196 protein-coding genes, 4 tRNA genes and 1 pseudogene (1 of these 201 cut by a window edge) are annotated in these 230,686 nt (G+C 69.7%); 97 read left to right on the forward strand and 104 right to left on the reverse strand.

Translation table 11 applies throughout. The features are described from left to right. Window positions 1-194 precede the first annotated feature (194 nt). A complete protein-coding gene (locus tag ABZ348_RS06115; RefSeq protein ID WP_358930427.1) occupies window positions 195-2,261 on the reverse strand; it encodes a bifunctional glycosyltransferase 87/phosphatase PAP2 family protein in 2,067 nt (688 codons plus the stop codon). A gap of 307 nt (window positions 2,262-2,568) precedes the next feature. Between ABZ348_RS06115 and ABZ348_RS06120 the strand changes: the two genes are divergently transcribed. Then, entirely contained in the window at window positions 2,569-3,294 is a 726-nt protein-coding gene (locus ABZ348_RS06120; RefSeq protein ID WP_358929862.1) for an O-methyltransferase, read from the forward strand. A gap of 74 nt (window positions 3,295-3,368) precedes the next feature. Here the strand turns inward: ABZ348_RS06120 and ABZ348_RS06125 are convergent, their stop codons facing one another. Both ABZ348_RS06125 and ABZ348_RS06130 read right to left on the reverse strand, forming a co-directional pair. Further along, entirely contained in the window at window positions 3,369-4,514 is a 1,146-nt protein-coding gene (locus ABZ348_RS06125; RefSeq protein ID WP_358929864.1) for a serpin family protein, read from the reverse strand. A gap of 44 nt (window positions 4,515-4,558) precedes the next feature. Next, window positions 4,559-4,966, reverse strand: a complete 408-nt coding sequence (locus ABZ348_RS06130; RefSeq protein ID WP_358929866.1) for a DUF3291 domain-containing protein — start codon at window positions 4,964-4,966, stop codon at window positions 4,559-4,561. 116 nt (window positions 4,967-5,082) lie between these two features. Here ABZ348_RS06130 and ABZ348_RS06135 point away from each other — a divergent pair, with 116 nt between their 5' ends. The 3 genes from ABZ348_RS06135 to ABZ348_RS06145 all read left to right on the forward strand — a co-directional run bounded on the left by ABZ348_RS06135 (window position 5,083) and on the right by ABZ348_RS06145 (window position 8,652). Beyond that, window positions 5,083-5,742, forward strand: a complete 660-nt coding sequence (locus ABZ348_RS06135) for a MerR family transcriptional regulator (RefSeq protein ID WP_358929868.1) — start codon at window positions 5,083-5,085, stop codon at window positions 5,740-5,742. Window positions 5,743-5,980: 238 nt separating this feature from the next. Beyond that, the gene (locus ABZ348_RS06140; RefSeq protein WP_358929870.1) at window positions 5,981-6,427 is read left to right on the forward strand and encodes a hypothetical protein; all 447 of its coding nucleotides are present in this window, start codon (window positions 5,981-5,983) and stop codon (window positions 6,425-6,427) included. Then, window positions 6,424-8,652 (forward strand): tetratricopeptide repeat protein, encoded by a 2,229-nt coding sequence (locus ABZ348_RS06145; RefSeq protein ID WP_358929872.1) that lies wholly within the window; start codon window positions 6,424-6,426, stop codon window positions 8,650-8,652. Before ABZ348_RS06140 ends, ABZ348_RS06145 begins: the two co-directional genes overlap by 4 nt. A 313-nt stretch (window positions 8,653-8,965) precedes the next feature. On the opposite strand, the gene ABZ348_RS06150 is transcribed toward ABZ348_RS06145, so the two are convergent. Then, entirely contained in the window at window positions 8,966-10,372 is a 1,407-nt protein-coding gene (locus ABZ348_RS06150) for a VanZ family protein (RefSeq protein WP_358929874.1), read from the reverse strand. A gap of 81 nt (window positions 10,373-10,453) precedes the next feature. Then, window positions 10,454-10,873 carry a hypothetical protein gene (locus ABZ348_RS06155; protein ID WP_358929876.1) on the reverse strand — a complete coding sequence of 140 codons (420 nt, stop codon included), beginning with the start codon at window positions 10,871-10,873 and terminating at the stop codon, window positions 10,454-10,456. Between the two features lie 648 nt (window positions 10,874-11,521). Here ABZ348_RS06155 and ABZ348_RS06160 point away from each other — a divergent pair. Beyond that, the gene (locus ABZ348_RS06160) at window positions 11,522-11,854 is read left to right on the forward strand and encodes an antibiotic biosynthesis monooxygenase (RefSeq protein ID WP_358929877.1); all 333 of its coding nucleotides are present in this window, start codon (window positions 11,522-11,524) and stop codon (window positions 11,852-11,854) included. 663 nt (window positions 11,855-12,517) lie between these two features. Further along, window positions 12,518-12,997, forward strand: coding sequence for a GNAT family N-acetyltransferase (locus ABZ348_RS06165; RefSeq protein WP_358929879.1), 480 nt, complete (start codon window positions 12,518-12,520; stop codon window positions 12,995-12,997). A gap of 12 nt (window positions 12,998-13,009) precedes the next feature. On the opposite strand, the gene ABZ348_RS06170 is transcribed toward ABZ348_RS06165, so the two are convergent. After that, window positions 13,010-15,319: an MFS transporter gene (locus ABZ348_RS06170; RefSeq protein WP_358929881.1), complete on the reverse strand. Its 2,310-nt coding sequence runs from the start codon at window positions 15,317-15,319 to the stop codon at window positions 13,010-13,012. Here ABZ348_RS06170 and ABZ348_RS06175 point away from each other — a divergent pair. Next, complete coding sequence (locus ABZ348_RS06175) at window positions 15,270-15,941, forward strand: HAD-IA family hydrolase (protein ID WP_358929883.1); 672 nt, start codon at window positions 15,270-15,272, stop codon at window positions 15,939-15,941. The two genes, ABZ348_RS06170 and ABZ348_RS06175, sit on opposite strands and share 50 nt — an antisense overlap. Window positions 15,942-16,133: 192 nt before the next feature. Here ABZ348_RS06175 and ABZ348_RS06180 read toward each other — a convergent pair whose 3' ends face one another. Further along, entirely contained in the window at window positions 16,134-18,950 is a 2,817-nt protein-coding gene (locus ABZ348_RS06180) for a hypothetical protein (protein ID WP_358929885.1), read from the reverse strand. Between the two features lie 274 nt (window positions 18,951-19,224). Between ABZ348_RS06180 and ABZ348_RS06185 the strand changes: the two genes are divergently transcribed. Further along, window positions 19,225-20,217, forward strand: a complete 993-nt coding sequence (locus tag ABZ348_RS06185; RefSeq protein WP_358929887.1) for an NAD-dependent epimerase/dehydratase family protein — start codon at window positions 19,225-19,227, stop codon at window positions 20,215-20,217. 167 nt (window positions 20,218-20,384) lie between these two features. Next, a complete protein-coding gene (locus ABZ348_RS06190) occupies window positions 20,385-21,023 on the forward strand; it encodes a flavin reductase family protein (RefSeq protein WP_358929889.1) in 639 nt (212 codons plus the stop codon). Between the two features lie 94 nt (window positions 21,024-21,117). Here ABZ348_RS06190 and ABZ348_RS06195 read toward each other — a convergent pair whose 3' ends face one another. Together ABZ348_RS06195 and ABZ348_RS06200 are read right to left on the reverse strand one after the other, a co-directional pair. Continuing rightward, window positions 21,118-21,702 carry a TMEM165/GDT1 family protein gene (locus ABZ348_RS06195; protein ID WP_358929891.1) on the reverse strand — a complete coding sequence of 195 codons (585 nt, stop codon included), beginning with the start codon at window positions 21,700-21,702 and terminating at the stop codon, window positions 21,118-21,120. A 245-nt stretch (window positions 21,703-21,947) separates the two neighbouring features. Beyond that, on the reverse strand, window positions 21,948-22,691 hold the full coding sequence (locus ABZ348_RS06200; protein WP_358929893.1) for an ABC transporter permease: 744 nt from the start codon (window positions 22,689-22,691) through the stop codon (window positions 21,948-21,950). Window positions 22,692-22,855: 164 nt separating this feature from the next. Here ABZ348_RS06200 and ABZ348_RS06205 point away from each other — a divergent pair, with 164 nt between their 5' ends. From ABZ348_RS06205 to ABZ348_RS06220, 4 genes are all read left to right on the forward strand, one after another. Next, a complete protein-coding gene (locus ABZ348_RS06205) occupies window positions 22,856-23,518 on the forward strand; it encodes an HNH endonuclease family protein (RefSeq protein ID WP_358929895.1) in 663 nt (220 codons plus the stop codon). Window positions 23,519-23,631: 113 nt separating this feature from the next. After that, window positions 23,632-25,389 carry an alkaline phosphatase D family protein gene (locus ABZ348_RS06210; RefSeq protein WP_358929897.1) on the forward strand — a complete coding sequence of 586 codons (1,758 nt, stop codon included), beginning with the start codon at window positions 23,632-23,634 and terminating at the stop codon, window positions 25,387-25,389. Between the two features lie 124 nt (window positions 25,390-25,513). Continuing rightward, window positions 25,514-25,978: a DoxX family protein gene (locus tag ABZ348_RS06215; RefSeq protein ID WP_358930429.1), complete on the forward strand. Its 465-nt coding sequence runs from the start codon at window positions 25,514-25,516 to the stop codon at window positions 25,976-25,978. A gap of 317 nt (window positions 25,979-26,295) precedes the next feature. Continuing rightward, window positions 26,296-26,949 (forward strand): VTT domain-containing protein, encoded by a 654-nt coding sequence (locus ABZ348_RS06220; protein WP_358929898.1) that lies wholly within the window; start codon window positions 26,296-26,298, stop codon window positions 26,947-26,949. On the opposite strand, the gene ABZ348_RS06225 is transcribed toward ABZ348_RS06220, so the two are convergent. Together ABZ348_RS06225 and ABZ348_RS06230 are read right to left on the reverse strand one after the other, a co-directional pair. Further along, window positions 26,906-27,157: a DUF2277 domain-containing protein gene (locus tag ABZ348_RS06225; RefSeq protein WP_358929900.1), complete on the reverse strand. Its 252-nt coding sequence runs from the start codon at window positions 27,155-27,157 to the stop codon at window positions 26,906-26,908. The two genes, ABZ348_RS06220 and ABZ348_RS06225, sit on opposite strands and share 44 nt — an antisense overlap. Window positions 27,158-27,161: 4 nt before the next feature. Then, on the reverse strand, window positions 27,162-27,698 hold the full coding sequence (locus tag ABZ348_RS06230; RefSeq protein ID WP_358929902.1) for a protein phosphatase: 537 nt from the start codon (window positions 27,696-27,698) through the stop codon (window positions 27,162-27,164). Window positions 27,699-28,100: 402 nt separating this feature from the next. On the opposite strand from ABZ348_RS06230, the gene ABZ348_RS06235 reads away from it, so the two are divergent. Further along, window positions 28,101-28,265, forward strand: a complete 165-nt coding sequence (locus ABZ348_RS06235; protein WP_358929904.1) for a hypothetical protein — start codon at window positions 28,101-28,103, stop codon at window positions 28,263-28,265. A 10-nt stretch (window positions 28,266-28,275) separates the two neighbouring features. Here the strand turns inward: ABZ348_RS06235 and ABZ348_RS06240 are convergent, their stop codons facing one another. Both ABZ348_RS06240 and ABZ348_RS06245 read right to left on the reverse strand, forming a co-directional pair. Beyond that, window positions 28,276-28,458, reverse strand: coding sequence for a hypothetical protein (locus ABZ348_RS06240; RefSeq protein ID WP_358929906.1), 183 nt, complete (start codon window positions 28,456-28,458; stop codon window positions 28,276-28,278). 220 nt (window positions 28,459-28,678) lie between these two features. After that, the gene (locus tag ABZ348_RS06245) at window positions 28,679-29,452 is read right to left on the reverse strand and encodes a relaxase domain-containing protein (protein ID WP_358929908.1); all 774 of its coding nucleotides are present in this window, start codon (window positions 29,450-29,452) and stop codon (window positions 28,679-28,681) included. Between the two features lie 162 nt (window positions 29,453-29,614). Between ABZ348_RS06245 and ABZ348_RS06250 the strand changes: the two genes are divergently transcribed. After that, window positions 29,615-29,707: an integrase gene (locus ABZ348_RS06250; RefSeq protein ID WP_358929910.1), complete on the forward strand. Its 93-nt coding sequence runs from the start codon at window positions 29,615-29,617 to the stop codon at window positions 29,705-29,707. 65 nt (window positions 29,708-29,772) lie between these two features. On the opposite strand, the gene ABZ348_RS06255 is transcribed toward ABZ348_RS06250, so the two are convergent. Beyond that, window positions 29,773-29,847 (reverse strand) — tRNA-Val (locus ABZ348_RS06255). Window positions 29,848-30,190: 343 nt separating this feature from the next. Here ABZ348_RS06255 and ABZ348_RS06260 point away from each other — a divergent pair. From ABZ348_RS06260 to ABZ348_RS06280, 5 genes are all read left to right on the forward strand, one after another. After that, entirely contained in the window at window positions 30,191-30,910 is a 720-nt protein-coding gene (locus ABZ348_RS06260; protein ID WP_358929912.1) for a DUF4097 family beta strand repeat-containing protein, read from the forward strand. A gap of 99 nt (window positions 30,911-31,009) precedes the next feature. Further along, entirely contained in the window at window positions 31,010-32,386 is a 1,377-nt protein-coding gene (locus ABZ348_RS06265) for a hypothetical protein (RefSeq protein ID WP_358929914.1), read from the forward strand. Window positions 32,387-32,460: 74 nt separating this feature from the next. Continuing rightward, window positions 32,461-33,069, forward strand: coding sequence for a DUF4383 domain-containing protein (locus ABZ348_RS06270; RefSeq protein ID WP_358929916.1), 609 nt, complete (start codon window positions 32,461-32,463; stop codon window positions 33,067-33,069). Between the two features lie 4 nt (window positions 33,070-33,073). Continuing rightward, window positions 33,074-33,292: a zinc ribbon domain-containing protein gene (locus ABZ348_RS06275; protein WP_358929918.1), complete on the forward strand. Its 219-nt coding sequence runs from the start codon at window positions 33,074-33,076 to the stop codon at window positions 33,290-33,292. Between the two features lie 433 nt (window positions 33,293-33,725). Then, complete coding sequence (locus ABZ348_RS06280) at window positions 33,726-34,373, forward strand: DedA family protein (protein ID WP_358930431.1); 648 nt, start codon at window positions 33,726-33,728, stop codon at window positions 34,371-34,373. A 92-nt stretch (window positions 34,374-34,465) separates the two neighbouring features. Here ABZ348_RS06280 and ABZ348_RS06285 read toward each other — a convergent pair whose 3' ends face one another. The 3 genes from ABZ348_RS06285 to ABZ348_RS06295 form a co-directional block, all read right to left on the reverse strand. Further along, entirely contained in the window at window positions 34,466-35,293 is an 828-nt protein-coding gene (locus tag ABZ348_RS06285) for an HAD family hydrolase (RefSeq protein ID WP_358930433.1), read from the reverse strand. Between the two features lie 74 nt (window positions 35,294-35,367). Further along, window positions 35,368-37,881, reverse strand: coding sequence for a phosphoribosyltransferase (locus ABZ348_RS06290; RefSeq protein ID WP_358929920.1), 2,514 nt, complete (start codon window positions 37,879-37,881; stop codon window positions 35,368-35,370). Window positions 37,882-38,089: 208 nt separating this feature from the next. Then, window positions 38,090-39,253: an HpcH/HpaI aldolase/citrate lyase family protein gene (locus tag ABZ348_RS06295; RefSeq protein ID WP_358929921.1), complete on the reverse strand. Its 1,164-nt coding sequence runs from the start codon at window positions 39,251-39,253 to the stop codon at window positions 38,090-38,092. Between the two features lie 327 nt (window positions 39,254-39,580). Between ABZ348_RS06295 and ABZ348_RS06300 the strand changes: the two genes are divergently transcribed. Beyond that, window positions 39,581-40,318, forward strand: coding sequence for a TerD family protein (locus ABZ348_RS06300; protein ID WP_358929923.1), 738 nt, complete (start codon window positions 39,581-39,583; stop codon window positions 40,316-40,318). A 44-nt stretch (window positions 40,319-40,362) separates the two neighbouring features. Here ABZ348_RS06300 and ABZ348_RS06305 read toward each other — a convergent pair whose 3' ends face one another. The 6 genes from ABZ348_RS06305 to ABZ348_RS06330 form a co-directional block, all read right to left on the reverse strand. Further along, window positions 40,363-41,094, reverse strand: a complete 732-nt coding sequence (locus ABZ348_RS06305) for a Tellurium resistance (RefSeq protein WP_358929925.1) — start codon at window positions 41,092-41,094, stop codon at window positions 40,363-40,365. 168 nt (window positions 41,095-41,262) lie between these two features. After that, window positions 41,263-42,393, reverse strand: a complete 1,131-nt coding sequence (locus tag ABZ348_RS06310; protein ID WP_358929927.1) for a DUF475 domain-containing protein — start codon at window positions 42,391-42,393, stop codon at window positions 41,263-41,265. A gap of 96 nt (window positions 42,394-42,489) precedes the next feature. Further along, the gene (locus ABZ348_RS06315; protein WP_358929929.1) at window positions 42,490-43,065 is read right to left on the reverse strand and encodes a TerD family protein; all 576 of its coding nucleotides are present in this window, start codon (window positions 43,063-43,065) and stop codon (window positions 42,490-42,492) included. Between the two features lie 382 nt (window positions 43,066-43,447). Beyond that, complete coding sequence (locus ABZ348_RS06320) at window positions 43,448-44,023, reverse strand: TerD family protein (protein ID WP_358929931.1); 576 nt, start codon at window positions 44,021-44,023, stop codon at window positions 43,448-43,450. A 367-nt stretch (window positions 44,024-44,390) separates the two neighbouring features. After that, window positions 44,391-44,849 (reverse strand): peroxiredoxin, encoded by a 459-nt coding sequence (locus ABZ348_RS06325; RefSeq protein ID WP_358929933.1) that lies wholly within the window; start codon window positions 44,847-44,849, stop codon window positions 44,391-44,393. Between the two features lie 179 nt (window positions 44,850-45,028). Further along, a complete protein-coding gene (locus tag ABZ348_RS06330; protein ID WP_358929935.1) occupies window positions 45,029-45,457 on the reverse strand; it encodes a DUF3052 domain-containing protein in 429 nt (142 codons plus the stop codon). Window positions 45,458-45,948: 491 nt separating this feature from the next. Between ABZ348_RS06330 and aceE the strand changes: the two genes are divergently transcribed. Continuing rightward, window positions 45,949-48,690 carry a pyruvate dehydrogenase (acetyl-transferring), homodimeric type gene (gene aceE, locus ABZ348_RS06335; RefSeq protein WP_358929937.1) on the forward strand — a complete coding sequence of 914 codons (2,742 nt, stop codon included), beginning with the start codon at window positions 45,949-45,951 and terminating at the stop codon, window positions 48,688-48,690. A 151-nt stretch (window positions 48,691-48,841) separates the two neighbouring features. Here aceE and ABZ348_RS06340 read toward each other — a convergent pair whose 3' ends face one another. Continuing rightward, entirely contained in the window at window positions 48,842-49,219 is a 378-nt protein-coding gene (locus ABZ348_RS06340) for a peptidase inhibitor family I36 protein (RefSeq protein WP_358929939.1), read from the reverse strand. Between the two features lie 244 nt (window positions 49,220-49,463). Next, window positions 49,464-51,083, reverse strand: a complete 1,620-nt coding sequence (locus tag ABZ348_RS06345) for an MFS transporter (RefSeq protein WP_358929941.1) — start codon at window positions 51,081-51,083, stop codon at window positions 49,464-49,466. A gap of 231 nt (window positions 51,084-51,314) precedes the next feature. Here ABZ348_RS06345 and ABZ348_RS06350 point away from each other — a divergent pair, with 231 nt between their 5' ends. From ABZ348_RS06350 to ABZ348_RS06380, 7 genes are all read left to right on the forward strand, one after another. Then, window positions 51,315-51,974 carry a TetR family transcriptional regulator gene (locus ABZ348_RS06350; RefSeq protein WP_358930435.1) on the forward strand — a complete coding sequence of 220 codons (660 nt, stop codon included), beginning with the start codon at window positions 51,315-51,317 and terminating at the stop codon, window positions 51,972-51,974. Between the two features lie 264 nt (window positions 51,975-52,238). Continuing rightward, entirely contained in the window at window positions 52,239-53,450 is a 1,212-nt protein-coding gene (locus tag ABZ348_RS06355; RefSeq protein WP_358929943.1) for an alpha/beta hydrolase, read from the forward strand. A 75-nt stretch (window positions 53,451-53,525) separates the two neighbouring features. Further along, on the forward strand, window positions 53,526-54,398 hold the full coding sequence (locus ABZ348_RS06360; RefSeq protein WP_358929945.1) for a DUF4429 domain-containing protein: 873 nt from the start codon (window positions 53,526-53,528) through the stop codon (window positions 54,396-54,398). 100 nt (window positions 54,399-54,498) lie between these two features. Beyond that, window positions 54,499-55,824 carry a sensor histidine kinase gene (locus ABZ348_RS06365; protein WP_358929947.1) on the forward strand — a complete coding sequence of 442 codons (1,326 nt, stop codon included), beginning with the start codon at window positions 54,499-54,501 and terminating at the stop codon, window positions 55,822-55,824. After that, a complete protein-coding gene (locus tag ABZ348_RS06370) occupies window positions 55,821-56,498 on the forward strand; it encodes a response regulator transcription factor (protein ID WP_358929949.1) in 678 nt (225 codons plus the stop codon). Before ABZ348_RS06365 ends, ABZ348_RS06370 begins: the two co-directional genes overlap by 4 nt. A gap of 201 nt (window positions 56,499-56,699) precedes the next feature. Continuing rightward, window positions 56,700-57,737 carry an alpha/beta hydrolase gene (locus ABZ348_RS06375; protein ID WP_358929951.1) on the forward strand — a complete coding sequence of 346 codons (1,038 nt, stop codon included), beginning with the start codon at window positions 56,700-56,702 and terminating at the stop codon, window positions 57,735-57,737. Then, window positions 57,734-58,942, forward strand: a complete 1,209-nt coding sequence (locus ABZ348_RS06380; RefSeq protein ID WP_358929953.1) for an acyltransferase — start codon at window positions 57,734-57,736, stop codon at window positions 58,940-58,942. Before ABZ348_RS06375 ends, ABZ348_RS06380 begins: the two co-directional genes overlap by 4 nt. A 13-nt stretch (window positions 58,943-58,955) precedes the next feature. Here ABZ348_RS06380 and ABZ348_RS06385 read toward each other — a convergent pair whose 3' ends face one another. Together ABZ348_RS06385 and ABZ348_RS06390 are read right to left on the reverse strand one after the other, a co-directional pair. Beyond that, window positions 58,956-59,975, reverse strand: coding sequence for an aldo/keto reductase (locus ABZ348_RS06385; protein WP_358929955.1), 1,020 nt, complete (start codon window positions 59,973-59,975; stop codon window positions 58,956-58,958). Between the two features lie 76 nt (window positions 59,976-60,051). Beyond that, complete coding sequence (locus ABZ348_RS06390; RefSeq protein WP_358929957.1) at window positions 60,052-60,501, reverse strand: MerR family transcriptional regulator; 450 nt, start codon at window positions 60,499-60,501, stop codon at window positions 60,052-60,054. A gap of 187 nt (window positions 60,502-60,688) precedes the next feature. Between ABZ348_RS06390 and ABZ348_RS06395 the strand changes: the two genes are divergently transcribed. Continuing rightward, on the forward strand, window positions 60,689-61,513 hold the full coding sequence (locus ABZ348_RS06395) for a serine hydrolase domain-containing protein (RefSeq protein ID WP_358929959.1): 825 nt from the start codon (window positions 60,689-60,691) through the stop codon (window positions 61,511-61,513). 17 nt (window positions 61,514-61,530) lie between these two features. On the opposite strand, the gene ABZ348_RS06400 is transcribed toward ABZ348_RS06395, so the two are convergent. After that, a complete protein-coding gene (locus ABZ348_RS06400) occupies window positions 61,531-62,190 on the reverse strand; it encodes a pirin family protein (RefSeq protein WP_358929961.1) in 660 nt (219 codons plus the stop codon). A 263-nt stretch (window positions 62,191-62,453) separates the two neighbouring features. Between ABZ348_RS06400 and ABZ348_RS06405 the strand changes: the two genes are divergently transcribed. From ABZ348_RS06405 to fabF, 5 genes are all read left to right on the forward strand, one after another. After that, complete coding sequence (locus ABZ348_RS06405; RefSeq protein WP_329018247.1) at window positions 62,454-63,638, forward strand: helix-turn-helix domain-containing protein; 1,185 nt, start codon at window positions 62,454-62,456, stop codon at window positions 63,636-63,638. A gap of 89 nt (window positions 63,639-63,727) precedes the next feature. Further along, window positions 63,728-64,675 (forward strand): ACP S-malonyltransferase, encoded by a 948-nt coding sequence (locus tag ABZ348_RS06410; protein ID WP_358930436.1) that lies wholly within the window; start codon window positions 63,728-63,730, stop codon window positions 64,673-64,675. Window positions 64,676-64,712: 37 nt separating this feature from the next. Further along, complete coding sequence (locus ABZ348_RS06415; RefSeq protein WP_358929963.1) at window positions 64,713-65,714, forward strand: ketoacyl-ACP synthase III; 1,002 nt, start codon at window positions 64,713-64,715, stop codon at window positions 65,712-65,714. A 56-nt stretch (window positions 65,715-65,770) separates the two neighbouring features. Continuing rightward, entirely contained in the window at window positions 65,771-66,025 is a 255-nt protein-coding gene (locus ABZ348_RS06420; protein ID WP_358929965.1) for an acyl carrier protein, read from the forward strand. Between the two features lie 115 nt (window positions 66,026-66,140). Further along, window positions 66,141-67,403: a beta-ketoacyl-ACP synthase II gene (fabF, locus tag ABZ348_RS06425; RefSeq protein WP_358929967.1), complete on the forward strand. Its 1,263-nt coding sequence runs from the start codon at window positions 66,141-66,143 to the stop codon at window positions 67,401-67,403. A 328-nt stretch (window positions 67,404-67,731) separates the two neighbouring features. Here the strand turns inward: fabF and ABZ348_RS06430 are convergent, their stop codons facing one another. Next, window positions 67,732-68,226 (reverse strand): DUF3145 domain-containing protein, encoded by a 495-nt coding sequence (locus ABZ348_RS06430; RefSeq protein WP_358929969.1) that lies wholly within the window; start codon window positions 68,224-68,226, stop codon window positions 67,732-67,734. Between the two features lie 301 nt (window positions 68,227-68,527). Between ABZ348_RS06430 and ABZ348_RS06435 the strand changes: the two genes are divergently transcribed. From ABZ348_RS06435 to ABZ348_RS06455, 5 genes are all read left to right on the forward strand, one after another. Next, entirely contained in the window at window positions 68,528-69,451 is a 924-nt protein-coding gene (locus tag ABZ348_RS06435) for an SGNH/GDSL hydrolase family protein (protein WP_358930438.1), read from the forward strand. A gap of 314 nt (window positions 69,452-69,765) precedes the next feature. Continuing rightward, window positions 69,766-70,011 carry a hypothetical protein gene (locus ABZ348_RS06440; protein WP_358929971.1) on the forward strand — a complete coding sequence of 82 codons (246 nt, stop codon included), beginning with the start codon at window positions 69,766-69,768 and terminating at the stop codon, window positions 70,009-70,011. Between the two features lie 292 nt (window positions 70,012-70,303). Beyond that, the gene (locus tag ABZ348_RS06445) at window positions 70,304-71,542 is read left to right on the forward strand and encodes a pyroglutamyl peptidase (protein WP_358929973.1); all 1,239 of its coding nucleotides are present in this window, start codon (window positions 70,304-70,306) and stop codon (window positions 71,540-71,542) included. Between the two features lie 148 nt (window positions 71,543-71,690). Next, complete coding sequence (locus tag ABZ348_RS06450; protein WP_358929974.1) at window positions 71,691-72,467, forward strand: carbon-nitrogen hydrolase family protein; 777 nt, start codon at window positions 71,691-71,693, stop codon at window positions 72,465-72,467. Between the two features lie 37 nt (window positions 72,468-72,504). Then, window positions 72,505-73,422, forward strand: coding sequence for an aminoglycoside phosphotransferase family protein (locus ABZ348_RS06455; RefSeq protein WP_358929976.1), 918 nt, complete (start codon window positions 72,505-72,507; stop codon window positions 73,420-73,422). Between the two features lie 49 nt (window positions 73,423-73,471). On the opposite strand, the gene ABZ348_RS06460 is transcribed toward ABZ348_RS06455, so the two are convergent. Continuing rightward, the gene (locus tag ABZ348_RS06460) at window positions 73,472-74,308 is read right to left on the reverse strand and encodes an EI24 domain-containing protein (protein ID WP_358929978.1); all 837 of its coding nucleotides are present in this window, start codon (window positions 74,306-74,308) and stop codon (window positions 73,472-73,474) included. 179 nt (window positions 74,309-74,487) lie between these two features. Here ABZ348_RS06460 and ABZ348_RS06465 point away from each other — a divergent pair, with 179 nt between their 5' ends. Beyond that, the gene (locus tag ABZ348_RS06465; RefSeq protein WP_358929980.1) at window positions 74,488-77,043 is read left to right on the forward strand and encodes a M14 family zinc carboxypeptidase; all 2,556 of its coding nucleotides are present in this window, start codon (window positions 74,488-74,490) and stop codon (window positions 77,041-77,043) included. A gap of 131 nt (window positions 77,044-77,174) precedes the next feature. On the opposite strand, the gene ABZ348_RS06470 is transcribed toward ABZ348_RS06465, so the two are convergent. After that, on the reverse strand, window positions 77,175-78,194 hold the full coding sequence (locus ABZ348_RS06470; RefSeq protein ID WP_358929982.1) for an NADP-dependent oxidoreductase: 1,020 nt from the start codon (window positions 78,192-78,194) through the stop codon (window positions 77,175-77,177). 91 nt (window positions 78,195-78,285) lie between these two features. Between ABZ348_RS06470 and ABZ348_RS06475 the strand changes: the two genes are divergently transcribed. After that, the gene (locus ABZ348_RS06475; protein ID WP_358929984.1) at window positions 78,286-78,732 is read left to right on the forward strand and encodes a MarR family transcriptional regulator; all 447 of its coding nucleotides are present in this window, start codon (window positions 78,286-78,288) and stop codon (window positions 78,730-78,732) included. After that, a complete protein-coding gene (locus ABZ348_RS06480; RefSeq protein WP_358929986.1) occupies window positions 78,729-79,820 on the forward strand; it encodes a protein kinase family protein in 1,092 nt (363 codons plus the stop codon). Before ABZ348_RS06475 ends, ABZ348_RS06480 begins: the two co-directional genes overlap by 4 nt. Before the next feature lie 50 nt (window positions 79,821-79,870). Here ABZ348_RS06480 and ABZ348_RS06485 read toward each other — a convergent pair whose 3' ends face one another. After that, window positions 79,871-80,602: a hypothetical protein gene (locus ABZ348_RS06485; protein ID WP_358929988.1), complete on the reverse strand. Its 732-nt coding sequence runs from the start codon at window positions 80,600-80,602 to the stop codon at window positions 79,871-79,873. A 146-nt stretch (window positions 80,603-80,748) separates the two neighbouring features. On the opposite strand from ABZ348_RS06485, the gene ABZ348_RS06490 reads away from it, so the two are divergent. The 3 genes from ABZ348_RS06490 (at window position 80,749) to ABZ348_RS06500 (ending at window position 84,196) form a co-directional block, all read left to right on the forward strand. Continuing rightward, window positions 80,749-81,309, forward strand: a complete 561-nt coding sequence (locus ABZ348_RS06490; protein ID WP_358929990.1) for a hypothetical protein — start codon at window positions 80,749-80,751, stop codon at window positions 81,307-81,309. 201 nt (window positions 81,310-81,510) lie between these two features. Continuing rightward, the gene (locus ABZ348_RS06495; protein WP_329018292.1) at window positions 81,511-82,554 is read left to right on the forward strand and encodes a rod shape-determining protein; all 1,044 of its coding nucleotides are present in this window, start codon (window positions 81,511-81,513) and stop codon (window positions 82,552-82,554) included. A 100-nt stretch (window positions 82,555-82,654) separates the two neighbouring features. Further along, entirely contained in the window at window positions 82,655-84,196 is a 1,542-nt protein-coding gene (locus ABZ348_RS06500; protein WP_358930440.1) for a GAF domain-containing protein, read from the forward strand. A gap of 33 nt (window positions 84,197-84,229) precedes the next feature. Here the strand turns inward: ABZ348_RS06500 and ABZ348_RS06505 are convergent, their stop codons facing one another. Beyond that, on the reverse strand, window positions 84,230-84,667 hold the full coding sequence (locus ABZ348_RS06505; protein WP_358929992.1) for an Lrp/AsnC family transcriptional regulator: 438 nt from the start codon (window positions 84,665-84,667) through the stop codon (window positions 84,230-84,232). A 71-nt stretch (window positions 84,668-84,738) separates the two neighbouring features. Here ABZ348_RS06505 and ABZ348_RS06510 point away from each other — a divergent pair, with 71 nt between their 5' ends. Together ABZ348_RS06510 and ABZ348_RS06515 are read left to right on the forward strand one after the other, a co-directional pair. Beyond that, entirely contained in the window at window positions 84,739-85,431 is a 693-nt protein-coding gene (locus ABZ348_RS06510) for a hypothetical protein (RefSeq protein WP_358929994.1), read from the forward strand. A 127-nt stretch (window positions 85,432-85,558) separates the two neighbouring features. Continuing rightward, window positions 85,559-87,043: an acyl-CoA synthetase gene (locus ABZ348_RS06515; protein ID WP_358929996.1), complete on the forward strand. Its 1,485-nt coding sequence runs from the start codon at window positions 85,559-85,561 to the stop codon at window positions 87,041-87,043. 146 nt (window positions 87,044-87,189) lie between these two features. Here the strand turns inward: ABZ348_RS06515 and ABZ348_RS06520 are convergent, their stop codons facing one another. Further along, a complete protein-coding gene (locus ABZ348_RS06520) occupies window positions 87,190-87,957 on the reverse strand; it encodes a beta-glucanase (protein WP_358929998.1) in 768 nt (255 codons plus the stop codon). 276 nt (window positions 87,958-88,233) lie between these two features. On the opposite strand from ABZ348_RS06520, the gene ABZ348_RS06525 reads away from it, so the two are divergent. Further along, window positions 88,234-89,058 (forward strand): VOC family protein, encoded by an 825-nt coding sequence (locus ABZ348_RS06525; RefSeq protein WP_358929999.1) that lies wholly within the window; start codon window positions 88,234-88,236, stop codon window positions 89,056-89,058. A gap of 315 nt (window positions 89,059-89,373) precedes the next feature. Here ABZ348_RS06525 and ABZ348_RS06530 read toward each other — a convergent pair whose 3' ends face one another. The 5 genes from ABZ348_RS06530 to ABZ348_RS06550 all read right to left on the reverse strand — a co-directional run bounded on the left by ABZ348_RS06530 (window position 89,374) and on the right by ABZ348_RS06550 (window position 96,784). Beyond that, window positions 89,374-91,392, reverse strand: coding sequence for an RICIN domain-containing protein (locus ABZ348_RS06530; RefSeq protein ID WP_358930001.1), 2,019 nt, complete (start codon window positions 91,390-91,392; stop codon window positions 89,374-89,376). A gap of 499 nt (window positions 91,393-91,891) precedes the next feature. After that, complete coding sequence (locus ABZ348_RS06535) at window positions 91,892-93,901, reverse strand: ABC transporter permease (protein WP_358930003.1); 2,010 nt, start codon at window positions 93,899-93,901, stop codon at window positions 91,892-91,894. Window positions 93,902-94,029: 128 nt separating this feature from the next. After that, entirely contained in the window at window positions 94,030-94,839 is an 810-nt protein-coding gene (gene modA / locus ABZ348_RS06540) for a molybdate ABC transporter substrate-binding protein (RefSeq protein WP_358930005.1), read from the reverse strand. 84 nt (window positions 94,840-94,923) lie between these two features. After that, the gene (locus tag ABZ348_RS06545; protein WP_358930442.1) at window positions 94,924-95,325 is read right to left on the reverse strand and encodes a helix-turn-helix transcriptional regulator; all 402 of its coding nucleotides are present in this window, start codon (window positions 95,323-95,325) and stop codon (window positions 94,924-94,926) included. Between the two features lie 250 nt (window positions 95,326-95,575). Further along, a complete protein-coding gene (locus ABZ348_RS06550; protein WP_358930006.1) occupies window positions 95,576-96,784 on the reverse strand; it encodes a helix-turn-helix domain-containing protein in 1,209 nt (402 codons plus the stop codon). A gap of 392 nt (window positions 96,785-97,176) precedes the next feature. Here ABZ348_RS06550 and ABZ348_RS06555 point away from each other — a divergent pair, with 392 nt between their 5' ends. Next, entirely contained in the window at window positions 97,177-98,325 is a 1,149-nt protein-coding gene (locus ABZ348_RS06555; protein ID WP_358930008.1) for a M20 family metallopeptidase, read from the forward strand. 314 nt (window positions 98,326-98,639) lie between these two features. Here the strand turns inward: ABZ348_RS06555 and aroC are convergent. From aroC to ABZ348_RS06615, 12 genes and pseudogenes are all read right to left on the reverse strand, one after another. Continuing rightward, window positions 98,640-99,836 (reverse strand): annotated as a pseudogene (aroC, locus tag ABZ348_RS06560) (chorismate synthase); the annotation flags it as partial. Between the two features lie 110 nt (window positions 99,837-99,946). Next, window positions 99,947-100,747, reverse strand: coding sequence for a sulfite exporter TauE/SafE family protein (locus tag ABZ348_RS06565; protein ID WP_358930010.1), 801 nt, complete (start codon window positions 100,745-100,747; stop codon window positions 99,947-99,949). Then, the gene (locus ABZ348_RS06570; protein ID WP_358930012.1) at window positions 100,744-101,985 is read right to left on the reverse strand and encodes a zinc-binding dehydrogenase; all 1,242 of its coding nucleotides are present in this window, start codon (window positions 101,983-101,985) and stop codon (window positions 100,744-100,746) included. Before ABZ348_RS06570 ends, ABZ348_RS06565 begins: the two co-directional genes overlap by 4 nt. Continuing rightward, complete coding sequence (locus ABZ348_RS06575) at window positions 101,982-102,893, reverse strand: ABC transporter permease (protein ID WP_358930014.1); 912 nt, start codon at window positions 102,891-102,893, stop codon at window positions 101,982-101,984. The genes ABZ348_RS06570 and ABZ348_RS06575 overlap by 4 nt, the downstream gene beginning before the upstream one ends. Window positions 102,894-102,902: 9 nt before the next feature. After that, window positions 102,903-104,042, reverse strand: coding sequence for an ABC transporter permease (locus ABZ348_RS06580; RefSeq protein WP_358930016.1), 1,140 nt, complete (start codon window positions 104,040-104,042; stop codon window positions 102,903-102,905). Continuing rightward, a complete protein-coding gene (locus ABZ348_RS06585; RefSeq protein WP_358930018.1) occupies window positions 104,039-105,820 on the reverse strand; it encodes an ABC transporter ATP-binding protein in 1,782 nt (593 codons plus the stop codon). The genes ABZ348_RS06580 and ABZ348_RS06585 overlap by 4 nt, the downstream gene beginning before the upstream one ends. Then, window positions 105,795-106,904 (reverse strand): BMP family ABC transporter substrate-binding protein, encoded by a 1,110-nt coding sequence (locus ABZ348_RS06590; RefSeq protein ID WP_358930020.1) that lies wholly within the window; start codon window positions 106,902-106,904, stop codon window positions 105,795-105,797. The genes ABZ348_RS06585 and ABZ348_RS06590 overlap by 26 nt, the downstream gene beginning before the upstream one ends. 311 nt (window positions 106,905-107,215) lie before the next feature. Continuing rightward, the gene (locus ABZ348_RS06595) at window positions 107,216-107,575 is read right to left on the reverse strand and encodes a hypothetical protein (RefSeq protein WP_358930021.1); all 360 of its coding nucleotides are present in this window, start codon (window positions 107,573-107,575) and stop codon (window positions 107,216-107,218) included. A 210-nt stretch (window positions 107,576-107,785) separates the two neighbouring features. Continuing rightward, a complete protein-coding gene (locus ABZ348_RS06600) occupies window positions 107,786-108,151 on the reverse strand; it encodes a cupin domain-containing protein (protein ID WP_329018352.1) in 366 nt (121 codons plus the stop codon). A 90-nt stretch (window positions 108,152-108,241) separates the two neighbouring features. Next, the gene (locus tag ABZ348_RS06605) at window positions 108,242-108,955 is read right to left on the reverse strand and encodes an FCD domain-containing protein (protein ID WP_358930023.1); all 714 of its coding nucleotides are present in this window, start codon (window positions 108,953-108,955) and stop codon (window positions 108,242-108,244) included. Between the two features lie 5 nt (window positions 108,956-108,960). Next, the gene (locus ABZ348_RS06610) at window positions 108,961-109,446 is read right to left on the reverse strand and encodes a VOC family protein (RefSeq protein ID WP_358930025.1); all 486 of its coding nucleotides are present in this window, start codon (window positions 109,444-109,446) and stop codon (window positions 108,961-108,963) included. Between the two features lie 102 nt (window positions 109,447-109,548). Then, window positions 109,549-111,087 (reverse strand): aldehyde dehydrogenase family protein, encoded by a 1,539-nt coding sequence (locus tag ABZ348_RS06615; protein WP_358930027.1) that lies wholly within the window; start codon window positions 111,085-111,087, stop codon window positions 109,549-109,551. 162 nt (window positions 111,088-111,249) lie between these two features. On the opposite strand from ABZ348_RS06615, the gene ABZ348_RS06620 reads away from it, so the two are divergent. The 5 genes from ABZ348_RS06620 to ABZ348_RS06640 all read left to right on the forward strand — a co-directional run bounded on the left by ABZ348_RS06620 (window position 111,250) and on the right by ABZ348_RS06640 (window position 116,277). Further along, a complete protein-coding gene (locus ABZ348_RS06620) occupies window positions 111,250-112,836 on the forward strand; it encodes an amidohydrolase family protein (RefSeq protein ID WP_358930029.1) in 1,587 nt (528 codons plus the stop codon). 63 nt (window positions 112,837-112,899) lie between these two features. Next, window positions 112,900-113,919, forward strand: coding sequence for a zinc-binding dehydrogenase (locus ABZ348_RS06625; protein ID WP_358930031.1), 1,020 nt, complete (start codon window positions 112,900-112,902; stop codon window positions 113,917-113,919). A 2-nt stretch (window positions 113,920-113,921) separates the two neighbouring features. Further along, window positions 113,922-115,277 carry an FGGY-family carbohydrate kinase gene (locus tag ABZ348_RS06630; protein ID WP_358930033.1) on the forward strand — a complete coding sequence of 452 codons (1,356 nt, stop codon included), beginning with the start codon at window positions 113,922-113,924 and terminating at the stop codon, window positions 115,275-115,277. An 88-nt stretch (window positions 115,278-115,365) separates the two neighbouring features. Next, window positions 115,366-115,758 (forward strand): VOC family protein, encoded by a 393-nt coding sequence (locus ABZ348_RS06635; protein ID WP_358930035.1) that lies wholly within the window; start codon window positions 115,366-115,368, stop codon window positions 115,756-115,758. A 90-nt stretch (window positions 115,759-115,848) separates the two neighbouring features. Continuing rightward, complete coding sequence (locus tag ABZ348_RS06640; protein WP_358930036.1) at window positions 115,849-116,277, forward strand: VOC family protein; 429 nt, start codon at window positions 115,849-115,851, stop codon at window positions 116,275-116,277. A 352-nt stretch (window positions 116,278-116,629) separates the two neighbouring features. Here ABZ348_RS06640 and ABZ348_RS06645 read toward each other — a convergent pair whose 3' ends face one another. After that, the gene (locus ABZ348_RS06645) at window positions 116,630-117,121 is read right to left on the reverse strand and encodes an ATP-binding protein (protein WP_358930038.1); all 492 of its coding nucleotides are present in this window, start codon (window positions 117,119-117,121) and stop codon (window positions 116,630-116,632) included. Between the two features lie 431 nt (window positions 117,122-117,552). Between ABZ348_RS06645 and ABZ348_RS06650 the strand changes: the two genes are divergently transcribed. Next, entirely contained in the window at window positions 117,553-118,566 is a 1,014-nt protein-coding gene (locus ABZ348_RS06650) for a hypothetical protein (protein WP_358930040.1), read from the forward strand. A 146-nt stretch (window positions 118,567-118,712) separates the two neighbouring features. Here the strand turns inward: ABZ348_RS06650 and cutA are convergent, their stop codons facing one another. Then, a complete protein-coding gene (cutA, locus tag ABZ348_RS06655; RefSeq protein ID WP_358930042.1) occupies window positions 118,713-119,039 on the reverse strand; it encodes a divalent-cation tolerance protein CutA in 327 nt (108 codons plus the stop codon). Window positions 119,040-119,302: 263 nt separating this feature from the next. On the opposite strand from cutA, the gene ABZ348_RS06660 reads away from it, so the two are divergent. After that, on the forward strand, window positions 119,303-120,628 hold the full coding sequence (locus tag ABZ348_RS06660; protein WP_358930044.1) for a glycoside hydrolase family 18 protein: 1,326 nt from the start codon (window positions 119,303-119,305) through the stop codon (window positions 120,626-120,628). 130 nt (window positions 120,629-120,758) lie between these two features. On the opposite strand, the gene ABZ348_RS06665 is transcribed toward ABZ348_RS06660, so the two are convergent. Beyond that, entirely contained in the window at window positions 120,759-121,808 is a 1,050-nt protein-coding gene (locus tag ABZ348_RS06665; RefSeq protein ID WP_358930046.1) for an aldo/keto reductase, read from the reverse strand. Between the two features lie 166 nt (window positions 121,809-121,974). On the opposite strand from ABZ348_RS06665, the gene ABZ348_RS06670 reads away from it, so the two are divergent. From ABZ348_RS06670 to ABZ348_RS06720, 11 genes are all read left to right on the forward strand, one after another. After that, window positions 121,975-123,159: an aromatic ring-hydroxylating dioxygenase subunit alpha gene (locus tag ABZ348_RS06670; protein WP_358930047.1), complete on the forward strand. Its 1,185-nt coding sequence runs from the start codon at window positions 121,975-121,977 to the stop codon at window positions 123,157-123,159. 121 nt (window positions 123,160-123,280) lie between these two features. After that, entirely contained in the window at window positions 123,281-123,745 is a 465-nt protein-coding gene (locus ABZ348_RS06675; RefSeq protein WP_358930049.1) for a VOC family protein, read from the forward strand. Further along, window positions 123,742-124,170 (forward strand): nuclear transport factor 2 family protein, encoded by a 429-nt coding sequence (locus ABZ348_RS06680; RefSeq protein WP_358930051.1) that lies wholly within the window; start codon window positions 123,742-123,744, stop codon window positions 124,168-124,170. Before ABZ348_RS06675 ends, ABZ348_RS06680 begins: the two co-directional genes overlap by 4 nt. Before the next feature lie 68 nt (window positions 124,171-124,238). Continuing rightward, window positions 124,239-125,012: a hypothetical protein gene (locus tag ABZ348_RS06685; RefSeq protein WP_358930053.1), complete on the forward strand. Its 774-nt coding sequence runs from the start codon at window positions 124,239-124,241 to the stop codon at window positions 125,010-125,012. Between the two features lie 495 nt (window positions 125,013-125,507). Continuing rightward, window positions 125,508-127,370, forward strand: coding sequence for a 2-oxoacid:acceptor oxidoreductase subunit alpha (locus ABZ348_RS06690; RefSeq protein WP_358930055.1), 1,863 nt, complete (start codon window positions 125,508-125,510; stop codon window positions 127,368-127,370). After that, window positions 127,363-128,457, forward strand: a complete 1,095-nt coding sequence (locus ABZ348_RS06695; protein ID WP_358930057.1) for a 2-oxoacid:ferredoxin oxidoreductase subunit beta — start codon at window positions 127,363-127,365, stop codon at window positions 128,455-128,457. The genes ABZ348_RS06690 and ABZ348_RS06695 overlap by 8 nt, the downstream gene beginning before the upstream one ends. A gap of 43 nt (window positions 128,458-128,500) precedes the next feature. Next, entirely contained in the window at window positions 128,501-128,815 is a 315-nt protein-coding gene (gene fdxA, locus ABZ348_RS06700; protein WP_358930059.1) for a ferredoxin, read from the forward strand. Window positions 128,816-128,966: 151 nt separating this feature from the next. Beyond that, entirely contained in the window at window positions 128,967-131,075 is a 2,109-nt protein-coding gene (locus ABZ348_RS06705; RefSeq protein WP_358930061.1) for a hydantoinase/oxoprolinase family protein, read from the forward strand. After that, window positions 131,072-132,661, forward strand: coding sequence for a hydantoinase B/oxoprolinase family protein (locus ABZ348_RS06710; protein ID WP_358930062.1), 1,590 nt, complete (start codon window positions 131,072-131,074; stop codon window positions 132,659-132,661). Before ABZ348_RS06705 ends, ABZ348_RS06710 begins: the two co-directional genes overlap by 4 nt. A 149-nt stretch (window positions 132,662-132,810) precedes the next feature. After that, entirely contained in the window at window positions 132,811-134,343 is a 1,533-nt protein-coding gene (locus tag ABZ348_RS06715) for an AMP-binding protein (protein WP_358930064.1), read from the forward strand. Continuing rightward, window positions 134,340-135,032, forward strand: coding sequence for an RraA family protein (locus tag ABZ348_RS06720; protein ID WP_358930066.1), 693 nt, complete (start codon window positions 134,340-134,342; stop codon window positions 135,030-135,032). Before ABZ348_RS06715 ends, ABZ348_RS06720 begins: the two co-directional genes overlap by 4 nt. Window positions 135,033-135,069: 37 nt before the next feature. Here the strand turns inward: ABZ348_RS06720 and ABZ348_RS06725 are convergent, their stop codons facing one another. Together ABZ348_RS06725 and ABZ348_RS06730 are read right to left on the reverse strand one after the other, a co-directional pair. Continuing rightward, complete coding sequence (locus ABZ348_RS06725) at window positions 135,070-135,558, reverse strand: hypothetical protein (protein WP_358930068.1); 489 nt, start codon at window positions 135,556-135,558, stop codon at window positions 135,070-135,072. 305 nt (window positions 135,559-135,863) lie between these two features. Continuing rightward, the gene (locus ABZ348_RS06730; RefSeq protein ID WP_358930070.1) at window positions 135,864-136,778 is read right to left on the reverse strand and encodes a peptidoglycan-binding protein; all 915 of its coding nucleotides are present in this window, start codon (window positions 136,776-136,778) and stop codon (window positions 135,864-135,866) included. Between the two features lie 447 nt (window positions 136,779-137,225). Between ABZ348_RS06730 and ABZ348_RS06735 the strand changes: the two genes are divergently transcribed. Next, window positions 137,226-137,615, forward strand: a complete 390-nt coding sequence (locus tag ABZ348_RS06735; protein WP_358930072.1) for a hypothetical protein — start codon at window positions 137,226-137,228, stop codon at window positions 137,613-137,615. 264 nt (window positions 137,616-137,879) lie between these two features. Here ABZ348_RS06735 and ABZ348_RS06740 read toward each other — a convergent pair whose 3' ends face one another. From ABZ348_RS06740 to ABZ348_RS06760, 5 genes are all read right to left on the reverse strand, one after another. Continuing rightward, window positions 137,880-138,539 carry a poly-gamma-glutamate hydrolase family protein gene (locus tag ABZ348_RS06740; protein ID WP_358930074.1) on the reverse strand — a complete coding sequence of 220 codons (660 nt, stop codon included), beginning with the start codon at window positions 138,537-138,539 and terminating at the stop codon, window positions 137,880-137,882. A 421-nt stretch (window positions 138,540-138,960) separates the two neighbouring features. Continuing rightward, window positions 138,961-140,427, reverse strand: coding sequence for an FG-GAP-like repeat-containing protein (locus ABZ348_RS06745; protein ID WP_358930076.1), 1,467 nt, complete (start codon window positions 140,425-140,427; stop codon window positions 138,961-138,963). A gap of 537 nt (window positions 140,428-140,964) precedes the next feature. After that, window positions 140,965-141,038, reverse strand: a tRNA-Ile gene (locus ABZ348_RS06750). Between the two features lie 191 nt (window positions 141,039-141,229). Continuing rightward, window positions 141,230-141,302, reverse strand: a tRNA-Asn gene (locus ABZ348_RS06755). A 5-nt stretch (window positions 141,303-141,307) separates the two neighbouring features. Next, window positions 141,308-141,380 (reverse strand) — tRNA-Asn (locus ABZ348_RS06760). Window positions 141,381-141,560: 180 nt separating this feature from the next. On the opposite strand from ABZ348_RS06760, the gene ABZ348_RS06765 reads away from it, so the two are divergent. The 4 genes from ABZ348_RS06765 to ABZ348_RS06780 all read left to right on the forward strand — a co-directional run bounded on the left by ABZ348_RS06765 (window position 141,561) and on the right by ABZ348_RS06780 (window position 147,394). Further along, window positions 141,561-141,860 carry a YtxH domain-containing protein gene (locus ABZ348_RS06765; protein WP_358930078.1) on the forward strand — a complete coding sequence of 100 codons (300 nt, stop codon included), beginning with the start codon at window positions 141,561-141,563 and terminating at the stop codon, window positions 141,858-141,860. A gap of 35 nt (window positions 141,861-141,895) precedes the next feature. Then, window positions 141,896-143,344 carry an FGGY family carbohydrate kinase gene (locus tag ABZ348_RS06770; protein ID WP_358930080.1) on the forward strand — a complete coding sequence of 483 codons (1,449 nt, stop codon included), beginning with the start codon at window positions 141,896-141,898 and terminating at the stop codon, window positions 143,342-143,344. Window positions 143,345-143,681: 337 nt separating this feature from the next. Next, complete coding sequence (locus ABZ348_RS06775) at window positions 143,682-145,415, forward strand: ABC transporter ATP-binding protein (RefSeq protein WP_358930082.1); 1,734 nt, start codon at window positions 143,682-143,684, stop codon at window positions 145,413-145,415. 50 nt (window positions 145,416-145,465) lie between these two features. Next, window positions 145,466-147,394, forward strand: a complete 1,929-nt coding sequence (locus ABZ348_RS06780) for an ABC transporter ATP-binding protein (RefSeq protein ID WP_358930444.1) — start codon at window positions 145,466-145,468, stop codon at window positions 147,392-147,394. A 47-nt stretch (window positions 147,395-147,441) separates the two neighbouring features. Here ABZ348_RS06780 and ABZ348_RS06785 read toward each other — a convergent pair whose 3' ends face one another. From ABZ348_RS06785 to ABZ348_RS06800, 4 genes are all read right to left on the reverse strand, one after another. Continuing rightward, window positions 147,442-148,905: an RNA polymerase sigma factor gene (locus ABZ348_RS06785; protein ID WP_358930084.1), complete on the reverse strand. Its 1,464-nt coding sequence runs from the start codon at window positions 148,903-148,905 to the stop codon at window positions 147,442-147,444. Window positions 148,906-149,117: 212 nt separating this feature from the next. Then, entirely contained in the window at window positions 149,118-151,019 is a 1,902-nt protein-coding gene (dnaG, locus tag ABZ348_RS06790; RefSeq protein ID WP_358930086.1) for a DNA primase, read from the reverse strand. A gap of 190 nt (window positions 151,020-151,209) precedes the next feature. Beyond that, window positions 151,210-152,472: an FAD-dependent oxidoreductase gene (locus ABZ348_RS06795; protein WP_358930088.1), complete on the reverse strand. Its 1,263-nt coding sequence runs from the start codon at window positions 152,470-152,472 to the stop codon at window positions 151,210-151,212. 186 nt (window positions 152,473-152,658) lie between these two features. Then, on the reverse strand, window positions 152,659-154,092 hold the full coding sequence (locus ABZ348_RS06800) for a deoxyguanosinetriphosphate triphosphohydrolase (protein ID WP_358930090.1): 1,434 nt from the start codon (window positions 154,090-154,092) through the stop codon (window positions 152,659-152,661). A 219-nt stretch (window positions 154,093-154,311) separates the two neighbouring features. On the opposite strand from ABZ348_RS06800, the gene ABZ348_RS06805 reads away from it, so the two are divergent. The 7 genes from ABZ348_RS06805 to ABZ348_RS06835 all read left to right on the forward strand — a co-directional run bounded on the left by ABZ348_RS06805 (window position 154,312) and on the right by ABZ348_RS06835 (window position 169,032). Then, window positions 154,312-155,193 carry a DUF4132 domain-containing protein gene (locus ABZ348_RS06805; RefSeq protein ID WP_358930092.1) on the forward strand — a complete coding sequence of 294 codons (882 nt, stop codon included), beginning with the start codon at window positions 154,312-154,314 and terminating at the stop codon, window positions 155,191-155,193. A gap of 44 nt (window positions 155,194-155,237) precedes the next feature. Continuing rightward, window positions 155,238-160,208, forward strand: coding sequence for a hypothetical protein (locus tag ABZ348_RS06810; RefSeq protein WP_358930094.1), 4,971 nt, complete (start codon window positions 155,238-155,240; stop codon window positions 160,206-160,208). After that, entirely contained in the window at window positions 160,205-161,374 is a 1,170-nt protein-coding gene (locus tag ABZ348_RS06815; protein WP_358930096.1) for an AAA family ATPase, read from the forward strand. The genes ABZ348_RS06810 and ABZ348_RS06815 overlap by 4 nt, the downstream gene beginning before the upstream one ends. Next, the gene (locus ABZ348_RS06820; protein WP_358930098.1) at window positions 161,361-165,119 is read left to right on the forward strand and encodes a DUF5682 family protein; all 3,759 of its coding nucleotides are present in this window, start codon (window positions 161,361-161,363) and stop codon (window positions 165,117-165,119) included. The genes ABZ348_RS06815 and ABZ348_RS06820 overlap by 14 nt, the downstream gene beginning before the upstream one ends. Then, the gene (locus ABZ348_RS06825; protein ID WP_358930100.1) at window positions 165,116-167,248 is read left to right on the forward strand and encodes a hypothetical protein; all 2,133 of its coding nucleotides are present in this window, start codon (window positions 165,116-165,118) and stop codon (window positions 167,246-167,248) included. The genes ABZ348_RS06820 and ABZ348_RS06825 overlap by 4 nt, the downstream gene beginning before the upstream one ends. A gap of 164 nt (window positions 167,249-167,412) precedes the next feature. Next, on the forward strand, window positions 167,413-168,027 hold the full coding sequence (locus ABZ348_RS06830) for an ElyC/SanA/YdcF family protein (RefSeq protein ID WP_358930446.1): 615 nt from the start codon (window positions 167,413-167,415) through the stop codon (window positions 168,025-168,027). Between the two features lie 423 nt (window positions 168,028-168,450). Continuing rightward, window positions 168,451-169,032, forward strand: coding sequence for a TIGR03086 family metal-binding protein (locus tag ABZ348_RS06835; protein WP_358930102.1), 582 nt, complete (start codon window positions 168,451-168,453; stop codon window positions 169,030-169,032). A 74-nt stretch (window positions 169,033-169,106) separates the two neighbouring features. Here ABZ348_RS06835 and ABZ348_RS06840 read toward each other — a convergent pair whose 3' ends face one another. Both ABZ348_RS06840 and ABZ348_RS06845 read right to left on the reverse strand, forming a co-directional pair. Then, complete coding sequence (locus tag ABZ348_RS06840; RefSeq protein ID WP_358930104.1) at window positions 169,107-169,655, reverse strand: gamma-glutamylcyclotransferase family protein; 549 nt, start codon at window positions 169,653-169,655, stop codon at window positions 169,107-169,109. A gap of 88 nt (window positions 169,656-169,743) precedes the next feature. Next, a complete protein-coding gene (locus ABZ348_RS06845; protein ID WP_358930106.1) occupies window positions 169,744-170,367 on the reverse strand; it encodes an NAD(P)H-dependent oxidoreductase in 624 nt (207 codons plus the stop codon). A 351-nt stretch (window positions 170,368-170,718) separates the two neighbouring features. On the opposite strand from ABZ348_RS06845, the gene ABZ348_RS06850 reads away from it, so the two are divergent. Continuing rightward, a complete protein-coding gene (locus ABZ348_RS06850; protein ID WP_358930108.1) occupies window positions 170,719-171,258 on the forward strand; it encodes a hypothetical protein in 540 nt (179 codons plus the stop codon). Window positions 171,259-171,362: 104 nt separating this feature from the next. Then, entirely contained in the window at window positions 171,363-171,986 is a 624-nt protein-coding gene (locus ABZ348_RS06855; RefSeq protein ID WP_358930110.1) for a class F sortase, read from the forward strand. Window positions 171,987-172,036: 50 nt separating this feature from the next. On the opposite strand, the gene ABZ348_RS06860 is transcribed toward ABZ348_RS06855, so the two are convergent. Both ABZ348_RS06860 and ABZ348_RS06865 read right to left on the reverse strand, forming a co-directional pair. After that, window positions 172,037-172,822: a TSUP family transporter gene (locus tag ABZ348_RS06860; protein WP_358930111.1), complete on the reverse strand. Its 786-nt coding sequence runs from the start codon at window positions 172,820-172,822 to the stop codon at window positions 172,037-172,039. Between the two features lie 80 nt (window positions 172,823-172,902). Further along, complete coding sequence (locus tag ABZ348_RS06865) at window positions 172,903-173,706, reverse strand: putative protein N(5)-glutamine methyltransferase (RefSeq protein ID WP_358930113.1); 804 nt, start codon at window positions 173,704-173,706, stop codon at window positions 172,903-172,905. 258 nt (window positions 173,707-173,964) lie between these two features. Between ABZ348_RS06865 and ABZ348_RS06870 the strand changes: the two genes are divergently transcribed. After that, window positions 173,965-174,894 carry an oxidoreductase gene (locus ABZ348_RS06870; protein WP_358930448.1) on the forward strand — a complete coding sequence of 310 codons (930 nt, stop codon included), beginning with the start codon at window positions 173,965-173,967 and terminating at the stop codon, window positions 174,892-174,894. Between the two features lie 191 nt (window positions 174,895-175,085). Continuing rightward, entirely contained in the window at window positions 175,086-176,948 is a 1,863-nt protein-coding gene (locus ABZ348_RS06875) for an APC family permease (protein ID WP_358930450.1), read from the forward strand. A gap of 163 nt (window positions 176,949-177,111) precedes the next feature. On the opposite strand, the gene ABZ348_RS06880 is transcribed toward ABZ348_RS06875, so the two are convergent. The 4 genes from ABZ348_RS06880 to dusB form a co-directional block, all read right to left on the reverse strand. Then, a complete protein-coding gene (locus tag ABZ348_RS06880) occupies window positions 177,112-178,152 on the reverse strand; it encodes a helix-turn-helix domain-containing protein (RefSeq protein ID WP_358930115.1) in 1,041 nt (346 codons plus the stop codon). A gap of 662 nt (window positions 178,153-178,814) precedes the next feature. Then, window positions 178,815-181,634: a pyruvate, phosphate dikinase gene (gene ppdK, locus ABZ348_RS06885; protein ID WP_358930117.1), complete on the reverse strand. Its 2,820-nt coding sequence runs from the start codon at window positions 181,632-181,634 to the stop codon at window positions 178,815-178,817. A 336-nt stretch (window positions 181,635-181,970) separates the two neighbouring features. Beyond that, window positions 181,971-183,212, reverse strand: a complete 1,242-nt coding sequence (locus ABZ348_RS06890) for an MFS transporter (RefSeq protein WP_358930119.1) — start codon at window positions 183,210-183,212, stop codon at window positions 181,971-181,973. 114 nt (window positions 183,213-183,326) lie between these two features. Beyond that, a complete protein-coding gene (gene dusB / locus ABZ348_RS06895) occupies window positions 183,327-184,526 on the reverse strand; it encodes a tRNA dihydrouridine synthase DusB (protein WP_358930121.1) in 1,200 nt (399 codons plus the stop codon). A 64-nt stretch (window positions 184,527-184,590) separates the two neighbouring features. Between dusB and ABZ348_RS06900 the strand changes: the two genes are divergently transcribed. After that, window positions 184,591-186,042, forward strand: a complete 1,452-nt coding sequence (locus ABZ348_RS06900) for an MFS transporter (RefSeq protein ID WP_358930123.1) — start codon at window positions 184,591-184,593, stop codon at window positions 186,040-186,042. A 122-nt stretch (window positions 186,043-186,164) separates the two neighbouring features. Here the strand turns inward: ABZ348_RS06900 and ABZ348_RS06905 are convergent, their stop codons facing one another. Next, complete coding sequence (locus tag ABZ348_RS06905; protein ID WP_358930125.1) at window positions 186,165-186,398, reverse strand: DUF6243 family protein; 234 nt, start codon at window positions 186,396-186,398, stop codon at window positions 186,165-186,167. Between the two features lie 295 nt (window positions 186,399-186,693). Next, a complete protein-coding gene (locus tag ABZ348_RS06910) occupies window positions 186,694-188,076 on the reverse strand; it encodes a glycine--tRNA ligase (RefSeq protein ID WP_329018526.1) in 1,383 nt (460 codons plus the stop codon). Window positions 188,077-188,219: 143 nt separating this feature from the next. On the opposite strand from ABZ348_RS06910, the gene ABZ348_RS06915 reads away from it, so the two are divergent. The 4 genes from ABZ348_RS06915 to ABZ348_RS06930 are packed head-to-tail and all read left to right on the forward strand — an operon-like array spanning window position 188,220 to window position 191,409. Continuing rightward, window positions 188,220-189,233 (forward strand): metal ABC transporter substrate-binding protein, encoded by a 1,014-nt coding sequence (locus ABZ348_RS06915; protein ID WP_358930127.1) that lies wholly within the window; start codon window positions 188,220-188,222, stop codon window positions 189,231-189,233. A gap of 20 nt (window positions 189,234-189,253) precedes the next feature. Continuing rightward, on the forward strand, window positions 189,254-190,024 hold the full coding sequence (locus ABZ348_RS06920) for a metal ABC transporter ATP-binding protein (protein WP_358930129.1): 771 nt from the start codon (window positions 189,254-189,256) through the stop codon (window positions 190,022-190,024). Window positions 190,025-190,026: 2 nt separating this feature from the next. Then, the gene (locus ABZ348_RS06925) at window positions 190,027-190,926 is read left to right on the forward strand and encodes a metal ABC transporter permease (RefSeq protein ID WP_358930131.1); all 900 of its coding nucleotides are present in this window, start codon (window positions 190,027-190,029) and stop codon (window positions 190,924-190,926) included. Between the two features lie 57 nt (window positions 190,927-190,983). After that, a complete protein-coding gene (locus tag ABZ348_RS06930) occupies window positions 190,984-191,409 on the forward strand; it encodes a transcriptional repressor (protein WP_329018538.1) in 426 nt (141 codons plus the stop codon). A 26-nt stretch (window positions 191,410-191,435) separates the two neighbouring features. Here the strand turns inward: ABZ348_RS06930 and ABZ348_RS06935 are convergent, their stop codons facing one another. The 7 genes from ABZ348_RS06935 to leuA form a co-directional block, all read right to left on the reverse strand. Next, the gene (locus tag ABZ348_RS06935; protein WP_358930132.1) at window positions 191,436-192,017 is read right to left on the reverse strand and encodes a YcxB family protein; all 582 of its coding nucleotides are present in this window, start codon (window positions 192,015-192,017) and stop codon (window positions 191,436-191,438) included. Beyond that, the gene (locus ABZ348_RS06940) at window positions 192,010-192,834 is read right to left on the reverse strand and encodes an isoprenyl transferase (protein WP_358930133.1); all 825 of its coding nucleotides are present in this window, start codon (window positions 192,832-192,834) and stop codon (window positions 192,010-192,012) included. The genes ABZ348_RS06935 and ABZ348_RS06940 overlap by 8 nt, the downstream gene beginning before the upstream one ends. 64 nt (window positions 192,835-192,898) lie before the next feature. After that, window positions 192,899-193,663 (reverse strand): DNA repair protein RecO, encoded by a 765-nt coding sequence (gene recO, locus ABZ348_RS06945; protein WP_358930134.1) that lies wholly within the window; start codon window positions 193,661-193,663, stop codon window positions 192,899-192,901. A 239-nt stretch (window positions 193,664-193,902) separates the two neighbouring features. Then, window positions 193,903-194,610, reverse strand: a complete 708-nt coding sequence (locus ABZ348_RS06950; protein WP_358930136.1) for a response regulator transcription factor — start codon at window positions 194,608-194,610, stop codon at window positions 193,903-193,905. Next, on the reverse strand, window positions 194,607-195,803 hold the full coding sequence (locus tag ABZ348_RS06955; RefSeq protein ID WP_358930138.1) for a sensor histidine kinase: 1,197 nt from the start codon (window positions 195,801-195,803) through the stop codon (window positions 194,607-194,609). Before ABZ348_RS06955 ends, ABZ348_RS06950 begins: the two co-directional genes overlap by 4 nt. 387 nt (window positions 195,804-196,190) lie before the next feature. Continuing rightward, window positions 196,191-196,886, reverse strand: coding sequence for a TerB family tellurite resistance protein (locus tag ABZ348_RS06960; protein WP_358930140.1), 696 nt, complete (start codon window positions 196,884-196,886; stop codon window positions 196,191-196,193). A 204-nt stretch (window positions 196,887-197,090) separates the two neighbouring features. Further along, window positions 197,091-198,851 (reverse strand): 2-isopropylmalate synthase, encoded by a 1,761-nt coding sequence (leuA, locus tag ABZ348_RS06965; protein ID WP_358930142.1) that lies wholly within the window; start codon window positions 198,849-198,851, stop codon window positions 197,091-197,093. Between the two features lie 314 nt (window positions 198,852-199,165). Between leuA and ABZ348_RS06970 the strand changes: the two genes are divergently transcribed. Together ABZ348_RS06970 and ABZ348_RS06975 are read left to right on the forward strand one after the other, a co-directional pair. Continuing rightward, complete coding sequence (locus ABZ348_RS06970; protein WP_358930144.1) at window positions 199,166-200,242, forward strand: M4 family metallopeptidase; 1,077 nt, start codon at window positions 199,166-199,168, stop codon at window positions 200,240-200,242. Window positions 200,243-200,349: 107 nt separating this feature from the next. Next, window positions 200,350-200,616 (forward strand): protealysin inhibitor emfourin, encoded by a 267-nt coding sequence (locus ABZ348_RS06975; RefSeq protein WP_358930145.1) that lies wholly within the window; start codon window positions 200,350-200,352, stop codon window positions 200,614-200,616. Window positions 200,617-200,717: 101 nt separating this feature from the next. Here ABZ348_RS06975 and era read toward each other — a convergent pair whose 3' ends face one another. The 12 genes from era to ABZ348_RS07035 all read right to left on the reverse strand — a co-directional run bounded on the left by era (window position 200,718) and on the right by ABZ348_RS07035 (window position 211,419). Beyond that, window positions 200,718-201,662, reverse strand: a complete 945-nt coding sequence (era, locus tag ABZ348_RS06980) for a GTPase Era (protein WP_358930147.1) — start codon at window positions 201,660-201,662, stop codon at window positions 200,718-200,720. 183 nt (window positions 201,663-201,845) lie between these two features. Beyond that, window positions 201,846-202,199 (reverse strand): cytidine deaminase, encoded by a 354-nt coding sequence (locus ABZ348_RS06985; RefSeq protein WP_358930149.1) that lies wholly within the window; start codon window positions 202,197-202,199, stop codon window positions 201,846-201,848. Between the two features lie 101 nt (window positions 202,200-202,300). Next, window positions 202,301-202,978, reverse strand: coding sequence for a hypothetical protein (locus ABZ348_RS06990; RefSeq protein ID WP_358930151.1), 678 nt, complete (start codon window positions 202,976-202,978; stop codon window positions 202,301-202,303). Window positions 202,979-203,092: 114 nt separating this feature from the next. Next, the gene (locus tag ABZ348_RS06995; RefSeq protein WP_358930153.1) at window positions 203,093-203,446 is read right to left on the reverse strand and encodes an MmcQ/YjbR family DNA-binding protein; all 354 of its coding nucleotides are present in this window, start codon (window positions 203,444-203,446) and stop codon (window positions 203,093-203,095) included. 33 nt (window positions 203,447-203,479) lie between these two features. Further along, entirely contained in the window at window positions 203,480-204,799 is a 1,320-nt protein-coding gene (locus tag ABZ348_RS07000) for a hemolysin family protein (protein WP_358930155.1), read from the reverse strand. Further along, window positions 204,796-205,293: an rRNA maturation RNase YbeY gene (gene ybeY, locus ABZ348_RS07005; protein WP_358930157.1), complete on the reverse strand. Its 498-nt coding sequence runs from the start codon at window positions 205,291-205,293 to the stop codon at window positions 204,796-204,798. Before ybeY ends, ABZ348_RS07000 begins: the two co-directional genes overlap by 4 nt. A gap of 13 nt (window positions 205,294-205,306) precedes the next feature. After that, complete coding sequence (locus ABZ348_RS07010; RefSeq protein ID WP_358930159.1) at window positions 205,307-206,389, reverse strand: PhoH family protein; 1,083 nt, start codon at window positions 206,387-206,389, stop codon at window positions 205,307-205,309. A gap of 223 nt (window positions 206,390-206,612) precedes the next feature. Next, window positions 206,613-207,758: a PfkB family carbohydrate kinase gene (locus ABZ348_RS07015; RefSeq protein ID WP_358930161.1), complete on the reverse strand. Its 1,146-nt coding sequence runs from the start codon at window positions 207,756-207,758 to the stop codon at window positions 206,613-206,615. A 243-nt stretch (window positions 207,759-208,001) separates the two neighbouring features. Then, complete coding sequence (locus ABZ348_RS07020; RefSeq protein ID WP_358930162.1) at window positions 208,002-209,027, reverse strand: adenosine deaminase; 1,026 nt, start codon at window positions 209,025-209,027, stop codon at window positions 208,002-208,004. After that, window positions 209,024-209,932 (reverse strand): ribonuclease Z, encoded by a 909-nt coding sequence (locus ABZ348_RS07025; protein ID WP_358930164.1) that lies wholly within the window; start codon window positions 209,930-209,932, stop codon window positions 209,024-209,026. Before ABZ348_RS07025 ends, ABZ348_RS07020 begins: the two co-directional genes overlap by 4 nt. Before the next feature lie 12 nt (window positions 209,933-209,944). Continuing rightward, the gene (locus ABZ348_RS07030) at window positions 209,945-210,304 is read right to left on the reverse strand and encodes a histidine triad nucleotide-binding protein (protein ID WP_358930166.1); all 360 of its coding nucleotides are present in this window, start codon (window positions 210,302-210,304) and stop codon (window positions 209,945-209,947) included. A 197-nt stretch (window positions 210,305-210,501) separates the two neighbouring features. Next, on the reverse strand, window positions 210,502-211,419 hold the full coding sequence (locus tag ABZ348_RS07035; RefSeq protein WP_358930168.1) for a LysR family transcriptional regulator: 918 nt from the start codon (window positions 211,417-211,419) through the stop codon (window positions 210,502-210,504). A gap of 110 nt (window positions 211,420-211,529) precedes the next feature. Here ABZ348_RS07035 and ABZ348_RS07040 point away from each other — a divergent pair, with 110 nt between their 5' ends. From ABZ348_RS07040 to ABZ348_RS07050, 3 genes are read left to right on the forward strand one after another with little or no spacing between them, the layout of a single operon-like run. Beyond that, complete coding sequence (locus ABZ348_RS07040; RefSeq protein ID WP_358930170.1) at window positions 211,530-212,300, forward strand: SDR family oxidoreductase; 771 nt, start codon at window positions 211,530-211,532, stop codon at window positions 212,298-212,300. Beyond that, window positions 212,300-212,770 (forward strand): nuclear transport factor 2 family protein, encoded by a 471-nt coding sequence (locus ABZ348_RS07045; RefSeq protein ID WP_358930172.1) that lies wholly within the window; start codon window positions 212,300-212,302, stop codon window positions 212,768-212,770. Before ABZ348_RS07040 ends, ABZ348_RS07045 begins: the two co-directional genes overlap by 1 nt. Next, window positions 212,770-212,991: a 4-oxalocrotonate tautomerase family protein gene (locus tag ABZ348_RS07050; RefSeq protein WP_358930174.1), complete on the forward strand. Its 222-nt coding sequence runs from the start codon at window positions 212,770-212,772 to the stop codon at window positions 212,989-212,991. The genes ABZ348_RS07045 and ABZ348_RS07050 overlap by 1 nt, the downstream gene beginning before the upstream one ends. 107 nt (window positions 212,992-213,098) lie before the next feature. On the opposite strand, the gene ABZ348_RS07055 is transcribed toward ABZ348_RS07050, so the two are convergent. The 6 genes from ABZ348_RS07055 to hrcA all read right to left on the reverse strand — a co-directional run bounded on the left by ABZ348_RS07055 (window position 213,099) and on the right by hrcA (window position 221,589). Further along, a complete protein-coding gene (locus ABZ348_RS07055; RefSeq protein WP_358930176.1) occupies window positions 213,099-216,344 on the reverse strand; it encodes a S41 family peptidase in 3,246 nt (1,081 codons plus the stop codon). A gap of 230 nt (window positions 216,345-216,574) precedes the next feature. Beyond that, complete coding sequence (locus tag ABZ348_RS07060; protein WP_358930178.1) at window positions 216,575-217,036, reverse strand: hypothetical protein; 462 nt, start codon at window positions 217,034-217,036, stop codon at window positions 216,575-216,577. 294 nt (window positions 217,037-217,330) lie between these two features. After that, a complete protein-coding gene (locus ABZ348_RS07065; RefSeq protein ID WP_358930180.1) occupies window positions 217,331-218,074 on the reverse strand; it encodes a 16S rRNA (uracil(1498)-N(3))-methyltransferase in 744 nt (247 codons plus the stop codon). Then, window positions 218,071-219,144: a nitronate monooxygenase gene (locus ABZ348_RS07070; RefSeq protein WP_358930182.1), complete on the reverse strand. Its 1,074-nt coding sequence runs from the start codon at window positions 219,142-219,144 to the stop codon at window positions 218,071-218,073. Before ABZ348_RS07070 ends, ABZ348_RS07065 begins: the two co-directional genes overlap by 4 nt. A gap of 282 nt (window positions 219,145-219,426) precedes the next feature. Then, a complete protein-coding gene (gene dnaJ / locus ABZ348_RS07075) occupies window positions 219,427-220,563 on the reverse strand; it encodes a molecular chaperone DnaJ (RefSeq protein ID WP_358879063.1) in 1,137 nt (378 codons plus the stop codon). Next, window positions 220,564-221,589, reverse strand: a complete 1,026-nt coding sequence (gene hrcA / locus ABZ348_RS07080; RefSeq protein WP_358930184.1) for a heat-inducible transcriptional repressor HrcA — start codon at window positions 221,587-221,589, stop codon at window positions 220,564-220,566. It abuts the gene before it with no gap. Between the two features lie 176 nt (window positions 221,590-221,765). On the opposite strand from hrcA, the gene ABZ348_RS07085 reads away from it, so the two are divergent. Both ABZ348_RS07085 and ABZ348_RS07090 read left to right on the forward strand, forming a co-directional pair. Further along, window positions 221,766-222,491 (forward strand): MBL fold metallo-hydrolase, encoded by a 726-nt coding sequence (locus ABZ348_RS07085; RefSeq protein WP_358930186.1) that lies wholly within the window; start codon window positions 221,766-221,768, stop codon window positions 222,489-222,491. 10 nt (window positions 222,492-222,501) lie between these two features. Beyond that, window positions 222,502-223,320 carry a DUF3097 domain-containing protein gene (locus ABZ348_RS07090; RefSeq protein ID WP_358930188.1) on the forward strand — a complete coding sequence of 273 codons (819 nt, stop codon included), beginning with the start codon at window positions 222,502-222,504 and terminating at the stop codon, window positions 223,318-223,320. 70 nt (window positions 223,321-223,390) lie between these two features. On the opposite strand, the gene hemW is transcribed toward ABZ348_RS07090, so the two are convergent. The 3 genes from hemW to lepA all read right to left on the reverse strand — a co-directional run bounded on the left by hemW (window position 223,391) and on the right by lepA (window position 228,932). Further along, window positions 223,391-224,632, reverse strand: a complete 1,242-nt coding sequence (gene hemW / locus ABZ348_RS07095; RefSeq protein WP_358930190.1) for a radical SAM family heme chaperone HemW — start codon at window positions 224,630-224,632, stop codon at window positions 223,391-223,393. Between the two features lie 113 nt (window positions 224,633-224,745). Further along, window positions 224,746-226,635 carry an AMP-dependent synthetase/ligase gene (locus ABZ348_RS07100; RefSeq protein WP_358930192.1) on the reverse strand — a complete coding sequence of 630 codons (1,890 nt, stop codon included), beginning with the start codon at window positions 226,633-226,635 and terminating at the stop codon, window positions 224,746-224,748. Window positions 226,636-227,063: 428 nt separating this feature from the next. Continuing rightward, window positions 227,064-228,932, reverse strand: coding sequence for a translation elongation factor 4 (gene lepA / locus ABZ348_RS07105; protein WP_358930194.1), 1,869 nt, complete (start codon window positions 228,930-228,932; stop codon window positions 227,064-227,066). A gap of 238 nt (window positions 228,933-229,170) precedes the next feature. Here lepA and rpsT point away from each other — a divergent pair, with 238 nt between their 5' ends. Beyond that, window positions 229,171-229,437, forward strand: coding sequence for a 30S ribosomal protein S20 (gene rpsT, locus ABZ348_RS07110; protein ID WP_358879056.1), 267 nt, complete (start codon window positions 229,171-229,173; stop codon window positions 229,435-229,437). Window positions 229,438-229,758: 321 nt separating this feature from the next. On the opposite strand, the gene holA is transcribed toward rpsT, so the two are convergent. Continuing rightward, window positions 229,759-230,686 carry the 3' portion of a DNA polymerase III subunit delta gene (gene holA / locus ABZ348_RS07115; RefSeq protein ID WP_358930196.1) on the reverse strand. It continues 59 nt past the right edge of the window, so 928 of the gene's 987 nt are visible here — the last part of the coding sequence; its start codon lies off the right edge, out of view; the stop codon is at window positions 229,759-229,761.

The raw sequence follows: 230,686 nt of genomic DNA on the forward strand, positions 1-230,686 counted from the left end.
GGCCCCCCTGCCTGGGGGGGGGGCCCACGGTCGTTTCTGTGTGGACCGTCGAACCGCGCGTACGCCCCGGATCCCCGACGGCCCGCTTCCCGGTGGCGGGAAACGGGCCGTCGTCGGATGCTGGCGGGAGCGGCGATCCACCCCGGGGGTCATGGGACCTCCCTTGACCCCCGGGGGCCTCGTCAGCTCAGCGACTACTGCGGCACCGCGGGCTCGGGGCGCGCTTCGCCCTCCGGGTCCTCGTGCCCCCCACCGGCCATGGCCGGCTCCTGCGCCGCGTCCCCTCGCCCACGGGCGGCGGGCACGGAAGCCCGCGCGGGTTCCGGTTCGCGCGCACTCGGCAGCACCACCGGCACCGGGGGCGGCAGCAGCTTGCGCCGGCCGGAGAGCACATAGGTGAGCGCGAAGCCGATGCCCACCACCGCCGCGCCGCCGACCGCATCGAGGATCCAGTGGTTCGCGGTACCGACGATCACGCAGAGCGTGATGAACGGATGGATCAGGCCCAGCAGCTTCATCCACAGCTTGGGCGCCAGCATCACGGCGACCACACCGCACCACAGCGACCAGCCGAAGTGGAGCGATGGCATCGCCGCGTACTGGTTGGTGACCGCCGTCATCGCACCGAACTCGGGCTTGCTCAGGTCCGCCGTCTTGTGGACGGTGTCGATGAAGCCCATCCCCGGCATCAGCCGCGGCGGTGAGAGCGGGTAGAGCCAGAAGCCCACGAGCGCCAGCAGGGTCGCGAAGGCGAGCGCGGAACGCGCCCAGCGGTAGTCGCCGGGGCGGCGGATGTAGAGCAGGGCAAGGATGATCAACGGGATGGGGAAGTGGAACGAGGTGTAGTAGAAGTTGAAGAAGGACTCCAACCACTCCACCTTCACCACGGCGTGGTTGAACCAGTGCTCGATGTCGAAGCCGAGCGCCTGCTCGATGGAGTTGATCTGACGGCCGTGCGCCCTGGCCTCGTCCACACTGCCGGTTGCCTCCAGCCTGATCCTGGAGTAGATGGAGTAGCCGGCCCGGATGACCATCAGTTCCAGCAGCAGATTGGGCCGGGTCACCACGCGCCGCCAGAACGGCAGCAGCGGCACCCGGCTCCAGCGCGACGGCGCCGGCTTCACGTACTCGGTGGGTACGGGACGCCGGAAGTGCGGGGAGGTCCTGGGCAGGAAGGGCACCGCACAGGCCGCGGCGAGCGCGGCGATCAGCACGGCGTTGTGGCGGATCGGCTCCAGCACCACCATGTTCGGCAGCAGCATCTTGCTGGGGAGGGTGACCGTCAGCACGATCAGCACGGGCCACAGCATCCGGTCGGACGCCCGCTTGCCGACCCGGCCGACGGCCGCGAGCAGCAGCCACAGCAACTGGTGCTGCCAGGTGGTGGGCGCTATGGCGATCGCCACGCACCCGGTCACGGCCACGGCGAGCAGCAGCTGGCCGTCCTGGGCGTACCGCACCGCCCTGCGCACACCGAACCACGCGACCACGGCGGCCAGGGCGAGGTAGAGCGCTATCTCCAGCGGGCCTTCGAGGCCGAAGCGCAGCAGTGCGCCGTGCAGGGACTGGTTGGCCAGTCCGTCGGGGTGGCTGCCCAGTCCGGCACCGGCGACGTGGTCGAACCAGTAGGTGACGGAGTCGCCCGGCAGGGCGGCCCAGGCCAGGGCCGTGCTGCCGGCGAAGGTGGCGGCGGAGGTGATCGCCGCCCGTCTGCGGCCGGTGAACCACAACAGCGGTACGAAGACGAGCACCGCGGGTTGCAGCGCGGCGGCCACTCCGATCAGCAGCCCCGCCACCCGTTCCTCGCGCACGGCGAGCGCGCCCAGGAGGACCAGCAGCACGGGGATGATGCTGGTCTGCCCGAGGTGGAAGCTGTTGCGCACCGGCAACGAGACCAGCAGCAGACAGACGGCCAGGGGGGCGGCCAGCAGACTGCTGCGCCGGGACACCGGCCCCGGCAGGGAGCGCGCCACCAGCAGTCCTATGCCCACGACCAGCAGGAGCGTGCCGATGGTCCACACGATGCCGAGTGCCTGCTCGGCGGTCCGGGTGAGCGGATTGAACACCAGGCCCGCGAACGGGGTGCCCGTGAACCGGTCGTCCGCGTAGAGCGAGCCGTCCAGGTGGAGGCCGCCGTCCGGGCCGATCCAGGTCTCCAGGTCCAGGAACCGCTCACCGGGCGGTTGCCGCAGGACCACCGTCGTCTGTCGTATGGCGAGGACGGCGGCCACAAGCCACAGGGCGAGCCTGGCCGCGCCCATTCTTGAGTCCGTCGTTGCACTCCCGCGCACGCTGTGCTCCGCGTTCGCCACGTCGCGCCGCGCCTCCCCTACGTTCCGTTACCATCGTGGTCATTTGGCTCACAGAGCCTTGCATTGCCCGTCCCAAGAGACTGCGGCAACCCCCTCTTTGCCTGACAGTCATCCCGTTTTGCTCGGATTTCCATCGGCGGGCGCCAGGTCGGGCGCGAAAGAGGTACGCGGGGGAACATACAAGACGTCGGACGTACGGATTGCCAGGTCGGCTCTGATACGGGCCCGAATTCGGGGTCTCGCCTACGTTTGTGTCATGACGGAAAAGTTGCCTACGGGATCACAGCGAGCGGACCACACCACCGAGGACGCGGCACAGGAGCGTTGGGAGGCGGTGGACCGCTATCTCACCGATCTGCTGGCCCCCGACGACGACGCCTTGACGACCGCGCTCACGGCGAGCGAGGCGGCGGGGTTGCCGTCGATCGCGGTCGCCGGCAACCAGGGCAAGCTGTTGCACCTGCTGGCCGCCTCGATGGGCGCGCGCACCGTCTTGGAGATCGGCACCCTGGGCGGCTACAGCACGATCTGGCTGGCGCGGGCGCTGCCCGACGGGGGCCGGCTGATCTCGCTGGAGTACAGCCCGGAGCATGCCGATGTGGCACGGGGGAACCTGGCCAGGGCGGGGCTCGACCACATCGCGGAGGTGCGCACGGGTGCGGCATTGGAGACGCTGCCGAAGCTGGCCGCCGAACCCGGAGCGGGCCCCTTCGACCTGTTCTTCATCGACGCCGACAAGAAGAACAACCCGCAGTACGTCCAGTGGGCGCTCAAGCTCTCCCGACCCGGCAGCCTGATCGTCGTCGACAACACCGTGCGCGGCGGAGCCGTGGTGGACCGGGACAGCACGGACCCGTCGGTGGTCGGCACCCGGGAGATGTACGCATGGGTGGCCCGGGAGCCGCGGTTGGACGCGACGGCGGTACAGACGGTCGGGGTGAAGGGGTACGACGGTTTCCTGCTGGCCCGGGTCCTCTCCTGACGGACGGATTCCGGGGGTCGCGCCGGCCGCTCCTCACGGGGGCTGGCGCGACTTCAGGGACGGTCCGCCCACGGTCAGGGCGCGTCGGACAGCGGCTCCTCGGGGCCCTTGGGGGCGCCCGACTGCCAGCCGGCGAACAGCGGGACCTCGCCGCTGCCGTCCATGACCGCGATGCCGAAGGGGCGGTCGAAGGCGATCGTGACGGTCGTGCGCGCAGGGGGCCGGGCCGCGCCCCGCGCCATCAGTACGGCGGTGACGGCCGCGGCCCGCACCCCGAGTTCGGCGGCCTCGACGACCGCCTCCTGGACGACCTGGCTGATCATGAGCGGTTCGGGTGACAGTGCGGAGAAGTCCGCGGTCGCCGAGGTCGCCTCGTGCACACCGAGCGCCGCGAGTTCCCCCGTGACGTCGTGGGTGGTGCGCAGCGCGAACCGGGGCAGCGCGACCACCAACTGATCGGCGGCGATCGGGGCGGCCCCGGCCCGTGGGGCCCAGGCCGCGGGGAGCACTTCGGCCGCGGACCGCCCTTCGGCACCGAGGACGAGTCGCACCCGGGCCGGTCGGCCGCCGTGGACCGGGGCACACGCGAGTTCCACGACGTACGACCCTTCGAACATCCATGCCTCGTCGCGCCTCAGCTCCCGGTGCATGGTCGGGACGGTGTGGAGTCCTCCGAGCGCATCACGGAAGGGCCGTGGCAGGGTGCGGGCGGCGTTGAAGGGCGTGGCCCAGCGCGCTTGCAGGACCAGTGCGTTGACCAGGGCCAGCACGATGGACGGATCGAGAGGGACGGGCAGCCGTTCGATGATCCCGTCGGTGGCCTCCCGTACCCAGGCGTTGATCTGCGCGGGGTCGATCGTGGTGGAGAACCCGATGTCGGGCAGGCCGGCGCGGAAGTCCTCATGGAGCGGAACGGTGCTCCACACATGGGTGGCCGTGGCGAGCGAGTCGGTCGCGGCCAGTTCGGCGGCGGCGTCGGTGGCCGCGGTGGCCGCTGGTGCTGCGGCGACGCCGAGAAGTGCGGCGAGTTCGTCGGCGGTCCTGCCCCGGGCGCCCGATGCGACGGCCGCGAGGGCCAGCCAGAGTCCGGTGGGCGAGCAGACGAATCCGCCGTCGTCGGGATTCCGCTCCTGCGCGGAGAGTTCGATCCGTTCGATCCAGCGTTCCGCCAGGTCCCGTATCGCGACGCCGTAGGTCCGCAGTCCCGTGATGTGTGCCATGGGGAGTGATCGTAGGACCCGCCGGCATCGGGGCGGCGGGGTCGTCAGCCGCGGGCGTCGGAGGCCGCCTGCTCGTCGAGGCGCCTTCTGGCGTCCGCCCAGTCGATGGGCAGGTCGGCCACCGGAGCCTCCCAGAAGGTGAACGTCGACGTCCGCATCACCGGACGGATGGCGCTCATCACGCCCCGGTGGGGTTCGGTCTGCGCGAAGGTGTAGAGCGCATCACGGTCCTCCCAGGCGGAGAGGGTGCAGAAGACGCGCTGGAACGGGTGGGCATCCAGGGAGACACCGAGGGCGCCGGGTGCTTTGCGCACTTGCTGCCAGGCGGAGACGGTCTTGAGGAGGAAGCGCGGGACGTCCTTGAGGGACCGCACTTCGAAGCGCGAGGCCATGACATAGGCGCGGGTGCCGGGACGGGCCGGGTGGGGCTTCACCCAGGGGAGAGCGGGCACGGGTATCCTCTTTCCCAGTTGGAGAGTGACACTATCCATAATAGATAGTTCCACTCTCCAGTGCCACAGGAAAGCCATCACCAAACGAAGCCAGCGCCGCAGGAAGGGTGGGGTCGATGAGGATCTCCGAGCTGAGCCGGCGCAGTGCGGTGCCCACCGCGACGATCAAGTTCTATCTGCGCGAGGGGCTCCTACCACCCGGGCGGGCCACTGCCGCGACCCAGGCGGAGTACGACGACTCGCACGTTCGACGACTCCGGCTGATACGTGCGCTGGTCGGAGTGCGCGGGTTGTCCGTCAGCGGCGCCAAGGAGGTGCTCGACGCCCTGTCCGGAGTCGAGACCGACACCCACGGCCTGCTCGGACTCGTCTTCGGTATCTGGCCGACCCCCGCCGGTCGGGCCGAATCCGCACCGCCCGATACGACCGCCGGCGCCGAAGCACCCAGCGAAGCGGCCGACCGTCAGTCCGTGGACGCCCTGATCACCGCAATGGAGTGGCGGGTCACCGAAGGAAACCCCGCCCGCGAAGTCATATCCGAGACGCTGCGGACCCTGCACTCGCTCGGGGTGGAGTACGACTGGCAGGACCTGCTGCCCTATGCGCAACTCGCCTCCCGCACCGCCGCTCTGGACCTCGATCAGCTCCAGGGACACGACGACCCGCTCGACAAAGCGGAGCGGGCCATCCTGCTGACGTTCCTGCTGGAGCCGGCGCTCCTGGCACTGCGGAGGCTCGCCCAGGAGGCGGAGTCGGCCGTGCGCCACACCAACTGACCCCCACTGCCCGACCGGGTTCGCCCCTGCCGAGCGAGACACCGCCGTGGTCCGGCGTCTGACGGAGCTCCTCGACGGCCACGCACATCACCACCCGCGCGGTGGAAGCGTCGAACGCAACTGCCCACGCCCCAAGCCCTCTTGAACGGGCGAGCGCCGCCCTGCACCCCCCGGTGCGTCCTACGCTGGACGCACCGCCGACCCGGTCGGCGATCGCTTTGGCGACGGGGGATGGAACATGTTGGCGGAGGCGCTCACGGCTGACGCAGGTGCCGGAGGTACGGCACGGGCGGGAGCGATGGCCACCGATGTCCGGGGCGAAGCCCGGGACGGAGTCGTCCGCTGGTTCCAACGGGACGCCCCCGACCGGCCGGCGGTGATCGAGGCCCAGTTGGACGGCGACGCCCACACCGTGATGACCCTGGCCGAACACCGCCGGGCCGACCTGGTGCGCGAGAAGTTGACCCTGCTGACCCGGCGGCTGAAACGGCACCCGGACGACGAAGGGGCCCTGCGGGAGCTGGTCGACCGCCTCCACGACGGGCGACCGAACACCATCACGAGCTGGCATCGGACCAACACCGCCCACGACGGCGCCACCCCGTTCGCCGCGCGGGGCGGCAATGTCGTCCACCACCAGAGCGCCCCGCCGCAGTCCACGAACGGTGGCGCGGCCCACCGGTGAACGAAGCCGCCCTGAACACCGGTCCCGGCGTCAGCCCCGGCCTAGCCGGCCGGACCACGGACGACGCTCTGGCCGCGGCGGACGAGGCCATCGCCCGATTCCGCAAGCTGGCCGCTGCCGACCCCGCGTACCGCACCATGCTGGCCGCGGTGCTGCTCCAGAGCGGGGAACTGCTGGCCCGCGTGCCCCGACCCGCCGAGGCGATCGCCCGCTGCGAGGACTCCGTGGCGCGCTACCGCATGCTCATCACCGAAGACCCCGCGCTCCTGCCCCAGTTCGCGGCGGCCCTCGCCGGGCTCGGGGACGTGCTGCACCGCGGCGGCCGACTGCGGGAGGCCCTGGCGGTGACCGAGGAGGCGGAGAACGTCCACGCCTCGCTGCGGGCGGTCGACCTCCTCGCCTTCGTCAAGGCGGCACCACAACACGCGGAACTGACCCATCACCGCGCCCGGCTCCTCGCGGAGGTCGGCAACCACCAGGAAGCTCTGACGGTCGCCGAACACGCCGTGGCCGACCTGCGGCGGCTGGTGCCCTTCGCCCCTCAGGCCCGTACGCCCCGACTGGCCACCGCCCTGCTCACCCTCGGCGGACGGCTGCACCACGTCGGACGCACCGCGGAGGCCATCACGGTGACCGAGGAGGCCGTCGACCTGTACCGGTCCCCGGCCGCCTCCCGGGCCAGACTCGCCACCTCCGTCCACACACTCGGCTCGCTGCTCGCAGCCGCCGAGCGCACCGCGGACGCCGAACCCCTCCTGACCGAGGCGCTGGAACACCACCGACGACTCGCCGAGTCCGACCCCTCGCAGTGGCTGCCCCACGTGGCCAAGGCCCTGCACGACCTCCGGGCCCTCACCGTGCGGGCCCAGGTCGCCTGGAGCACTCGACGCGAGATCGACCGACTGGCACGACAACTGCGCCGGCGACGCGACCGGACGGGCCTGTGGGAACTCACCATCGCCGTGCCCGTCGCGGACGCGGCCCGCATCGCCCGCCGCCTTCCCCGACGGTGGAACCCACCGGACCCGACCGCGGCGCCGCTCTTCGCCAAGCTGCGCGCCGCACGACCGCGTGCGCTGGCCGGAGCAGCACGGTCCACGGGCCGTAGGGCCGTCGTCCGCACCCACGACCCGATCCACAGCGCCCGCCAGCTCTCCTTCGCTCCGACGGGCCCGCTGCTCACCCTGATCACGGCCCCGGACGCGGGAACCGACCGCGTCCACCTGCTCGACACCACCACCGGACAGCGCACCCTGCTCTACTCAGGCCCCGCCGGCCACGGCTCCTTCACCACCCTGCCATCGGGCGAAGTGGTGGCGATCCGCACACCCTGGCTCGGCCGTTCCGCCGCCAGGGCGGTGCAGGCCCCCCGGCACGGACCGTGGGAGCTCGTGCAGTACGCGGCCGGTCGCACCGAGCGCCTCGGCAGCGGGCCGCTCTTCGACGGAGCACGCGCCGTGGCGATCGACGACGGCTATGTGATCGGACTGCGTCCGCGCTCGGCCGCGCTGCTCGGCCATCCCGGCGCGCCCCTGCGCAGGGTCGATCTGGCCTCCTTCGGCCTGGGCCGCGGCGATGTGGTGGCGGCGGACCCGACCGGAACCCGGCTGGCCTTCGCGGACGGCCCGTCGGTGGTGCTCACCGACTCCGCCCTGACCACGGCGCTGGCCCGCGGAACCGCGCCCCCCGACCACGGACATGTGGAGGAGCTGGTGTTCGTCTCCAGCGATGAACTGGTCTCCGTGGGAGATCGCGGCAGCGTCTTCCTGTGGCAGGTGGTGGACGGACGGCTGCTGGTGGTCGCAGCGACGGAGAAGGCGCCAAGGCTGCGCCATCTGTTCGCCGTGCCCTCCTGGCGCACGGTCGGCGGTTGGGCACCGGGCGAGCAGCGCGCCCACTGCTACGAGACCGCAACCCTGACGCCACGGGACCTGCCGCGCCCGAGCCCGCGCCCGCCACTGGCCGTCGCCGCCTCATCCGACGGCCGCCGTCTCGCCTACGCGACCGGAGGCGGCTTCGGGCGCAAGAACAAGGGTGCGGCACTCACCGTGCACGATCTGCTGCACCCGTCCGCCGTCTGGGAACGACCGTTGGCCGCGCTCACCACGGCCGAACTGGAACCGTCCTGGGGCGCGGTGCAGTCGCTGCCGCCCGACCAGCGCGAGCTGCTGCTCCTGACCCGTGCGGCCGTGGAGCACCGGGGCACGGTACGGACCCCGGGGTGAGGGAGCTCACGGCACCGGACCGCGACAACGAACCGGGAGCGCATCCGGAGCCCGCAGAACGAGAACCCGCTCGCAGCGCACCGCCACCTCACGGAACTGCTGGTGCGGGCGGGCCACCATGAAGGGGAGACGGTCGCCATGACCTGCCTTGTCGACGATCTGACCGAAGGGGTGGCCACGGCGCCGCCCGGCCAGGATCGAACGCCCGGATGCTGAAGTCCCGAAGGCTCGCCGACATCGACCGAGCCGCTGGATCGGAGTACTGAACGGCTGGCAGTCAAAGGCCGAGCCGGGTCCGACGCCCAGACACCCCTCAGTCGACTTTCAGCGGCCGATCCGCACCGTCGTACACCTGTCCTGTCACAGCGTCTACGCGCCACAGTTCCGTCATCTCCGACGCCTCCGGATCGGGGTTCGGAACACGCGCGCCGATCGACAGGTTCACCAGCCACTCAGATCGCCACGTGCCCTTCCGTTCGACCCCCTTGAGCGTGAACGCTTTGGCCCGGAGATCGTCCGCGATGCCCTCCGCCCGGGGACCAAGCCGGGAGATCATCGCGGCCCGCGCCGCCTTCTCTGCCTGTCCGGCGCTCACTTTCGCCTTGTCGAGCGTCAACCGCTTGGGGCCGAGCGTCACGTCCACCTGTGAAACGTGCCCGGTCCTGTCGATCTGCACGTCCAGCATCCGCGGCATCAGCACGCCGTCGTGAACCCAGCGCCAACTGGTCATCCACCCCAGCTCCGCCTTCCCGCCCACCGGATACGTCTTGTGCTCAACCGCGTCGGCCCCCCATGGATAGCGCTCACGCATGTACGACAGCGCGATGTTGTACGCCTCTTGCTCGTTGGACGGTGCCTTCGCCCCTGGAACGGGATACCCCATGACGCTGGGACGGTCGCTGTCCTTCAGGAGCACGTTCAGGTGCCTCTTGTCCGGCCAGGACAGGGTGCCACTACTGAACGCCTTCGGGTGCCTCTTGTCCCGGCTGAGCAGGATGAAAACAACGTTCCTGCACGGCGCCCCGACACACGGCTGGTCCTGCACGCGGCCCAGCGCGTACCGATCGCCGAACGCTTCTTCCACCACCTTCTCGACGGCCCGCACTTGGCTGGAGTCCGCAGCCGACAGACCCGTGCCGTCCACGTGCGAGAAGGTCAGCATCGGGCGGGCCACGCCCACCCCCAGCACCAGCAACACCGCGGAGGCGATCAACGACGCCTTCGTACCGGCACGCCAGTCGAGCGGCATGCGCCTGGCCAGGACAGAAGCGGCAACCGCCAGTCCCACTAAGCCGCCGAGGATGTTCATCTGCGCGTCCGAGCTGTCACACACCCGCCCCAGACCGCTCACCTCGGCCTGGGTGAACTCGATGGCCAAGGGCAACGTCACAATGCCTATGAGCGCGGGCAGCGGTCGGCGCGAGGCAAGCAGGGCGAAGATCCCGAGTGGGACCGTCATGGCGAGATTCCATAACCCTTGCGTCGCCTGGAAGGGCTGCGTGAAGTCGTGGTTGATGACGCATTGACCGCTGGCCCTGCCGCTGCCCATAAAGGTGACACCGAGCACACCGGTGAGCGTGGCGACAAGCCCGGCCCACCACCCAGCGCAGGGGTTGCCCAATCGGACGGAGATCCACCATGTGAACCCTCCCAAGGCCAGGGCTATGAGCACGAGGGCGGCTAAGTATCCGTAGTGGTTCTGGAAGATCGCGGTGAACACGGGTGATTTCCTTGCCGGGGTCAGGCCGTGGGGCGGCGAAGGGGCCCCACCCGAAGGACGGGACCCCTAGCGTTACGGACTTCAGCAGTGCGCGGCCGGAGTCTGGTAGGTGCCTCCGCTGTACTGAAGTACTCCGGTGCTGTTGTAGCAGCGGTAGTCCCCGAACTTAGACCAGTTCTTCGTCGTGGTCTGACCGGAACTGATCGTGAAGTAGGAGGAGTAGGTGGTACTACCGCTCATGGTGTAGCCGAGGCGAATGCTGACCGCGGATCCGCCGGACTTGTAGTAGATGGTGCGAATACCGGTGTAGGGATAGTCGTCCCACTTACCGTGGGTCAGGATCCCGTTGGAGAGACTGGTACATCTGTGCGACGGTGAGCCGCCAGCAGTGTAACCGGATGAACTGCAGTAGCTGTTGGCCGATGCGGCAGGCGCGCTGAACATGATGGTGCCTGCGGCGAGGGCGCAGGCGAGCGTTGCGGCACTGGTCTTGGATCGCACTCTTTCGTTCCTCTCACGTTTTGACGTCAGGCACTTCAGCACATGAAATCCGTACTGGAGGTTCAAGGCGCTGACTGAATTTTCCCGATGGACCCAGGGGAGGGCCTCGAGAGGAGATGAACACGCCACGCACCAAAAGGCCACCAATCACGCGACCAATGACTGGAACGGAATACCGGGCCAGACACCTTTGGCCAGAAGTCGTTCCGCGCACCACATAACGGAACAAAATCGTCCGCGTGATAATTGCGTGTGCTGAATCAGAATTCACCTCGCCCAGCGACGCCGGCATTTACCCAGGAACCTGGGCGCGAGAAGAAGGGGCCGATCAAACGGATCCGCTGTGGCACCCCCACCGGTAGCGCCGCCCGAGTCCGACGGGCTCAACTCCCATGCCACGATCGGTCCCTTGAGGACCCATCCGCAGGGCAGAGCATGTCCGTCGACATTCCGGGCATCCCACGAGTTACACATCCGGTGCCTTCAGAGCGTCGTGCCGCTCACCGGACCCACGGATGTCGGCCAGGGCGGTGGCGGTACCCGCGGGCCACCCTCACGGCGCCCTGCCCGACCGATGTAGGAGACTGCACGCATGTGATCAAAGGTCGGGCTCGCTGCTCGGCCGTGCGTCTCCCGAGAGGTGGTCCTGTGGCCAGCGTGGTAAAGATCAATGTTCTGACCGTCCCCACCGAACAGCGCGAGGTGTTGGAGAAGAGGTTCGCCGCACGAGCGGGGGCGGTGGAAAACGCCGATGGTTTCGAGTGGTTCGAACTGCTGCGTCCGCTGGAGGGCACCGACCAGTACCTCGTCTACACCCGTTGGCGCAGCGAAGCGGACTTCGAAGCGTGGATGGCAGGCTCGATGCGCGGAGCCCACGGCCAGGAGGGCGAGGCTCGAAAGCCGGCCGCGACCGGGTCTACGGTGTGGTCTTTCGAGGTGGTCCAGACAGCCGCGCCCCGCTCCACGGACGCTGCGGGCTGATATCGGTGGCGGCGGGCAGACCTCCGATATCGAATGCCCGCCGCCGAAGAGATCCGCACAGAGGCAACACCGGACAGGATCATGACGATGTCCTGAAGGCCGGGTTCGGACCTTGGACAGGAGGTCGCCCCGTGCAGTGCCAGGCACGATGGGCACCAACCGGAAGCAATCTGGATCCTGCCGCACCCCTTGCCGAATCACTCGGTGATAAGAACTGTCGGGTCGAATTCACGATCCCGAGAACGGATCTCTTCACTGCTCACTGTTGAACTGCCGTTGCCGTTGCCGTCGCCCAGAGATGTGGGGTGGGCCATGGCTACGGCAACACAAGCCCAGAATCGCATTCGCGACGTTTAAACCTCGATGCAGGGACGTGTAATCCACGGCAGCGCAATCCGATGCTCTTCGCTTTTCACGCCGCTCCTGCGGAAAGGACGCCGGATTCGATCCATCCGCCATCCTCCTGGCCTGCAAAATTCGGCGAGGGAAAATAGCGAAGGAGCATGATTCCATTGGCGCGCCCCGTTCGCTATATGCCGAACCATGGTGCTTCATCGCCCGCACGGAAGCAAGGGTTCGCCCAGTGATGGGCAAAGGGGCGTTCGCCGCAGGTCCCGATGAAAGTCGCTGGCCCGCAGCACAGGAGAGCAGATACACAGGGGCATGACGTCTTGGTCCTTCACCCCCGAAGCCTTCGACTCCCCCGCGGCCGGCAGCCTGCGCCACGACTACTACACAGAGGTCGCCAGCCGTTACTGGAAGCGGCCCGCGACCGCTGCGGAGATCGCTGAAGGACTCAGGGGCGACGGCGTCGAACTGCTCGCCCCGCCCACCGGGCAGTTCGTGGTGGGACGGTTCGACCGGGCGCCGGCGGCCTGTGGTGGCGTGTTGATGTTGGATGCGGAACGCGCCGAGCTGACCCGGGTGTATCTGCGGCCGGCGCTTCGTGGGCGACAGGGCGGGCGGCTGCTGTTGGCGGCGCTGGAGGAGGAGGCGCGGGGGCTGGGGGCACGGCGCATGGTGCTCAACACCCGGCTCGATCTCGTCGAGGCACGAAGGCTCTACCTCCGGCAGGGCTACCGGGAGATCCCGGCGTACTGCACCGGTCCGTATATGGACGTCTGGTACGGCAAGGAGCTGTGAGTCCGCACCTGCTCAGGGTGCGCGGTGGTCGCGCTTGGGACCGGGGCCCTGGGGGCGTTCCTCGTCCGATCCGCAGAGTTCGGCGTTCAACTGCTCGACCAGTTGCACCAGGTCCGTGGGCCGGTCGGGTCCCCACCAGTCCCCGAGCAGATCGGCCAGGGACTCCTCCCGGGCCTTCGCGAGCCGTACGGCCGTCTCCAGTCCCTTCTCGGTGAGCAGTAGTTGTACGCCTTCGCGGTGGGCGAGTTCCCGCTCCTCCAACTGGCGGGAGGCGTCGGTGATGACGGTCAACGGGACGGGGGTGGTGTCGGCGAGGACGCCCGGTTCGACGGTTCCGTGGCGGCGGATGCGCAGCAGCAGCCAACTGGAGGCGGGCAGGAGATCGTAGCCCGCGCGTTGGGTGATCTTCTCGTACACATGGCGTCTGCCCTCGCGGGAGCCGAGCACCGACAGGGCGCGGGCGACTTCTTCGTGGGAGGAGCGCTGTACGGGGTTGGAGGCGAGGGTCTGGCTGGGTTCGGGGGCGGTGACCGAGCCGCGCAGCCGGTCCTCCTTGAGGAACCAGGCGGTGATGAAGGCGACGAGGACGACGGGCACCGCGTACAGGAAGACGTCCGTGATGGAGGACGCGAAGGCGTGCAGCGCCGATGCGCGCAGTCCGGCGGGGAGTTCGGCGATGGTGCGCGGGTCGGCGGCGAGGTCTCCGGCGCGGGCGCCGGGTGGGACGTCTTGGCCGCGTAGGGCCGCGGTGAGGTTGCGTTCGAGCCGGCTGGTGAAGATCGTGCCGAAGATGGCGACGCCGAAGGACGCACCGATGGAGCGGAAGAAGGTGGCGCCCGAGGTGGCAACCCCCAGGTCTTCGTAGGGGACGGAGTTCTGCACCACGAGGACCAGCACCTGCATGACCAGGCCGAGCCCGGTGCCGAAGACGAAGAAGTACGCGCTCATCTCCCAGGTGGAGCTGAATTCGGTGAGCCGGTGCAGCAGCAGGAGTCCGATCGCGGTGATGCCGGTGCCTGCGATGGGGAAGACCTTCCAGCGGCCGGTGCGGCTGACGATCTGCCCGGAGGCGGTGGAGGCGATCAGCAGTCCCAACACCATCGGCAGCATATGGACGCCGGACATGGTGGGGGTGACGCCCTGGACGATCTGGAGGAACGTCGGCAGATAGGTCATCGCGCCGAACATGGCGAAGCCCACCACGAAGCTGATGACCGCGACCAGTGTGAAGGTGCGGATGTGGAAGAGCTTCAGCGGGAGCACGGGCTCCGCGGCCCTGCGCTCCACCAGGACGAACAGGACCAGGAGGACGGCGCCGAGGACGGCGAGGGAGACGATCTGCGGTGAGCCCCAGCCCCAGGTGGTGCCGCCGAGCGAGGCGACGAGGACCAGGCAGGTGGCCACGGAGGCGATGAGGAAGGTGCCCAGGTAGTCGATGGTGTGCCGGGTGGGGCGGGCGGGGATGTGGAGTACGGCCGCGATGACGCAGAGCGCCACCACGCCGATGGGCAGGTTGATGTAGAAGACCCAGCGCCAGCTGAGGTGCTGGGTGAAGAAGCCGCCGAGGAGCGGGCCGAGCACGCTGGTGGTGCCGAAGACCGCACCGAAGAGTCCCTGGTACTTGCCGCGTTCGCGCGGCGACACGATGTCGCCGACGATCGCCATCGAGAGGACGATCAGTCCGCCGCCGCCCAGCCCCTGGAGCGCGCGGAAGCCGATGAGCTGGGCCATGTTCTGGGCGACTCCGCAGAGCGCGGAGCCGATGAGGAAGATCACGATCGCCGATTGGAAGAGCTTCTTGCGGCCGTACTGGTCGCCGAGCTTGCCCCACAGGGGGGTCGCCGCGGTGGAGGCGAGCATGTAGGCGGTGACCACCCAGGAGAGGTGGTCGAGGCCGCCGAGTTCACTGACGATGGTAGGCAGTGCGGTGGAGACGATGGTCTGGTCGAGTGCAGCCAGCAGCAGACCGAGCAGGAGCGCGCCGATGGCGACCAGCACCTGTCGGCGGTTCTGGCCCTCGCCGGGGGCGGGGCTCGTGGGCGTGGTGCTCACTTCCTGAGCCATGCCGTTCTCCTCAGGGTCCGCGTCCTTCCCATCGTGGTGGGTGCGTGCGCATCTGGCCTGCGGGGTTGGGCCGGGGGTGGCGGGTGCGGGAGCTGTTTTGTACCATGCATAAACAAAATGGTTCGCGGGCCCGCTCCCCGATCGAGGGGGCGACCGAGCCCCGATGCGCCCTTTCCGCACCACCACCACGGAGCACGGAGTACATCGAATGCCGGCACCAACCACCACCCTCACCGCCCGGGCCCTCCTGCTCGACATGGACGGCACCCTCGTGAACTCGGACGCGGTGGTGGAGCGCTACTGGCGCATCTGGGCCCTGGAACACGGTCTGGACCCGGAGCGGGCGCTGAAGGTCGTCCACGGTCGGCAGGGGTACGCCACGATGGCGGAGTTGCTGCCGGACCGGCCGATGGCGGAGAACCACGCCGAGAACGCGGTGATGCTGGAGCGCGAGACCGCCGACATGGACGGGGTCGTGCCGGTGCCGGGTGCCGGAGCGTTCCTCGCGGCGATAGCCGCGGCGCCGCACGCCCTGGTGACCTCGGCCGACCGGCCGCTCGCCGAAGCCAGGATGGCCGCCGCCGGGCTGCCGATGCCGAGCGTTCGGGTGACGGCCGAGGACGTGAGCGCCAGCAAGCCCGACCCCGAGGGCTTTGCGAAAGGTGCCGCGGAGTTGGGATTCACCGCGGCGCAGTGCGTGGTCTTCGAGGACTCCGAGGCCGGGATCCTCGCCGCTCGGGCGGCGGGGATGCGGGTGGTGGGAGTGGGCGAACGAGCCGGGGCGCTGGACCCTGATCTCCACGTCACCGATCTGAGTCAGCTCGAAGTGACGTTCCGGGACGGTGTGATCACCATGGTCGGCGTCCGCGGCACGGACTGAACCCGGCTGAATCTGGCTGAATCTGGATGAACCAGTCTTAATCCGACTGAATCTGGCGGCGTACCCATCGAGCCCATGCCGGGGGCTCGCCCGTACGACCACAGTGCCCCGGGACCGTACGGTCCCGGGGCACTGTCGGCTCGATCCCCGGATCGGCCCCGGGTCATCTGCCACTGGTCACACGTCGGACTGCTAGGACGCGTTCTTCACCGTGCCGGTGTAGTACGCGCCGGGCACCGGGTTCCAGTTCCGGTCGTACTGGAAGAACCTCAGCCGTGTGGTCTCGTCCGCTTCGCTGACCGTGTCCGTGATGGTGGGCACCGTCACCTCGGCGGTCTTCTTCCCCGGGAGGATGATGGCCCCCAACCATGGATCGTCCGCGACCTTGGCCAACGGCCGTTCCGGGGTGGCCGACCCCCCGAACTGCCGGTCGATCCACGCGGGGTCGACGTCGAGGGTGGAGAGGGCCGGTCCGCTGGTCACCGGCTGGATGGAGAATCCGGTGACCACATCGGCGTCGGCGACCGCAGAGGCGGACACGCGCCACTTCAGCACGCCGCCCTCGGTCACCCGAGGCGCGACCGGGGTGACCGTGATCTTGGGCATCGGGTCGTCGTCCAACACCGTCACCCCACCGAAGTAGGAACCGATGGCGGCGCCCCGCACTGCCTTGACCGCCAACATGTTCCAGATGTCGTACCCGTAACGGGTGTTGCCCTTCACCTTGATCGGGACGTTGATCGAGTGGGTGCCCGCGGTGACCGTCACCGTCTTGCTGGTGAGCTTGTCGGTGGCCAGATCCCTGATGAACAGTCGGATCTGTCCGCTGCCCTTGCCGGTGACCTTCGCCGGGATCTGGTAGGTCCGCTCCCCCGAGTTGCCCTCCTTGACGCGGAGCATCCCGATGTCCACCCGGGGCAGTTCGAGCGGCGCCACGGCCGGGGTGCCGGGGCGCCAGCCCCAGGCGTCCACCAGCCACGCCCGCCCGGACGTGGTACGCGGAGTGAGCTCCAGGGTCTTCAACTGCTTCAGGTTGAGCCCGGCCTTCACCGCCGCGGTCAGCGGTACGCGGACCTCGCGCCCCCAGTGAGCGGAGGTGCGGTTCGTCCCCGGCAGTCCGTCGACGGTGGCGCGCCCGAGGGTCGCCTTGCGGCCCGCGGTGTCGGTCACGGTGACGTCCACCTTGGTGCCGGTGGTGTTGGGCGGCACGATCAGACGCAGCGCCAGCGACTCGGCGCCGGCCACGGAGACCGGACGTGCAGGAGTCATCCGTACCGGGGTGCCGGCCTTGGACCAGTTGAGGGCGACGGACTGGCGACCGGGTTCGGGCGAGACCACGAACTCGGCGAAGTGCGGTGACGACCCGGACTCGTTCGGGCTGAGGCAGGCCGTCTTCGCGCGGTGGTCGACCTGGTTGCACAGTCGGCCACCGGTGACGGCGATCGAGGAGTCCGGCACGACGAACGGTGTGCGGTTGCCGCCGACCGCGTGGGTGAGCACCCGTGCGGGATCCGCCGACGGTGCGCGCAGGTTCGAGCCGTCCAGCAGCGGACGCACCCGGTCGTCACCCCCCACGAACAGTCGGGCAGCCGCCGCGATGTAGGTGGAGCCGGACTTCTGCTGCTGCGTCGGCGTCAACCGGTGCGCCGAGGTGCCGAGCGCACACACGGCGTCCGGCTTCTCGCCGGGCTCCGGAGGATAGAAGTCGTCGTCGGCCGGCGCCTCGGCCTGTCCCGGCGTCCACTCGGTGTTGAAGTAGTTGTGGTTGGCGCCGATGACGTACACCGAGCTGTGGAGGGAGGCGCCCCGGCCGGTGCCGCGGGTGCCGTCCGCGTAGATCTGGCCCTGGAGGTCGGACACATCGCCGTCGCAGCCGGGCAGAATCGTCATGGAGGGCACGTCGGGGGCCGGGTTGTGGCCGAAGACGGTGGGGCCGATGAGGACCGTGCCGCGGATGCGCCAGCGCGCCGGACCCCGGTAGCCGTCTTCGGCGGCCGGAGGCTTGTAGCGGCTGTCGAGCGCGGCGCGGTTGACTCCTTCGCCGCCTCGGGAGTGACCGACCAGCAGCACCCGGTTGAGATCGGCGGGCGCACCGGCCCGTACCGCCGCCGGCGCCTTGGCCGGGGCAGCACCCCACTCGGCCCAGCGGGCGAGGTGCAGCCGCACCAGGGACGAGCGGGCCTGCGCACCGGCGTCCTCGACCATCGCGTCCTGCGCGTTGATGCCGTTGGCGGAGATGGACACCGTCACATAGCCCTGGGAGGCGAGGAGCTTCTGGTCGTGGAGGTAGCCCCGGTAGCTCGGCACCGCCTTGAACCCGGTCTCGCACGGCCAGGACATGCTGATCTCGCCCTTGGCGTCGTAACAGGTGAAGTGACGGCCGTGCAGGAAGAGGGCGACCGGCCTGCGACCGGGGGCGTCGGTGGGTGACACCACCGTGGCGCGCATCTCGATCGGGTTGGTGTAGCCGGGCAGCCGCACCGAGTTGAGGGCGTACTCGCCGCTCGTGGTGCGGTACGTGCCGGGGACACCCGGGTCGACGGGGTTCGCCGGGAGGGGCGCGGCCGGCTTCGTCGGCGCGGCGGAGCGGCGGGCGTCGGCACCCTCGGGCGCTGCGGCGGCGTCGAGGCGGCGACCGGCGGCCAGCACCTTGAGCTCCTCGGACGCTCCGATCCGGATGCCCCCCAGGTCGAGCCGGAAGCTGCGCTGGTCCTTCGTCGGAACGGGGCTGCCGAGGAAGCGGTTCCCGGCGTGGAATTCGATACGGGCGTTGCCCACGGGCACCGGTTCGGTCGACGTCCAGACCAACTGCTTCTCGGCGCCCGTGCCGGTTATCTCCCAGCCGTCGGGGAGCGGGTTCCCCGGACTGCCCGGTGGTGCGGACGATATGAGACCGGTGGGTCGTTGCGCTTGTGTCGTCCCCGGTGCGGCGTGCGCCAGCCCCGGTACCCCCACCGCAAGAGTGATCACCGCAATGGCGGCCGTCACCCTGCGCGAAACACGGTTCAAGGTGGTCCTCCTCCTCGTCGGTCGTGCCCGAACACCCCGGGAACGCCCGGGGTCCTCGTTGTCACAGGACGGGGAACGGTGGTGGGCGGTTGCCTCGCGGCGCACACTGTGGCTGTAAGGAAACCTGCACGTCACGGACAGATTGCGGACAGCGCACCGGAATGTGTTCATCCGTTGACGAGGGTTCAGGTCCGGTGGGAGTGGCACCGCATGACGGGTCTGCCGACAGCAGATTCCCGTTCCCGTTCGATGCCGACGCTGTTTCACTGGGGCGATGGAGATCCTCGTACTGGGCGGCACGGCATGGGTGGGGCGGGAGTTGTCCCGACAGGCACTCGTGCGCGGGCATCGGGTGACGTGTCTCGCCCGCGGTGAAAGCGGAGCCGTCGCCGGTGGCGCCACCCTGATCGGCGCCGACCGGCGTGACCCCTCGGCGTACCGGGCCCTGTTGGACCGCACCTGGGATGCGGTCTTCGAGGTGTCGTGGCAGCCGGGGTTCGTCCGCGACGCACTCGACCGTCTCGCGGACCGGGCACGGCACTGGACGTACGTCTCTTCGATCAGCGCCTATGCATCACATGCCGCACCGGGCGCCGATGAGTCCGCGGCGCTGCTCGCACCCACCGATCGCAGCACGGTCGATCGGGACGCGTACGGCGAGGCCAAGGTCGCCTGTGAGCGGGCCTCGGCCGATGCGGTGGGCGACCGGCTGCTGGTGGCACGCGCCGGACTGATCGGGGGTCCCGGCGATCACAGCTGTCGGTCCGGCTACTGGGTGGCCCGTGCCGCCCGGGACCCGCACGGACCGATGCTGGTGCCGGACACCCCCGCCCTGCCGACCCAGGTGGTCGACGTACGGGACCTGGCGGCCTGGCTGCTCGACGCCGCGGAGGCGAGGACGACCGGCACCTTCGACGCGGTGGGCCCGATCGTGCCCTTCGGGGAGTGGATCGCACTGTCCCGTGCGGCGGGTGGACACACCGGCCCGGTGGTCGCCGCCGACTCGGCCTGGCTGCTGGCCCAGGGGGTGGCCGAGTACATGGGGCCCGAGTCCCTGCCGCTCTGGCTGGTCGCACCGGGCTGGGAAGGGTGGTCGGCCCGGAGCGGTTCGGCGGCGGACCGAGCGGGGTTGCGGCATCGCCCCCGGGCGGACGTACTGGCCGACACACTGCGCTGGGAGCGGGAACAGGGTCTGGACCGGCCGCGCCGCGCGGGGCTCAGCGCCCCTCGCGAGCGGGCGCTGCTCGACGCGAGCCAGCTGCATTGACCTGCGGGGTTGTTGACCCGGCGGATGGTTCCGGCCGTTCCGCGGCACCCGAAACGCGATGTCGTTTTCCCGCCAGCACCAGTGGCCTCGCTCGGGAGAGGGTCGACGAAGGCCCGGGCTTCTGATCTCGGGTCCGTCCGTCTCGTTCCCTGCGAAAGGCACAGCACATGCATGTCGTCCCCGGGCTCAAGGTCCTCTACTTCGGAACTCCGGTGGTGCTGATCAGCTCGCTCAACGAGGACGGCACGGCGAACCTGGCGCCGATGTCCTCGGCGTGGTGGCTGGGCCAATCCTGCATGATCGGTCTCGGGAACAACGCCCAGACCACCGCCAACCTCCTCAGGGAGGGCGAGTGCGTGCTCAATCTGCCCTCGTCGGCGATGGTCGATGCCGTCGACCGCATCGCGCTCACCACCGGGAAGCCGGCCGTAGCGGACTACAAGGTGCAGCAGGGCTACCGCTATGAGCCAGACAAGTTCTCGACCGCTCAGCTGACCGAGCAGGCATCGGACCTGGTCCGGGCTCCCAGGGTCATGGAGTGTCCGGTCCAGTTGGAGTGCCGTGTCGTCTCGTCGCACCCCTTCGGCGGTACCGCGTCGCGCGTCACCGCGTTCGAACTCGAAGTCCTTCGTGCGCATGTCGAGGAGGACCTGGTGATCCCGGGGACGCACTATGTGGACCCGCTCGGCTGGGACCCGTTGATCATGAAGTTCTGTGAGTTCTTCGGCGGTGGGGACAACGTTCATCCGTCGAGGCTCGCCGAGGGCTGGAAGATGCCGCACCGACTCCCGACGCCGACCGGCTGAGCCCGCGCCCGGGTGCCATCACCGCGTGATGGCACCCGGGCACCCCACGAAGCTCCGCACGAAGGGAGCGCCGGAGGAAACGCTGAAGGAAGCGTCACCCCATGAGTGCCTCGTAGAGACTGAATCCGGCCAGCGCCAGCATCAGACCGGCCGCCACCTTGGTGATCAACCGCAGCGGCACGTACTTCATCAGCGTCCGCCCGCCCAGGATGCCGATGCCCGCCACCGCCCAGAGCGCCAGCACCGCACCCAGGCCCACCGAGACGGGGTCGTCGTAGCGGGCCGCCAGGTTGGCCGTCATGATCTGGGTGAGGTCGCCGAACTCGGCGACCAGGATCAGCATGAAACCGGCCCCGGACACCTTCCAGAACGACTGGTCGGTGGGAGCCTTGATGGTCTCCTCCTCGTCGTCGCTCTTCTTCAGGAGCAGGATCAGTGCCCCTGCCAGGAACAGGAGGCCGACGACGGCCTGGACCAGTCGTTGCGGAAGCAGGGTGAGCACACTGCCGGCGGCGATGGCCAGCGCCACATGGACGGCGAAGGCTGCGGCGACGCCGACGAAGACATAGGAGGCCCGGTAGCGGGTGCCGAGCATCAGTCCGGCGAGGGCGGTCTTGTCGGGGAGTTCGGCCAGGAAAACGACGCCGAAGGTGATCGCCATGATGGTGAAGCTGATCACGGATGGTTCCTCTATCGGTCGGGCTGCCCGCGCCGAGAGACCAATCTCCGTTCAAGGGGTCGCTTCGGCACGGCAGCGTCAATAGGACACTGCGGCCGAAGGTCTCGCTGGCGGAAACCGGACCGATGGACCGGGAACCGCCTCCGGGCGCCGGCCAGGCACAGGGCCCGGCAGTATGTCGACGTTCCGGCGAAGAGCTACTCCCCTTCTGCTCCCCCCAGGGTACGTCACGCCCCCGCGCGGGCTCATGCCCGTACGTCTCGGTGGACCGCGCCCCGGGCGACCAGTTCCAGCACCACTGCGACGGCGATCGACTGCACCGCCATCAGTCCCACCAGGACGAACAGCTGTACGGCCCCGGCGAGCAGCGGTGATGCGCCACCCAGGAGCATCCCGACGAAGGCGCCGGGGAGTGTGACGAGTCCCACGGTCCGGGTCTGGTCGAGTCCCGGCAGCAGCGCTTCCGCGGCCGGGGTGCGGGCGACTTCCAGCCGGGCGTCACGGTCGAGGAGCCCGAGCGCCATGCCCGCCTCGACCTCGCCGTGTCGCAGGCCGATCTCGTCCAGCGCCCGTCGCCCTGCCAGAACGGTCGCCGTCAGTGCGCCCCCGATCAGGATGCCGGCGACGGGGATGAGCGCGATCCCCTTCAGCGGTACGAGCCCGGTGAGCAGCAGCGCGCCCACCACGGGGAAGACACCCGCCGCGATCGGCAGCCCGGCCCACCACCAGGTGCCGTTGGCGGTGATGCGCCGGCCCGCGGTGCGTGCGGCGACGGCGTACATCAGCGCGACGAAGGACAGCAGCAGGGGCAGCGAGCGCACGACGGCGCCGATGACCAGGGAGACCGCGGCGAGTTGGGCCGCCGCCCGCACTCCGGCGATGACGATGTCGCGGGAGCGTCCGAGATGGGCGAGTGCGGCGACGGTCGCCGCCACGGCGAGCAGGACGGCCAGAACAGCCCCGAACGTGATGTTGACCGGCAGCAGCACGCGGCAACCTTACGCCGGCTCACGACTGATGGCGGGGCATCAGCCCTTGATTTGACGTGGGCATGTCGTCACGCTGAAGTGCGGACGTCCGCCCCCGCACCACCCGGACGCCCCACCTGGGCCGCACCCTCCGGCCGAGGTCCCCCCATGCAGCAGGAGTTCACATGTCCCTTCGCTACGCGCGTCGCTCACGCCGCCCCTCCCGCACCGCGCTGCTCGGCTCGGCCGGAGTGCTCGCCCTCGCGAGCCTGCTGACGACCGCACCCCCCGCCCAGGCCGCCCCGCCCACACCCGTGAACGCCACCACCGCCCGCACCTACCTCGGCCAACTCACCGTGCGCGCCGAAGGCAGCTCCAGCGGCTACAGCCGGGACCGGTTCCCGCACTGGATCACCCAGTCGGGCAGTTGCAACACCCGGGAGGTCGTCCTCAAGCGCGACGGCCGCAACGTGGTGCAGGACGCCGGCTGCGCCGCGGTCAGCGGCACCTGGTACTCGGAGTTCGACGGGGCCACCTGGACGGCGGCCTCCGACGTGGACATCGACCACATCGTGCCGCTCGCCGAGGCCTGGCGGTCCGGCGCCAGCAGTTGGACCACCGCCCGCCGACAGTCGTTCGCCAACGACCTCGGCGGCCCGCAGTTGATCGCGGTCACCGACAACGTCAACCAGGCGAAGGGGGATAAGGACCCGGCCGAATGGCTGCCGCCGCGCACCGCGTACCGCTGTGTCTACGCCCGGATGTGGGTCCAGGTGAAGCACACGTACGGCATGACCGTGGACACGGCGGAGAAGAGCGCACTCCAATCGGTCCTGGGCAGCTGCTGACCCCGATCCCGGACCGTACGTCACCCGGTGGACACCGGGCGCGCCCAGGGCCGAACCCCTGTCCGAATCCCTCCGTCGTTCCGTACCGTACGGGGCGACGGAGGGAGAGAGCCATGGCCGATCCGGCGGGGCTTCGACTGGGACCACTGCTGCGGTACGTCGACTGGGAGACCAAGGACCACGCGACGGTCTGGGTCGAGACGGACCGGGCGTGCACGGCCGAGGTCATCGGCGCGGACGGCTCCCACGGCTCCGGCCCCACCTTCGCGATCGCCGGCCACCACTACGCACTGGTGACGGTCCACGGGCTCACGCCGGGCACGACGACCCCGTACGAAGTCCTGCTCGACGGTGCGCGCGTCTGGCCGCTGACCGACTCGCCCTTCCCCCCGTCGACCATCACCACGCCCCCGGAGTCCTCGACCGGCGTCACCGTCTCGTTCGGCTCCTGCCGTTGGGCCGCGGCGCCCGCGGGCGAGCACGACCCCGTCGGCCCGGACGCGCTCGACACGCTGGCCGCACGGCTCGCCGCCGATCCCAGCGCACCGCGCCCGGACGTCCTGCTCCTCCTCGGCGACCAGGTGTACGCGGACGAGACGTCCCAGGCGACCCGCGCATGGCTAGCCGAGCGCCGCGACCTCGACGAACCGCCGGGCGCCGAGGTGACGAACTACGAGGAGTACACCCGCCTCTACGACGAGTCCTGGCTCGACCCCGAGGTCCGTTGGCTGCTCTCCACCGTCCCGAGCTGCATGATCTTCGACGATCACGATCTGATCGACGATTGGAACACCAGCGCTGCCTGGCTCGCCGAGATGCGGACCCTCCCGTGGTGGCAGGAGCGGGTCGTCAGCGGGCTGATGTCGTACTGGGTCTACCAGCACCTCGGCAACCTCCCCCCGGCCGAGCTGACCGCGGACGAGCTCTTCGTCGCCGTCACATCGGCGGCCGACGGCACCGCCGCCCTCCGCGAGTTCGCGGTACGGGCGGACGACGACCCGCTCTCCGCCCGTTGGAGCTACCGCCGGGACTTCGGCCGGACCCGGCTGCTCATGGTGGACACCCGGGCGGCGCGCGTCCTCGAAGAACAGCAGCGGGCCATGCTCGACCCCAACGAGGCCCGCTGGCTCAGGGACCAGGCGCTGGACGGGATGCCCGGGGCGGCGGGCGCGGCCACGGTCGCGGAGGGGGAGACGGCACCGGGGCCGTACGACCACCTCCTCATCGGCACTTCGCTGCCCTGGCTGCTGCCGCCCCTCATCCACGACACGGAGAGTTGGAACGCCGCGCTGTGCCGGGGCGAACGAGGAGCGCGCTGGGCACGGTTCGGGGAGCGCCTACGGCGAGGGGCCGACCTCGAACACTGGGCGGCCTTCCCCCGCTCCTTCGACGAACTGACCGCCTTGGTGGCCGAAGTCGGTACGGGTGACCATGCGCCTGCGACGATCTGCGTGCTCTCCGGGGACGTGCACCACGCGTACGTGGCGGAGCCGGACTGGCGCGGTGCGGGCGATCCGGACGCACGGGTGTACCAACTGACCTGTTCCCCGGTGCACAACTCCATCCCCCGCATGATCCAGCTGGGTTTCCACTTCGGTTGGAGCCGCTTGGGGCGGCGGCTGGGACACGTACTGGCCCGTCACGGTCGGACCGGGAGACCACCGGTGCACTGGTCCCGGTCGGGTGGGCCATGGTTCGGGAACCAGTTGATGACGCTGATGCTGTACGGGCGCTCCGCACGCCTGCGATTGGAACAGGCCCGGGCGGGGCAGTCGACCGCACGGGACGCGGATGCACGCAGTGACGCTCGTCTACTGACCGTGGATGAGAGGGAGTTGACCACGGTGGTCACTCGGCCCCCACGCGTATGAGAGTTGTATGAGAAACCTCCGAAAATCGAATGTTGAACTTGCAAGTATAATTTAGGACTGCCTTACTTGGGGCGATAGGTTCCTGTCCCCCCACACACGGAGTCCCCCCATGACTCAGAACTCCCTGAGCGCCAAGCTCGATCGGTCCCAGCCGTACGCCCTGGGCCTCTTCCGCATCGTCATAGGACTGCTGTTCGCCTGCCACGGAGCCGCCTCCCTCTTCGGCGTGCTCGGCGGGGCCCACGGCGGCGGCACCATCGAAGCCGGCACCTGGCCCGGCTGGTACGCGGCGGTGATCCAACTCGTCGGCGGCGGACTGGTGCTCATCGGCGCACTGACCCGCAGCGCCGCCTTCATCTGCTCGGGCTCGATGGCCTACGCGTACTTCAAGGTCCACCAGCCCGAGGGGCTGTTCCCGCTCGAGAACTCCGGTGAGGCTTCGGCCTTCTTCTGCTGGGCCTTCCTGCTGCTCGTCTTCACCGGCCCCGGCGCCTTCGCCGTGGACAAGCTGCTCGGCTCGCGCACCGAAGGACGCGCGACCTCACGGGAGCAGGACGGCGAGCACCAGCGGAAAGCGGCCACGGCCTAGAAAGGGAACCACGCCGGCAACTCTCAACGGACTGTCGGCCAGGGCGGTGACCCCCACCTGAATCCGCCCTACACAACCCCTTCGCACCAAAGAAATCAGCAGCGCCTACGGCCTCCTCAAGCGAGGCTTTAGGCGCTGCTGACATCATGCCCACGGGTCTGAATCCGGACAGAAAGTGATGATCACAACAACGTTGGGCCCCGAGTGATCAAAAGGGGGACTTCCCGCGTACGCTGTACAGCTGTTACTGCCGCACGCCTCCGACCACAGTACGTAGCGGCAGGCTCACAAATAAACGGGGAACGGGGAGAGACAAGGTGCTGGAAAGTCTGGGGTTCCTGACCGGCAGCCCTTGGATCTACGCGATCATCGGTGCGTCCGTACTGCTCGATGTATTCCTCCCGGTACTCCCCAGCGGAGTGCTGGTGATCGCAGCGGCCACCGCAGCCGCAGCGGCCGGCTCCACCACTGCGACCAAGGTCGCCGGTGCGGCCGAGAAGGTGCCGCACGAGGTGCCCTCCCTGCTGATCCTGATCCTCTGTGCTGCAACCGCGTCCGTGGTCGGCGACCTGGTCGCCTACCGACTCGCGCGCCGCGGAGGCGACCGCTTCGACCGCGCGATCGCCAAGTCGCGACGGCTCACCAGGGCTCAGGCGAAGCTGGGCACCGCCCTCCACCGCGGCGGCGGCGCCCTGGTCGTGATCGCACGCTTCGCACCCGCGGGACGCTCCGTGGTCTCCCTCGCGGCCGGCACGGCACAGCGCAAGGCGAAGGAGTTCCTGCCCTGGTCAGCGCTGGCGGGCGTGGCCTGGGCCGGCTACAGCGTGGGCCTCGGCTACTTCGGCGGCCAGTGGCTGGGCGCCAGTTGGGTCGGCGCGGCCATCTCCGTACTCGCACTCTTCGGAGCCGGCGCACTCGCGGCGTTCGTCATGCGGCGTCCGACGCAGCGGTCCGCTCCCGAGACGGCTTAGCGCCTCTGATCTCCAAACCGTCCAACAGTCGCTGAGTGGCATCGGCGATCTCGTCGACGGCCCGGTCGAAGACCTCGCGGTTGTGCTCGGCCGGTGCTCGGAAGCCGGACACCTTACGGACGTACTGAAGTGCGGCTGCGCGCACGTCGTCCTCGGTCGCCTCGTCGGGCAGGACCGGTGGGCGGAGGGTCTTGATGCTGCGGCACATGCTTTCAGTCTGCCTCTCCGGGATCCGATGTGCGGCGCAGAACAGAAAATTTCCGTACATATCTACGCTGCCACGGTGTTTCCACGGCGTGCCGGTCATAGCCCGCGCGTACGAAGGCCACGGCCTCCTCGGGAGGGCAGCCGTCGAGCACGGCCACACACGCGAGCGCGGTCCCGGTCCGCCCCCTGCCCCCTTCGCAGGCGACCTCCACCCGCTCGTGTGCCGCGCGCTCCCACAACTCAGCGAACAGCCGCTGCGCCAGGTCACGATCGCGGGGCAGCCGGAAGTCGGGCCAGGGCAGCCAGCGGGACTCCCACTCCACCGCCGGTGGCTGCCGACCCAACAGGTACACGGCGAAGTCGGGAGTGTCTCCCTCGGGCAACGGCCGTCGCAGACCGCGCCCCCGGATGGTCCGCCCGGAGGGCAACCGCAGCACACCGGTCGCATCCGCCGCCCACAGCCCACTCGTACCGCTCACGGGCGCCGTCCCTGCGTCGATGCCGCGCTCTCCCGTCCCGCGGCCATCGTCATCGGATTCCATGCTCGTTCGACACCGTCCTCGTCCACATCGTCAAACCCCACACCGTTCCGCGGCCCGTCTTAGGAAGCCGCCCCTCAGCGCTCCCGGCCCGGAGCCACCGAAACCATACGATCACCGGATCGCGGCCGGGGGCGTTCCTCGCTATCCTCCGGCGCAGAACCCGGCGCCGGCACTCACCCCGAAGACGGCCAGGAGCACCCCCACGGCGGCCAGAGCACCCCACCACCGCGTGATCGTCGACCGCCTCGGCCCCGCGACCAACCGCGACCAACAGACCAGGGACCAGAACGGACGACGGATCCTGCCCAATCCCTGCGCGGGGAGGTCCCGCTTGGGAAACTCCTCCCGAGGGCACTCGTCCAGCACGGGCAGTCAGCACCACCCCACCCCCGGAGGGCCACTGTGACGGCAACGACGAACCGACTCGTCCTGTGCACGCTGGCCAGCCTGATCGCGCTCGCCGCCGCCACGCTCCTGACCGCCACCCCGTTGTGGCTGTGGGTGCTCTGGGCCGCGTTGGCCCTGGTGACGGTGTGGGTGGTCGCCACGGACTCCCGCAGCAACTGACGCAGGCCCCTCACATAATGCGTTGGGCGATCCGGTCCCGCAGCTCTGCTGCCACACCACCCTCGTCGGTACCCGCCTGAGCGAGGAGGCCGAGCAGCACGACGACGGCCCGAGCCTCACCGGCGGTGAGGACGGCCTGGCGGTCGCCGGGTTCTTTGATGAGTTCTTCGAGGACTTCGGAAAGATCGGTCATGCCACGGTGAACGCCGGTATCGAGCCACGGGTCACGCCGACGTGCGGATTCCCCCCGTACGCCCCCTATCCGTGCAGGCTGTGGGGTGTAAGGGTGACCGGAAGGTGCAGCTCCGCCTGCATCACCCTCGTGGGCGGAGCCTGGTCCCGCCCCGCGCGCCAACCGGGCAGGTCCAGTGGCCGGTCCCTCCCGGCTCCCCACGGGAGGGACCGGCCTCCCGTCAGAAGTCGTCGTCGTGACCCCAGGGATGAAAGTCGTTCTCCTGCCCCATGCCGGCGCAGCCCTTGTCCGGGTGTCGCTTCTGCCACAGCTTCTCGGGTACGCCTCGGACTTGGAAGTAGCGTCGGCCGGGACCGGTTTGGGTCTCGATCGGGAATCCCATCGCGTGCAGCGCATTGGCCAGGTCGAGCCGCCCGTAGGAACCGCCCTCACGGGTCAGGGAGTCTTCGTACAGCGCGGTCCGCTCCACGCCGCTGATCCTCCCGTGCTCGTCCAAGAGGCCGACCACGTACGCATGGACGTGCAGCATCGGCGGAGGGGGCTCCGACCAGGGGTGACCGATCGCGTGCAACGCCATGATCGCCGCGAACCCCCTGGCCGGGGTGTGGCCGAGCAACGGCCTTCGCCGGATCAGGTAGTCCACGGTGTTGTAGGCGGCGCCGAGGACGGCCCGCTCCAGATCGGCCCGTAGCTCCTGCCCCGCGGTGGCCCAGAGCCAGGACACCGTGGTCGGGGTGCGGAACAGCAGATCCGCCGGCGCCCCACCGGTGCGAACCACCCCGCCGTGCACCGCGTGCCGCCCCGACACTACTGCTGCGATCGGTTCGGTTCGCTCCTCATTGCCCGGGGCGAGCCCGAGTTGGGCAAGGACACCCGGGTCACCGACCCAGGTCGCACGATCACGCTGGCGGGATGCGACTTCGCCGCGGTCGAACTCCTCCGGCCGCACACACGGCTCCAACAGCCGACGGACTTCACGGTCGGCATCCTCCAATATGCGAACCCTCAGCAACGAGCATCCCCTCTCCCCACGACCGATGGGGAGGAGGGTAGACCAACGGGGCACCGCGGAAGCCCTGTTGCTGGTTCTCCTCCGGAAGCCGCCGTACCCGGAAGCCCCCGTGCGGGAAGGAAGGGGCCGGCGCTCCTTCGGCACATGACCGTCCACACCCGTCTCACCCAGGACACCCAGCGGGACGAGGTCAGCCACCTGGACCGGCTGCTCAGGAGGCGTCCCGTCCGAGACTGATCATGGACGTGGATGTCAGTGGATGTCGAAGGCCCCCAGCCATGATCGGCTGGGGGCCTCTTCCCTGGTGGGCGCGGACGGTTTCGAACCGCCGACATCTGCTTTGTAAGAGCAGCGCTCTACCCCTGAGCTACGCACCCGTGGATGAGGCAACAGCGTACATGGCGAAGGGGCCCGTCCCGCAAACGACGGTCGTGAGGCCGTGCGACTCATTGGGGGGGCGGACCGGGCCCGGTCGGGGCGATGGGGGGCTATCCCCACCTTCGACACGGTAGGCGGCCGGATCGTCGTCGGCCTGCGGTCTGCCTACCGTAAGAGCACATCGGGCGGACCGGACGGACCGTGGGGCCCGACACAACAGGTAGACCAGCAGGGGGAACGATCACCATGGCCGCACGCCCGACGCGTACCACCGCCATTTCCGCACGTCGGCGACCGAGGATCGGACGCGGGCTCGTGGCGCTCGCCGGAGGTGGGGGGCTGTTGTTCGCTCTGGTTGGTTGTGGGAGCGCCGATGTGGATGGGGCTCCGGTGGAGCGCAAGTCGTTCCCGCTCAGCGGGAAGACGCTCACGATCGACAGTGACAACTCCTCCATCGAGGTCGTCGCCGACGACGTCAAGGATGTCGAGGTCACCCGGCAGGTCGACGGGTGGGTCTTCATCGGCAGCGGGCCGGAGCCGACCTGGAAGATGGCGGACGGGCGGCTGAGCCTGCGGCTGGACTGCGATGCCGTGGCCAGTGACTGCCAGGCGCGGCACACGATCAAGGTGCCGCGGGGGGTCGCCGTCACCGTGGACGACGACAACGGCGGTGTCACCGCCAGTGGCTTCACCACTCGGTTGAAGATCAACTCGGACAACGGCGATGTCACCGTGCGGGACTCGTCGGGCGATCTGACGCTCAAGAGCGACAACGGAACCGTGTCTGCCAAGGGCGTCTCCGCGAAGAGGATCAAGGCGGAGTCGGATAACGGCGCGGTCAGGGTCACCCTGGCGGACGGTGTCGTACCGGAACGGCTGGAGGCCGTGTGCAACAACGGGAACATCGACGTCGCGCTGCCGCGCAACGGAGCCCCGTACGCCGTCGAGGCCAAGGCCGACAACGGTTCCACCCGGGTGGACGTGCCCACCGACGCGGGGAGCGCCCGTGTGGTGAAGGCGCGCAGCGACAACGGCTCGGTGAAGATCCGGCTGGCCGGGTGATCGGGTTCGGAGTGCGTTTGCGAACCATCTGACCCGTGTGTTCGTCATTACCTGGTGGGACAATGAACCGGGTACGGCGACGCAGCACGGGAGAGGGATGTGACGGCGACACAGACGCAGCCGCAGGGAACAGCGCGTGCGAGTGCCGTCCGGGGTGTCCTCGATCTCATCGGGTTGGTGTGGTTGCCGCTGCCGCTCGCCGTCGCCGTGCTGCCCGGTGCGTTCACCGGGGGCGGCCAGCGTCGTTGGTTCGGTGGGCGGGCCGAGAGTCAGCGGGCCGAGGCCCAGGCGGCGAAGGACGCGGCGGCAGCCGCCTTCTACGACCTGGACACGGCACAGCGCGATCTTCGGATCTCGATCGAGACGATCACGGCCGTGGACAGCTCTCCCGCGGCCCAGCGGGCGGTGTCGGAGTTCGCTGCGCTCGGGGGGCGGATCGACGAGGCGAGCCATCAGTACATCGGCGCCGTCGACGCCCATGATCTCGACCGGGACGATCTGGAGGCCGCCGTGGCCTCCCGGGCTCGTGGCGGGCTCAATCGGGCCAAGGACGAGCTGGTGAGGGTCAAGGCCGATCTTGATCGGTTCGCTGCGGGGCTCGGGCCGCTGCTCGACAAGGCCGAGACGCAGCTCGCCCAGCTCGCGCCGGCCGTGGAGCGGGCGAGAGCGGCGCTCCTGGCCGCGAGCAATGCTCTCGATGCGGTGCGCGATGCGGGCTTCCGGGCGACGGACCTGGCGGGCCGCCTCGCGAGCCTTGCGCCCGAGCTGACCAAGCTCAATCAGGGCGCGGGGCAGCACGGCGTCGCGGAGACCATCCACCGCGCGGACCGGGTGCAGCGTGATGCCGAAGCGGTGCGGGCGGAGGCCGAGCGGCTCCCCGAGCGGGCTGCGGAGATCGACAAGCGTCTGGTCTCGTTGCGGACGCGGGCCCAGGCCCTGACCACACGGGCGGAGTCGGTCGAGCCGGTGCTGAGCGAGTTGCGGCGGCGGTTTTCGGCGGAGTGTTGGCAGGACCTCCAGCCCGTTCCCGAGCAGGCGGCGCGCAATGTCCATCAGGCGGAGGAGAAGCTCAGCGAGGCCGCGAAGGCCCGCGAGGAGCAGCGCTGGCCGGATGCCACGGCGTTGCTGAGTACGGTCCGTGCGCTGTTGAACACCACCGACGAGGCCGTTTCCGCCGCGGGTGATCGGCTTCAGCGGCTCAATGCGGTCGCCGAGGATCCGCAGCAGGAGATCGACCGGACGCGTTTCGCCGTGCGGGACGCGCAGCGGCTGGCCATGGCCGGTCGCAACACTCCGGACCCGCGTCATGCGCGTCCGCTCGACGACGCCGTGGCCCGGCTCCAGCGGGCCGTCGACTCCCTCTCGGGCCGGCACCCGGACTACTGGCACTTCCTGACCGAGACGGAGGCCGTGCGGCGGGCGGCGGCTCAGGTCGTGGAGCGGATCCGTGAGGACCGCGGCTCGGGGGCGGGGTAGCGCGGTCGCGGTTGTCCGGGGGCGGGCACGGGCGGATGCTGGGGAGTACGGGTACGTACTCAAGGAGGCCGGACATGGCCGCACACGTACTGCATCGCAAGGGTTCCCGTTCGCGCCGGGTCCGGTTCGACGAGCACCTTCCGGTGGATCATCGACTGAGCCGGGTCTACCGTGCCGGCGCCGGGCTGATGGGTCTGTTGCTGTTGGTCTTCGGCATTCTGGGCCTGATCGACAAGATCGGCTTCTTCGACACCCAGGGCGACACCGTCGCCGGGTTGAACACCAACGGTGCGTTGAGCGTGCTGTCCATCTGCGTCGGAGTGCTGTTGTTCGTCGGCATGGTCATCGGCGGGAACTTCGCATCGACGCTCAACATGGTGCTCGGCGTCGCGTTCATCGGCAGCGGTTTCATCAATCTCGCGCTGTTGGACACCAGCTTCAATCCACTGGCGTTCGAGATCCAGAACGTCCTGTTCAGCTTTGTCGTGGGTGTGCTGCTGATGTTCTTCGGCATGTACGGGAGGGTCAGTTCGACGTTGCCGCACGACAATCCCTACTGGCGGGCGAGACATCCCGAGCAGCGCGGGCCCTCTGCGGACACGGCTGCGACGACGCCGGACGCAGCGGATGCGCTGGCCCGTTCGAGAACCGAAGGGGGCCGTGGCAACGACCGCGTAGCCTGAGCCCATGCCTCGATACGATTTCCGCTGCCGCAGTTGTGGTGACACCTTCGAAGTGAACCGGCCGATGGCCCAGTCCTCCGATCCGGCCAGTTGCCCCGCCGGGCACGAGGACACCGTCAAGCTCCTGTCGACCGTCGCCGTCGGAGGGTCATCGTCGGCGCCCGCACCGCAGTCGGGTGGCGGCGGTGGCGGTGGGTGTTGCGGCGGTGGCTGCTGCGGCTGACCAGAGCTTTCCACCCCCGAACGATCGCCGGTGATCATCTCTCGGTGCGGCGCTGGGTGTCGTCAGCCCCTGAGACACCGTGTGCGGTCCGCGCCAAGGCGCGGTGTGTCGTCAGCACCAAGGCCGTCCCGCCCTCACGGTGAGCCATGAGCCGTGAGGGCGGGACGTTGCGTTGACGAGGTCGAGCCGGGCCGGGACGGTCAGACCGGTTCACCCCTCGCCTACGGTTCCGCAACGTACCGTTCTGCACCGATGCATACCGTCCCGCACCGATCACCACCGTTGCGATCGGTTGCCTGCACTGCCGCTCCCATGATCCGACGCGTCTTCCGGTCATGGTGTCCCGCACACTGGGGTAGACGCGCAGCACGGCCTGAAGCCCTCTTCAGACTCTCTTCAGCTGCGGTTTTCTAGCGTGGAGTGCATGGATCACATGATCGTTAGCAGTGCGGCGGGCTTGGAGAGCAGTGCTCCCGGCTGGGTCAACAGCATGATGGAGTCCCTCGGCGCGCCCGGGGCGGGCATCCTGATCGCCCTGGAGAACCTCTTTCCTCCGCTGCCCAGTGAGGTGATCCTCCCGCTGGCCGGTTTTGCCGCGAGCACGGGACACATGGGGTTGATCGCCGCCCTGTTGTGGACGACCGCGGGTTCGGTCGTCGGTGCACTCGCCCTGTACGGGATCGGGGCGCTGCTCGGCCGGGACCGTACGGTTCGCATCGCCGCGAAGCTGCCGCTGCTGAAGGTGTCGGACATCGAGCGGACGGAGGCGTGGTTCGCCCGGCACGGGGCGAAGGCGGTGTTCTTCGGCCGGATGATCCCCGTCTTCCGGTCGTTGATCTCGGTTCCGGCGGGTGTGGAGCGGATGCCGATTCCGCTCTTCCTGACGCTGACGACGCTGGGCAGTGCGATCTGGAATACGGCGTTCGTCCTCGCGGGCTATGCGCTGGGCGAGAACTGGGAAGAGGTCGCGGGTTACGTCTCCACCTACTCCAAGGTGGTGTTGATCGCCGCGGTGGTGGGCGTGCTGGCGTTCGTCGTGGTGCGTCTGATGAAGCCGGGCGCCGGCACGCGGCGCAAGTAGCGACCCGCACGGCCACGGTTATTACGTGCGCGTGGCGAACCGTCCGGTCGGTGCCGTCGGGCCTGGTGCAGGGCCCGACGGCACCGAAGGGCTCAGTCGGCCAGGAACCTCCGGACGATCTCCTCGCCCGCCAGCACTCCCGACTGGGCCAGCGCCTCCACATGGGGGGCGCTCCAGCCGGAGTCCGCGAGTTCACCGTGGCCGGGGCGCCAGCCGCGGTCGGCGGCCAGCAGCAGATCGGCGTCGAGCAGTGAGTCACCTGCCGCGAGCACCCGCTGGGCCCCGGTGCGGCGGGCCACCTCCCGCACTGCGGCGCTCTTGGTGAGCGGTTGCGGTACGGCGTAGATCTTGCGGCCCTGGAGGGAGACGGCCCAGCCCCGGGGCCCGGCCCAGGCGGCGAGTTCCTTCATCCAGTCGGCGGGGAGCAGGTCGCGTTCGACGACGAGGTACGCGAAGAGGTCCTCGGCGATGCGTTCCTTGCGCAGCCAGGCCGGGTCGGAGGTCGCGATCAAGTGGGCGCGCACCTCGGCCAGGGGGATGCACTCATCGGCGAGCCGCGCGGCCACCTGCCGCTGCCAGTCGGGGTCGGAGACCCCGTCGACGAGGATGTGGCCGCCGTTGGCGCAGATCGCGTACCGGGGAGTGGGGATGGGGAGGCGGACGCGTTCGTACTGGGCGCGGGTGCGCGTGGTGGCGGGTACAAGGTCGGTCTCGTCGGCCAACTGCGCCATGAGCCCGGCGGCCGTCTCGGTGAGGTAGGACAGGGGCGAGCCCTGGTACACCTCCACGCACAGCAGTCGGGGGGCCTCGGCGTCGGGCATGGTGAGGTGCAGGGCCCGCGGCGAGTAGATCAGGGTGCGGTCGAGGTCGCTGGCGACCAGTGTCCGCCCGCTGCTCGACCCGCCGGCCGTTGCGCTCATGAGCTCGCTGCCGGGAGCCGGGGTGGTGGTGTGCGCCGTCCCCGGGGTGGTCGCCGGTGTGGGTTCGGATCCGCTCACAGGGAGGTCACCGCCTTGCCGTCGGCCCCGGTCGCACCGCGTGTGTAGCGGGGGTGGATGAGCCCCACACAGCTGTACGGGAGCTCGTCGACCTCCTCCACGGGTACGCCGCGCTGCTCCGCGAGGAGCCGGATGTGGTCGAGGTCGGCACCGACACCGGCCCGGGCGAGGATCTTCCAGGGGACGCGCCGCAGCAGGACGCGGGTGGTTTCGCCGACGCCCGGCTTCACCAGGTTCACATCGTGGATCCCGTACTCCTCGCTGATCCGCTCGACGGCCGCCCAACCCTCCCAGGTGGGTGCCCTTTCCATCGTCAGCAGCTCCTTGACCTCGCCGTCCACGGGGCCCGCCACCTCGTCGAAGCGGGCGGCGACGGTGTCCAGGAAGTGCTGGGACAGATCGGCGTCGGCCAACTCCCGGTAGAACTTGGCGCCGTGGTAGTCGTCGGCGCCGACCAGGTCGGGCCGCAGGACCGTACGGGATATCAGCCCGGAGACGGTCGAGTTCAGACAGGCCGACGGAATGAGGAAGTCCGCGCGGGTGCCGTAGGTGCGGACGCAACCGCCGGGGTCGGCGAGCACGGCGATCTCGGGGTTGAAGCCGTCGAACTGCGCCACCGCATCGGCCAGTTCGCGGGTGATCGCGCCCTTGCCGGTCCAGCCGTCGACGAACACCACCGAGGCCGGGTCGTGACGGTCGGCGAGCCAGCGCAGCGCATTGGCGTCGATGCCCCGGCCGCGGACGATGGAGACGGCGTAGTGCGGCAGGTCGATCCCGTGCCGCCACTGCGCCCAGCGGCGCATCAACACCCCGATCGGCGTGCCGGCCCGCGCCAGGGAGACCAGGACGGGACGGTCCGTCACGGCGGCCCGCTCGGCGAGCACGGTTTCGGTGACGACCCCGACGGCCTGCGCGATGCGGGCCGCCGAGCCCTCCAGTGCTTGGTGGAAGAGCTGCTGGTACTCGGCCGACGGCTGGTACTCGACGGGCAGCGACTCGGCGTAGTGGGCGCCGCCGTGCTGGATCGCCTCCTCGCGCTCCTCGGTGGGCGCTTCGAGCTGTACGTCCGAGAGGTCCTGGAGCAGCCAGCCGACGTCCTCGGGGGCGTACGAGGAGAAGGCGGGGCCGCGCAGGGGCTCGGCCAGGGCCGAGGAGGGAGGCTCGGGCGCCATGGTCGCCCCTTCGGGTCGATGGCTGGGGATGACTGCCAGCAGCACCCGCGGAGTGTGGGCGGCGAGCTGGTCGAGGAGGCCGCCGGGGGCGTGGAGCGCCGGGGTGTCGGCGGCCGAGTCGACCACGGCGACGACGGCGTCGAAGCCGGCGCCCGCCACGTTGTAGGCGTAGCGCTCGCCCGGCCCGTCGGCGGGGTCGTCGTGGGCGGGGAAGACGAGCCGGGTGCGTATGGCGTAGCCGGGGTCGTCGACGGCGAGCACCGGTGACCGGGTGGTGGTGGAGTAGCGCACCTCGGCGGTGACGAGCTGCTCCAGGGCCGTGCCGAGGCGCAGGGGTGCGTACATCAGCTCCTCGAAGCCGAGGACGAGCACCCGTCGGCGTGCGTCCTCGGTCGCGTCGGGGCCGTTGGGTATGGAGCCCGGGGTCGCCCTCTCCAGGTCCAGTGCGGTGGCGATGTCGTCGGCCATCGCGGGCAGGGCGGCCTCCAGGCGGGCGCGGTGCTCGGGTGAGAAGCCATGGCGTCCGCCGTCGGGGAGGCCGTGGGGCCAGCCGAGGTCCACCCGGGTGGTTCGGGAGGCGGTGGTGAGGGCTTCGCCGTCCTCGGGCCGGCCACTGCTCTCACCCGGAACCTGTGTGCCGTGGGTGTGCTCGTCGACCAGGGCCTGCCCCTTGGCCAGGACGTCGGCGGGTAGTCCCACCGTGCCCGCGGCCAGGGTCACCAGGTCGACGCGGGCGTCGAGCTCGGCCGCCAGGGACGCCAACCGTCCCCGGTCGGCCGGCGAGCGCAGATCCACCAGTGCCACCACGACATAGCGGTCCCGGGGATAGCGCTCGTGGAGTGCGCGGATGGTGTTCAGCACGGTGTTGCCGGTGGAGAACTCGTCGTCCACCAGCACCAGCGGACCGCTCCCCGCGAGCAGTGCGGGATCTTCGGGGAGCAGGAGGTGCGAGGTGGCGTGGGAGTGAGACTCCTCGAATCCGCCCGCCCTGGCCACGCCCGCGACCGGGCGCCGGGTGGAGTGCAGATAGGGGGCGAGGGCCAGGCCGTCGGCCACCGAGTGGCCGAGGGCCGTCGCCGTCTCCGCATAGCCGAGGACGACCGCGCGGGCCGCGTCCTCGTCGCCCAGCAGTGCCCGTACGCGTACGCCCAGGTCACGGCCGGCCGCATGGACCACCGCGGGTGACTGGGGCACATGTTTGCCCAGCACGTTCGACACCAGCAGATGGGCCCTCTTGGGGTTGCGGCGCAGGGCCATCCCCAGCAGGGCGGGCAACTGCGGATCGCCTTCGAGCGTCACGCCGAGTCGCTGGGCGACCCATGATCCTGACCACTCCACGTCGACCGTCTCTCTCCCTCTGGTGCTCTCCGTCGCCGTCGTCGCGCTCTGCGCATTCCGAGCGGCGTTCGCGGTGTTTGCAGCCTTCGCTGTCATCCCGGCCTTCGCTGTCGTCACGATCTGTGCGGGCGGTACGGCCCCGAGGAGGCTACGGCCCCGGCGGACCGAATGGCCTTCGCGGACCGCGTGGAGGGTGCGGTGGCCGCCCTCAAGCGGAGTGCCCCGCCGTCAGGAGCTCCACGAAGCCGATGTCCTCCCGGGCCACGCCGAACACCTTCGCCCGCAGGAGGGTCCGCTCGGCCCACGCCCGATGGGGCTTCACTTCGTTCATCTTGTTCGTGTACGCGGAACGCAGCACCCCGCCACCCTCGCGCTCGGGACGCAGGATGTCCTGGGCGTCGCTGAACTCCTCGTGGCTGACCACGGAAAGCGCGTGTACGGGGACCACGTGCGAGGGGTGGATACAGGTCTTGCCCGTCAGACCATTGGCCCGGTCGAGTTCGATCTCGCGCAGAAGTCCATCCAGATCGTGCCGAATAAGAGCGGTACGCAGCTCATCTGCGCGCCCTTCCATAAAGGGGCTGCGTCGGAGTTGCGGTTTGAACATGCGCTCCTGGACCCGGAAGTACTCCCATACCGGGCCGGTCACCGTGTATCCCGTGCCGTCCGCGCGGCCGAGGACATTCACCACGTCCGCGATGACCGAAGCCACGATCTTGACGTCGTACGCCGTCATATCGGGGCTGCGCCGCAGGCCGTAGGCGGAGCAGAAATCGGTGACGCCGAGCCGTAGCGCGAGCACCCGGTCACGGTATTTGTCGACCGTGCGGGAGATGCCGGCGAGCGTCTCTCCCCGTGACTCCAGGTGGAGTAGTTCCGGGGATTCCAGGACGGGCATCGCGAAGAGGCGTCGCCCGGTCGCGGCCTCGGCCGCCGTGAGCGCTTCGAGGAAGGGGACCCCGCGCTCCTCGGTGAATTTGGGCAGCACGAATCCCGATAGGAGCCGGATCGATTCTCCTAGTCGAGTGGCCAGGTCAGGGATCTGTCGGGGATCACGGACCCGGATGAAGAGGAGGGGTAGTTCAGCACCGCGCGCATGGAGGTCGGCGAAGTGGTGGACGAGATTCTCCTCGGCGTCCGCCACCTCGCAGTCGTCAATGGAATCCTCCAGGCAGAGCACCATGGAGACCACTCCGCGCGCCACCTGCTTGGTGATGTCGTCGGCGAGGGTGGGACGGGTGGCCGGGCTGTAGAGCGTGGCGCCCAAGGCCACCGCGAGCGTACGGGCGGAGGAGTCGGCGGTGAAATCGCACGGCTCCTGATGGAACAGACGCTCACGCACTGCGAGCGAAAGCTGCCCGAAATGACGCATGAAACTCCCCCGTACTGCTTGGCGGCTCACCGGACTGGTATGGCCGGTAATAGTACGTACGAAAGTGGCTCAAGAGTTCCCCGGGCCCATGAATTCCAGGTATCCCACATGCACCATGCATCTGTCATTCCGAACGGTCCCGCACGGCTACCCACCGGGCCGTACGGAGCGCCCGAGCAGACCGCTCGGGACATCCCCTTCGGGTGCCCCGCCCGGCGACTTCCACCGGTCGTCGCGAGCCCTCCCCTGCCCGGAACTGCCACTTCCGCACGGACGGCCGTACGCTCGCGTTGTCCGGGCGGCCCCTGAGAAGGCAGGATGACCGGCATGACGCACGCGATGCTGAAGGGCTCGAACGTCCCCCTCGATGCGATGGCCGTACGCGCCGTGCTGCGCTGGACACCGGGTGTCGGCGTACCGGACGTGGATGCCTCGGCCCTGCTGCTCGGCCCTGACGCCCGGGTGCGCTCCGACGAGGACTTCGTCTTCTACAACCAGCCGCGCCACCCTTCCGGTCTGGTGCGGAGGCTGTCGAAGAAGCGCGTCGCCGATCATCTGACGGACACCGTGGAGGCCGATCTCTCCGCGTTGGAGCCCTCCGTGGATCAGGTGGTCCTGGCCGCGTCCTCCGACGGCGACACCTTCCAGCACGTGCGCGACCTGCGGATACTGCTGTACGACGCGGCCCTCACCGATGCCGAGCCGCTGGCCGTCTTCGACGTGCTGCCCGAGACGGGCGCCGAGACCGCCATCATCTGCGGCGAGTTGTACCGCCGCGGCGACGGATGGAAGTTCCGTGCCGTGGGGCAGGGCTACCCGACCGGCCTGGTGGGGCTCGCGACCGATTTCGGCATCTCCGTGGACGACGGCGAAGGCTCCGGAGCCGCTGCGGCTGACGGCGGGGAGACGACGGCCATGACGGGTGCTCCCGCAGCGCCGGCCCGACCCACCGCGGACCCCGCTCCCGGGTACCAGCAGCAGGGGTACGGCTATCCACAGCCGGCCCTGGTGCCGGACCCGGACTTCCGGCTGCCGCCCATGGGCCCGCAGTTCGCCCGCCCCTGAACCACCCGCGCCCGTAGGACCCGACGACACGGCTCCGGTGCGGGTCAGACTCGCGACTTGTATCCGCGGCCCCACTGGAGGCCCCAGCCGTACAGTCGGTCCAGCTCCGCCTGAAAGCCGTAGACGAACTTCACTTCGCGGCGCACCACCAGTTCGCCCTTGGTGTTGTCGACCGAGAACACGGCGCAGGAGCGGGCCTCGGGCGCGCGTTCGTCGAGCTCGATCTCCACGCGGGGTCCACTGCTCGGGTAGAGGGTCACCTGGGCGTGCGTACGGTCGAAGGCGGGCGTCTGGTCGTAGATGTAGACGAAGAACAGCAGTCGTTTGATCTCGGCGTGATGGTCGAGGTTGACGTAGATGGTCTCGCCGGACCCGGAGCCGAACCGGTCGTCACCGCTGAGCTTGACGTAGGGCGCCTCGTTGGTGGAGCCGAAGAAGTTGCCCAGCGGCTGGACCACGCCCTTGCTGCCATCTGCCAACTCGTACAGACATCCGAGGTCGAGGTCTACGTTGACCATGCCCTGGGTGTGGGCCTGGACGACCTCGGGCTTGAAGAGTTTGAACGGGTGCCGCAGCAGGCTGTTCTGCTGTCTGCCCTCGATGTCGGACGTCCGCATCCGCCAGGAGAGGTTGACCCGCAGATGGCCGCTGGCCGCTCCCTGTTTGGTGAGCGACACCGATGGGCGGCGCCGGTTGAGTGAAATGGAGTTCGTCGCGGCATTGCCGGAGTCGAACTGCGTCGACCTGCTCTGCCACAGGTTGTCCCAGAAGGCCATGTCCCCGCCCCTCGTCCTTTCGTTGGACCCGCCCGACATGTCTCCCCGGCGCCGGTCGAGCGACGCTCGACCCCGCTCCCGCGCACGGTACGGGGCGGCTACGAGGCTCGCGCCTCGTAGCCGCCCCGCGAGAAGCGTTCCGCAATTCGTCCCCGGTCACACCCCCGCTCAGGAGTGTGACTCGGCCTTTTCGCCCAGGGCTTCCTGAGCGGCGACGGCTCGATTGCGCCGGAGCGACGACACGAAGGACCAGCCGATCAGGGCGACACCGATGAGACCGGTGATCAGCTCGTGGATCTCGTACTGGATGGTGATCAGGAGGATGATCGCCAGCGCACCGATCGCATAGTGGGCGCCGTGCTCCAAGTACACGTACTCGTCCAGCGTTCCCTGACGCACCAGGTAGACCGTGAGCGAACGGACGTACATGGCGCCGATACCGAGGCCGAGGGCCATCAGCACGATGTCATTGGTGATGGCGAACGCGCCGATGACTCCGTCGAAGGAGAACGACGCGTCCAGGACCTCCAGGTACATGAACATGAAGAACGCGGCCTTGCCGCCAACGGCGACCGCGGTGACCTTCTTGCCGCTCTTGCGGGCCTTCTCCTCCTCCTCGTGTTCACGTTCCTCCTCCTCTTCGAGCTTGTTCTCGAAGAAGCTGGAGAGTCCGGCGACGATCAGATAGGTGATCAGACCGGCGACACCGGAGAGCAGGACCGTCTCGGCCTTGTTCGCATGGCCACCGCCGTGCTGATGGGCGTTGACGGCGAACGTCATGGCACTGATCATCAAAACGATCAAGGCGATGCAGACCGAGAGCGCCTCGACCTTGCCGAGCTTGGCGAGCGGGCGCTCCAGCCAGGTCAGCCACTTGATCTCCCGCTCTTCGAAGATGAAGTTGAGGAAGATCATCAGAAGGAACATGCCACCGAAGGCGGCGATCGACGGGTGGGCGTCGGTCACCAGTTCCTCGTACTTGTCCTTGTCGTTGAGGGCTAGTTCGACCGCCTCGATGGGGCCGAGCTGAGCACTGACAGCGACGATGACGACGGGAAACACCAAGCGCATGCCGAACACGGCGATGAGAATGCCGATCGTGAGGAAGATCTTCTGCCAGAAGGCATTCATCTTCTTCAGGATGCCGGCGTTGACCACCGCGTTGTCGAACGACAGCGAGATCTCAAGGATGGACAGGATCGCCACGATCCCGAACGCGGTCCACCCCCCGTAGAGCACCGCTGCGACCAAGCCGAGCGCGGTGACCGCGAACGACCAGCCGAAGGTTTTCAGAACCACTGGCACCCAATCGTTTAGGTGGGGGTACCCCCGGACAGGGCCCGGGGGAATGGCGCCCACGCACCAAGGACAGTTCTCCGCTCAACGTGCGGAGCTTTACGAAACATTGACCCCGAAGTCTAGAGCGATGCCCCGCAGTCCCGACGCGTACCCCTGGCCGACAGCACGGAACTTCCACTCCACGCCATATCGGTACAGCTCACCGAAGATCATTGCGGTCTCGGTCGAAGCGTCCTCACTCAGGTCGTAACGCGCCAACTCCTGGCCGTCCGCCTGGTTGACCACCCGGATAAAGGCATTGCTGACCTGGCCGAAAGATTGGCCACGGTTGTCCGCGTCATGGATGGAAACCGGAAAGACGATCTTGTCGACCGTCTGCGGCACCTTGGTGAGGTCCACGATCAGGGACTCGTCGTCGCCGTCGCCGACGCCAGTGAGGTTGTCCCCGGTGTGCTCGACGGAGCCTTCGGGGCTCTTGAGGTTGTTGTAGAAGACGAAGTAGTCGTCGCCCAGGACGCGACCGGCCCCGCAGAGCAGTGCGCTCGCGTCGAGGTCGAAGTCCGCTCCGGTGGTGGAGCGCGCGTCCCAGCCCAGTCCCACCAACACGTGCGTGAGATTGGGTGCGGCCTTGGAGAGGGAGACGTTGCCTCCCTTGGCGAGCGTGACGCCCATGATGTGATCCTCCCCAGTCGATCGTTGTGGCTGTCCGGGCACCGTCCGCCCCGGAATCCACCCTCGGCGTGCTTGCACGGGCACGCCACCCCGTTCGTACGGCGTCGGCTGACGCCGTGCGTCCACCCCCCACCCGACGCCTGCGACCCCATTCCGCTCTGCGGTCGTCGAGCCCTCGGGCACCCCGCGTTCACACGGGGGCACAGCACGCGCATCCATCACGGACTCACGGCGGAACGGCTCCGCACCCGTGCGGACCGGCGCCGAGGCGGACCGGACCCACTGGCACAGACATGCCCTGATCACACCGCGCCATGCCCGCGGGAACAGGCACGTCCGGCGCCGCACCGGAGGGTGCGGCGCCGGACGGAGTTCGAGCTGCTCAGACGTTGACGCCGAAGTCCTGCGCGATACCGCGCAGGCCGGAGGCGTAACCCTGGCCGATGGCACGGAACTTCCACTCGGCGCCGTTGCGGTACAGCTCGCCGAAGACCATGGCCGTCTCGGTCGAGGCGTCCTCGCTCAGGTCGTAGCGGGCCAGCTCGTTGTTGTCCGCCTGGTTGACCACGCGGATGAACGCGTTGCGCACCTGGCCGAACGACTGCTGGCGGCTCTCGGCCTCGTAGATCGAGACCGGGAAGACGATCTTGTCGACGTCGGCCGGGACCGATGCCAGATTGATCTTGATCTGCTCGTCGTCGCCCTCGCCCTCACCCGTGAGGTTGTCACCGGTGTGCTCGACGGAGCCGTCGGCGCTCTTGAGGTTGTTGAAGAAGACGAAGTTGCCGTCGCTGGTGACCTTGCCCTCGGCGTTCGTCAGCAGGGCGCTGGCATCCAGGTCGAAGTCCGTGCCGGTGGTGGTACGGATGTCCCAGCCCAGGCCCACCGTGACGGCGGTGAGGCCGGGCGCGGCCTTGGTCAGCGAGACGTTGCCGCCCTTGCTGAGGCTGACTCCCACGAGTCCCTCCATTGGTTTTCAGGGGCAGCGCCCCCGTCGTGCGTTCGTGTCGGATCAACGATCCGATCCTAGTGACCGGTTCCCGCGCAAGACAGGGTTTGGCGCGGGAGGTCGCCCGTTGCATCCCGGTTGCGTACCGGTTGCGCGGACACACCGGACGGCGGTGGCTGTCCTGAATGCATCGGCGATCCCAGCGCCGGCCTGGAGCGCCGCTGGGGCCCGCAGGAGCGTCCGCGGCCCCTCGGGTGGGCACCGGGCGCACCACCGCGTTCATGGGCCGGGAGGGCGGCGGCCCCGGGATCCGGCCGGCCGCGGCGTGGTCACCGCGGCCGGCCGGACAGGGCGACAGGGCGACAGCCAAAGGCCGCTAGAGGGCCGCGAGGGCCTTGGTGTACTCGTTCAGGTCGCGGGCGTCCGGCAGGGCGTTGACGACGCTCCAGCGGACGACGCCCTCCTTGTCGATGACGAAGGTTCCGCGCACGGCGCAGCCCTTCTCCTCGTCGAAGACGCCGTACGCCCGGGACACCTCGCCGTGCGGCCAGAAGTCGGACAGCAGCGGGTACTCCAGGCCCTCCTGGTCGGCGAAGACGCGGAGGGTGTGGATCGAGTCGTTGGAGACGGCCAGCAGCTGGGTGTCGTCGTTGACGAACTTCGGCAGTTCATCGCGGAGCGCGCACAGCTCGCCCGTGCACACACCGGTGAAGGCGAAGGGGTAGAAGAGGAGCACCACGTTCTTCTCGCCGCGGAACTCGGCGAGGTTCACCGTGCGCCCGTGGTTGTCCTTCAGCTCGAATTCGGGTGCCTTGGTGCCGACGTCGATCGCCATGATGGGTGATTCCCTTCGCTGAGCCCGTTCGGGTGACGGGTCCACTCTAGGCGCGCGCCCAGAACCCCCGGGACACCGGTAGGCCCCCTTTGACCTGGGTCAAAGGGGGCCTACCGGTAGTTGGTGCCGATGCGCTCAGGGTGTGCCCGGTGCCTGGCCCGGGCCTGCTTGGGGGCCCCTCAGCGCTTCGCCTTGGGCGCCACCAGCCGGCTGCCGGACCAATCCTTGGCCACACTGATGCTCTTGGTCTGCGAGAGACCGGCAGTCTGCGCGGCATCGCTGATGTCGCTGGGCTCCACGTAGCCCTCCCGGCCCGTCTTCGGCGTCAGGAGCCAGATCAGGCCGCCTTCGTCGAGCAGGCCGATGGAGTCCACCAGCGTGTCCGTCAGGTCGCCGTCCTCATCGCGGAACCAGAGGACGACAGCGTCTGCGACGTCGTCGTACTCCTCGTCCACGAGGTCCTGGCCGATCACGGACTCGATGCCTTCACGGAGATCCTGGTCGGCGTCCTCGTCGTAGCCGATCTCCTGGACCACCTGTCCGGGCTCGAACCCCAGCCTTGCTGCTGGGTTGGTCCGCTCCTCCGCGTGGTCCGCGGTCGCGCTCACGGCTTGCCTCCTGATCATGTTCGGTAGATGCTGCGGCCTCGCGCGTACGCGTGGCGTTGGCCGTAGTCCACACGCGCCGGGCGGATCGCGCAAGTACCCGGCCGTTCAGACCGCCGAAACGGTGACGTTTACGTCCGTCTCGACGCAAGTCCACACACGTCCCACCAGAGTCCATCTGGGTCCGTCGGCCACGCGACACTCTTCGGCCGCGTTTGCCACCTTACGTCCCCCTGACACCCTCCCCGGAACCGAACACCCGAACTGAACGCGATCCCGGGATGGGCGTAAGGTTGCGATTTGACCCTACCTAGCCCACCTGGTGAGCAGTGCCCGGTCAGGGCGGAACGTCAGCGAGATCATGGGTTACCTCTCGGTAGAGATGACGTTTCCCGTCCCGCGGTACACGATGGAGGCGGTACGGCAGCGCTCCACGATCTCTGCAAACTCTGCCAGAAAACTCGGCTCACCACCCCGAACAGTGAAGGATCAGCGTGGCTTCCGGATCAGATCGCAACCCGATCATCATTGGCGGCCTTCCCAGTCAGGTCCCGGACTTCGATCCCGAAGAGACCCAGGAATGGCTGGACTCTCTCGACGCCGCCGTCGACGAGCGAGGCCGGGAACGGGCCCGCTATCTGATGCTCCGCCTCATCGAGCGCGCGCGCGAGAAGCGCGTGGCCGTGCCCGAGATGCGCAGCACGGACTATGTGAACACCATCGCCACCAAGGACGAGCCGTTCTTCCCCGGCCATGAGGAGATCGAGCGCAAGGTCCTGAACGCGACCCGCTGGAACGCCGCGGTGATGGTCTCCCGCGCCCAGCGGCCCGGGATCGGCGTCGGCGGCCACATCGCCACCTTCGCGTCCTCCGCCTCGCTCTACGACGTCGGCTTCAACCACTTCTTCCGGGGCAAGGACGAGGGCGACGGCGGCGACCAGATCTTCTTCCAGGGCCATGCCTCCCCCGGCATCTACGCCCGCGCCTTCCTCCTCGACCGGCTGAGCGAGACGCAGCTCGACGCCTTCCGTCAGGAGAAGTCGAAGTATCCGAACGGGCTCTCCAGCTACCCGCACCCGCGGCTGATGCCGGACTTCTGGGAGTTCCCGACGGTCTCGATGGGCCTCGGCCCCCTCGGCGCGATCTATCAGGCCCGGATGAACCGCTATATGCAGGCGCGGGGCATCGCGGACACCTCTCAGTCGCACGTGTGGGCGTTCCTCGGGGACGGCGAGATGGACGAGCCCGAGTCGCTCGGACAGCTCTCGATCGCCGCCCGTGAGGGCCTGGACAACCTCACCTTCGTCGTCAACTGCAACCTCCAGCGGCTCGACGGCCCCGTCCGCGGCAACGGCAAGATCATCCAGGAGCTGGAGTCGCAGTTCCGCGGCGCCGGCTGGAACGTGATCAAGCTGGTCTGGGACCGCTCCTGGGACCCGCTGCTGGCCCAGGACCGCGACGGCCTGCTGGTCAACAAGTTGAACACCACCCCCGACGGCCAGTTCCAGACGTACGCCACCGAGACCGGCGCATACATCCGAGAGCACTTCTTCGGCGGTGACCAGCGGCTGCGCGCCATGGTCGAGAACATGACCGATGAGCAGATCCTGCACCTCGGTCGCGGTGGCCACGACCACCGCAAGGTGTTCGCGGCGTTCGCGGCGGCCAAGGCCCACAAGGGCCAGCCGACCGTGATCCTGGCGCAGACCGTCAAGGGCTGGACCCTCGGTCCGAACTTCGAGGGCCGCAACGCCACCCACCAGATGAAGAAGCTCACGGTCGACGACCTCAAGGGCTTCCGGGACCGGCTGCACATCCCGATCCCGGACTCCGAGCTGGAAGGCGGCCTGCCGCCGTACTACCACCCGGGTCGCGACTCGGAGGAGATCCAGTACATGCACGACCGCCGCAAGGCGCTGGGCGGCTATGTGCCGACCCGCGTCGTGCGCGCGAAGCCCCTGGCCCTGCCGGAGGACAAGACGTACGCGGCCGTGCGCAAGGGTTCGGGGCAGCAGTCGATCGCCACCACCATGGCCTTCGTCCGCCTGCTGAAGGACCTGATGCGGGACAAGGAGATCGGCAAGCGGTTCGTGCTGATCGCCCCCGACGAGTACCGCACCTTCGGCATGGACTCCTTCTTCCCGAGCGCGAAGATCTACAACCCGCTGGGTCAGCAGTACGAGTCCGTGGACCGTGAGCTGCTGCTCGCCTACAAGGAGTCGCCGACCGGGCAGATGCTGCACGACGGCATCTCCGAGGCGGGCTGCACGGCCTCGCTGATCGCCGCCGGCTCCGCGTACGCCACGCACGGCGAGCCGCTGATCCCGGTGTACGTCTTCTACTCGATGTTCGGTTTCCAGCGCACCGGTGACCAGTTCTGGCAGATGGCCGACCAGTTGGCGCGTGGCTTCGTACTGGGTGCGACCGCCGGCCGCACGACTCTGACCGGCGAGGGGCTCCAGCACGCGGACGGCCATTCGCAGCTGCTGGCGTCCACCAACCCGGGCTGTGTGGCGTACGACCCGGCGTTCGGGTTCGAGATGGCCCACATCGTCAAGGACGGTCTGCGACGGATGTACGGAGGGACGCCCGAGGAGAACGAGGACGTCTTCTACTACCTGACCGTCTACAACGAGCCGATCCAGCACCCGGCCGAGCCCGAGAACGTGGATGTGGACGGCATCCTCAAGGGCGTCTACCGCTACAAGGCCGCCGAGCAGGGGCAGATCCCGGCGCAGATCCTGGCGTCCGGCGTGGCCGTGCCGTGGGCCGTCGAGGCCCAGCAGATCCTGGCCTCCGAGTGGAACGTGCGCGCCGACGTGTGGTCGGCGACGTCCTGGAACGAGCTGCGTCGCGAAGCGGTTTCGGTGGAGGAGTACAACCTCCTGCACCCGGAGGAGGAGCAGCGCGTGCCGTACGTCACACGCAAACTCTCCGCCGTAGAGGGTCCGTTCGTGGCCGTCTCCGACTGGATGCGTTCGGTACCCGACCAGATCTCGCGCTGGGTGCCCGGTACGTACGCCTCGCTGGGTGCGGACGGCTTCGGCTTCGCGGACACCCGCGGTGCGGCCCGTCGCTACTTCCACATCGACGCGCAGTCGATCGTGCTGGGCGTGCTGACCGAGTTGGCGCGCGAGGGCAAGGTGGACCGTTCGGTGCTGAAGCAGGCCGTGGACCGCTACCAGCTGCTGGACGTGGCGGCGGCCGACCCCGGTCCTGCGGGCGGCGACGCCTGACGGTCCGAGTGATGTGAACACGAGGGCGGTGGCCCCCGACGAGTCAGTCGGGGTGCCACCGCCCTCGTCGTTTGGTTCCCGGGGCCGGTGGGTCGAGAAGCGGCTTTCGTCGGAATCGGACCGCGAACCCGGCAGGACCCGGCCGAAGGGGCTAGCTCTCCCAGATCTTGAACGCCCTGACCCGGTAGGGCGACTGGGGCGACCAGGTCCCGGAGCCGGGATAGGTCTCGTACTCGCCCGTCTCCTGGCATTCGGTGGACTGGTACGTGGTGACCGGCCGCCCGGTGCGATTGGCGAGGGACTGCGCACTCACGCCGGCGCGCAGCGGGATGCAGCTCTCGATGTCCGTGTCGGACAGTTCATACAGATGCCGGGCGCCGCTGAAGCCGGCTCGCTCCCAGAGGCAGAGCGCCCCCGTGGGGCACTCCCCCAGCCGGGGTGCGGCCAGTGCCGGCCCGGATGGAGTGAGAGCCATGCTCAGGGCGGACAAGGTCAGCAGGGCCAACAGGGCGGTGGTGTGTCGTCGCATGGCGGTGAACCCCCGTGATCATATGAATCGGTCGACCGCACCCTGACCCACGGTCGAGGGAGGGCGACAGGGGCGGCGAGCGGGATCACCCTGATAGGCGAACAGCCCCACCGGGCTGACCCGGTGGGGCTGTTCGCTGTACGGGGTTGACGTCCGATGCGAAACCGAAGGGCCCGGACGGGCCGGCTGTCGTAGGTCTCGGACAGGGGTTGTCGAACGGCTCGGACGGAGATTGCCCAACGGCTCAGATGTGGGCCGCTCCGGCACCCGCCTCCGCGTTGGCGCCGCGCTTGGTGAGCAGCGCGACACCGATGGCCAGTGCGGAGATGGCGGCGGCGACGAGGCAGGCGAGGCCCATGCCGGACACGAACGTGTCGTGCGCGACCTCGGTGATCTTGGCGACCACCTCGGGCGGGGTGCCCTTGCCGACCGGGGGCACACCGACCTCGACGGCCTTCGCGGCCTGCTCCATCTGCTCGGCGGGCAGCGGCGGAAGCTTCGCGGCGGCCCAGTTGCCGGCGAGGTCACTGTTGACCTTGGCGGCCATGACCGCACCGAGCACCGCGGTGCCGAGGCTGCCGCCGATCTGCATGGCGGCCTGCTGGAGACCACCGGCGACGCCGGACAGCTCCATCGGGGCGTTGCCCACGATGACCTCGGTCGCACCGACCATAACGGGCGCGAGGCCCAGACCGAGCAGGGCGAACCAGATCGACATGGTCAGGCTGCTGGTGTCGGTCTCCAGGGTGGACATGCCGAACAGGGCGATCGTCGTGAAGGTCATGCCGCCCGCCAGCGGAATCCGCGGTCCGACCTTGGTGATCACCGCGCCGGCCAGCGGGGAGCCGACGATCATCATTCCGGTGAGCGGCAGCAGGTGCAGACCGCTGTCGACCGGGCTCATGCCGTGGACGTTCTGGAGGTAGAAGGTGACGAAGAACAGTCCGCCCATGAAGCCGATGGCCATGAGGACCATCAGCACCACACCGGCGGACAGGGGCACCGAGCGGAACAGCTTCAGCGGGATCAGCGGCTCGGCGACCTTGTTCTCCCAGAAGGCGAACAGGGCGAAGGCGACGACCGCGGCCACGATGAAGCCCCAGGTCTTGCCGTCGCCCCAGCCCCACTCGGCGGCCTTGATCAGTGCCCAGACGAGACAGAACATGCCGCCCGAGAGCAGCAGGATGCCGGGGACGTCGAAGGACTTGGGGGCGTTCTTCGCGCGGTGGTCCTTGAGGATCACCAGACCGAGGACGAGGGCGATGACGCCCACGGGGACGTTGATGAAGAACACGGACTGCCAACTGACGTGCTCGACCAGCAGACCGCCGACGATCGGGCCGCCCGCGGTGGACGCGCCGATCACCATGCCCCAGATGCCGATCGCCATGTTGAGCTTCTCGGCGGGGAAGGTCGCCCGCAGCAGACCGAGCGCGGCGGGCATCAGCAGGGCGCCGAACAGGCCCTGCGCCACGCGGAACGTCACGATCGAGACGATGCCTTCGGAGAGTCCGATCGCGGCCGACGAGGCGGCGAAGCCGACGATGCCGATGAGGAAGGTCTGGCGGTGGCCGAAGCGGTCACCCAACTTGCCGGCGGTGATCAGGGTGACGGCCAGGGCCAGGAAGTAGCCGTGGCTGATCCATTGGACGTCGGCCATCGTGGCGTTGAGGTCGGCGGCTATCGCGGGATTGGCGATGGCTACGATGGTGCCGTCCAGTGCGACCATCATCACGCCGATGGCCACTGCGAAGAGCGTCAGCCAAGGGTGGCCGCGAAGCCCTTTGGCCGGAGCCGCTACTGCGTCGCGTGGCCCCAGGGGGTCATCCTGCGGCGTCTTGTCGATGGTGGTCTGACTAGTCATGCGAGCGAGACTAGTGACAGCCTCTGACAGTTGACAAACCATTTCAGTAGTCGGTGACTGTCATCTCTCTCACAGGTACGCTGAAGTGATCGTTGGGGTCAACGGGCCGTGCACAAGCAGGGAAACGTCCGGTGAATTGTCCGGGCGGGTGTCCGGACAAAGCGTCCGGCGGGACTTCGGGGGAACCCCCGGTGGAAGAGACCATGAATTGAGGTCCGAGTGACGGGGCAGATGGCGGTCGAGCCCATGGCCGAGCCGACCGGACTGCGCGAGCGGAAGAAGCAGCTCACCCGTGATGCACTCGTACGTGCGTCGTTGGAGCTGTTCATCTCCCAGGGGTACGAGGAGACCACCGTCGACGAGATCGCGGACGCGGTCGACGTCTCGCAGCGGACCTTCTTCCGGTACTTCGCGAGCAAGGAAGAAGTGGCCTTCGCCCTGGAGGACCTGGTCAGCAACCGCTTCCGTGCGCTGTTGCGGGACCGCCCCGCCCATGAGGTGCCGTTCGAAGCCCTGCGGAACGCGGTCCTGTTGGGCTGGGACCACATCGAGGAGGCGCTCGGCCAGATCGTGCCGGCCGAGACCCACATCCGCGCCTACCTCATGATCGAGTCGACGCCCGCCCTGCTCGCCGCCCATCTGCGCCGCTCCACGGAGATGGAGGAGCAGGTCGCCCGGCTGATCGCCGAGCGCGAGGGGCTCGACGTCGACACCGACCCGCGCCCGCGGACCCTGGTGGCGGCCTTCAGTGCGGTGATGCGGGTGGCCGGACAGCTGTGGAGCCGTGGCGACGATCCGAGCAAGGACGCCTTGCGCGACCTCACCGCCGGATATCTGCTGCAACTGGGGCCCGCACTGGCCGAGGACTGGCACGGCGGTACCGGAGCATGAGGCCGTGCTCGACGGTCGTACGGTGAACTGACGCTCCATCGACGGTCGTGCAGTGATCTGACGCTCCTCGTCGTGGGCCGGCCGGGGCGAGCAACGACGGATGGTTCAGCCCGTTTCCGTCCCACTTGCGCGGGCGTGCGCCAACGATCCACAGTGCGTCGGGTCACGGCCTTTCCCTCCTTCACCCCCGTTATCCCTCTTGGGCACGTGAGTTACCTCACGGTCCCCACGAGGTCCGCCACCTCTCTCCTAGGGTGGTGGGCAGTGACTCCTTTCAGCCCTTCTCCCGCCCTGGCCGGCTGGCGCGGTCTCCTTGCGCTCGTACTCGTGTTCATCATGCTGACCACCACCGGTTGGACCGCCGAGCGCCAGCGCAGCGCTCCGCGCGACTTCTTCGACGCGGAGTCGGTGGCCTGGCGCAAGGCCAGGCTCGACGGGCGCGCGCTGCCAGGCATCGATAGTTCGCCCGCCCGGCTCGCCGCCTTCTTCGCCTCGCTCGACAGCTCCCGGAGCAATCGGCTCGCCCACCGCTTCCCGCTGGTGGTCGGCAATCTCAATGGCGCTCCGATCGCCCTGCGCTACCGGGCCAACCGCACGGCCATCGCGCGCTCGCTGACCTTCGAGGTGGAGCAGTGGAAGACCGCGAAGCTGACCGCCGACGGTCGTCACCACAACATGCGACGCATCCACCGCTTCCAGGCCCTGATGCGCCCGGGCCGACAGATCCTGGCCTTCGATCCATCGGGTTCCGGCAGGGCGGCCGAGGTCTTCGGCAGTCTGGAACGCGCCGAACGGGTCTCGGTGATCGTTCCCGGGGTCGACACCAATCTGCTCACCTTCCAACGCAGTGCCCGTAAGTACAGCGCTCCGGTGGGCATGGCCCAGTCGCTCTACGCGGCCGAGCGCGTCGCCTCCCCCCGTACCCGTACCGCGGTCATCGCCTGGGCCGACTACGTGACTCCCGTCGGGATCGGGATGGACTCGGCCACCGGTCGGCTCGCGGAGAACGGCGCGCTACGACTGGCCCGGCTGGTCGACGCCCTGCCGGGCGCGTCGGAGGTCGCCCTGTTCTGCCACAGCTACGGTTCGGTGGTGTGCGGGGTCGCGGCCCGGGATCTCTCGCCGCGCGTCACGGACATCGCGGTCGCGGGCAGCCCCGGGATGCGCGCCGGGAACGTCGCCGAACTGCGTGCCCGCGCCCGGGTGTGGGCCATGCGGGACCGGGACGACTGGATCGAGGACGTGCCCCATCTCCAGGTCGGCGGACTGGGTCACGGCGCCGATCCGATGGCGCCCGAGTTCGGGGCGCGCGTGATGTCGGCGGACGGCGCGATCGGCCACAGCGGCTATTTCGAGCCGGGTACGGAGAGCATCGCCAACCTGGCGGTGATAGGCGTCGGCTCGTATGCGGAGGTGGTCTGCGCACACGAGGACATCGAGTGCGGCAGCGATATTTTCGGTGAAGCGGCGGCCTGACGCGCGTAGAGCTCCGTGTACTGCACACCTGACGAAGGGGCGACGTGAGAGCGTCAGCAGCCTACGATGATGCGTATGGGTGATGTATTGGCTGGAATTCAAGCCACATGGGAGTTTGAGTCCGACTCCGTGCTCATCCGCTATGAACGGGGACACCGCACGCCGAAGCTGTTCCAGGCGCTCCGCGAACGCCGCATCCCCCACGAGGCGTTGGCGTCGGTGACTCTCTCCCCGGGCAAGCGGGGGACGGTGGTGCTGTACGCGGCGCCCAGACCCGGTGCGGATCCGTTGATGGAGGCCGCGGCCGGGCAGCTCAAGGAAGAGTGCGACCCCTATCGGCTGGTCCTGCCCGCCGACAGCGAGGACCTGGCCGAGTGCCGGGCCCAAGAACTCAGAACCGTGCTGGCCACAGACGCGGACCGGCCCACCGAGCGGTACGCCGTGGCCGCCCCCGACGCGCCGCTGGCCTTCAAGGCGTCCGACGGAAGGGCGTCCTTCGACGGCCGGCACGTCGGCTTCCGCTGGTCCCGCACAGGGGCTTCCTCCGCGAAGTGGAAGGCGGGCGACCAGAGTTTCGCCGTGACCGAACTCAGCGGCGTCGAATGGCGCACACCCGAAGCAGCCGAAGGCTATCTGCGGTTGCTGCGCCGCTCGGACGTCCTCATCGGAGAGAAGGGCGCACCCCCTTCACGGGTCGACCAGGACCCGGCTGCGGTGGTGTTCGGCGTCCGCAGCGGATCGGTGCACGAGTCGCTGCCCTTCGCCGCTGCGGTGTTGGAATCGGTCCAGAAGTCCGGTGCGGCGCCCGCCCTGGCCCTGCACACCGCCCGTCGCGACCCGGCGGACATCGCCGAGCGGATCAGACACCTCGGCGAACTGCACCGGGCGGGCCTGGTGACGGACGACGAGTTCAGCTCCAAGAAGGCGCAGCTCCTGGCGGAACTCTGACGCGGCAGCCGTCGGACGGGTGTCATACCCGGGTATGACACCCGCTCCGGCTCCCGGGTATGACGCTTTGCCCGACCCGTCTGCCTACGCTGACCAGGCCATGTCTGAAAATCCCCGGCCCATGCTCCCCCACCTGCGCAGGCGCGCGCTCCACACCGCGCGCCGCGGCTGGGGCTTCCTCACGGCCGATCTGCGGGAACCGTCTCCCTCGACGGCCCCACTACTCGGCACGGCCCACAAGCGCTGGCTGCGGATGCTCCCGTACGTCGTCGCCTTTGCCGCCGTCGCCGCCCTGCTGCCGGTCACCATCAATGTGCTGACCAACTCCTACGGTCTCCACGGCGCCCTCGCGGGTGCGCTCGCCACGGCCCAGACCGCACCGCTGCTCCTCGCCGTCACCCGTCCGTTGCAGGCGTGGTGGATCGTCTACGGCGCCGATGTGCTGGGCGCGGTGGCCCTGATGGGCGCGGACCGCACCGAAGGGCTCGCCTGGCCCTGGCCGCCCATGGTCGTGGTCGGCTATCTGCTGCTGATGGCCTTCGTGGGCCTGCGGGAGCCGCGGCGGACCCTGGTCGCCGTCTGGCTGGCCACCGGCGCCGCCGGACTCGTCTTCGAACTGCTCTCGCAGACGCTGAGCGACGGCGTTCACGTGCTGCTGTTCGTGCTGACGGGAGTGGTTCTGGTGGTCGCCGGCGCACTGCGCGAGCGCGGCGACGCACAGCGGAGGCTGGTGGCTCAGGAGACGATCAGCGAGTCCGAGCGCTCCCGGCGCACCCTGTTGGAGGAGCGCACCAGGATCGCCCGCGAACTCCATGACGTGGTCGCCCACCATATGTCGGTGATCACCGTCCAGGCGGACTCGGCCCCCTATCGCATCGAGGGTCTGCCACCGGCCGCGCACGAGGAGTTCGCGGCGATCGCGGCGGGCGCCCGGGAATCGCTCAACGAGATGCGCCGGCTGCTGACGGTGCTGCGCAGTGAAGGCACCGAGGGTGAATTGACGCCGCAGCCGGGGCTGTCGCGCGTCCAACAGCTGGTGGAGGCGGCGGTACGGGCCGGGGTGCCGGCGGAGTTGGCCATGAGCCTGCCGGCCGATGCACTGCCGCAGTCGGTCGACCTGTCGGCGTACCGCATCGTCCAGGAGGCGCTGTCGAACGTGGTGCGGCACGCGCCGGGCGCATCGACGAAGGTGTCCATCACCTCGGACGGCACCGCGTTGACGCTCCTCGTCGTCAACGGCCCGGCCGATGGGCCCGCCGCGCCCCTGGAGTCCCACCCCGGTACCGGTCACGGCCTGGTCGGGATGCGTGAACGCGTACGGTTGACCGGCGGAGAGCTGGACACCGGAGCGCTGCCCGACGGCGGTTTCCGCGTGGCCGCCCGGCTTCCCCTGAACCCTCCCGTCGCTCCGAAGGACCCTTCGTGACCATCCGCGTGATCATCGTCGACGACCAGGCCATGGTCCGCGCGGGGTTCGCCGCGCTCCTGGCGGCGCAGTCGGACATCGACGTGGTGGGTGAGGCGGCGGACGGCAGGGCGGGCGTGGAGGTGTCCCGCACCACCCATCCGGACGTGGTGCTGATGGACGTCCGGATGCCGGAGATGGACGGCCTCGCCGCCGCCCGGGCGATCCTGTCGCCGCCACCGGGGGTGGTGCACCTGCCGAAGGTGCTGATGCTGACCACCTTCGACGTGGACGACTACGTGTACGAGGCGCTGCGCGCCGGCGCCTCGGGCTTCCTGCTGAAGGACGCGCCGCCCGCCGATCTGATCGCCGCGGTTCGGATCGTGGCGGCGGGTGAGGCCCTGCTCGCGCCTTCGGTGACCCGACGGCTCATCGCCGACTTCGCCACCCAGCGCCCGGCCCCGCGCAAGGACCCCTCGCTGCGGCTCAAGGGCCTGACGCCGAGGGAGACCGAGGTGCTGGAACTGATCGCGAGGGGCCTGTCCAACCGGGAGATCGCCGATCAGTTGGTACTCGCGGAGCAGACGGTGAAGACCCACATCGGCCGGGTGCTGGCCAAACTCGCACTGCGGGACCGGGCACAGGCGGTGATCTTCGCGTACGAGTCGGGGTTGGTGCGACCCGGGTCGTCGTGAACCGGGTCCGTGCAGCGAGGAACCGTCACCCGGAACCGCCCACCCGCACGGCCCCCGGCTGAGGGGATCACCGAGCCGCCCGTCCCCCACCCCCTACCCCGGTAGCACCCCAGGCTTGGCTCCCCGGGGTGACGCTCCGCGACCCGTCATCTTCCTACCTTCCTCCCGTCACACCCAACGGGAGAAGAAGGGGATGGGTCGATGCGCCGCTACAAGAGGACCCTGCTGGCACTCGCGCTCGCGACCAGCGTCGTCACCGGGACGGCCGGATGGGCCTCGGGGAGTGCGCAGCGCGCGGTCACCGGGCCGCCGCCCGGTAGCGATGCCTGGGTCGAGGACCGTTCCCTCGGGCGGGCGTTGCCGCATCCGGGCACCGCGTCGGCGCGGGAGGTCGCCGGGTTCTTCCGTACGTTGAGCGATGCGCAACAGCGCGTGCTCGTGCGACGGCATCCGCTCGTGGTGGGCAATTTGGACGGCGTGCCCGTCGCCCTGCGCTACCGGGCCAACTCCCTGGCCGTGCGCGGCACCTCCTTCGACCGGCTGGCGGTCGACGGGCGGCAGATCCTGGCGTTCGACCCGCGGGGGCGGGGGCAGGTCGCCGAGGTGTACGGGGACCTGGAGCGGGCCCGTACCGTGTCGGTGGTCGTGCCGGGGGCCGACATCGACGCCGGGACCTTCGATCGGGCGAACGACCCGTACGGCACTCCGGCCGGCATGGCGAAGTCACTGCGTACGGCCGCGGGCGACGGAACGGCCGTGATCGCCTGGGTGGGGTACACGACACCCGTCGGGGTCGGTCTCGACGCCGCCACGGGGGATCTCGCCGAGGCGGGAGCCGTGCGGTTGACCCGCTTCACGCGCGGCCTCACGGCGGTGGGGATCCCGGCTCCGGTGTTGTTCTGCCACAGCTACGGGTCCGTCGTCTGCGGGCTCGGCGCCCGGGGCGGGGACGTGGCGGTCTCCGGCATCGTCGTCATGGGCTCCCCCGGGGTGCGCGCCGGTTCGGCGCGGGAGTTGAAGGCCCCGGTGTGGGCAGCCAAGAGCGCCGGTGACTGGATCTCCAAGGTGCCCCATGTGCGCTTCCTCGGTCTCGGTCATGGAGACGACCCCACCGATCCGGAGTTCGGCGCCCGCCCGGTGCCGGCACGTCAGGTCCACGGGCACAGCGGCTACTTCGCCCCCGGCACCGACTCGCTGGACGCGTTCGCTGCGATCGCCCGGACGGGAGGCGGGCGATGAAGCTCACCGCGACAGTGGCGACGATCGAGGCCCGTACCCCCGCGCACCGCGACCGTGCCGTCGACGGGCTGCGCGCCCTCGCCCTGCTGGCCGTCCCCCTCGGGCACTGGCTCCTCGGCGGTCTCGCCCTCGGTGACGACGGCGCCCTGCGCAACGCCAGCCCGCTCACCTCCTTCGGCTCCTTCGCGCCCATCAGTTGGGTGCTCCAGATGTTGGGGATCTTCTTCCTGGTCGGCGGCTACGCCTCCGTGCTCTCCTACCGCCGGCACACCGGCACCACCGGGCAGTGGCTGCGCCAGCGCACGGCCCGCCTCGGTCGGCCCGTACTCGGTGTCACGGCGGTGTGGGCCGTGCTGCTGCCGGTGCTGTACGCGGTCGGGGTGCCCCTGACGACCCTGCGCACCAGCTCCACCCTGGTCGTCCAGCCGCTGTGGTTCGTCGGTGTCTATCTGGTGGTCACCGCGCTGACGCCGTACTGCATCCGGGCCGCCCGCGGGCTCGGCGCCTGGGCCGCCGCTCCGCTGCTGCTGAGCGTGGCCGTCGTGGACGTGCTGCGCTACGGGCCGTACGCGGATGCCATGCCGTCCTGGCTGGGCGTGCTGAACGTCCTGCCCGGCTGGCTGTTCGCCTATCAGCTCGGTGTGAGCTGGGGCGAGGGGCGGATCACCCGGCGGCACGCCCGCGGGCTGCTGATCGGCGGCGCCGCACTGTTCGGGCTGCTCCTCGCCTTCTTCCACTATCCGGCGTCGATGGTCGGCGTTCCGGGCGAGGCCCGCACCAACTCGCATCCGCCGTCGCTGCTGGTCCTGGCGCTGGCCATGGCCCAGAGCGGTGCCGCAATCCTGTTGCGCGACCGACTGGCGAAGCTCCTGGCGCGGCCCGCGCTCTGGGCCCCCGTCGTGGTCATCAACCTGTCCGCGATGACGATCCTGTGCTGGCACCAGACGGCGATGCTGGCGGCGGCCGTTCCCGCGTCGTTCGCGGGGGCGGTACCCGGGTTGACCACGGCCCCGGACACGCTCGGGTGGGTGCTGGCGCGTATCGCCTTCCTCCCGGTGTTCGCCGTACTGCTCATGGCCATCGGATGGTACGCGCGCACCTTCGAGACGCCGTGGCGGACGGGTGGGGCGGCGGGCGGGGTCCGGCGGGCGACGGCGGGTGTGCTCGCCGCGGGATTCGCCGTCTTCGCACTGGGGTTGGCCTGACCGCCGTGCCCTCTCAGGAGCGTTCGCGCGCGACCGCTGTCGACGACATGTCCGGGTATCGGTCACCGGCGACCTGGCCCGCGATCGGCTCCAACTGCGCCAACTCGTCGTCGGTGAGGGTCAGTCGGGTCGCGGCGGTGTTCTCGCGGAGCCGCTCGGGGCTGCGGGTGCCCGGGATCGGCACCACCGGCAGTCCGTGGACCGCGGCGCGCTGCTGCACCCAGGCCAGCGCGATCTGTGCGGGGGTCGCCCCGTGTGCGGCGGCGATCGTCCGCACGGGCTCCAGCAGGGTGGCGTTCAGACGTGCGTTGTCGCCGGTGAACCGCGGCTGCTGGGACCGGAAGTCACTCGCGGACAGTTCCTGGGCCGCGTCCTTGAAGGCACCGGTCAGAAAGCCGCGGCCCAGGGGCGAGTACGGGACGAAGGCGATGCCGAGGTCGGCCGCCGCCGGTACGGCGCTGTGCTCCACGTCCCGGCTGAAGATCGACCACTCCGACTGGAGCGCCGTGATCGGGTGCACCGCGTGCGCCTCGCGTAGTTCGGCCCCGGTGACCTCGCTCAGCCCGAGGTGTCGGACCTTGCCGGCGGTGACCAGTTCACCCATGGCGCCCACCGAGTCGGCCAGCGGCACCGCCGGATCGCGGCGGTGCATGTAGTACAGGTCGATCACGTCGACGCCGAGCCGCTTCAAACTGGCGTCGACGGACTGCCGGACGTACGCGGGGTCGTTGCGCACACCGCGGAAGTCCTCATCGTCACTGCGGACGATCGCGAACTTGGTGGCGATCGTGACGCGGTCGCGGTTCGCCCGGAAGAAGGGGGCGAGGAACCGTTCGTTGGCGCCGCGGCCATAGGCGTCAGCGGTGTCGAAGAGAGTGACGCCCTCGTCGAGTGCGGCGTCCAGGGTCTCGCGGGCGACGGGTTCGTCCGTCGTCCCGTAGAACTCGCTGATGCCCATGCAACCGAGGCCCTGCACCCCCACCAGCGGTCCTCGGGTGCCGAGCCGTACCGATGCGATCGTGCTGTCGCTCATCAGATTCAGTCCTTGGATTCGTTCGACGTGGTGCGTGCGGGGAGGGGCCCACGCTGCCGGGCCCGGAGACGCTGGGTCAGTCCGTCGGCTGCTGGAGGTCCGCATAGTGTTCGATCTTGTAGTCGAGCACCGCGAGGGTGCCCTGGAGCTCCGCGATCCGGGTGAGCACCTCGCGGCGGGTGCGCGCCAGCAGTTCGCGGCGCTCGTCGACGGTGCGGTCGCCCGCCCGCACCAACTCGGCGTAGCGGACCATGTCGGCCACCGGCATTCCGGTCAGCCGCAACTTTCCGACCAGCGAGAGCCACTCCAGATCGCGGTTGCTGAACCGCCGCTGCCCGGTGTGCGAGCGGTCCACGTGGGGCATCAGCCCGATCCGCTCGTACCAGCGCAGGGTGTGCGCGCTCAGTCCGGTGAAGTCGGCGACCTCGCTGATCGTGTAGCGGTCCTGGCCGTCGGGGCGGGGAAGTGCACCGGCAGAGGCGAGGCAGATGTGCTCCCTGGTGGTGCTGCTCTCGGTCAGCGTCATGTCTTCCACGCTAGAACCTTCGAGTGCACTCCAAGCAAGCGCAATCGGCTGGTGATCGCCGTTCCGCACGTTCGCACCCCCCGGTGACCACTCGCACACTCCGTGCGGCATCAGCCGATCTCCGAGGGTTGGGTCTTCGTCCGGACCCCCGATCCGGTCCGGGGGAGGACCCTCTACGCTCGTGGTCATGCAGAGCCTGGCGATGATCGATGATTGGCCCGTTCCGACTGCGGCGGTAGCCGTCGTACGGGCGGACGGCACCGTGACCGGTACGCGCGGTCCGCTCGACCGGCGGTTCCCGCTGGCCTCCGTCACCAAGCCGCTCGCCGCCTACGCGGTGCTGGTGGCGATCGAGGAGGGCGCGCTCGAACTGGACGAGCCGGCCGGGCCCGAGGGCTCCACGGTCCGCCATCTCCTCGCCCACACCTCGGGGCTCGCCTTCGACGAGCACAAGGTCAGCGCCGAGCCGGGAACGCGCCGGATCTACTCCAACGCGGGGTTCGACGTGCTCGCCGACCACGTCGCCAAGGCGACGGACATCCCCTTCGCCGAGTATCTGCACCAGGCCGTTCTGGAGCCGCTGGGCATGACGGGGACCTCGCTGGAGGGTTCGGCGGCGAAGGACGGCGTCTCCACCGTGAACGACCTGGTCCGTTTCGCGGCTGAGGTGCAGTCACCGCAGCTGCTGGACGCACGTACGGTCCTGGCGGCGATGACGGTGGTGCACCCGGGGCTCGACGGACTGCTGCCCGGGTACGGCAGGCAGCGCCCCAACGACTGGGGTCTCGGCTTCGAGATCAGGGACGGCAAGTCGCCGCACTGGACCGGCGCCACGTCCTCACCCCACACCTTCGGGCACTTCGGCCAGTCGGGAACGTTCCTGTGGATCGACCCCGAGGTCGGCGCGGCCTGTGTGGCGCTGACCGACCGGGCCTTCGGGGCCTGGGCGGTGGAGGCGTGGCCGCCGTTCACGGACGCCGTGCTCGCCGAACTGCGGTCGACCGCTGCCTGAACGGTCAGGAGCGCGGGTCAGCCGGTCATCTCCCAGATCAGCACCTCGACCGGGCCGTCCGTCGCGATCAGTTCCGGTCCTTCGCCGTCCGTGATCCGCGCCGCGTCCCCCGGGCCCAGTGCGTGTCCGTCCAGTCGGAGTGCTCCGCGGACGACGTGGACGTACACCGCCGGGGCCGGGGGGACGGTGATCCGTTCTCCCACGGCCGGACGGCGGATGTGGAGCAGCGCGTACGACGGCGCGAGGGCGTAGGGCTCGGCCTCGTCGACCGCGCGCACCACCTGGTACGACGGTTCGCCTCCGGGAGTGCGTGGTGCCAGCCACATCTGGACGAACACCAGGGGTGTGCTGCCGTCGTTGCGCTCCTCGTGGCGCACGCCGCTCGCCGAGCTCAGCCGTTGGACGTCACCGGGACGTACGACGGTGGCGTGGCCGGCGGAGTCGCGGTGGGTCAACTCGCCCTCCACGACCCAGGTGACGATCTCGGTGTGGTCGTGGGGGTGTTCGTCGAAACCCGCTCCCGGCTCAAGGCGTTCCTCGTTGCAGGCGATGAGCGCGCCGAAGCGGAGGTTGTCCGGGTCGTAGTGGGAACCGAACGAGAAGGCGTGGCGGGTGGTGATGCCCCGGGCGGGGTCGCCACCGCTGTAGCGCTCATCCGAACGCCGTACATCGATCACGGTCCCCACCGTAGCCCCCGAAGGGGACGCGGCCGGGTCCCGTGGAGGTCGGCCAGGGTCTTTCTTTTGGATCAGGCTGGATCAGGGAGCGGGGTCTGGTGCCGTGGATCGCAAGGCGGAGGAATGAATCACTGCGGAGCATTGGTGATTGACGACAACGCGGCGAGGCGCGGTGCCAGGGCACGCGAGCCCAGCAAGATCCGAAAGAAGGGCCCTAGCCCCGGCACTTAGCTACGGCGTCCCGATAAGGCAGTCTTGTCCCCGTGCCCGAACCTGCATCGAACGCCGCCCACCCGCATTCCGCGACCCTGCGCCGCCTGGAGCAGTCATCCGGCCGGCTCGCCGCGAACGCCATCGCACGCATGGACGAGTCGCTGCCCTGGTACCGGGCGATGCCACCGGAGAACCGCTCGTGGATCGGCCTGGTCGCCCAGGCCGGCATCGCGGCGTTCACCGAGTGGTTCCGGCGCCCCGACACCCCCCAGGCCATCTCGACCGATGTCTTCGGCACCGCCCCGCGCGAGCTGACCAGGGCGATCACCCTGCGTCAGACGGTGGAGATGGTGCGTACGACGATCGAGGTGATGGAGTCGGCGATCGAAGAGGTCGCCGCGCCCGGTGATGAGTCGGTGCTCCGGGAAGCGCTCCTGGTGTACGCCCGTGAGATCGCGTTCGCGACCGCACAGGTGTACGCCCAGGCCGCCGAGGCCCGTGGTGCGTGGGACGCCCGGCTGGAGTCCCTGGTGGTGAACGCCGTCCTGTCGGGCGAGGCCGACGAGGGCGCGGTGTCCCGCGCCGCCGCGCTGGGCTGGAACTCGCCCGAGCACGTCTCGGTCATCCTCGGCACCGCCCCGGACGGGGACAGCGAACTGACCGTGGAGGCCATCCGGCGCGCCGCCCGGCACGCCAAGCTCCAAGTGCTGACCGGGGTGCTCGGCGACCGTCTCGTGGTGATCGCCGGCGGCAGCGACAATCCGATCCAGGTCGCCAAGGCGCTGATCGGGCCGTATGCGGCCGGACCAGTGGTCGCGGGGCCCGTGGTGCCCGACCTGCTGGCGGCCACGAAGTCGGCGCAGGCCGCAGCCGCCGGACTGAAGGCGTGTTTGGCCTGGCAGGACGCCCCGCGGCCGGTTCTGGCCGACGATCTCCTGCCGGAACGCGCCATCGCATCCGATCCCGCCGCACGCGAGCAGTTGGTGGAGGAGATCTACAGACCGCTGGAAGAGGCCGGTTCCGCGCTGCTGGAAACGCTCAGTGTCTATCTGGAACAGGCGAGCAGCCTGGAGGGCGCGGCACGAATGTTGTTCGTTCACCCCAACACCGTGCGCTACCGGCTCCGACGTGTGACTGATGTCACCGGTTGGTCACCCTCCGATGTTCGCTCCGCGTTCACTCTGCGAATCGCTCTGATCCTCGGACGCTTGGCCGACGCTGATCCACAGTCCTAGACTTTTGTCAGACACCAACAATTCCCCTGACGGTTCTTCGTCCCTGTCCCCACGGGCGTCCAGGGGCGTACACAAGAGAGAGTGTGAGAGTGCTCGTACTCGTCGCTCCCGGCCAAGGCGCTCAGACGCCCGGTTTCCTGACCCCATGGCTCGACCTCCCCGGGCTCTCCAGCCGTATCGGGGAATGGTCCGAGGCCATCGAACTGGATCTCGTCCACTACGGCACCCAGGCCGACGCGGACGAGATCCGGGACACTGCCGTGGCCCAGCCCCTGCTGGTCGCCGCGGGGCTGCTGTCGGCTGCCGCACTGGGCACCGAGGTCAAGCCCGACGCCGTCGCCGGACACAGCGTCGGTGAGATCACCGCATCCGTGTACGCACGGGTCATCGACGAAATCGACGCGCTGCGCTTCGTCCGGGCGCGCGGCCAGGCCATGGCCGAGGCCGCAGCCGTGACCGAGACCGGGATGGCCGCCATGCTCGGCGGCGACCAGGACAAGGTCGTGGCCCATCTCGAAGGGCTCGGACTGACGGCGGCCAACGTCAACGGCGCCGGCCAGATCGTCGCCGCCGGCACCGCGGAGCAGTTGGCCGCCCTGGCGGAGGACAAGCCGGAGGACGTACGGCGGGTCGTTCCGCTGAAGGTCGCCGGTGCGTTCCACACCCGGCACATGGCACCCGCGGTCGTCGCCCTGGAGGACGCGGCCGGGAAGCTGACCGTCGGCGACCCCGTGCTGCCGTACGTCTCCAACAGGGACGGCGCGGTCGTTCCCACCGGTGTCGACGTGATCGCCCGGCTGGTCGGGCAGGTCGCGAACCCGGTGCGCTGGGACCGGTGCATGGAGACCTTCAAGGCGCTGGGCGTGACCGCGATCGTGGAGGTCTCTCCCGGAGGCACCCTGACCGGCATCGCCAAGCGGGCGCTGCCGGGCGTCGCGACCCTCGCGCTGAAGACCCCCGACGACCTCGAAGCGGCTCGGGCGCTGTTCGCCGAGCACGCCGGTACCGACGCGACCGCCGACCGTTCGGGCGCCTGACCCCGCCCTGCCGAGTCTGACAAGGAGAGCCGTAGAGATGGCGAAGATCAAGCCCAGCAAGGGCTCCCCGTACGCGCGGATCATGGGCGTCGGCGGCTACCGTCCCACCCGGGTGGTGCCCAATGAAGTGATCTTGGAGACGATCGACTCGTCCGACGAGTGGATCCGCTCCCGTTCGGGCATCGCCACGCGGCACTGGGCCTCGCCCGAGGAGACCGTGACGGCGATGTCCGTGGAGGCGGCGGGGAAGGCCATCGCCGATGCGGGGCTCACCCCCCAGGACATCGACGGCGTGGTCGTGGCGACCGTGTCGCACTTCAAGCAGACCCCCGCGGTCGCCACCGAGATCGCGGACAAGCTGGGCACCGGGAAGCCGGCCGCCTTCGACATCTCGGCGGGATGCGCCGGCTTCGGCTACGGCCTCACGCTCGCCAAGGGCATGGTCACCGACGGTTCGGCCACCCACGTCCTGGTCATCGGCGTGGAGCGGCTGAGCGACCTCACCGATCTGGAGGACCGGGCGACGGCCTTCCTCTTCGGTGACGGCGCCGGTGCGGTGATCGTGGGACCCGCGCAGGAGCCCATGATCGGTCCCACCGTGTGGGGCTCCGAAGGCGACAAGTCCAACACCATCACGCAGACCGTGCCGTGGACCGACTACCGCGACGGCTCGGTGGAGCGCTTCCCCGCGATCATGCAGGAGGGCCAGGCGGTCTTCCGCTGGGCCGTGTTCGAGATGGCGAAGGTCGCCCAGCAGGCGCTGGACGCGGCCGGAATCAGCGCGAGCGACCTGGACGTCTTCATTCCGCACCAGGCCAACATGCGGATCATCGACTCGATGGTGAAGACCTTGAAACTGCCGGACCACGTCACGGTCGCCCGCGACGTGGAGACCACCGGCAACACCTCGGCCGCCTCGATCCCGCTCGCGATGGAGCGGCTGTTGGCGACCGGGCAGGCCAAGAGCGGCGACACAGCTCTCGTCATCGGCTTCGGGGCGGGTCTCGTCTACGCAGCCACGGTCGTTACCCTCCCCTAGGCAACCGGACCATCCGGACGCCACACCGCTAGATAAAGAAACCGAAGGAGCGCCACATGGCCGCCACGCAGGAAGAGATCGTTTCCGGTCTCGCGGAGATCGTCAACGAGATCGCCGGCATCCCGGTCGAGGACGTCCAGCTGGACAAGTCCTTCACCGACGACCTGGATGTCGACTCGCTGTCCATGGTCGAGGTCGTCGTCGCCGCCGAAGAGCGCTTCGACGTCAAGATCCCGGACGACGACGTCAAGAACCTGAAGACCGTCGGTGACGCCGCGGACTACATCGCGCAGCACCAGGTCGCCAAGTAACCGGTTCGGCCCCGGGCCCAGGCCATCGGTCCTGAGCCCCAAGGCGCGCTTGTCGCCACCTGATGGTGGCGTCGCATCACATTCAGCACCCCTTACACGTGGAGAATGAATTCCGATGAACTCGACCAATCGCACCGTGGTCGTCACCGGTATCGGCGCAACCACACCGTTGGGTGGCGACAGCGCATCGACCTGGGAGGGTCTGCTCGCCGGCCGCTCCGGAGCGAAGCTCCTCGACGACGAGCGTTTTGCCGAACTCCCGGTCAAGATCGCCGCACTGGCGGCGGTCGACCCGCTGGACGTGCTGCCGCGTCCGCTCGCCCGCAAGCTGGACCGCTCGGCGCAGTTCGCGCTGATCGCGGCCCGGGAGGCGTGGGCGGACGCCGGCTTCACCGCACCGGCCGGCGAGGACGAGCAGGTCGAGCCGACCCGGCTCGGTGCCGTGGTCGCATCGGGCATCGGTGGCGTGACGACGCTGCTGGACCAGTACGACGTGCTCAAGGAGAAGGGCGCGCGGCGGGTCTCCCCGCACACCGTGCCCATGCTCATGCCGAACGGCCCGTCGGCCAACGTCGGCCTGGAGGTGAACGCCCAGGCGGGCGTGCACTCCCTGGTCTCGGCGTGCGCTTCCGGCGCTGAGGCGATCGGCTACGCCTTCGAGATGATCCGCAACGGCCGGGCCGACGTGGTCATCACGGGCGGTACCGAGGCGGCGATCCACCCGCTCCCGGTGGCCGCGTTCGCCAACATGATGGCGATGTCCAAGAACAACGAGGAGCCCGAAAAGGCTTCCCGCCCGTACGACAAGGGCCGCGACGGCTTCGTCCTGGGCGAGGGCGCCGGTGTGATCGTGCTGGAGTCGGCCGAGCACGCCGCCAGGCGCGGTGCCCGCGTGTACTGCGAGGTGCTGGGGCAGGGCCTGTCGGCGGACAGCCACCACATCGCCCAGCCCGAGCCGGAGGGCCGCGGCATCGCGGCTGCCATGCGCAACCTGTTGGAGTCCTCCGACCTCAAGCCGGAGGAGATCGTCCATCTGAACGCGCACGCCACCTCGACGCCGTTGGGTGACGTGGCGGAGGTCAAGGCCCTGCGCCAGGTCCTCGGTGACGACCTCGACCACGTGGCCGTGTCGGCGACGAAGTCGATGACGGGCCATCTGCTGGGCGGCGCGGGCGGCATCGAGACGGTGGCGACCGTGCTGGCGCTGTACCACCGGACGGCTCCGCCCACCATCAACGTGGACGAGTTGGACGAGGCGGTCGAGGCCGACATCGTGCGCGACAAGCCGCGTCCCCTGCCGGAGGGCACCATCGCCGCCATCAACAACTCGTTCGGCTTCGGCGGCCACAACGTGGTGCTGGCCTTCCGGACGGTCTGACCCGCACGCGTCGACGCTCCGGGGCCGCACGGCTCCGGGCACGTACACCAGTCCGACGTCTCGGCCCGCACTCCCGTACACAGGGGGTGCGGGCCTCGTGCGTGGGCTGTGGAAGGGCGTTGGTGTACGGGGCCGGGAGCCGGGCCGGCGTGCCCGCCACGCAGACGCCCGTCCCGGGCCGATGCCCGGAGGGTGGGCCCAACAGCCGAGCCCCCGAGGGGGCGGTGGGCGGTGCGTACGCAATCCATCGGGTCGGTTGGGCCACTCGGGCGATCCCGGGGTGAGCGCCTGCCTGAAGCACGCCGGCGCACCGGAGTCTGAGGGGCGCTCAGACGACCTGGTGCAGCCAGCGGACCGGCGCGCCCTCACCCGCGTAGCGGAAGGGCTCCAACTCGTCGTCCCACGGTTTGCCGAGCAGTTTGTCGATCTCCGCGGCGAGGTCGGTCTCGCCCTGTGCCGAGCGGACCATGGCGGCGCGCAGCCTGTCCTCGGGGATCAGGATGTCGCCGTGTATCCCGGTCACCGCATGGAAGATGCCCAAGTCGGGGGTTGCGCTGTAGCGCTCGCCCTCGGCCGTGGCGCAGGGCTCCGAGGTCACCTCGAAACGCAGCAGGTGCCAGCCCCGCAGGGCCGATGCGAGCTTGGACGCCGTGCCCACCTCGCCCTTCCAGGAGAACTCCGCTCTCCAGGTGCCCGGCGAAGCGGGCTGACGGATCCAGTCGAGCTGGACCCGCAGACCGAGCACGCCCGCCACCGCCCATTCGACGTGCGGGCACAGCGCGCGCGGTGCGGAGTGGACATACAGAACGCCGCGTGTCGTCACCGGGACCTCCAGTGTGGGACGAGGATCGCCTTCCCAACGGCCTCAGTAAACAGCATCACGAGTGAATCTCCGCAAAAGGGACAGTATGTGACGTGATGCAATTTACCGGAACCGCCGGAGCCGATGGGCACGATGCCTCTGGATCGACGGGGGAAAAGCTACCGTGCGCGGGTGACTGCGAGGTGCCGTAATCTCGCTCGAAGGACCGTACGCACCAAGCTTTCACTCGGCAGGACCTCGGGGGCAGCCAGTCGACACGGAGGGGAACGGGATGCGCGGACAGCGCACACCGCAGAACACCATGCAGCCACCACGGAAACGACCGATCCATCAGTCACGACGCATCCGGACGACCGCGGCCCTGACCACGGCCGCGCTCCTCACGGCCGGTGCGCTCACCGGATGTGACTCACCGTCGGATGCGCAGACCAAGGGCGCTCCCGCCAAGAAACGCATCATCGCCACTCCTGTGTGGGACCGCAGTCCCGACTCCATCGCCGCCGTCGGCGACTCCATCACCCGCGCGTTCGACGCCTGTGTGGTTCTCTCCGACTGCCCAGAAGCGTCCTGGGCAACCGGTACGGACGAGAAAGTCCGCAGCCTGGCCACCCGGCTGATCGGCGAGCCCGCCTCGGTCGCACAGCGCGCGTGGAACTACGCCCGAACGGGCGCGGAGGCGGCGGACCTCCCGGCGCAGATGGCCCAGGCGGCGGTCCGCAAGCCCGAGCTGGTGACGGTGATGGTGGGCGCGAACGACGCGTGCGCCGACTCGGTGACGTTGATGACCCCGGTGGAGGACTTCCGGGCCTCCTTCACCGAGGCGTTGAAGGAGTTGCGGCGCACCGCGCCCAAGGCACACGTCTATGTGTCCAGCGTGCCGGACCTCAAGAGGTTGTGGTCCACCGGCAAGGAGAACCCGTTGGGCCGGCAGATCTGGAAGCTGGGGATCTGCGCCACCATGCTCGGCGACGCGGAGGACCTGAGCACCAAGGCGGACCAGCGCCGGGCCCTGGTGCAGGAGCGGGTCGTGGCGTACAACGCGGTGCTGAAGGAGGTCTGCGGCAAGGACCTGCGCTGCCGGTACGACGGCGGTGCGGTGTTCGAGTACCGCTTCGACGGGGACCTGTTGAGCCGTTGGGACTGGTTCCATCCGAGCAAGACAGGGCAGAGCCGGCTGGCCGAGATCGCCTATCGGAACATCACGGCGGCGGAACCTCCCGTCTGAGCCGGTGTCATCTGAGCCGGTGCCGTGTGATCCGGTGCCGTCGACCCGTGGGTGCCGCCGTCGCCGGTGGGGTGCCGTCCAGCCGGTCGGTGTGGTCGGTGTGGTCGGCCGCACGGTCCGCGGCGGACACGTCGACGCCCTGGCCGTGCCCCTCACAGTGATCTGCCCCCGGACGGGCGGCAATCCCAGAATGCTGGGATTGCCGCCTCCGTGCACCTCGTGGAATCAATGGTCCCGGGGCTGCCGACGGCTTGGTGTCGGCAGCGGGCGGGCCGTACGGAGCGGCTCGGGCATCGACATCGGGAGGGGACCACATGCCCAGGGGTTCAGTGAAGACCATCGGCAAGGCAGCGGCGATGTGCGAGACGAGCGGAGACCAGGTGGGCATGGCGCTCGGGGCGGTGGCCGGCGGGGCAGCCGCGGTGCTGCTGGCGGCGAAGGCAGCACCCTTGGCCGTGCTCAATCCGTCCGCCGCGATGCACGCCGCGTACACGGCCTTCGGGGTGGGCGTCAGCCAGGGGGCGAAGCTCGGCGTCAAGGCGTCGCAGTCGCTGCGGTGACCGCGATGGCGCGGTAGGGCCTGGTCAGCTCCGTCGCGTGTGTGAAGCGGGGTCAAGCGGATGCCCCCTCTCCGGGAGTTCGCCTTCCGGGGAGGGGGTATCCGTGCGTCTCTCGGCACCCGTGGGAGGCGGGGAACGGGCCGCGGGGGCGAAGCACTCCGCCCCCGCCACGCGCAGCCGGGCTTTCTCCCCGAGTAGGCCGTCCACACCCACGTTGGCCGAAATGATCTCCCTAGCCATGGCTGCGGCGCCGAGGTGATACTTCCGCCACCCCCCAACGGAAGGATTACCCGTGTCTCCGATACCCGCCCGCGCCACGGTGGTCGGCACCGCTCTCGCCGCCGCGCTCACCCTCTCCGTACCCCTGCCAGCCGCAGCCTCCGCCTCCGTTCCCCCCGCACCGGTGGCCACCGTCGAGGAAGCACGGCTCGCCCACGCCGTGCCGCAGGAGATCCTGCGCCGCAGCGGGTTCGACACCGAGGCGACCCGCTTCGGCAAGGCGCTCGATCGCGCCCGGAGCTTCGGGCAGGCCCGGGAAGCGGTACAGGAACGCGGCTCCGAACTCTGGGAGCGGGCGGTGGACCGGGCACAGGGCAACGGACCCGCGGTGGGCGATCTCAGCCGGGACGACGATCGACCGTTGTACTGGGCGCGGCTGTCGCTGACGCTGGAACTGCGTCAGTGGCAGCCCTCCTTCCGGCTGACGGACGGCCAGCGCGCCCGACTCCTGGACCGGCTGGAGCGCTCGTCACGGGGTCAGGACTCGATCGACCTACCGTCGGGCAAGCGGGTCAAGCGCGTGGTGATGACCGGCTTCGATCCCTTCACGCTCGATCGTGACATCCGGATCAGCAACCCCTCGGGAGCGAGCGCACTGGCCCTGGACGGAACGCTGGTCCAGACGGCGGACGGACCGGCCCGGATCGAAACGGCGATCTTCCCGGTGCGCTGGCAGGACTTCGCGGACGGCACGGTGGAGCGCACGCTCCGCAAGCAGTTGCCGAAGGCGGACCTCTTCACGACGGTCAGCCAGGGGCGAGTGGGCCGGTTCGACATCGAGCGGACCAACGGCGCCTGGAGGGGCGGGTTCCCGGACAACCTGAATGTCTCGCGGACCGAAACGGTGCCCGTGGCGGACCCCTCGACGCAGCCGCAGTGGACGTCGACGACCCTGCCCCACGCCCGGATCGTGGCGAGCCCCACCGGCCGCTTCCCCGTGTACGACAACAGGGCGGTGACCGAGATTCCCGCCGGCTCCACCACCGCCGTCCTCGCACCGAACGGGCCCACGCCCGGCTCCACGGCACGGGCCGGCGGCGGCGGTGACTACCTGTCCAACGAGATCGCCTACCGGGCGACCCTGCTGCGCGATCGGCTGGGGCTGACGAACGCGGGAGGGCATGTGCACACCCCGGTGCTCCAGTTCGGCCCGGGGAACACCACCCAGATCACGGACCCGGTGTTCGTGCAGAACCGGTTGGACATCATCGCCCAGGTGCGTTCGATCATCCAGGTCGCGGCGCAGCCGTAACCACGCGGTACGGACGTGCCCGAGCCGGGGGCGGCGCTTCCCTCCGCATGGCCAGTCGGCCGGCGGCGGGGCGCTGCCCTGGCGGACTCCGCGCGTTCGTACCACGGGCGACTGCGCCCGCGGTACGGAGGGAGGCGATGATGTGGGCATGAAAGTGGCTTCGGCGCAGTTCAGCCCCGTTCCCGGGGATGTTGTTGGCAATGTGCAGACCATCCGTGAGCTGATCGTCCGGGCGGCCGGCGAGGGCGCCCGACTGGTGGTGTTCCCCGAACTGGCGGTGACGGGGTACGTGCTGGAGCTGATCGCCGAGGACCCCGGCAGCTGGCTGTCCGAGGACGATCCACGGCTGGATCCGATCCGGGCGGCATGTCGGCGGACGTCGACCGCCGCCGTCGTGAACGCGGTGGTCCGTACCGCCGGTGGGCGACCGGGCATCACCTCGCTGGTGATCGGACCCGACGGCGACCACCTCGCCCGCTACGACAAACGCCGGCTGCACGGGGTGGAGCGGGATCTCTTCGCGCCGGGCGCAACGGACGGACGGTTCACCCTCGACGGGGTCCGCTTCGCCCTGACGATCTGCTACGACAACCGGTTCCCCGAGGTCGCCGAACGGGCCCGGGCGGACGGCTGTCGGGTGTACCTGGCGAGTTCGGTGCTGGAGGAGGGCAACGACTCGTTCGAGACGGTCTATCCGGTGCGTGCCCGGACGAACGGGTTGTACGTGGTGCTCGCCAATCAGACGGGACCGAGTGACATCGGCGACTGTCCTGGGCTGAGTTCCCTGTGGGGGCCGGACGGCGCACTGCTGGCGACGGCGGGCCGGGCGGAGCGGTCGCTCGCGGTCGCGGAACTGCCCGTCGAGACCTCAGCGCCGCCGGGGCGCGGAAGGCCCCCGGTCGGCAGGGACCGGGGGCACCCGTGACCCCGACCGCTCGCCACCGGAACTACCGTTGGTCCGCATGACATCCACAGAGATCGACATCACCGGGGAACTGATCCGCGATCTGCTGCGCGAGCAGTGCCCCGATCTGGCGGATCGCCCCGTCCGGCTCGGAGCGCGGGGTTGGGACAACCAGGTGTGGCGGCTCGGCGACGACCTCGCCGTCCGGCTGCCCTGGGCGACGCATTCGGCGGACGAGCTGCTGCGCAAGGAGCACGCCTGGCTGCCCGTCCTCGCACCACACCTGCCCCTACCGGTCCCCGTACCGCAGCGCCTCGGAGAACCCTCCGAACGGTTCCCGCGGCCCTGGATCGTCACCACCTGGGTGCCGGGCGAGCCCGCCGACCGCGCCCCCGCAACGCGCGGTGCGGATGCGGCCATCACCCTGGCGGCCTTCCTGACGGCCCTGCACCGACCCGCCCCCGCGGGGGCGCCCACGGGCCGGGACCGCGGGGGCTCGCTGTCCGTGATGGCCGATCACCTCACCGAACAGCTCGCATCGGCCGCCGAACGGGGGCTGGTTCGTGACCCGGAGGCCGTGCGCGCGGTCTGGGACGACGCCGTCGAAGCTGATGACTGGACGGGTCCGGACCTCTGGCTCCACGGCGATCTGCATCCCGCCAACATCCTGACCACGGACGGCACCTTCTCCGGTGTCATCGACTTCGGCGACCTGTTCGCCGGTGACCCAGCCTGTGACCTCGCCGCCGCTTGGATCCTGTTGCCGAACGGAGCCGCCGACCTCTTCCATGAGAGCTACCGGCCGACCCCGGACCGCGCGACCCTACGCCGAGCCCGCGGCTGGGCGGTGCTGCGCGCCCTCGGCGGCATCCACATCGGGGACGCCGGTGTTCACGGCCGCCCGGGGGGCAAGCCCACCTGGGGCCCGCCCGCCCATGCGTCCCTGGACCGTCTCGTCGCATCGGTCCACCGGTGATCGAGGCGCTGACCGAGGGACCGCGGCACCGGCACCATGGACGGGCCGTTCAGAAGGTCGTGTCCGGGCCGGGTGCCGGGGGCTGCGGTCCGGTGCCGGCCAGGGTGTCCGGCGCACCGGCGGACTCGTCCGTACCGTCCGTACCGCCTTCGGAACCCTCGAACCGGCGCACCATGAGCGTCGCTCCCGCGACCGCACCGGGCATCAGGAAGACGGCCACGAACGGCACGATGAACGCCAGTGCCAGAGGGAGGCCGAAGCCGATGGTCATCATCCGGTGGCCGCGCAGCAGTTGCAGACGCTCCTTGAGCTCGACGCCCCGGCGCTGGAGCGCGACCGCGGTGAGCTCCTCGGCGAGGAAGTAGCCCGTCACGCAGAAGCCGATGACCGGGATGACGGTCTGTCCGACGACCGGGATGAAGCCGAGGGCGAAGAGGATGACGCCGTAGAAGGCGACCCGCACCAGGATCCGCAGCGAGTCGCGGGCGGAGATCCACAGTTCGCGCCAGAGCGGCAGGCCGGACTCCGGCACCTCGCCGCCCTCGGTCCGGTCGACCTGTTCGGAGAGCGATTCGTAGAAGGGCTGGCCGACCAGCAGGGTGACCGCGGTGAAGGTGATCACCGACAGGAAGAGGCCGAGGACGAAGAGCAGACCGGTCAGGAATCCGCGGAAGAGGCCCTGCCAGGGTGATGTCCAGTCATCGGCGAAGGGCGTGGCCCAGCCGACCAGGTCGTCGGCTCCGTAGGCGAGCCCGATGAGGGCGCCCACGTACAGCAGAAAGGTCAACAAGCCCGGCAGCAGACCGAGTCCGAACCAGCGGCCATGGGTGCCGACCCATCGCTGGCCCTTCATCAAGTAGCTGAAACCCACCCCGAAATCGCGCATGAGTGCACCCTATCCGGGCCGCTCGTACGGTCGGTCCGAGAGACTCCGCGTACCGAGATACCAGAACAAAGTGGATTACAAGTCTTGATTGTTGCGCCCTACAACCGATAGACCCCTGCCTAACGATCGAAGTGACACGTGTTGCGACGATCGACCCTCTACCCCGGAGGCATCCACGCATGGGCATGTCCAGACCCGTCCTGGTCGCCGCGGCAGCGCTGGCAACCGCAGTCCTGCTCGCGCCCGTTCCCGCCACCGCCGCTCCCGGAGCGCCCAAGGCGTCCGACGACCGAAATCCGCTAAGGGACCGCGGGGGCAGCGATTCCGCCCTCTCCCCGCTCGCGCCCTTCGCCAAGTCCCGGATCTCCCCCGAGGCACTGGGGCAGAAGCACCCCTCCTTCCACCGGGACAACGGCTATCCCCGACGCACCACCTTGAAGGCGCCCGCCACCAACCCGGCGGACAAGTCCATCAAGCTCGGGTTGATTCCGTACCACTCGATCGCGCCGAAGCTGAACGACCTCCAGAGGATCGGCAACCGGGTCAGCGTGGAACTGGCGGGCAAGTCGGCCGCCGGCCATGACCTGTACCTCGTGACCGTCACCGAGCCGGAGAGCTCCCGTGAGGTCCGCGAGCAGGAGCGGATGCGGGAGCAGATAGAGAACTCCCCGGCCTCCGCGGCCCGGGACCGGAAGATCAAGTCCTCGTACAAGACCCCGATCTTCATCAACAACAACATCCACGGCAACGAGTGGGAGGGCACGGACGCCGCCCTCAAGCTGATCGAGGAGCTCGCCAAGGCCAAGGACGCCAAGACGGCCGGGCTGCTGGCGAAGAACCGCATCTACCTCAATGTGACCGCCAACCCCGACGGTCGCATCGCGGGTACGCGCCCCAACTCCAACGGCTTCGACCTCAACCGTGACTTCATCACCGCGTCCCAGCCCGAGACGCGCGCCATCCGGCAGATCGCCATCGACAAGCAGCCCGCGGTCATGCTCGACCTGCACGGCTACGTCAACGGCACCCTGATCGAGCCGACGACGCCGCCGCACGGTGAGAACTACGAGTACGACCTCTTCCTGAAGAACTCCTACGCCAACGCGCTCGGCATGGAGAAGGCCGTCAACGGCCTCGGCTACACCGCCGAGAAGGACGGCGTGCTGCCCGCCGAGATCCCGTTCCGCGACCAGGCCGAGGGCTGGGACGACTGGCCGCCCATCTTCACCCCGCAGTACATGCCGTTCCAGGGCGCGGTCGCCTCGCACACCATCGAGTTCCCGATGCGGGTCAACAACGCCTCGTACGAGTCGCTGCCGGTGGAGGAGTTGCGCCGCCGCTCCGCCATCAACACCAACATCGCAGGTGCCGTGATGCGGGCGACCCTGGACTACACCCAGGCCAACCGCTCCTCGGTGATCGCCGACCAGATCGAGACCTTCCGCCGCGGCGACGCCGGCGAGGCACAGCGTCCGATCTCCGCCGAGACCGTTCCGGGCGTGCCCGGCATCGGCCCGGAGGACGTCTACACGACCACCTTCCCGCGGGCGTACGTCATTCCGACCGGTCGGGACCAGCGCAGTGCGGTCGCCGCCGGCCGGCTGGTGGACCACCTGATCGCCAATGACATCCGGGTCGAGCGGGCGCTGCTGCCGTTCAAGCTGGCGGGCAAGGTGCACCCGGCGGGTTCGTACGTCGTGGACATGCGCCAGCCCAAGCGCGGCATCGCGAACGTGATCCTGGCCGAGGGCCGCGACATCAGCCCCGATGTGTCGGCGATGTACGACATCTCGGGCTGGAGCCTCGGGCTGCTGTGGGGCGCGACCGTCCACAAGGCCACGAGCGGCGATCTGCGGGTCGTCAGCCGTGCGGTCAACTCGGCCGGTCCGACCGGCTATGTTGCCCCGTTCGGTGACCTGAAGCTGCGTCTTGACGACCCGAAGGAGCTCGCGGCGGTCAACGCGCTGCTCGCGCAGGGCGTGGCGGTGCGGCGTACGGCCGACGGTGCGGCGATCGTGCCGTCCTCGGCGCGCAAGGCGGCTTACACCCAGGCGTCGCGCCTCGGGGTGTCCTTCGACGCAACGAGGGACCGCGGAGTCGCTCCGCTGAAGCGGACCAAGGTGGCCGCCTCGGTGACCGCGGGCGAGTTGTTCGCCCTGCGGGAGATGGGCTTCGACGTGGTGCCCGTCTCGACCGCGATCCTCAACGCCGGCTTCGACTGGAAGGGCACGGACGCGCTGATCGTCTCGACCGGTCTGAGCTACGCCACCCTGACCCCCGCCGCGCGTGAGGCGTTCGCGGCGAGCGGTGTCGCGGTCGTGGGCCGCGGCGCGGGCGGTGCCAACTTCAACGCGGCGACCGGACTGATCCCGGTGACCGCGGTGGCGGGCAACGGCGACGCCAACGGCGTGGTGCGGGTGTCCAACGCGGGCGGCGCGATCACCGGTGGCGCTCCGGCGCACTCCTTCGTCTACTCGCCGCTGTGGTTCACCGGGCTCGGCTCGGGCGTCCGCGCCGACCAGACGTACGGCACGGGCAACCCGCTGGTGTCGGGCCACTGGCGGACCAACAGCGGCGGCACGGGCGGCCCGACCGACGCGGCGGGCCATGCGTCGATCGTCAGCGGCACGTCGGCGGCCGGTGCACCGGTGGTGCTGTTCGGTACGGAGCCGATGTTCCGCGACCACCCGAAGGGTGTGTTCGCACAGGTCGGACGGGCGCTGCTGACGCGCTGACCGACTGAGCCACCGGACGCACAGCGTGCGCTGGATTCGGCGAGTTGGGCCGCACCCCCGAGGGTTGGGGGTGCGGCCTTCGTCGTGTCTGTGGGTTGGCGACGGGGCGTTCGACTCGGGCGCTCGCCCCGTCAGTGGTCCAGGGCGACAACCATCTTGCCGGTGTTGTCCCCGCGCAGGACCCCGATGAAGGCGTCGAAGCCGTGCTCGATCCCCTCCACGACGGTCTCGCGGTACTTCAGTTCCCCGGACGCCAGCCACCCGGCCACGTCCTGGACGAACTTCGGCTGGAGCGCGATGTGGTCCCGGACCAACATGCCCTGGAGCCGTAGGCGCTTGCCGATGATCAGTGGGAGGTTGCGCGGCGCGGGCGAGGGCTCGGTGCTGTTGTAGAGGGAGATCATTCCGCAGATCGTCGCCCGGCCGTGGAGGTTGAACGAGGCGATGGCCGCTTCGAGGTGGTCGCCGCCCACGTTGTCGAAGTAGACGTCGATGCCGTCGGGGGCGGCCTTCGCGAGCTGTTCGGCGACCGGCCCGTCCTTGTAGTTGAAGGCCGCGTCGAAGCCGTACTCCTCGGTGAGCAGCCGCACCTTCTCGGCGGAGCCGGCCGAGCCGATCACCCGGGTCGCTCCCTTGATGCGGGCCAGTTGGCCGACCTGGCTGCCGACCGCGCCGGCGGCACCGGAGACGAAGACCGTGTCGCCCTCCGCGAAGGACGCGACCTCGAAGAGGCCCGCGTACGCGGTGAGCCCGGTCATGCCGAGGACGCCGAGGTAGGCGGAGAGCGGTGCGAGGTCGGCACTGACCTTGGTGGCCTGGTCGGCGGGCACCTCGGCGTACTCGCGCCAGCCGAGGCCGTGCAGCACATGGTCGCCGACCGCGATCCCTTCGGCGGCGGAGGCGATGACCTCACCGACTGCGCCGCCCTCCATGGGCCGGTCCAGCGCGTAGGGCGGGACGTAGGACTTCACGTCGTTCATCCGGCCGCGCATGTAGGGGTCCACGCTGAAGTAGCGATTGCGCACGAGGACCCGTCCCTCCCCCGGCGCGGACACGGCCACCTCGCGCAGGGCGACGTCGTCGGTCGTGGGCCAGCCGTGGGGGCGGGCGACGAGGTGCCATTCACGACTGGTCGTGGGAAGTGCGGACATGCTGGGGAGCCTCCGGGATTTGGTTCAGAACATGGACTACTTGTCGACCTGAATATTTCACCATGGCAAGCATCTGGGTACGGTGTCCACCATGGCCTCACCGCGCAGTGACCCCTTGACCCGCGAAGTCGTCGACCTGATCGGCGCCGTCGTGGCGCGCTACCACGCGGAGTACGAACAGGCCGCTGCGGAGCAGGCGCTCACCGCAGCCCAGGCCAAGGTGTTGGGGCTGCTCACGGCGGAGGCGCTGCCCATGCGCCGGATAGCGGAGAAGCTCACGTGCGAGCCGTCGAACGTGACCGGGATCGTGGACCGACTGGAGGCCCGTGGACTGGTCGAACGTCGGGCGGACCCGCAGGACCGCCGGGTCAAGTTGGCGGCACCCACCGAGGAGGGCGCCAGTACGGCGGGGCGGCTGCGGGACTCGCTGGAGTTCGCCCGTGAGCCGCTGGCCCAGCTCTCTCCCGATGAACGTCGGGTGCTGCGGGACCTTCTGAAGCGCATGTTGGGCGACGGCCCCGAGAGGAGCCAGCGGTGAAGGTCCCCGACACATCGCACGGTGCACGTCTCGCCGCCCATGGCGCAGCCTCCACCTCCCTGGCCCTGTGCAGTGATCGCGCACTGGGCGAACTCGTGGACGCGGCGGTGCCGATCGGTTCGGGCATCGGCGGGAAGTCGGCCCTGCTGGAAGTCGGCGGCACGCCGGTCTTCGTCAAGCGGGTGCCCCTCACCGACCTGGAGAGGCGGCCCGAGCACGTCCGGTCCACGGCGAACCTGTTCGAGCTGCCCGACTTCTGCCAATACGGGATCGGTGCGATCGGCGGTCCTGGCTTCGGGGCCTGGAGGGAACTCGCCGTCCACACCATGACGACGAACTGGGTGCTGGCGGGGGAATGCGGGGGCTTCCCCCTGATGTACCACTGGCGGGTGCTGCCCGATTCGACGCCCCTGCCGGACGAGTTGGCCGACGTCGAACGGGCCGTCGCCTACTGGGGCGGCGGATCGCAGGTGCGCCGCCGCATCCGGGCGCTCCAGGACTCCTCGGCGAGCGTCGCACTGTTCCTGGAGTACGTACCGCAGAACCTCCACCAGTGGCTGGGGGCGCAGGTCGCCGCAGGAGAGCACGCGGCCAACCGCGCCCTCGCCATGGTGGCGAGGGAATTGGCCGCCGTCACCTCCTTCATGAACGGCCGTGGACTGCTGCACTTCGACGCACACTTCGAGAACGTCCTCACCGACGGCCGACGCCTCTACTTCGCGGACTACGGCCTCGCGGCCTCCTCCCGGTTCGAACGGACCGAGGAGGAAGCCGACTTCTTCGATCGGCATCGGACGTACGACCGTGTCTACACCGCCACGTATCTGGTGAACTGGCTGGTCACCGCCCTGTTCGGCTATGAGGTGGCGGATCGGGACGGTCGGTACGCGCTGGTACGCGCCTATGCGGAGGGCCGGCGCCCCACCGGGATTCCGGAGGAGGCCGCGGCGATCCTCACCCGGCACGCACCGATCGCCGCGCTGATGTCCGACTTCAACCGCAGGTTCCAGAGCCAGAGCAGACGGACCCCGTACCCGCTGGACGAGATCCGCCGACTGGGCGGGGCTTACGGTTCCGCCCGCTCCTGACGGACCTCGGGCGGCGGCGCTCGACCTGCGGTGACGCCCCGGCCCGAGGTCTAGACGCACCACCACAGGAACCGCTCGCACTCCTCGGACGGTGCCGGCGTGGGCGTCGGCAGCGGTGTGAGGCGGGGGCGCGAGGGCTTCGCCGAGCGTCCCGGGGCGCTGGACACCGGCGTGCCGGATCGTTTCGGTGGCGCCGGTGACGGCTCGGTGGTCGTGGTCGGCGACGGCGTGCGCGTACGGGCGGCACGCGCGTCGGACACGGGCTTCCGGGAGCGCTCGGCCGGGCGGGCGCTGACGGACGGCCCTGCGGTCGGCCCGTCGGGATCGTCGGGTTCGTCGGGTTCGTCGGGGGGTTCGACCGCCGGGGTCGAATCGGGCGCCGGCACCGGCTCCGGTGACGTGGCCTCCTTGACGGTGGTGGCGGCCCCCTCGTCGTCCTGGTTGAGCTCGACCAGGCCCCAGGTGCCGGCCGTGAGCGCGAGACAGACGCCGCCGATCAGCGCATGGCGGCGACGCCCCTTCTTCGCGCGCCGGGACCGTGCCCCGGGTCCGGTGGCGGGTCCGGTGGCGATTCCGGTACGCCCGGACGGGGTGGGCGACCGCCGCGAGGTCCGCTCCAGCGGGTCCGGCAGCTCGACCCCGTGGGCGCTCGGGCCCACGATGGCGTCACCGCGCTCCGGGCCGGCGGCCGGCGGTCCGATCAGTTCGGGTGCCGGCGTTCCACAGCCCGCGCAGGCGAGCGCTCCGTTCAGATGCCGTCGGCACGGGTGGCAGTAGTCCATGAGCCACGAAGGCTATGAGACGGGAGGGGACGGTTGGGACGGATGGTGTGAGGGTGCGGTGAGGACTCTTCGCCCATGTGTGCGACTGCACAGCCGGACCGGACACCCGAACCGGGCGGCGACGGCGCACCGGCAGGATGGTGTCCATGACGGCGACCGCGCCCTTCGGGCCCCTCGACTTCCAACTGGTCCTCCTGCGCCGAATGGCCGATTTCCATCCGGACCTGGTGGAGGAGGCCCGACACGAGCTCGGGGTGTCCACCGCGACCATGCGCGAGGCGAACCGGCGCTGGCAGGCCATGGCGCGGTCCCCGAAGGGACGGGGTGCGCTGAGCCGCTACCGCTCGGTCCTCGGCGAACCCGAGTCGCGCCAGGCCCGACGCATCGGCGACCTGGAGTGCGAGGCACTGCTGTGGCCGGTGCCGCTCTGGCCCGATCTCCGCTTCGAGGTGATGGCCGCCGTCCGGGGTGGAGCCGTGTGGAACGAGTGGCTGGTGCGGGCCCCGGGGGCACCGGGTCCCGATCTGCGTACCGCAACCGATCTGCGGCCCTGGTCGTGCACGGTGGACGAGGCCGCACGAGCCTTCGCCCCGGCGTCCCCGCTGCCGGGCTCCGCCCCCACGCGCTGGGGGCTCGCCCTGACCCTTCCGGGTGGGGAGATCCGTAGGGCGGAGTTCTGCTGGGGGCTGTTCCAACAGCTGTCGTAGCGACCCGGGGCACCGGCCGCCGGAGCACGCGACCTGGCGCAGCACATGCCGGCGGGACGACCCGGTCGCCGCACTCGCACCCGTACGGCTCATGACCGCGGGCGCCCGGGGCCCGCGTACCCCCGAGCGGCCCACCCAGCGCGCGCCCGTGCCCGTACCGCCCGACGATGCCTTCAGGTACCGCACTCGGGAGGATTCGCCGTGACCGTCAGTCTTGAGCAGTTGCGCCGCTGCCATGTCGCCGTCGACCTGGGTGCCGCGCGGACCAGGGTCTTCGTCAAGGGTGCCGGGCTCGTCGTGGACGAGCCGAGCGTCGCCGCGGTGAACACCCGCACCGGCGCACTGATCGCCGTCGGCGCACTCGCCGAGCAGATGACGGGCCGGACCCCCGACTACATCAGGGTCGCCCGCCCGGTCTCCGGCGGCACGGTCGTCGACATCGACATGGCCCAGCGGATGATCCGCCATCTGCTCGGGGAGAAGCTGCGCCGGCAACTGCGCCGTAAGCCGAGGCTGCGCGCAGCGGCCTGCACCCCGCATCTGAGCGATCCGCTCGCCCAGCGCGCCGCCGTGGAGACGCTGGTGGGCCTCGGCGCCCGGCGCGTCGAGCTCGTCGACACCCTCATCGCCGCGGCCGTCGGCTGCGGGCTGCCCGTCGAGCAGCCGACCGCGACCATGATCATGGTGTGTGGTGCGGCCACCACGCAGATCGCGGTGCTCTCGCTCGGTTCGATCGTCACCGCCGAGCGGGTGCCGGTCGGCGGCAACGCCATCGACCACGCGGTCATCCAGCACCTGCGTACCCAGCACGAGCTGATGCTTCCCAGCCAGTCGGTGCGGCCCCTCCAGATCGCGCTGCACGGCAACGGTCTGACCTCCAAGGGCCCGGAGTCCACGGAGATCCACGGCCGGGACGTGGCCACCGGGCTGGCACGCTCGGTGCAGGTGAACACCGCCGCCGTGCGCAATGCCATCCACACCCCCCTCACCTCTGTGCTCGACGGCATCGGAAAGGTCCTGCGGGACTGTCCTCCCGACCTGGTGGCCGACCTCGCGGACCGGGGGATCATGATGGTGGGGGGTAGCGCACTGCTGCCGGGTTTCGACCAGATGCTTCGTGATGCGACCGGTATGCCGGTACAGATCGCGGAACGACCGGACATCTGCGCGATCCTGGGTCTGGGCGCCATGCTGGAGGGCAAGATCCGGCCACTGGTGCTCAACCCACTGGCCGAGGTCGAGTGACAGCGGAGGCGCATCAGGCGTGAACGGTCCGAAGGGTGACGAGCGGGCCCGACAGGACGGCGGTACGCGGCAGAGGACAGCGGCGGAGTCCGGTCTCGCGCTGCTGCTGGAGGCGGTCCTGAGTGTCGGGGTCGATCTGGATCTGCCCACCACGCTCCAACACCTGGTGGACACCGCCACCCAACTGGCCGGGGCGCGGTTCGGCGCGCTCGGGGTGGTGGACCCCGAGTGCAAGCAGATCACCGAGCTGTTCACCTCGGGCATCAGCGACGCCGAGCGGGAGGCGATCGGTCCGATGCCGACCGGGGACGCGGGGCTGGTGGGCGTCCTCATCCGGGATCCGCAGCCCCTGCTGATCAATGATGTGCAAGCCGATCCGCGGGCGGCCGGGGTCCCCGAGGGACATCCCGCGATGCGTTCCTTCCTCGGTGTGCCCATCCGGGTCCACACCGAGGTCTTCGGCAATCTCTACCTCTCCGAGAAGGTCGCCGGCCCCTTCACCCAGGACGATCTGTCGGTGCTCCAGGTCCTCGCCTCCCAGGCGGGCATCGCCATCGGCAATGCCCGGCTGTACGCGAGCGCACGGCAGCGCGCCCGCTGGATCGAGGGCGCGGCGGCGGTGACCACCGCCCTGTTGACCGGGGAGAGCGCCGACGATGCGTTGATGACCGTCGCCGAGCAGGCCCGCATCCTCGCCGACGCCTCGGCCGGGGTGGTGCTCCAGCCGACCGACGACGGCGGGATGGAGATCGTCGCCGCTGCCACCACGGACGGTTCCGAGGGCGACGACATCGTGGGGACGGCCATCGCCCCCGGTTCGCCGGTGCTGGTGCAGTTGCTGGGCGGGGAAGCGGTGTTCATCGAGGATTCGGCGTCGGATCCGCGGATGACCACCCCTGTGCGCTCCCGGTTCGGCCCTTCGATGATGCTTCCGCTCCAGAGCGGCGGCCGGTTGATCGGTACGCTTGCCCTGCCCCGGGGCCGGTACGGGCGCCCGTACACGGCCGGCGACCGACTGCTGGCCGCCCAGTTCGCCTCCCAGGCGGCGCTCGCGCTCGTCCTCGCGGACGCCCAGCACAACCGGGAGCAGTTGGCGGTGTACGAGGACCGCGACCGCATCGCCCGTGATCTCCACGATCTGGTGGTGCAGAGGCTGTTCGCCACGGAGATGATGTTGGAGTCCACCCGGCGCAGGGCCGCCGCGGACGACTCCGACGAACTGCTGTCCCGTGCGGTGGACGAGTTGGACTCCACCATCCAGGAGGTGCGGACGGCGATCTTCGCCCTCCAGCAGCCGCCCGCGGAGGCTCCGGCGAGTCTGCGCAGCCGGGTGTTGCGGGAGACGGCCGCCGTCTCATCGGCCTTGGGTTTCCGGCCGTCCGTGCGCTTCCGGGGCGCGGTGGACACCCTCGTACGGGAACCTGCCGACCGGCAGTTGTTGGCGGCGCTGCGCGAGGCGTTGGCGGCTGCCCACCGACGGCCGGGGGTGACGGCGCTTGAGGTGGACGTGGATGCGACGAGCCGGTTGCCGGACGGCCGGGCGGGGGTGCGGCTGGTGGTCAGTGACGATGGGGAACGCGAGGACGGTGAACACGGGCACGACGGCCCGGGGACCACGGTCAGCTGGCAGGCGCCCCGGTGAGCAGGCGCAGCCGGACAGTCGTCGGGGGCGTGATCATCTGCGGCCGTCGGAGGCGGTCCGCAAGGCGATGCGGGTCTGGGACTGGGCGACGCCCGCTTCCCGCTTGAGGCTCCTCAGTAGGGCGTCGAGCGCCGCGGGGTCGGCGGCCCTGGCCCGTACGAGATAGTCGTGTGCGCCCGTCACATGGACGACTTCGGTGATGCCGGGAAGCCGTAGGGCGACCTGCTCGAACTCCTCGTTGGAGGTGTCGAGGCGCAGGGTGATGTCGATGAAGACCACCAGGCCCGCGCGGTGGTCGGCGGTGGGGTCGACCAGGGTGGTGAAGCCCCGGATCACTCCGCTGCGGACCATCCTGCGGACCCGGTCGGCCGCGGCGTTGGCGCTGAGCCCGACCCGTACGCCCAGGTCGCGGTAGGAGATCCGCGCATCCCCCTGCAAGACGCTGAGGATTTCCCCGTCTATTCGGTCCATTGTGCGATTGTCGCAGTCCTGACCGAAACACGGCCGCGTGAGCGGCGGTCGGAACCCCACAGTGCCGTGCCATGAGCGATCTCGTGACGACGGCGGTGGCAGGTGCGGCGGCGGGCTTCGGAGTGGCCCTGCCGATGGGTGCGGTGGGCGTCCTGCTGGTGCAGGAGGGCCTGCGCGACCGGCGGAGGGCGATGGCCGCGGCAGCCGCCGTGGCTTCGGTGGACCTGCTGTACGCGGGAGCGGCGACGGCCGTGGGTCTGCTGTACGCGGAGGCCGCGACCGCGCTCACCGGGGTGGAGGCATGGGTGCGGCTGGTGTGTGCGGCGGTCTTGGGGGTCATCGCCGTACGGGGTCTGCGGGCGTCGCGGCGGCCAGGGGCCACGGGCATATCGCGGCGTGATGGCCCGAGCGTCCGCAGCGACGCGACCGGGCAGGAGGGCGGCCAGGAGGCACACGGGCGTGGTGGATGCGGGCGGGTCTTCCTCCGGTTCGCAGCCCTGACCCTGATCAACCCGACCACCGCGCTCTACTTCGTGGCGCTCACCACGGCTCAGGGCTCCGACCTCAGTGGCGGCACGGCCGGTGCGGTGTTCGTGGGCGCGGTCTTCCTCGCATCGCTGCTGTGGCAGCAGACCTTGGTCCTGGTCAGTGCCGCGCTCGGGGACCGGCTCCCGGACTCGGCCCGCAGGTGGACCTTCCGCATCGGCTTCGCGCTGGTGGCGGTGTACGCCGTGAAGGTGGCACTTCCGCTTCCGAGCTGGTGAACGGGCGGCACCAAGGCGTCCCACCGCACCCGGCGCGGACGAACACGCCGCTCCTCGCCCGTACGGATGCCCGACGGGACAATGAGGTCACTGTGCGACCCAACCGCCCATCTTGGAGGAACGACGAGTGAGTGACCTCTTCCCCGCGCTGACTGTCGCATCGGACCGGCCCGCACTGCGCTTCGGCGAGCGCAGACTGACGTACGGAGAACTGGCGGGCGCGGCGGGCGCGCTGGCCGTACGGATCGGTGGTGCCTCCCGGCTCGCACTGTGGGCGACACCCACCCTGGAAACCGCGGTGGGCACCGTTGCGGCGCTGCTCGCGGGCGTACCGGTGGTGCCGTTGAACCCCAAGACCGGTGAGCGGGAGTTGGCGCACATCGTCGCCGACAGTGCGCCCGCCGCCGTGCTGGCGGGGCCCGAGGCCGTGCTGCCCGGCCCACTGGAGCGGTTGCAGCGCATCGACATCCCCGTGACCGGAACCGTCGGTCCGCTCCCGGCCGACCCCGATCCGCTCACGCCCGCACTGATCGTCTACACCTCGGGCACCACGGGACCGCCGAAGGGCGCGGTGCTGCCGCGGCGTGCGATCGCCGCCAATCTGGACGCCCTCGCGGACGCTTGGGACTGGAGCGCAGACGACGTCCTGGTGCACGGGCTGCCCCTGTTCCATGTGCACGGGCTGATCCTGGGCATCCTCGGGCCGCTGCGCCACGGGGGCGAGGTACGGCATCTGGGACGGTTCACGGTGGACGGGGTCGCCCGTGAACTGGGCGACGGCGGGACCGTGTTCTTCGGAGTGCCCACGATGTACCACCGGTTGGCCGAGTCCTTGAGCGGGGTCGCCACCTCCCCGGCGGGCACGGGCGCCGAGCCGCCGGCCGCCGTGGCGAAGGCGTTGGCGGGCGCCCGGCTGTTGGTGTCGGGGTCGGCGGCGCTGCCCCTCCATGACCACGAGCGGATCGAGGCGGCGACCGGGCGCAGGGTGGTCGAGCGGTACGGCATGACCGAGACCCTGATCAACACGAGCGTCCGGGCAGACGGCGAGCCCCGACCGGGCTCGGTAGGAGTGCCGCTGCGGGGCGTGGAGCTGCGGCTGGTCGACGACGAGGGTGCGAGCGTCGAAGAGCAGGACGGGGAGAGCATCGGGGAGATCCAGGTGCGGGGGGAGAACCTGTTCACCGAGTACCTCAACCGCCCCGACGCGACGGCGGACGCGTTCGACGGGACGTGGTTCCGCACCGGGGACATGGCGGTGCGCGACCCGGACGGCTCCGTGCGGATCGTGGGACGCCGGGCCACCGACCTGATCAAGAGCGGTGGGTACAAGATCGGCGCGGGCGAGGTCGAGAACGCCCTCCTTGACCATCCCGGGGTGCGGGAGGTGGCGGTGACCGGGGAATCGGACCCCGACCTGGGCGAGCGGGTGGTCGCGTGGATCGTGGCGACCGAGCCGCACTCCCCGCCGGACCAGGAGGAGTTGATGACGCACGTGGCCGTGCAGTTGGCGCCGCACAAGCGCCCCCGTACGGTGCGGTTCCTGCCCGCGCTGCCGCGCAACGACATGGGGAAGATCCTCAAGCGCGCGCTGACGGTGGCGCCGACGGACTGAGTCCGGCGCGGACCCGGGGCCGGACGGAGCCATCTGCCGGTGGGAGCCGTCGGCGCGCGCGAGCGATCTGCTCGTGGGAAGGCCGCGCGCCGACCGCTCCCCCGGTGCTCCTGGCACCGCAGGGTCCATCGGGCTGGTCGGGGGTTTCAGGGGCGGTAGACGTGGAGGTACTCCACCTCGAAGGACATCTCCGAGGTGTCCGGGTCGGGCGCGGGGTGGTAACGCCCCGCGCAGACGGAGAGGTTGACGATCAGATAGGCGCGCCAGCGTCTGCCCACCCCGCGGTGGTCGGCGAAGACCCGTACGCCGTTGACCCACCACACGACCGAGCGGGTGCCGAACTCCACGCGCAGGTCGACCCAACCCCCCGGGCCGATCGAGGGGTCGCGGTAGTAGCGGTGGCTGCCCCTGACCCGGTTGGACAGCTCCAGGAGGTCGGGGTTGTCCGGGTGGTACTCAAAGATGTCGATCTCCTGGTCGCCGTCGAGCCAGGTCCAGATCGCGGGCCACGCCCCGAGCACGTCGGGCAGTCGGACCCGGGCCTCCAGCGCGTCGCCGGCCCGGACCATGAACCCCTCGTTGCTGCCCTCGGTGGTCAACAGTCCGGCGTCCCACAGGCCGTCGGGGCGGCGGGTGGCCCGGAAGGTGCCGGCACGGCTGTAGGCGGGGTCGGGCACCAGGTAGTCGAGTTTGTTGTCCCCCGGATTGGTGGGACCACCGCGGGGATAGGCCCAGGAGCGGCCGGCGACCCATTGGGCGGTGGAGGTGAAGTCCGCGGTGAAGACCGGGGGCTGCGGGTCCGGAACGCGGGCGGCCTCCGGTGGGCCCTCCTGTCCGGCACCGCTCACGGGCGTGGCCGCACCGCCGCCCCGTCTCCCGATCCGTCTGAGCCAGCTGAGAAGGTCAGTGAGCACGGCACTCCTCCCGTTGAGGGAACCCCTGGAGCGGTTCTGCCCCTCGGAGGTCCGCATATGCCGACGCTCTCACTTAAAGTAATTTATGTGTTACACACAGCCACGAACAGGGGTTCGAGGGCGTCCCCCGTCAGGGCAACCACCAGGACGATCGACCGTCGCGGGACCGTTCGGCGTCATTCAAGATCACATCTGTACGAATTTTGTTCGAATGCTTGATTCGGCGCGCGTCCCCGGGCTGGGGCCCCTAGCGTGAAGGGGAGGCACAGTCATCAGATGCAGGAGCTGGACACGAAAGGCGGCACCCCCATGTCCGTACGACCGGACGGCACTCCGTGTTGGGTCGATGCGATGTTCCCCGACATCGAGGCCGCCAAGAACTTCTACGGCGCACTGCTGGGCTGGACCTACGGCGACCCGGTGACGGAGTTCGGCGGGTACACCACCGCGTTCTCGAACGGGAAGTCCGTGGGCGGCGTCATGCCGGCGATGGAGGGCGTGGACGCCCCGACGGCGTGGAACCTCTCCTTCGCCACGTCGGACGCCGAAGCCACCGCCGCGAAGATCAGGGCGAACGGGGGTGCGCTCGTCGCCGAGCCCATGGCCGTCGGCAACCTCGGCACCATGCTCGTGGCGACGGACCCCACCGGCATCGCCTTCAGCGCCTGGCAACCGGCCGAGCACCAGGGCTTCGAGACCGAGAACGGGGAACACGGGGCCTACGCCTGGTCCGACGTCTGCTCCCGGGACGTGGCCAAGACCGACGCCTTCTTCCCCGCCGTCTTCCCCTTCACCGTGCAGCGACTGGACGAAGAGGGCGTCGACTTCCGCCTCTGGAGCGTCGGCGCCGATCCGGCGATCGGCCGGATGAAGATCGAGGACGAGTTCCCGGCCGATCTCCCGCCGTTCATCAACGTCTACTTCTCCGTCCCCGAGGTGGACGCCGCAGTCGCCACGGTGACCAAACTGGGCGGAAAGGTGCTCTGGGGGCCGATGGACAGCCCCTTCGGACGGTTCGCGACGGTCGCCGATCCGCAGGGCGCGGTGTTCTCGGTCTTCGACCTGGAGACGCAGACGGGCGAGGTGCCCGCGTTCGTCTGACCTGACCCACGTGACCCACGCGCCATCGGACGCGTCACGGCCCGCGCCACAGGCCGACCGGGGCCACGGTCATCAGCAGCCGGGGCGCCATCACGTCCTGAGCGAACCGAGCGCATGGTCAGCCCGGGCCGAACGAACCGGAAGACCCGCACGGCGCACGGCGCACGGCCCGAACGGCCCGAACGGCCCGAACGAGGGTGCGGCACGGTGGAGTCCCGATTCCACCGTGCCGCGCCCTGTGCTTTCGACTCTTCCGTGCCTACGAGTCTTCGAGTCTCTGGGGGTTCGAGCCACCGACAGCCGGCGGCTCACCCATCACTCCGTGTGCACCCCATCACCACGGGGCGGCAGTCGGACCGGATGCCCCGCCCCGACTTCGGCTTCGGCTTCGGCTTCGGCTTCGGCTTCGGCCTGAGCAGCGGCCTCGGCCCCGAGTTGGGCCGGCGGCGGTTCGGACGCCGACTGCGCCAGGGGCCGATGGGCCGTACTGCGCTCCCCCGACACCCCCTCGCCACCCATCACAGCGATCGGCCGATCGGCCGCCGCTGCGGCCACGGCCACGGGCCGCTCCTGCGCCCCCAGTTGGCGCGAGGCGCCGCGCTGCGCCCGGATGGCGTCCGGCCCGCCCTGGGGCGTCATCAGCGAGGCGCCCCCTTCGAGCGAGCCGATCGACCGAGTCGGCTGATTCGACCGGGCCGGCTCCGGCGGGTTGTTGACCTCCTGGGTGGACCCGACATTGGCATTGCCGGGTCTGATTCTCGGTGTGATGGCGTTGTTGCGGTCGGTCGCCCACTGCTGTTCGTTCGAACCGTCACGGACCTTCACCACGACCGTGGCACCGGCGCTCGGAGCGGCGGGGGCGACGGCGAGCCCCTCGTTCCAGCGCGGCACCAACTGGCCGTGGACGGTCAGGTCGTACCGGATGTGGGAGGCGTCGTTGGCCGTGGTGACCGGACAGCTCCCCAGCACCGTGACCCCGTCCAAAGCCCTTGAGTTCAGACAGAGTTCGGGTGCCGCGGCACTGCGCAACCGCCCGTCCTGCTCGTAGACCCACCGCTGGGTCACCGAGGACGCACAGGCGGCGAGGACCGCATCCGCCCCGGTTGACGCGCGTTGACCACGAACGTCGAGGCAGAATCCGGATGCGGTGCTGCGCAGCCGGGTGGTGAGCGGGCCCACCGGATGACCCGCCGCGGAGGTCGCGGAAGGGTCGGGCCCGGCGGGGGGTGCTATGGCGCCTGGCACCGGATCGGCGGAGATGGTCCCCTCGGGGATCGCATAGCCGGCCATCCCGCCGCCCGCCCACGGTTCGGTGGCCACAGCCGCCACCACGGCGATGCCGGTGGCGATCCCCAGACCGGCGACCACGGCGGTGCGGCTCCGCGAAGAGAGCCCACGCCGGCGATCGGAGGCCGGGGCGCTCCCGCCGCCGCGGGGGCGCCTGCGCCGGGCATGGCTGGTGGGTCCGCGCCACTCGGTGTCCCGGCTCTGGTGGCCCTCCTCACCGCGGCCCGCTCGGGAGTCCAGATAGGGCTGGGCGGCCCAGCCGAGCATCCCCTCGGCGATCAGCAGGGCCAGTCGGCCGTCCCTGTGGTCCAGTTGCTCTGCCGCGAACTGACAGTGTTGGCAGCGCTCCAGATGCTGGCGGAGGTCCGACAGGACCGCGCCTCCCCTGCGCATGGACACATCGATGAGCCGGTTGTAGTGCCGGCAATCGGTTTCGGGCGCCAGTTCGAGATGGAACCGCAGGATGCCCGCTCGAAACATTTTCCGAGCCTGTTCGAGCTGCGCCGGTGCGCCGCGCACATCCATGGCAAGTAAACCGGCCGGTAGCGATATCTCTTCTGCTTCGACCTCCACATGCCACAGCAGGCATTGCGCGGGACCGGGCAATGCCTGGAATGCCCGAGCAGTCAGCGTGCGGTTCTCCGCGACCGTAAACATATCGACGGGGGGCGTATGTCCGGTCTGTGGATTCTGGAGTTCGGGTAGGGCTGCTATGCGTTCATCGGTCGCCCATCCCTCGGCGATACGACGGGCATGCATCAACAGCATCGGACGGATTGCGGCACTCGAACGCACCTGCCGCAAGTTTTCCAGTGCTTTGCTGAATGCAGCCGTGGCCAGCATGGCTGCGGCTTTCTCCGATGGAGTGCCGATCGAGGCGTAGTCGAAGACCGGTTCCCAGTGCCGTGCGATCAGCACGGCAACGGAACGGGCCTCGTCCCTACCGTCGTTGGCCCGGAGCGCAGCCGCCAGTCCTTCGTCGGACGCGGCCGAGTCCAGACCGGTGCGACCGGGCGGTGCGCTCGTATGAGTTCGCGGATTCTGCATAAGAGGTCATTCCATCCTTGGCATTGCAGTGGGGGGTTGGGCAGTGCCGTCCGGACCTGGTCTACGGAACCGTGCTTTCGGTTATTGAGTTCGTTGTGGTCATTGAGTTCACGACGCGGAAGAAAGGGGGTACGAGCAAGTGGTCTATACCGCCAATCAATCAAACGGTTGCGCTTTAGCGGCCGTGTTCGGACGTGGGGAAGCTCACCTTCGCACAACCGTGTGTTGGGAACAAGAGTCACCAACTCGCCTGCAATCACTGGGCCGCCGAGGGAAATAGCAGGCCCGTCAGGCTTGCTCAGAGTTGACCGATTTACCCGCGGTCACAGCAGGTAAGGCATGACTATTCGAACATAATTTTTCGAACACTAAGGGGTGTTCGACTGGTGTCCGAGAGCGCGGTGAACCGCCGACATTCAGTGCCCACGCAGTCGGTCCGAACCATCCCGACAGGACGGGGAACCGCATCCGCGTGCCCCGTACAACCGATGATTTCGCGTCAGAGCGCGACCAACTCGGCTTCGGTCGCCTTGACACTCACCCAGACGTCCGCACCCTCTGCCAGCCCCAGATCGGCCGCAGCCGCGGGAGTGATTTCCGCAACCAGGTCGGGGGCGTCCCCGGAGCCGATCAGCACCCGCAGACGGCTGCCGGACGCGGTGATCTCCCGGACCGTGCCGCGCCAGACGTTGCGGGGGCTGCCACCGGGTCGCTCCCGGTGTACGGAGACGGCTTCCGGGGCGATGATCGCCAGCGCCTCGCCTCCCGCGGGCAGCGGCTCGGCGACGATCAGCCGACCGCCGCCGGCGAGTTCGAGCCCCTGTTCGGTCGCCGTCCCCGACCAGGCGTTGCGGCCCAACATCCGGGCCACCCAAGGGGACCGCGGATGACGGCTGACCTCCGATGGAGAGGCGTACTGCACCGCTCGTCCCTCGTCCAACACCAGAACCCGATCGGCGAGCGACACCGCCTCCACCGGGTCATGGGTGACGATCAGACACACCCCGCCGAAGCCGGCCAGATGGCCGCGGAGCGTGTGCCGGACCCTGGCCCGGGTCGTCTGGTCCAGGGCGGCCAAGGGCTCGTCGAGCAACAGCAGTCGAGGACGGACGGCCAGCGCCCGGGCGAGGGCAACCCGCTGCGCCTGCCCCCCGGAGAGTTGGGCCGGCCGACGCTCGGCAAGGGCCCCCACACCGAGTCGATCCAGCCACATACGTGCCGAACGCCGTGCCTCGGACCGGGAGGCCCCATGGGCGCGCAGTCCGTACGCCGTGTTCCCCAGGGCGCTGAGATGGGGGAAGAGGGCACCGCTCTGTGGGACCCAGGCGACGCCCCGACGATGGGGCGGCAGGGCGCTGACGTCGACGCCGCCGAGATCGAGCACCGCGTGGGCGCGGTCGGTCAGCCCCAACAGTGCGCGGAGCAAAGTGGTCTTGCCCGCGCCGTTGGGGCCGACGACGGCGATGGTGGTGCCGGAAGGAGCTTCCAAGAGGAACCTGGTGAAGCCGGTGAGTTCGGCGTGGAGCGAGTACGCCTCGGGGGTCCCGGACGGTTCGGACGCCTCGGGGGCGGACTGGGCCACAGGGGTACGGGAGGCGGTCGGCACTTCGGGCTGTTCGCCGTGCTCGTCAGCCGGTTCCTGCCCCACCGACTCCACCGACTGCCCCACCGCCCGCCCCGACAACCCAGGCTGCTCGGACACCTTGCCGTCCGCGGTCGCTCCCTGTGTCCAACGGCCCCGAAGAGCGATCAACACCACCATCGCGATGGCCAGGAGCAGCAGGGAGACCGAGGTGGCGGCGGCCGGCTCGTCCTGGAGGAGGAGGTAGACCTGGAGCGGCAGGGTCTGGGTGGCACCGGGCAGATTGCCGGCGAAGGTGATGGTCGCACCGAACTCACCGAGCGCCCGCGCCCAGGTGAGGGCGGCCCCCGCGATCAGTCCCGGTGCGCACATCGGCAGGGTTACGGTGAAGAAGACCCGCACCGGGGACGCCCCGAGGGAGGCCGCGGTCTCCTCGTAGCTCGGCCGCAACCCCCGCAGCGCCCCTTCGAGGCTGATCACCAGGAACGGCATGGCGACGAAGGTCGCGGCGACGACGGCACCCGAGGTGTGGAAGGGCAGGACGATCCCGAAGCTGTCCTCCAACCAGGGCCCGAGCAGCCCGCGGCGCCCGAAGCCCAGCAGCAGGGCGACACCGCCGACGGTGGGGGGCAGCACCATCGGCAGCATCACCAGGGAACGGACCAGGACCTTGCCCGGAAAGCTGACCCGCGCGAGCAGCCATGCGAGCGGCACTCCGAGCAGCAGCGACAGACCGAGTGCCCAGCAGGAGACGAACAGCGAGAGCCGGAGCGCCTCGGTGACGCCGGGGCTGGTCAGATGCGTCCCCAACTCCGCCCACTCGGTGCGCACCAGGATGCCGAGGAGGGGTAGCAGCAGGAAGAGGACGGCGAGGAGCGCGGGGAGCGCGAGCGCGAGGGGTGCTCGGGCGCGGGGGCGGCGGTTCATCCGGATTCCTGTGTCCCTGGGGCGAGGTGGGGAGGACTGCTGGCGTACGAGGTGTACCCGGTGCGCACCCGCGTGTCCGTCCCCCTCACCGAACGGCCGCGGCTGGACCGGGGCCGGGTGCCCATGGGTTACGGCTGCTGGAAACCGGCTTCCTTGAGGATCTGCTGGGCGGCGGGAGTGCTCAGCCAGGCCACGAACGCGGCGGCTGCCTCGGGGTGCTCGGACGTCTTCAGGGTCGCGGCCGGGTACTCGGCGATGGCGTTCTGGGCGTCGGGGATGGTGATGGCGTCCACCTTGTCCGGGGCGGTGGCTGCGTCGGTCTGGTAGACGAGCCCGGCATCGGCCTCGCCGAGTTCGACCTTGCTGAGGACCGCACGGACGTTGGGCTCCTGGGAGACGGCCTTGACCTTGACCTGCTGGGCGTCGAGAACCTTCTTGCTGTAGCGGCCCACCGGCACCTCGGGCGCCGCGAGGACCACCTTGAGCTTGCTGTCGGCGAGGTCCTTGAGGTCGTCGATCTTGAACGGATTGCCCTCGGTGGTGGCGATGACGAGACGGTTCTTGGCGATGACGGTGGGCGTACCGGTGTCGGAGCCGAGGCCGTCCATGGTCTTGGTGTCGGCGGTGACGAGGGCGTCGGCCGGGGCGCCCTGGCGGACCTGTGCGGCCAGTTCCTGGGAGCCGGCGAAGGAGAAGGTCACCTTGGTACCCGGGTGGTCCTTCTCGTAGGCGGCACCCGCGGTCTTGAAGACGTCGGTCAGGGAGGCTGCGGCGAGCACGGTGAGCTGGGCGGCGGGAGGGGTGCTCGCGGCGCCGGACTTGCGGCTCTCGGTGCCCTCCCCGTCGTCGTCACCGCCGCAGGCCGTGAGCGGTACGAGGAGGGCGGCGGCCAGCACCAGGGAGAGGCGGGCGTTTCGGGCGGCAGGGAAGGCGGGCATCGCTGTGGCTCCTGGTGGGTGCGGATCGACCGGGACGGCTGCGGTCGTACGGTGTGCTGCCGTGCGGTCGACGGGTGGCTGCGGTCAGACCAGGTCGATGTGCACGTTGGTCGACTTCACTCGGGCAGTGGCCTGCATCCCGACTTCGAGCCCCAACTCTTCGACCGCTTCCCTGGTCAGCAGCGAGACCAGCCGGTGCGGTCCGGCCTGGATCTCAACCTGGGCCGCGACATCGCCGAGTTTGACGGCGGTGACGATGCCCGGGAAGGCGTTGCGGGCCGAGGTATAGGGCTCCTCTTCGTCGCCGCCGCTCTGGGCGATCTCGATGGAGAAGGCCGCGAGGTCCCGACCGTCGATCAGCCGCCGGCCGTTCTCATCGCGGTGGGTGGCCACTTTGCCGGCGTCGGCCCAGCGACGGGCGGTGTCGGGGCTGACGCCGAGCAGCCGGGCTGCCTGACCAATGGTGTAGGACTGCATATGCGACACCGTAGGACGATTAGCCATGCATTTACAAGATTGAATGACTTCTGGGATGGCAGATGCGGGTCTCCGTATGCCTCGCGAGACCCAGTGGTCCACCCCGGCCACCGGCGTGTGGACACGTTGGAGCACCGGCCGAGCCGGTGAGGGCAGTGTCTTTTGAGCCCGAGGGCCAGCGCGGGATGCATGACCCGCGGAACACGCGGCCCGGGGACGGCGGCCAGCGGGACGGTCCCGTTGCGTCAGCCGAAGGTGCTCAGCCGGGGTGGAGCCGAGGAGAACCGTTTCCTCTGCGGCAGGTCTTGTCCTCGCCCAGTACGGAGAGCAGTTCCCGCGCCGTCAGGGCGGCCTGGAGGCGCAGGGTCACCTCGGGGTCGAGCGGATTGGCGTCGAGCAGTTCACGGATCTGCCCGACCCGGTAACCGACCGAGTTGCGGTGGAGATGGAGGAGTTCCGCGACGGCCGCCCTGCTGCCCTTGGTCGCCAGCCAGGCGCTCAGGGTGTTCACCCACTCCTCGCGCTCCAGGATCGGGCCGAGGTGCTGCTCGACGAAAGCCTGGAGGCGCTCGGGCGAGACGCCGAAGAGCAGTTGCGCCAGCCCCAGCGAGGAGAACTTCAACTCCACCTCCCCCGGGCGTCGGCGCAGCAGGCCGAGCACGGTTTCGGCGTCCCGGAAGGAGCGGGAGGTCTCGCGTACGTCGGAGACGACAGGGCCGGCGGCGGCCAGCACCATCTCCTCCCCGACCATGCCCTGGAGACGGACCCTGATCCGGGAGATCTCCCGGTCGATGTCACCTTCCAGCACGGCGAGCCCGAACTGTCCGTCCTGGCGCACCGGCATCTCCAACCAGGACAGGGCCGTCGACCAGGTGCGCTGGTTGGGTCCTCCGTAGGCGAAGACCACGGCGGCATGGGGGCGGTCGAGGCGGAGGCCGAACCGAGCCGCGGTCCGCAGGACTTCCGCGTGGTTGCGCAGGGCGCCGAAGCGCAGTTCGTCGATGAGCCGTCCGGCGGTCTCCGTGGAGGCGGCGGCCACCGCGTCCCGGCGGATCGCCTCGATGGCGATGGCGGTCGAGGCCGCGCGCAGGATCAGGTCGTCGTCCTGGTCCGTCCGGCCCTCCGCACCGCCGAGGAGCAGCAGACCGACCCTGCGCTCACCGGCCCGGACCGCACGGGCGGTGCCGCGCCAACCCGGTTCGCAGGTGACCACCGTGGAGCCGTCCTGGGCGAAGACCTGGGCCACGCTCACCGGTGTCATGGCCGTGGTGCCGTCGTCGGTCGCGGCGAGCACTCCGCCGTGGACGCCCACCAGCCGGGCCGGACGGCCGGTCTGCTGGGCGACCGCGCGCAGTACGGACAGCCAGCCGTCACCGGACAGGGCGAGGTTGTTGAGCTTGCGCTCGAACGCCTCCACCGCGGCGGGCGTCAGGCGGGGGCCGGCGGTTCTGACAAGGGGCTGGCTCATGGTGCTCCGCATTGCTCGGTAAACGGTGCGTCCGGCTGGACACGGCGGTGATCACGCCCGTTGGTGATGTCCGTCCGCGCCGGAATCCCCGCATCTGAGTTATCGGTATCGGTATCGGTATCGGTATCGGGAACGTATCCCGTCGCGATCGTCTGCGCTACGCCCTTTACCTCCTGAATTACGCGAAGGGTGGCTGTTGCCGCAGCCTGGGTGGACAGCTCCCCTATCGCAAACTTCTCAAAGTATGAGCAGTAGGGGTATCGCGGACTCCACATCCTTCGTGGCACGATGCCGAAATGTGCGCTGATAAAGCGATATTCAATGATCAGGATGTTCGGGGCCCGTCCCCCACCGCCCGGAAGGTTCCGGCGTCCGATGTCGCGTCGTCGGGGGTGAAGCTCGCCGCACGGGCCGTGGTCGATCGGGCCGCGTCGGAGTTGGTGGCGCTCAGCCATCGGCTGTACGCCCACCCCGAACTCGGCTTCGAGGAGGAGCGCGCCTGCGGCTGGCTCGGTGAGACGCTCGAAGCCCACGGCTTCACCGTGCGCACGGGAGTCTGTGAACTGCCGACCGCCCTGGTCGCCGAGCGGGGCAGCGGCCCGCTGGTCATCGGGATCTGCGCCGAGTACGACGCGCTTCCCGGCATCGGCCACGCCTGCGGACACAACGTCATCGCCTCCGCGGCCGTCACCGCCGCGCTCGCCCTGGGCGCGGTCGCCGATGACCTGGGCATCACCGTGCGGGTCCTGGGTACCCCGGCCGAGGAGAACGGCGGTGGCAAGGTGCTGATGCTGGAGCGCGGCGCGTTCTCCGGCGTCCATGCGGCGATGATGGTGCACCCGTCGCCGCGCGAGCGCCTCGATCCGCTCTGTCTGGCCCGGGCCCAACTCAGCGTCCGCTACGACGGCCGGGCCGCCCATGCGTCCGCCTGCCCCGAGGACGGGCTCAACGCGGCGGACGCGCTGACCGTCGCCCAGGTCGCGCTCGGACTGCTGCGTCAGCACATGACCCCTGACCAGCGCGTCCACGGCATCACCACCACCGGTGGCCAAGTGCCCAATGTGATCCCCGAGCTCACGGAGGCCGCCTACTACGTACGGGCCGCCACCCTGCCCGCGCTGACCGATCTGGAGGCGCGCGTCCGCGAGTGCTTCGAAGCGGGGGCGGTGGCGACCCGCACCAAGCTGACGATCGGCTCCACCTCGCCCGCGTACTCCCACTTCCGGCACGATGCCGATCTGCTGGCCGCCTACGAGCGCAATGCCCTGGCGCTCGGTCGCACCTTTCCGCCCGTGGGGCCGGCCGACGACCGCCAGGCGGGCTCGACCGACATGGCCAACGTCTCGCTCGCCATCCCTTCGATCCAGCCGCTGGTGTCCATCGGATCGGGGACGGCAGGACTGCACCAGGCCGAGTTCGCGCAGTACGCGGCGCGGCCGGAGGCCGATCGCGCACTGTTGGAGGGCGGTTTGGCGATGGCGTGGACGGCGATCGACGTGGCTTTGGACACCCTGGTACGGGAGCGTTTGACGGCCGGCTGACCTGCCGTCGGGCGGGTGGGGCCCCGGACGCATTGCCAGGACCCCACCCCCGGACGGCCGTTCTCCGTGCCGGGTCCCACCCGTGTGCCGCATCCGACGTACGGACGGGTGGGACGCCTTCGATGACGCACACGCCACAGGGGCGACGCGCTGTTCGCGCGCCGCCTTCGTCGACGTCATCGAGTCGGCCACGACGATCAGGAACTCCGCTCCGACGCGTCCGCTCCTTCCCCGCTCGCCTCCGGCCCGTTCTCCGCCGCCGCATCCGCACTCGTGTCCGCTGACGGGTCCGGGACGACCACCCGCGCAGCCGCGAGGTACGCCTCGACGTTGCGGCGCGTCTCCCCCACGCTGTCGCCGCCGAACTTCTCCAGTACGGCGTCCGCGACGACGAGTGCGACCATGGCCTCCGCCACCACACCGGTCGCCGGGACCGCACAGACATCGCTGCGCTGGGCGATCGCCTTCGCCGGGTCGCCGGTGCGCACGTCCACGGTCGACAGGGCGCGCGACAGCGTCGAGATGGGCTTCATCGCCGCCCGTACGCGCAGCACTTCACCCGTGGTCATGCCGCCTTCGATGCCTCCGGTGCGCTCGGTGATCCGCCGCACTTCGAGCCGTCCCGGCACTCCGCCGACGCCCTCGATCTCGTCATGGGCGACCGATCCGCGACGCGCGGCGGTGGTGAACCCATCGCCCACCTCCACGCCCTTGATGGCCTGGATGCCCATCAGCGAGGCCGCGAGCCGTGAGTCGAGGCGGCGGTCCCAGTGGACGTGGCTGCCCAGCCCCGGGGGGAGTCCGTAGACGACGACCTCCACCACACCGCCCAGGGTGTCGGCGTCCGCATGGGCCTCGTCGATCTCCACGTCCATGGCGGCCGAGGTCGCCGGGTCCAGACAGCGCACGGGGTCGGCGTCCACGGCGTCCCGCGAACCGCGCACCGGCACCAGCCCGTCGGGCAGGGACACGGAACCGATCCGCACCACATGGCTGATCACCTCGGCGTCGAGCACCTGGCGCAAGAACGCCTGGGCCACTTCGCCGAGGGCCACCCGCGCCGCGGTCTCCCGGGCGCTGGCCCGTTCCAACACGGGGCGGATGTCCTCGAAGTCGTACTTCTGCATCCCCGCGAGATCCGCGTGCCCGGGTCGGGGGCGGGTCAGTGCGGCGGATCGGCCGCGGTCCGGGAAGCGGCCGGGTTCGTCGTAGGGGCGCCCGTCCTCGTCCTCTGGTTCGGGGGACATCACCTCGGACCACTTGGACCACTCGGTGTTGGCGATCCGCACCGCGACGGGACCGCCCATGGTCCGGCCGTGGCGCACGCCGCCGTTGATCTCCACCTGGTCCCGCTCCAGCAGCATCCGCGCCCCGCGGCCCTTGCCGAGCCGCCGTCTGGCCAGCGCATCGGCCAGGTCCTTGGTCGCGATCTCCACACCGGCGGGCATGCCTTCCAACACCGCGGTCAGCGCGGGTCCATGGGACTCGCCCGCTGTCAGCCAACGCAGCATGTTCCTTGCCTTTCGTCGTCGTACATCCGCACGTACCTCCTCCGGTTGCCGGCGTCTGCGTCCGGTGAGCCGTTGCGATCGCCCCGGCCGGCAGCCGGAACGTCGGTGGCTCAGGTCAGCAGCAGCGCCACCCCCGCCACCGTGCCCACCGTGACCACCACGGCGCGCAGTACGGACGCGGGCACCCGGCGCCCGAGCGCGGCACCGAGCAGACCGCCCGGTATCGAGCCCAGGGCCACCAGCAACACCGGTAGCCAGGCCACGTCCGCTGTGAGTGCGAACAGCACCGCGGCGACCAGGTTGACCAGTGCTTGGAGAAGGTTCTTGAGGCCGTTGAGGAGGCGGAGGTCGTCATCGAGGACGATCGCGAGTTGGGCCAGCAGCAGGACGCCCTGCGCGGCGCCGAAGTAGCCCCCGTACACGCTGACGGCGAAGACGGAGACGGGCAGCAGTCGGCCGACCGTGCGCGGGGCGGCGACCGCCGTGACTCCGGTGGTGGCGGCCAGTTGCACGGCCGCCCGGCTGCGGCGCTCGGCGACCAGTCGGGTCAGCCGGGGCTGGAGGGCCATCAACAGCGCGGCGAGCAGCACCAGGAGCGGCACGACCGCCCGGAAGGAGTCGGCGGGCAGGCTGAGCAGCAGCAAGCCGCCCGCCAGTCCGCCGAGTACGGCGGCGATGGAGAGCGGGAGCAGTCGGTGTTTCTGTGCCAGGAGTTCGCGGCGGCAGCCGAGGGCGCCGCTGATCGACCCCGGGGTCAGCCCGATCGTGTTGGACACGTTGGCGACGACCGGTGGGTAGCCGAGGGCGACGAGGACGGGGAAGGTCAGCAGCGAGCCCGAGCCGACGACGGTGTTGAGCGTGCCGGCGGCGAGGCCGGCAGCCAACACGAGGGCGATCTCCACGGTGGTCACGAGTGCGTCGGGACCTTGGGCGTTGCGGCCGATTCGGGCAGCGGACCGGCGGCGGGGGGCCGTTCGTCGGCTCCCGCGATGCGCCGTCCGACCGAGGCGGCCGACGAGGAGGCGGAGCGCGCGGCGGGGGCGTTCTTCGCCCGTGTGACGGGGTTGGCGCGCTGTCCGGACGCGCGGACGGCCGCGTTCCCCGGCAGCAGGACGATCTTGCCCTTGGTCTCTCCGCTCTCCAGCCTGTGGTGGGCGATGGCTGCCTCGGCCAGGGGCAGCAGGGTGTCCACGACCGGTTCGAGTTCGCCCTCGATGCCGCCGCCGTCCCCGAAACAGAAGTCGATCATGGCGCCGAAGTCGGCGAAGCCGCAGGAGCCGGCGCCCAGGAGGGTGATGCCGCAGTGGAAGGCGTGCGGCAGGTGGAAGGCGGCGGTGGCGCCGGTCGTGTCCCCGCAGAACACCAGTCGGCCGCGGAGCCGGAGGGAGTGCAGCGAGGCTTGGAAGAGGGCGGGGCCGACATGGTCGAGTACGAGGTCGACGCCGGTCCCGTCGGTGAGTTCACGGGCGCGGGCCGCGACGTCCTCGGTGCGGTTGTTGATGGTGGCGTGCGCCCCGACCTGCGCCATGTGGGCGAGTTTGGCGTCGGAGCCCGAGGTGACGATGACCCGGGCGCCGATGCGGCGGGCGATGTGCACGGCCGCCATGCTCACCCCGCTGCCGCCGCCGTGGACCAACACGGTCTCGTCGGCGCGCAGTTCTCCGCGTACGACGAGGGCCTGCCAGGCCATTCCGTAGGCGGTGGGCAGCGAGGCGGCGGCGACATGGCTGGTGCCGGGCGGCAGGACATGGGTGTGCGTGGCGGGTACGGCGACGAGTTCGGCGTACCCGCCCGGCCGGTTGCCCCCGATGATCTGGACGCGCGAGCAGTAGGCGTCCTGTCCGACGGCGCATTCGGCGCAGGTGCCGCACGCGATGCCCGGGTTGACGACGACGCGGTCACCGATGTGCCGGCCTTCGACGCCCGGGCCGAGGGCGACGATGTCGCCGGAGACGTCCATGCCGGGGATGTGCGGAAGGCTGAAGCCCGGCAGCACGCCCGGCCCCTGCCGCTGGAGCAGGTCGAGCCGGTTGACGCCGGCCGCCCGTACGGCGATCAGGACCTCGCCGGGACCGGGCTCGGGGTCGGGCAGTTCGCGGAGCTCAAGGGTGTTGGGTCCGCCGTGGCGGGTGTGCATGACGGCTTTCACGCGGTCCCCCGGACGAATGGGATGCCGAGGGCGCCGGGCGCCCGATGGCTCTTGGCAAGGAACATCATCGCGAGCAGCGCCAGGAGATAGGGCGCTGCGATGAGGAGTTGGGCGTTGAGCTGGAGTCCGAGCGCGGGCAGTGCGAGGCGCATGGCGTCGGCCGCACCGAAGACGAGACAGCCGGTGATGGTGCCGCGCAGGGTCCATCCGCCGAAGATGACGGCGGCGATGACGACGAAGCCGCGTCCGGCGGTCATGTTCTGGTTGAACATGCCCACTTCGCCGACGGCGAGGTAGGCGCCGCCGAGTCCGGAGAGCACACCGCAGATCAACAGTGCCTGCCGGCGGCGCTTGCGAACGTCGATTCCGGTGACGTCGGCGGACTGCGGGTTCTCGCCCGCGGCCCTCAGCTCCAGGCCGAAGCGGCTGCGCTGGACGAGCCACCAGACGAAGGGGATGAGCACGATCAGCAGATAGACGGGCCAGCGGTGGGAGAAGAGGACGGGCCCGAGGAGTGGTATGTCGGAGATGTAGGGGATGTTGACGGCGTTGACCTGGTTGTTGGCGTCCAACTTGACGGAGTCGAGGAGGAAGCTGGTGAGTCCGAGGACCAGGGCGCTCAGGACGAGTCCGACGACATAGGTGTTCACACCGAGTCGATGGCTGAACTGGGCGTGGACGAAGCCGATGATCAGACCCGCCACGATGCCGAAGATCAGGCCGGTGGAGGCCGAGTCGGTGATGGTGGCTCCGAGTACGGCGCTGAAGGCACCGCCGAGCATCATGGCCTCGACGGAGATGTTGATGGTGCCGGCCCGCTCGGCGATGTACTCGCCACAGGCCGCGAAGGCCAGCGGCACGGTGAGCCGCACGGCGCTGGCGAGGATCACGGATGCCTCGTCGATCATGATGCCTCCTCAGGCCGTGGTACGGGCGACTCGGCGCCGCTGGATCTCGGCGAAGGCCGTGGGGAAGACGACGGCGAGGACGAGTAGGGCCGTGACCACGGCGACGATGTAGCGGGGGATGCCGGTGGAGGCGAGGAATCCGCCACCGGCGCGCAGTGCGCCGAAGAACAGTGCGACGGGAATGGCGCGGATCGGGTTGTCCTTCGCGACGAGGGCGACGAGGAGTCCGTCGAAGCCCACGTTGTCGGCGAAGCCGTCCTGGATGCGGTAGCCGCTGCCGGTGAGCATCGCTCCGCCCGCGAGTCCGGCGAAGGCACCGGACGCGAGGAGCGCGCCGCCGCCGACGACCACGGCGCCGACTCCGGCCCGGTGTGCGGTCTTGGCGTTGAGGCCGAGGAGACGGATGCGAAAGCCCCAACGGCTGCGGGTGAGGGCGAAGTAGACGCCGACGGCCAGCAGTGCGGCGACGAAGATTCCGGCGCCGATGTTGAAGCCGGGGTACTCGCCGAAGCGGGGCAGCCAGACCGATTCGCGGAGCATGTCGGACTGGGATGCGGTGGTCTGTCCGGGTACGGCCTGTTCGCGCAGGAGGTAGGGCCGGTTGACGGCGAAGGAGACGACCTGGTTGGCGACGAAGATCAGCAGCAGCGTGGCGATGACCACGTCGACGCCGCGCCAGTAGTAGAGGAGGGCGGCGATGGAGGCCCACAGCGCGCCGCCGATCGCGGCGCAGATGAGGATCATCGGCAGGACGAACCAGCCGGGGCCGGGCATGAAGAGTCCCACCGAGGCGCCGACTGCCGCGCCGATGATCAACTGCCCTTCCTGGCCGATGTTGAAGATGCCGGCCCGGGCGGCGATCACCGACCCGACGGCCACCATCAGCAGGGGCGCGGCCTGGTCGATGCTCTGCCCGATCGACGAACCGCTGCCGAGGCTGCCCTCGTACATGGCGACGGCCGCGTCCACCGGGGACTTGCCGACGACGGCGACGAGGAGCCCTGCGATGCCGAAGGCCAGGGAGAGGGAGAGTGCGTAGAGGGCCGGGGTCCGCAGCCGCTGGGTGATCGGCGGCCGGGGCCGCGGGGCCGCGGGGCCCGGGGGCCCCGCGATGCGGGCGGCATGTGGGGCTTCGAGGAGCTTGGTCATGCGTGCTGGCCTCCCATCATCATGCCGAGGCGCTCGACGTCGACGTCCGAGCGGTCCATCTCGCCGACGATCGTTCCGCGGTGGATGACCGCTATCCGGTGGGAAAGGGTGAGGATCTCGCTGAGTTCGGTGGAGAGCAGCAGTACGGCGATGCCGCTCTTGGCCGCTTCGTGGAGGCGCTCGGTCATGTACTCGATGGCGCCGATGTCGAGGCCGCGCGTGGGTTGGGCCGCGACCAGTACCCGGGGGCGGGCGGAGAGTTCGCGGGCGAGGACGACCTTCTGTTGGTTGCCGCCCGACAGCAGCCGCATGGGGGTGTCGGGCGAGGGGGTGGCGATCTCGAACTCTTTGATGAGGGCGCGGGCCCGCTCATTGAGCCGGCTGCGGCTGAGGAGGCCGCGTCTGCTGATGCCTTGGAGGTCGGCGAGGACGAGGTTCTCGGCGACGCTCATGTCGAGGACGCAGCCGGAGGCATGACGGTCCTCGGGGATCACTCCGATGCCTGCGGCGTGCATGGCACCGGGGCGGCCTGCGGCCACGGCCTCACCGTTGACCTCGACCGTGCCGGAGGTGAGCGGGAGCAGGCTGGAGAACAGGTCGCCGACGGCGGCCTGGCCGTTGCCCTCGACCCCGGCGATGCCCAGGATCTCCCCGGCACGCAGTTCCAGACTCAGTCCGCGCAGCAGGGGGATCTTCTCGGGGCTGTTGGCGTGGGCGTCCGTGATGCGCAGGAGCACGCCGGTGGACCGAGCGCCATGGGCGGCCGGAGCCGTCGCGGAGGGGGTGACCCCCGAGGGGTCCGCCGCCACGGACCCCTCCGGTGTTGAATCCTCCGCCGGCGGTGTCGCCTCGGACGGCGGCTCGGGGGCCGACGGCTCATCGGCAGTCGTCGGCTCCTGGGCCACTTCGAGTTGCGGACCGCTCGTGGGCTCGGTCTGGCCCGGTTCGATCAGTGCGTCCATCACACCGACCGCCGTGGCCGCCGTCCACTTGGACAGTTCGCGGCCCACCATCTCGCGGGCCAGGGCCCGTTCGTCGGTCTCGGCCGTGATCCGGCGTCCCACCACCCGGCCCTGCCGCATGATGGTCACCTTGTCGGTGGCGTGGATGATCTCGTCGAGCTTGTGGCTGATGAGGATCACCGCCTTGCCCTCGTCGGCGACCACCCTGCGCAGCACGGTGAAGAGGTCCCGTGACTCCTCCAGGGTGAGCACGGACGTCGGCTCGTCGAGGACGAGGACGTCCGGGTCCCGGCGCAGACACTTGACGATCTCCACGCGCTGTCGTTCGCCGGTGGACAGGTCCTCCACCTTGGCGTCGGGGTCGACGGCGAGGCCGTAGCGTTCACCGACTTCCCTGACGACGGTGCGGATCTGCTCCCGGTCGACGCGGCCCCGGTCGCCGAGGGCGATGTTCTCCCAGACGGTGAGCCTGCCCACCAGGCTGAAGTGCTGGTGGACCATGGCGATTCCGCGGGCCGCCGCGGTGAGCGGGTCGGCGATCACCTCCGGCTTGCCGCGCAGGAGGATCTGCCCGGCGTCGGGGGTGACCAGTCCGAGGAGGACCTTCATCAGGGTGCTCTTGCCCGCGCCGTTCTCACCGAGCAGGCCGTGGATCTCTCCGGCCGCCACGTCGAGGTCGACGTCACCGCAGGCGCAGACGGGCCCGAAGTGCTTGCTGATGCCGACCATCTGGAGGGCGGGGGCGCCGCTCTCCCCCGCGCCCACCGGTGTGAGGGCCGGTGCGGTGGGGCTACTGCTTGCCGGCGACGGCGTCATCGACGTTCAGCCTTCCGCTGCCGATATCCTCCGTGAGCTTCTTGAGCAGAGCCTCCTGATCGCCCTTCGGCTCACAGAGCTTGACGTAGGGGACGGGGTCCTTGCCCAGGTGCCATTCACGGGCGACGCCCATGCGCAGGGTGCCCGCCTTGAAGTCCTTGAGCGCTCCGGCGAAGTAGGCGCCGGGGCTGAAGACGACGGAGATCGCGTACTGCACTCCGCTGTTGTCGCCACAGCGGTCGGTGCCGGGGGTCAGGGCGGGGACGCCCTTCTTGTTGGCGATCCGGGTGACCGAGTCGGTGGCACCGCCGAGATAGGGGTAGATCACCTTGACGCCCTGGGAGAGTTGGGCGTTGGCGGCCTCGTTGGCCTTGCCGGAGTCGTTGAAGTCGCCGGTGTAGTTCTCGACGAGTTCGGCGTCCGGGACGACGGCCTTGATGCCGGCCTTGAACGCCTTGGCGACGGCCCGGGCGAAGTCCAGGTCGGGGCCGGTGATGAAGCCGGCCTTCTTGCCGCCGTTGTCCTTGAGGACGAGCCCGGCCGCGTATCCGGCGGCGTACAGGCTCTCGTTGATGAAGTCGAGGGACTGGGTGAACTCCGGTGTCTGCTTCACGCCCATGCCACCGCTGATGTACCAGGTGACGCCCTTGCACTGGGGCTCGGTGGAGGCGGAGAGGGCGTCCTTGAGTTCGCTGGCGCCGATGGCGACCATGTCGACACGCTGGCGACAGAGGTTGCGCGCCTGCTGTACGGCGGCGGCGGGGTTGATCTTGTCGACGATGGTGAGCTTCCAGCCGTTCTCGTCGGCGAACTTCTGCGATTCGTCGACGAAGCTCTGGTAGTAGCCCTTGTCCTTGGTGTCGCCGGGGCTCATCACACCGATGACGACCTTGCCGTCACCGTTCACATCGGGTTCGCCCTTGGGCAGGGTGCCGGCCTGTGTGCCGGTCGTTGCCTCGGTGCCCTTCTCGGCGGCCTTGGTGGCCTCCTTCTTGGGCCCGTCGGTCTGGGGGTCTCCACAGGCGGTCAGCATCAGTCCTGGTACGACGACCAGTCCTGCGACGGCTCTCAGCATTCTCTTCATCGCATTGTCTCCAGACGACTCGGCGCGGATCAGGCATCTCGTACGGCGGCCTGTGAACCGGACGCTCCGCCGTCGGCGGCGGAGCGGATGAGGGTGTGGACGGTGCCGGCACCGCGCCGGTGGTCGTCCATCGGTCCTGTGGTCGTACGTGTGTGCTGCGGGAGTTGCAGGAGTGGGGGGAGCCGCCGGGCTCCGTCGAATCCACCGAGTCGACTGGGCTGCGGCCCGAAATCAGGGTGACGCTCTACTGCTGGTGTGCTGCGGTGCCCCCTCGTCGGCGGGCATTCGATGCGGAGTGCGCGGGGTCGACCTCAGTCCTTGTGGGACTCGGGGTTGGCGCCCCACTGGATGATCTGGACGTAGTTGCCGTCGGGGTCGGCGAGGGTGCCGATCAGTCCGAAGGGCATCTGCTCCACCTTGCGGACCCAGGTGACGTCCAGGGTCAGCAGGTGCGCCTCCAGGGCGCGGCAGTCCTCCACGTCGAGGTTGATGATGATCCGCGCGGCGTCCTCGTTGGGGCCCGCGACCTCGCTGTGCTCCTCGATGAAGAGCTGCACTCCGCCGAAGGGGAAGGCGCCGCCGTCGTTCTCGGTGACGGAGAAGGCCGAGCGGTACCAGGACTTCATCGTCTCGACGTTGTCCGAACCGATCAGCAGGCTGCCGATGTTCACGGGATTCCTCCGGTGTGTAAAGGGGTTCGTCGACCCCGGGTGGAAGTGCTGGTGCGAGTGGGATGGATGGAGCGGCCCGACGGGTCGCGGGGCGTGGTCGCGCGGGGTCGTCGGCGGACCGTCGCGCCGGGGGTCCGACGTACGGACCGACCGGCCGGGACGGCTGCGGTGGAGCGGGGTTGGCGGTGGTCGGCTGGCTCGGCGGGCCGATCAGCCGTTGCGGTACTCCTCGCGCGGCGGGGTGAAGATGTCGAGGATCCAGGTCTCGCCGTGCTCGGGGTCGCCGATGAAGAGGCTGTCCCCGTGGTCATGGCCCTTGGGCGCCCAGTAGACGTCTCCGGGGCCGAGCACCTTGCGCTCGTCCGAGCCGATCCGGAAGTCGAGCTTGCCCTTGAGGACGATGCCCCACTGCTCGTTGTCGGGGTGGTTGTCGTACGGGGTCGGGCCGCGGCCCTCCTCGATGCGCCAGAAGGTCAGCATCATGTCGTCCCCGGTGTAGACGCGTCGGCGGAATCCGGGCTTGATCTCGGTGAACTCGGACTCGTCGAACGGCCAGACGTGCTCTGCGTCGCTCACGGTTGAACGTCCTCTCTGTTGGGCCGGTCGCCCGGCCCTCGCGGCCCGCCGTGGTGCCGGTCCCCCGCCCCTCGCGGCGGGGGCGTCCGGTCAGAACATGCGGGCGATCATGTGCTTCTCGACCTCGCCCAGGTGATCGGCCGCGGCCAGGGCGGCGACCTTGGGATCACCGCTGGTCACCGCGTCGGCGATGCGGACATGGGCGATGGACGCCTCCGCGATCACCTCGCGGACCGCTGCCGCGTTGTTCTCGGCGTCCAGCAGCGAGGAGAAGTCCTCGGATGCGAACACCGCGTCCAGCGCCTTGCGGTACAGCTCGTGCAGGGTGGGGTTGCCACAGGCGCGGGCCAGCGCCAGATGGAACCGCCGGTCGAGGTCCCGGAACTCCTCCAGCCGCAACCCGGGACCGAACTCCGCCGCGAGTGCGGCGATCTGGGCGCGTTCGGCGTCGCTGGCGCGCAGGGCCGCGAGTCGCGCGATGGCGACCTCGGTGACCTGGCGGACCTCGAAGAGCTCCGAGATGTTGCGCTTGCGCCGGTCATCCCCTCCTAAGGGGACGTCGGGCAGGTCCTCGGCGACGAAGAAGCGGTTGCCGCGCTTGATGACACAGCCCAGGAAGACGAGTCCCTGGACCGCCTCCCGCACCGAGGTGCGCGCGACGCCGAACTGTTCGCACAGCGTCCGCTCCGCGGGGAACCGGGCGCCCGGCGCGAGCACCCCGTCCCTGATGCTCTCCAGCAGCGAGTCACGGACCTTCTCGGAGACCGTGGTGCGGGAGACGGGAGCGAACTGGATGGGGTCCATGGCCGTCAGGAACCGCTCGCGACGGCGAAGCGCCGCATCTCGGCCTCGATGTCCAGCGGCCGGACGATGGCCTGGTTGGCCTCCTCGCCCCAGTGCTCCGCCGGCACCAGCCACATGACCTCGAACTCCAGCCCATCGGGGTCGAGTGCGTAGAGGCTCTTGTTGGCTCCGTGGTCGCTGGCGCCCTTGAGGGCGTTGGCCTTGAGCAGTCGCTCCCGTACCTCGGCGAGCGCCTCCAGCGAGGGCACCTCCCAGGCGATGTGGTACATCCCCACGGTCTTGGCGCCCGCCTCGGAGGCGGTCGCCTTGTCGCCGATGGTGAAGAAGGCGATGTCGTGGTGGTTCTCGGAGGCGGGTGCGCGCATGAAGACGAAGCTGCCCGGAGGGCCTTCGATGATGGTCTCGAAGCCGAGGACCTCGTGGTAGAAAGCGGCGGTCCTGCGAGCGTCTCGCACGTAGAGGACCGCGTGGTTCATGCCGGTGATCGCCATCGCCAACAACTCCTTCCGGACTTTCGGACTGATGGTCTGACGTTCAGAAGGTAGGGACGCCAGACCATGTGGGTCTTTGTTTCAGGAGCACAAAGCGGGGATTCACCCGCTGTGCACCTGCACGTTCACGGCCTTGATCCGGGTGTAGGCATCGACTCCGGTACGGGAGAATCCGCTCGCCTTGCGCGGCTCACCCCGGCCGCCGTTCATGTCTGGCGCAAAATGGCAGTTGACATTCACCTCGCCGCAGTCCAAGGAGTCGGCGAAGCGGAAGGCCCGTTCCAGGTCGCGGGTGAAGACGGTGCCGTTGAGGCCGTAGCTGGTGCCGTTGGCGAGCTCGATCGCCTCGGCCTCGGAGCTGAACGACATGGCCGCGAGGACGGGCCCGAAGACCTCCTCCTGCTCCAGCTCACAGCCCCTGCGCACACCCCCGAGTACGGTCGGTGCGACGAACGCCGGACCCAGCCCGTCCGGCACCGACGGGGAGCCGATCAGCTTGGCGTCGCCGGACCCGACGGCACGCTCCACATAGCCACGCACCCGATCGGCGTGCCGGGCGTTGATCAGCGGCCCGATGAAGGTCGAGGGGTCGAGCGCATCGCCGATCGGCAGTCCCGCCGCCGCCTCGGCGACCCCGTGGATCACCTCGTCGTAGACGGACCCCTCGATCAGCAGCCGGCTGCCGGCGACACAGACCTCGCCCATATTGACGAAGGCGGCCATCATCGCCCAGCCCACGGCCTGCTCCAGATCGGAGTCGGCGAAGACCACGACCGGTGACTTGCCGCCGAGCTCCAGATGGACCGGGGTCAGATTGCGGGCGGCTGCGGCCATCACATGGCGGCCCGTGTCGGTGCCGCCCGTCAGGCTGATCAGATCGATCCTCGGGTCGGTGATCAACTGTTCGCCGACCTTGCTGCCGGCGCCCAGCACCACGTTGAGTACGCCCGCGGGCAGTCCGGCCGAGGTGAGGATGCGCCCCAGCTCCACCAGGGTGATCACCGCGTCCGCCGGTGGCTTCGCCACGATCGAGCAGCCCGCGGCCAGGGCGGAGGCGATGCGCTGGCTGCCGGTCATCAGCGGACCGTTCCACGGCAGCAGTTCGGCGACCACGCCCGCGGCCTCCGGCTGGCGCACGGTCAGGATCTGCGGCCCGCCGCCGGGCAGCAGTTCGGGCGGGAAGGTGGCACGGCGTGCGTCCCCGTGTGCGGTACGGGCCACGGCCGCGGCGTACGAGAAGGCGTTGGCGGCCTCGTACACGTCGTTGACCAGCGCTCCCGACACCCCCTTGCCGGTGTCCAGGGCCTCCAGCGCGGCCAGTTTGGGGGCGTCGGCGCGGATCGCCGCCGCTGCCGCCTCCAGCACCTCGGCCTTGCGCGGCCCGGGCATCCGCCGCCAGACGCCGCTGTCGAAGCTGGTCCGGGCGGCGGCGATGGCCGCCTCCACCTCCTGTTCGGTGGCGGCGAGGAAGCGGGCCGGCTGCTGGCCGGTGGACGGATCGGTGATCGGCTGCGGCGTGCCGTCAGTGGCCTCCTTGCCGCCGATCAGCTGTGCATAGGGCTCGGTGCTGAGCCAGCCGGGCTGCAATCTGGGCTCGGCTCCGGAGCTGTCGTCGGGGCCCTGTTCGGACGTCGCACGCATCGCGGCTACTCCCTCTCACTACCTGGACACTCTGGACGAATGCGTGTCAGGTTGTCGGCCGCGAGGGACGCCCGCATCGTGTTCCCGGCATGGACCACGGGCCTTTGATTGTGCTCCCGGCCACGATGTTCAGCGGGCCCGGGCGACCTAATGTCCCTGGTCATGGTGAGAGACGCCGACTCAAACGACCGAGGTGTCCGCAGTGCGCCGGGCAGCGTCGGTACTGCCGCACGGCCCGCCGCCGGCAGGGCGACCGATCCGTACGCGCCGACCACAGCACCGACCACCGCAGCCACCACAGCAGCGACCACCGCACCGCGCAGTGCGGCGAGCACCGCGCAGGGCGAAGGCCCCCGCTCCCCCACACCACGCCCGGACCTGCTGGTCACCGGGGGCGATGTGGTGACCATGAACGCCCGCCGTGAGGTCCTCGCGGGCGGAACCGTCGCCATCGCCGGGGACCGCATCCTCGCCGTCGGCGCCACCACCGAGTTGCGGCGACGCTGGCCGGGCACCCCCGAACTGGACGCCAGCGGTTGTGTCGTCACCCCCGGCATGATCAACGCCCATCAGCACCAGACCGGCGACCCGCTGGCCCGCGCCTGGATTCCCGACGACCTGGCGCCCGGCGCTTCCATCGACGCCTGGGCCGTACCGCTGCACGCCGCGCACACGGCCGCTGACGACACCGTCTCCGCCCTGTTGACCTGCGTGGAGAACCTCCGCAACGGGGTGACCACGCTGGTGGAGGCCGGGACCGTCGCCCACCCCCACCCCGTCGCGCACGCCATGCACACGGCCGGCATCCGGGGCACCGTCGGCACCTGGGGCTGGGACGTGCCCGGCGCGCCCTTCGCCGCTTGTGCCCCCGAAGTCCTCGACCGGCTCCGCGAGGTCGTCGAGAGCTATCCGGCCGGCGGGCAGATCGAGGGCTGGGTCACCCTCGTCGGCCACGGTCTGGCCTCCGATGAACTGCTCACCGGGGCCGCGGAGCTGGCCCGCTCCACCGGTGCCCCGATGACCATGCACCTCTCGCCCTCACAGTCCGACCCCGAGCACTATCTGAAGACCACCGGCCGCCGCCCGGTCGACCATCTGGCACATCTGGGAGTGCTGGGCCCGCACCTGTTGCTCGCCCATGCGGTCTGGCTGGCCGACAGCGAGGTCGAAGCCCTGCTCACCAGCCGTACCGCCGTCGCCTACTGCCCCTGGGCGTATCTCCGCCTCGGCCAGGGCGTGACACGGGCCGGACGTCACGGCGAACTCTTCGCACGCGGCGGACGGCTCGCCCTCGGCACCGACTCGGGCAACGCAGGTGACAGCTCCGACATCCTGCGCACGGCAGCGCTGGCCGCGGGGCTCGCCAAAGACATGCCCGTCGATCCGACCGTCGCCCTCGGCGCGGCGGCGGCACTGGAGTTGGCCACCGTACGGGGTGCCGAGGCCATCGGCATGGCCGACCGGATCGGCTCCCTCGAACCGGGCAAGTACGCGGACCTGGTGGTCCACGCCACCGACGGGCCCCAGTGGGCGCCGCGCGGTGACATCGCCCATCAGCTGGTGTGGTCGTCCGACGGCCGCTCGGTACGCGATGTCCTGGTCGGCGGACGCGCCGTGGTCCGCGACCACCGCTGCACCACCGTCGACGAAACCGCCCTCCACACGGAAGCCGCCGTGGCCTCCGCGGACCTGTTGGCCCGCTCCGGGGTCCCGGCCCGCCCCGGCTGGCCGGTCGTCCCCGCGCACTGAGCACCCGACCCCGACCCACCAGACCCACCGTCCTCCTTCCCCCTAGCCTCTGGGAGTGTCCGTATGAAGATCGCCGTCATCACCGCGGCCGAGCAGGTCGAACTGCGCGAGGAGCCCGATCCGGTACCGGGCCCCCAGGACGTGCTGGTCAAGATAGGTGCCTGCGGTCTGTGCACCATGGAGCGCCGGCTCTACCTGGGCACCAAGCCCATCTACCCGGTCGCGGCGGGCCATGAGGTCGCCGGCGAGGTCGTGGCCGTCGGCTCGCAGGTCGCGGTGCTGCCGGGCGTCCCCCAGGTCGGCGACACCGTCACCCTGGACCTGCTGACCCGCTGCGGCACCTGCACCTCCTGCCGTCGGGGCCGTACCGCCCTGTGCAAGCAGCCGCAGGGCGGCGCGCTCACCGACGGAACGATCTCGATGGGCGCAGGGCTGGCCCAGTTCGTGAAGGTGCCCGCCGCGCAGGCGTTCGGCACCGGCTCCGCTCCGCTGCGGCACGCTGCCATGGGCGAGCCGCTGGCGTGTGTCACCCACTCCGCGCGGCTCGGCGGACTGCGCGCCGGCGACCGGGTGGCCGTCGTGGGCGCCGGGTTCATGGGCCGACTGCACCTGGCCCTGGCCAAGCTCCGCGGAGCCTCTTCGGTCGGTCTGATCGACATCAGCGACGCCCGGCTCGCCGAGGCGCGGGACGCCGGCGCCGACTGGACCAGCACCCCCGAAGAGGCGGTGGCGACCGGCGGCAAGCAGGACCTGGTCTTCGTCACCGCGGGCGCACCCGGTGCCCTGGAGACCGCGGTGGCCATGTGCGACGACGGCGGTACGGTCGTCCTGTTCGGCGCCTTCCCCAAGGAACTGTCCGAGGGGCTGAGCCCGGACCTGATCCACCACCACGAGTTGACCGTCCTCGGCGTCTTCAGCCACGAACCGCAGGACTGGACCGAGGCCGCGGCCCTGATCGCCTCCGGTCGCCTCGGCGCCGACCTCGACGCCCTGGTGACGGCCGAGTTCCCGCTGAGCGAGGTGGACGAGGCGCTGCGCCTGGCCGCGAAGTCCCCGGTCTACCGAGTCCTCGTGGGCGGCTGACCGTGTCGCCCGCGTCCGCTCCGGTCGTCGTCGGGGTCGACCTGGGAAGCAACTCCGCCCGTGCGCTGGCCCTCGACCCCGAAGGGCGCACCCTGGGCAGCGCGACATCCGGCTATCCGGGTGCCGCTTCCTGGCAGCCCGGCCACGCCGACCCACAGGGTTGGCTGGCCGGCGCCGCGGAGGCGGTCCACCGTCTGGCGGCCCGCCTGCCCGCCGCAGCGAATCCGGTGGCGCTCTGCTTCGGCGGCCAGAGCCCCACCACGATCGCGACCGGCACCAGCAGGGCGACCGCGCTGACCTGCCGCCACCCGGCCGGCGCGACCGGCTCCCCGGTGGACCAACACCACGCCCAGAGCGCGCTGCTGGGCGAGGAGTACGGGTCCGACGCGGTGGTCTGGCAGTTGTACGACTGGGTGATGGCCGAACTGGGCGCTGACCGGCACCAGTCGCGCTGGCCGGGAGATCCGCTGCTGAACGGCTACGGGCCCGTCGCCGCGACCGGTTCGGTGGTCGGAACGGCCGACGGTGGCAACGGTCTCGCCGTCGGTACGCCGCTGGTGGCCGGCGCCCAGGACGCGTACCTCGCGTTCTGGGCGGGCGGACTCGACGAGCCGGGCCGCGCCATGGACCCGGGCGGGCGCACGGGCGGACTGGCCGTCGCGGTCGCCGCGGGCTCCCCCGCCGCGGATCACTACGCGTTGCCCAGCGCCGTACCGGGCCTGGACATCGTCGGCGGGCCGGTCGCTGCCCACGGTCTGATGCTGGAGTGGCTCAGCGGGCTCACCGGTCGTGAGGTCCCCGATCTGCTGGCGCTGGCCGCCGAAGTGCCGGCCGGGGCCCGGGGCGTGACCGTCATCCCCTATCTGGAGGGTGAGCGGGCACCGCGCTGGAACCGGGCACTGCGCAGTGAGATCCACGGTCTGTCCGCTTCGGCCGGTCCGGGCGACATCACCCGGGCGGCGCTGGAGGGCGCGGCGTACGGACTGGCGCACATCGCTTTGGAGTTGGCCGCCAAACAGGCCCCGATCCACACCCTGGTCTGCGCGGGCTCACCGGCCCTCAGCCGGCTGTGGTGCTCGGTGAAGGCATCGGTCCTGGGCGTACCGGTGGAGGTGCCCGAGCCGGTGGACGTCGCCGCCTACGGGGCCGCGCTCGCCGCGGGCGCCGGCGCGGGCTGGTGGCCCGCCCCCGGGAGGGGACGGGGAGGCGACTGGCCCCGCCCGCGCATGACGGTGATCGAACCGGAGCCCGACCCGGTGTACGAGGAGGGGCTGCGGCAGTTCCTCGCCCTCGGGGACGCGGGCGTGGCACGGGTCGCCGAACGAGAAGCCCGAACGGCCGCCCCGGCAGCGGTCTGAGCAAACGCGCGGCGCAGCGCCGCACAGCAGGGAACGCCCCGCGCGAGCACCGCGTGGTGACCGAACGAGCATCGAGCATGGAGTCGAAATGCCCAACCCCGTGATCTTCATGGATCTGCCGACCCCGGACGTGGAGGCCACCTCGGTCTTCTACGCCGACCTCTTCGGCTGGACCTTCAACCGCCGGCCCGCCGGCAAGTTCTCCGAGGTGCTGCCGGGCGTGAAGCCCAACCTCGGCATCCACCTGGACGAACGCCCCTCCACGGGCGGTCCGGTGCCGCGGATCTACGTCATGGTCGACGAGCCGCCCGCCTATCTGGAGAAGGCCGTGGCGAACGGTGCCTCGGTGCTCTGGGAAGAGAAGCCGTGGGAGGAGTTCGAGGCCCGGTACGCGGCGTTCCGCGACCCCTGGGGCAACGAAGTCGTGCTCTGGCGCGACAAGGGCACCTACTTCAAGAGCGGCCACGCCCCCGAGGCATAGCCCCCTCCGCTGCCCGTACCGCCCGGGTCCCGGCAGCCCACCGCATCCCGCGAACCACCCGGCACGACCGAGAAACCCCGAGGAACCACCATGACCAACACCCTCATCTTCGTCGACCTGCCCACCCCCGACGTCGACGCGGCGACCGAGTTCTACCGCGAGCTGTTCGGTTGGACGATCAACCCCCGACCGCAGGGCGTCTTCCACCAGGTGGTCCCCGGCGAGGGCCTCCACCTGGGCATCTTCAGCGAGACCGAGCAGCACCCCGACCCGGCCCCGCTCCCGACCCAACCGCGCTCCGGCCTGCACACCCGCGTCTACATCCTGGTCGACGCCCCTCCCGGGGACTACCTCAACAAGGCGGTGCTGCTGGGCGCGACCGCGCTGTGGGAGCAGAGCTTCTGGAAGGAGTTCAACGGACACCACGCCTCGTTCCTGGACCCGTGGGGGAACCAGATCGTGATGTGGCGCGCGCCGGACGCGGACGAGAAGAAGGACGACGAGGAGACCGCCGGCTGACCCCGTCCCAAAGCCAACGGCCCGTCGACGTGACCGCCGCACACGACACCTCGCCGGGCCGAACCCACCGCCATGGGCGGCCCGTCCGACCCACCTCACGGCCGGACGGGCGTCTCGCCCCCCTCTTGACCCGCTGCGATCCTTCGGCCGGGCATTCAGGGGGTGGACGCTCCTCATCTACGGGCAGGAACGCCTGCCCGCCGTGCCGCGCTCCTGTCGTCCGCCCCCTGCAACGATCCGTAGACGCACGGGCCGTACGGTCAACCCGTACCGCCCCGACCAGTCCGTGGCACCGAGCACGAACGGCACCCCCGCCTTCAGTTGCCGATGGGCGTCGAGCCGCGCCCGGTCGTCACGGACGCACCGCCTCCACGTCGGCCCAGACCCGCTTGCCCCACGGCAGCGGATCGACGCCCCACCGGCCGCCACACAGCGCAGCCACCATCGCCAGCCCCCTACCGGACTCATCGTGAGTGTCGGCAGCCTTGGACCGCGGCACCTTCCTGGACCGGTCGACCACGGCGACCCGCACCACGGACTCGTCCAGCCGTGTCACCGTCACGCGGACCGTCCTCAGCCGGGCGTGTACCACCGCGTTCGACATCAGTTCGGTGACGACGACCCACGCCGTGTCCTCCAGTTCCTCCAGCCCCCATGCCCGAAGCGCTGCGGAGACCAGGCAACGTGCGGCTCGGACGGACCCCGGCGCCCGCCGCAGGGACTGCGCGTAGGCGGGCCGCCCGACTGCTGCGGACCAGATCACGGGCGGGTCGGTCGTCGCCCCCCTGCCGCACGGGTTCTGCTGACCACTCACGCCCCGGGCTCCCCTCAGTGGCTTGCTCATAGACGAGCCAACTCCCCTGGAGCACGGGCAGTCGGAAGCCAGGACAGACCTTGCCTCCGGACTTTTCACCGCAATCGGACTTCCCGATCCGCCCAAACCCGCTACCTTCTGTGCTCGGCCGAGCCACGGAAGGTGATGAGGTGTCTGATCTGACGTCGTTCGAACACGCCTGTCTGCTGCAAGGGTGGGCGAAGCCCGCGGACTTCCTACGGGCCTTCCAGGCCACGGCGGATGTCCTGCACGAGTCACCCGCACTGACCGACCGCCAATTACGCCGGTGGCGCCAGCCCGCGCCTCCCGCGCCCCGGCGGCGCGCCTGGCGGATTCTGCACGCGATGTTCGGAATCTGTCCGACCGAACTCGGGTTCCCTGGACCACCGCCAGGTGTCACCTTGGGAGGTGAACCTCTTCACACACAGAGAGGCACTTCCGTGGACCGTCGCGCATTCCTCACCGACTCCCTCGGTGCGGCAGCCTCCGTGAGTCTTCCCGCCCATCTGCGGCCACTCACGCCTCCGGGAAGGTCCGGCTCGGTCGGCACCCCCCATCTCCTCGAACTCCGCGAAGGTCTGCGAGCCCTCTTCCAACTCGACGATGCCTACGGTGGCGCAGCCGTCCGCTCACTGGCATTCCGTCATCTGCGTCGCATCCAGCGGGTCATCGACACCGGCACCTATCCCGACACAATCGGTCGCCAACTCAAGCTCCTGGCAGGGGAGATGATCGGATGGTGCGGCTGGCTGCACTACGACGCCGATGAACAGAAAACCGCCCGCCGTTACTGGGGCGAGGCCCTGACCGCGGCTGCCACCCTCGGGGACGCCAACCTGGAGATCCTGGTCTTCTCCCAGATGAGCTTGCAGGCATCCTTCCAAGGCCGACCACAAGACGGCCTCGATCTGGCCCGCGCCGGCCAAGAGCGCGCCACGCGTCTGGGATCACCGGTGCTCCAATCCATCATGGCCTGCCGGGAGACTCGCGCTCTGTCCGTTATGGCCGACGGCAAGACGGCAGGCCGCCGTCTCACCGATGCCATGCGCCTCCTCGACCACAAGGGACGCGGGCGTCCCTTCCCTGAATGGACTGCATTCCATGGGCCTGCGGAGGTGGAGTACTGCCAAGGGCTCCTCTACAACGAACTCGGCAACTACCAGGCCGCCGTCCCCTTCCTCCGCGCTGCACTGACCCACCAAGAAATCACCTACGGCCGCAATCGGGCGTTGTACCGGCTGATGCTCGCCAACACCCTGGTCAAGGCCGATGAGGCCGAGGAGGGCGCGGCGTACGCGGTGGAAACTCTGGAGCAGTTGGACGAGGTCGAGTCCGGTCGTGTCCTACGTCAACTCGCCGAGGTGGCCCATGCACTACGCCCGGTCGACACCGCCTCCGCCAGGAACGCCGTCGAGCAACTGGACGAGTACGCCCGCTTGAAGAGTGCGGCGTAATACCCGAGCCGCAGCGAACTCACCTCCCCAAACCGCGTTCACCCTCACCGTCACCCCCGCCGAACAGCGGGTTCGCCTCGATACCCCCGACGGGCCGAGCTGGACCCTGCCCATCTGATACCTGCGGGCGGCGGGCGGGAACTGCCCTACGCCTCCGTGCTCTCCGCCGCCACCCACGCCAAGTACTCCGCCGACCCGCCCTCCACCGGCAGCACGATCCACTCCGGCACCTCGTAGCTGTGAGTCGCCGTGACCCACTCGGCCAGTCGGGGCAGGCGGTCCCGTGTCGTCTTGTACGAGATCCGCCATTCCCGCTCCTGCTGCACCGCGCCCTGCCAGCGGTAGACCGCCGTGAAGGCGGGGTCGATGTGCGCGCACGCCGCGAGTCTGCGGTCCACCGCGCCGTGCGCCAGGGCCCTCGCCTTCGTCTCGTCGTCGATGGTGGTCTGGGCGATCACGATGTCCGTCGACACGGCGGCTGCTCCTTCGTCGGGGGCGACGAGCCTATCCAGAGGCTGCCCACCGAGTAGGGCACAGCTCGGGCAGGCGGACCACTACCGCAACGGCGGCATTCTCAGTAAGTGCCGCACGGCTGCCCCCTGACGTTCCCTCAACTCGCCATGGAGACAGGTCACTTCGTGGGTCACGGCCTCTTGTGTGGACACCCCGGCATGGACTAGATCTCTTCTCGCGATTGGTACAGACCACCTGACCCCACTCAGACAAGGCAACCAGTATGTTCAGACGCACCTCCGCGTTCCTGGCGACGGCTCTGCTCGCCTCGCTCGTCGCGGTCCCCTCGACCGCTCAAGCCGATGACGACGACAGCCGCCGGCTGCCCGGCCACCGCGTGGCCTACTTCACCGGGTGGAGCGTCTACAGCGGCTTCTCCGCCAAGAAGGTCCAGGACTCGGGCCAGGCGTCGAAGCTGACCGTGATCAACTACGCCTTCGGCAACATCTCCCCCGAGGGCACCTGCTTCGCGGACAACCAGGCCGACCAGGCCGACGCCTGGGCCGACTACCAGCGCCCGATCGACGCGGCCGACTCGGTGGACGGCGTCGCCGACAACTGGGACCAGCCGCTGAAGGGCAGCTTCAACCAGTTGCGGAAGCTGAAGGCGAAGAACCCCCACCTGAAGGTCGTCATCTCGATCGGCGGCTGGGGCTGGTCCAAGTACTTCTCGGACGTGGCCGCCACCGACGCCGCGCGCAAGAAGTTCGTGTCCTCCTGCGTGGACCTCTACATCAAGGGCAACCTGCCGCAGCTGCTGGACACGCCGGGGGGTGGCCCGGGCAGCGGCGCGGGCGTCTTCGACGGCATCGACCTCGACTGGGAGCACCCGGGCGGCGACGGTCTGCCGGACAACCATGTGCGCCCCGAGGACGGCCGCAACTTCACCCTGCTGCTGACCGAGTTCCGGCGGCAGCTGGACGCGGTGGGCGGCACCGGGCGGGGGCGCCACCTGCTGACGGCGGCCGTGGCCAACAACACCGGCGTCGCGGACCGGCTGGAGCTGAAGAAGGTCGCCCGCCAGGTGGACTTCCTGAACCTGATGACCTACACCATGCACGGCTCCTGGGAGCCGCAGGGCCCGACCAACCACCAGGCGAACCTCTACACCGACCCGGCCGACCCCTCCGGCGTCGACTACAGCTACAGCGCGGACAAGGTGGTGCAGCACTACCTGGCCGGCGGACTGCCGGCCCACAAGGCGGTGCTCGGGGTGCCGTCCTGGGGCTACGGCTGGACGGGAGTTCCCGCCGGGGCGAAGAACGGCCTCTACCAGCCCGCCACCGGCATGTCCCCGCGCGGCGGCGGCCAGCTGCCCTACAAGGCCATCAAGGACCTGCCGGGCACCGTGCACACCGACCGCAAGCACGGCGCGGCCTGGAAGTACGACGGCACCGAGTTCTGGTCGTACGACACCCCGGCCACCGCCGCCCAGAAGGCCCGCTACACCCAGCGGAACGGCCTCGGCGGCGTGATGGTCTGGTCCCTGGACGGGGATGACGCCCAGGGCTCGCTGATCTCTGCGCTGGACCGCGGTCTGCGGCGCTGACCTGCGGTTGCGACCCGGTGGCGGGCGGGGTGACCCCGGCCGCCACCGGCTGCGGCGGCCGAAGGTGGAGACTCCCTGCACAGGGCACGTGCTGCACCACCGGCAACGCTCTGGTTCTCACCGGCCACCCTTACCCCACCCGCCGCGCGTGATCGCGCCTCCTCAGTGCCGGGTCGGTGAGTGCGGGCGGGGCGTACGGGGCGTCGGCCGGGTTGACGTCGGTGCCCGGGGGCACCAGGGCGTCCAGTCGGTCCATCACGTCAGGTCCGAGCCGTACCCCGGCCGCGCCGAGTTGGCCGGTCAGCTGGTCCATGGTCCGCGGGCCGATGATCGCGGAGCTGACCGCGGGGTGCGCGAGCACAAAGCCGATCGCCAGCTCGATCATGGTGTGTCCGGACTCGTCCGCGAGGGTCGCCATCTCCTCGACCAGGGCGTACTTCCGGTCCCGTACCGCTTCCTGGGCGTGGTCGAAGTGCTCCGCGTTCCGTACGGCACGGGAGTCGGCGGGGGCCTTGGTGCCCGCGCGGTACTTGCCGGTGAGCCAGCCGCCGTTGAGGGGGCTGTAGACCATCACACCCAGGTCGTAGCGCTGGCAGACGGGCAGGGTGCCGGCCTCGGCGTGCCGGGCCAGCGCCGAGTACGCCAGCTGTTCGACGGTGAAGCGCTCCCGGCCCCGGCGTTCGGCCGTCCACTGGCCCTCGGTGATCTGCTCCGCGGTGAAGGCGGACGAGCCGATCGCCCGGACCTTTCCGGCCCGGACCAGATCGGTCAGGGCGCCGAGGGTCTCGTCGAGGTCCGTGCCCGGGTCCGGTCGGTGCAGCTGGTAGAGGTCGATGTGGTCGGTGCCCAGGCGGCGCAGGCTGTCCTCCACGGCCCGAGTGATCCAGCGCCGGGACGCGCCGCGGGTGAGGGGGTCGTCGTGGTTCATGTGCTCGCCGAACTTGGTGGCCAGCACCACAGAGTCCCGCCGGCCCTTGAGGGCGCGGCCGAGGATCTCCTCCGTCTCTCCGAAAACGTACACGTCCGCCGTGTCGATGAAGTTGACTCCCGCGTCCAGAGCTGCGTGGATCATGTCCACGCACGCGTCGTGGTCCTGGTTGCCCCACGCCCCGAACATCATCGTGCCGAGGGCGAGGCGGCTGACGCGCAGGCCCGTTCCACCGAGGTTCACATAGTCCATCGCCCGAGAGTTGCACGCCCGCCGTGGTGCACCGATGTGGCCGGGGGGCAGCGCGGGGGGCCGATGTTCGTGCCTCAAGCACATATCGTCCCCGTACGGCGCCGACCTACCTTCGAGCACATCGCAAAGCAACGAAGGTGTTGGGGAGGAAGCCGTGCTGGACCGGATGAACGCTTCGGAACTCGCCCTGCACGAGGGGGTGGTCGCCGAGGCCCGCGCCGCCAAGGGTCGTGAGACGGACGGTCTCGTCGAATCACCGCTCGAAACCGACATGCTCCAGCCCTGGGAGGTGTGGAGCCAGGACCTGTTCGACCTGGAGATGGTCCGTGTCTTCGGCCGCTCCTGGGTCTGGCTCGGGGACACCGAGGACCTGGTCAAGCCCGGCGACTTCATCACGGGCAAGATCGGTACGCAGTCGGTGCTGATCGTCAAGCAGCGCGACGGCTCGGTCAAGGGGTTCCTGAACAACTGCCGGCACCGCGCCTCCGGGGTGGCCTTCGATCCGGCCGGCAACTGCGGCAAGGCGTTCGCCTGCCCGTACCACGCGTGGACGTACGGTCTGGACGGCAAGCTGCTGTCCATCCCGGACAAGGAGCGCATGTACGGCGCCGACTTCCCGATGCAGAGCTACGGGCTGGTCCCGATCCGGGTGCACATCGCGTTCGACAAGCTGGTGTTCGCCTGTCTGTCGCACAAGGCGCCCTCCTTCGAGGAGTGGATCGCGCCGCTGCTGCCCCGGTACGAGGCGTACAAGATCGGCAACTACCACCGCTACCACCGTGAGCTCGACGAGACCTTCGACATGAACTGGAAGGTCTTCGTCGAGAACTCCAACGACGACTACCACGTCCGTTTCGTGCACCGGCGCCTCAACAAGGTGCGCAAGCAGATGGACACCATCGTGCGCTTCGAAGGGCGCACCACCAGCGGCTACAAGCCCCACAGCGAGAACTTCGACCTCTCGCTCGGCCGTACCGACCTGGACGAGGACGAGCTGCGGGGCAGCTACGCGGAGTTCATCTACCCGAACCTCACCCCGCTGCCGTACGCATCCCAGTTGATCATGGTCCGCGCGGATCCGATCGCCCCGGACAAGACGCGCCTGGTGTCCCGGATCTACGGGCTGACCGAGGACATCGAGCTCCAGGAGCGCGAGTTGGTGAATCTGGAGCTGACCAACAAGGAGGACACCGACATGGTGACCGTCCTGATGGAGAACCTCCGGTCGCCCTTCTATCGCGTCGGCCCGTCCAGCACCTGGGAGGGCAGGGCCAAGCACATGATGAGGCAGATCCGCGAAGACGTGGCCACGCCGCTCGCCCCGGACGAGTTCGAGGGCCCGATCGACTGAACGACCGGACGCCGGTACGACCGGACAACCGGGACGGCGGCAGGACGGCACGACCGCACGATGGCACGACCGATCGCCGGATCTACTGAACGCCGACGATTCGTAGGAGAGGAGAGCATCCGTGCTCGACAAGAAGCTCACCGAGGCCCGCTGGACCCACATCGCGCTGCCGACGAGCGACCTGGAAGCGGCGGTGGAGTTCTACACCTCCTTCACCCCGCTGGTCGTGGTCGCGCGGCACAGCGACAACGACGGTGCCAACGCCTGGCTGTCCAACCCCGGGCAGGTGCACACCCCGTTCGTCCTGGTCCTGGTCGGGTTCAACAAGGACAAGGGCAAGAAGCAGCCGCAACTGTCCCCCTTCGCCCACCTGGGCATGGAGGTGCCGAACCGGGAGGACGTCGACGACACCGCGGCACGGGCCCGGGAGGCCGGCTGTCTGCACTGGGAGCCGATGGAACTGCCCCCGCCGGTCGGCTACATCTGCGCCCTGAACGACCCCGACGGCAATGTCGTCGAGATCTCCCACAACCAGCAGGTCTTCGAGGAGGTCCGCACCCTGTGGGGTGCTGACGTGGAGCAGTGAGCGCCAGCACGGACCTGGAGTCCGTCACAAGGACGGCGGTGGCGCGGTTCGTGGCGGCGCTCAACGCCGGGGACCCCGACCGGATCGCGGACCTGGTCACCGAGGACTTCCACAACGAGCACACCTCGTCGCTCGGAAAGAGCCTCCACGGCAGGGCGGCCTACCGACAGCGGCTGGCCGGCTTCCTCGAAGAGTTCCAGAACCTGCGGTACGAGACCGAAGACCTCCTGGTCGACGGGGACAAGGCGGCCCTCGCCTACCGGATGACCTTCATCTGGACCGGCGCCAGCCACCGTCCGGAGATCAGCGTCCGGGGCATGTTCCGGTTCCGGGTCGAGGACGGGAAGATCGCGCACCGCATCGACTACTGGGACAGCGGCACCTTCCACCAGCAGACCACCGCACAGCGACGGTGGCCCCGATAACACCGCACCTGCGGCAGAGCGGCTCCGGTCCTCGCCCAGCAGGACGGTCAGCGACGAAAGGAAGCACTGTGCAGACCTTCTCGGCCCTCGGAGGGGGCAAGCTCCGGCGGATGCGCCGCATGTTCGCGGCGGACGGGCGGGCCGTCTTCGTCGCCATCGACCACGCCGCCTACATGGGTGAGGGCCCGCCGCTCGGCGAGCCGATGAACCAGATCGCGGCCGGCAAGCCGGACGCCGTGCTCGCCACCTGGCACCTGGCCCGCGCCTACTCCGACACCTTCGCATCGGCCGGGCTGGTGCTGCGCGTCGACGGCGGCTCGTCCGAACTCGGCGACATGCCACAGAGCGACGTCAACGACATCATGCACCTGCCCGAGCAGGCGCTGAGGATCGGCGCGGACTGTCTGGTGGTGCTGGCCTTCCCCGGCGCCCCCGACGAGGACCTGTCGCTGAAGCGACTGGCGCGGCTCACCTCGGAGTGCGAGCAGCTCGGTCTGCCCGTGATGGCCGAGATGATCCCCGGTGGTTGGGGTCGTGCGGTGCCGTGGACCACGCAGAACGTGGCCCGTGCGGCACGCATCGGCGCCGAGTTGGGCGCGGACGTCATCAAGACCGTGTGCCCGGGGCCGACGGAGGAGTTCGCCGAGGTCGTCGCGGCGTGCCCGGTGCCGGTGGTGGCGCTCGGCGGCCCGAAGGCGGAGAGCGAGGACGAGGTGGTGGCGCTGGCCAAGGGCGTGGTGGAGGCGGGCGGCGCGGGTGTCGCCTTCGGCCGCAACGTCTGGGGCTCGGCGCAGCCGGAGAAGCTGGTGGCGCGACTGCGCGACGCGGTCCACGGCAGCTGAGACCGGCCCGTACTGCCGGGTTCTCCCGGCCTTGAACCGGCCGGCCCCCGGGGCTCCGCACTCCGCACGTGCCACCCGGGGGCCGGCCCTCAACTCCCCATCTGAACAACGTGCTTGCAGACGGTACGCCCGGTGCCGCCCCCCTTGGCCCCATCGGTCGCCCCCGCCTCACCGGATCCCGGTTCCGGCTTCCGCGCCCTTCCCGCCCTGCACGCCCGGGCTGCGCGGCGTTCGACCCCGGCGAGCGTCTCCGGGGTGAGTCCTCCCCCGGAAACCGTTCGGCCATCTCCCGCCACCGAGCCTGGCCCGACGCGTGCACCAGCGGACCGTTCACACCGACCGCGCACGAGCGCTTTCGCCACTTCAACAACCCGTTCCAGCAGCCAGACCCGTTCCAGCAGCACGACCCGCGAGCCGCCCCGTGACCCGCCAGGGAAGCCGGCGCCTTCCCCGACCGTCTTCCCAAGCCCGTCCCTGCGATCAGGAGTCGCGATCATGTCCAAGCAGGTCCTCGCCGTCCCCTCGGTGGTGATCCGGTTCGCCGGAGACTCCGGCGACGGCATCCAGCTCACCGGCGACCGGTTCACCGCGCAGACCGCGACCTTCGGCAACGACCTCGCGACCCTTCCCGACTTCCCCGCCGAGATCCGCGCCCCCCAGGGCACCCTGCCCGGCGTCTCGGCGTTCCAGCTCCACTTCGCCGACCACGGGGTGGCGACCCCGGGGGACAGCGCCGATGTGCTGATCGCCATGAACCCGGCGGCGCTCAAGGCCAATGTGGGTCATCTGCGGCCCGCGGCACAGATCATCGCGGACTCCGACCAGTTCACCCCGCGCAATCTGACGAAGGCCGGGTACGCGACGAACCCGCTGGAAGACGGCTCGCTGGAGGGCTACACCGTCCAACCCGTGCCGCTGACCGCGCTCACCGTCGGGGCGCTCAAGGACTCGGGGCTGAGCCGCAAGGACGCCGAGCGGGCCAAGAACATGTTCGCGCTCGGGCTGCTCTCCTGGATGTACCAGCGGCCGACCGAGGGCACGATCGCCCATCTGACGTCGAAGTTCGCGAAGAAGCCCGCGATCATGCGGGCCAATATCGCCGCCTTCCACGCCGGTTGGAACTTCGGCGAGACGACCGAGGCGTTCGCCGTCTCCTACGAGATCGCCCCGGCCCCCGCGCCCTCGGGTGTGTACCGCAACATCACCGGCAATCTGGCCCTGTCCTACGGGCTGGTGGCCGGCGCCCGACAGGCCGGACTGCCGCTGTTCCTCGGCTCGTACCCGATCACCCCGGCGTCCGACATCCTCCACGAGCTCAGCCGGCACAAGAACTTCGGCGTGACCACCTTCCAGGCGGAGGACGAGATCGCCGCGGTCAGTGCCGCGCTCGGGGCGTCCTTCGGCGGATCGATCGGGGTGACGACGACCTCGGGGCCCGGCATCGCGCTCAAGGCCGAGGCCATCGGGTTGGCCGTCACCCTGGAACTACCGCTGATCGTGGTGGACATCCAGCGCGGCGGCCCCTCCACCGGGCTGCCCACCAAGACCGAACAGGCCGATCTGCTCCAGGTGCTCCACGGCCGCAACGGCGAGTCGCCCCTGCCGGTGGTCTCGGCGAGTTCACCGGCCGACTGCTTCGACGCCTGCATCGAAGCGGTCCGGATCGCCCTCAAGTACCGCACGCCGGTGGTGCTGCTCTCGGACGGCTACCTCGCCAACGGATCCGAGCCGTGGCGGATCCCCCACTCGTCGACGCTGCCCGACCTCACGGTGGAGTTCGCCACCGGCCCCAACGGGACGGCCGCCGACGGCAGCCCACGCTTCCTGCCCTACCTCCGTGACCCCGAGACCCTCGCCCGGCCCTGGGCCGTGCCCGGCACCCCCGGGCTCGAACACCGCATCGGCGGGCTGGAGAAGGCGGACGGCACCGGGGACATCTCGTACGACGCCGACAACCACGAGTTCATGGTCCGCACCCGGCAGGCCAAGGTCGACGGCATCGCCCGCGATCTACCGCCGACCGTCGTGGACGATCCGGACGGCGAAGCCCGGGTACTGGTCCTCGGCTGGGGCTCCACCGCGGGCCCGATCGCAGCGGCCTGTGCCGAGGTGCGGGCCGCCGGCGGTTCGGTCGCCCGTGCCCATTTGCGGCACCTCAACCCCTTCCCCGCCGATCTCGGCGAGGTTCTCGCGGCCTACGACCGGGTCCTCATCCCCGAGATGAACCTCGGGCAACTCGCGCTCCTGATCCGTGGTCGCTACCTCGTCGACGCCGTCTCCCACACCCAGGTGCGCGGCACCCCGTTCAAGGCGAGCGATCTGCGGACCGCCATCGAGAAGGTGATCTCCGATGTCTGAATCCCTGCTCTCCGCTGACGTGGCGAACCCCGCGCGGGTGCCCCTGCCCCTGATCGCCACCTCCGCCGGGGTCGCGGTCAAGCAGACCGCGAAGGACTTCCGCTCCGGTGAGGAGGTGCGCTGGTGCCCGGGCTGCGGTGACTACGCCATCCTCGCCGCCGTACAGGGCTTTCTGCCCGAACTCGGGCTGCGCCGGGAGAACATCGTCTTCGTCTCCGGCATCGGCTGCTCCTCCCGCTTCCCGTACTACATGAACACCTACGGGATGCACTCCATCCACGGGCGGGCGCCGGCCATCGCCACCGGGCTCTCGGTCTCGCGGCCCGATCTGTCGGTGTGGGTCGTCACCGGGGACGGCGATGCGCTGTCCATCGGCGGCAACCACCTCATCCACGCCCTGCGCCGCAATGTGAACCTGAAGATCCTGCTGTTCAACAACCGGATCTACGGGCTCACCAAAGGCCAGTACAGCCCCACCAGCGAGCCGGGGAAGATCACCAAGTCCACGCCGATGGGCTCGCTGGACACCCCGTTCAACCCGGTCAGCCTGGCCGTGGGGGCGGGGGCCGGATTCGTCGCCCGTACCGTCGACTCCGACCGCAAGCACCTCACGTCGGTCCTGCGCGCAGCCGCCGAGTACGAGGGCACGGCCCTGGTCGAGATCTACCAGAACTGCAACATCTTCAACGACGGCGCGTTCGAGGTGCTGAAGAACCCGGCCACCCGCGACGATCACCTCCTACGGCTCGAACAGGGACAGCCGCTGCGGTACGGGGCCGACGGCGAACGCACCGTCGTGCGCGACGCGGCGGGGTCACTGCGCCCGGTCGACCCGGCCGCCGCCGAGCACGACGTCCTCGCCGACGAGGTCGTCCACGACGCCCACGCCGACGATCCGGCCATCGCGTTCGCGCTCTCTCGACTGCCGGAGAACGGCGGCCCCACCCCGATCGGCGTCTTCCGCTCGGTCTCCCGGCCCTCCTACGACCGGCAGGTCGCCGAGCAGTTGCAGCGGGCGGCCGACGCCTCGGGCCCGGGCGACCTGGACGCGCTGCTGACCGGCCGCGACCACTGGACCGTCGCATGACCGCCCGCCCCACCCCTCACCGCAACAGGCCCGGGAGGTGCCCATGACCTATGTGATCGGTACGAACTGTGTCGACGTCAAAGACCGCACCTGCATCGCCGAATGCCCCGTGGACTGCATCTACGAGGGCGACCGGATGCTCTACATCCACCCGGACGAGTGCGTCGACTGCGGCGCCTGCGAGCCGGTGTGTCCGGTCGAGGCCATCTACCCCGCCGACAGCCTGCCCACCGAATGGCTCTGGCACCTGGATGCGGCGACCGCGGTGACCGCGGGCCGCGAGGACGAGCCCGAGGCCGGGCCGGTGGACGACCACCCGGACGTGACGGCGCTCCCGGCCCGAACCGAAGCGGCCTGACCCATGGCCGCCCATCCGATCACCCACCCCCCTGACCGCACAGCACCACAGCACAGCCCCGCACCTCAGCCCAGCCCCGCACCTCAGAGCGTGCACCGCGCAATCGGCGCCCGTACACCCGTCATCACCCCAACCAGAGAAGAGGCCAGACGTGACTGATTGGCGCCTTGCCGTGGACATCGGCGGCACCTTCACCGATGTCGTCCTGCTGGATGCAGAAACCGGCCGTGTCGTCGTCGAAAAGACGCTCACCACCCCGTCCGCGCCCCTCGGCGGCGTACGCACCGGTGTGCTCTCCGCGCTGGACAAGGCCGGCATCTCCCCCGGGGACATCATCCGACCCATCGTCCACGCCACCACCCTCATCACCAATGCCCTGATCGAGGGCAAGACCGGCCGTGCAGCGCTGGTCACCACCGACGGCTTCGGGGACACGCTGGAGATCCGCAGCGAGCACCGCTACGACATGTACGACCTCCAGATCGAGTTCCCCGCCCCGCCGATCCCCCGTGACCTGGTCTTCGAGATCAACGAGCGGACCACGGCCGACGGCTCGGTCCGCACCCGCCCCACCGAGGCCGGTCTGGACGCGCTCGCGGAGGAACTGCGTCAGCACGACGTGGAAGCGGTCGCGGTCTGTCTCCTCAACTCATACGCCAACGCGGAGAACGAGCGGCTCGTCACCGAAGGACTCGCCAAGCGACTCGGCGTTCCGGTCTGCGCCTCGCACGAGGTGACCCCGCAGATCCGTGAGTACCCCCGGATGATCACCACGGTCTGCAACGCGGCCACCATGCCCGTCATCGGCCCCTACCTCCAGGAACTCCAGGAGTGGCTGACCGCGACCGGCTTCGGCGCCTCGGTGCTGATGATGCTCTCCAACGGCGGTGTGGTCTCCGCCGACGACGCCCGCAAGGTGCCGATCCGACTCGTCGAGTCCGGCCCGGCGGCCGGCGCACTGGCCGGAGTCTGGTACGCCCAGCGACTCGGCGAGGAGCGGCTGTTCTGCTTCGACATGGGCGGCACGACCGCCAAGTCCTGCCTGATCGAGCACTACCAGCCCGAGTTGACCAACGAGTTCGAGGTCGCCCGCGTCTACCGGTTCAAGAAGGGCTCCGGCTACCCCTGTTCGATCCCCTCGGTGGACCTGGTCGAGATCGGTGCGGGCGGCGGCAGCCTGGCCCGCGTCGACGACCTCGGACTGCTGAAGGCCGGCCCCGACTCCGCGGGCGCCGACCCCGGCCCGGTCAGCTACGCCCGTGGCGGCACCATCCCGGCGACCACCGACGCCGACCTGGTGATGGGTCTGCTGGACCCGGCGTACTTCCTCGGCGGCGAGATGCCGCTCGACCTGGAGCGGGCGCGCGGAGCCTTCGCCCCGCTCGGCGAGAAGTTGGGCGCCAGCGCCGACGACACCGCGGTCGGTGTCTATGAAGTGATCAACCAGAACATGGCGGCGTCCGCCCGGATGCACGCCGTGGAGCGCGGGATCGACCTGCGCGGAGTGGCGCTGATCGCGTTCGGCGGCGCGGGTCCCGTGCACGCCTGCGGAGTGGCGACGCTCCTGGAAGCACCCCGGGTGATCTTCCCGGTGAACGCGAGCGTGCTCTCCGCGTTCGGCACCCTGGTCAGCCCGGTCCGCATCGACCTGGCCCGGAGCATGGTGCGCTCCCTGGACGGCGAGGTCGCGGCCGACCGCGATCTGCTCCTTGAGGACATGCGCCAGGAAGGCCGACGCATCCTGGCGGCGGCCGGCGCAGCGGCGGAGGACGTGAAGTACCGCTACGGTCTGGACGCCCGGTACGAGGGCCAGGGCAATGAGATCACCCTCTGGGTCGGCGAGGGTTCCTCCTGGCCTGCGACGCTGGACGAGACGCTGGAGCTGTTCCACAGCGAGTACGAGAAGATCTACGGCCTGCGGATTCCCGACGTCGGGGTCGAGGTCGTGACCTGGCGGGTCGCCGCCTGGTCGGACGCGCCCGGCTTCGAGGTGCCGGCCGTCGCCACGGGCAGCGGGACCCCGGTGCCCAACCGCCACCGCGACGCGCGCTTCCGCCGCGGTGAGGACGCCGTGTCCGTGCCCGTCTACCGCCGTGCCGAACTCGGCGCCGGCGACCGCTTCGACGGTCCCGCCCTGGTCGAGGAGCGCGAGACCACCTCTGTCATCCCCGGCGGCTGGAGCTGCGAGGTCGCACCCGACGGTTCGATCGTCGCCACGGCAGTCACCGCCACCGCCACCGCCAAGGAGGACTCCAAGTGACCCGTACCTTCGATGCGATCGAGCTGGAAGTCCTCTGGGGCTCGCTCATCGCCACCGTGAACGAGCAGGCCAAGGCGCTCCAGCGGTCCGCTTTCAGCCCCATCGTGCGCGAGGCGGGCGACCTCGCCAACGCGCTGTTCGACCGGCGCGGGCGGATGGTCGCCCAGGCCGTCACCGGTACGCCGGGACACATCAACTCGCTCGCCATCGCCTGCAAGAACATCCTCGACCGCCACCCGGTGGACTCGCTGGAGCCCGGTGACGTACTGATCACCAACGACCCGTACCAGACGGCCGGGCAGCTGCTCGACGTCACCGTGCTGGTGCCGGTGTGGCGCGGCGGCCGGGTGATCGCGTTCTTCGGCTCGACGATCCACCACACCGATGTCGGCGGATACGGCATCGGCGCGGGCGCCCGCGATGTGTTCGAAGAGGGCCTGTGGATTCCGATCAGCAAGCTGACGACGGCCGCCGGGCGCAACGAGCCGGTGTGGGACTTCATCCTCGCCAATGTTCGCCAGCCCACCCATATGGCCGGTGACCTGCACGCCCAGATGGCATCCGGCGAGGTCGGGGCCGGACGGTTGCAGTCCCTGCTCGACTCGTACGACCTGGACGACATCGAGGAGCTCGCCGACGAGGTGATCCGCCGCTCGGAGGACGCCACCCGCCGGGCGATCCGCGAACTGCCCGGCGGAACCTACCGCGCGTCCTCGATCCTGGACCTGGCGGACGGCTCGGAGATCACCATCAATGTGGCGGTGACCATCGACTCCGAGAAGGGCGAGATCCTCGTCGACTACGCCGGCTCGTCGGGCCCGAGCCCGTTCGGCATCAATGTCGTCAAGAACTACACCCACGCGTACACCACGTTCACCCTGCGCAGCCTGCTCAACCCGGAGATCCCCAACAACGCCGGCTCGCTGGGGCCGATCCTGGTGGAGGCCCCGGAGGGCAGCATCGTCAATGCGGTGCCGCCGTCGCCGTGCACGGCCCGCCATGTGGTGGGCATGTTCCTGCCGATGCCGCTGCTCCAGGCGATGTCACAGGCGCTGCCGGACGCCGTGATGGCCGAGGGTTCCGCGGCGGTGTGGACGATGCAGGTCAGTGGGCACGACGCGGAGGGCAAGCCGTTCATCACGGCCATGTTCACCTATGCGGGCGGGGTCGGCGCCCGGGCGACCAAGCCGGGCCTGTCCACCACCTCGTACCCCACGGGTGTGTCCGCCGTTCCGCTGGAGGTCGTGGAGGCGTCCGCGCCGATCCGCTTCCTGCGCAAGGAGTTGCGCCGGGGCTCGGGCGGCAAGGGCGCACAGGAAGGCGGCATGGGACAGACCATCGAGTTCACCGTCGACTCCCCCTCGCCGTGGGTCCTGAACGCGGTGACCAGCCGCCTCGCCCGCGGTCCGCTGGGCGTCTTCGGCGGCGGCGCGGGCGCGACCGGCCGCTTCCTGGTGAACGGCGAACCCGTCCGCACCCAGGCCCGCATCACGCTCCAGCCGGGCGACGTCGTACGGCTGGAGCTGCCGGGCGGCGGCGGTTACGGCGAGCCGGTCGCCGTGGAGGCCGAGTCCGTCCCGGTCTGATCGGCCACGGCAGGTCGTCCCCGACCGAGCCGAACCGCCCGGGTGGGAGGACCGCTGCTCGACGGTCCTCCCACCCGGCCCCGGGCTGCTCCAACGGCTCCACCGCACAGCACCTCGCCACCTCACCACCTCACCACCGGAGGCAGGACATGGTGAATCCCCCGCCCACCTTCGCGGCCCGGTGGGCCGACACCGTCGCCGCCGTGCCCGAACGGCCGTTCCTCATCTGGGAGGCCCCCGACGGCGAGGTGACCACCTGGACCTACCGCGCCTTCGACGCACTGGTCGGCCTGGTCGCGGGCGGTCTGCGCGAGCGCGGCGTCACCCGCGGCTCCCGGGTCGGGATCGCCCTGCCCAACTGCCCCGCGTACGTGGCCCTCTGGTTGGCGCTCACCCGGCTGGGCGCGGCGATGGTCTGCTCGGACCCCTCCGCCCGGGCCCAGGAGTTCGCCGCCCACCTGCGCCGCACCGGTGCCGCCCTCGGCTTCCACGGCCCCGCCCAGGCGGTCGAGTACCGCGCCGCAGCCGCGCAGACTGGCGCCGAAGCGGTGGAGGTCGACCTGACCGCCGCCGCGCTGTCGGGCCTGTACGGGACGACCCCGATAGACACAGCGGACGTAGAACCCCATGACCTTGCCGGGCTGATGTTCACCTCCGGCACCACCGCCGAGCCCAAGTGCGTGATGATCACCCAGGCCAACTACGCCTTCGCGGGCGATGTGATGGCGGCAGCCGCAGCACTGCGCGCCACGGACCGGCAGTTCGTGGTCCTCCCCCTCTTCCACGCCAACGCCCAGTACTACTCCTTCGCGCCCGCCATCACCGCCGGCGCGAGTGTCGTCCTGATGCCCGCCTTCTCCGCGAGCCGGCTCCTCTCCCAGGCCGCCCGCCACCGGGTCACCCATCTGAGCCTGTTCGCCGCCCCGATCCGCATGGTCCTGGCCCGCGGCGCCACCCCCGTCCCGGACCTGCGGATCGTCCACTGCTGGTACGCCCAGAACATCACCGACGAACAGTACGAGCGGTTCGCCGAGCTGATCGGCTGCCGCCCGCGGCAGTTGTACGGCATGACGGAGACCGTGCCGGCAGTGCTCACCAATCGGGCCGTGGCACCGGAACCGGCATCGATGGGGCTGGTGACGCTCGGCTGCCGGGTCCAGGTGCGCGACCCGAAGACCGGAGCGGCCCTCGCACCGGGCGAGGAGGGCGAGGTCTTCGTCGGCGGCCGACCGGGCAGCAGCCTGTTCGCCGGCTATCTCGACGCACCCCAGGCCACCGCGGCCTCCTACCCCTTCGCGGACGGCTGGTTCGCCACCGGCGACCGGGCCACCGTCGACGGGCGGGGCAGGTTCTTCTTCGCCGGCCGCCGCGGCGATGTGCTCAAGGTCGCCGGCGAGAACGTATCGCTCGTTGAGATCGAATCGGTCCTCGCGGAGCACCCGGCGGTGCTGGAGGCGGCCGTGGTCGGCGAGGCCGATCCGGTACGCGACGAGGTACCCGTCGCCTATGTCGTCCGGGCGCCCGGAACCACGCCCGAGGCGCTCGACGACCTCCCTGCCTGGTGCACGGCCCGGCTGGCGAAGTCCAAACGGCCCGTCCGCTTCGAGCAGGTCGCCGAACTGCCGCGCACCTCGGTCGGGAAGATCCGCAAGTTCAAACTCTCCGAGCGGAGTGCGACATGACCACCTCCCCCACCCAGCTCTTCCCCTTCGCCGTACCGGAACGGCTGCCGGCGTCGGCGGCACTCGCCGACGTCCTCCAACTCCACGGCAGGAGAGGCTGGTTGACGCCACCGCTGCGCCCCTTCCAACGGGGTCCCGGCCAGGCCGTGCTGGGAGCCGCCCGCACGATCCGCATGGCGTCCGGCCCGGGCAGCCACGGCCTGGGCCCGCTCCGTGCGCTGCTCGGCGAGAACCTGGCCGGTCAGGTCCTGGTGATCGCGGGCGCCGACTGCGTACCGGGGGCGGTGTGGGGCGAGATCCTGACGACGGCTGCCCTCGCCCGGGGCGCGGTCGGCGCCCTGGTCGAGGGAAACGTACGGGACGTCCCCGCGCTGGAACGGCTCGCGCTGCGCATCTGGGCCTCCGCGGAAGCGACGTCCGGGCCGGGAACCGGCGTCCATGTGGCCGAGGTCGGCGGCGCGGTGGAGATCGGCGGAGTACGGGTGGCGGAGGGCGACCCGGTCCTCCTGGACGACGGTGGTGCGATCGCCCTGTCCCCCGACTCGGCCCCGACGCTCCTCGCGGACGCGGCCGACTACCACCAGGCGGAGGAACGGGTGTTGGAAGCCCTGGTCTCGGGTCTCATGCTGCCCCGGGCGTACGCACCGAAGGCCCAGGTGGTGACGCGGCTGCGCGCCCGGGGACTCTGAGTTCGTTTCGTGTCATGGGGTCATGACCCGGGCGCCTTCAGGCCAGGATCTCCCTGACGAGGCTGAGTTCCGCGCTGGTCGGCACCTTGATGAGGAACCCCCCGATACCCAGGGCGAGATCGATGACGTCCGAGGTGTCGAAGTCGGGTCGGGAGAACCTGCTCGCGCAGGCAAGTCCCAGTCGGAGGGTGAAGAGGCCGTTGAGGGTGGCGTTCACGGCGATGGCCGCGGGAACACCCGCCACCGGAAAGGCGAGGATGAGCGGGGTGGCGGCCCAGGTGAGGATCTTGGAGCCGAGCACATAGCCGGACACGGCGGTGACCCCGGCGGCGACGAGTTTCGCCGTGGCCGCCGGCGTCAGTTCGAGCCCGGCCTTATCGGCTATGGCACCTATCATGACGGTCCAGGTGGCCCCTACGCCCGCCATGTCGAGGGCGGGTACGAAGAGTCCCGGAATTGCAACGCCGCTGGCCGCGATAACACCAGTGGCAATGATGTCCTTGAATTTTGGATCAAGCGCAGGCATAGGGGCGAGAGTAGCAGCGCATCTACCGTGAAAATAGCCCTTGTTGCTGGAATGGCGACGGTCCGAAAAGGCTTGCTCAATACACCCTTTCCATTCATTCCATCTGCGCACTCACATCATTTCCGTCACAGCGGAATCATGATTCTGCGAAGCCAACGGAATTCACTCGGGTACGCTCCCGTCACACCGAAAGCCCCTCGTCCGACCCGAATGCGGCGTGCCACCCGACGCACCGACGACGGCCCCGAGCGGGGCCGGTCCGCCTGGACGACGGGTGGCACGCCTTGCACATCACCCGTGCCGGATCAGCTGTTGGGGACCTTGAGGAGGTCCCAGGTGGTCTTGCCCGGCGGCCACTTGGCCGCATCCCCGGTGTAGCCGCACTTGCGCTGCCACGCCTCGTACGACGCCTTGTCACCGGATCCGAGTACATCGGGGTTCGCGGAGGACTGGTAGCGGTTGCAGCCCACCGCGATCAGACGCTTGCGCATGGCGGCGACGATCGGCGACTTGCGGCCCATAACGAACCAGGCCGCCCCGGGGAACGGCTCGTACACCGGCTTGACCGGCGGCTTCTTCACCGGGGGCTTGGTGACCGGCGGCTTCTTGGGCGGCACGGTGGGCTTGCCGGCCTTCAATCTGGCCTCGACCCGCTGGCGCATCGACAACATCGTGAAGCCGCGCGGGTCGATCTTCCCCGGCTGCCACTCCAGATGCCCGATCACCGAGCGCGCCGACCAACCGTGCACCCGACAGATCGCGGCGGACGCCTGCTCTATCGCCTCCAACTGGGCGGCGGTCCACGGGTCCTTGCCATCACCGAGGTTGATGCACTCGAAGCCGTAGAAGTGCCGATTGCCGTCCGTGGTCGCCTCGTTGTCGGCGGGCAACGGCTTCTCCGCGATCACGGCCCGCAACACATCATCATCTCCGAGGCCCGCGTGGTTGGTTCGGCCGTAGCCGACCAGATGCACCACTCCCTCCTTGTCGATGACCCCGTGACACAGCGGACCGGGCAGGGTGCTGTGCCCGTCCCGGCACAGAGCGACCGAGTTCGCGGTGCCCTTGGTGACGGTGTGATGGATCATCACACCGTGCACCGGCCCCCACGGACCCTTCGCATTGCGGCTGTGGGTACGCCAGTTCCCCACCTCAACGACCTTCAGTCCCTCATCGCGCAGGGCTTGCAAGAACCTGGCGGCGGACATGGGTTGGGCCATCAGCGGCCTCCTTAGTGCAGACGGATCATGAAGCCGGCTTCGGTGATCCTTCCACCGAAATGATCCCGCCAATACTGAGAGGCCCAACTCCTACGTCACACACGCACAAGTCCCTCATCAGGCACTTGATATCTACCGTCTATGTGATAAGCACTTTTTCACGCCAATCCTCAAGGGATCTCCTGGTCCGGTGCACTGGCCTGACCGTGCATCAGGACCGACATCGCCTACGGCCACGAGGGCTGCCCTGGCGGGGGACAGACACCATCACCAACCACCCGGACCGCGATCCCCACCGGCCCGCATCGAGCGCTTTTGCGAGGTTCCACCGTGTCGCACCACTACACACCGCGCTTTCAGGATCGAAGCCACCCGAGCGGCCCGACTCCCCCGCCCCCGCCCCAGCCCCCGACCCAGAGACGGGTGTCCTCGGGCGCGGTGGTCACCATGGCGCTGGCGATCGGAGCCGTACTGGTGTTCTTCTCCGGCGCACAACTGCGGCAGGAGAAGCGGGAGGCGGAGGAGACGCAGGCCGTGGCGCGCCTCATCGCCTGCGCCCGGGACGCGGCGACGGGTCTGCCGATCGCCGAGGTCGAAGTGCGGAACCCGACGGACGAGGTGGCGAAGCACTCGGTGTACATCGACTTCGTCGACGGGAACGGAGAGAGCCTGGCGTTCTCGTACGGGGAGACCGTCCCCGTCTCTCCCGGCCTCAAGGTCGTCCTGTCGCTGCCCGCGATCGGCGAGGTGCCGAGGGCGGTCGCGGTGGACTGTCGGATATCCCGTGCGCAAACGATGCCCCGCCGTGTCGCCCCCTCATCGGAAAGGACCCCCTGAGCGCCCTTGCCTTCCGTCCAATCCGTCCAACCGCGCACGAGCTCCGAATGCGGTGGGCTCATCTCTGGGTCACCGATCCCGAAAGCGGAATGCCCATGGGCCCAGGGATAGGAATGCAGACGAGGGTTCCTCGCCCGGTCCCGTGCCGAAACCCGGTACGGCATTCCTTTCACTCCGCGATGCGTCCGGAATTCCCCATTCCCTTCAGCAAGGGAGCAACGGGTCCCGCGCCGCCACTCGGAAACGGTACGGACTCCGCTTGCGTCAGCGCGATAGCCGGAGGGACCCGGGAACCGCGGGCTCCCGGTCGACCAAGGCCGACCGCACAGCCGCGACATAGGCCCGGAAGGTGTCGGTGCGCCGACCCGAGTCCCTCATCTGTTGCGACAGGTCCCCGCGCGGGAAGAATCCCGCCCGCAGGGCTCGGGACATCTCCAACTGCACGCCGGCCGAGCGCACGTTCCGATTGCAGATGTTGGCGGGGTGGTCGCCCGCGATCCTGCCGCGTGCGTCGACCACGGCGAACCCACGAAGCCGCAGGGCCGCCGCCACCCGTTCGACCATGGCGCGGTCGAGTCCGCCGATCGCGGTTTCCGCCCAGCCGGCCGCACCGGTGTACCCGTGGAAGGACAGCGTGCCCATGGCGCCGCCGACGACGTCGAGGGCCAGGGGCTCGTCGAAACGTGAGCTGGTGAGGTGCAGTTCACCGTTGCCGGAGTCCAGAAGCCCCGCGAACTCGTAGAAGCGCAGACTGCCGCCCGCGACCCCTCGGGCCACTTCCCCGGAGCCCGCTTCGATGCTGCCGCCGTGGATCGCGATGCTCGCCCAACTCGCACCGGCCGGCGAAACAGCCGTACGGGAGTAGTCGACGCCTTCGACCCGTGCCGCGGCCAGCGCCGCGTACGAGGCATACAGATCCGCCACGCACATGGTCCTCTCTCACTTTGGCCACCCTGGTCCCGACGTCCCCAGAGCGGGCCCGCCACAGATCGCCGTCCGCCGAGGACCCCGCCCAGCGATCGGGTATCCGAGCGTACCGCTCAATAGCGATCCCCCGCGGGCCGACAAGCACCCGCCGGTACACCGCGGCGGTTGGCCACACCGTCCCACCCGACGGAAGGCTCCACCCCTGCGGCTCCCCCCTGCGGGGGCATGGTCGCGGGAGGTCAACGGGTTGCACCCACGGTCAGCGCTGGGGAGGACCGCTTCGGCAGGTGCACAGCTCACGGGCGCCCGGAAGGACGCGGTGCTACTCCCCGCGTACGGAGGGCCGACGTTGGTGGAGGTGGGTCGCCGGGCAGTCGGTGTATCCGCTCCGAACTTTCGCCCGGAGCGGGATCGCCCATCAGTCGGTGAAGTTCAGGCCGTAGCTCGGGTAGCCGACGGTGGAGATGCCAACCGAGGCCGGGGAGAGCGAGCGAGCGCCGGTGGTGGTGATCTTCTTCCCATTGGAGCGGAGCACGACAACAGAACCGTCGTAGTTGTCCTCACCGTGAGCACCGATGGTCAGATCGCCTTTCCCATCACGGTCCAGGTCGGAGAGGCTGACATCGCTGCCGAAGTCATCATTCTTCTCAGCCGTGCCGGGCACTCCGGTGCTGTCCTGGGTAAAGGACTGCGCCCCGACGGTGGAAAGACCGTTTGCCGTGCCGTACAGCACGGTGACGGCACCGGCGAACGAGTTGGAACCGACGGTCTCGCCGTATGCGCCGATCGCAAGGTCGAGATGGCCGTCGCCGTTGATGTCGCCGAGGCCCAGCTCGCCGCCGAAGTGGTCTCCCTTCTCGGACGTACCGGGGACACCGGGGGTGTCCTGGGTGAAGGAGCTGGAGAAACCGCGGACCGGGCCGTTCGCGCTGCCGTTGACCACGAGGACCTTGCCGCCCACGGCTGCGGGCTGCCCGGCGGCGTCCGTGCCCTTGTTGCGGTCCCACTCCAAGCCGATGACGATGTCGCTGTACTTGTCGCTGTTGAGCTTGCCGACGGTGGTGATGGTGCCCGCGGGCAACACAGTGGCGTTGCTCCCGCTCATGTTGCCGCTGCGGGTACCGCGCACCCAGTAGTTGGCGTTGAAGTCGGTGGCGGTGCTGTAGGCGTTGACGACCAGGTCGGCGACGCCGTCGCCGTTCACATCACCTGAGGTCAGGTAGCGGACGCCGTTGTAGGTGCCGGTGTAGATCGGCAGGCCGATGCTGTCGTAGCCGCCAGTGCGTCCCGCCTTGGTGAAGCCGCCCCGATAGCGGTCGATCGTGGAGCCGGTGGAACCGATGGCGATGTCGATCTGACCGTCGCCGTCGAAGTCAGCCGTCTCAATGGACTTGGCGAAGTTGTCGTGCTTGGTGGGCGCGGGGTCCTTGATGGTCGTACCCCCGTCGAGCCCCTTGGCAGAGCCCCAGAGGATGACGGCGGTCCCGCGGTCCTTGTCACTGCCGACGTCCTCGCCATAGGCGCCCACGGCAAGGTCGGCGAAACCGTCTCTATTGAAGTCCCCGAAGCCGCTGGTGGCGCCGAAGTAGTCGTCGGCTTCGGCAACTCCCGGGACTCCGGCCGAGTCCTGGCTGATGAGGGCGCGATGGGTGGTGCTGATGCCCTTGGCGGAGCCGTAGTGGACGACGATCTGCCCGGCTCCCTTCTTCCCTGCGACGGTGGCGGCGGCCGCGGCGATGGCGAGGTCGATGTAGCCGTCGCCGTTGAAGTCGGCGTGCAGACCGGAGCCGGCCGCCAACGCGGGGCTCGCGGAGATCGACATCAGGCTGCCCGTCAATGCGACTGCGGCAGCCGTGGCCAGGGCCGTACGGAACTTCTTCTGCATGAGGGTTTCTCCTGCGGGAGGCCGTGTCCCGGCCCCCAGTCAATGGAACACGTTCCGCTCTGTACACCCGGAATGGTTCGCGAGGTCATCTGTACGGTTGAGCGAAGAGATGACCACTAGTGGGACAGGAAGGTTGTATGGGAATTCAGGACGCCACTCCCCAACTTCCGCGCTGTCTCCCGATGTACGAAGGCCTCGGTGCGCAGCGCGTTGATGACGGAACCCGGTCCGTGGCTGCCGGGTGCAGCAGTCGTTTCCCCACAGCCGACCCGCCGGGCTTCGACGGGGTCAGCGCAGTGAGAACTGGCACCCTGACGGTCTCGCCCGCGAGCGCCCACGTCCGTGGCCGCCGACCGGCGAGGAGGCCACGAGGCACGCCGAGACCCGAGTGCCTCGCGCGCTGTGGAGAGGCGTCCGAGACGGCCGCTCACGCCCCGGTCACGCACGGCCCGAAAACGAGTGAGCGCCCCACCTGGTGCTAACCAGCCTGGGGCACTCGATACCTGGTCAGAACCTTTCTGCTCTGGACAGGAGGAGTGGGGCGGGTGGGACTCGAACCCACGGCCGACGGATTATGAGTCCGCTGCTCTAACCGGCTGAGCTACCGCCCCTAACGGCGCGTCGCGCACAAATGTGCGCGCCGTCTGCCGCAGCATAGCCGCTCATACGATCTCCTGCCTCGGATGGTCGGCATCGCTCGACCATGGAGACACCGCTGTCCTCCGGGCGGTTCCACCTACCGCGGAGAACGCACAAAAAACACACGAAAAAGGACCCCGCAGGGTCCCGATTCGCTCTTGTGCTCCCCCGGCTGGACTCGAACCAGCAACCCTCCGGTTAACAGCCGAATGCTCTGCCAATTGAGCTACAGGGGATCGCGCTCCCCCGACTGGACTCGAACCAGTAACCTGCCGGTTAACAGCCGGCTGCTCTGCCAATTGAGCTACAGGGGATTGCTGCATCTGCACCGAACGTACCTGGCCGGGGCGTCCCGGAGGGCGTGTGCTCGCTGCGACACATACATTAGCGCAAGCAGGGGGGTGCTCCGCCAATCGGTATGGACCAGGGTGATCACGGGCCGGACCGGGTAGACGGGCAAGCACCCACGTAAGCAAAGGAAAGGGTGGCAGCCCATGCGGTACAAGCTCACGTTCGTCGTCGGGCTCGCCGTCGGCTATGTGATCGGGACGCGGGCCGGGCGCGAGCGCTACGAGCAGTTGCGCAAGAGCGTGCGGGAGTTCTCACAGAACCCCGCCGTGCGGAACGCCGCCGAGTCGGCCGCGCAGAACGGGCGGCAGGCGGCGGGCAAGGCGTTCCACGCCGTCAGCGAGAAGGTCGGAGACCGGATGCCCGAATCGGTCGCCGAGCGGGTGCGGTCCCTGCGGGAGCGCGGCGGAAGCGGCGAGGACGACTGGGGAACCAGCAACACCTGACCACGCCGGCTGGCCGGTGGGGCAGAATCTCTCCCATGGGGATAGTCGCCGGCTTGGACAGTTCGTCTGCGCTCACACAGATCGTCGTCTGTGACACGGATACGGGTGCCGTGCTGCGGCAGGGCTATGCCCCGCATCCGGTCGATCCGAAGGCCACGGAGGTGGATCCGCAGTCCTGGCTGCTCTCGCTCGGCGAGGCGGCGGGCGGCGGGCTGCTCGAAGGGGTGCAGGCCATCGGGGTCTCCGCCCAGCAGCACGGCCTCGTACCGCTTGATCAGCAGGGCAATCTCGTGCGTCCCGCCCTGCTGGGCAACGACAAGAGGGCGCAGGTCTCCGCGGCCGATCTCATCGACGCGCTGGGCGGACGGCAGGCATGGGCCGAGGCCGTCGGTTCCGTACCGCAGGCGAGTCATCCCGTGGCGAAGCTGCGCTGGCTCGCCCGTGCCGAGCCCGAGGCAGCGCAGCGGGTGGCGAGCGTGCTCCAGCCGCACGACTGGCTGGTGTGGCAGTTGCTGGGACGGCCCGTGCGGCGGACCACCGACCGCGGCAGTGCTTCGGGCACCGGGTACTGGTCGGCCGGATCGGGCGCCTACCGCCCCGACCTGGTGGAACTGGCGCTCGGGCACCGTTGTGCGCTGCCCGAGGTGCTCGGTCCCGCCGATTCGGCCGGCACCACCCCCGAAGGGCTGCTGATCTCCGCGGGAACCGGCGAAACCATGGCCGCCGCCTTCGGGCTCGGCGTGGCCGTGGGGGACGTCGTGGTCTCGCTGGGGGCATCAGGTTCGGTGATGGCCGTGCACCACGAGGCCCTCGCCGATCCCAGCGGGATGATCACCTCGTACGCGGACGCCACCGGCATGCATCTACCGGTGGTGCACACGAACAATGCCGTCCGGGCCCTGCGGGGCACTGCCGAGATGCTGGGTCTCGATGATCTCGACGCCCTCTCCGACCTGGCGATGAAGTCCTCCCCCGGCTCCTGCGGTCTCGTGCTGCTGCCGTATCTGGAGGGCGAGCGGACGCCTCGGCTTCCGCACACCGCGGGCACGCTCAGTGGTCTGCGCCGCGAGTCCATGAAGCCCGAGCACCTGGCCCGGGCGGCCTTCGAGGGGATGCTCTGCTCGCTGGCCGATGCGCTCGACGTACTGCGCGGGCGGGGTGTGGAGGTGCGCCGGGTGTTCCTGCTGGGTGCGAGCGCAGGACTGCCCGCCGTACAGGCCGCTGCCCCCGCGATCTTCGGCGCGCAGGTCGTCGTGCCGCAGCCCGCGGACTACGCGGCTCTCGGTGCCGCCCGACAGGCGGCCTGGGCGCTCGGTGTCTCACAGGGGACGCTGTCCCCGGCGGCGCCGCCGGTGTGGCAGGACGCTGTCGTGCAGTTGCTCAATCCCGGCGACGAGCTCGCCGTGGGTCAGGCGGTGCGTCAGCAGTACGGCGCCACTCGGGACCAGTTGCATCCGGGTGCGTTCGCCGGCCCCACGGGCTGAGCGCACCGGCTCCTGACTGACTCAGCGGGTTCGTATCCCTGCTGGGCGGCTGCGCTGCGCGTGCGCCGAGAAGCGCCGAACAGCATGGGCCGGCAGGCGGTTCACCCAGAGGCAGGAACCGGGGCAGCGAATCCGGGCGGGCACCGGACTCGTCTCCGCGAACCCGGCAGGGCGCCGGGCGATGCGTCCCGTCGTGGTGTGCCACCTGGCCATCTCTTGACCCTGGCTTGAAGAAATCACCCCGGGTTCGGCGGCCCGGTGACGGAAGATGGCATTCCCACCCCCCGAAAAGACGTCGCACCCCTGTGCCGACGCTGCCGAGCCCGAGAGACCGCGCGTGCTGATACGACTGCTACGGAAGCACTTGCGTCCGTACAAGAAACCGATCGCCCTGCTGGTGCTGCTCCAACTGCTCCAGACCAGCGCCACCCTCTATCTGCCCACCCTGAACGCCGCCATCATCGACAACGGCGTGGTCAAGGGGGACACCGGCTACATCCTCCGACTCGGCGTGCTGATGCTCGCGATCAGCGTGGTCCAGGTCGTGTGCAATATGGGCGCCGTCTACTTCGGTGCGCGGACCTCCGCGGCGCTGGGTCGCGACGTCCGAGCGGCCGTCTTCGACCGGGTGCAGAGCTTCTCCGCCCGTGAGGTGGGCCACTTCGGCGCCCCTTCCCTGATCACGCGCACCACCAATGACGTCCAGCAGGTGCAGATGCTGGTGCTGATGGCGTTCACCATGATGGTGACGGCCCCGATCATGTGCATCGGCGGCATCATCATGGCGCTCGGCCAGGATGTGACGCTGTCGGCGGTGCTGCTGGCCGTCGTACCGGTCCTCGGGGCTTCGGTGACCGTGCTCATCGTGCGGATGCGCCCGCTGTTCCGGACCATGCAGGACCGGCTGGACACGGTGAACCGGGTGCTGCGGGAGCAGATCACCGGCAACCGGGTCATCCGTGCCTTCGTCCGCGACGCCTACGAGCGGGAGCGGTTCCGCGAGGCGAACGCCGAGCTCACCGGGGTTTCCCTGGCCACCGGTCGGCTGATGGCACTGATGTTCCCGATCGTCCTCACGGTCGTGAACGTCTCGTCCGTCGCCGTCGTCTGGTTCGGGGCGCACCGGGTGGAGAGCGGGGCGATCCAGATCGGGGCGCTGACCGCGTTCCTCGCGTATCTGATGCAGATCGTCATCGCCGTGATGATGGCCACCTTCATGTTCATGATGGTGCCCCGGGCGGAGGTGTGCGCCGAACGGATCGAGGAGTTGCTGGGCACCGACTCCAGTGTGGTGCCGCCCGTGAACCCCGTGGTCAAGTTGGACCGGCACGGGCATCTGGAGATACGGGACGTGGAGTTCCGCTACCCGGGCGCCGAGGAACCGGTGCTCCGGGAGGTGGCGCTGGTGGCCCGCCCCGGCGAGACGACCGCGATCATCGGTTCGACCGGCAGCGGCAAGTCGACCCTGCTCGGGTTGGTGCCCCGGCTGTTCGACGCCACCGGCGGTGAAGTGCTGGTCAACGGCGTCGACGTGCGTGCGATCGACCCCACGCTGATGGCGCGGACCGTGGGTCTCGTGCCGCAGAAGCCGTACCTCTTCTCCGGCACGATCGCGAGCAATCTGCGCTACGGACGACCCGATGCCCTCGACGAGGAGTTGTGGCGTGCGCTGGAGGTGGCACAGGCGGCCGACTTCGTACGGGAACTCGAAGACGGGCTCGATGCGCCGATCGCACAGGGCGGCACGAATGTCTCCGGTGGTCAGCGGCAGCGGCTCGCCATTGCGCGAACGGTGGTGCAGCAGCCGGAGATCTATCTCTTCGACGACTCGTTCTCCGCGCTCGACTACGCGACGGACGCGGCACTGCGGGCGGCGCTGACGAACGAGACCGCGGGCGCGACCGTGGTGATCGTGGCCCAGCGCGTGTCCACCATCCGTGACGCGGACCGGATCGTCGTCCTCGACGAGGGGCGGGTCGTGGGAACGGGCACCCATCGGGAGCTGATGGCGGGCAACGAGACCTATCGGGAGATCGTCCTCTCGCAGCTGACGGAGGCAGAGGCCGCATGAGCGAGCAGAGCGGACGGGGCGAGCGGATGCGGCCGGGCGGCGGGCCTCCGATGGGCGGTCCGGCCGGGCGGATGATGGCCGGTGGGGAACGCTCGATCGACTTCAAGGGGTCGAGCAAACGGTTGCTGAAGCAGTTGGCTCCGGATCGGGCCCTGCTGTGGGCGATGTTGACGGCGGGCGTGCTGAGTGTGGCGTTCTCCGTGGTGGGGCCGTTGGTGCTGGGACGGGCGACGGACCTGGTCTTCGCCGGTGTCGTGGGCCGGGACATGGAAGGCGGCGGCAGCAAGGAGCAGGCCATCGCGGCGCTGCGGGCCAAGGGCGAGCACGGCCTCGCGGACATGCTCTCCACTGTCGGTTTCACCCCCGGGAAGGGCATCGACTTCACTGCGGTGGGCCAGGTCCTGTTGGTGGCGCTGGGGTTGTTCCTGGTCTCGGGGCTGCTCGCCCTGATCTCGTCACGGCTGTCGATCCGGGTGATCAACCAGACCGTGTTCCGGATGCGCGCGGACGTCCAGGCCAAGTTGGAGCGGCTGCCGCTGTCCTACTTCGACCGGGCCAAGCGGGGCGAGGTGCTCAGCCGGGTCACCAACGACATCGACAACATCTCTCAGACCCTCCAGCAGACGATGGGGCAGTTGATCAACTCGCTGCTGTCGATCGTGGGCGTGCTGGTCATGATGTTGTGGGTCTCACCGCTGTTGGCTCTGGTCGCGCTGGTGACGGTCCCGCTGTCGGTGTTCGTGGCGACCAAGGTGGGGAAGCGCTCCCAACCGCACTTCGTCGAACAGTGGAAGTCGACCGGGCAGCTCAACGCCCATATCGAGGAGATGTACACCGGTCATGCGCTGGTGAAGGTGTTCGGACGGCAGGACGAGTCGGCGAAGGACTTCGCCGAGCAGAACGAGGCACTGTACGAAGCCGGCTTCAAGGCGCAGTTCAACAGCGGGATCATGCAGCCGCTGATGTTCTTCGTCTCCAACCTCAACTATGTGTTGGTGGCGGTGGTCGGCGGGCTGCGGGTGGCCTCGGGAGCACTGTCGATCGGGGATGTGCAGGCGTTCATCCAGTACTCGCGGCAGTTCTCGATGCCGTTGACCCAGGTCGCGTCGATGGCGAACCTGGTGCAGTCCGGAGTCGCCTCAGCCGAGCGGGTGTTCGAGCTCCTCGACGCGGAGGAGCAGGAGCCGGACGGCCCGTCCGTGGAGCAGTTGACCCGGCCGGCCGGACGGGTCTCCTTGGAGAACGTCTCGTTCCGGTACGAACCGCAGAAGCCGCTGATCGAGGACCTGTCGCTGAACGTCGAGCCGGGACAGACGGTCGCTATCGTCGGTCCGACCGGTGCCGGCAAGACCACGCTGGTCAATCTGTTGATGCGGTTCTACGAGGTCACCGGGGGTCGGATCAGTCTGGACGGGATCGACGTGGCGAAGATTTCCCGTCAGGACCTCCGGTCGGTGATCGGCATGGTCCTCCAGGACACCTGGCTGTTCGGCGGGACGATCGCGGACAACATCGCGTACGGGGCATCCCGTGAGGTGACACGGGAGGAGATCGAGGCCGCGGCACGGGCCGCGCACGCCGACCGTTTCATCCGTACGCTGCCGGACGGCTATGACACGGTCCTCTCCGACGACGGAGCCGACGGGGCGGGAGTGAGTGCGGGCGAGAAGCAGTTGATCACCATCGCCCGGGCCTTCCTCTCCGATCCGGTGATCCTGGTGTTGGACGAGGCGACGAGTTCGGTGGACACCCGGACCGAGGTGCTGATCCAGAAGGCGATGGCCCGGCTGGCGCACGGTCGCACCAGCTTCGTCATCGCGCACCGGCTCTCCACCATCCGGGACGCCGATGTGATCCTGGTGATGGAGAACGGCGCGATCGTCGAGCAGGGCACCCACGACGGACTCCTCGCGGCGGGTGGTGCGTATGCACGGCTGTATTCGGCGCAGTTCGCCGAGGCGGTCGCGGAGGTGGATTGACGTTCTGGTGCCCCGGTCCGCGACGGACGCGCGGCGGATGCGGCGACTCAGTCCAGATAGCCGCGGAGTTGGTCGGCGAAGGCGTGGTCGCGGAGCTTGTTGAGGGTCTTGGATTCGATCTGACGGATGCGCTCGCGCGTCACCCCGAAGATGCGGCCGATCTCTTCGAGCGTCCGCGGCCGGCCATCGACGAGGCCGTACCGCAGTTGCACGACCTTGCGTTCCCGCTCGCCGAGGGTGGACAGGACCGCGTCGAGGTGTTCGCGCAGCAGGAGGAAGGCGGCGGACTCGACGGGTGAGGCGGCGTCTCCGTCCTCGATGAGGTCGCCGAGCGCCACGTCGTCCTCCTCGCCGACGGGCGCGTGGAGGGAGACCGGTTCCTGCGCCAGCCGCAGGACTTCGCTGACCCGCTCCGGGGGGAGGTCGAGCTGGCCCGCCACCTCGACGGGGGTGGGTTCGTAGCCGCGTTCTTGCAGCATTCTGCGCTGGACGCGGACGACACGGTTGATCAGTTCGACGACGTGGACGGGGACGCGGATGGTACGTGCCTGGTCTGCGAGTGCCCGGGACATCGCCTGGCGGATCCACCAGGTGGCGTACGTCGAGAACTTGTAGCCGCGGGCGTAGTCGAACTTCTCGACGGCCCGGATCAGTCCGAGGTTCCCCTCCTGGACGAGGTCCAGCATGGTCAGTCCGCGGCCGACGTAGCGTTTCGCCACGGAGACCACGAGCCGCAGATTGGCCTCGATCAGCCGGCGCTTGGCCATGCGGCCCATCACCACGAGCCGATCGAGGTCGACGGCGAGTTGGGAGTTGTTGATGTCCGGGGTGGTGCCGAGCTTCTCTTCGGCGAAGAGTCCGGCTTCGACGCGGCGCGCCAACTCCACTTCTTCAGCGGCGCTGAGCAGGGGGATCCTGCCGATCTCCCGCAGGTACTGGCGGAAGAGGTCGGACGAGGGGCCGCTCTTGTCGGCCCGGGGGGCAGAGGCGCGGTCGGGTCGCTCGTCGGACGACCCGTCGATCGGGTCGAGCTCGGCCGGCGTCCGAGCGGTCGAGCCGTTCGGGACGGTTTCTACATCGGCATCGACGTCGACATCGGCATCGGCATCCGGGGGCAGATCGCTGATGTCGGTGAGGGCCGTTCCCGCGATCGCTGCGATGGCGGTGCGGTCGGAGGGTGTGCCCTTGGCCGTGTCCCGGAGTGCTTCGGGCACCGCCTCGGGGTGGTGTGGGGCCGGGCCCTGAGAAGGGACTTCGGTGAGGGCTTCCGCCTCCGGCAGAAGTGCGGCCGTCTCGGGCGGGGAGGAACCGGTCAGTGGTTCGGGCGGGCTCGCGGACAGGGTCTGGGTCTGCACGGGGGCGACCTCCAGGGTGATCGCTGCCGGGTCAAGGGCGTGCGGCAGGGGGACGGAAGCAGCCGGGCCGCTGTCCATCCCGTACACGATGAGCGGATTCGCGGTGTTTTGTGGCCCATCGTCGATGGGTCGGCCGCGCTCCGAAGACTCAGGCACCGCCCCCAGTGTGGGGTACGACACACAGCCGCCACGAGGGGCGTGCGCCGACTTTCTAGGTCCCGTGCGTGACCGACCGGTTACCGAAACGGCATTGCGGCAGGTCGGAGCGTTCTCAGGAGTGAGCGGTGGGGCGACGCGGAGGGAAGTGAATCGTGCGATCGGCCGCTGGGCACCCCAGCGGCAGCCGGGGGTCCAGGGTTGAGAGGGCGCTAGAGCGCCGCGGCCCCGTGGTTGCGCAGGGACTGCCCGTACTGCTGGAGCACCCACAGCTCGTTCTGTACGGCGGTGAGGTGCTCGGGGTCCGCATGGCTGCCGAGACGGGTCAGGGTGCCTTGGACCTCGGCGATGCGCCGATCGACCGCTCGAAGCCGGACCTGCACCAACTGCATACCGGCATAGGTCTCGTCGACGGTCTTGGCGTGGATGGCTTCGACGGCCAGCTCGGTGACCAGCGCGCGAACGGTGTCGTCCGCCGCGGTCTCCCGGACCCGGGCGAGATACCCCGAGGTGTCCACCAGCCCCTGCTCTGCCCCACCGGCTTCGGCGATGGTCTGGCGCACCGCCGCATAGGGCGGTGCGGTGAACTCGTCCACACCGTAGGCGTCGAAGGCCGGTGAGACCAGCTCGGGGTGTTGGAGTGCGAGTTTGAGCAGTTCGCGCTCGGTGCGGTGGGCGGGACTGCGCAGATTGAGCGCGGGGCCGGAAGCCACTGCGGGGGCCTGGATCTGTTCGCGCCGGCCGCCCGTGCGTGCGGGCGCGGGTCCCTTCCCGCCACGATCACGTGCCCAGCGGGCCAGCTGGGCGACCCGCTTCACCACGAACTGGGTGTCGAGGATGCCGACGATGCCGGCCAACTGCACCGCGGACTCGTGCTGGATCGCGCCGTTCTTGATGCCGGCGACGATCGGCGCCGCCTCGTCCAGCGCGGCGGCACGACCGGCGGGCGTCTCCAGGTTGTGCCGCAGCACGATCTGGCGGATCGCGAACTCGAAGAGGGGGGTGCGGGTCTCCACCAGCTTCTGGACCGCGTGGTCCCCCTCGGCGAGCCGCAGCTCGCACGGGTCCATACCGCCAGGAGTGATCGCGATGGACGTCTCGGCAGCGAACTTCTGATCATCCTCGAAGGCACGCAGAGCGGCCTTCTGACCTGCGGCGTCCCCGTCGAAGGTGAAGATCACCTCGGCCGTGGCGTTGTCCATCAACAACCGCCGGAGGATCTTGATGTGGTCGCCGCCGAAGGCCGTACCACAGGTGGCGATGGCGGTGGTGATCCCGGCGAGGTGGCAGGCCATCACGTCCGTGTATCCCTCGACGACCACGGCCGTCCGCGACTTGGCGATCTCCTTCTTGGCCAGGTCGATGCCGTACAGCACCTGGGACTTCTTGTAGATGCCCGTCTCGGGGGTGTTGAGGTACTTGGGGCCGTTGTCGCTCTCGTAGAGCTTGCGGGCTCCGAATCCGACGACATCGCCGGAGATATCCCGGATCGGCCACATCAGCCGACCCCGGAAGCGGTCGATCGGGCCCCGCCGGCCCTCCTGGGAGAGCCCGGACAGGATCAGTTCCTTGTCGCTGAAGCCCTTGCCCCTCAGGAAGCGGGTGAGGTGGTCCCAGCCCTGCGGGCTGTATCCGACGCTGAAGTGCTGGGCGGCGCCCTGGTCGAAACCGCGGTCGGCGAGGAAGGTGCGGCCTGTTTCTGCCTCGGGGCCGGTCTCCAACTGGTCGATGTAGAACTGGGCGGCGACCTTGTGCGCCTCGACCAGACGGATCCGCTCGCCCCGCTGATGGCTGGGGTTGTACCCGCCCTCCTCGTAGCGAAGGGTGATTCCCGCGGTGGCGGCCAACCGCTCGACGGTCTCGGAGAAGGTCAGGTGATCGATCTTCATCACGAAGGCGATCGTGTCGCCGCCTTCCTGACAGCCGAAGCAGTGGAAGAGGCCCTTGCTGGGGCTGACCTGGAAGGACGGCGTCTGCTCGTCGTGGAAGGGGCAGAGACCCTTGAGGTTTCCGCCGCCCGCACCGCGCAGCTGGAGGTAGTCGGAAACGACGGCGTCGATCGGGACCGCGTCCCGAACCGCCTTGACGTCGTCATCGTTGATCCTGCCTGCCACGCGTGAATTCTACGGCCGCGCGCCGACACCGATCGCTGACTGTGGACAACTACCGGCGCAGCGCGGCCCCCCTTCGCGCGTGAACGGCCTCGCCGAGGGGTCGGTCCCGCACCGGACGGCGGTGCCGCCGGGTCGGGCCCGACCCCGTCGAATGCTCGGCAGAACGGTCAGGAGCCACTCGGGAACGCAGTCACGGCACGAGGGAGGCCAGCGGTACGGAGGGGTCGCCCAGTGCGTCGGAGTCGACCTGCGCACCCGATCGGATCAGGTCCTGGATGGGGGCAGTGACATCCCACACATTGACGTTCATCCCGGCGAGGACCCGTCCGTCCTTGAGCCAGAAGGCGATGAACTCCCGCTTGCCGACGTCGCCGCGCAGGACGACCTGGTCGTAGGAGCCGGCCGGCGCCCACCCCGAGTACTCCAGCCCCAGGTCGTACTGGTCGGAGAAGAAGTAGGGGACCCGGTCGTAGGTGATGTCCTGGCCGAGCATGGAGCGCGCTGCGGCCGGGCCGCCGTTGAGTGCGTTCGCCCAGTGCTCCACGCGCAGCCGGGAGCCGAGGAGCGGGTGGAAGGAGGAGGCGACGTCACCTGCTGCGTAGACGTCGGGGTCGGAGGTGCGCAGGGCGGCGTCGACGGCGATGCCGCCGCCGTGCGCCCGATCGGCGAGTTCGAGACCGGCTGCTTCGGCGAGTGCGGTCCGCGGAGCGGCGCCGATCGCGGCGAGTACGTCGTGCGCGGGATGCTCCTCGCCGTCGTCCGTGCGGACCGCGAGGACCGCACCGTCCTGGCCGGTGATCTCGGTGAGCCTGGCCCCGAAGTGGAAGCGGACGCCGTGGTCGCGGTGGAGTTCGGCGAAGACCTGGCCGAGCTCGGGGCCGATGACCTGGTGGAGCGGCGTGGCCTCGGGTTCGATGACGGTGACCTCGGCGCCGTACCCGCGGGCGGCTGCGGCGACCTCCAGACCGATCCATCCGGCGCCCGCGATCACCAGGGTGCCGTTGTCCCGGCCGAGGGAGCCGAGGACCCGGCTGAGCCGGTCGGCGTGGGCGAGGCGGCGCAGATGGTGGACGCCGGCGAGTTCGGTGCCCGGGATGTCCAGCCGGCGCGGTTCGGCGCCGGTGGCGAGCAGCAGTTTGTCGTAGTGGAGGACCGTGCCGTCCCCGAGGTGGACCGCCTTGTCCGCACGGTCGACGGATACGACGGTCTGGCCGAGGTGGAGTTCGACGTCCGCCCCGGCGTACCAGGCCGGTTCGTGGACGAAGACGCTGTCGCGCTTCTCCTTGCCCGTGAGGTAGCCCTTGGAGAGGGGTGGGCGCTCGTAGGGGTGGTCGTTCTCGTCGCCGATGAGGATCACCCGCCCGGTGAACCCCTCGGCACGGAGGGTCTCGGCGGCCTTGGCCCCGGCGAGCCCGCCGCCGATGATGACGAAGGTGCGATGTCCGTCGACCACTTGATGCCTCCTGTGTGCGCCTGTGCTGCTTCGGTGCTGCGTTTGGTGCAGGACGATGCGACGGGTCGACGCAGCGCTCGTGTGCTGCGCAGCCCTAGGGAGCGTCCCGCACGGACCGGTTTGGCGGAAGAGGGAGTGGTCCTGGCGTGTCCCGTACGGGTGTCTTCAGACCGGCCCCCGGCGGGCTCAGCGGCGGGCCGTGAGCTGGGCGTGCAGGGTACGTGCGGAGGCGTCGGTGAGCGAAGCCAACTGATCCACAATCACCCGACCGCGCGCCCGGTCGTCCTTCGCCGCGTGGAAGAGCGCACGAAACTGCGGGTCGAGGGTGTCGGGTGCCCTGGCGGTGAGCGCCTCCGCCAGTTCGGTGAGCACGATGCGCTGGTCCGCCCTGAGCGCCTCCTGCTCGGCGCGCTGCATCACATAGCAGTCGGCGACGGCCTTCAGCACTGCGCACTCCATCCGCGCCTCGCGCGGAACGACGAGCTCCGCTGCGTATCGGGTGAGGCGGCCCGTGCCGTACGCCTGCCGGGTGGCGCCCTCCGCCGCGAGGCAGAACCGGCCGATGAGTTGGCTGGTGGCGTCCTTGAGCCGGGCCTGGGCGACGGCCGAGCCGTCGTAGTGGTGCGGCCACCACTCCTGACCGATCAGCCGGTCCAGGGCAGCGGACAGCTCCTGGGGGTCCGTATCGGCCGGGACGTAGCGGCCGATCGCGATCCGCCACAATTCGGCGCGCTCGGGCTCGGCGAGCAGGAGGTTGGGGTCGATGTGACCGGCGTGCAGTCCGTCCTCGATGTCGTGGACGGAGTAGGCGACATCGTCGGACCAGTCCATGACCTGGGCCTCGAAGCAGATGCGGTGTTCGGGCGCGCCCTCGCGGACCCATTCGAAGACGGGCACGTCGTCCTCGTACACGCCGAACTTCACCGAGTCCGGCGTGGTCGGGTGGCCCCCGCGGGGCCACGGGTACTTGGTGGCCGCGTCGAGCGTCGCCCGGGTGAGGTTGAGGCCCACGCTCACCAGGTCGCCGTCGGCCCCGTTGACGAACCGCTTGGGTTCGATGCGGGTGAGGAGGCGCAGGGACTGGGCGTTGCCCTCGAAGCCGCCGTACTCCCGGGCGAAGTCGTTCAGCGCGGCCTCGCCGTTGTGACCGAAGGGCGGGTGGCCCATGTCGTGCGCGAGACAGGCGGCCTCCACCAGGTCGGGGTCACAGCCGAGGGCGGCACCGAGCTCGCGGCCGACCTGGGCGCACTCCAGGGAGTGGGTGAGCCGGGTGCGCGGGCTGGCGTCCCATGCCTGGTTGCGGGTGCCGGGGGTGACCACCTGGGTCTTTCCGGCCAGGCGGCGCAGTGCGGAGGAGTGCAGTACGCGGGCCCGGTCGCGCTGGAATGCGGTCCGACCTGGACGTTTGTCCGGTTCTGGGGCCCAGCGTGCGGCGGCGGCGTCGTCGTAGCTGCCGGAACTGCCGGAGGTGCCAGCGCTGCCGGAACTGCCGGAACTGTTGAAGTCGCCGGGATTTCCGGAGCTGCCGTACTGACCGCTGCCGGTGTCGCTCCGTGCGGCATAGCTGGAGGGGTCCGGAGTACCGGGCCCGGATGGGGTGGTGCTGGTGGTGCCTGCCATGCACCGAAGGTAACCGGAGTGGGGGACGGGTGGGGACGGCGAGGGTGCCGGGAATCTGCTTTCGCGATCGGGTCCTCTCGTCGAACGGGCTGGAAGGGCGGCGGGGGACACCGTTCGCGGGGAGTTATCCACAGGCTCTCCCGCTCAAAAGCGCGGTGTCAGACCCCTCACCTAGTGTCAGCGACATCGAAACCGGTACGTCGGGGAGGCGGTCTTGCCATGGGCTGGATCGAGACAGCGGGCGGCGGCTATGCCGTGACGCTTGACGGTAATGAAGTGCGTTGTCGCAATGCGGCGGGCCGGGAGCTGAAGCAGGTTCCGTCCAAGTTGCGCGACGATGCAGAGGTGGTGCGGCTGCGGCAGTTGTCCGAGTGGCTGGAGCGCCACGAGCGCGAGTGCGTCGAGCAGGTGGACACCTGGCTGGTGCGCTCGCTGCCGATACCGGTGGCGGTGCTCGCCCGCGTCTGGCCGGACCCGGCCTGGCAGTCGGCGCTGCGGGATCTGGTGGTCGCACCGGTCGCCGCGGACGGCGGCGCCGACATGGAGCGGGCCGGCCTGCTGCGGGGCGCCGACCCCGAGCGCGGGGTGGGCATGGTCGATCTCGACGGAGATTCGGTCTGGCTGGCGTGCGAAAGCGTGCTCATTCCGCATCCGGTCCTGCTTGACGACCTCGACGACCTGCGGGAGTTCGCGGTCGAACTGGGCGTGGAGCAGAAGGTGCAGCAGTTGTTCCGCGAGGTGTGGCGCCGTCCCGACGAGGTGAGCGGTCACTCCTGGTCGAAGTACGCGGACGCCAGGTTCACACAACTGCGCCATGCGACCTCGCGGGCCCTGTCGATGGGGTACCGGGTCCGGGGCGGCCAGGCGCTGTGCCCCCTGGTCGAGGACGGCCGGGTGCTGGAGGCGCGCTACTGGCTGGGGGCCGACTACCCGGACGCGGAGGCGGTGACCGGGGCCCTGGAGTGGCGGGACAAGGACGGCCGCAGGCTCGGGCTCGACGAGGTGGGACCGGTGGCCTGGTCGGAGGGCGAGCGCATGGCCGCCCTGGTGTACGCGGGCAAGGTCGTGGCCGACGAGAACGATGGGGACGCACTGCGATGAGCACGGTGGGGGAGCAAGTGAACGAAGGGCAGGGTGGGGGTTCGGTGAGCGGTCAAGAGGCATCTGGGGCAGGCGGCTTCAGCGCCGGGGAAGCGCTGTTGGAGGCGGGGGCGGTGCTCCCCCTCGACACCGTCGGCAGTACGGCCGGGGCGGAGGGCGTGACGCTGACCGCCCGGGCGTACGACCACGCGGCCCTCGATGGACGCACCGTGGTGCGCCTGGTTCCGGAGGCCCTCGGCTCCGCGGAGGACCTGGCGCTGGAGTATCTGGGCTTCTCCGGCAGCCGATCGGCTCCGGTGGGTCGGGTGAAGCCGCAGTCCCTGGGCTTCCCCGCGTGGGCCCTGGTGAACGACCCGGCCAACGGGCACCACGCCCTGGCCGTGGTGCAGGAGATGGAGCGGCTGACGCGCCTGGTGGGCACCAAGCCCGGCCTGGCCAAGGAGGGCTTCGACGAGATCGGCGAGCGGCTGGACCGTTCGGTTCCGCAGTTCCTGCCCACCTTCTACGAGCAGGTGGGCAGGCTCTTCCTGGCCGTGGAGTCGGAGCAGCAGGCGTCCATCTTCTTCGGCAAGGCCCGGGCCGCCGAACAGCGCCATGCACTGCCCATCGACGAAGACCGCCTGCGCGAGGTGTTCCTGGAGTTTGCTGGGGCGGGAGCCCTCAGCGGCAAGGCGCTCCGGGAGTACGTCAGGGGGTTGAGCGAGCGACTGCCGCACCCCCAGGCGTATGCGGAGTTCCGGCTGATCGCCTCCCAGCGTTGCTCATCGGGACTCGCCCCGTACGCGGGCATGTTGGAGGATCTGCGACGGCTCGCGAGGAGCGCCGGGCTCGACGTGGGCGAGGAGGAGCGTGCGCTCCTGAGCGAGATCCTCGGTACGGGCGCGATGGACCGCGCGGCGGAGAGCTTCTGGAAGTCGGCCCTGCCCGCGCTCACCGTTCTGGCCGAGCAGGACGCGGTGATCCGCGAACGGCTGCTGACGCTCTTCCCGAAGACCGGTGGAGACCAGCCCGTGGAGTTCGACGGCGCGTGGCTTTCGTTGTTGGACCGGTGCGGGGCGTTCGACCTCCTCCTGAACGGCAGCGTGCCCGTTGCGCCGTGGCTGTCCAAGTGGGTGCGCCACCGGGACCGCGGCTGGCGTAGCGCGAAGCGGCTTCCCGCCGAGTTGGCCCTGGTGGAACGGCTGGCGGACCGACTGATCGCCGATGGCGCCCCGGTGACGTTGCTGCGCAGCGGGTGGCGGACCTCGTGCGATCTGGATCTCCTCGACCTCTGTCTCGCGCTGGGCGTTCCCGTCACCCCGCCGGACGATGACGCGGGCGGTCTTGAGCTCGACAGTTGGCTCTCCGACCCGACGGAGGGGCGCAGGGACCTGACGGCGCTGGTCGCCGACGGCCGGTTCGCCTCGGTGCTGCGCAGCGGGGTGGAGCGACTGGTCGGTACCGGGGACTCGGAGGCGCGCCTCCAGCGCGTCACCGCGCACGAGGCGCTGCGGTCGGTCATCGGGGACTGGCTCACCGAGCGGGCCGAGGATCTGTCCAAGCCTCTGGGCCTGCCGGGGTTGGACCAGTTGATGCGGCGGCTGTCGGGATTCTCGTCCTGGTCGGCCCTGACCTCGGCGCCGGACGCCGTCAGCCGGATCACGTCCTTCTCCCCCTCCGCCGCACTGGCGCACACCCTGCGCTCTGGCATCGTGGACGAGTTGGGGTGGTCCGCCCTCGACGAGACGGTTGCGGCCATGCGTCCCACCGGACCTCCGAACGGGCGCCAGCAGAAGGCGGGGCCGGACCAGTTGGCCGATGCCTGGCCGGCGTTGGTGCTCCGACACGGCCTACAGGCCACGGCGGTGGGACCGGAGAAGGTGCTGGACAGCCAGACCCTCACGCTGCCGACACAGCAGGTCGGCCAACGGCAGGTCACTCCCCTCGCTCGATACGTGGGAGGTCAGTGGCTCACCGTCACCGGCTACGGCGCAGGGCGCAGGGCCCGCTGGTCCTGTGGCGGTTCGGAGACCTTCGAACCTGACGGGATGCTGCCGGACAACCGCCTCTCGTACCAGTTCCCGTCGCTGGAGCTCGCGGACGGAAGCCGCACCTTCGGCGGTCGACCGGTGCACGCCGGCGACACCTCGTTCGCGGATCTGTGGCGCCCCGTCGCCTCGGACGGCACCTCGCTGTGGGTGCTGCACGAGGGGCGCTGGTGGGACTACGACCCGGCGTCGGCCCGTCGGGGTCGGATCACCGTGCCCGCCTTCTTCGACTCGGCACTCGGCGCCGGCAGGGGTTACTCCCTGCTGGAGTCGGCCTGTCGACTGCTGCCCGCACTGCCGGGGTTGGAGTCGTCGCCCTTCGGCAGCGCCGGAGGGACCGTCGGCTGGTGGGTGCGGTTCGACCCGACAGCGCGCACACTGACCGCCTGCTCCGTGGACGGCACCCGCAGCAACCCGGTCCCGGTGTCGGCGTCGGCGTCGGCGTCGGCGTCGGCGTCGGCGAACATCGCGCATCTGACCAGTGACATTCCGCTGCCGCCGATGCGACTGCCCGGTGGTGCTGCCCTGCATCCGCGCGAATCCCGCGGCTACCACACCAAGGTCGAATTCTTTGACACCGCCGGTGTGTGCCTCGCGTCCGTGATCGAAGGTGCCGACGAGCAGGAGTACGCGAGGGGTACGGCGCTCATCTCCCCCATCGGCTACTGGCACGCACTGCGGCCCCGCGACGAACGGGGCTCCCTGGCGCTCCGCGCGCTCACCGAGGAGCGCGCCGGGGAACTGCTCGCGGCGGCGGCCGCCGGCCTCAAGCCCGAAGAGGCCGTGGCCAAGTTCCTGCCGGAGATCACCCATCCGGGACTCCTCACCGGTGTGGCGAGCCTGTTGGGTGTGGCGGCACGCCAGGCCGCGCAGGTCAGCGCGCTGGCCGAGCGGGTCGCGGTCGGCGAGCCGCTCACCCGTACGACGGCCAGGCACGCCCAGGACGGTCCGCTTCAGGAGGCGCTGGGCGGTCTGTTGAGCAGCCGCCGCTACTACGGAAGGTGGCGTTCCTGGGGCGAGCACGAGAGCACGGCCATGGGGCAGTTGTCGGCCCTGGGGCAACTGCTCGCACCCGAAGCCGACGGTTCCCGGATACAGGTCGAGGAGACGGAGGTGGGCTGGCTCTCCCTGACAGGTCAGGGTCTGGGAGCCGTGGCCGTGCGGGCGGCTTCGCCCGCCACACCCCCGGCGCAGCGGGAAGCGCTCCTGGAGTTCCTCGAAGCAGCCCTGGCAGTCCGGTCGGACGGGGACTCGGTCCTGGTCGATGCCAAGGGCCGGGTGCGGATCGCCAAGCTCCGTTCCCCGTGGGACGAGTCGGGTCAGCACGACACCGACGACTTCATCGGGACCGTGCTCCACTCGGGTGCGCGCCGTCTGCTGGTGCTCTCCAACGCTTTGGTCAACGACGGCCACGCGGACTGGCTCTGCGTGGAGTACGACCCCGCCGGGGCGTTCGGCCCGTGGGAGGGCTACACCGAGCTCGAATCGGACGTCGTGGGCTCGGCCGGCGATCCGGTACGGGCGGACGCGATGCGTCAACTGCTCGACACCGTGCGGGAGCGCGGTCCCCTGCCCTACCGACCGGAGGCGGCAAAGGAGTTCGCCGAGCAGGTCGGGGTGAGCCCCGTCACCGGTGCACTGCTCCAGTTGGGCTTGCCCGGCTTGGGCGCCTACGGTCGTGAGGGGCTGCTGACCGCGGAGTACCTCGCACCGCTGGGGCTCAAGAGCGCGGACGCCAAGGTGGGTCGCGCGGTGTTGGAGCACCTCTCACCGAAGGACCGGGCGCGGTTCACGGCCTTGCAGTTGCCGGTCGATCCGCTGCGCGTCGACGCGCTGTGGACGGACGGCTATGAGACGGAGCCGCTCGTCGGCGCCTGGTTGGCCGCCTGGGGCAAGAGGCGGGTCGCACCGTCGTGGTTGGTGGCGCGTGCCGTCAAGGAGATCGGACCGGGCCGGGCACTCGATTCCGCGCTCAACCCGGAGGCCCAGCCCGAGCTGACCGGCAGCACCAGGCAACAGTGGAAGGAAGGCTCGCTGACGGCGGACGCCCCGGAGAAGCTACTCACCGGTAAGTCCCTGCTGTCCTACGTACAATCGCTGCGCTGGCTCGCCTACCGGCTCCCCTTCGGTGATCCGTTGCGGGACGTCCTGCCAATCGCCCTGCGCATGTTGCGCACCCGGCTGGCGGATCCGGAACTCCTGCTCGATCTGGGCGTGACCTGGGACACCGAGGGCTCAGCGATCTCGCTGCGGTTGCGCGAGGCGCACGGCCATCCCCCGCGCAGCCGTACCGGCAGCGAGCGCCTGTTCGAGGTGTCGGACTCACTGGTGCTCGCCCCGCTGCACTACTACCCCGACTGGGACGCGGTGTGGGTGAAGTCGGCTCCCCTGGTGACCGGGGAGGCCGCGGGACCCGACCACCCCGACCTCCAACTCCTGGCGGCCGTAGCCGGCGACAAGGGCACTCTGGACGCCCTGCGGACCCTGCTCAGCGCCGAGTTCATGGCACTGCTGACCGACGACGGACCGACGGGCCCGGCACAGGATCCGGTGCGCAGCGCGCCGGAGTTGGTGCCGGCGGTCGCCGAACGGTGCTCGCTCAGCGAGGACGCGGCGACGCTGTATCTGATGCTGCTCGCGCTCCCCGACCCGACGGACCGGAGCCAGGCGGAGTGGACCGGGTGGAAGCCCGCCCGTCTGAAGACGGCTCGGGCCGAGCTGGCGGCGACCGACCTGGTCGTGGAGGGCAAGCGGGCCCGGGCCGGGCGATCCCTCTTCCTGCCCGGTGCCTGGCTTGAGGAGAAGGCGCCGAGGCTTCCCGTCGAGGGCTGGAAGGCGCCCCTGCTCCCGCGTGGAACGGGCGGCTTCTTGGCACCGGACCGCCCGGTGGGGGAGCTGTTCCGGGCTGCGTGGCAGCGGGTTGTGGACGGCGACGTGCCAGGTTTCGAGGAATTCACGGGACGCAAGGCCAGGAGGGGTGGACGATGAGCGCGATCGAACGCGACACGGCAGACGGAGCGGGGACGGTGGGCGCTCCCCGGCAGGTGGAGCTGCCGGAGGACCGGTACCGACAGGAGTTGGACTTCCTCGCCGGCTATGACGAGGGGCCCAGGCCGCCCGGTTGGCGGATGACCCCCCGGTCGGTGGTGCAGTTCATCTGCGGGTCGGGAGAAGAGCCGTTGCGGGCGGCGGACGGGAGGCAGTTGGTCGTCTCACGGAAGTTCGTGGGCGATCGCGCCCTGGTCGAGCGGTGCGTGGTGACCTTGGCGGGCGAGCGGGGCCTCCTGCTCGTCGGCGAGCCGGGCACGGCGAAGTCGATGCTGTCCGAGTTGCTCGCCGCTGCGGTGTGCGGAGCCAGCACCCTGACCGTGCAGGGCACCGCGGGCACCACCGAGGACCAACTGCGCTACGGGTGGAACTACGCCATGTTGCTGGCGAAGGGGCCCAGCAGGGAGGCGTTGGTCCCCTCGCCCGTGCTGACGGCCATGACCACCGGGGCGGTGGCCCGTATCGAGGAGGTCACGCGCTGTCTGCCCGAGGTGCAGGACGCCCTGGTCTCGCTGCTCTCCGAGCGGCGCATGTCCGTGCCCGAGTTGGCGGGCGAAGGCGGTGACGGGACCGTGCACGCCGTGCCGGGGTTCACCCTGATCGCCACCGCCAACCTGCGTGACCGCGGCGTCTCGGAGATGTCGGCGGCGTTGAAGCGCCGGTTCAACTTCGAGGAGGTCGGCCCGATCGCCGACCTCGACGCGGAGACGGCCCTGGTCCGCAGTCAGGCGACCGCGGCCCTGGCCCGCTCCGGCGCGGCCTTCGGTGTCGACGACGCGGTGTTGGAGGCGCTGGTGACCGCCTTCAGGGACCTGCGCTCCGGGCGCAGCGCCGAGGGATGGGAAGTGGAACGCCCGTCGACCGTGATGTCCACGGCGGAGGCCGTGCACGTGGCGGCCTCGATGGGGCTGGGTGCCGCCTATCTGAACGACGGCCGCGATGTGGTGCGCACCCTCCCGGGACATCTGCTGGGGACCGTGCGCAAGGACGATCCGTCCGACCACGCCCGACTGCTGGGCTACTGGGACGGCCCGGTGCGCAGACGGGCCGAGGCGGGTGCACCGCTCTGGCGGGCGCTGTGGGAGCTCCGCGATGACCTGGGGTGACCTCTCCGCGCAGGCCGCTCAGGCCGACGGCGGCACAGTCGCGCAGGCGGCTCGGATCGAGGCTCCAGAGGGGGCGTTGGCCGCCCTCGCCGGGTGTCGCGACCCCTATCTCATCGGTGTGCGGCACCACTCCCCGGCGCTGGCCTCGGCCGTCCCAGAGTTGCTGACCGCGGCGCAGCCGGAGGTGTTGTTGATCGAGCTGCCGGTGGAGTTCGCGCCCTGGCTCGTTCATCTGGCCGATCCCGCCACCGTCCCGCCGGTCGCACTGGCCGGCAGTGGGGACGGATTGGTGTTCCTGCCGTTCGCCGAGTTCTCGCCGGAGTTGGCGGCCATCCGGTGGGCGGGGCAGGCCGCTGTCCCGGTGGTCCCGTTCGATCTCCCGCTCGGGGCCCGCGGCGGACAAGGTCCACCCGAGGCGAACGGGCCGGGCACGCCGGAGAGCGGGACCGCCGGCGGGACGGCGGGCGGGACGGCGGGCGGGCTCAGCACCGCTCTGCACGCCCGGGTCTCCGGGCGGCCCGGCGATGACCTGTGGGACCGGCTGGTGGAGACGGCCGCACCCGGCAGCACGGCGGAAGCGCTACGGCGCGCCGCACTGCTGGTGGGTTGGGCGCTGCGCTCGGACGCAGGTCCGGTCGACCCGCACGATCTGCGCCGCGAGGCCCATATGCGACGCCGGTTGGCCGAGTTCCGCGGTCGTAGGACGGCGGCGGTGGTGGGTTCGTTCCACGCTCCAGCGCTGCTGGGCTGGGAGGAATCGCCGCAGCTGACGGAGGTGACCCCCATGAAGGTGAGGGAGGTGAACACCTCGCTGGTGCCGTACTCCTATCCGCTGCTCGACGAGCGGTCCGGCTACCCGGCCGGGATCCGCGACCCCGAGTGGCAGCACGGGGTCTTCACCGCAGCCGGCGATCCACGGCGTCTCGATGACCTCCTCACGGCCGTGGCGGTGCGGATCTGCGCGGAGATCAGGGACGCCGGCCACCCCAGTGGTCCTGCCGACGCCCGGGAGGTGGTGCGGGTGGCCCGGGATCTGGCGGCGCTGCGAGGACTGCCCGCGGCCGGGCGCGGCGAGTTGGCCGAAGCGGCGCAGACCGTGCTCACCCAGGGCCGGCTGCTGGGGCGCGGTCGGGTCGTGGCCGCCGCCATGGAGAAGGTGTTGGTCGGCAGGCGCCGGGGGCGGCTGGCTCCGGGCACACCGCGATCGGGGCTCGGACCCGCGGTCGAACGCCTGCTGGGCGAGCTGAAGCTGCCGCGCCCCGAGGAGCCCGATCGTCGCGAGTTGCGCCTTGACGTCCTCCGTACGGAGTTGGACCGCAGGCGCGAGGTCGCACTGCGTCGGCTCGCGGTCTGTCGGGTGCCGTACGGCGAGGAGTCCGCGGTCGCAGGTGTGGGCGACGCCGCAGCGCTGACCAGCCGCTGGGTCGTGGAGTGGTCGCCGGCGACGGCCGCGATGCTCGATGTGGCGGGTATGCACGGGGTGACTCTGGAGCAGGCAGCGACGGGGGTGTTGCGGCAGCGACGTACTGAGGAGCGACGCAACGGGGGCCCATCGGCCGCCGAGGCACTGGACGGTTTGGCCGAGGCCACCCGCTGTGTGCTGCCCGCTCTGGCCATGGAGCGGTTGGCGGAAGCGGCCGAGCAGCTCCCCGCGACCGGCACCCTGCCCGAACTGCTCGCCGGCATGACCTTGTTGGACCGTCTTCGCTCGGGCCATGTGCCGGGATTGGATGCCGACTGGGAACAGGAGGCCGTGGCCGCTGCACACGAGGAGCTGGCGGCGGCGGGAGTCCGCGCGCTGGACGGGCTCGCTGGTTCGACGGATGGCGAGGACGCGCGGGCACTGGTCGCCCTGGCCGGGCAGGCGTCGACGGTGGGAGGCGGGCTGCGTCTGGCGGACGCCCTCGCCCGGCTGGAGATGGGTGCCACCCCCTTGATGCGCGGCGCCGCGGGCGCCGCGCGGGTGCTGCTGGGGCAGTTGGATCCGCATGCGTTCGGGACGGGTCTCGCCTCCCGTGCGGACGGCGCGAACACCCCCGAACTCCGGGGCCGGTTGGCCGATTGCCTACGGGGGGCTCTCCTTGCCGCGGGGCCCCTGTTGGAGACCGGCCCGGCGCTGGCTCCGCTGCTGGAGCGGGTGGAGCAGCTGACCGACCGGGCGTTCCTGGAACGACTACCCGCGCTGAGGGCGGGTTTCGACGTCCTATCTCCGGCTGCCCGTTCCCGTCTGCTCTCGGTCGTCGAGGACCGTACGGGTACGGAGGTCGGCACTTTGCGCGGCTCGGACCCCGCGACGGCGGCCCGGCTCGCCCTGGCCGATCTGGCCGGCCGACAGGCTCTGGGTGCGGCGGGCCTGGCCCGTGCGAGTAAGCCGCCGAGCCGGGAAACAACCGGGGGCGGTGCCCCGATAGGCGGGCGAGCCCCTGGCGGGGAGGACATCAACGGTCGCCCCGGCCATGGGAGTCCGGGCGGCACGAAACCCGCCACCGATTCCGCCCCACCGGAAGGCTCCCGTACCACCGCAGGTGTGCCGACGAAGGTGCTCGGCGCCGAGCACGATCCCGCGGAAGCGGACCATCGCCTCGGGACGACCGCGAACGGCGCGGTGGGGCTCCCGTCACCCGACCGGTCCCTCGCTCCGAGCGAGCGCTGGCGCCTGCTGTTGGGCCGCGGTGGGGAGTTGACCGGGCAGGCGCAGCGGTATGCGAACGCGCTGGACGAGTTGTACGGGCGCGGACGCGGCGAGGGTTCCCGTGGCGAAGACGGCCGGGGCCAAGGTGGCGGTACGGGCGCCTCCTACCCGAATGTGCGCACCTGGTCGGATGAGTTGGCCGTGCTGTTCGGGCCGGGAGTGCGCGAGGAGGTGCTTGCCGCGGCGGCCGATGCGGGCCGTCTCGATGCGGCTCTCGCCATGGACCCGGCAGCGGCACGGCCGTCCGTGGAGTTGCTGCGGACGGTGCTGTCGTACGCGGGCGGGCTCCCGGAGCAGCAGTTGGCCCGGCTGCGTCCCCTGGTGGCCCGTCTGGTGGCGGAGTTGACGGCGGCGCTCGCCAACCGGCTGCGCCCCGCGCTCACCGGGCTCGCCCATCCACGCCCCACGCGCAGACCGGGCGGCCCGTTGGATCTGCCGCGCACCCTGCGGGCGAACCTGACGACGGCCCGCCGGGACGCGAACACCGGTGTGGTGACGGTCGTCCCCGAGCACCCTGTCTTCCGTACGCGCGCCCGTCGGTCCACGGACTGGCGTCTGGTGCTCGTGGTGGACGTGTCGGGATCGATGGAGGCGTCCACGATCTGGTCGGCGCTGACCGCCTCGGTGCTGGCGGGCGTCCCCGCGCTCAGCACGCACTTCGTCGCCTTCTCCACCGAAGTGCTGGACCTCACCGATCATGTGGACGATCCGCTGAGCCTGCTGTTGGAGGTCAGCGTCGGCGGGGGCACCAACATCGCCCGCGGCCTGCGGCACGCACGCGAGTTGGTGACCGTACCGTCGCGGACGCTGGTCGTTCTGGTCAGCGACTTCGAAGAGGGCGGCCCGATCGGCCCGCTGCTGTCGGAGGTGCGGTCCCTGGTGGACGCGGGTTGCCATGTCCTCGGCTGTGCCTCGCTCGACGACGAGGGGCGGCCCCGTTACTCGACCGGCACCGCAGGCCGGTTGGTGGCGGCCGGAATGCCGGTCGCCGCCCTGAGCCCGCTGGAGCTGGCCCGCTGGGTCGGCGAGCGCGTGGGAGGTACGAACCGATGACGACCGCACCCTCAGAGTTGCCCCCGGTGTCTCCGGCGGTGGCGGCGGAAGCGCTGGACCTGCTGCCCCCTCGGCTACGGGGACGGGTGGACCGGGCCATGGGCAAGGTGGCCGGCTGGCCGCTGGAGGCCACGACTGACGGAGTCCGGGTCATCGTGGACGAGGACACCTCGGTGATGTTGAGGACCACGGGCGGAATCGTGGCCCGTGCCGACGACGCCGTGTGCAACTGTCTGCTGGCCCCGGCCTGTCTCCATCGTGCCACGCTCCTCTCCAGTGCCCCGCTGGCACTGGAACCGGTGCCGGATGCGGGCGTGGACGAGGGAGCGGACGGCACGACCGGAAGCCCGACCCGTCCGACGGACCAGGGGCACACCGACGTCACCGCTGTGCACGACACGGACTCCCCGGGGGGACAGACCGCCTCCGCCGAGGGACGTTCGGGTGCCGAGGAGAGGGCCCACGACTCCTCCGGCGCCGGAATCCCGCACTCCACCGGGGCGCGGAGCAACACCGCCACGGTCGAGTTGACCGCCGCGCAGACGCAGGCCGTCGCCGCCCTGCGGAGCGCGGCAACCGCCGTCCTGGTCAGTGGGGTCAGCGGCGCGGGGGCGATCCATCGAGCCGGGTTGTTGCATGCGGCGCACTCGGGACGCCTGGCCGGGCTGCATCTGCCGGCTGCCGCGGCGGTGCGGATCGCACGGCGTCTCGATGAGGCCCGCTCCCAGGACCCGTCGTTCCGACTGCCCGAGCTCTCGGCCGAGTTGGCCGGGCTCCTCGGTCTGCTGCGTCGACCCGCCGAGGCGACGGCTCCGGCCCGACGTTCCTATCAGCCATCCGGTCCGCTCAGGCTGTACGGGCTGTTCACGGAGCCGATCGTCACGGCATCCGGGTACGCCGGGGTGGTCACCTACGGTCTGGCGCCGGACGGCGCCCTGTTGACCATCTCCGATGTGGCGCCGGGAGGTCCGCAACGGGCAGTTCAGGCCGCTCAGACCCCGGTGCCCGGGGGGTGTGCACTGCCGTTGCGGGAGTGGGGCGACGGCGGATCGGTGATCTTGACCGGCCCCACCGTATCGGCGGACGGCAGGGTCGGCGGCGGCTCCCGCGTCCGATCGGTACGGGCTTCGGGGGCGGCCTGGCACCAGCAGCCGTTGGACGCGCTCTGGCAGCGGTCACCCGCCGCGCAACTCGCCGCTGCGCTCGACTGGCTGGAGCAGCCCGCCGAGGTCCGGCAGGCCGGTGGTGATCTGCTCTTCGTGACGGGGACGATCGAGGGTCGGGGTCTGAGCATCGCGAACGGCCCTCGGGTGAGCCTGTTGGCCCCCGACGAGCGGTCGGAGCTGGCCTATGCAGACAACCTCCGTGTGCTGAGGTCTCGACCGGGGCTCGAACTGCGCATGATCGTGCGCGTCGTGCCCGATCGACCGGGTGCCGTACAGGCGCTGGCGGCGGCCTGGGCAGGGCACGGCGGTCAGCAGTTCCGGGTCGATCTGGGGTTGCGTCGGCTCAATCGCTCCCACTTTCCGGCCGGAGCGTCCACAGCAGTGCACCCGCTGCACCCCGTGCCAGACAGCGCCGGTCCCGGCGACGGCGGGGCCACACTGCCGGCCGATCCCACCGATGTCCCGGCCTCCTCGGAGGACGAAATCCCGGCCTCCCCAGGGGAAGGAGTCTGGGAGCATCTTGTCGCGCCGACCCCGGACAGCTCGGTGCCCGATCGACACGGCGTGGGCGGAGGCACGGGCGTCGGCACGGGTCGGCCCTCCCCTCCGCTCGGTGCACCCGAGTTGCCGATCGAGTTGGATCTCTTGCGCCGTGCGGTGGACCGGGCCGTCGCTGGCGGTCGGGCCATCACCGCGGCCAGCGCAGACGGTGAACTTCCGCGCCGTCTGGAGGCAGTGGGACTCTCCACGGGCGCGGAGTGCATACGGGCGCTGCTGGACACCTCGGCCGACCGCCGACACGATGCGCTCGGCCGCCTGCTGCCCGCCGATCCCGACGGGTTCGCCACGGCTTGGCTCGCGGCGGCGATCTACGCATCAGCAGCCGTCCGATCGCTGCTGCCGGCGGCCTGGTCACCCGCTGAGGCCCCTGCGGCGCCCGCTCCTACCCTGGTGGAACGGTGAACCATCAGCCGTCAGGAGTCGTCTGACCAGGTATGAAGCAACGACGACTCCCGTTGAACCCGACCCGCCTCGGCAATCTGGTCAAGGCGGCGGCCCTGCGCAAGCTGCCGACGCCGGGGCTGCCGAGGTCTCGTCGGGCACAACGGCGGTTGGTGCAGGCGGCCATGATCGCGTCCATCATCGGACTGGCTCCGGCCACCTGGATGCATCTGGTCGCCGACAGCCGGGTCACCACCGTCGCGGAGGTTCCCCGGCAGGACGTGGCGGTGGTGTTCGGGGCGGGTCTGTGGAAGGGCAAGCCGACGAAGTACCTGGCCCACCGGCTGGACGCTGCGGCGGAGCTCTATCGCGGGGGCAAGGTCAAGGTGGTCCTGGTGACCGGTGACAACGGTCGGGTCGAGTACGACGAGCCAGACGCGATGCGGACGTACCTCACCCAACGGGGAGTGCCCGATGCGCGGATCGTCAGCGATTACGCGGGCTTCGACACCTGGGACTCGTGCGTCAGGGCGAAGAAGATCTTCGGAGTCGATCGGGCCGTGCTGGTGACCCAGGACTTTCACATCCATCGGGCGGTGACGCTCTGCCGTTCGGCGGGGGTGGAGTCCTACGGCATCGGCGTGACCGAGCCGAAGGACTCCACCTGGTACTACGGCGGGGTGCGCGAGGTGCTCGCCGCGGGCAAGGCGGCACTGGACGCGGCATTCGAACCGGATCCCCGCTTCCTGGGGGCCAAGGAGAAGGGCGTCCAGGAGGCGCTGATAGCGAGTGACGAATAGTCCCGTCACCAGCGCGCGGGTGCCGGACCGCCGATGACCACCGGGCCCTGAAACTTCCGCCTCGGGATCATCGCGCGGGACGCCCGCGCCCGTACGCTCCCCAACGCCCCCAACGCCTCACTGACAGTCCCCCGCCGCCAGTTCCTCGCCAACACTTCCCTCCCCACCCCTCCCTTGCGTTTCGGTTCCGCTTCCATACGGTCGCCACCCCGTCGACGCCTTCGGCACCGGCGTTCGCGCCACCCGCCACTCCCACCGGTTGGAGTTGGCATCCCTCCCACCGATTGGAGTCGGCGCCCCTCTCCCGGTTGCAGTCGGCGTCCTCCCACCGGTTGATTCCGCCTCCCCGGCAGCCGTGTCACAGCTGTCAGGACACGCGCCGGCACGCTCGCATCACCCCTCGTGGAACGCGACAGTGGGCGCATGGACATCGATGTGACAACGCTCCTCACCCGCCACTCAGAGGCCCTCGCGCTGTTCTCCGAGCGGGTGCACGCGGTGCGGGCTGACCAGTGGGGCGAACCGACGCCCTGCTCCGAGTGGTCCGTCCGTGACCTCGTCAACCATCTGACGTCGGAACAGCTCTGGGTGCCCGAGTTGGTGACCGAGCAGGCCACCATCGCTGAGGTGGGCGACGCGTACGAGGGCGATGTGCTCGGTACCCGTCCCCGTGCCGTCTGGGACGCCGCCGCGCGGGCCGCGCGGAAGGCGTTCGCCGAGCCGGGGGCGCTAGAACGCACGGTGGCCCTCTCGTACGGGGAGACCCCCGCCGTCTCCTACTGTGCACAGATGATCACCGATGCGGTGGTGCACAGTTGGGATCTGTCCCGGGCGATCGGCGCGCCCGAGCGGCTACCGGCTGCGCTGGTGCACTTCGCGCTGGAGGAGGTCACCCCCTACGCGTCGGCGCTCTCCCAGACGGGTCTCTTCGCCCCACCCATCGAGCCACCGCCCGGCGACGGTGCCCAGACACGACTGCTCGCGCTGCTCGGCCGCCGCGCCTGAGCAAGACGGGTGGACAGACGGTTCACTTCACCGGGAGAGAGATCGTCCGCCGCATGAGGCAGGGAACGGGCGGGTCAGCCGCCTGCCCGGGCGGTGCACCAGTCGCCGCCCGGCACGGGCGTTCCGTCCTCTCGCAAGCGTGCCGCGATCGGCGCCGCGGGCACATAGACCCAGGCACCGACCGCGGTCCCGTCCGCCACCCGCACGCTCCGGACCATCCGTTCGTAGAGGTTCCCGGGGTGGCCCGGTGCGATGAACCCCTCCAAGTGGTCGAGGGCGCTGAGCACACTCCCGTACTCCCCCGGTGCGCAAGTGATCAGCTCTCCCACGACGGTGGATTCGGGTTCCGCCGGCGACTCCAACGCGAACGGATAGCCCGGGCCCCGGTACAGGACCGCCCCGGGCCAGCGGGCGGATTCCTCACGGACGGTGCGCCCGTCGAGATGGCGCAGGTAGTTGGATTCGCCCGGTCGGAGTGTCCCGTAGACGAAGAAGGGCAGCGGCGGCCCGATGCGCCTCACCGTCCCCACGGAAACCGCACGCACTCCCACCGCCGTGTCGCCCCGCCCCGCCGTGTCGCCCCGCCCTTCGAACACCACGAGGGCACCCCCTGTCTCCTGCACTTCCTCCCCAGCGTACGAGCCGACCGGTGCGGAAGGGGAAGCGTCACGGTCCGTCCCCGCAGCGCCTGCGGGGACGGACCGTACCGGGCTATCCGGCGTACGGCCTCTCCACCTGGGCGTCCCGCAGTGTCCGGGCCCACCAGGCGAGTTGGTCCAGCATCGCACTCGCAGCGGTCTCGCTCCCCGACGGGTCCTTGAGCCGGCCGTCGTCCGTGAAGTGGGTGCTCGCGTGGTGGAAGGAGACGGTGTTGCGGATCGTGACCGCGTGCATCTCGGCGAAGACCAGTCGCAGTTGCTCCACCGCGCGCAGCCCGCCGGACATCCCTCCGTAGGAGACGAACCCCACGGGCTTGGCCCGCCATTCGCCGTAGTGCCAGTCGATGAGGCTCTTCACGGAGGCGGGGAACGAGTGGTTGTACTCGGGGGTGACGATGATGAAGGAGTCGGCTTCGGCGAGTTTCGGCGTGATGGCCGCGAGCGCATCGCTGACCCGTGGCTCGGGGTTGGCCCCGAGGTACGTTCCGATGTCGGTCGCCCCCAGATCGACCAGTTCGACGGAGAAGTCCGCGCATCGTGTGGTCTGTTCCAGGAACCAGTCGGAGATGACCGGGCCGAACCTTCCCTCCCGGTTGCTGGCGAGGATGACGACGAGCTTCAGGGGCGTCCTGAGTGCGGTGGACGTCCGGGCAGTTTCACGGGTGATGAGATCCATGAGTGAGAGCGTGATACCTCAAGCTCAGTTGAGGTCAAGCATCCACGCGCACGAAACAGCACGGAACGTAGTGATGACGGCCACTCGCACCGCCCCTTCCGCAGCCGCACGTCCTGGAGGAACCCGACCGGGGCGCCTTTCCCCGGACCACCTGCACGACCCCGTCACCCATTCAGCGCGACCCTGAAGAACGTCCCTAAGAATGCCTCTGACCTGCACTTTAGCCCCACTGGCCAGGTGACACACCCACTCCGTGACGACGATCTGATGCCCCATCAACAGGCGTGGGTCGCGCAGGACGACTTTCCTCGGAGGAGACGACCTCATCTCGCGTTTCCTCGGAGGAACACCATGCGTACGACCGCCCGTCTGCTGACCAGTGCCTCACTGGCAGCCGCCGTCATATGCGTCGGTGGCCCCGTCGCGCACGCCGGGGACCACGAGTCCCTGGAGGTCTTCCCGGCCACCGCCGAACCGGGCGCCAACGTCACCGTGAACACCAGCGCCTGCGGTCGCAACGGCCACGGCGTGGGCGACGCCCGCTCGCTGGGAGCGGGTGAGTTCCATCTGTCGCCCGGTACGCACAAGGACACCGTGGAGGGCCAGTTCCGCATCCCCGAGCGGACCGAGGCCGGCACGTACGGCATCAGCGTGCGCTGCAAGAACGGCAAACGGGCCAACGGTGACGTCACCGTGCAGCACCGCAGGGACGAGCAGTCGGACGGGCAGCACCACACCCAGCAGCCCAGCGGCCACATCAGGACCGGCGTGGGGGGCAGCGTAGGCCCCGACACCGCACAGATCGCGGCGGGAGCGGCCGTACTCACCGCTGCCGCCGTCAGCGGGGCACTGTTCCTGCGGCGCCGGGCGAGCGGCGTCCAGGGCGGTTGACGGCTGCGGCCCGGGCCGCAGCCACACCCCGCTCCCCGTTCCCGGCAGGCCCCGAGCCTGCCGGGAACGGGGCATACCCACGACCGGGCTCCATGGGAGGACCGATGAGCACCAGAACGAAGGGCTGGATCCTGGCCGCAGCCGTCTGCACCGGTCTCTACCTGGTGCAGAACGGCTCCCGGGATCTGACCCCACCGGTGCCTTCCGCGGCGCAGGCGTTCGCCGCCGGCCCCCGGGCCCACACCGATGCCGCCGCCGACCCCTTGCCGCCGTCGGCGCCGCTGCGGCTGCGCATCCCCGACATCGACGTCGACACCCCGCTGATGCGACTCGGCCTCGACAGCAAGGGCGGGCTGGAGGTGCCCCCGGAGGCGGATCGCAATCTCGCCGGCTGGTACGGCGGTGGCACGACGCCGGGTGCGAAGGGCACCGCTATCGTCGCCGGACATGTGGACAACGCCCGCGGACCCGCCGTCTTCTACAGTCTCGGCGCCCTCAAGAAGGGCCATCGCATCGAGATCTCGCGCGGGGACGGCCGCACCGCCGTGTTCACCATCGACGCGATCGAGGTCTACGAGGCCGATGCCTTCCCCGACCGCAAGGTCTACGGGCCCGCGGACCGGGCCGAGCTACGGGTGATCACCTGCGGCGGTGGCTTCAGCGAGAAGACCGGCTACCGGGGCAACGTGGTCGCCTTCGCCCATCTCATCGGTGTCCGTCCGGCCTGAGAACGGCGCCAAGCGGCGTCAAGCGGCATCAATGGGCGGCCCCAGCGGCGTCAACCGACCCACTGGTCGAAGGCGAGCTTGGCGACCAGCGACAGGACGACCGCGAGCAGCACCCCGCGCACGAAGCCGCTTCCCTTGCGCAGCGCCATGCGTGCCCCCAGCATCCCGCCCGCCAGGTTGAAGACGGCCAGCAGCGCAGCCAACTGCCACAGCACCGTGCCCTGGTACGCGAACATGGCCAACGCCCCGCCGTTGGTGCACACATTGACGATCTTGGCGGTGGCCGATGCCGTCAGCAGGTCGAGATGGAGCACGGCCGTCAGCGCCAGGACCAGGAAGGTGCCCGTACCCGGCCCGAACAGCCCGTCGTAGAAGCCGATGCCCCCGCCGACGAGGACGATCGCGGTGATCGTGCGCGCACGGGTCACCGGTGGGCCCTCGGTTGCCGCAGCCGCCCCGAAGGCCGGCCGCAGCAGGACGAACGCGGCCACGGCGAGCAGCACCACCATGATCACCGGGCGCAGCACATCACTGCTGATGCCCGCGGCGAAGAACGCGCCGCCCATCGATCCCGCGAGCGCCGCCAACCCGATCCGGACCGCCGTCCGCACCGGCACCCGGGCCGTGCGCGCATAGGTGATCGCCGCGCCGGACGTGCCCACGATCGCGACCGCCTTGTTGGTGCCGAGGACATGGGCGGCCGGGGTCTGCGGCAGACCGAGCAGGAGTGCGGGGAGCAGCAGCAGCCCTCCCCCGCCGACCACCGCGTCGATCCAGCCGGCCGCCGCGGCGGCGAGGCAGAGGAGCACGATCGTGGTCAGCGGTATGTCGGGCACGGTCGCGACCCTACGGAGAAGATCGCTGCACCGTCCGTCCATCTCGACATCCGGCCCTCACCGCAGGTGGGACGCCGGATTCACCCCTGTTTCGTACCGATGACGACCGTCGCCCAGCGGTCCTCGTCCACGGCCGTCCGGGGTTCGAGTCCCCCTCGGGCCACGATGTCCAGTGCCGTCGGCAGTTGCCCCCGGCTGGTCTCGAAGAGCATGGATCCGCCGGGGGCGAGCCACCTTTCCGCGCGGGCCGCGACCCGGCGCAGCACGTCGAGCCCGTCCGCGCCCCCGTCGAGCGCGATGCGCGCCTCATGCACCCGGGCTTCGACGGGGAGCAGGGCGATCTCGTCGGTCGGTACGTACGGCACGTTGGCCAGGAGAACGCCGACCCGCCCGCGGAGCCGCGCGGGCAGCGGCGCATACAGGTCCCCTTCGTACACCTGCCCCTCGTTCACCTGCCCCTCGCCCGCCCGGATGTTGGCCCGGGCGCAGCGCACCGCCCTGGGATCGATGTCACAGGCATGGAGTTCGATCGGGTGTACGGAGTGGGCGAGCGCGGCCCCGAGCGCCCCGGAACCGCAGCACAGGTCGACTACGACGGAGTGCGTGCGGGTGAGGGAGACAGCCTGCTGGACGAGGAATTCGGTACGGCGTCGGGGGACGAACACCCCGGGGTCCACCCGTATCCGTAGGCCGGCGAAGGCCGCCCAGCCGACGATGTGTTCCAGGGGGCGGCCCGAGGTGCGGTGCTCCACCATCGTGGCGAGGGCCGCGGGCCCGGAGGCCGCGGAGAGCAGGAGGTCCGCCTCGTCCTCGGCGAAGACGCAGCCTGCGGTCCGCAGGACGCGGACTATGTCGTCGAGTGGCGGGAACGACGGAAGGGACATGGGTGCCTTTCGGGATACCGAAGGGCGCTCGATCCGTCAGCGGATCCCACGTCGGGGGACGGGGGGTGAAGAGGAGAGCACCCGACTGGCGACAGCGGTAATGCGTCTCACCTCCTCGGTCCGTTCGTGGCGCGGGAGGGCCACAGTACCCGAACGCCCGTCGTGCGGCAGGCTGACCAACGGGCCCGCCCCGCCGTGGCCGTCGGGGTTCGTCCCGGTGTTCACGCACAGTCAACGATCGTGGAGAGTGAGGGCGAAATGGCCGGTTGGAGCACCGTCGACATGCCGGACCAGCGAGGGCGTACGGCGGTGGTGACGGGCGCCAACAGCGGCATCGGGCTCCATGCGGCCGAAGCTCTGGCGGGCCGGGGGGCGACGGTCGTCCTCGCGTGCCGGAGCGAGGAGCGGGGCGCAGGGGCCGCGGCGTGGGTGCGCGAGCGGGTGCCCGGAGCCGATGTGCAGGTGCGTCGACTCGATCTCGCGGACCTCGCGTCCGTGCGGGAGTTCGCGGCCCGCTACCCGTACGACCGTCTCGATCTGCTGATCAACAATGCGGGAGTGATGGCGCTGCCGTTCGGGCGAACCGTCGACGGGTTCGAGATGCAGTTCGGCGTGAACCACCTGGGCCACTTCGCCCTGACGGGGCTCCTCCTGCCCGGGCTGCTCCGGACGCCGGGGGCGCGGGTGGTGTGCGTGTCGAGCTTTATGCACGGGCTGGCCGATCTGGACCCGGACGACCTCCAGAGCGAGCACCCCTACCGCAGGTGGATCGCCTACGCACGCTCCAAGACGGCGAATCTCCTCTTCGTGCACGCATTGGCGCGCCGGCTGGCCGCAGCGGGTTCGGACGTGGTCGCCGCGGCGGCCCATCCCGGCTATGCCGACACCAATCTGCAAGGCGCGGGGCCTCGGATGACGGGGGCCAAGGCCAGGGAGCGGGTGATGTCCCTCGGGAACCGCCTGTTCGCCCAGTCGGCCGCAGCGGGGGCGCTGCCCACGCTGTACGCGGCCACCGCGCCGGACGTGCGACCCGATTCCTTCACCGGCCCGCGCATCGCCGGTTGGCGGGGCGCCCCGGGACCGTCGATGCGCGCGGGACGGACGAGGGACGACGAGAGGGCCGAGCGGCTGTGGGCTGCGTCCGTCGCAGTCACCGGGGTGGCGTACGACGGGCTCCCCTCGCCCTGATCGTCCTGGCGGTGGGCCGGGTGCGGCCATGCGGGGGCAGGTGCCGCGTCAAAGTCGCGTGAAGGCGCAGGCCCTGGGCGCCAAGGACGCGACAAAGGGCCCGCCCGCGGCCAAACCCGCCCGCACGCTGGGGCTGCCCGCCTTCCCCGGGCGACACCCCCGGAGGTACGCGACCGATGACCGCCCTGTCCATGCCACCCGGCTCAGCAGACGCGGCGGCGTCCGAACCGCACCGGCCCGGCACCGGCGACCGGCACCGGCTCACCTCCGTACAGGGGCTCGCCGCGCTGTCCCTCGATGCGATGGCGTCGGTGGCGTACGGGCCCGAGGCCATCGTGCTCGTCCTGGCGACGGCGGGCGGTGTGGGGCTCGGCTACACCCTGCCCGTCACCCTCGGCATTGCCGCACTGCTCGCCGTGCTGGTGGCCTCCTACCGTCAGGTGATCGCAGCGTTCCCCAACGGCGGCGGGGCCTACGCGGTCGCACGTGCCCATCTGGGCCGGCGCACCTCCCTGGTCGCCGCCGCCTCGCTGGTGCTGGACTACGTGCTCAACGTCGCCGTCTCGGTCACCGCCGGAGTCGCGGCCCTCACATCGGCCTTCCCCTTTCTCTACGATGACCGGCTGCTGCTCGGCCTGGCCGTGCTCCTGCTGGTCACCGGTGTGAACCTGCGCGGAATCGTCGACTCTGCCCGGGTGTTCATCGTGCCCACGGCCGTGTTCGTCGGCTCGATCCTCACCGTCATCGTGGTGGGCTTGTTCCGCAGTGCACCGGCGTCCACCGAGGCCGCGGCCGGTCATGCGGCCGTCGTCGGTGACAGTGCGACCACCGTGGGCGCGCTGCTGTTGCTGAAGGCGTTCGCCTCCGGGTGTTCGGCGCTCACCGGAGTGGAGGCGGTCGCCAACGCCGTACCGTCCTTCCGCACGCCGGCCGCACGCCGCGCGCAGCGGACCGAAGTGGCCCTGGGTGCGCTGCTGGGCGTGATGCTGATCGGGCTGTCGGTGCTGATCGGCCGATTCCACCTCCAGCCGGTCGAAGGGGTGACCGTCCTGGCCCAACTCGCGGACGCCTCGCTCGGTCACACCTGGGGGTTCTATCTGGTGCAGTTCGCCACGGTGGTCCTGCTCGCGCTTGCCGCGAACACCTCCTTCGGCGGGCTGCCGGTGCTGATGTCACTGTTGGCACGGGACAACTATCTGCCGCACCTGTTCCAGTTGAAGGCCGACCGCCAGGTGCACCGCCACGGCGTGCTGGCGCTCGCCGCGGTGGCAGGACTGCTGGTGGTCTTCTCCGGCGGCGACACCAACACCCTGGTGCCCCTCTTCGCGATCGGCGTCTTCGTGGGCTTCACCATCTGTCAGACGGGCATGGTCGTCCACTGGCGCGTCGAACGCTCGGCGGGCTGGCGGCGCAAATCCCTGCTCAACGGCGTGGGCGCCGTACTCACCGCGGTCAGCGCCCTGGTGGTGAGCGCCACCAAGTTCACCGAAGGCGCCTGGACGGTCCTCATCGCCCTGCCCGTGCTCGTGGTGCTGTTCGAATGCGTCCACGGGGCGTACGGGAGCCTCGACGAGCGGATGGAGCTCGGGCGGGTACCGGCGGCACCGCACCGCTCGCGCTCGCTGGTGATCGTTCCCGTATCGCATCTGTCGCGGCTGACGCGCGAGGCGGTGAATGCTGCCGTATCGCTCGGGGACGAGGTGCGCGCGGTGACGGTGGTCCATCAGGACGAGGACGACCGGGCCGCGGCTCGGACCCTACGGCGGGACTGGGAGCGCTGGAACCCGGGTGTGGAGCTGGTGGAGTTGACCACCCAGCGGCGGACCATCGGACGACCGGTGTCGGAGTACGTGCGCAAGATCTACCGCTACCACCCGGGCACCCGTGTGACGGTGCTGATAGCGGAGGTGGAACCGGACCGACTGTGGCAACGGCTGCTCCAGAACCAACGGGGTGCGGTGCTGGCCCATGCGGTGCGCCGGGACACCGCCGCCGTCATCTGTCGGCTGCGCTTCCGGCTGGCTGCGCCGGACCGAACGACGAAGGCGCCCTGAGAGGGGCCGCAGCGAAATCCGGCGACGAACACGCCCCGAAGGGCGGTTGGCTCGTCGGCCCTTCCGGAGGACGAGGACGGAAGGACCGGGCACGGAGGCGGTCAGGGAGCCGGCACGAGACTGAGCAGCCGCGAACAGAGTCGGGCGGGGTCGGGCAGGTGGCTCAGCCCGCCACCTCCGCCGGCGCCCCTCCCCTCAGCAGGGCCGCGCCCAGGGGTGTGAGCGTGTGCAGCACGGCATTGCCGTGGCGCAGCGTCAGGACGAGGCCCGCCTCGCGCAGTACGGCTGCGTGCTGACTGGCCGAGGCGAGCGATACGCCTGCCCTCCGGGCGAGTTCGCTGGTCGTACAGCCGTAGCGGATGGCCTGGAGCACGGCCGAGCGGGTGTGGCCGACGAGCTTGCCGAGCGAGGGGGCGAGCGTCGAACCGCTCGTCTCCCCGAATGCGGGATCGGGGGTGTGGGCGACCGGATAGACCAGTACCGGGGGGAGTTTCGGGTCTCGGTAGACGACGGGTGTACCCCGACAGAAGAAGGACGGCTGGAGCAACAACCCCCGTCCGTTCAGCCGTACGTCACGGTCGACGGGGTAGTCCGCCTCCAGCACGGGAGCGCGCCAGCGGAGCACCGGCGGCAGCGAGCCGAGGAGCTCGGCCGCGCCGCCGTCGAGCAGTGCCCGGCCCCGTACCGCGCGGTCGGCCTCGACCCGGGCTTGGATCTGCGCCCAGTACGGCACGATGGCGGCGCTGTGGTAGCTGCGGAGCACCGAGATGAGCTTGGCGAGCTGCTCCGGGGCGCCCTGGGCGAGGGCCGCGAGTCGACCGGAACGCTCGGCGGGCAGCTCGGCCGCGCGCTCACTCGTCCGGTCCCCTTCGGCGGCCCGCCCTGCTGACACCCGGTTCAGTTCGTAATGAAGCCTGTCGGGTGCCGTGGCGCGTATCGCCTCAAGTCCCGGCTCCAGGCCGCCGGTGCCTTCCGGCGGTGTCAGAAAGTCGGGGAAATAGCCACGCGTGGGCACCAGCGCGGCCAGCAGGCTTGTTTCACCATTCAACCGCGACCGTGTTTCCGATCGCCATTCTCCGAACATCTGAGCACGACGCCGCTCTCTCAATCGATGAAAGCTCAGAATCGTTTCCCACAACGCATCCGGTCTGACGGCCATTCGCACTCTGGCGAGGTCGTCCCCAGTGAAATGGATACGTAGCACTGAACCCCCACTGTTGCACCCGCAATCGCCCCGATCACTGAGTATGCACGCCATCACAGGCGGTTACCACGGAGTTTCAGCCAGAGTTGAAATGTCTCGCCGGGGTTGGGTGCGAAACGAAAGGCTGTACGGCGTCGGGCAGGTTCCTTCTGTCTCCGATGGACGTGACGAGGACCGTGGGGGGCTTCGCACATCCGGCGGCGGGTGACAGAGGGTGCGGCTCCCTGTCCGGCTTGGGTAATGGGGCGCGGTGCGTGGATGGGGATCCGCGTGCCGCGCCCCTCCTGTTCTTTGCTGAGCGAACGACAGAAATAGAGTTCCGTCAAGATCGGCCAAAATCTTCTTTTCACGCGAGGAACCGGCCTTGGCGAATGTGTCGAAAGAAACACCAGGGGTGGATGCGCATCACGGCGTGTCCACCCTCTCTCTGTGTTAAAGAAGCCGCGCACAGAGACGAAGTCGAGGGGTCCGGGGAGCGATGGAACACCACCTTCGGGGCGGCGTGATTCAACGCTATCCAACGGCACTCAACGCATCCCAACGCATCGACACATCGGCCGCCCTCCCCCCGGGGGCTCCGCTGGCGAGGCCGACATGACCGCGCCGGCCCGATGACGGGCCGGCGCGGCAGACGGATGCGACGAACAGGTACGACAGACGGCTCAGCGGGAGTCGCTGCCCCTCGACTGTGCCGCCGCCCGGCCCGCCTCCAGCCGTGCCACCGGGATCCGGAACGGCGAGCAGGAGACGTAGTCGAGTCCGACCTCGTGGAAGAAGTGCACCGACTCGGGGTCACCGCCGTGTTCCCCACAGACACCGAGCTTCAGATCGGGGCGGGTCGCACGGCCGGCCTCCACCGCGCTGCGCACCAGCGACCCCACACCGTCCTTGTCGATCGTCTCGAACGGCGACACCCCGAAGATGCCCTTCTCCAGGTAGGCCGTGAAGAACGACGCCTCCACGTCGTCCCGGGAGAATCCCCAGACGGTCTGTGTGAGGTCGTTGGTGCCGAAGCTGAAGAACTCGGCGGCCTCGGCGATCTGGCCCGCGGTCAGTGCGGCCCGCGGCAGCTCGATCATCGTGCCCAGCGCCAGCTTCAGCTCGACGCCCCGGGCCGCCTCCACCTCGGCGATGACCTTCTCGGCCTCGTCGCGGACGATCTCCAGCTCCTGCACGGTCCCGACCAGCGGGATCATGATCTCGGCACGGGGGTCGCCCTTGGCGTTCAAACGCTCGGCGACGGCCTCGGCGATGGCCCGCACCTGCATGGCGAACAGCCCCGGAATCACCAGCCCGAGCCGCACTCCGCGCAGTCCGAGCATCGGGTTCTGCTCGTGCAACCGGTGGACGGCCTGGAGCAGCCGTAGATCGTTCTCGTTGTGGTCCTTGCGCGACTCCGCCAGCGCCACCCGTACGGAGAGTTCGGTGATGTCGGGCAGGAACTCGTGCAGCGGCGGGTCGAGCAGTCGTACCGTCACCGGCAGACCGTCCATCGCCTCGAACAGCTCGATGAAGTCGGCCTTCTGGAGCGGCAGCAACTGCTCCAGGGCGGTGGAGCGCTCCTCGTCGGTGTCCGCGAGGATCAACCGCTCGACCATCTCGCGGCGTTCACCGAGGAACATGTGCTCGGTGCGGCACAGGCCGATGCCCTGGGCGCCGAACCGGCGTGCCCGCAGGGCGTCCTCGGCGCTGTCGGCGTTGGCCCGCACGCGCAGTCTGCGCACCCGGTCCGCGTACGCCATGATCCGGTGCACGGCGGCGACCAGTTCGTCGGCGTCGTCCGCTCCCGCGTGCATCCGGCCCTCGAAGTACTCGACGACCGGCGACGGTACGACCGGCACCTCACCCAGGTACACCTTGCCGGTGGAGCCGTCGATGGAGACGACGTCGCCCTCTTCGACCACCGTGCCGTTCACGGTCATCCGGCGCCGCTTGGTGTCGACCTCCAGGTCCTCGGCACCGCACACGCAGGTCTTGCCCATGCCGCGGGCGACGACGGCGGCGTGCGAGGTCTTGCCGCCGCGGGAGGTCAGGATGCCCTGGGCCGCGATCATGCCGTCGAGGTCGTCGGGGTTGGTCTCCCGACGGATGAGGATGACCTGCTCACCTGAGCGGGACCACTTGACGGCGGTGTAGGAGTCGAAGACGGCCTTGCCGACGGCCGCACCGGGCGAGGCGGCGATGCCCCGGCCGAGCAGTTCGACCTTGGCGTCCTCGTCGAAGCGCGGGAACATCAACTGGGCGAGTTGGGCGCCGTTGACGCGCTGGAGCGCCTCCGCCTCGTCGATGAGTCCCTGGTCGACGAGTTGGGTGGCGATGCGGAAGGCGGCGCCGGCCGTGCGCTTGCCGACCCGGGTCTGGAGCATCCACAGCTGACCGCGTTCCACGGTGAACTCGATGTCGCACAGATCGAGGTAGTGGTTCTCCAGGGTCTCCATGATCTGCATCAGCCGGTCGTACGACGCCTTGTCGATCGTCTCCAACTCGGCCAGCGGGACGGTGTTGCGGATGCCCGCGACCACGTCCTCGCCCTGGGCGTTCTGGAGGTAGTCGCCGTAGACGCCCTGCTGGCCGGAGGCCGGGTCACGGGTGAAGGCGACGCCGGTACCCGAGTCGGGACCCAGGTTGCCGAACACCATCGAGCAGATGTTGACGGCCGTGCCGAGGTCGTTGGGGATGCGCTCCTGGCGGCGGTAGAGCCGGGCGCGGTCGCCGTTCCACGATTCGAAGACGGCCTTGATGGCGAGGTCCATCTGTTCCCGCGGGTCCTGCGGGAAGTCGCGGCCCGCCTCGGACTTCACGATCTTCTTGTAGTGCTTGACGAGCTTCTTGAGGTCGGCCGCATCCAGGTCGGTGTCGACGCTGACGCCCTTGGCCGACTTGGCGTCCTCCAGTGCCTCCTCAAAGAGGTCGCCGTCGACGTCGAGGACGGTCTTGCCGAACATCTGGATCAGTCGGCGGTACGAGTCCCAGGCGAACCGCTCGTCGCCGGCCTGTTGGGCGAGTCCGACGACGGACTCGTCGGAGAGGCCGATGTTGAGGACGGTGTCCATCATGCCGGGCATGGAGAACTTGGCGCCGGAGCGTACGGACACCAACAGCGGGTCGTCCGCCTGCCCCAACTTCTTGCCCATGCGCTGTTCGAGGGCGTCGAGGTGCGCGCTCACCTCGTCGCGCAGCGCTGCGGGCTCCGATCCGCTGTCGAGGTAGACCTTGCACGCCTCGGTGGTGATGGTGAAGCCCGGAGGGACGGGCAGACCGAGGTTGGTCATCTCGGCGAGGTTGGCACCCTTGCCCCCGAGGAGGTCCTTCAGATCCCTGTTGCCTTCGGTGAAGTCGTAAACGAACTTCTGCTCGCGAAGGTCCTGTCGATCCTGGTTTTCCGGCACGGCTCTCGACTCTCCCCGAGGCTCGGTGGCTGCCCTGACGGCGAGGAACATACCCATATCAAAGGCTTTTGGGCACGCCCACTTGGCCGTCATACGGCCGTAGCCACTCGTCTGCCACCAGATCGAAAGTGACCACGGAGCGGAAGGCGATCGACGACGCACGCGGTATGCGTTCAGACCTTGAACGTACGGGCACGGTGTGCGAGCGATTCGGCGCATTCGGCGACACAGGGTTGCGTTCGACTTCAGTGAATGAAGCCATTCGACGTGGCACTGAGTGCCACCCTTTTGAGAGGTGAGGCAATCATATGTGCGCTCAAATGAGCGCAACCCTTATCAAGGGTGGCGATAATCACGCTATGGCGCACTGGGTCGGTCCACCATCCGGACCGCAATCCACGGCACTCCCGCTCCAGCGCCGCTGCCCGCTCACCGTTCCGCTGTCGTTCGCCCTCCGTTCGCCGGCACCCTCCGGCTCCACGGAAGCAACAGCGGGGTGGCCAGGAGGAGGACTCCCGCGGCTGCGATCGCGGCCCGCGGGCCGGTGACGGCCGCCAGCAGCCCCCATCCGGCGGTCAGCGCCGCGATCGTCAGACTGGTGCTGACCGACCAGGCGGAGAGCGTACGGACGACACGGTCGGGGTCGGTGTGGTTGAGCCGATAGCTCGCCAGCACCGGATTGAAGAGACCGCAGCAGGTCACCAAGCCGAACTGGACGACGAGGACGAGGACGATCCCGGCGGCGCCCGGCTGCACGAACGCCAGACCGAGCGGCCAACACGCGCGCAGCGCTCCGGCGGTGCAGAGCACCTCGTGCTGCCCGAACCGGGCCACGAGCGGTTGTGCGAGGCGCGAGCCCACCAGACCACCGATGCAGGGAACCGCGAAGACGAGACCGTACTGCCAGGGGGCGAACCCGAGATCGCGCAGGAGCAGCAGGGCGAGCAGCGGCTCGGAGGCCATGATCAGTCCATTGACCGCGACCGCGTTGAAGAACAGGGGGCGCAGCACGGGGTGCTGAAGGATGTGCCGCCACCCTTCGAGCAGATCGCGTGCGCGTGGTCGCCGTGCACCGGTCCGTTCGGGGTGCGGTTCCGTCCCCCCGATGGCACGGATGCCCAGCGCCGAGAGCAGATGGCTGACCGCGTTGGCTGCAACGGTCGTCACCGGTCCGAACAGTCCGATCGCGGCTCCTCCGAGCGGAGGTCCGAGCATGGTCGCGGTCCATGTCGTGGACTCGAACCGGCTGCTCGCGACGAGGAGGTCCCCCGGAGGCAGGAGCGCCTTCAGATACGCGCCGCTGGCCGCCCTGAACGCGATGTCGGCCGCCGCGACGACAACGGAGACGATGAGGAGTTGGGCGAAGCCGAGCCGGCCGAGCGCGAACGCCGCGGGGATGCTGATCAGCGCCGTGAACCGGATCAGGTCCGTCGCCACCATGACGGGCCTTTTGCGGCGGAACTCCACCCACGGGCCGAGCCGCACCGCCACCAGGGCGCCCACGGCCCGTCCCACTGCGGACAGCGCCGCTAACTGGGCCGGCCCCACGTCCAGTACGAGGATCGCCAGCAGGGGGAACGCGCCGAACCCGAGGGCGGTGCCGTAGGCGCTGACGGCGTACGCCGCCCACAGCCGCCCGAACCGTGACCCCAGCGACCGTCTGCCTGCCATACCGCCACCGACCCTCGCCCAGGGGGAACACACTCGACGACCGGCATCCAAGCAAGGGCACGCCCGGGATCAAAACCGTCGACCCGATGGCGCACGGCAGTTGGCCGGAGGTGCTCAGCCGCCCGAGGTGTCCAACTCTGCGTCCGCACCGACGGCCGCGCAGTCGTACGGGTCCTTCAGCCAGCCGTCCGGCAGCACCACCCGGTTGTTCCCCGAGGTGCGGCCCCGCGGCCCGTCCGCCCCCACCGGCCAGGGCTGGTCCAGGTCCAACAGCCCCAACTGGTCGTCGAGTTCGGCCAGCGACGAGGTGATCGCCAGTCGCTTGCGCATCTCGGAGCCGACCGCGAAGCCCTTGAGGTACCAGGCCACGTGCTTGCGGAAGTCGATCACGCCACGGGACTCGTCGCCGATCCACTCCCCCAGCAGTTCGGCATGGCGGCGCATCACGGCGGCCACCTCCCTGAGCGTGGGTGCCGCAGCGGGGTCACCGCCCCCCTCGAAGGCGGCGACCAGATCGGCGAAGAGCCAGGGCCGCCCCAGACAGCCGCGCCCGACGACGACCCCGTCGCAGCCGGTCTCCCGCACCATCCGCAGTGCATCGTCCGCCGACCAGATGTCCCCGTTGCCGAGCACCGGGATTTCAGGGACGTGCTCCTTGAGCCGTGCGATGGCCTCCCAGTCGGCGGTGCCGCCGTAGTGCTGGGCGGCGGTGCGACCGTGCAGGGCGATGGCCGTGACGCCCTCGTCCACGGCGATCCGTCCGGCGTCGAGGTAGGTGATGTGGTCGTCGTCGATGCCCTTGCGCATCTTCATCGTGACCGGAAGCCGTCCCGCGTTGCCCACGGCCTCGTGCAGGATCGCGCGCAGCAGCGGCCTCTTGTACGGGAGGGCGGACCCGCCGCCCTTGCGGGTCACCTTGGGGACGGGGCAGCCGAAGTTGAGGTCGATGTGATCGGCAAGGTCCTCGTCCACGATCATGCGGACGGCCTTGCCGACGGTCACCGGGTCCACTCCGTACAACTGGATGGACCGCGGTGTCTCGGTCGCATCGAAGTGGATCAGCTGCATGGTCTTCTCGTTGCGCTCGACCAGTGCCCGCGTGGTGATCATCTCGCTGACGAACAGCCCCTTGCTGCCCGGCTCGGCGGGGGTCGCCGGCCGGCCGCCGAAGGTGCGGACGCCTTCGGCGAACTCCCGGCACAGGGTCCGGAAGGGTGCGTTCGTGATCCCGGCCATCGGTGCGAGCACCACCGGGGGCGTCACCGCGTGCGGACCGATGGCGAGCGCCGGGTAGGAGGGGGCAGACGTGGTCATTCGTCCATTGTCGCGTACGGCATTGCGTGCGAGTGAATTCATTAGTTAGTCGTACTATCGGCGCATGTCCGAGCTCTCTCCTCGGCGGCGGTTGCTCGTCCTGGGCATCTGCTGCATGAGCCTGCTGATCGTCAGCCTCGACAACACCATCCTGAACGTGGCACTGCCGGCCATGGGGAAGGACTTGGACGCCTCCGTTTCCGGCTTGCAGTGGACCATCGACGCCTACACGCTCGTCCTCGCCTCCCTGCTGATGCTGGCGGGCTCCACCGCGGACCGGATCGGCCGCCGCAAGGTGTTCATGGCGGGGCTCGTGCTCTTCACACTGGGCTCGCTGCTCTGTTCCCTGGCCCCCACGCTGGAATCGCTGGTCGCCTTCCGCATGGTCCAGGCCGTGGGCGGCTCCATGCTCAATCCGGTCGCCATGTCGATCATCACCAACACCTTCACCGACCCCGCCGAGCGGGCCCGTGCGATCGGCGTGTGGGGCGGTGTCGTGGGAATCTCCATGGCCGCCGGCCCGCTGATCGGCGGACTGCTGGTGGACACCGTGGGCTGGCGGTCGATCTTCTGGGTGAATCTGCCCGTCGGAGTGCTGGCCCTCTTCCTGACCTGGCGTTACGTCCCCGAGTCCCGGGCCCCGAAGCCGCGGCGGGTCGACCCCGTGGGCCAGCTGCTGATCATGCTTCTCCTCGGCTCGCTGACGTACGCGATCATCGAGAAGAGCCTGGTCTTCGGGCTGATCGCGGCCGTGGCGCTGCTGGGGGTGCTCGGCTACGAGCCGCGACGGATCGAGCCGCTGATCGATCTGCGGTTCTTCCGCAGCGCCCCCTTCACCGGGGCCACGGTCATCGCGGTGTCCGCCTTCGCCGCACTGGGCGGCTTCCTCTTCCTCAACACGCTCTACCTCCAGGACGTCCGCGGCTACTCGGCCCTGCACGCCGGGCTCTACATGCTCCCGATGGCCGGACTGACGCTGGTCTGCGCACCACTGTCGGGACGTCTCGTCGGCAGCCGGGGACCACGGCTGCCCCTGCTGGTCGCAGGGACGACGATGGCGGCGAGCGGCGTGCTGTTCGCCGTGTTCGAGGCCGAGACGTCAACGGCGCTGCTGTTCACCGGATACGTCCTGTTCGGAGTGGGCTTCGGCATGGTGAACGCACCCATCACCAATACCGCGGTCTCCGGAATGCCCAGGTCCCAAGCCGGCGTGGCCTCCGCGATCGCCTCGACGAGCCGCCAGATCGGTCAGACGCTGGGGGTCGCCGTGATCGGGACGGTACTGGCGTCCGGGGTGGCGGTGGGCACACGATCCCCGTCGTACGCACAGGACTTCGTCGAGACGGCCCGGATCGCCTGGTGGATCATCGCCGGCTGCGGTCTGTGCGTCCTGGTGGTGGGCGCCGTGACGAGCGGCCCGTGGGCGCGGAGCACGGCCGATCGTTGCGCCGAGCACCTGGAGGGGCGGAAGCCGGCCACCGAACGTGCGGACGCCGAGCCGGGCGCCCGCAGCTGAACCGCCGCCCCGACGCGAGAAGGTGCGTGGCCGTTCGCCGCCGTACGCCCCCGGACAGTGCAACGGCCCCGCGCCCGTACTCGTGTACGTCGGCGCGGGGCCATCAGCTGGTGCGGTGGAGGTCAGGACTCGTTCGCCGAGGACTCCTGGACCTGCTCGGGCTCGTCGGACGCGGCGGTCTGCTCGCCGCCGCCGTCCTGGGCCCGCTCGCGCATCTTGCGCAGCAACTCGGCCTTCTGGTCCGCGGCTGCCTGACGATCGGCGTTGCGCGAAGGACCGCCTGCCTGCTGATCGGCACGGGACAGCTTCTTGCGCTGCCCTCCCACACCGAGAAGGTTGTTACGGCTCTTGGCCATGGGGCTCTCCCATTGGGTGGTGAGAAGTGACTGGGACTAGTCAGATGGGGGCGGGCGACCGCCGCGCTCTCACTCGTAGATCTGGAAGAACGAGTACATGGGGGTGACGTTACCTGTCCGGGAGAAGGTGGGGCATCCGTTTTTGCGTCGGATGCGGCGGCGGACGCACAGCGGCGACTCACCGGCCGGAGCGACGGCGGGAGGCAGGGTCTGCAACCCTTCGCGCCCGAGCACCTGCGTGCGAAGGGGGCCGCCGGACGGTGTTGCCCGGACGGCCCCCTGCGGAGCGCGGGTGTCAGCAGCCGAGCAGACGGCTGCCGAGGTAGGACTGGATCTGGTCCAGGGAGACGCGCTCCTGCGTCATGGTGTCGCGCTCGCGCACGGTCACCGCGTTGTCGTCGAGGGTGTCGAAGTCGACGGTGACGCAGAACGGGGTGCCGATCTCGTCCTGACGACGGTAGCGACGGCCGATCGCACCCGCGTCATCGAACTCGATGTTCCAGTTCTGGCGCAGATCGGCCGCCAGGCCCTTGGCCTTCGGGGAGAGCTGCGGGTTGCGCGAGAGCGGCAGCACCGCGACCTTCACCGGCGCGAGGCGCGGGTCGAGGCGCATCACGGCGCGCTTCTCCAGGACGCCCTTGGCGTTGGGGGCCTCGTCCTCGTTGTACGCGTCGAGGAGGAAGGCCAGCATCGCGCGGCCGACACCGGCCGCGGGCTCGATGACGTACGGGGTCCAGCGCTCGCCGGCCTCCTGGTCGAAGTACGAGAGGTCGTGGCCGGACGCCTTGGAGTGAGCGGTGAGGTCGAAGTCGGTGCGGTTGGCGACGCCCTCCAGCTCACCCCACTCGTTGCCGCCGAACTGGAAGCGGTACTCGATGTCGGCGGTGCGCTTCGAGTAGTGGGAGAGCTTGTCCTTGGGGTGGTCGTACCAGCGCATGTTCTCCTCGCGCATGCCGAGGCCGGTGTACCAGTTCCACCGCTGGTCCATCCAGTACTGCTGCCAGTGCTCGTCCTCGCCGGGCTTGACGAAGAACTCCATCTCCATCTGCTCGAACTCACGGGTGCGGAAGATGAAGTTGCCGGGCGTGATCTCGTTGCGGAAGGACTTGCCCATCTGGGCGATGCCGAACGGCGGCTTCTTGCGCGAGGTCTGCTGCACCTGGGCGAAGTTGGTGAAGATGCCCTGCGCCGTCTCGGGCCGCAGATAGGCGACCGAGCCGGAGTCCTGGGTGGGGCCGAGGTGCGTGGCGAGCAGACCCGAGAACTGCTTCGGGTCGGTGAAGGCGCCCTTGGTGCCGCAGTGCGGGCAGTTGATGTCCGCGAGGCCGTTCTCGGGGGTCCTGCCGTGCTTGGCCTCGTACGCCTCGATCAAGTGGTCGGCGCGGTAGCGCTTGTGGCAGGAGGTGCACTCGGTGAGCGGGTCACTGAAGGTGGCGACGTGGCCGGAAGCCTCCCAGACCTCGCTGGCCAAGATCACCGACGAGTCGATGCCGACGACGTCCTCACGCGAGGTGACCATGTAGCGCCACCACTGGCGCTTGAGGTTCTCCTTCAGCTCCACGCCCAGCGGCCCGTAGTCCCAGGCGGCCTTCTGACCGCCGTAGATCTCGCTGCAGGGGTAGACGAAGCCACGGCGCTTGCTCAGGTTGACGATCGTATCGATCTTGTCGGCGGCCACGGTGCTCTCTTCATAGGACGACGGCTAACGGCGAATGGTTCAGATTACCGGCGGGCGCACCCCTGGGATCAAATCGGTTGCGGCCCTCGGCCAGGACCGCGCTTTGTTGACAATCGTTTCCATTTTTGTTGAAAATGAGTGTCATGAACATAGGACGCCTTATACGCACAACAGCCGCCACCGGTGCAGCGGCGCTCGGCCTCGTCGCCGTGTCCGCCTGCGCTTCCTCCGACGCCGCCGACGGCAAGGAGAACGGCAAGCTGAAGGTCGTGGCGTCCTTCTACCCGATGGAGTTCCTCGCCGAGCGCATAGGGGGCGACCACGTCTTGGTCTCCACCCTGACCAAGCCGGGTGTCGAGCCGCACGACCTGGAGCTCAAGCCGCGCCAGACCGCCGAACTGGGCGAGGCGGGGCTGATCCTCTACCTCAAGGGCATCCAGCCCGCCGTGGACAAGGCCATCGGCCAGTCCGAGGCCAAGCACAAGATCGACGCCGCCACCCTCACCGAGTTGGAGACCCACCAGGGCACCGACCACGGCCATGACCACGGCGCGGCGGGCACGGAGGAACACGACACGGCGGGGCACGGCGCAGAAGGCCACTCCAAGGACGAGCACGACCACGCGGGCGAAGCCGGCGGCGACCCCCACATCTGGCTCGACCCGGTGAAGTACGCCGAGGTCGCCAAGGGCGTCGGCGGTGCCCTCGCCAAGGCGGACCCGGACAACTCCGCCGCGTACCAGAAGAACACCGACGCCCTGGTGGGCGAGCTGAACACACTGGACGCCGCCTACCGGCAGGGGCTCAAGAACACCACCACCAAGACCTTCATCACCACCCACACCTCCTTCGGCTACCTGGCCGAGCGGTACGGGCTGGACCAGGAAGGCATCTCCGGCGTCAACCCCGAGTCCGAGCCGAGCCCCGCCAGGATCAAGGAGCTCCAGGCCGTGGCGACCAAGGAGAAGGTGACCACCGTCTTCTTCGAGACCCTCGCCAGCGACCGCACGGCGAAGACCCTGGCCGACGACACCGGTCTCAAGACGGACGTCCTCGACCCGCTCGAAGGGATCACGGACAAGTCCAAGGGCGACGACTACGTCGCCGTCATGGAGTCCAACCTCACCGCCCTCAAGAAAGCCCTGGGCGCGAAGTGAAACCACTGTGGGAGGCAGCTGTGCCATCGGGGAGCGAACCCGTCATATCCCTCTGCGGAGCCCGTGCCACGCTCGGCTCCCGGACCGTGCTGCGCGGCGTCGACCTGACCGTCACGCGGGGCGAAGTGGTCGCCCTGCTCGGCGCCAACGGCTCCGGCAAGTCCACCGCCGTGCGCTCCCTCATCGGACAGGTGCCGCTCACCGAGGGCGAGATCGCGCTGTTCGGGACCGAGCTGCGACGCTTCCGCCAGTGGTCCCGCGTCGGCTACGTCCCGCAGCGCACCACCGCGGCCAGCGGAGTGCCCGCCACCATCCGCGAGGTCGTCTCCTCGGGGCGGCTCTCCCGGGCCCGCCTCGGCCGCCTGTCCCGGGCCGACCGGGCGGCCGTGGACCGTGCCATCGAGCTCGTGGGGCTGGGAGACCGGGCCGACGACTCCGTCAGCGCCCTCTCCGGTGGACAGCACCAGCGCGTGCTCATCGCCCGTGCGCTCGCCTCCGAACCCGAGCTGCTGATCATGGACGAGCCGATGGCCGGGGTCGACCTCGCCAGCCAGGAGGTCCTGGCCGAGACCCTGCGCGAACAGGTAGCGGCCGGTACGACCGTCCTGCTCGTCCTCCACGAGCTCGGCGCGATCGAGCCGCTGATCGACCGGGCCGTGGTGCTGCGCGACGGCTGTGTCGTCCACGACGGGCCGCCGCCCAAGGCCACCGGACAGCACGCCCTGCCCGGACACGACCACGTACATCCGCACGCGGCCCACGAGTCGCTCCGCACGGGACTGCTGACCTGATCATGGAAATCCTGGAAACGGCCTTCATGCAGCGGGCGCTGCTCGCGGCGCTCCTCGTCGGGATCACCGCTCCCGCCGTCGGCATCTATCTGGTGCAGCGGCGACAGGCCCTGATGGGCGACGGAATCGGCCATGTCGCCATGACCGGTGTCGGCCTCGGCTTCCTGCTCTCCACCAACCCCATCTGGATGGCCACCGTCGTCTCGGTGATCGGCGCCGTCGCCATGGAGCTGATCAGGGCCTACGGCAAGACGCGCGGTGACATCGCCCTGGCCATGCTGTTCTACGGCGGCATGGCCGGCGGTGTCCTGCTGATCAACCTGTCGGACACCGGATCGACGGCGAACCTCGGTTCGTTCCTGTTCGGCTCGCTCTCCACGGTCTCCGACGCCGACCTCACGGCGATCGGCGTCCTGGCCGCCTTCGTGATGCTGGTGTCGGTGGGACTGCGGCGGCAACTGTTCGCGGTCAGCCAGGACGAGGAGTTCGCCCGGGTCACCGGACTACCGGTGCGGGCCCTGAACCTCCTGATCGCCGTCACGGCCGCCGTCACCGTCTCAGTGGCCATGCGTGTGGTGGGGTTGCTGCTGGTCAGCGCGCTGATGGTGGTCCCCGTTGCGGCGGCGCAGCAGATCTCCCGCTCCTTCAAGGCGACGTTCGCCCTGGCCGTGGCGATCGGGGTGACCGTGTCCCTGGCGGGCACGACCACCTCGTACTACCAGGACGTACCCCCCGGTGCGACGATCGTGCTCCTCGCGATCGGCGTCTTCATCGCCCTGACCGCCCTCGCCGCTCCGCTGGCGAAGCGACGGGCCCGGGCCGTCACGGCGACGGCGGGCGGACCCGAATGCGATTCTGAGCTGCCGGGTATGCGTCAGCCGGGTGACGGCGTCAGGGCCTGAACCCGACCTGGCAGAATTGACCACCACTAGCATGGTGGTCGAAGCAAGGAGGCACCTGTGGCGACTGCGCCCAGCGGCGGTAACACCGCCTCAGTGCGAGGGCGGTCCACTCGACAGCGTGCCGCCGTCGCGGCGGCGCTCGACGAGGTGGATGAGTTCCGCAGCGCCCAGGAACTCCACGACATGCTCAGACACCGCGGCGACTCCGTGGGTCTGACGACGGTCTACCGCACCCTGCAATCCCTGGCCGACGCGGGCGAGGTCGACGTCCTGCGCACCAGCGACGGCGAGTCCGTCTACCGGCGCTGCTCGACCGACGACCACCACCACCACTTGGTGTGCCGCGGATGCGGCAAGGCGGTGGAGGTCGAAGGTCCGGCGGTGGAACAGTGGGCCGAGACGGTGGCCGCCCAGCACGGCTTCGTGAACGTGGCGCACACCGTGGAGATCTTCGGCACCTGCGCCGACTGCGCGAACGCCTGAGCCCGCCGGCCGGTCGCCCGGAAGGGTCAGATCCGCCGTAGCCGCACATCGAGCAGCGCCCGCAGACCGTCGGTGCCTGTGGGCGCTTCGGGCTGCTGCACGCCCCGCTTGGGAAGCACGATCAGACCGGCTATGCCCTTGTTCGCAGTGAGCAGGACGAAGTGCTCCGCCGTCTCCACATACCGGTTGAAGAGGGCCCAGTCGGAGGAGTGCGAGAACCGTTCGGCGGTGAAGTGCACCCCCCGCTCATCGAGCACGGCCCGGTACTCCCCGTGCTCGACCGTCAACCGGTAGTACTGCCGTGCCATGAGCCGGGGCAGGAACAGCGTCAGCACCACGAGGAGGATCCCCCCGGTCACCAGCATCACCGCAGCGGGGTCGGTCACCCGGCCGGTGGCGTCGAAACGGATCCAGGCCGCCGCGAAGGCCGCGAGCGCCCCGAGGGGCCATCCCACGAGCTGGGCGCGGCCCGACGGGGTCTTCCTGCGCTGGACGAGCATCCCGGCGAGCATGTCGGCCAAGACGGGCCGGTAGGCCAGCTCCACGGACTCCGATACGGCCGCGGTGGCACGGTCGGTGTGATCGGTGTGATGGGCGTTCTCAGCCACGCGCCTGCTCCGAGATCTCGTTGGGGATCGCCCCGCCGAAACGACGGTCGCGCTGGGCGTACTCCAGACAGGCACGCCACAGGTCGCGACGGTCGAAGTCCGGCCACAGCACATCCTGGAAGACGAACTCTGCGTACGCGCTCTGCCAGATCAGATAGTTGGAGCTGCGCTGCTCACCGCTGGGACGCAGAAAGAGGTCCACGTCCGGCATGTCGGGGTAGTACAGATACTTCTGCACCGTCTTCTCGCTGACCTTGGCCGGGTCCAGCTTGCCCGCGGCCACGTCCCGGGCGATGCGCTGAGCGGCATCCGCGACCTCGGCCCGACCGCCGTAGTTGACGCAGAAGTACAGCGTCATGGCGTCGTTGCCCTTGGTCTGCTCCTGGGCGACCTGGAGTTCCTGGACGACCGACTTCCACATCTTGGGCATCCGGCCGACCCAGCGGATGCGAATGCCCAACTCGTCCATCTCGTCGCGGCGGCGACGGATGACATCGCGGTTGAAGTTCATCAGGAAGCGCACCTCATCAGGCGAACGCTTCCAGTTCTCGGTGGAGAACGCGTACAGGGAGAGGTTTTTGACTCCCATCTCCAGACAGCCCTTGAGCACGTCGAGGACGACGCCCTCCCCCACCTTGTGCCCCTCCGTGCGCGGCAGTCCGCGCTCCTTGGCCCAGCGGCCGTTGCCGTCCATGACACAGGCAACGTGGTTGGGCACCAGTTCACCGGGGATCTTCGGCGGCCGGGCGCCGGAGGGGTGCGGCTCGGGAACCTTGTACTCGCGGCGGGCCCTGCCCAGGATTCCGCGTCGTGCCATGCGATTCACATCTCCTGTCGCTCTGCTGCTGCTGCTTCGTGGACGTCCCGGTGGACCACGCCGGTCACCGGGGCTGTTTCTCGGCGTACTCGACATAGCGGAGCGAGCGCAGGCCGCGCTCCAGGTGCCAGTGCAGATAGGCGGACACCAGCCCGGTGCCCTCCCGGACGTGGCGCGCCTCGCAGGCGTCGGCCGTCGGCCAGTCACCGGTCAGCAAGGCGCTGAGCAGGCGGAGGGCCTCCGCCGAGGGTACGACGCAGCCGGGCACCCGGCAGTCGCCACACACGACACCGCCGGCTGCGACGGAGAAGAAGCGGTTGGGGCCGTGGAGACCGCACTTCGCGCAGTCGTCGAAGCTGGGGGCGTAGCCGTTCACGGCGAGGGAGCGCAGCAGGAAGGCGTCGAGGATCAGGTGGGGCGCGTGCTCGCCGCCGGCGAGGGAGCGCAGCGCCCCGACGAGGAGCAGGTACTGCTGGACCGCGGGTTCCCCTTCGTGGTCGGTGAACCGTTCGGCGGTCTCCAGCATGGCGGTGCCCGCCGTGTAGCGGGCGTAGTCGGTGACGATCCCGCCGCCGTAGGGGGCGATCGTCTCGCTCTGGGTGCACAGGGGGAGTCCGCGGCCGATCAGCTCGCTGCCGCGGGCGAAGAACTGCACGTCGACGTGGGAGAAGGGCTCCAGCCGTGCGCCGAACTTCGACTTGGTGCGGCGCACTCCCCGGGCGACGGCCCGCACACGGCCGTGGCCGCGGGTGAGCAGGGTGATGATGCGGTCGGCCTCGCCGAGCTTCTGGGTGCGCAGGACGATCCCATCGTCACGGAACAGGCTCATGCGCCCATTGTCCCGTACGGTCGGGCGCCCCCGGTCCGGTGGGCGGGGATGCGCCTGCCGGGACGGTGGCACCGTGGTGGCGGGAGATCAGCGGTGGGGACCGTCGTGGTGCACCCGTGCTGCCCGCCTCGGCCCGTCGTGGCTCTCGGGCGTCATCCCCTTCGCGGCCGTCGTACGAGTTGTCCCGTCACGGTTGTCGTACGAGCTGACCCGTCACGGCCGTCGTACGAGCTGACCCGTCACGGTTGTCGGGCGTCGGCGCTCCCCGGCACCACGAGGCCCGACTCATAGCCGATGATCACCAGCTGGGCCCGGTCCCGGGCGCCCAACTTGCCCATGATCCGACTCACATGGGTCTTCGTGGTGAGCGGTGACAGGCCGAGGGCCGCCGCCGCTTCGGCGTTGTTCAGACCCCGTGCCACCAGGGCCAGCACCTGTCTCTCGCGTTCCGTGAGGTTCTCCGGGCCCCTCACCGGCATCCGGGGGGCCCGCGCATCCGACCGGCCGCTCAGCACACGGGCGATCAACCGGGCGGTGGGGCCCGGGGAGAGCAGTGCGTCCCCGGCCGCCACGGTACGGATCGCGGAGAGCAGGTCGGCCGGGCGGGTGTCCTTGACCAGGAAGCCCGAGGCGCCCGCCCGTAGGGCGTCCACCACGTGCTCGTCGGTGTCATAGGTGGTCAGGACCAGCACCTTCACCGAGGCCAGGCTGTCGTCCGCCACGATCGAACGGGTCGCCGCGATGCCGTCGACTCCGGGCATCCGAATGTCCATGACGACCACGTCCGGCCGGGTGGTGCGCGCGGCCTCCACCGCCTGGGCGCCCCCGGTCGCCTGCCCGACGACCTCCATGTCGGCGGCCGACTCCACGAGCATCGCAAAGGAGGCCAACACCAACAGTTGGTCGTCGACGAGCAGGACCCTAATCGGTTGCGTCGTACCGCTCATGCCATGGCCTCCGGTTGCTGGACGGGGAGCAGCGCGGTCACCTGGAACCCCCTCGGGGCACGTGCCCCGGTCGTGAGGGTGCCGCCGACGCTACGGGCGCGCTCCCGCATGCCGATGATGCCGTAGCCGTTCCCTGGCTCGACCGGCCCCCGGCCGTCGTCGCGGACCGTGACCACGAGCGCGGCTCCCTCCCGTACGACCGCGACGTCGATGTGTGCGTCGGGGCCGGCATGGCGGACCGCGTTGGTCAGCGACTCCTGGACGATGCGGTACGCGGCGGCGCCCACCGCGGGTGGCACCGGGGCCGCTTTGAGGTCCAGGGTCAACCCGGCCGCCGCGGGTCGCACCAGATCGGGCAGTGCCGCCAGATCCGGCAGGGGTCCGTCGCGGTCGGGGGCGTCGGTGCGCAGCACGGCGAGGGTGGTGCGCAACTCCCCACGTGCGGTACGGCAGGTTTCGGCGATGTCGTCGAGCGCCTGGGCGATCGCGGTCCGGTCGAGGCGCTCGGGGTCCGTGAGCAGTACGTGGGAGGCCACCGAAGTGCGGACGCCGATCAGGGTGATGGAGTGGGCGAGGAGGTCGTGCAGATCACGGGCTATGCGCAGGCGTTCTTCTGCGACCCGGCGGGCGGCCTCCTCCTCACGCGTTCGTTCCGCGTGCTCCGCGCGGCCCACCACGGAGGCGATGTAGCGGCGGTAGATGCGCACGTCCGTGCCGAGGACGAGGACAGCCAGCAGCCAACCTGAACTGCGCAGCGCGTCCAGGCCCTCGTGGGTGCCGACGGTGAACATCACGGCGACCGATACGGCGATGGCCCCGGCACCGATGAACGAGGTGTAGAGCGGCCGGACGGTGGCGGCGAAGGTGTACTGGGCGATGACCAGCGCAGGTATGGCGGCGGCGTGTGGATGGTCGACCGCGTGGTACGGCACCGAGCACGCCAGCACGGCCAGCAGCACCAGCCCCGGGCGGGACCGACGCCAGACGAGGGCCAGCACCGAGCCGACGAGCAGGAGCCAGCCGAGGGCGTCCGGGGTGTTCCCGTCCTCGGCGAAGAGGGCGATCGCGACGGTGAGCGCCCATGTGCCCGCCGCGATGTGGGCGTCGTTGCGGGTGCGGTTCGGGGCGGTGAGGGGATCTCGGCTGATGGCGGTCAGGATGCGCTCGCCGAGGCGCGGGGCGGGTTGGGGCATGGGCCCATCCTGGTGGTGCGGGCCCTGAATCGGCAGTGTGCCGTCAGCCGGGCGCACGCCGGCGCCCGGCATCGATCAGCCGCGCGCGGGAGGTACGGGCCCGCTGTTCGGGAGACCCGAGCTGTTCGAGGACCTGCCGTGAGCCCGTACGGCCCGTGAACACCAGGCGCCCGGACGCACCGTGGAGCGCCAGGGCACCAGCGGCCCGCTACGGGCCTACGACAGCCGAGGGGACCGTGGGGTAGTGCAGCGAGGCGCGGGGGCGCGTGAACGCCCGTAGAGGCCCTGGAGGCGCCCGTACGCCCCCTGGCCACGCCCCTCCCGACCTCCGGACCCGCCAGACGGGCTTACGGGCTTACGGGCTTACGGGCTTACGGGCTTACGGGCTTACGGGGAAAGCGTGCGGGCCATCGACAGCAGTCGGGTGGTGTCCGACGGCGGCAGTTGGAGGGCGGTTCCCACGGTGGTCAGCACTTCTCGTTCGGCCGGTGTGTAAGGCCCGTCCGCGAGCGCGATCCGAGCTCCTTGGAGCAGGATCGACTCCCTCCCCGCCGGAGCGAGGTGCGGCGACAGCGGCTCCAGGGCCTCATGCAACTCGATCGCCAGGGCGGCGCCGTACGGTCCGGTGTCGGTGACGAACCGACCCGTGTCGGCCGCCAACGCCTCGATCAATCCGGTGAGTTGGTCCTCCGTGCAGTCGTGCAGACCGGCAGCGCGGACCGTGGTGACCGCGGTCTCGCGAACGGAACTGGACGAAGTCCCTCCGGAAGCCAGGACCGCCAGGGCCACCGTGTGGACGGCGTCGCGGAGCATCGCGGAGAAGCGTGCCGTCGTCGGGTGGTCCAGGGTGTCCATCCCGAAGTGCCCGTGACAGGCGGCGCATTCGACGACGGGCCCCGCCGACCCCCGGGGTACCAGGGGGATTCCGAGCAGGGTGAAACGGCGTCGGCCGGTGCGACGGCGATAGTTCCTGTCACCTCCGCAGGCAGGACAGAAGAACTCTCCGTCCCCTACGGTGTTCCACGAAGTGTGAATGCCGCAGACCAACAACTTTCGGCCAAATACTCCCCGGCCTGCGCGCACCGCGCACCTCCGTAACGCTCCGGCAACATTCCCGCGTTGACGTGATGTTAGCCACAGCAGGGTTGCGGCGTCAGTACTCCAGCGGCTGTACGCCAGCACATGGCCGATTCCTCGCCCCTCGATTCGCAGCCGTAAACAGGGCGCGCCCCCCGGAATCTCCCGTTCAGGTGGGGTCCAGGGGGCGCGATCGGTCAATTTGCGGAATCAGCGCGTGGCGCGATTGACCGCCGAGACAACAGCCTTCAGCGAGGCCCTCGTGGTGTTGGCGTCGATGCCGATGCCCCACATCACCTTGCCGTCGATGGCGCACTCGATGTAGGACGCTGCCTGCGCCGATGCACCCTCGCTCAGGGTGTGCTCGGTGTAGTCCAGCAGTCGTACGTCCACGCCGACGGCGTTCAGTGCGGCGAAGAACGCAGAGATCGGGCCATTGCCAGATCCAGCCAACACGGTCTCGGTGCCGTCGACGACGGCCTCATAGGTCAGGGTGTCGATGCCGTCGGTGCCCGTGGTGGACTGCCCGGCGCGCAGTTGGATGCGGCCCCACGCATTCTCCGGGTTGGGCAGGTACTCGTCCTGGAAGGTGGCCCAGATCGCGGCCGGGGTGACCTCGCCGCCCTCGCTGTCCGTCTTCGCCTGGATGATCCGGGAGAACTCGATCTGCATCCGCCGCGGCAGATCCAGCTTGTGGTCGTTCTTCAGGACGTAGGCGATGCCGCCTTTGCCCGACTGCGAATTGACGCGGATGACCGCCTCGTACGAACGACCCACGTCCTTGGGGTCGATCGGCAGGTACGGCACGTTCCACTCGATGTCGTCGACGGTCTTGCCGGCCGCGGCGGCATCGGCCTCCAGCGCGTCGAAGCCCTTCTTGATGGCGTCCTGGTGGGAGCCGGAGAAGGCCGTGTAGACCAGGTCCCCCGCATAGGGATGGCGCGGGTGGATCTCCATCTGGTTGCAGTACTCGCTCGTCCGACGGATCTCGTCGATCTGCGAGAAGTCGACCTGCGGGTCGACGCCCTGCGAGAAGAGGTTCATGCCCAGGGTCACCAGGTCGACGTTCCCGGTGCGCTCGCCCTGACCGAACAGACAGCCCTCGATCCGGTCCGCACCCGCCATGATCGCCAACTCGGCCGCCGCGACGGCGGTGCCCCGGTCGTTGTGCGGGTGCACGGACAGACAGACGTACTCACGACGGGACAGGTTGCGGCTCATCCACTCGAAGCGGTCCGCGTGCGTGGACGGCGTCGAGCGCTCCACCGTGGCCGGCAGGTTCAGGATGATCTCGCGGCCGGCCTCCGGCTGCCAGACGTCCATCACGGCCTCGCAGACCTCCAGGGCGAAGTCCAGCTCCGTGTCGGTGAAGATCTCCGGGCTGTACTGGTACCCGAAGATCGTCTCGGGGTCCAGGATCTTCTCCGCGTACTCCATCACCAGCCGGGTGCCGTCGACGGCGATCTGCTTGACCTGGTCCTTCGAGCCGCGGAAGACGACGCGGCGGAAGGTGGGCGCGGTGGCGTTGTACAGGTGGACGGTGGCGCGGTGCGCGCCCCTCAGCGACTCGACCGTGCGCTCGATCAGCTCCTCGCGCGCCTGGGTCAGCACGGAGATCGTCACGTCCTCGGGGATCGCCCCCTCCTCGATGATCGACCGCACGAAGGCGAAGTCGGTCTCACCGGAGGACGGGAAGCCGACCTCGATCTCCTTGTAACCCATCCGCACCAGCAGATCGAACATCTCGCGCTTGCGGGCGGGGGACATCGGGTCGATCAGCGCCTGGTTGCCGTCGCGCAGATCGGTGGACAGCCAGCGCGGGGCGCGGGTGATCCGCTGGTTCGGCCAGGTGCGGTCGGCGATGTCCACGGCCTCGTAAGGGCCGTACTTGTGGATCGGCATACCGGACGGCTTCTGCATGTGGGTCGCATTGGTGACGGGCGTGACACGGCCAACAGAAGTCTCAGACATTGCGCGGGGCTCCTCGGGGGTCCGGCTTGGTTACCTCCCATGCCCTCAGAGGCTATGGGGGAGGCCGACGAAACGCTGCAGCACCAGATCCCGCGGGGAGGGGGTCGGCCTACGACTACAGGCCCTCACCGCGGCAGCTAAGAAGAAGCAGCCCGAAACGCATGATGGGGGCGATCATAGCCGAGCCGCGCTGGAACGGCGGTCCTGTATCAGTATGCGGGACATCCGTCAGCCATACGGTATTCGTCACTCCATCTCGTCAATCACGGTGGCAACTAGTGACAGTGGCATGACCCAGTGCCACATTGCCGGTCATGACCAATTCCCATCCCACGTTCTGCACCATCGTGCCTCCGCATGTGCTCGACAAGATCGCCCGCGGTGAGGACAGTGCCCTCGCCGAAGCCGCCCAGCGGACTCTGGAAGTGGACGCCGCCCAGCGAACGCGGCGCCGCGTGACCACCATCCGCGGACTTGCCGCGGCCGTCCCCTCGACGCAGGGCGCCGCCTCCGACCGCCCGCGGCGCACGATCTACGACTGCGAGAACACGCTGCGCCTGCCCGGCAAGAAGGTCCGCGGAGAGGGCGACGCACCGGGGCAGGACGCCACCGTCAACCGCGTCTACGCAGGTCTCGGAGCCACCTTCGAACTGCTGCTGAACTCGTACGGTCGCAACTCGCTCGACGACGCGGGGCTGCCGCTGAAGGCAAACGTCCACTACGACGAGAAGTACGGCAACGCCTTCTGGGACGGCCAGCAGATGGTGTTCGGCGACGGGGACGGCGAGATCTTCCTCGACTTCTCCGTATCGGTCGACATCATCGCGCACGAACTCGCCCACGGGCTCACCCAGCACACGGCCAATCTGGAGTACTTCAGCCAGTCCGGAGCCCTCAACGAGTCGTTCTCGGACGTGATCGGCTCCCTGGTGAAGCAGTACACCCTCGACCAGACCGCTGACCAGGCCGACTGGCTGATCGGTGAGGGCCTGCTCGCCCCCAGGGTCACCGGGGTCGCCCTGCGCAGCCTGAAGGCCCCTGGCACGGCGTACGACGACGATGTGCTCGGCAAGGACCCGCAGCCGGCGACGATGGAGGACTACGTCCGCACCGGCCGGGACAACGGCGGTGTGCATATCAACTCCGGCATCCCCAACCACGCCTTCTACCTACTCGCCACCCAACTCGGTGGCAAGGCGTGGGAGCGCGCCGGACAGATCTGGTTCGACACCCTCACCGGGGGCGAACTGTCGTCCGAGGCCCAATTCCCGGAGTTCGCCCGACTGACGGTGGACTCGGCGCGGGCGCGCTACGGCGAGGGCGCGGAGCTGGAAGCCGTGGTCAAGGCATGGTCGCAGGTGGGCGTCCCCACCACGCAGGCCAAGCTGTGAGTCCGCTCGATCCCGCCGGGTAACCGGCGGGTGCACAACGGGTCCGGGGTGGGATTCCGTCCCGGACCTCGTGGCGTACCGGAGCGATCCGTAATAGAACGGGAACCATGCGTATCCAGGTAAGGCGTACGGGCGGCTTCGCGGGCATCGAGCGGTTCGCCGAGATCGACGTCTCGGAGCGGGGTGACGCGGGCGTCTGGCAGGAGCTGGCGGCACGAGCGCTGACGAACGCCCCCGGCGAGCCGTCCAGGGGCGTACCGGACGGCTTCAGCTATGAGATCTCCGTCGACGGGACGACCGTCCACGCCAGTGAGCCGCGGTTGACCGACGCGCAGCGCGAGCTGGTCTCCCGGGTGCTGCGGGAAGGCGCCTGAGCGCCCTTCACCGACGGCTCCCACGGCCTGGCCTCATCCCGGCCGGCCGATGGTGCCCGGCCGGTCAATGTGCTCGTGCGGCCAATGTGCTCGTGCGCGGCTCAGAAGCCGAGCTTGCGCAGCTGCTTCGGGTCGCGCTGCCAGTCCTTCGCCACCTTGACGTGGAGATCGAGGAAGACCGGGGTGCCGAGCAGGGCCTCGATCTGCTGGCGGGACTTCGTCCCCACGTCCTTGAGCCGCTTGCCCTTGGGGCCGATGATGATCCCCTTCTGGCTCGGGCGCTCGATGTAGAGATTGGCGTGGATGTCGAGCAGCGGCCGGTCCGCGGGGCGGTCCTCGCGCGGCAGCATCTCCTCCACCACCACCGCGATCGAGTGCGGCAGCTCGTCACGCACGCCCTCCAGCGCGGCTTCGCGAATCAGCTCGGCGACCATGACCTGCTCCGGCTCGTCCGTGAGGTCACCCTCCGGGTAGAGCGCGGGACCTTCGGGCAGCAACGGCACCAGCAGGTCCGCCACCAGCTGGACCTGGCGGTCCCCGACGACGGACACCGGGACGATCTCGGCCCACTCGAAGCCCAACTCCTCGGCGAGGAGGTGCACCGCGAGCAGTTGCTCGGCGAGGGTCTTGGAATCGACCAGATCGGTCTTGGTGACGATGGCGACCTTGGGGGTCTTCTTGATCCCCGCCAGTTCCTTGGCGATGAACCGGTCACCGGGGCCGAGCTTCTGGTCGGCGGGCAGACAGAAACCGATGACGTCGACCTCGGCCCAGGTGGTCCGTACGACGTCGTTGAGCCGCTCGCCGAGCAGGGTCCGCGGCTTGTGCAGCCCGGGGGTGTCGACCAGGATCAGCTGGGCTTCGGGACGGTGGACGATTCCCCGCACGGTGTGCCGGGTCGTCTGCGGCCGGCTGGAGGTGATCGCCACCTTCTGACCGACCAGAGCGTTCGTGAGGGTGGACTTGCCCGCATTGGGGCGGCCGACGAAACAGGCGAAGCCCGCCCGGTGCGGGGCGGGCTCGGAGGACTGGCTACGAACACTCATGCCGCCCATTGTCCCTGATGCCGGCGGTCCTCCGTGCCCCCAGGTGCCCGGCGCGGCCAGGGCCCGCCGTGGTGGGCCGCTGAACGGCTCCGGGCGCGGGCCCCGGTTGCGTACGGGGGATGGCCAGAAGGCGGGGGCGGTCTCGGCCCGGCGGTCGTCGCGGCCCCCTCCTGCGGTACGGCTCTATCCCGCGGTCATGGTCGACCTCAAAGTTCCATCGGGAGCCGCCAGCAGCACCGGGGTCCGGGCTCCCCCCAGATCCCTGACGGCTGCGAGGTCCGCGTCGGCCGCGGTGTCCGACTCCGACACCACCGCCGCCGCCTCCAGGGACTTGGCGCCACTGGCCACGGCCATCGCCACCGCGGTCTGGAGCGCACTGAGCCGGAGCGAGGCGAGCGCCACGGTTCCGGCGACGTATGTACGGCCCGTCTCATCGCGGACAGCCGCGCCCTCGGGCACTCCGTTCCGGGCCCGGGCGGTGCGAGCCAGCGTAATGATCTTGCGGTCCTCGGGGCCTGGGTCGGTGCTCTGCGTCATGCGTCGAGCATAGATCGGGGAGGGAGAAACACGGCGGGGACCCCGACCGACTCGGAGCCCCCCGCCGCAGGTCGTGTCCGCCAACGGCGCCGTCCGCCCGATCAGCCCTGGGCGGCGCGGGTGAACTTGTTGGCCGCGCGACCGGCCAGATCGTCGAAGTCCTTGTGGCCGGAGGCGTTGTTCGGGACGTGGGCGATCCGGGTGACCCCGGTGCCCTGTCGGGCCACCAACAGATTGGTCTCCAACTCGACGGAGAGGGTCTGCAACTTCAACTTCAGCCGGAAGGCATGGGATTCCTCGCCGGCCTTCGGTCCGGAGATCTTCTCCACCTTGACGTCGACGTGCTCGCCGTCCTGCTTCACCGAGAACGCCCTGCACTCCTTGAGCGCGGTGGCGGCCTCCTTGAGGAAGTCCTGTGCACCGTTTCCGGAGAACGTGATGACCTGCTGGCTGATCATGGCGTCATTGCTCTGGAGATCGATGTCACCGCCGACGGTGGCATCGGTGACCTTCTGATTCATGAACGCGGCGATCGGCTGACACTCCTTCTTGTCGGCCTTGTGCTCACCCGCCGCTTCGCCGTCCTCCATCGCCTTGAATCCGGTGGGCAGATCGGCCGGAGCGACCAGGCCCGCCTTCATCTGAGTGAGCGTCAACGGCTTGGCGTCCGACGTGGACCCCTTCTCCGACTTCTTCTCGTCGGAACCTCCACAGGCCGCGGCGGTGAGACAGAGCGCGGAGACGGCAGCGAGCGAGGCAGCGCCGCGGCGCATACGCATGGACATCATGGTGTTGCTCCCCTGGATCAACGGGAAAGAGTTGGGGAGCCCCCCTCCCCGCTGAACCGAAGAGTACCCGCGGAATTCCGACCAATCCCTATCACGCAGGACGAATCAGGGCCGGTCAAGGCGCAGACGCACCGCTTTGGGAAGTCCCGCGACCACCAAATCGTAGGAGTCCTCGATGAGTTCCCGCACCATGTCGTCGGGAAGCCCATCGACCGTGACGGTGGTCCAATGGCGTTTGTTCATGTGCCAGCCGGGGGCGATCGCCGAATGATCGGTACGCAGCTGTACGGCGAGGTCCGGATCGCATTTGAGGTTCACCTTGAGGGGTTCTGCGTCCAGTGAGCTCAATGCGAACAGCTTTCCCGCCACCTTGAAGACCGACACGTCCTCACCGAAGGGGAATTCCTCGGTCGCGTCATTGAATTCCAGACAGAATTCCCTCAGTTCTCGCCCGTCCATACGACAACCTTCCACGCTACGAGGGCCCAGGGCTCACACGGTCCTGGTCGGTCCCGATGCTCCGTGCGCGCCGTCGGCACCGCCGGGGACGGGTTCCACCAGTACGGTGACGATCTTGTTCCGACGCCCCGCGGGTGACTCGGCCGTCAGCCGAAGGGCCCGTCCGTCCGGCAGGTCGACCCCTGCGGTCGCACCGGCGATCGGCACCCGTCCCAGGGCCTTGGCCAGCAGTCCGCCGACCGTTTCCACGTCCTCGTCATCCAACTCGTCCAGGCCGTAGAGCTCGCCCAGGTCGCCGATGTCCAGGCGAGCGGTGACCCTGAAGTTGCCCTCGCCGAGGTCTTCGATCGGCGGCAGTTCACGGTCGTACTCGTCCGTGATCTCGCCGACGATCTCCTCCAGGATGTCCTCGATGGTGACGATGCCGGCCGTGCCGCCGTACTCGTCGATGACGACGGCGACGTGGTTGCGCTTCTGCTGCATCTCGCGCAGCAGATCGCCGGCGTTCTTGGTGTCGGGGACGAAGACCGCCGCTCGCATGGCGGTGGAGACCAGATCGGCCTCGGATTCCCGATTGATGTGCGTCTTCCGGGCGAGGTCCTTGAGATAGACGATGCCGACGACGTCGTCCTCGTTCTCTCCGGTGACGGGAATGCGGGAGAAACCCGAACGAAGGGCCAGGGTGATCGCCTGTCGAACGGTCTTGTAGCGCTCGATGCTGATCAAGTCCGTACGCGGGACCATGACTTCGCGGACCAGCGTGTCGCCGAGTTCGAAGACGGAGTGCACCATACGGCGCTCGTCGTCCTCGATCAGTGATTCCTGTTCGGCCAGATCGACCATCGCGCGCAACTCCGCCTCGCTGGCGAAGGGGCCCTTGCGAAAACCCTTGCCGGGCGTGAGCGCATTGCCGAGCAGGATCAGCAGTTGGGGAATGGGGCCCATGATCCGGGCGAGCGGCAGCAGGACGTACGCGGCAGCCGTGGCCGTGTTCAGCGGGTGCTGGCGGCCGATGGTGCGTGGGGACACGCCCACCGCCACATAGGAGACCAGGACCATCACGCCGATGGCGACGGCGAGCGCCTCCCAGGTCTCGGGGAACTCCTGGAGGCAGACGTAGGTGACGAGGACGCCCGCGGCCATCTCACAGGCCACGCGCACCAGGAGGGCCACATTGAGGTAGCGGGTGGGATCGGCGGCGACCTGGGCCAATTTGGCGGCGCCCCGTCGCCCCGAGCGGGTGGCTTCCGCGGCACGGAAGCTGGAGACCCGGGCGATGCCCGCCTCGGCGCACGCCGCCAGCCAGGCGACGACGACCAGCAGGACCGCCCCGAAGACCAGTGGCCCGCTCATGAGACGGTCGGTGCGGGGGACGGTCCGGTCAGGCCCTTCTCCGCCCGCCAGCCGTCGACGATCGCCGCCTGGAGGCCGAACATCTCGGCCTTCTCGTCCGGCTCCTCGTGGTCGTAACCGAGGAGGTGGAGCACCCCGTGGACGGTCAGCAGTTGCAGTTCCTCGTCCATGGAGTGCTGTGTCGGCGCCTGTTCGCCCTGGGTCTTGGCGACTTCGGGACAGAGCACGATGTCACCGAGGAGCCCCTGGGGAGGCTCCTCGGCGTCCTTGACCGGCGGACGCAGCTCGTCCATCGGGAAGGACATGACATCGGTGGGGCCCGGCAGGTCCATCCACTGAAGGTGGAGCTGTTCCATGGCCGCCTCATCCACGACGATCACCGAGAGTTCGGAGAGCGGATGGATCCTCATTCTCGCTAGCGCGTAGCGGGCGACGTCGAGGATCGCATGCTCGTCGACCTCGGTTCCGGACTCGTTGTTGACGTCGATCGACATGGTGTGGTTCGAGCTACTTCCCGTTCGCGCCGCGGCTCTCGTTGAGGCCGTCGTACTTCTCGTACGCATCGACGATACGGCCGACGAGCTTGTGCCGGACGACATCGTTGGACGTGAGGCGGGAGAAATGGACGTCTTCAACGCCGTCCAGGATGTCCTGGACCTGCCGCAGACCGCTCTTGGTGCCGTTCGGAAGGTCGACCTGGGTGACATCACCGGTGATGACGATCTTCGAGTCGAATCCGAGTCGGGTCAGGAACATCTTCATCTGTTCGGCACTGGTGTTCTGTGCCTCGTCGAGGATGATGAACGCGTCGTTGAGGGTCCGTCCGCGCATGTACGCCAGCGGCGCGACCTCGATCGTGCCCGCGGCCATCAGCCGGGGGATGGAGTCGGGGTCGAGCATGTCGTGCAGCGCGTCGTACAGCGGGCGCAGATAGGGGTCGATCTTCTCGTACAGCGTGCCGGGCAGGAAGCCGAGGCGCTCGCCCGCTTCGACCGCCGGCCTGGTCAGGATGATCCGGGTGACCTGCTTGGACTGGAGGGCCTGGACCGCCTTCGCCATGGCGAGATAGGTCTTGCCGGTACCCGCGGGGCCGATGCCGAACACGATCGTGTGCCTGTCGATCGCGTCGACGTACCGCTTCTGGTTCAGCGTTTTGGGGCGGATGGTCCGACCGCGGCTGGACAGGATGTTCTGGGTGAGCACTTCGGCGGGGGTCTCGGGGGAATCGCCCCCGGTGCCGTTCCCGCTGGCTCTGAGCATGGCGATCGAGCGTTCCACTGCGTCCTCCGTCATCGGCTGTCCGGTGCGGAGCACCAGCATCATCTCGTCGAACAGGCGCTGGATGAGCGCGACGTCCACCGGGTCGCCCACGGCGCTGACCTGATTGCCCCGGACGTGGATGTCGGCTGCCGGGAAAGCCTTCTCGATCACGCGCAGCAATACATCGCCGGAGCCGAGGATGGTCACCATCGGATGTTTGGCGGGAACGGTGAACGCGGCTCGTGCCTGTCCCGGCTCTGCTGTGTTCCCTGCACCCCCGGCGCTGGCCGGAAGGCGGGAACTGGTCTGGGCTGTGGGTGTGTGAGTCATGGGCCGGCTCTGTGGCCTGCACATACCTCCCGTCGCAGGGTTCTCGCTGCTCGACAACCTCTGGGACTCCAGCGTACGACGCCGCGCTGACAAGGGCCGAGGGCTTTTTCACCCCGGGCCCGGACGGTGAAGCCGAGGTTCGGCACCTGCTGCCCGAGCACGGCCGGGTAGCAGGCTGCGGCCGGGCGCGGACAGGGCGTGCACGGCTCGGCGGAGTGCGGGGTCAGGCGGAGCTGCGGAAGCCGATCGTGGGGACGGCCCGGGGCAGGGGCCAGGACCTGGCCGGGGCCGGCAGGAGGCCGTCGAGGAAGGTGTACCTCCGCAGGGCGGCGGGGTCCTGATCGGCCATCCCCTGGACCTGCTGCCACCAGGTCGCGATCTCCAGCCACCCGGGCGCCGAGAGCGATCCGCCGAACTCCTGCACCGAAAGCGCGGCGGTCAACCCCGCGAAGGCCAGCCGGTCGGCCAGCGGCCACTGGGCCAGGGTTCCCATGACGAATCCTGCGACGAACACGTCACCGGCGCCCGTCGGGTCGAGTGCCTCCACCACGATCGCGGGGACCTGGGCGGACTCACCGCTGCGAGCGTCCACCGCGTACGCCCCCTCCGCTCCCAGCGTGACCACGGCCACCGGCACCCGCTCGGTGAGGGCGTGGGCCGCCGCCCGGGGGCAGTCGGTGCGGGTGTAGCGCATGGCTTCCTCGGCGTTGGGGAGGAACGCCTCGCAGTGCTCCAGGTCGGCCAGGTCAGCCGGATCCCAACGGCCCGTCTCGTCCCAGCCGACATCGGCGAAGACCCGGGTGCCCTGACGCGCGGCCTGGGCGATCCACTCGTCCCGACGACCGGGTGTGAGCGAGGCGATGGCGGCCCTGGCGGGCGGCGGGCACTCGGGGGCAGACTCCGGCGGCGGTGCCTCGTGGCCGTGGGAGACCATGGTCCGCTCGCCCTCGTACGCCATGGAGACGGTGACCGGCGAGTGCCAGCCGGGGACCGTGCGCGACAGGGTGAGGTCGATCCCCTCGCCCTGTTCCAGGGCGTCCCAGCAGTAGTCCCCGTAGTGGTCGTCGCCGAAGGCCGCGGCGAGGGAGGTGCGCAGACCCAGCCGGGCCAGGGCCGTGGCCATGTTGGCGACGCCGCCGGGGCTGGAGCCCATGCCGTGCGCCCAGGACTCGGTGCCGCGGACGGGTGCGGAGCCGAGCCCGGTGAAGATGATGTCGAGGAAGACCGTGCCGGTGAGGTAGACGTCGCAGGCCGGATCGGAGGGGGTGCGCAGCGCGGCGAGGGGATCGAGGCAGGGCGGTTTGGGGACCGGAGGCTGTGCCTGCCATGGTCCGTGCTGTTGCCCGTGCTTTCCGTGTCGCGTGCTCACCCGTGCCGCCGCTCCTGTGCGTGGTGCAGATGAGGGCAAGTGTGCCTGATGGAGCCTGCTGGGGCGGGGCCTGTTGCGAGAGGACAGGAGAAGTTTCTCGGGTCGGCGCCGCCCGTTTCACGACGAATCTACATGAGCGCGACAAACCGCCCACTTCGCCAGACCGTGTGTTTCCCAGCCCCCTGGGTGCGCCGCAGCTAGGGCTGTGACCGGAAAGGCCGGTGAACGCTTCCGGTCACAGCGCTAGAAGCCCGGCTCCTCGGCGAAGTCGTACGCGTCCACCTCGGCGATCAGACGGGAGCGCCGCTCCTCGTCGTCCTGGAGGAAGGCCGCGACGAACGAGTTGCGGGCGAGTTCCCTCATCTGCTCGTGGTCCAGGTCCAGCGCCTCACGGACGGCGTGGAAGGTGTCCCCCACATATCCGCCGAAGTACGCCGGATCGTCCGAATTCACCGTGCACAGCAGCCCGGCGTCCATCAACTGGCGCAGCGGATGGTCCTCCAGCACGTCGATAACCTTGAGGCGTACGTTCGACAGGGGGCAGAGGGTCAGCGGCACCCGTTCGCGAGCGAGCCGCTCCACCAAATCTCGATCCTCGATGCAGCGTAGCCCGTGGTCGATGCGCTCGACTCCGAGGACGTCCAGCGCCTCGCGGATGTACTCCGGTGGGCCCTCCTCCCCCGCGTGGGCCACCTTGCGCAGCCCGAGGGCTCCGGCCGCCTCGTACACCTCTCGGAACGTGGACGGCGGATGGCCCGCCTCCGCTGAGTCGAGACCGACGGCCGTGATCCGGTGGAGATGGGGCCGGGCGGCATCGAGGGTCTCCAGGGCGGAGGCGGCGGACTGGTCACGCAGGAAACACATGATCAGACGGGTGGAGATGCCGTGGCGCTCCTCGCTCTGGTCGAGCGCCCGGGCGATGCCGCCGATGACGGTGCCGATGGGTACGCCGCGGGCGGTGTGGGCCTGGGGATCGAAGAAGATCTCGGCGTGCCGCACCCCCTGCTCGGCGGCGCGAGTCAGATAGGCGTCCGTCAGATCGGCGAAGTCGTCCTCGGTCCGCAGCACCGCCATCAGGGCGTAGTAGAGGTCGAGGAATGACTGGAGGTCCTCGAAGAGATAGGCGCTGCGCAGGGCTTCGGTGTCCGGGAAGGGCAGTTCCACGCCGTTGCGCGCGGCGAGGGCGAAGGCGAGTTCGGGTTCCAGGGTGCCTTCGATGTGGAGGTGGAGTTCGGCTTTGGGGAGGGGCACGGGTCCAGCTTCGTTCATGGTCGTCGGGTGGGGAGGGGGACGCGCAGGAGGTCGGCCGCGATGGTCAATTCGCCGTCGAACCCGGCGGCCCGCGCCTGCTGCTCGAAGGCGCTCGGGTCCGTGTAGCGCTGGGAGAAGTGGGTGAGCACCAGATGGCGGACGCCCGCGTCGCGGGCGACCCCGGCGGCCTGGCCGGCCGTGAGGTGGCCGTGGTCCTTGGCGAGCCGCTCGTCCTCGTCCAGGAAGGTGGACTCGATGACGAGCAGGTCGCATCCTTCGGCGAGGGCGTACACGCCGTCACAGAGTCGGGTGTCCATGACGAAGGCGAACCGCTGGCCGCGGCGCTCCTCGCTGACCTGGTCGAGGGTGACTCCGCGGAGTTCGCCCTCGCGTTGGATGCGGCCGACGTCGGGGCCGTGGATGCCGTGGGCGGCCAGTTCCTCGGGGAGCATCCGCCGGCCGTCCGGCTCGACGAGTCGGTAGCCGAACGACTCCACAGGATGGGAGAGCCGGTGGGCGTGCAGGTCGTACGCCCCGGTGGTGGCGAGCACACCGTCGGTGGCGACGGGAGCCTCGGTGAGCTGCACGGTCTCGCGGTAGGCCGTCGCGTATCTCAGGCGGTCGAAGTAGCGCTGGCCGCTGGCGGGGTAGTGGGCGACGACCTCGTGCGGGACACGGTCGAGGTTGATGCGCTGGATGACCCCGGCCAGCCCCAGCGAGTGGTCACCGTGGAAGTGGGTGACGCAGATGCGGTGGACGTCGTGGGCGGCGACTCCCGCGCGCAGCATCTGGCGCTGGGTGCCCTCGCCGGGGTCGAAGAGGATGCCCTCGGCGCCCCAGCGCAGGAGGTAGCCGTTGTGGTTGCGGTGGCGGGTGGGGACCTGGCTGGCGGTGCCCAGCACCACCAGTTCTCGTACGGACAAGGTCGATCGCCGCTATCCCGGAGGCCAGGCGAGCCCGCGCCCGCCGAGGACGTGCGCATGGGCGTGGAAGACGGTCTGGCCCGCACCCGAACCGGTGTTGAAGACGATGCGGTATCCGGAGTCGATGGTCTTCTCCTGCTCGGCGACCTCACCGGCCAGGCGCAGCACGTCCGCCGCGAGGGCGGGCTCGGCCACGGCGAGGGACGCCGCGTCGGGGTAGTGCACCCGGGGGATCACCAACACATGGGTGGGCGCCTGGGGGTTGATGTCGCGGAAGGCGACGGCGGTCTCGGTCTCGCGGACCATCGTGGCGGGCACATCGCCCGCAACGATCTTGCAGAACAGGCAGTCAGCCTGCGGTTCTCCCGCCATGCCGGGTCCTCCTCGCGTTCGTCCAGTACCCCGGCATCGTATCGACCCGGGGTCGACCGCCGTCCGCCCTGTGGATAACGGGGGGATGCGACCTGTGCCCACGCCGAGTGGTCGCCCCGAGCGGGACCGGCGGGTGGAGGGGCAGGGGCCGGGTGCCATGGGCAGTACCCCGCATGCCTTCCGACAGAGCTCCGGGCTCAGTCGGCCGCGGAGCGTGGAGCGTCTCCCAGCCGGGCCACCAACTCCTCGACGAAGAGCTCAAGATGGGGCGGCCGGGGGCCCTGCCGTGTGGCGCAGTACCAGGTCCGGGTCATGGGGGTGGCTCCGAGGGAGACCAGCGCCAGGTCATGGGAGTTGACGTAGGGGGCGGCCACCCAGTTCGGCAGGACGGTCACCCCTTGTCCCCCGGCCACCATCTCCACGACCAGATCGGTGATGACGGGCATGGTGATGATGCGCGCGGGTCGGGCCCGGGGAGGCAGGGGCAGGGGGATCGAGGGGATCCGGTTCTGGTCGTAGACGTCGTACAGGATGAGCTGTGCGTCGGTGAAGTCCTTCGCGGTGAGATGGGAGCGGGTGGCCCAGGGGTGACGGGCCGGTACGACGGCCACCATCTCGTCCTCGAACAGCCGTGTGAGGGCCACCCGGTCCATCTCGCGGTCGGGTTTGGTGACCAGGGCGACGTCCACGCGATCCGCGAGCAGTGCGGGGACGGGCGCGTCATCGGGAACCGTCTCGATCCGCACCTCCGCCTCCGGCATCCGCTCCCGGAAGGCCCGCATGACCGGGGGCAGCCACTGGAAGGTCGTACTGCACTGGGCGGTGAAGCGCACCCGCCGGTCTCGCCCGTCACGCATGTCCGCCAGGTCCCGGGTGGTGGCCTGGAGTTCCGTCAGGACCTGGTGCGCCGCAACCAGAACCCGTCTGCCAGCGGCGTTGGGCACCAACTTGCGGCCCCGGCGATCGAAGAGGCGCATCTCCAACCGCTCTTCGAGCCGGGTGAGTCGCTGGCTGAGCGCCGGCTGGCTGACATAGAGCCGCTCGGCCGCAGCGGTCAGGGAGCCGACCTCAGCAGTCGTGCGCAGCAGCTCCAGGTCACGTAGATCCCAATCCATAAGCACAGATTATCGAATACTTCAAAGTGCGTCGTGGTCTTATCGTCCATTCCGCTTCTACGGTTCGAGTGTCGATCCAGAACGACCCACGAGATCCGGAGGCGCACGCCATGTTCGACACATCCCCGGGACACACCGATCCACCAGCCGGTGCCCGCACGGCCGTCGTGACCGGCTCGACGAGCGGCATCGGCCTCGACGTCGCCCGGGCCTTCCTGGCGCGGGGCGCCAACGTCGTCATCAACGGACGGGACGCCGAACGGCTGGCCGGGGCCGCAGCCGTACTCGGTCACCCCGACCGCGTGGCACGGGTGGTGGGAGACATCGGCGACGCGCGCACGGGAGCCGCACTGGTGGACGCGGCCGTCAAGCGCTTCGGAGGCGTCGACGTCCTCGTCAACAACGCGGGCACCTTCGCTTCGCGACCGTTCACCGAAGTCAGCGAGGAGGAGTTGGACGGCTATCTGACCGGTAACCTCCGCGGCACCTACCTCACCACGCAGGCCGTGGTCCGCCGACTGCGTGCGCAGGGTCGCGGCGGCAGCATCGTCAACATCGGCACGGTCCTGGTGGACCACGCGCTCGCCGGCTTTCCGGCGTCCGCGCCCGTGGTCAGCAAGGCGGGCGTCCACGCACTGACCGTCAGTCTCGCCGCCGAGTTGGCGGCCGACGGCATCCGGGTCAACCTCGTGGCCCCGGGAGTGATCCGCACGCCCCTCCACAGCGGTGTGGACGTGGACTCCTTCGGCGGCGTCGCACTGCTCGACCGGGTGGGCGAGGTCGAGGAGATCTCCGCGGCCGTGCTCTATCTGGCCGAAGCACAGTTCATCACGGGCCACGCCCTGCGGGTGGACGGTGGACATGTGACGGGCAGGCGCTGATGAGCACGGAGCAGCACGGCGAACGGATCCGGCCCGACGGACCTCCGCACCACGGGGAGGATCGGGGTGGACGAACCGCACGTCAGGAGGTCGTCGAGGTCATCCACACCTACTTCGACGGGCTCCACCACGGGGACACGGGTCGGCTGGGCCAGGTCTTCCATCCGGATGCGATCTACGCCAGTGCGACCGGAGGCGACCTTCGACGGCTGACGATGGCGGAATACCTTCCGGTCGTCGAGGGCAGGGAGCCGCCGGCCGCCCGGCGGGAGTTGCGACGGGATCGGATCGTGTCGATCGAGTTCGCCGGGCCGGTCACGGCATCGGCCCGGGTGGAATGTGCCATCGGGCCCCGGCTGTACACCGACTTCCTGTCCCTGGTCTTCCTGGACGGGGAGTGGCGGATCATCGCCAAGGTCTTCGACTCCGCGCCCCTGCCCTCCCCCGAACTCCTCCCGAAGGGGATCTGATGCCCTACGTACAGGTCCGGATCACTCGCGAAGGCGCCACCCGGGAGCAGAAGGCCAGGGTCATCGCCGGCATCACCGACCTCCTGGTGTCCGTACTGGACAAGAGTCCCGCCACGACGTTCGTGGTGATCGAGGAGGTGGAGTTGGAGGACTGGGGCATCGGCGGACTGCCGGCCGACGCGTATCGACGTCAGAACCTCAGCGAGCCAGAACACCGGTGACCGGCTGAGTCGGTGATCCGGTGACACAGCCGCCGACCGCTGATCGGTCGGCGGCTGGCCCCGCCCCGGTTCCCTTCGCAGGTCGGAAGGAGCGGGGCTGTGCCGCATCAGTCGATGGTCGGCGGCGACTTCGCCGGGTTCTCCACGAGCGCCGCCAGCGCGACGCGCACCGCCTCGTCCAACTGCGGGTCCCGGCCCGCCACATGGTCCTGCGGGGTCATCACCACTTCCACATCGGGGTCCACGCCGTGGTTCTCCACTCCCCAGCCGTACCCCTCCAACCAGAACGCGTACTTGGGTTGCGTCACCGCAGTGCCGTCGACCAGCGTGTATCTGCTGTCGATGCCCACCACTCCGCCCCAGGTACGCGTCCCCACCACCGGACCGATGCGCAGGGCCTTGATCGCCGCGTTGACGATGTCCCCGTCGGACCCGGAGAACTCGTTGGCCACGACGACCACGGGCCCCCTCGGAGCGTCCTGCGGATAGCTGAAGGGGCGCATATCACGCGGTAGGTCCCAGCCCACGATCCGCCGGGCCAACTTCTCCACCACCAGCTGCGAGGTGTGGCCCCCACGGTTCTCGCGGACGTCGACGACGAGTCCCTCCCTGGCCACCTCGATCCGCAGATCACGGTGGATCTGGGCCCAGCCGGGGGCCTGCATATCGGGCACGTGGAGATAGCCGAGCCGGCCCTGCGACTTCTCGTGGACGTAGGCGCGCCGATCCGCGACCCAGGCGTGGTAGCGGAGCGGCTCCTCGTCCGCGATCGGCACGACGACGGCGTACCGCGGATCGCCGCCGCCCACCGGGGCGATCGTCAACTCCACCGGTTTGCCCGCCGACCCGACCAACAGCGGCCCGGGGCCTGCGATCGGGTCGACCGGCCGGCCGTCGACGGCGGTGATCGCATCGCCGGCGCGCACCGCGACTCCCGGCGCGGCCAGCGGAGAGTGTGCTTGCGGATCGGACGTCTCGGACGGAAGCACCCGGTCCACCCGCCAGGTTCCGTCCTCCGCCCGGGAGAGGTCAGCGCCCAGGAGGCCCTGGCGCTCGGATCGGCCGCCGAACCATCCACGGGGTGTGACATAGGCGTGCGAGGTGCCCAGTTCGCCCTGCACCTCCCACAGCAGGTCCACCAGGTCGTCATGGGTGGCGACCCGGGCGAGCACCGGCCGGTAGCGGTCCAGTACGTCGTCCCAGTCGACCCCGCCGAGGTCGGCGCGCCAGAAATTGTGGCGCATCAGCCGGCCGGCCTCCTCGTACATCTGCCGCCACTCGGCGGCCGGGTCGAGGGGCTGGCGGACCCGTGAGAGGTCGACGGTGATGTTGGTGTCGCTGTCCTCGTCGTGGGAGGCGCGCTGGTCGCTCGGGACCACCTTCACGCTGCCGCCCGTGAACAGGAGCACCCGCTTGCCGTCGCCGCTGACGGAGAAACTTCCCACGTCGGACGCGAGTTCCTCCATGCCGGGCTGGGCCAGGTCGTACCGCTCCAGGGAGGTGGTGGGCCCCGGGTCGCCGGGGCCCGCCCGGCCCGTGCCGAGGACACCGCTCAGCGGGTGGCGCAGCCAGAGCACCCCGTCCTTGGCCGCCCGCAGGGTCGAGTAGCGGGCCGCCTCGACGGGGAAGGGCACGATCCGGTCGGCGATGCCCTCCAGGTCGATCCTCGTGGTGGCGCCGCCACCAGGACGGCCGTCCCCCTCCTCACCCTTGTCCGACCGATCGGGCTTGTCCGCCTCGAAGGGCCGACCGTGGCGCTGCGGTCCGAACGGCGACGGGGTCGTGGCGGCCAGCGTGATCAGGTGCGGACGACAACCGCCGACGAACGCCAGGTCGAAGACATGGGTGTCGTAGACGGGGTCGAACGCCCGCTCGGAGAGGAAGGCCAGGTGCTTGCCGTCGAGCGTGAAAGCGGGTTGGAAGTCCCGGAAGCGCAGCGGGGTGGCCTCCGAGACGGTGAGTTCGGCGGTGCCGGCCAGTTTGAGTTGGCGCAGGGGGGCGGGTCCGGCATGGGACCAGGCGAGCCAACCGGAATCGGGCGAGAAGGTGAGTCCGGTGGCCTCGCCGTCGGCGCTGCGGTCGACCTCCCGGACCTCTCCCGACTCCCGCTCGACCAGCAGGACCCGGCCGTCGTGGGTGGCGACCGCGGCGCGGCTGCCGTCGGGGGCCATGGCCAGCCCCAGCACCCTTCCGAGTTGGCCCGCGGCGAGTCTTCGGGGTGTGACTCCGGGCTGGGCACCGGTCGCCGGCGCGAACTCCAGGGCGTCCTCGCCCTCCGCGTCCGTGACCCAGACGACGTGCTCGGCGCCGTCGACCCGGAAGTTGCGGGGCAGTCTGGCGCGCACACCGGGGGTGACGGACAGGGCCCTCGCCGGCCCTTCGCGATGCGTCACCCAATGGATGCCGCCGCGGACCTCCACGGCGCTGCCGCGGCCGGTGTGGTCGGGCCGTGCGGAGCCCACGTGGTGTTCGGCGTCGATGAGCCGCGGGCGCAGATCGGTGCGCTGGCCGCCGAGCTTCACGGACAGCCGCCGCGGCTGCGATTCCTCGGCGAACACATCGTCGATGAGCCAGAGTTCCCCGGCAGAGCTGTAGACGATCCGGGTTCCGTCGGTGGCGGCGTGCCGGGCGTAGAAGCCGTCGAGCGGGGTGTGTCGTCGCAGGTCCAAGCCGTCCGGCTGGGCGGAGTAAACGGCTCCGGTGCCTTCGTGGTCCGACAGGAAGGCAACCCGTCCGTCCGTACCCCCAGAACGGTTTTCCGTGATCCACAGTGGATATTCGATATTGCCGTCGAGTTCTTCGAGCAGCCGGACGAACGTTCCGTCTCCGGCCCGGTCGATCCACAGCTTGCCTGCGGTGCCACCCCGGTAGCGCTTCCAGGCGGCGGCCTCCCGCCCCATGGTGGCGGAGAGCAGCAGCACCCCCGGATCGCCGTGGGCCACGTCCCCGACCAGCCCGTACGGAAGGACGGTCGCCGGTCCGCCGTCGAGGGGCAGGGCCCTCGCCCAGGTGCGGCGGGAAGACGCCTGACCCCGGGCGCTGATGGCGAGGACCTCCCCGTCGGGGGTCCAGCCGCGGACGGACGTCTTGTGGTCGCCCCAGTACGTCAGCCGCGTCGTCGATCCCCCGTCGACGGGCGCCGTGTGGACCTCGGGCGCGCCGTCGCGCCGGGAGGTCCAGGCGATGTGCGCGCCATCGGGTGAGAAGCGCGGATGGTCGACCGGTATGTCATCGGCGCTGACACGCCAGGCCCGACCACCGTCGAGAGGGGCGACCCAGACGTCGTCCTCAGCGGTGAAGGCGATCAACTCGCCGTGGATGTGCGGATACCGGAGGTAAGCAGGCTGCGTCACAGGGTCACCCTAGGCAGGTGGGGACGGCGAGGTCACGGCTTTGCGGGCAACATCAGCACATGGGTCGGCGCGACCGGAACGCCCGCAGCCCCGGCAACCCGTCCCCGGCCGGGGACGCACGACACCGTGGATGGGGGACGCGACCGCTTGGGGCGGCTGGGGCGGGCGAGGGCGGATGGGCCCTCGCCGCTTCGCAGCCCGGTCACTCGCGTGCGGTCAACCCGCCCCCGTCACTTGCGCGTCGGTTCGGCCGTGACGGTGACCGTCTCCGTGACCGTGACGGTCGCCCGAGGCCCCCCGTTCGGCCGGTCCGGTGGTTCGACGGGACGCGTCGTCCGCGTGGGCTGGGACTCGCAGTCCCCGAGGAAGGTGGCCGTGAAGACGACCTTCCCGTTGATCCGCGTGGTCAGATCGCCCCTGATGCAGGTGCCCGAACGCTCCTCCGTCACCCGGCCCTTGAGCGTGATCTGCTGGTCGGAGTCGGTTTCCCCCTCACAGTCGACAGAGGCGAACCCGCCGCCGGCCGGAGGGGCCGACCGGCCCTCCTCGCCCAGTTTCGCCGTACAACTGAACCACCCGACCTTGAAGCCGAGCCGTTCCAGGGCGTTCGTGGCCGTGCGGTCGGTGGTGATCGCGACGGCGGAGGAGTTGAGTCCGGTGGATGTGGGCTCGCACGCGGTCAAAGCCGCCATGGCCATGACGGCCGCCCCCGAGAGGGCGCACGACACCAGAACCCGTCGGCCACGCCTATGCGGTGAGACTTCCATGGACGGCAGGGTGACACCGAGGGGCGGGCTGGAAAAGACTGGTTGCGGCCACAACCCCCCGGATGGACGCGAAGATGACCGATCGTCGGCGCTTTCGACTCCCACAACTGACGTAGGAGAACGGAGAGAACGGGAGACGCGAGAAGAACACCAGAACCGCCGTGAGCACCATGAGCACCGAGTGCACCGAGCGCACAGGGCTCGAATCGATCGCGGGCGTCAGGACCAACGTCCCGTGCGGCCCAGGAGCAGCGCCACCGCCGCCGTACCCGCAGTGGACGTCCGCAGTACGCTGCGACCCAAGCGGTACGGGGACGCACCGGCCTCCGCGAAGGCGGTCAACTCCTGGGGGGAGACTCCGCCCTCGGGGCCGATGACCAGCACGATCGAGCCTTCGTTCGGCAACTCGGCCGTGGCCAGCGGCAGTGCGCCCTCCTCGTGGAGCACCGCGGCGAAGTCGGCATCGGCGAGCAGGGAGGCGACCTGTTTGGTCGTGGCCGCCTCCGCCACGTCCGGAAACCGCAGCCGGCGGGACTGTTTGCCGGCCTCCCTGGCCGTCGCCCGCCACTTGGCCAGCGACTTGGCGCCGCGCTCGCCCTTCCACTGGGTGATGCAACGCGCCGCGGCCCACGGGACGATGGCGTCCACTCCGGTCTCCGTCATCGTCTCCACGGCCAACTCCCCGCGGTCCCCCTTGGGCAGCGCCTGCACCACGGTGATGTGCGTCTGCGGTTCGGGCTCGGCGGGCAGGCTCACCACCTCGACGGTCAGCCGGTCCTTGCCCTCCGTACGGACGACGAGCCCGGCGGCACCCCGGCCCCGGCCGTCGGTGAGCACGATGTCCTCACCGGGCTGAAGCCGTCGCACGGACACCGCGTGACGGCCTTCCGGACCGTCGAGGACGAGCTGGGCACCGGGTGCGAGATCCGCCAGGGAGTCCGTCAGGAACACGGGCGCGGTCAACGGGACTCCTCGGGATCGTGGGCGATGCGGGCCGATTCCAGCTCGGCGACGAGCACTTCGACGAGCTGTCCGGCGGGCATCTCGCGCGCCAGCCGGTGCCCCTGTCCGGCCCAAAGCGCCATGCCCTGGGCGTCCCCCGCCTTGGCCGCCGCCTTGCGGAGATCGGTGGTCAGGTAGTGCACCTGCGGATAGGCGGCGGGGGCGTACGGTCCGTGCTCCCGCATGAAGCGGTTGACGAGACCGCGTGCGACGCGGCCGGTGAACGCTCGGGTCAGGTCCGTCCGGGCGAAGAGGGGGTTGGTCATCGCCTGCTTGTGCAGGGGGTGTGCACCGGACTCGGGACAGACGAGAAACGCCGTCCCCAGTTGTGCCGCGTCCGCTCCGGCCGCCAGAGCCGCGCCGATCTGACTGCCGCGCATCAACCCGCCGGTGGCGATCACGGGGAGTTCGACACACTCACGGATCAGGGCGATGAGCGTGAGCAGGCCGATCCCGCCGTGTGAGGCGGCGGGGTCATCGCGGTAGGTGCCCTGGTGGCCGCCGGCCTCGATCCCTTGTACACAGAGGACATCGGCTCCGGCGCGTTCGGCGATCCGCGCCTCCTCCGGCGTGGTGACGGTGACGACGGTGGCGGTTCCGGCCTTGGCGAACGACTCCAGTACCTCGGCGCTCGGACACCCGAAGGTGAAGGACACCACGGGTACGGGATCGTCGCGGAGGATGGCCAGCTTGGCTTCGTAACCGTCGTCCCGACTCGAATCGGGGTCGCCGAGCGGGGTCTCGTACCAACTCACCTCACCGGCGAGTTGCTGCCGGTAGACCTCGATGGCCGCCGAATCCACCGTCTTGGGCTGCGGCATGAAGAGATTGACGCCGAAGGGGCGCGAGGTGAGCCCACGGATCTGTTTGACCTCTTGGTACATGCCGTCCGCAGTCTTGTACCCGGCAGCCAGGAATCCGAGGCCGCCGGCCTCGGACACGGCAGCGGCCAACTGCGGGCGCGACGCACCGCCCGCCATGGGGGCCTGCACGATCGGATACCGGCAGAGATCGGTCAGTACGGAGGACATGTGTGCATCGTGTCATGCCACTGACGGCCGGCCGAATCGAGCCCGACAGCCCCCCGGGAGGCCGGTTGACGTGCTACGGACCATCCCTCGCACGCAGGTCGAACGGCAGCTGGGAGGGGAAGATCGTCTGGTCGGGGAGGTGGTCGGAGCGTCCTCGGGAAGTGCGTTTCAGGACGCCCGGACCGCCCGCGGAGAACAGGTGCCGCGCAGCCGGGGCCTCGCCGTGGAGCGCGTGCCCCGCGGCGGCCTGCCGAAGCTCGGCCGCCGCCGCGAGGCCATCGGCTACCGCCCGTTGAACGCGTCCTTCAGCCGGGAGAAGAGTCCTTGCTGTCCAGGTTGAAACTGACCGAGCGGGCGCTCCTCACCCCTCAGCTTCGCCAACTCCCGCAGCAGCCTCTCCTGCTCCGCGTCGAGCTTGGTCGGCGTCATCACCTCGACGTGCACGATCAGATCGCCCCGGCCGCCACCCCTCAAGTGGGTGACGCCCCGGCCGTGCAGCGGAATGGACTGCCCCGACTGGGTACCCGGCCGGATGTCGATCTCCTCCATCCCGTCGAGCGTTTCCAACGGCACCTTCGTGCCGAGGGAGCCCGCGGTCATCGGGATCGTCACCGTGCAGTGCAGATCGTCGCCCCGCCGCTGGAACACCGCATGGGGCACCTCGTGGATCTCCACGTACAGATCGCCCGCGGGGCCACCGCCCGGGCCGACCTCGCCCTCGCCCGCCAACTGGATGCGGGTGCCGTTGTCGACGCCGGCCGGGATCTTCACGGTCAGCGTGCGGCGCGAGCGGACCCGACCGTCGCCCGCGCACTCCGGGCACGGGGTGGGAACGACGGTGCCGAAGCCCTGGCACTGGGGGCAGGGCCGTGAGGTCATGACCTGACCCAGGAAGGAGCGGGTGACCTGCGAGACCTCACCGCGCCCACGACACATGTCACAGGTCTGGGCGGAGGTCCCGGGGGCCGCGCCCTCACCCGAACACGTCGTACAGACGACGGCCGTGTCGACCTGGATGTCCTTGGTCGTACCGAACGCGGCCTCGTTGAGGTCGATCTCCAGCCGGATCATCGCGTCCTGGCCGCGCCGGGTCCTCGACCTGGGGCCGCGCTGGGACGCCGTACCGAAGAAGGCGTCCATGATGTCCGAGAAGTTTCCGAAGCCACCGGCACCGAAGCCGGCCGCGCCCGCGGCACCCGCCTGGGACAGGGGGTCGCCGCCGAGGTCGTAGACCTGCTTCTTCTGCGGGTCCGACAACACCTCGTAGGCGGCGTTGATCTCCTTGAACCGCTCCTGGGTCTTCGGATCGGGGTTCACGTCCGGATGGAGCTCGCGCGCCAGCCGGCGGAACGCCTTCTTGATCTCGTCCTGCGATGCGTCGCGGCGCACGCCGAGTACGGCGTAGTAGTCCGTGGCCACTTACGACTCCGCCAGGATCTGTCCGACGTAACGTGCCACTGCGCGTACCGCTCCCATCGTTCCGGGGTAGTCCATGCGGGTCGGTCCGACCACGCCGAGTTTGGCGACTGCCTCGTCGCCCGAACCGTAGCCGACGGCGACCACGGAGGTTGAGTTGAGGCCCTCATGAGCGTTCTCATGGCCGATGCGCACCGTCATGCCCATCCCGCCGGACTCCTTGGCCTCTCCCAGGAGCTTGAGGAGCACCACGTGCTCCTCAAGGGCTTCCAGTACCGGCCTGATCGTCAGCGGGAAGTCATGGCCGAAGCGGGTGAGGTTGGCGGTGCCGCCGATCACCAGGCGCTCCTCGGTCTCCTCGACCAGCGTCTCCAACAAGGTGGAGAGCACGGTGGCCACGGCCCCCCGGTCCTCCAGGTCGAAGGAGTCGGGCAGGTCCTGCACCAGTTGCGGCACGTCGGCGAAGCGACGGCCGACGACCCTGCTGTTGAGCCGGGCCCGCAGATCGGCGAGCGGGGTGTCACCGAACGGAGCCGGACAGTCGATCATGCGCTGCTCGACCCGACCCGTGTCCGTGATCAACACGAGCATGAGCCGTGCGGGCGCGAGCGCCAGCAACTCCACGTGGCGCACCGTGGAGCGGGTGAGCGAGGGGTACTGCACCACCGCGACCTGACGGGTCAGCTGCGCCAGCAGCCTGACCGTACGGCCGACGACGTCGTCGAGGTCCACGGCGCCGTCCAGGAAGCTCTGGATGGCGCGGCGCTCGGCCGACGACAGCGGCTTCACCCCGGCGAGCTTGTCGACGAAGAGGCGGTACCCCTTGTCGGTGGGGATGCGCCCGGCACTGGTGTGCGGCTGGGCGATAAATCCCTCGTCTTCCAGGACCGCCATGTCATTGCGGACGGTGGCCGGTGAAACACCGAGCCGGTGGCGCTCGGTGAGCGCCTTGGAGCCGACGGGCTCCTCGGTACCGACATAGTCCTGGACGATGGCGCGCAGCACTTCGAGTCTGCGTTCACTGAGCATCGCGCACACCTCCAGCTGTGGTCCCACGGTGGTTCTTCGGTCACTGTCTGGCACTCACCAGGTCCGAGTGCCAAGAATCCCCCGTGCCAGTGTACGGCCGTGGGGTACGCCCGTAGCAAGGGCGACCGACCACGCTACCGCGCGCCTTCGCTGGTCGCTGCCAGTAGCGTCCCGGTATGAACGTCTGTTGGGAAGACTTCGGCTGGGAGCGATTGGCCGACGGGGTGGGGCGACGGCGGTTGCCGGGTTGGGACGCGACCTGCGGGCTGGTCGTCGGGAGCGAGGGCGTGCTGCTGTACGACACCGGTTCTTCGCTGCGGGAGGGCGCCGAGGTGAGGGCGCAGGTGCAGGCGCTGTTGGGCGGTCGCGAGGTGACGCACGTCGCACTGAGCCATCCGCACTTCGACCACGTGCTGGGGACGGCGGCCTTCCCGGCCGCCGAGGTGTACGGCACGGAGGGCCTCGGCGCCCTCCTGCGCCGGGAGGCGGACGTGCTGCGGGCCGATGCCGTACGGCACGGTGTGGAGCCGCTGGAGGCGGCTGCCGCGGTGGAGGCGCTGGTGGTCCCCGGACGCGCCGTGGCCGGGGAGCAGACGCTCGATCTGGGCGATGGCCGCCGGGCGGTGCTCGTCGACGCGGGCCCCGGCCACACCGGCCATGACCTGGCCGTGCTGGTGCCGGGCACTCCGCTCGTCCTGTTCTGTGGGGATCTGGTGGAGGAGTCGGGGGAGCCGCAGGCGGGCCCGGACGCGGTCGGGGCGCGCTGGCCGTCCGCGTTGGACCGGCTGTTGGCACTGGGCGGTGAGCAGGCCCGGTACGTGCCGGGGCACGGCGCGGTCGTCGACGCCGCGTTCGTCCGTGCCCAGCGGGATGCGCTGGCGGAGCGGTTCGGGGTGTCGTAGCGTCGTCCGAATGCGCAGCTACAGCCCTGATCTGACGCCCCCTTGGAAGAAGTCGGCCCCCGCGAGGGAGGTCGCGGCCGACCCCTCGGACCCCGATCTGGTGGTGGAGGAGGCAGGAACCGGGTTCTGCGGTCTGGTGGTGGGCTGCGAGGCCGGGACGGTGACGCTGGAGGACCGATTCGGCAAGCGCCGGGTCTTCCCGCTGGCGCCGCGGGGTTTCCTGTTGGACGGCGAGGTGGTGACGCTGGTCCGCCCCGGCGTGGGCAAACCGACGAGACCCGCGGTGACCGCTTCCGGTTCGGTGGCGGTGCCCGGTGCGAGGGCTCGGGTGGCCCGGGCCGGCCGGATCTATGTGGAGGGCCGTCACGACGCGGAGCTCGTGGAACGTGTCTGGGGCGACGATCTGCGGATCGAGGGGGTGGTGGTGGAGTACCTGGAGGGCGTCGACGACCTCCCGGCCGTGGTGGCCGAGTTCGCTCCCGGGCCGGACGCCCGGCTCGGAGTGCTGGTGGACCATCTGGTGCCCGGGTCCAAGGAGTCCCGGATCGCCGCTTCGGTGACGCACACGCACGTGCTGATCGCAGGCCACCCCTACATCGACGTGTGGGAGGCGGTGAAGCCGGCGGTCCTCGGCCTGGAGGCGTGGCCGGTGGTGCCACGGGGACAGGACTGGAAGACGGGCGTCTGCCGGGCACTGGGCTGGCCCGAGAACACGGGTGCCGCGTGGCAGCACATCCTGTCGAAGGTGCACTCGTACCGGGACCTGCAACCGGAGTTGCTGGGGAGGGTGGAGGAGCTGATCGACTTTGTGACCGCACCCCCGGAGTGACGTTCCGGTTCCTGTTGACCCGGGCGGCTCTACGGACGGCCCGGGTCCGCTTCAGGCAGTTTTAGGCGGTTTAGTCGACCAAGTCTCGTACGACACCGTCCGCGAGCAGACGGCCCCGCAGGGTCAGAACCGCTCGGCCCTCCCCGTACGGCGCCTCGTCCAGCAGTCCTTGCGCAAGGGCACCACGAGCGGCTTCCAGCCCCGCAGGGCGCAGCAGTGACAGGGGCACGCCCTCCCGGAGCCTCAGCTCCAGCAGGATCCGTTCCACCCGCCGGTCCTCGGCCGACAGCAGCTCACGGCCGGCTCCCGGGGAGCGGCCCTGGGCGAGCGCGGCGGCATAGGCGCCGGGATGCTTCACGTTCCACCAGCGGACCCCGCCCACATGGCTGTGGGCGCCGGGACCGGCACCCCACCAGTCGGCGCCCCGCCAGTAGAGCTCGTTGTGCATGCATCGGCCCGCATCGGTCGTGGCCCAGTTGGACACCTCGTACCAGGAGTAGCCCGCCTCCGAGAGCACCGAATCCGCGATCAGATAGCGGTCGGCGTGGACGTCGTCGTCCGTCATGGGCACCTCGCCGCGCCGGATGCGCCGTGCCAGCTGGGTCCCCTCCTCCACGATGAGCGCGTACGCGGAGACATGGTCCGGCCCCGCCCCGACGGCCGCGGCGAGGGAGGCCCGCCAGTCGTCGTCGCTCTCCCCCGGGGTGCCGTAGATCAGATCGAGGTTCACGTGCTCGAACCCCGCCTCCCTCGCCTCCGCCACACACGCCTCGGGCCGGCCGGGGGTGTGGGTGCGGTCGAGGACCTTCAGGACGTGCTGGCGGGCGCTCTGCATACCGAAGGAGATCCGGTTGAAGCCTCCGGCCCGCAGCTCCGCGAGGTACTCCGGTCCCACCGACTCCGGATTCGCCTCCGTGGTGATCTCGGCACCCTCCGCGAAGCCGAATTCCTCCCGTACGGCGTTCAGCATGGCCACCAGGTCGGCCGCCGCGAGCAGCGTCGGCGTACCGCCCCCCACGAACAGCGTGCGGACCGGTCGGGGGTCGTCACCGAGGACCTTGCGGGCGAGACGGACCTCTTCCGTGAGCGTGGCGGCGTAGTTGTCGCGGGAGGCCAGCACCCCGCCCGAGCCGCGCAGCTCGGTCGCCGTGTAGGTGTTGAAATCGCAGTAGCCGCAGCGCGTGGCGCAGTACGGCACGTGGAGGTAGAAGGCGAGCGGCCGGTCGGCGGCCCCTTCAAGGGCGGACGCCGGAAGCGCCCCGTCCTCGGGCATGGGTTCGCCGTCAGGCAGTACGGAAGGCATGCCCCCCATTGTCCGTCACCCGCGGGAGTGGAATCCGTCAGCGCCGGCGACCGTGGCCTTACGGGACGGGATGCGGGCGGGGCCGGTGCGGGGGCGGGGGTGTCCCCCGCACCGGTGGCGGGCTACGCCTCGCGCGAGCCCGAGTACATCTCGTCGATCAGGTGTTGGAACTCACGCTCCACGGCCGGCCGCTTCAGCTTGAGGCTGGGAGTGAGGTCGCCGTGCTCGACATCGAGGTCCCGGGGCAGCAGTCGGAACTTCTTCACCATCTGCCACCGCTGGAGACCCTCGTTCAGCCGGTTCACATACCCCTGGATCAGCTCCACGGTCGCCGGAGCGACGAGAACCTCCCCATAGGGCTTTCCGGCCAGCTCGTGGTCCTCGGCCCAGCTGAGCAGCGTCGGCTCGTCGAGGGCGATCAGCGCGGTGCAGAAGTTGCGGTCGGCGCCGATGACCACGATGTTCGAGACGAACGGGCAGATGGCCTTGAACTGGATCTCCACTTCGGTCGGCGCGATGTACTTGCCGTTCGACGTCTTGATCAGGTCCTTCTTGCGGTCGGTGATCCGCAGATAGCCGTCGGCCGAGAGCTCGCCGATGTCCCCGGTGTGGAGCCAGCCGTCGGGCTCCAGGACCTCCTGGGTCTTCTCCGGCAGCCCGTGGTAGCCCTCCATGATCCCGGGGCCGCGCAACAGGATCTCACCGTCGTCGGCGATGCGGACCTCGGTGCCGGGCAGCGGCTTGCCCACGGTTCCGGTGCGGTACGCCTCACCGGGGTTGACCAGGGAGGCCGCACTGGACTCGGTGAGTCCGTAACCCTCCAGGATGTGGATGCCGGCCCCGGCGAAGAAGAAGCCGATCTCGGGCGAGAGCGCGGCGGACCCGGAGATGGCGGCTCGCAGCCTGCCGCCGAACGCCTCGCGGAGCTTGGCGTAGACGAGGGCGTCGGCCACCTTGTGCTTTGCACTGAGGGTGAAGGGCGCGGATGCCGTCCCCGTACGTCGGAAGTTGTCCTGGGACGCCTTCGCGTACTCCCGCGCCACCCCGGCGGCCCATTGGAAGATCTTGTACTTCGCCGGGCCGCCCGCCCGGGCCTTGGTGGCGACTCCGTTGTAGACCTTCTCGAAGATGCGCGGGACGGCGGCCATGTAGGTCGGCTGCACCACGGGCAGATTCTCGATGATCTTGTCGATCCGGCCGTCGACGGCGGTGACGTGACCGACCTCGATCTGCGCCGCCATCAACACCTTGCCGAAGACGTGGGCCAGCGGGAGCCAGAGGTACTGCACGTCGTCCTTGCCCACCAGGCCGGTCGCGGCGATCGCCTTCGCCATGTACGACCAGTTGTCGTGCGGCAACCGAACGCCCTTGGGGCGGCCGGTGGTCCCCGAGGTATAGATGAGGGTCGCCAGTTGACCGGCTTCGATCGCGCCGATTCGCTCCTTGACCGCTTCGGGGTGCTCCTGGAGATAGCGGGCTCCGCGCTCTTCCAACTCGGCGAGCGAGAGGACCCAATCGTCGGGGTCCGACCCGTCCTCCTCGACACCGGTGGGGTCGATCATGACCACATGGTGGAGCTCGGACAGCTCCGCGCGCCGCTCGCGGACCTTGGCCAACTGTGTCGCGTCCTCGGCGACCAACACCCTGCTACCGGAATCAGCGAGGATGTACGCCGATTCCTCGGCGTTGGTCGAGGGGTAGACCGTGGTCGTCGCTCCGCCGGTGCACATGACGCCGAGGTCCGCGAGGATCCACTCGATGCGGGTGGCGGACAGCAGGGCCACCCGGTCCTCGGCACTCACCCCGATGGCGATCAGACCGGCCGCGATGCGATAGACGCGTTCGGCGGTCTCGCCCCAACTGAGCGACTTCCATTCCTCGGGTCCCCGTCCCGAGGAATCGGGCACCGGATACCGGAACGCCTCGGCGTCCGGCGTGGCCAGCACCCGCTCGGCGAAGAGGTTCGCCACCGAGGGCGGTCGGTTCTCGATCAGGGTCTGTGTGTCGCTCACGACATCCTCCGGGCCTGCGGCAGCACTGCACGACTGGCTGGTGTTTAACTGGCGAGTAACCATCGAGCCGTGATCAGAGTAGAACGCGCTGTGCCGAGGCGTAAGACTCTGTGGGCTGCCGCTTCATAACGAACCCGGTGCCAACGTGCGGTCCCGGGAACAACGAACCGCGCCCGTCACACTGGCCCCCGACGACTGTTCGCCGCACACGACCGCTGTTGGCAACGTGAGAACACCGCGGCGCTTCCCGCATACGGGTGAGCACGCACCGCAGCCCGGGTCGACCTGGTCGACCCGGGCTGCGGTGACACCGGGCTGCGGGACGCGGCTCAGGCGAGACGCATCGGCAGAGTCCATCCACCGGTGCGCTCGGTCCACCGTGTCCACCGTCCAACGGGGGCCACGGTGGGCGAGCGGCGCAGAAGGACCTACTTCTTGCTCTTGCCCCCGCTGTCGTCGCTGGAGAGGACGGCGATGAAGGCTTCTTGCGGAACCTCCACGCTGCCGACCATCTTCATGCGCTTCTTGCCTTCCTTCTGCTTCTCCAGCAGCTTCCGCTTCCGGGAGATGTCACCGCCGTAGCACTTGGCGAGGACGTCCTTGCGGATCGCCCGGATCGTCTCGCGGGCGATGACGCGGGAGCCGATCGCGGCCTGGATCGGCACCTCGAACGCCTGCCGGGGGATCAGTTCGCGCAGCTTGGCGACGAGCCGGACACCGTACGCGTACGCCGCGTCCTTGTGCGTGATCGCGGAGAAGGCGTCGACCTTGTCGCCGTGCAGCAGGATGTCCACCTTGACCAGGCTGGACGCCTGCTCGCCCGTGGGCTCGTAGTCCAGCGAGGCATAACCGCGGGTCTTCGACTTCAGCTGGTCGAAGAAGTCGAAGACGATCTCGGCGAGCGGCAGGGTGTAGCGGATCTCGACGCGGTCCTCGGAGAGGTAGTCCATCCCGAGCAGGGTGCCCCGCCTCGTCTGACAGAGCTCCATGATCGCGCCGATGAACTCGCTCGGGGCCAGGATCGTGGCCCGCACCACGGGCTCGTAGACCTCGTCGATCTTGCCCTCGGGGAACTCGCTCGGGTTGGTGACCGTGTGCTCGACGCCGTCCTCCATCAGGACGCGGTAGACCACGTTCGGTGCGGTGGCGATCAGGTCGAGCCCGAACTCGCGCTCCAGCCGCTCGCGGATCACATCGAGGTGCAGGAGCCCGAGGAAGCCCACGCGGAACCCGAAGCCGAGGGCCGCGGAGGTCTCGGGCTCGTACACCAGGGCGGCATCGTTGAGCTGGAGCTTGTCGAGGGCGTCCCGCAGCTCCGGGTAGTCCGAGCCGTCCAGCGGATACAAGCCGGAGAAGACCATCGGCTTGGGGTCCTTGTAGCCGCCGAGCGCCTCGGTTGCCCCCTTGTGCTGCTGGGTGATGGTGTCGCCGACCTTGGACTGGCGGACGTCCTTCACACCGGTGATGAGGTACCCCACCTCGCCGACGCTCAGGCCGTCGGCCGGGAGCATCTCGGGCGAGTTGGTGCCGATCTCCAGCAGTTCGTGAGTGGCTCCGGTCGACATCATCCGGATCCGCTCACGCTTGCCGAGCTTGCCGTCGATCACTCGCACATAGGTGACGACACCGCGGTACGAGTCGTACACGGAGTCGAAGATCATGGCGCGAGCGGGCGCGTCGGCCACGCCCACGGGGGCCGGGACCTCGCGGACCACGCGGTCAAGCAGCGCCTCAACGCCGACACCCGTCTTCGCCGAGACCTTGAGCACGTCCTCCGGGTCGCACCCGACGAGGTTCGCCAGCTCCTCGGAGAACTTCTCGGGCTGGGCGGCCGGAAGGTCGATCTTGTTGAGGACCGGGACGATCGTGAGCTCGTTCTCCATGGCCAGATAGAGATTGGCGAGCGTCTGCGCCTCGATGCCCTGAGCCGCGTCCACCAGGAGGACGGTGCCCTCGCAGGCCGCGAGGGATCGTGACACCTCATAGGTGAAGTCCACGTGCCCCGGGGTGTCGATCATGTTCAGGATGTGCGTCCTGCCCTGATCGGGCCCCTCGGTGGGTGCCCAGGGCAGTCGAACCGCCTGGGACTTGATCGTGATGCCGCGTTCCCGCTCGATGTCCATGCGGTCGAGGTACTGGGCACGCATCTGCCGCTGCTCGACCACACCGGTCAGCTGAAGCATCCGGTCGGCAAGCGTGGACTTGCCGTGGTCGATGTGCGCGATGATGCAGAAATTGCGGATCAGCGCCGGGTCGGTACGGCTCGGCTCGGGCACGTTGGGAGGAGTCGCGGGCACGCAGGGTCCTGATTCTTGAGACGCTGGGCGTCTCGTCTCGGGCGATGGCGGATCGATACGTAGCCCCCATGGTCCCACGCGCGGCGGGCTGCGCCCGGTTTGGGCCGCCCACAGAGCGACTGGTAACGTGGACAGCTGTGTCTCGTGCCCGCCTCGGGCTGCTTCGTACAGGGCTTTCGTTTCGGAACTCCGCACGGGACGCTCATCAAAGATCAATCGAACCTGAGAAGGCTCTTTCGTGGCGAACATCAAGTCCCAGATCAAGCGGAACAAGACGAACGAGAAGGCGCGCCTGCGCAACAAGGCCGTCAAGTCGTCGCTCAAGACCGCTGTCCGCAAGGCCCGTGAGGCTGCTGCCGCAGGCGACGTCGAGAAGGCCACCGTGGCCGCTCGCGAGGCCGCCCGCAAGCTCGACAAGGCAGTCTCGAAGGGCGTCATCCACAAGAACGCCGCCGCCAACAAGAAGTCGGCGCTGGCCACCAAGGTTGCCGCTCTTCAGGGCTGAGTGCTCTTGATCCAACCGTCGGAAAGGTGAGCGGGCCCTCTCATCCGCCCCTGACCGACACCCCAGGGCTTGCACTTGGACCTGCGTTCGCCACGCGGGTGCGAGCCCGACCGCAAGACCTCGTCGAAGGCCCCGGTGCTTCTTCGTCCTTCCCCAGGACGCAGAGCCCGGGGCTTTTGCTTGCCCTCTCCCGATCCCCTCATCCTCTGTTCCCGTTGAGTGACGGCGTCGCGAAGGCACCCCTGGGGAAAGCGCGCAGCGAAACGTGTCCCGAGCTCGGTGGAGGTCGGCCCCGGGTCCGGAGACCGGAACGGGAAGGGGCTAGCGGCGGGGACGCGCGACCCGGGCGATGGTCACGACGGCCTTCTCCAATGCGTACTCAGGATCGTCGCCGCCGCCCTTCACACCGGCGTCCGCCTCGGCCACCGCACGCAGGGCAACGGCCACCGCGTCAGGTGTCCAGCCCCGCATCTGCTGCTTGACCCGATCGATCTTCCACGGCGGCATGCCCAGCTCACGAGCGAGATCCGCCGGTCGGCCACCCCGCGCGGACAGCACCTTTCCGATGCCTCGCACCCCTTGCGCCAGAGCGCTCGTGATCAACACGGGGGCCACCCCCGTCGACAGAGACCAGCGCAACGCCTCCAGGGCCTCGGCGGCCCGGCCCTCCACCGCACGGTCGGCGACGTTGAAACTCGACGCCTCTGCCCGGCCGGTGTAGTAACGACCGACGATCTCCTCGTCGATGGTCCCCTCGACGTCAGCCGCGAGCTGGGAGACGGCACTGGCCAACTCCCGCAGATCGCTCCCGATCGAATCGACGAGCGCCTGACACGCCTCCTGCGTGGCCGATCTCCCGATGGCCCGGAACTCGGCCCGCACAAAGGTGAGCCGCTCGGCGGGCTTCGTGGTCTTGGGGCACGCCACCTCGCGGGCCCCTGCCTTGCGCGCCGCGTCGAGCAACCCCTTCCCCTTCACCCCACCGGGATGGAGCAGGACCAAGGTGATCTCATCGGCAGGAGCGGTGAGATACGCCTTGACGTCCTTGACGGTGTCGGCAGCGAGGTCCTGTGCGTTCCGCACGATGACAACCTTGCGCTCGGCGAAGAGTGACGGGCTCGTCAACTCCGCCAGGGTGCCCGGTTGCAGCTGATCAGCGGTGAGATCGCGAACGTCCGTATCGGCGTCGGCGGCCCGCGCAGCCGCGACCACGTGCTGGACCGCGCGGTCGAGGAGCAGATCCTCCTGC

The organism is Streptomyces sp. NPDC005963 (assembly GCF_040638655.1).
Lineage (GTDB): Bacteria > Actinomycetota > Actinomycetes > Streptomycetales > Streptomycetaceae > Streptomyces.

What these genes read in the sequence shown, in the direction of transcription:
- ABZ348_RS06115 (WP_358930427.1), bottom strand. Translation starts at nt 2,261, where the DNA reads ATGGGCGCGGCCAGGCTCGCCCTGTGGCTTGTGGCCGCCGTCCTCGCC.
- ABZ348_RS06120 (WP_358929862.1), top strand. Translation starts at nt 2,569, where the DNA reads ATGACGGAAAAGTTGCCTACGGGATCACAGCGAGCGGACCACACCACC.
- ABZ348_RS06125 (WP_358929864.1), bottom strand. Translation starts at nt 4,514, where the DNA reads ATGGCACACATCACGGGACTGCGGACCTACGGCGTCGCGATACGGGAC.
- ABZ348_RS06135 (WP_358929868.1), top strand. Translation starts at nt 5,083, where the DNA reads ATGAGGATCTCCGAGCTGAGCCGGCGCAGTGCGGTGCCCACCGCGACG.
- ABZ348_RS06140 (WP_358929870.1), top strand. Translation starts at nt 5,981, where the DNA reads ATGTTGGCGGAGGCGCTCACGGCTGACGCAGGTGCCGGAGGTACGGCA.
- ABZ348_RS06165 (WP_358929879.1), top strand. Translation starts at nt 12,518, where the DNA reads ATGACGTCTTGGTCCTTCACCCCCGAAGCCTTCGACTCCCCCGCGGCC.
- ABZ348_RS06175 (WP_358929883.1), top strand. Translation starts at nt 15,270, where the DNA reads ATGCCGGCACCAACCACCACCCTCACCGCCCGGGCCCTCCTGCTCGAC.
- ABZ348_RS06170 (WP_358929881.1), bottom strand. Translation starts at nt 15,319, where the DNA reads ATGTCGAGCAGGAGGGCCCGGGCGGTGAGGGTGGTGGTTGGTGCCGGC.
- ABZ348_RS06185 (WP_358929887.1), top strand. Translation starts at nt 19,225, where the DNA reads ATGGAGATCCTCGTACTGGGCGGCACGGCATGGGTGGGGCGGGAGTTG.
- ABZ348_RS06190 (WP_358929889.1), top strand. Translation starts at nt 20,385, where the DNA reads ATGCATGTCGTCCCCGGGCTCAAGGTCCTCTACTTCGGAACTCCGGTG.
- ABZ348_RS06205 (WP_358929895.1), top strand. Translation starts at nt 22,856, where the DNA reads ATGTCCCTTCGCTACGCGCGTCGCTCACGCCGCCCCTCCCGCACCGCG.
- ABZ348_RS06210 (WP_358929897.1), top strand. Translation starts at nt 23,632, where the DNA reads ATGGCCGATCCGGCGGGGCTTCGACTGGGACCACTGCTGCGGTACGTC.
- ABZ348_RS06225 (WP_358929900.1), bottom strand. Translation starts at nt 27,157, where the DNA reads ATGTGCCGCAGCATCAAGACCCTCCGCCCACCGGTCCTGCCCGACGAG.
- ABZ348_RS06230 (WP_358929902.1), bottom strand. Translation starts at nt 27,698, where the DNA reads ATGGAATCCGATGACGATGGCCGCGGGACGGGAGAGCGCGGCATCGAC.
- ABZ348_RS06240 (WP_358929906.1), bottom strand. Translation starts at nt 28,458, where the DNA reads ATGACCGATCTTTCCGAAGTCCTCGAAGAACTCATCAAAGAACCCGGC.
- ABZ348_RS06250 (WP_358929910.1), top strand. Translation starts at nt 29,615, where the DNA reads ATGACCGTCCACACCCGTCTCACCCAGGACACCCAGCGGGACGAGGTC.
- ABZ348_RS06270 (WP_358929916.1), top strand. Translation starts at nt 32,461, where the DNA reads ATGGCCGCACACGTACTGCATCGCAAGGGTTCCCGTTCGCGCCGGGTC.
- ABZ348_RS06275 (WP_358929918.1), top strand. Translation starts at nt 33,074, where the DNA reads ATGCCTCGATACGATTTCCGCTGCCGCAGTTGTGGTGACACCTTCGAA.
- ABZ348_RS06280 (WP_358930431.1), top strand. Translation starts at nt 33,726, where the DNA reads ATGATCGTTAGCAGTGCGGCGGGCTTGGAGAGCAGTGCTCCCGGCTGG.
- ABZ348_RS06285 (WP_358930433.1), bottom strand. Translation starts at nt 35,293, where the DNA reads ATGAGCGCAACGGCCGGCGGGTCGAGCAGCGGGCGGACACTGGTCGCC.
- ABZ348_RS06295 (WP_358929921.1), bottom strand. Translation starts at nt 39,253, where the DNA reads ATGCGTCATTTCGGGCAGCTTTCGCTCGCAGTGCGTGAGCGTCTGTTC.
- ABZ348_RS06300 (WP_358929923.1), top strand. Translation starts at nt 39,581, where the DNA reads ATGACGCACGCGATGCTGAAGGGCTCGAACGTCCCCCTCGATGCGATG.
- ABZ348_RS06305 (WP_358929925.1), bottom strand. Translation starts at nt 41,094, where the DNA reads ATGGCCTTCTGGGACAACCTGTGGCAGAGCAGGTCGACGCAGTTCGAC.
- ABZ348_RS06315 (WP_358929929.1), bottom strand. Translation starts at nt 43,065, where the DNA reads ATGGGCGTCACGCTCGCCAAGGGAGGCAACGTCTCCCTCTCCAAGGCC.
- ABZ348_RS06325 (WP_358929933.1), bottom strand. Translation starts at nt 44,849, where the DNA reads ATGGCGATCGACGTCGGCACCAAGGCACCCGAATTCGAGCTGAAGGAC.
- ABZ348_RS06340 (WP_358929939.1), bottom strand. Translation starts at nt 49,219, where the DNA reads ATGCGACGACACACCACCGCCCTGTTGGCCCTGCTGACCTTGTCCGCC.
- ABZ348_RS06345 (WP_358929941.1), bottom strand. Translation starts at nt 51,083, where the DNA reads ATGACTAGTCAGACCACCATCGACAAGACGCCGCAGGATGACCCCCTG.
- ABZ348_RS06350 (WP_358930435.1), top strand. Translation starts at nt 51,315, where the DNA reads ATGGCGGTCGAGCCCATGGCCGAGCCGACCGGACTGCGCGAGCGGAAG.
- ABZ348_RS06360 (WP_358929945.1), top strand. Translation starts at nt 53,526, where the DNA reads ATGGGTGATGTATTGGCTGGAATTCAAGCCACATGGGAGTTTGAGTCC.
- ABZ348_RS06365 (WP_358929947.1), top strand. Translation starts at nt 54,499, where the DNA reads ATGTCTGAAAATCCCCGGCCCATGCTCCCCCACCTGCGCAGGCGCGCG.
- ABZ348_RS06375 (WP_358929951.1), top strand. Translation starts at nt 56,700, where the DNA reads ATGCGCCGCTACAAGAGGACCCTGCTGGCACTCGCGCTCGCGACCAGC.
- ABZ348_RS06380 (WP_358929953.1), top strand. Translation starts at nt 57,734, where the DNA reads ATGAAGCTCACCGCGACAGTGGCGACGATCGAGGCCCGTACCCCCGCG.
- ABZ348_RS06385 (WP_358929955.1), bottom strand. Translation starts at nt 59,975, where the DNA reads ATGAGCGACAGCACGATCGCATCGGTACGGCTCGGCACCCGAGGACCG.
- ABZ348_RS06390 (WP_358929957.1), bottom strand. Translation starts at nt 60,501, where the DNA reads ATGACGCTGACCGAGAGCAGCACCACCAGGGAGCACATCTGCCTCGCC.
- ABZ348_RS06395 (WP_358929959.1), top strand. Translation starts at nt 60,689, where the DNA reads ATGCAGAGCCTGGCGATGATCGATGATTGGCCCGTTCCGACTGCGGCG.
- ABZ348_RS06415 (WP_358929963.1), top strand. Translation starts at nt 64,713, where the DNA reads ATGGCGAAGATCAAGCCCAGCAAGGGCTCCCCGTACGCGCGGATCATG.
- ABZ348_RS06420 (WP_358929965.1), top strand. Translation starts at nt 65,771, where the DNA reads ATGGCCGCCACGCAGGAAGAGATCGTTTCCGGTCTCGCGGAGATCGTC.
- fabF (WP_358929967.1), top strand. Translation starts at nt 66,141, where the DNA reads ATGAACTCGACCAATCGCACCGTGGTCGTCACCGGTATCGGCGCAACC.
- ABZ348_RS06435 (WP_358930438.1), top strand. Translation starts at nt 68,528, where the DNA reads ATGCAGCCACCACGGAAACGACCGATCCATCAGTCACGACGCATCCGG.
- ABZ348_RS06440 (WP_358929971.1), top strand. Translation starts at nt 69,766, where the DNA reads ATGCCCAGGGGTTCAGTGAAGACCATCGGCAAGGCAGCGGCGATGTGC.
- ABZ348_RS06450 (WP_358929974.1), top strand. Translation starts at nt 71,691, where the DNA reads ATGAAAGTGGCTTCGGCGCAGTTCAGCCCCGTTCCCGGGGATGTTGTT.
- ABZ348_RS06455 (WP_358929976.1), top strand. Translation starts at nt 72,505, where the DNA reads ATGACATCCACAGAGATCGACATCACCGGGGAACTGATCCGCGATCTG.
- ABZ348_RS06460 (WP_358929978.1), bottom strand. Translation starts at nt 74,308, where the DNA reads ATGCGCGATTTCGGGGTGGGTTTCAGCTACTTGATGAAGGGCCAGCGA.
- ABZ348_RS06465 (WP_358929980.1), top strand. Translation starts at nt 74,488, where the DNA reads ATGGGCATGTCCAGACCCGTCCTGGTCGCCGCGGCAGCGCTGGCAACC.
- ABZ348_RS06470 (WP_358929982.1), bottom strand. Translation starts at nt 78,194, where the DNA reads ATGTCCGCACTTCCCACGACCAGTCGTGAATGGCACCTCGTCGCCCGC.
- ABZ348_RS06475 (WP_358929984.1), top strand. Translation starts at nt 78,286, where the DNA reads ATGGCCTCACCGCGCAGTGACCCCTTGACCCGCGAAGTCGTCGACCTG.
- ABZ348_RS06485 (WP_358929988.1), bottom strand. Translation starts at nt 80,602, where the DNA reads ATGGACTACTGCCACCCGTGCCGACGGCATCTGAACGGAGCGCTCGCC.
- ABZ348_RS06490 (WP_358929990.1), top strand. Translation starts at nt 80,749, where the DNA reads ATGACGGCGACCGCGCCCTTCGGGCCCCTCGACTTCCAACTGGTCCTC.
- ABZ348_RS06505 (WP_358929992.1), bottom strand. Translation starts at nt 84,667, where the DNA reads ATGGACCGAATAGACGGGGAAATCCTCAGCGTCTTGCAGGGGGATGCG.
- ABZ348_RS06510 (WP_358929994.1), top strand. Translation starts at nt 84,739, where the DNA reads ATGAGCGATCTCGTGACGACGGCGGTGGCAGGTGCGGCGGCGGGCTTC.
- ABZ348_RS06525 (WP_358929999.1), top strand. Translation starts at nt 88,234, where the DNA reads ATGCAGGAGCTGGACACGAAAGGCGGCACCCCCATGTCCGTACGACCG.
- ABZ348_RS06530 (WP_358930001.1), bottom strand. Translation starts at nt 91,392, where the DNA reads ATGCAGAATCCGCGAACTCATACGAGCGCACCGCCCGGTCGCACCGGT.
- ABZ348_RS06535 (WP_358930003.1), bottom strand. Translation starts at nt 93,901, where the DNA reads ATGAACCGCCGCCCCCGCGCCCGAGCACCCCTCGCGCTCGCGCTCCCC.
- modA (WP_358930005.1), bottom strand. Translation starts at nt 94,839, where the DNA reads ATGCCCGCCTTCCCTGCCGCCCGAAACGCCCGCCTCTCCCTGGTGCTG.
- ABZ348_RS06550 (WP_358930006.1), bottom strand. Translation starts at nt 96,784, where the DNA reads ATGAGCCAGCCCCTTGTCAGAACCGCCGGCCCCCGCCTGACGCCCGCC.
- ABZ348_RS06575 (WP_358930014.1), bottom strand. Translation starts at nt 102,893, where the DNA reads ATGATCGACGAGGCATCCGTGATCCTCGCCAGCGCCGTGCGGCTCACC.
- ABZ348_RS06580 (WP_358930016.1), bottom strand. Translation starts at nt 104,042, where the DNA reads ATGACCAAGCTCCTCGAAGCCCCACATGCCGCCCGCATCGCGGGGCCC.
- ABZ348_RS06585 (WP_358930018.1), bottom strand. Translation starts at nt 105,820, where the DNA reads ATGACGCCGTCGCCGGCAAGCAGTAGCCCCACCGCACCGGCCCTCACA.
- ABZ348_RS06590 (WP_358930020.1), bottom strand. Translation starts at nt 106,904, where the DNA reads ATGAAGAGAATGCTGAGAGCCGTCGCAGGACTGGTCGTCGTACCAGGA.
- ABZ348_RS06605 (WP_358930023.1), bottom strand. Translation starts at nt 108,955, where the DNA reads ATGGACCCCATCCAGTTCGCTCCCGTCTCCCGCACCACGGTCTCCGAG.
- ABZ348_RS06610 (WP_358930025.1), bottom strand. Translation starts at nt 109,446, where the DNA reads ATGGCGATCACCGGCATGAACCACGCGGTCCTCTACGTGCGAGACGCT.
- ABZ348_RS06615 (WP_358930027.1), bottom strand. Translation starts at nt 111,087, where the DNA reads ATGCGTGCGACGTCCGAACAGGGCCCCGACGACAGCTCCGGAGCCGAG.
- ABZ348_RS06620 (WP_358930029.1), top strand. Translation starts at nt 111,250, where the DNA reads ATGGTGAGAGACGCCGACTCAAACGACCGAGGTGTCCGCAGTGCGCCG.
- ABZ348_RS06625 (WP_358930031.1), top strand. Translation starts at nt 112,900, where the DNA reads ATGAAGATCGCCGTCATCACCGCGGCCGAGCAGGTCGAACTGCGCGAG.
- ABZ348_RS06635 (WP_358930035.1), top strand. Translation starts at nt 115,366, where the DNA reads ATGCCCAACCCCGTGATCTTCATGGATCTGCCGACCCCGGACGTGGAG.
- ABZ348_RS06640 (WP_358930036.1), top strand. Translation starts at nt 115,849, where the DNA reads ATGACCAACACCCTCATCTTCGTCGACCTGCCCACCCCCGACGTCGAC.
- ABZ348_RS06645 (WP_358930038.1), bottom strand. Translation starts at nt 117,121, where the DNA reads ATGAGCAAGCCACTGAGGGGAGCCCGGGGCGTGAGTGGTCAGCAGAAC.
- ABZ348_RS06660 (WP_358930044.1), top strand. Translation starts at nt 119,303, where the DNA reads ATGTTCAGACGCACCTCCGCGTTCCTGGCGACGGCTCTGCTCGCCTCG.
- ABZ348_RS06665 (WP_358930046.1), bottom strand. Translation starts at nt 121,808, where the DNA reads ATGGACTATGTGAACCTCGGTGGAACGGGCCTGCGCGTCAGCCGCCTC.
- ABZ348_RS06670 (WP_358930047.1), top strand. Translation starts at nt 121,975, where the DNA reads ATGAACGCTTCGGAACTCGCCCTGCACGAGGGGGTGGTCGCCGAGGCC.
- ABZ348_RS06690 (WP_358930055.1), top strand. Translation starts at nt 125,508, where the DNA reads ATGTCCAAGCAGGTCCTCGCCGTCCCCTCGGTGGTGATCCGGTTCGCC.
- ABZ348_RS06695 (WP_358930057.1), top strand. Translation starts at nt 127,363, where the DNA reads ATGTCTGAATCCCTGCTCTCCGCTGACGTGGCGAACCCCGCGCGGGTG.
- fdxA (WP_358930059.1), top strand. Translation starts at nt 128,501, where the DNA reads ATGACCTATGTGATCGGTACGAACTGTGTCGACGTCAAAGACCGCACC.
- ABZ348_RS06715 (WP_358930064.1), top strand. Translation starts at nt 132,811, where the DNA reads ATGGTGAATCCCCCGCCCACCTTCGCGGCCCGGTGGGCCGACACCGTC.
- ABZ348_RS06720 (WP_358930066.1), top strand. Translation starts at nt 134,340, where the DNA reads ATGACCACCTCCCCCACCCAGCTCTTCCCCTTCGCCGTACCGGAACGG.
- ABZ348_RS06725 (WP_358930068.1), bottom strand. Translation starts at nt 135,558, where the DNA reads ATGCCTGCGCTTGATCCAAAATTCAAGGACATCATTGCCACTGGTGTT.
- ABZ348_RS06730 (WP_358930070.1), bottom strand. Translation starts at nt 136,778, where the DNA reads ATGGCCCAACCCATGTCCGCCGCCAGGTTCTTGCAAGCCCTGCGCGAT.
- ABZ348_RS06735 (WP_358930072.1), top strand. Translation starts at nt 137,226, where the DNA reads ATGGCGCTGGCGATCGGAGCCGTACTGGTGTTCTTCTCCGGCGCACAA.
- ABZ348_RS06745 (WP_358930076.1), bottom strand. Translation starts at nt 140,427, where the DNA reads ATGCAGAAGAAGTTCCGTACGGCCCTGGCCACGGCTGCCGCAGTCGCA.
- ABZ348_RS06765 (WP_358930078.1), top strand. Translation starts at nt 141,561, where the DNA reads ATGCGGTACAAGCTCACGTTCGTCGTCGGGCTCGCCGTCGGCTATGTG.
- ABZ348_RS06770 (WP_358930080.1), top strand. Translation starts at nt 141,896, where the DNA reads ATGGGGATAGTCGCCGGCTTGGACAGTTCGTCTGCGCTCACACAGATC.
- ABZ348_RS06780 (WP_358930444.1), top strand. Translation starts at nt 145,466, where the DNA reads ATGGGCGGTCCGGCCGGGCGGATGATGGCCGGTGGGGAACGCTCGATC.
- ABZ348_RS06800 (WP_358930090.1), bottom strand. Translation starts at nt 154,092, where the DNA reads ATGGCAGGCACCACCAGCACCACCCCATCCGGGCCCGGTACTCCGGAC.
- ABZ348_RS06805 (WP_358930092.1), top strand. Translation starts at nt 154,312, where the DNA reads ATGGGCTGGATCGAGACAGCGGGCGGCGGCTATGCCGTGACGCTTGAC.
- ABZ348_RS06815 (WP_358930096.1), top strand. Translation starts at nt 160,205, where the DNA reads ATGAGCGCGATCGAACGCGACACGGCAGACGGAGCGGGGACGGTGGGC.
- ABZ348_RS06820 (WP_358930098.1), top strand. Translation starts at nt 161,361, where the DNA reads ATGACCTGGGGTGACCTCTCCGCGCAGGCCGCTCAGGCCGACGGCGGC.
- ABZ348_RS06825 (WP_358930100.1), top strand. Translation starts at nt 165,116, where the DNA reads ATGACGACCGCACCCTCAGAGTTGCCCCCGGTGTCTCCGGCGGTGGCG.
- ABZ348_RS06830 (WP_358930446.1), top strand. Translation starts at nt 167,413, where the DNA reads ATGATCGCGTCCATCATCGGACTGGCTCCGGCCACCTGGATGCATCTG.
- ABZ348_RS06835 (WP_358930102.1), top strand. Translation starts at nt 168,451, where the DNA reads ATGGACATCGATGTGACAACGCTCCTCACCCGCCACTCAGAGGCCCTC.
- ABZ348_RS06845 (WP_358930106.1), bottom strand. Translation starts at nt 170,367, where the DNA reads ATGGATCTCATCACCCGTGAAACTGCCCGGACGTCCACCGCACTCAGG.
- ABZ348_RS06850 (WP_358930108.1), top strand. Translation starts at nt 170,719, where the DNA reads ATGCGTACGACCGCCCGTCTGCTGACCAGTGCCTCACTGGCAGCCGCC.
- ABZ348_RS06855 (WP_358930110.1), top strand. Translation starts at nt 171,363, where the DNA reads ATGAGCACCAGAACGAAGGGCTGGATCCTGGCCGCAGCCGTCTGCACC.
- ABZ348_RS06865 (WP_358930113.1), bottom strand. Translation starts at nt 173,706, where the DNA reads ATGTCCCTTCCGTCGTTCCCGCCACTCGACGACATAGTCCGCGTCCTG.
- ABZ348_RS06870 (WP_358930448.1), top strand. Translation starts at nt 173,965, where the DNA reads ATGGCCGGTTGGAGCACCGTCGACATGCCGGACCAGCGAGGGCGTACG.
- ABZ348_RS06875 (WP_358930450.1), top strand. Translation starts at nt 175,086, where the DNA reads ATGCCACCCGGCTCAGCAGACGCGGCGGCGTCCGAACCGCACCGGCCC.
- ppdK (WP_358930117.1), bottom strand. Translation starts at nt 181,634, where the DNA reads ATGACGGCCAAGTGGGCGTGCCCAAAAGCCTTTGATATGGGTATGTTC.
- ABZ348_RS06890 (WP_358930119.1), bottom strand. Translation starts at nt 183,212, where the DNA reads ATGGCAGGCAGACGGTCGCTGGGGTCACGGTTCGGGCGGCTGTGGGCG.
- dusB (WP_358930121.1), bottom strand. Translation starts at nt 184,526, where the DNA reads ATGACCACGTCTGCCCCCTCCTACCCGGCGCTCGCCATCGGTCCGCAC.
- ABZ348_RS06900 (WP_358930123.1), top strand. Translation starts at nt 184,591, where the DNA reads ATGTCCGAGCTCTCTCCTCGGCGGCGGTTGCTCGTCCTGGGCATCTGC.
- ABZ348_RS06905 (WP_358930125.1), bottom strand. Translation starts at nt 186,398, where the DNA reads ATGGCCAAGAGCCGTAACAACCTTCTCGGTGTGGGAGGGCAGCGCAAG.
- ABZ348_RS06915 (WP_358930127.1), top strand. Translation starts at nt 188,220, where the DNA reads ATGAACATAGGACGCCTTATACGCACAACAGCCGCCACCGGTGCAGCG.
- ABZ348_RS06925 (WP_358930131.1), top strand. Translation starts at nt 190,027, where the DNA reads ATGGAAATCCTGGAAACGGCCTTCATGCAGCGGGCGCTGCTCGCGGCG.
- ABZ348_RS06940 (WP_358930133.1), bottom strand. Translation starts at nt 192,834, where the DNA reads ATGGCACGACGCGGAATCCTGGGCAGGGCCCGCCGCGAGTACAAGGTT.
- recO (WP_358930134.1), bottom strand. Translation starts at nt 193,663, where the DNA reads ATGAGCCTGTTCCGTGACGATGGGATCGTCCTGCGCACCCAGAAGCTC.
- ABZ348_RS06950 (WP_358930136.1), bottom strand. Translation starts at nt 194,610, where the DNA reads ATGAGCGGTACGACGCAACCGATTAGGGTCCTGCTCGTCGACGACCAA.
- ABZ348_RS06955 (WP_358930138.1), bottom strand. Translation starts at nt 195,803, where the DNA reads ATGCCCCAACCCGCCCCGCGCCTCGGCGAGCGCATCCTGACCGCCATC.
- leuA (WP_358930142.1), bottom strand. Translation starts at nt 198,851, where the DNA reads ATGTCTGAGACTTCTGTTGGCCGTGTCACGCCCGTCACCAATGCGACC.
- ABZ348_RS06970 (WP_358930144.1), top strand. Translation starts at nt 199,166, where the DNA reads ATGACCAATTCCCATCCCACGTTCTGCACCATCGTGCCTCCGCATGTG.
- ABZ348_RS06975 (WP_358930145.1), top strand. Translation starts at nt 200,350, where the DNA reads ATGCGTATCCAGGTAAGGCGTACGGGCGGCTTCGCGGGCATCGAGCGG.
- era (WP_358930147.1), bottom strand. Translation starts at nt 201,662, where the DNA reads ATGAGTGTTCGTAGCCAGTCCTCCGAGCCCGCCCCGCACCGGGCGGGC.
- ABZ348_RS06985 (WP_358930149.1), bottom strand. Translation starts at nt 202,199, where the DNA reads ATGACGCAGAGCACCGACCCAGGCCCCGAGGACCGCAAGATCATTACG.
- ABZ348_RS06990 (WP_358930151.1), bottom strand. Translation starts at nt 202,978, where the DNA reads ATGCGTATGCGCCGCGGCGCTGCCTCGCTCGCTGCCGTCTCCGCGCTC.
- ABZ348_RS06995 (WP_358930153.1), bottom strand. Translation starts at nt 203,446, where the DNA reads ATGGACGGGCGAGAACTGAGGGAATTCTGTCTGGAATTCAATGACGCG.
- ABZ348_RS07000 (WP_358930155.1), bottom strand. Translation starts at nt 204,799, where the DNA reads ATGAGCGGGCCACTGGTCTTCGGGGCGGTCCTGCTGGTCGTCGTCGCC.
- ybeY (WP_358930157.1), bottom strand. Translation starts at nt 205,293, where the DNA reads ATGTCGATCGACGTCAACAACGAGTCCGGAACCGAGGTCGACGAGCAT.
- ABZ348_RS07010 (WP_358930159.1), bottom strand. Translation starts at nt 206,389, where the DNA reads ATGACTCACACACCCACAGCCCAGACCAGTTCCCGCCTTCCGGCCAGC.
- ABZ348_RS07020 (WP_358930162.1), bottom strand. Translation starts at nt 209,027, where the DNA reads ATGAACGAAGCTGGACCCGTGCCCCTCCCCAAAGCCGAACTCCACCTC.
- ABZ348_RS07030 (WP_358930166.1), bottom strand. Translation starts at nt 210,304, where the DNA reads ATGGCGGGAGAACCGCAGGCTGACTGCCTGTTCTGCAAGATCGTTGCG.
- ABZ348_RS07035 (WP_358930168.1), bottom strand. Translation starts at nt 211,419, where the DNA reads ATGGATTGGGATCTACGTGACCTGGAGCTGCTGCGCACGACTGCTGAG.
- ABZ348_RS07040 (WP_358930170.1), top strand. Translation starts at nt 211,530, where the DNA reads ATGTTCGACACATCCCCGGGACACACCGATCCACCAGCCGGTGCCCGC.
- ABZ348_RS07045 (WP_358930172.1), top strand. Translation starts at nt 212,300, where the DNA reads ATGAGCACGGAGCAGCACGGCGAACGGATCCGGCCCGACGGACCTCCG.
- ABZ348_RS07050 (WP_358930174.1), top strand. Translation starts at nt 212,770, where the DNA reads ATGCCCTACGTACAGGTCCGGATCACTCGCGAAGGCGCCACCCGGGAG.
- ABZ348_RS07060 (WP_358930178.1), bottom strand. Translation starts at nt 217,036, where the DNA reads ATGGCGGCTTTGACCGCGTGCGAGCCCACATCCACCGGACTCAACTCC.
- ABZ348_RS07070 (WP_358930182.1), bottom strand. Translation starts at nt 219,144, where the DNA reads ATGTCCTCCGTACTGACCGATCTCTGCCGGTATCCGATCGTGCAGGCC.
- hrcA (WP_358930184.1), bottom strand. Translation starts at nt 221,589, where the DNA reads ATGCTCAGTGAACGCAGACTCGAAGTGCTGCGCGCCATCGTCCAGGAC.
- ABZ348_RS07085 (WP_358930186.1), top strand. Translation starts at nt 221,766, where the DNA reads ATGAACGTCTGTTGGGAAGACTTCGGCTGGGAGCGATTGGCCGACGGG.
- ABZ348_RS07090 (WP_358930188.1), top strand. Translation starts at nt 222,502, where the DNA reads ATGCGCAGCTACAGCCCTGATCTGACGCCCCCTTGGAAGAAGTCGGCC.
- hemW (WP_358930190.1), bottom strand. Translation starts at nt 224,632, where the DNA reads ATGGGGGGCATGCCTTCCGTACTGCCTGACGGCGAACCCATGCCCGAG.